The sequence below is a fragment of the Weizmannia sp. FSL W8-1119 genome, assembly GCF_038008605.1.
GTDB lineage: Bacteria > Bacillota > Bacilli > Bacillales > Bacillaceae_C > Weizmannia > Weizmannia coagulans.
The window spans coordinates 631,238-861,923 of the sequence record NZ_JBBOZL010000001.1 but is presented as its reverse complement, the minus strand read 5'-3'; the positions used below and the strand labels follow the sequence as shown (position 1 = coordinate 861,923).

The 230,686-nt window shown below is 46.5% G+C and carries 198 protein-coding genes, 3 tRNA genes, 5 pseudogenes and 2 riboswitches (1 of these 208 only partly in view); of the genes and pseudogenes, 51 read left to right on the top strand and 155 right to left on the bottom strand.

Translation table 11 applies throughout. The features are described from left to right. From addB to NSQ19_RS03970, 3 genes are all read right to left on the bottom strand, one after another. Positions 1-2,504, bottom strand: partial view of a helicase-exonuclease AddAB subunit AddB gene (addB, locus tag NSQ19_RS03980; protein ID WP_340702431.1) — the 5' portion only. It extends 1,000 nt beyond the left edge of the window; only the first 2,504 of its 3,504 coding nucleotides appear in the window; the start codon lies at positions 2,502-2,504; its stop codon lies beyond the left edge, outside the window. Positions 2,505-2,852: 348 nt separating this feature from the next. Continuing rightward, positions 2,853-3,644: a TIGR00266 family protein gene (locus NSQ19_RS03975; protein ID WP_061566543.1), complete on the bottom strand. Its 792-nt coding sequence runs from the start codon at positions 3,642-3,644 to the stop codon at positions 2,853-2,855. 127 nt (positions 3,645-3,771) lie between these two features. After that, positions 3,772-4,299 carry a competence protein ComK gene (locus NSQ19_RS03970; RefSeq protein WP_019721794.1) on the bottom strand — a complete coding sequence of 176 codons (528 nt, stop codon included), beginning with the start codon at positions 4,297-4,299 and terminating at the stop codon, positions 3,772-3,774. 190 nt (positions 4,300-4,489) lie between these two features. Here NSQ19_RS03970 and NSQ19_RS03965 point away from each other — a divergent pair, with 190 nt between their 5' ends. After that, positions 4,490-4,723, top strand: coding sequence for an IDEAL domain-containing protein (locus tag NSQ19_RS03965; protein WP_013858750.1), 234 nt, complete (start codon positions 4,490-4,492; stop codon positions 4,721-4,723). A gap of 128 nt (positions 4,724-4,851) precedes the next feature. Here NSQ19_RS03965 and NSQ19_RS03960 read toward each other — a convergent pair whose 3' ends face one another. The 5 genes from NSQ19_RS03960 to NSQ19_RS03940 form a co-directional block, all read right to left on the bottom strand. Then, positions 4,852-6,099: a M48 family metallopeptidase gene (locus NSQ19_RS03960; RefSeq protein WP_340702430.1), complete on the bottom strand. Its 1,248-nt coding sequence runs from the start codon at positions 6,097-6,099 to the stop codon at positions 4,852-4,854. An 81-nt stretch (positions 6,100-6,180) separates the two neighbouring features. Next, a complete protein-coding gene (locus NSQ19_RS03955) occupies positions 6,181-6,483 on the bottom strand; it encodes an AzlD domain-containing protein (protein ID WP_014095768.1) in 303 nt (100 codons plus the stop codon). Continuing rightward, positions 6,480-7,208, bottom strand: a complete 729-nt coding sequence (locus NSQ19_RS03950) for an AzlC family ABC transporter permease (protein WP_445798031.1) — start codon at positions 7,206-7,208, stop codon at positions 6,480-6,482. The genes NSQ19_RS03955 and NSQ19_RS03950 overlap by 4 nt, the downstream gene beginning before the upstream one ends. 380 nt (positions 7,209-7,588) lie before the next feature. Next, positions 7,589-9,136 carry a fatty acid--CoA ligase family protein gene (locus NSQ19_RS03945; protein WP_340702429.1) on the bottom strand — a complete coding sequence of 516 codons (1,548 nt, stop codon included), beginning with the start codon at positions 9,134-9,136 and terminating at the stop codon, positions 7,589-7,591. Between the two features lie 122 nt (positions 9,137-9,258). Next, complete coding sequence (locus NSQ19_RS03940) at positions 9,259-10,245, bottom strand: lipoate--protein ligase (protein WP_340702428.1); 987 nt, start codon at positions 10,243-10,245, stop codon at positions 9,259-9,261. Between the two features lie 193 nt (positions 10,246-10,438). Between NSQ19_RS03940 and yhfH the strand changes: the two genes are divergently transcribed. Next, positions 10,439-10,576: a protein YhfH gene (yhfH, locus tag NSQ19_RS03935; RefSeq protein ID WP_014095772.1), complete on the top strand. Its 138-nt coding sequence runs from the start codon at positions 10,439-10,441 to the stop codon at positions 10,574-10,576. Here the strand turns inward: yhfH and NSQ19_RS03930 are convergent. Continuing rightward, positions 10,528-11,019, bottom strand: coding sequence for a FixH family protein (locus NSQ19_RS03930; protein WP_340702427.1), 492 nt, complete (start codon positions 11,017-11,019; stop codon positions 10,528-10,530). The genes yhfH and NSQ19_RS03930 overlap by 49 nt on opposite strands. Positions 11,020-11,119: 100 nt before the next feature. Here NSQ19_RS03930 and NSQ19_RS03925 point away from each other — a divergent pair, with 100 nt between their 5' ends. Further along, positions 11,120-11,683, top strand: a complete 564-nt coding sequence (locus tag NSQ19_RS03925) for an SCO family protein (RefSeq protein ID WP_340702426.1) — start codon at positions 11,120-11,122, stop codon at positions 11,681-11,683. A gap of 33 nt (positions 11,684-11,716) precedes the next feature. On the opposite strand, the pseudogene NSQ19_RS03920 reads toward NSQ19_RS03925, so the two are convergent. Next, positions 11,717-12,084: pseudogene (locus NSQ19_RS03920) on the bottom strand (aldehyde dehydrogenase family protein); the annotation flags it as partial. Positions 12,085-12,381: 297 nt separating this feature from the next. Between NSQ19_RS03920 and NSQ19_RS03915 the strand changes: the two are divergent. After that, on the top strand, positions 12,382-13,350 hold the full coding sequence (locus NSQ19_RS03915; RefSeq protein ID WP_118498067.1) for a DMT family transporter: 969 nt from the start codon (positions 12,382-12,384) through the stop codon (positions 13,348-13,350). A 51-nt stretch (positions 13,351-13,401) separates the two neighbouring features. Here the strand turns inward: NSQ19_RS03915 and NSQ19_RS03910 are convergent, their stop codons facing one another. From NSQ19_RS03910 to hemE, 6 genes are all read right to left on the bottom strand, one after another. Beyond that, positions 13,402-13,809: an MFS transporter gene (locus tag NSQ19_RS03910; RefSeq protein WP_259299098.1), complete on the bottom strand. Its 408-nt coding sequence runs from the start codon at positions 13,807-13,809 to the stop codon at positions 13,402-13,404. Positions 13,810-13,926: 117 nt separating this feature from the next. Further along, positions 13,927-16,638 (bottom strand): YhgE/Pip domain-containing protein, encoded by a 2,712-nt coding sequence (locus NSQ19_RS03905; RefSeq protein ID WP_340702425.1) that lies wholly within the window; start codon positions 16,636-16,638, stop codon positions 13,927-13,929. Positions 16,639-16,667: 29 nt separating this feature from the next. Continuing rightward, positions 16,668-17,240: a TetR/AcrR family transcriptional regulator gene (locus NSQ19_RS03900; protein ID WP_118498070.1), complete on the bottom strand. Its 573-nt coding sequence runs from the start codon at positions 17,238-17,240 to the stop codon at positions 16,668-16,670. A 336-nt stretch (positions 17,241-17,576) separates the two neighbouring features. Continuing rightward, positions 17,577-19,007: a protoporphyrinogen oxidase gene (hemY, locus tag NSQ19_RS03895; protein WP_340702424.1), complete on the bottom strand. Its 1,431-nt coding sequence runs from the start codon at positions 19,005-19,007 to the stop codon at positions 17,577-17,579. 68 nt (positions 19,008-19,075) lie between these two features. After that, complete coding sequence (gene hemH / locus NSQ19_RS03890; RefSeq protein WP_061086509.1) at positions 19,076-20,026, bottom strand: ferrochelatase; 951 nt, start codon at positions 20,024-20,026, stop codon at positions 19,076-19,078. Then, a complete protein-coding gene (gene hemE, locus NSQ19_RS03885; RefSeq protein ID WP_340702423.1) occupies positions 20,026-21,081 on the bottom strand; it encodes a uroporphyrinogen decarboxylase in 1,056 nt (351 codons plus the stop codon). Before hemE ends, hemH begins: the two co-directional genes overlap by 1 nt. 406 nt (positions 21,082-21,487) lie before the next feature. On the opposite strand from hemE, the gene NSQ19_RS03880 reads away from it, so the two are divergent. From NSQ19_RS03880 to NSQ19_RS03870, 3 genes are all read left to right on the top strand, one after another. After that, positions 21,488-22,000, top strand: coding sequence for an antibiotic biosynthesis monooxygenase family protein (locus NSQ19_RS03880; protein WP_340702422.1), 513 nt, complete (start codon positions 21,488-21,490; stop codon positions 21,998-22,000). Positions 22,001-22,415: 415 nt separating this feature from the next. After that, positions 22,416-23,810, top strand: coding sequence for a hypothetical protein (locus tag NSQ19_RS03875; RefSeq protein ID WP_265115534.1), 1,395 nt, complete (start codon positions 22,416-22,418; stop codon positions 23,808-23,810). A 245-nt stretch (positions 23,811-24,055) separates the two neighbouring features. After that, entirely contained in the window at positions 24,056-25,237 is a 1,182-nt protein-coding gene (locus NSQ19_RS03870; RefSeq protein WP_285957901.1) for a M20 family metallopeptidase, read from the top strand. Positions 25,238-25,581: 344 nt separating this feature from the next. Here NSQ19_RS03870 and NSQ19_RS03865 read toward each other — a convergent pair whose 3' ends face one another. Beyond that, the gene (locus NSQ19_RS03865; RefSeq protein ID WP_328191847.1) at positions 25,582-26,796 is read right to left on the bottom strand and encodes an ABC transporter permease; all 1,215 of its coding nucleotides are present in this window, start codon (positions 26,794-26,796) and stop codon (positions 25,582-25,584) included. Next, positions 26,783-27,529, bottom strand: a complete 747-nt coding sequence (locus NSQ19_RS03860; RefSeq protein WP_340702421.1) for an ABC transporter ATP-binding protein — start codon at positions 27,527-27,529, stop codon at positions 26,783-26,785. Before NSQ19_RS03860 ends, NSQ19_RS03865 begins: the two co-directional genes overlap by 14 nt. A 489-nt stretch (positions 27,530-28,018) precedes the next feature. Here NSQ19_RS03860 and NSQ19_RS03855 point away from each other — a divergent pair, with 489 nt between their 5' ends. Both NSQ19_RS03855 and NSQ19_RS03850 read left to right on the top strand, forming a co-directional pair. Then, entirely contained in the window at positions 28,019-28,432 is a 414-nt protein-coding gene (locus NSQ19_RS03855; protein ID WP_013858727.1) for an HIT family protein, read from the top strand. Positions 28,433-28,665: 233 nt separating this feature from the next. Next, positions 28,666-29,190 carry a tryptophan transporter gene (locus tag NSQ19_RS03850; protein WP_340702420.1) on the top strand — a complete coding sequence of 175 codons (525 nt, stop codon included), beginning with the start codon at positions 28,666-28,668 and terminating at the stop codon, positions 29,188-29,190. A gap of 43 nt (positions 29,191-29,233) precedes the next feature. Here the strand turns inward: NSQ19_RS03850 and NSQ19_RS03845 are convergent, their stop codons facing one another. Continuing rightward, positions 29,234-29,422: a hypothetical protein gene (locus NSQ19_RS03845; protein ID WP_013858725.1), complete on the bottom strand. Its 189-nt coding sequence runs from the start codon at positions 29,420-29,422 to the stop codon at positions 29,234-29,236. Between the two features lie 261 nt (positions 29,423-29,683). Between NSQ19_RS03845 and NSQ19_RS03840 the strand changes: the two genes are divergently transcribed. Together NSQ19_RS03840 and NSQ19_RS03835 are read left to right on the top strand one after the other, a co-directional pair. Then, positions 29,684-30,046: a YtxH domain-containing protein gene (locus tag NSQ19_RS03840; RefSeq protein WP_017552759.1), complete on the top strand. Its 363-nt coding sequence runs from the start codon at positions 29,684-29,686 to the stop codon at positions 30,044-30,046. Positions 30,047-30,190: 144 nt separating this feature from the next. Then, positions 30,191-30,757, top strand: a complete 567-nt coding sequence (locus tag NSQ19_RS03835; RefSeq protein ID WP_195850380.1) for an HTH-type transcriptional regulator Hpr — start codon at positions 30,191-30,193, stop codon at positions 30,755-30,757. 14 nt (positions 30,758-30,771) lie between these two features. Here NSQ19_RS03835 and NSQ19_RS03830 read toward each other — a convergent pair whose 3' ends face one another. Together NSQ19_RS03830 and NSQ19_RS03825 are read right to left on the bottom strand one after the other, a co-directional pair. Continuing rightward, a complete protein-coding gene (locus NSQ19_RS03830) occupies positions 30,772-31,101 on the bottom strand; it encodes a YhaI family protein (protein WP_013858722.1) in 330 nt (109 codons plus the stop codon). Positions 31,102-31,633: 532 nt separating this feature from the next. Continuing rightward, positions 31,634-31,726, bottom strand: a complete 93-nt coding sequence (locus NSQ19_RS03825; protein WP_017550228.1) for a YjcZ family sporulation protein — start codon at positions 31,724-31,726, stop codon at positions 31,634-31,636. Positions 31,727-32,025: 299 nt separating this feature from the next. On the opposite strand from NSQ19_RS03825, the gene NSQ19_RS03820 reads away from it, so the two are divergent. Further along, positions 32,026-32,898 carry a peptidylprolyl isomerase gene (locus NSQ19_RS03820; protein ID WP_340702419.1) on the top strand — a complete coding sequence of 291 codons (873 nt, stop codon included), beginning with the start codon at positions 32,026-32,028 and terminating at the stop codon, positions 32,896-32,898. A 49-nt stretch (positions 32,899-32,947) separates the two neighbouring features. Here the strand turns inward: NSQ19_RS03820 and NSQ19_RS03815 are convergent, their stop codons facing one another. From NSQ19_RS03815 to NSQ19_RS03790, 6 genes are all read right to left on the bottom strand, one after another. Then, complete coding sequence (locus NSQ19_RS03815) at positions 32,948-33,142, bottom strand: sporulation YhaL family protein (protein ID WP_013858718.1); 195 nt, start codon at positions 33,140-33,142, stop codon at positions 32,948-32,950. A gap of 136 nt (positions 33,143-33,278) precedes the next feature. Then, entirely contained in the window at positions 33,279-34,223 is a 945-nt protein-coding gene (yhaM, locus tag NSQ19_RS03810) for a 3'-5' exoribonuclease YhaM (protein ID WP_019721761.1), read from the bottom strand. A gap of 144 nt (positions 34,224-34,367) precedes the next feature. Then, a complete protein-coding gene (locus tag NSQ19_RS03805) occupies positions 34,368-37,355 on the bottom strand; it encodes an AAA family ATPase (protein WP_340702418.1) in 2,988 nt (995 codons plus the stop codon). Further along, positions 37,352-38,623, bottom strand: coding sequence for a metallophosphoesterase family protein (locus NSQ19_RS03800; protein WP_340703167.1), 1,272 nt, complete (start codon positions 38,621-38,623; stop codon positions 37,352-37,354). Before NSQ19_RS03800 ends, NSQ19_RS03805 begins: the two co-directional genes overlap by 4 nt. Before the next feature lie 122 nt (positions 38,624-38,745). Further along, a complete protein-coding gene (locus NSQ19_RS03795; protein WP_195850384.1) occupies positions 38,746-39,600 on the bottom strand; it encodes a TIGR03943 family putative permease subunit in 855 nt (284 codons plus the stop codon). 12 nt (positions 39,601-39,612) lie between these two features. After that, positions 39,613-40,506 (bottom strand): permease, encoded by an 894-nt coding sequence (locus NSQ19_RS03790; protein ID WP_445798448.1) that lies wholly within the window; start codon positions 40,504-40,506, stop codon positions 39,613-39,615. Between the two features lie 231 nt (positions 40,507-40,737). Between NSQ19_RS03790 and NSQ19_RS03785 the strand changes: the two genes are divergently transcribed. Then, positions 40,738-41,505, top strand: coding sequence for a TerC family protein (locus NSQ19_RS03785; RefSeq protein WP_340702416.1), 768 nt, complete (start codon positions 40,738-40,740; stop codon positions 41,503-41,505). 62 nt (positions 41,506-41,567) lie between these two features. Here the strand turns inward: NSQ19_RS03785 and NSQ19_RS03780 are convergent, their stop codons facing one another. From NSQ19_RS03780 to NSQ19_RS03760, 5 genes are all read right to left on the bottom strand, one after another. Beyond that, on the bottom strand, positions 41,568-41,753 hold the full coding sequence (locus NSQ19_RS03780; protein ID WP_013858711.1) for a YhzD family protein: 186 nt from the start codon (positions 41,751-41,753) through the stop codon (positions 41,568-41,570). A gap of 4 nt (positions 41,754-41,757) precedes the next feature. Next, entirely contained in the window at positions 41,758-42,540 is a 783-nt protein-coding gene (locus NSQ19_RS03775; RefSeq protein ID WP_029141753.1) for an enoyl-CoA hydratase, read from the bottom strand. Between the two features lie 140 nt (positions 42,541-42,680). Then, positions 42,681-43,547 (bottom strand): Cof-type HAD-IIB family hydrolase, encoded by an 867-nt coding sequence (locus tag NSQ19_RS03770; RefSeq protein WP_340702415.1) that lies wholly within the window; start codon positions 43,545-43,547, stop codon positions 42,681-42,683. A 117-nt stretch (positions 43,548-43,664) separates the two neighbouring features. Continuing rightward, positions 43,665-44,012, bottom strand: a complete 348-nt coding sequence (locus NSQ19_RS03765; protein ID WP_340702414.1) for a YlbF family regulator — start codon at positions 44,010-44,012, stop codon at positions 43,665-43,667. Between the two features lie 191 nt (positions 44,013-44,203). Then, positions 44,204-45,337 (bottom strand): DUF445 domain-containing protein, encoded by a 1,134-nt coding sequence (locus NSQ19_RS03760; RefSeq protein WP_340702413.1) that lies wholly within the window; start codon positions 45,335-45,337, stop codon positions 44,204-44,206. 283 nt (positions 45,338-45,620) lie between these two features. On the opposite strand from NSQ19_RS03760, the gene NSQ19_RS03755 reads away from it, so the two are divergent. The 8 genes from NSQ19_RS03755 (at position 45,621) to NSQ19_RS03720 (ending at position 53,939) form a co-directional block, all read left to right on the top strand. Continuing rightward, positions 45,621-46,181 (top strand): hypothetical protein, encoded by a 561-nt coding sequence (locus tag NSQ19_RS03755; protein WP_340702412.1) that lies wholly within the window; start codon positions 45,621-45,623, stop codon positions 46,179-46,181. Continuing rightward, entirely contained in the window at positions 46,138-46,962 is an 825-nt protein-coding gene (locus tag NSQ19_RS03750) for a YheC/YheD family protein (protein WP_340702411.1), read from the top strand. The genes NSQ19_RS03755 and NSQ19_RS03750 overlap by 44 nt, the downstream gene beginning before the upstream one ends. After that, entirely contained in the window at positions 46,952-48,043 is a 1,092-nt protein-coding gene (locus tag NSQ19_RS03745) for a YheC/YheD family endospore coat-associated protein (protein WP_195850391.1), read from the top strand. Before NSQ19_RS03750 ends, NSQ19_RS03745 begins: the two co-directional genes overlap by 11 nt. 417 nt (positions 48,044-48,460) lie before the next feature. Further along, positions 48,461-49,822, top strand: coding sequence for a YheC/YheD family endospore coat-associated protein (locus tag NSQ19_RS03740; protein ID WP_340702410.1), 1,362 nt, complete (start codon positions 48,461-48,463; stop codon positions 49,820-49,822). Next, entirely contained in the window at positions 49,819-51,000 is a 1,182-nt protein-coding gene (locus NSQ19_RS03735; protein ID WP_207368283.1) for a YheC/YheD family endospore coat-associated protein, read from the top strand. The genes NSQ19_RS03740 and NSQ19_RS03735 overlap by 4 nt, the downstream gene beginning before the upstream one ends. Before the next feature lie 65 nt (positions 51,001-51,065). Beyond that, positions 51,066-51,965 (top strand): PucR family transcriptional regulator, encoded by a 900-nt coding sequence (locus tag NSQ19_RS03730; protein WP_340702409.1) that lies wholly within the window; start codon positions 51,066-51,068, stop codon positions 51,963-51,965. Positions 51,966-52,289: 324 nt separating this feature from the next. Beyond that, complete coding sequence (locus tag NSQ19_RS03725; protein WP_017552777.1) at positions 52,290-53,384, top strand: ABC transporter ATP-binding protein; 1,095 nt, start codon at positions 52,290-52,292, stop codon at positions 53,382-53,384. Between the two features lie 348 nt (positions 53,385-53,732). Continuing rightward, positions 53,733-53,939 carry an alpha/beta-type small acid-soluble spore protein gene (locus tag NSQ19_RS03720; RefSeq protein WP_013858699.1) on the top strand — a complete coding sequence of 69 codons (207 nt, stop codon included), beginning with the start codon at positions 53,733-53,735 and terminating at the stop codon, positions 53,937-53,939. Between the two features lie 54 nt (positions 53,940-53,993). On the opposite strand, the gene fumC is transcribed toward NSQ19_RS03720, so the two are convergent. The 5 genes from fumC to NSQ19_RS03695 all read right to left on the bottom strand — a co-directional run bounded on the left by fumC (position 53,994) and on the right by NSQ19_RS03695 (position 57,698). Then, complete coding sequence (gene fumC / locus NSQ19_RS03715) at positions 53,994-55,382, bottom strand: class II fumarate hydratase (protein ID WP_013858698.1); 1,389 nt, start codon at positions 55,380-55,382, stop codon at positions 53,994-53,996. Between the two features lie 489 nt (positions 55,383-55,871). Further along, positions 55,872-56,120 carry a hypothetical protein gene (locus NSQ19_RS03710; RefSeq protein ID WP_013858697.1) on the bottom strand — a complete coding sequence of 83 codons (249 nt, stop codon included), beginning with the start codon at positions 56,118-56,120 and terminating at the stop codon, positions 55,872-55,874. Beyond that, complete coding sequence (locus NSQ19_RS03705; protein ID WP_013858696.1) at positions 56,117-56,386, bottom strand: hypothetical protein; 270 nt, start codon at positions 56,384-56,386, stop codon at positions 56,117-56,119. The genes NSQ19_RS03710 and NSQ19_RS03705 overlap by 4 nt, the downstream gene beginning before the upstream one ends. Before the next feature lies 1 nt (position 56,387). Then, complete coding sequence (locus NSQ19_RS03700) at positions 56,388-57,341, bottom strand: transposase (RefSeq protein WP_340702408.1); 954 nt, start codon at positions 57,339-57,341, stop codon at positions 56,388-56,390. 285 nt (positions 57,342-57,626) lie between these two features. Next, positions 57,627-57,698 (bottom strand) — tRNA-Arg (locus tag NSQ19_RS03695). A gap of 240 nt (positions 57,699-57,938) precedes the next feature. Between NSQ19_RS03695 and clpP the strand changes: the two genes are divergently transcribed. Beyond that, entirely contained in the window at positions 57,939-58,529 is a 591-nt protein-coding gene (clpP, locus tag NSQ19_RS03690; protein ID WP_013858693.1) for an ATP-dependent Clp endopeptidase proteolytic subunit ClpP, read from the top strand. 81 nt (positions 58,530-58,610) lie between these two features. Here clpP and NSQ19_RS03685 read toward each other — a convergent pair whose 3' ends face one another. The 14 genes from NSQ19_RS03685 to NSQ19_RS03620 all read right to left on the bottom strand — a co-directional run bounded on the left by NSQ19_RS03685 (position 58,611) and on the right by NSQ19_RS03620 (position 72,724). Beyond that, positions 58,611-58,880 carry an HPr family phosphocarrier protein gene (locus NSQ19_RS03685; protein WP_014095819.1) on the bottom strand — a complete coding sequence of 90 codons (270 nt, stop codon included), beginning with the start codon at positions 58,878-58,880 and terminating at the stop codon, positions 58,611-58,613. Positions 58,881-58,990: 110 nt separating this feature from the next. After that, positions 58,991-59,944, bottom strand: coding sequence for a DNA-binding protein WhiA (gene whiA / locus NSQ19_RS03680; RefSeq protein ID WP_013858691.1), 954 nt, complete (start codon positions 59,942-59,944; stop codon positions 58,991-58,993). 80 nt (positions 59,945-60,024) lie between these two features. Further along, positions 60,025-61,005 carry a gluconeogenesis factor YvcK family protein gene (locus tag NSQ19_RS03675; protein ID WP_019721739.1) on the bottom strand — a complete coding sequence of 327 codons (981 nt, stop codon included), beginning with the start codon at positions 61,003-61,005 and terminating at the stop codon, positions 60,025-60,027. Further along, positions 61,002-61,892, bottom strand: coding sequence for an RNase adapter RapZ (rapZ, locus tag NSQ19_RS03670; protein ID WP_019721738.1), 891 nt, complete (start codon positions 61,890-61,892; stop codon positions 61,002-61,004). Before rapZ ends, NSQ19_RS03675 begins: the two co-directional genes overlap by 4 nt. 36 nt (positions 61,893-61,928) lie before the next feature. Continuing rightward, positions 61,929-62,387, bottom strand: coding sequence for an NUDIX hydrolase (locus tag NSQ19_RS03665; RefSeq protein WP_013858688.1), 459 nt, complete (start codon positions 62,385-62,387; stop codon positions 61,929-61,931). A 442-nt stretch (positions 62,388-62,829) separates the two neighbouring features. Continuing rightward, positions 62,830-64,245 (bottom strand): ISLre2 family transposase, encoded by a 1,416-nt coding sequence (locus NSQ19_RS03660; protein ID WP_340702407.1) that lies wholly within the window; start codon positions 64,243-64,245, stop codon positions 62,830-62,832. Positions 64,246-64,854: 609 nt separating this feature from the next. Beyond that, positions 64,855-65,802: a thioredoxin-disulfide reductase gene (trxB, locus tag NSQ19_RS03655; RefSeq protein ID WP_013858686.1), complete on the bottom strand. Its 948-nt coding sequence runs from the start codon at positions 65,800-65,802 to the stop codon at positions 64,855-64,857. 174 nt (positions 65,803-65,976) lie between these two features. Beyond that, a complete protein-coding gene (locus NSQ19_RS03650; RefSeq protein ID WP_340702406.1) occupies positions 65,977-67,488 on the bottom strand; it encodes a tetratricopeptide repeat protein in 1,512 nt (503 codons plus the stop codon). Between the two features lie 99 nt (positions 67,489-67,587). After that, the gene (locus NSQ19_RS03645; protein WP_013858684.1) at positions 67,588-68,103 is read right to left on the bottom strand and encodes an acyltransferase; all 516 of its coding nucleotides are present in this window, start codon (positions 68,101-68,103) and stop codon (positions 67,588-67,590) included. Next, positions 68,100-68,753, bottom strand: a complete 654-nt coding sequence (gene ppaX / locus NSQ19_RS03640; protein ID WP_019721736.1) for a pyrophosphatase PpaX — start codon at positions 68,751-68,753, stop codon at positions 68,100-68,102. Before ppaX ends, NSQ19_RS03645 begins: the two co-directional genes overlap by 4 nt. A gap of 100 nt (positions 68,754-68,853) precedes the next feature. Continuing rightward, entirely contained in the window at positions 68,854-69,669 is an 816-nt protein-coding gene (gene lgt / locus NSQ19_RS03635; RefSeq protein ID WP_013858682.1) for a prolipoprotein diacylglyceryl transferase, read from the bottom strand. A gap of 63 nt (positions 69,670-69,732) precedes the next feature. After that, entirely contained in the window at positions 69,733-70,686 is a 954-nt protein-coding gene (hprK, locus tag NSQ19_RS03630) for an HPr(Ser) kinase/phosphatase (protein ID WP_340702405.1), read from the bottom strand. A gap of 423 nt (positions 70,687-71,109) precedes the next feature. After that, entirely contained in the window at positions 71,110-71,454 is a 345-nt protein-coding gene (locus NSQ19_RS03625; protein ID WP_340702404.1) for a phage holin family protein, read from the bottom strand. A gap of 124 nt (positions 71,455-71,578) precedes the next feature. Next, the gene (locus NSQ19_RS03620) at positions 71,579-72,724 is read right to left on the bottom strand and encodes a DUF4097 family beta strand repeat-containing protein (RefSeq protein WP_340702403.1); all 1,146 of its coding nucleotides are present in this window, start codon (positions 72,722-72,724) and stop codon (positions 71,579-71,581) included. Positions 72,725-73,049: 325 nt separating this feature from the next. Here NSQ19_RS03620 and NSQ19_RS03615 point away from each other — a divergent pair, with 325 nt between their 5' ends. Then, positions 73,050-74,237: a CDP-glycerol glycerophosphotransferase family protein gene (locus tag NSQ19_RS03615; RefSeq protein WP_445798030.1), complete on the top strand. Its 1,188-nt coding sequence runs from the start codon at positions 73,050-73,052 to the stop codon at positions 74,235-74,237. After that, a complete protein-coding gene (locus tag NSQ19_RS03610; protein ID WP_013858677.1) occupies positions 74,234-75,040 on the top strand; it encodes an ABC transporter permease in 807 nt (268 codons plus the stop codon). The genes NSQ19_RS03615 and NSQ19_RS03610 overlap by 4 nt, the downstream gene beginning before the upstream one ends. 111 nt (positions 75,041-75,151) lie before the next feature. Here the strand turns inward: NSQ19_RS03610 and NSQ19_RS03605 are convergent, their stop codons facing one another. The 20 genes from NSQ19_RS03605 to NSQ19_RS03510 form a co-directional block, all read right to left on the bottom strand. After that, the gene (locus tag NSQ19_RS03605; RefSeq protein ID WP_340702402.1) at positions 75,152-78,748 is read right to left on the bottom strand and encodes a CDP-glycerol glycerophosphotransferase family protein; all 3,597 of its coding nucleotides are present in this window, start codon (positions 78,746-78,748) and stop codon (positions 75,152-75,154) included. Between the two features lie 210 nt (positions 78,749-78,958). Then, the gene (locus NSQ19_RS03600) at positions 78,959-82,432 is read right to left on the bottom strand and encodes a bifunctional glycosyltransferase/CDP-glycerol:glycerophosphate glycerophosphotransferase (RefSeq protein WP_340702401.1); all 3,474 of its coding nucleotides are present in this window, start codon (positions 82,430-82,432) and stop codon (positions 78,959-78,961) included. Positions 82,433-82,639: 207 nt separating this feature from the next. Then, complete coding sequence (locus tag NSQ19_RS03595; RefSeq protein WP_340702400.1) at positions 82,640-84,193, bottom strand: hypothetical protein; 1,554 nt, start codon at positions 84,191-84,193, stop codon at positions 82,640-82,642. 677 nt (positions 84,194-84,870) lie between these two features. After that, positions 84,871-85,863, bottom strand: a complete 993-nt coding sequence (locus tag NSQ19_RS03590) for a glycosyltransferase family 2 protein (protein WP_061575689.1) — start codon at positions 85,861-85,863, stop codon at positions 84,871-84,873. 262 nt (positions 85,864-86,125) lie between these two features. Next, a complete protein-coding gene (locus NSQ19_RS03585) occupies positions 86,126-87,316 on the bottom strand; it encodes a CDP-glycerol glycerophosphotransferase family protein (RefSeq protein WP_328229197.1) in 1,191 nt (396 codons plus the stop codon). Continuing rightward, positions 87,309-87,707 (bottom strand): glycerol-3-phosphate cytidylyltransferase, encoded by a 399-nt coding sequence (gene tagD / locus NSQ19_RS03580; RefSeq protein WP_013858674.1) that lies wholly within the window; start codon positions 87,705-87,707, stop codon positions 87,309-87,311. Before tagD ends, NSQ19_RS03585 begins: the two co-directional genes overlap by 8 nt. Before the next feature lie 300 nt (positions 87,708-88,007). Beyond that, positions 88,008-90,872, bottom strand: a complete 2,865-nt coding sequence (gene uvrA / locus NSQ19_RS03575) for an excinuclease ABC subunit UvrA (protein WP_133535954.1) — start codon at positions 90,870-90,872, stop codon at positions 88,008-88,010. Further along, positions 90,859-92,859, bottom strand: a complete 2,001-nt coding sequence (gene uvrB, locus NSQ19_RS03570; protein WP_013858672.1) for an excinuclease ABC subunit UvrB — start codon at positions 92,857-92,859, stop codon at positions 90,859-90,861. Before uvrB ends, uvrA begins: the two co-directional genes overlap by 14 nt. A gap of 182 nt (positions 92,860-93,041) precedes the next feature. Beyond that, positions 93,042-93,287, bottom strand: coding sequence for a DUF2164 domain-containing protein (locus tag NSQ19_RS03565; RefSeq protein WP_225620972.1), 246 nt, complete (start codon positions 93,285-93,287; stop codon positions 93,042-93,044). A 14-nt stretch (positions 93,288-93,301) separates the two neighbouring features. Further along, complete coding sequence (locus tag NSQ19_RS03560) at positions 93,302-93,547, bottom strand: CsbA family protein (RefSeq protein WP_014095840.1); 246 nt, start codon at positions 93,545-93,547, stop codon at positions 93,302-93,304. An 86-nt stretch (positions 93,548-93,633) separates the two neighbouring features. Beyond that, a complete protein-coding gene (locus NSQ19_RS03555) occupies positions 93,634-94,278 on the bottom strand; it encodes an HD domain-containing protein (RefSeq protein WP_237349038.1) in 645 nt (214 codons plus the stop codon). A 117-nt stretch (positions 94,279-94,395) separates the two neighbouring features. Beyond that, positions 94,396-94,725, bottom strand: coding sequence for an EamA family transporter (locus NSQ19_RS03550; RefSeq protein WP_118499038.1), 330 nt, complete (start codon positions 94,723-94,725; stop codon positions 94,396-94,398). After that, positions 94,715-95,068, bottom strand: a complete 354-nt coding sequence (locus NSQ19_RS03545) for an EamA family transporter (protein ID WP_133535962.1) — start codon at positions 95,066-95,068, stop codon at positions 94,715-94,717. The genes NSQ19_RS03550 and NSQ19_RS03545 overlap by 11 nt, the downstream gene beginning before the upstream one ends. Next, complete coding sequence (locus NSQ19_RS03540) at positions 95,061-96,875, bottom strand: DUF6020 family protein (RefSeq protein WP_340702399.1); 1,815 nt, start codon at positions 96,873-96,875, stop codon at positions 95,061-95,063. Before NSQ19_RS03540 ends, NSQ19_RS03545 begins: the two co-directional genes overlap by 8 nt. Continuing rightward, complete coding sequence (locus tag NSQ19_RS03535; RefSeq protein ID WP_340702398.1) at positions 96,863-97,810, bottom strand: glycosyltransferase family 2 protein; 948 nt, start codon at positions 97,808-97,810, stop codon at positions 96,863-96,865. The genes NSQ19_RS03540 and NSQ19_RS03535 overlap by 13 nt, the downstream gene beginning before the upstream one ends. 305 nt (positions 97,811-98,115) lie before the next feature. Beyond that, on the bottom strand, positions 98,116-98,901 hold the full coding sequence (pstB, locus tag NSQ19_RS03530) for a phosphate ABC transporter ATP-binding protein PstB (RefSeq protein WP_340702397.1): 786 nt from the start codon (positions 98,899-98,901) through the stop codon (positions 98,116-98,118). A 27-nt stretch (positions 98,902-98,928) separates the two neighbouring features. After that, positions 98,929-99,762 (bottom strand): phosphate ABC transporter ATP-binding protein PstB, encoded by an 834-nt coding sequence (gene pstB, locus NSQ19_RS03525; protein WP_445684485.1) that lies wholly within the window; start codon positions 99,760-99,762, stop codon positions 98,929-98,931. A gap of 281 nt (positions 99,763-100,043) precedes the next feature. Next, positions 100,044-100,928, bottom strand: a complete 885-nt coding sequence (gene pstA, locus NSQ19_RS03520) for a phosphate ABC transporter permease PstA (RefSeq protein WP_340702396.1) — start codon at positions 100,926-100,928, stop codon at positions 100,044-100,046. After that, a complete protein-coding gene (pstC, locus tag NSQ19_RS03515; protein ID WP_237342276.1) occupies positions 100,925-101,779 on the bottom strand; it encodes a phosphate ABC transporter permease subunit PstC in 855 nt (284 codons plus the stop codon). The genes pstA and pstC overlap by 4 nt, the downstream gene beginning before the upstream one ends. A 418-nt stretch (positions 101,780-102,197) precedes the next feature. After that, positions 102,198-103,085, bottom strand: coding sequence for a phosphate ABC transporter substrate-binding protein PstS family protein (locus NSQ19_RS03510; protein ID WP_328013726.1), 888 nt, complete (start codon positions 103,083-103,085; stop codon positions 102,198-102,200). 220 nt (positions 103,086-103,305) lie between these two features. Between NSQ19_RS03510 and hemG the strand changes: the two genes are divergently transcribed. Next, the gene (gene hemG, locus NSQ19_RS03505) at positions 103,306-104,718 is read left to right on the top strand and encodes a protoporphyrinogen oxidase (protein ID WP_340702395.1); all 1,413 of its coding nucleotides are present in this window, start codon (positions 103,306-103,308) and stop codon (positions 104,716-104,718) included. A gap of 625 nt (positions 104,719-105,343) precedes the next feature. On the opposite strand, the gene pnpS is transcribed toward hemG, so the two are convergent. The 3 genes from pnpS to NSQ19_RS03490 form a co-directional block, all read right to left on the bottom strand. Next, on the bottom strand, positions 105,344-107,131 hold the full coding sequence (gene pnpS, locus NSQ19_RS03500) for a two-component system histidine kinase PnpS (RefSeq protein ID WP_328013729.1): 1,788 nt from the start codon (positions 107,129-107,131) through the stop codon (positions 105,344-105,346). A 17-nt stretch (positions 107,132-107,148) separates the two neighbouring features. After that, on the bottom strand, positions 107,149-107,841 hold the full coding sequence (locus NSQ19_RS03495; RefSeq protein WP_019721718.1) for a response regulator transcription factor: 693 nt from the start codon (positions 107,839-107,841) through the stop codon (positions 107,149-107,151). 73 nt (positions 107,842-107,914) lie between these two features. Beyond that, entirely contained in the window at positions 107,915-108,253 is a 339-nt protein-coding gene (locus NSQ19_RS03490) for a DUF5316 domain-containing protein (protein ID WP_328013728.1), read from the bottom strand. A gap of 306 nt (positions 108,254-108,559) precedes the next feature. Between NSQ19_RS03490 and NSQ19_RS03485 the strand changes: the two genes are divergently transcribed. Beyond that, the gene (locus NSQ19_RS03485) at positions 108,560-108,796 is read left to right on the top strand and encodes an indolepyruvate ferredoxin oxidoreductase subunit alpha (RefSeq protein ID WP_026104642.1); all 237 of its coding nucleotides are present in this window, start codon (positions 108,560-108,562) and stop codon (positions 108,794-108,796) included. 56 nt (positions 108,797-108,852) lie between these two features. Here the strand turns inward: NSQ19_RS03485 and NSQ19_RS03480 are convergent, their stop codons facing one another. The 23 genes from NSQ19_RS03480 to flaG all read right to left on the bottom strand — a co-directional run bounded on the left by NSQ19_RS03480 (position 108,853) and on the right by flaG (position 135,943). Beyond that, a complete protein-coding gene (locus NSQ19_RS03480; protein WP_340702394.1) occupies positions 108,853-109,791 on the bottom strand; it encodes a siderophore ABC transporter substrate-binding protein in 939 nt (312 codons plus the stop codon). A 14-nt stretch (positions 109,792-109,805) separates the two neighbouring features. Next, complete coding sequence (locus NSQ19_RS03475; protein ID WP_340702393.1) at positions 109,806-110,564, bottom strand: iron ABC transporter ATP-binding protein; 759 nt, start codon at positions 110,562-110,564, stop codon at positions 109,806-109,808. Next, positions 110,558-111,508, bottom strand: a complete 951-nt coding sequence (locus tag NSQ19_RS03470) for an iron chelate uptake ABC transporter family permease subunit (RefSeq protein ID WP_340702392.1) — start codon at positions 111,506-111,508, stop codon at positions 110,558-110,560. Before NSQ19_RS03470 ends, NSQ19_RS03475 begins: the two co-directional genes overlap by 7 nt. Then, entirely contained in the window at positions 111,501-112,451 is a 951-nt protein-coding gene (locus NSQ19_RS03465; RefSeq protein WP_258921829.1) for an ABC transporter permease, read from the bottom strand. The genes NSQ19_RS03470 and NSQ19_RS03465 overlap by 8 nt, the downstream gene beginning before the upstream one ends. Positions 112,452-112,506: 55 nt before the next feature. Then, a complete protein-coding gene (locus NSQ19_RS03460) occupies positions 112,507-112,704 on the bottom strand; it encodes a hypothetical protein (protein ID WP_340702391.1) in 198 nt (65 codons plus the stop codon). Between the two features lie 7 nt (positions 112,705-112,711). Then, the gene (locus tag NSQ19_RS03455) at positions 112,712-113,908 is read right to left on the bottom strand and encodes a PDZ domain-containing protein (protein WP_445798029.1); all 1,197 of its coding nucleotides are present in this window, start codon (positions 113,906-113,908) and stop codon (positions 112,712-112,714) included. Positions 113,909-114,177: 269 nt separating this feature from the next. Beyond that, a complete protein-coding gene (locus NSQ19_RS03450) occupies positions 114,178-115,614 on the bottom strand; it encodes a S41 family peptidase (RefSeq protein WP_340702389.1) in 1,437 nt (478 codons plus the stop codon). A gap of 451 nt (positions 115,615-116,065) precedes the next feature. Beyond that, positions 116,066-117,049 (bottom strand): homoserine dehydrogenase, encoded by a 984-nt coding sequence (locus NSQ19_RS03445; RefSeq protein ID WP_340702388.1) that lies wholly within the window; start codon positions 117,047-117,049, stop codon positions 116,066-116,068. Positions 117,050-117,310: 261 nt separating this feature from the next. Continuing rightward, positions 117,311-118,609, bottom strand: a complete 1,299-nt coding sequence (locus NSQ19_RS03440; protein WP_340702387.1) for an O-acetylhomoserine aminocarboxypropyltransferase/cysteine synthase family protein — start codon at positions 118,607-118,609, stop codon at positions 117,311-117,313. Between the two features lie 103 nt (positions 118,610-118,712). After that, positions 118,713-118,820, bottom strand: a riboswitch (SAM riboswitch). A gap of 98 nt (positions 118,821-118,918) precedes the next feature. Continuing rightward, entirely contained in the window at positions 118,919-120,364 is a 1,446-nt protein-coding gene (gene cls, locus NSQ19_RS03435; protein WP_340702386.1) for a cardiolipin synthase, read from the bottom strand. Between the two features lie 228 nt (positions 120,365-120,592). After that, positions 120,593-121,936 carry a murein hydrolase activator EnvC family protein gene (locus tag NSQ19_RS03430; protein WP_340702385.1) on the bottom strand — a complete coding sequence of 448 codons (1,344 nt, stop codon included), beginning with the start codon at positions 121,934-121,936 and terminating at the stop codon, positions 120,593-120,595. A gap of 144 nt (positions 121,937-122,080) precedes the next feature. Next, on the bottom strand, positions 122,081-122,965 hold the full coding sequence (gene ftsX / locus NSQ19_RS03425; protein WP_340702384.1) for a permease-like cell division protein FtsX: 885 nt from the start codon (positions 122,963-122,965) through the stop codon (positions 122,081-122,083). Further along, a complete protein-coding gene (gene ftsE / locus NSQ19_RS03420; protein WP_315958119.1) occupies positions 122,955-123,641 on the bottom strand; it encodes a cell division ATP-binding protein FtsE in 687 nt (228 codons plus the stop codon). The genes ftsX and ftsE overlap by 11 nt, the downstream gene beginning before the upstream one ends. Before the next feature lie 436 nt (positions 123,642-124,077). Next, complete coding sequence (gene cccB, locus NSQ19_RS03415; protein ID WP_340702383.1) at positions 124,078-124,437, bottom strand: cytochrome c551; 360 nt, start codon at positions 124,435-124,437, stop codon at positions 124,078-124,080. Between the two features lie 57 nt (positions 124,438-124,494). Then, complete coding sequence (locus NSQ19_RS03410) at positions 124,495-125,358, bottom strand: YitT family protein (protein ID WP_029142509.1); 864 nt, start codon at positions 125,356-125,358, stop codon at positions 124,495-124,497. 139 nt (positions 125,359-125,497) lie between these two features. Further along, positions 125,498-126,599, bottom strand: a protein-coding gene (gene prfB / locus NSQ19_RS03405) for a peptide chain release factor 2 (RefSeq protein ID WP_148256237.1) whose coding sequence is annotated in 2 segments (ribosomal slippage) — positions 125,498-126,526 and positions 126,528-126,599 — 1,101 coding nt in all. Because the reading frame shifts where the segments join, the coding sequence is not laid out codon by codon here. 91 nt (positions 126,600-126,690) lie between these two features. Continuing rightward, positions 126,691-129,207, bottom strand: a complete 2,517-nt coding sequence (gene secA, locus NSQ19_RS03400; protein ID WP_017553902.1) for a preprotein translocase subunit SecA — start codon at positions 129,205-129,207, stop codon at positions 126,691-126,693. Between the two features lie 554 nt (positions 129,208-129,761). Beyond that, positions 129,762-131,372, bottom strand: coding sequence for a gamma-glutamyltransferase family protein (locus NSQ19_RS03395; protein WP_340703165.1), 1,611 nt, complete (start codon positions 131,370-131,372; stop codon positions 129,762-129,764). 481 nt (positions 131,373-131,853) lie between these two features. Further along, the gene (hpf, locus tag NSQ19_RS03390; RefSeq protein WP_013858626.1) at positions 131,854-132,414 is read right to left on the bottom strand and encodes a ribosome hibernation-promoting factor, HPF/YfiA family; all 561 of its coding nucleotides are present in this window, start codon (positions 132,412-132,414) and stop codon (positions 131,854-131,856) included. Between the two features lie 258 nt (positions 132,415-132,672). Beyond that, positions 132,673-133,020 (bottom strand): flagellar protein FliT, encoded by a 348-nt coding sequence (locus tag NSQ19_RS03385; protein ID WP_013858625.1) that lies wholly within the window; start codon positions 133,018-133,020, stop codon positions 132,673-132,675. Continuing rightward, positions 133,017-133,421 (bottom strand): flagellar export chaperone FliS, encoded by a 405-nt coding sequence (gene fliS / locus NSQ19_RS03380; protein WP_340702382.1) that lies wholly within the window; start codon positions 133,419-133,421, stop codon positions 133,017-133,019. The genes NSQ19_RS03385 and fliS overlap by 4 nt, the downstream gene beginning before the upstream one ends. Before the next feature lie 14 nt (positions 133,422-133,435). Next, entirely contained in the window at positions 133,436-135,562 is a 2,127-nt protein-coding gene (gene fliD / locus NSQ19_RS03375) for a flagellar filament capping protein FliD (RefSeq protein ID WP_340702381.1), read from the bottom strand. A 12-nt stretch (positions 135,563-135,574) separates the two neighbouring features. Next, positions 135,575-135,943, bottom strand: a complete 369-nt coding sequence (gene flaG, locus NSQ19_RS03370; protein WP_017551657.1) for a flagellar protein FlaG — start codon at positions 135,941-135,943, stop codon at positions 135,575-135,577. A 300-nt stretch (positions 135,944-136,243) separates the two neighbouring features. On the opposite strand from flaG, the gene NSQ19_RS03365 reads away from it, so the two are divergent. Then, positions 136,244-136,513: a hypothetical protein gene (locus tag NSQ19_RS03365; RefSeq protein ID WP_340702380.1), complete on the top strand. Its 270-nt coding sequence runs from the start codon at positions 136,244-136,246 to the stop codon at positions 136,511-136,513. Positions 136,514-136,723: 210 nt separating this feature from the next. Here NSQ19_RS03365 and NSQ19_RS03360 read toward each other — a convergent pair whose 3' ends face one another. From NSQ19_RS03360 to NSQ19_RS03345, 4 genes are all read right to left on the bottom strand, one after another. Continuing rightward, positions 136,724-137,305: a DNA-3-methyladenine glycosylase gene (locus NSQ19_RS03360; RefSeq protein ID WP_029713921.1), complete on the bottom strand. Its 582-nt coding sequence runs from the start codon at positions 137,303-137,305 to the stop codon at positions 136,724-136,726. 645 nt (positions 137,306-137,950) lie between these two features. Next, positions 137,951-138,274 (bottom strand): hypothetical protein, encoded by a 324-nt coding sequence (locus NSQ19_RS03355; RefSeq protein WP_235430812.1) that lies wholly within the window; start codon positions 138,272-138,274, stop codon positions 137,951-137,953. A 280-nt stretch (positions 138,275-138,554) separates the two neighbouring features. Beyond that, positions 138,555-140,975: a Lon protease family protein gene (locus NSQ19_RS03350; protein WP_061566313.1), complete on the bottom strand. Its 2,421-nt coding sequence runs from the start codon at positions 140,973-140,975 to the stop codon at positions 138,555-138,557. Between the two features lie 380 nt (positions 140,976-141,355). Further along, positions 141,356-142,768, bottom strand: a complete 1,413-nt coding sequence (locus tag NSQ19_RS03345) for an amino acid permease (RefSeq protein WP_118497993.1) — start codon at positions 142,766-142,768, stop codon at positions 141,356-141,358. A gap of 436 nt (positions 142,769-143,204) precedes the next feature. On the opposite strand from NSQ19_RS03345, the gene NSQ19_RS03340 reads away from it, so the two are divergent. The 4 genes from NSQ19_RS03340 (at position 143,205) to NSQ19_RS03325 (ending at position 146,938) form a co-directional block, all read left to right on the top strand. After that, positions 143,205-144,563 carry an MFS transporter gene (locus NSQ19_RS03340; RefSeq protein WP_118498011.1) on the top strand — a complete coding sequence of 453 codons (1,359 nt, stop codon included), beginning with the start codon at positions 143,205-143,207 and terminating at the stop codon, positions 144,561-144,563. Continuing rightward, a complete protein-coding gene (locus NSQ19_RS03335) occupies positions 144,547-145,323 on the top strand; it encodes a sugar phosphate isomerase/epimerase family protein (protein ID WP_118497992.1) in 777 nt (258 codons plus the stop codon). The genes NSQ19_RS03340 and NSQ19_RS03335 overlap by 17 nt, the downstream gene beginning before the upstream one ends. A gap of 96 nt (positions 145,324-145,419) precedes the next feature. After that, on the top strand, positions 145,420-146,247 hold the full coding sequence (locus tag NSQ19_RS03330; RefSeq protein WP_118497991.1) for an HAD-IIA family hydrolase: 828 nt from the start codon (positions 145,420-145,422) through the stop codon (positions 146,245-146,247). Continuing rightward, positions 146,240-146,938 carry an MgtC/SapB family protein gene (locus tag NSQ19_RS03325; protein WP_118497990.1) on the top strand — a complete coding sequence of 233 codons (699 nt, stop codon included), beginning with the start codon at positions 146,240-146,242 and terminating at the stop codon, positions 146,936-146,938. The genes NSQ19_RS03330 and NSQ19_RS03325 overlap by 8 nt, the downstream gene beginning before the upstream one ends. 41 nt (positions 146,939-146,979) lie before the next feature. Here NSQ19_RS03325 and NSQ19_RS03320 read toward each other — a convergent pair whose 3' ends face one another. From NSQ19_RS03320 to NSQ19_RS03255, 15 genes and pseudogenes are all read right to left on the bottom strand, one after another. Then, entirely contained in the window at positions 146,980-147,543 is a 564-nt protein-coding gene (locus NSQ19_RS03320; protein WP_118497989.1) for a glycerol-3-phosphate responsive antiterminator, read from the bottom strand. A gap of 687 nt (positions 147,544-148,230) precedes the next feature. Beyond that, a pseudogene (locus NSQ19_RS15750) lies at positions 148,231-148,344 on the bottom strand (flagellin); the annotation flags it as partial. A 344-nt stretch (positions 148,345-148,688) separates the two neighbouring features. Beyond that, the gene (locus NSQ19_RS03310) at positions 148,689-149,726 is read right to left on the bottom strand and encodes a flagellin N-terminal helical domain-containing protein (RefSeq protein ID WP_118497988.1); all 1,038 of its coding nucleotides are present in this window, start codon (positions 149,724-149,726) and stop codon (positions 148,689-148,691) included. Between the two features lie 228 nt (positions 149,727-149,954). Next, positions 149,955-150,044, bottom strand: coding sequence for an SEC-C metal-binding domain-containing protein (locus tag NSQ19_RS15745; protein WP_160330826.1), 90 nt, complete (start codon positions 150,042-150,044; stop codon positions 149,955-149,957). Between the two features lie 118 nt (positions 150,045-150,162). Then, the gene (gene csrA / locus NSQ19_RS03305; RefSeq protein WP_013858616.1) at positions 150,163-150,402 is read right to left on the bottom strand and encodes a carbon storage regulator CsrA; all 240 of its coding nucleotides are present in this window, start codon (positions 150,400-150,402) and stop codon (positions 150,163-150,165) included. A gap of 4 nt (positions 150,403-150,406) precedes the next feature. Continuing rightward, positions 150,407-150,856, bottom strand: a complete 450-nt coding sequence (gene fliW, locus NSQ19_RS03300) for a flagellar assembly protein FliW (RefSeq protein ID WP_340702379.1) — start codon at positions 150,854-150,856, stop codon at positions 150,407-150,409. Positions 150,857-151,061: 205 nt separating this feature from the next. After that, positions 151,062-151,955, bottom strand: coding sequence for a flagellar hook-associated protein FlgL (gene flgL, locus NSQ19_RS03295; protein WP_340702378.1), 894 nt, complete (start codon positions 151,953-151,955; stop codon positions 151,062-151,064). A 14-nt stretch (positions 151,956-151,969) separates the two neighbouring features. Beyond that, complete coding sequence (flgK, locus tag NSQ19_RS03290; RefSeq protein ID WP_340702377.1) at positions 151,970-153,586, bottom strand: flagellar hook-associated protein FlgK; 1,617 nt, start codon at positions 153,584-153,586, stop codon at positions 151,970-151,972. A gap of 22 nt (positions 153,587-153,608) precedes the next feature. Then, on the bottom strand, positions 153,609-154,079 hold the full coding sequence (locus NSQ19_RS03285) for a flagellar protein FlgN (RefSeq protein ID WP_340702376.1): 471 nt from the start codon (positions 154,077-154,079) through the stop codon (positions 153,609-153,611). A 12-nt stretch (positions 154,080-154,091) separates the two neighbouring features. Further along, positions 154,092-154,358 (bottom strand): flagellar biosynthesis anti-sigma factor FlgM, encoded by a 267-nt coding sequence (gene flgM / locus NSQ19_RS03280; protein ID WP_013858611.1) that lies wholly within the window; start codon positions 154,356-154,358, stop codon positions 154,092-154,094. A 70-nt stretch (positions 154,359-154,428) separates the two neighbouring features. Further along, a complete protein-coding gene (locus NSQ19_RS03275; RefSeq protein ID WP_061564851.1) occupies positions 154,429-154,824 on the bottom strand; it encodes a TIGR03826 family flagellar region protein in 396 nt (131 codons plus the stop codon). A 66-nt stretch (positions 154,825-154,890) separates the two neighbouring features. Continuing rightward, positions 154,891-155,598, bottom strand: coding sequence for a ComF family protein (locus NSQ19_RS03270; protein ID WP_340702375.1), 708 nt, complete (start codon positions 155,596-155,598; stop codon positions 154,891-154,893). Further along, positions 155,591-156,976 carry a DEAD/DEAH box helicase gene (locus NSQ19_RS03265; protein WP_265115584.1) on the bottom strand — a complete coding sequence of 462 codons (1,386 nt, stop codon included), beginning with the start codon at positions 156,974-156,976 and terminating at the stop codon, positions 155,591-155,593. The genes NSQ19_RS03270 and NSQ19_RS03265 overlap by 8 nt, the downstream gene beginning before the upstream one ends. A gap of 295 nt (positions 156,977-157,271) precedes the next feature. Further along, positions 157,272-158,114 carry a DegV family protein gene (locus tag NSQ19_RS03260; protein WP_013858605.1) on the bottom strand — a complete coding sequence of 281 codons (843 nt, stop codon included), beginning with the start codon at positions 158,112-158,114 and terminating at the stop codon, positions 157,272-157,274. A gap of 56 nt (positions 158,115-158,170) precedes the next feature. Then, on the bottom strand, positions 158,171-158,293 hold the full coding sequence (locus tag NSQ19_RS03255; RefSeq protein WP_340702374.1) for a hypothetical protein: 123 nt from the start codon (positions 158,291-158,293) through the stop codon (positions 158,171-158,173). Between the two features lie 605 nt (positions 158,294-158,898). Between NSQ19_RS03255 and NSQ19_RS03250 the strand changes: the two genes are divergently transcribed. Next, positions 158,899-160,323, top strand: coding sequence for an amino acid permease (locus NSQ19_RS03250; RefSeq protein WP_161655628.1), 1,425 nt, complete (start codon positions 158,899-158,901; stop codon positions 160,321-160,323). A 281-nt stretch (positions 160,324-160,604) separates the two neighbouring features. On the opposite strand, the gene NSQ19_RS03245 is transcribed toward NSQ19_RS03250, so the two are convergent. Both NSQ19_RS03245 and NSQ19_RS03240 read right to left on the bottom strand, forming a co-directional pair. After that, positions 160,605-161,288: a response regulator transcription factor gene (locus NSQ19_RS03245; protein ID WP_340702373.1), complete on the bottom strand. Its 684-nt coding sequence runs from the start codon at positions 161,286-161,288 to the stop codon at positions 160,605-160,607. 2 nt (positions 161,289-161,290) lie between these two features. Further along, positions 161,291-162,454 (bottom strand): sensor histidine kinase, encoded by a 1,164-nt coding sequence (locus tag NSQ19_RS03240; RefSeq protein ID WP_327077345.1) that lies wholly within the window; start codon positions 162,452-162,454, stop codon positions 161,291-161,293. Positions 162,455-162,727: 273 nt separating this feature from the next. On the opposite strand from NSQ19_RS03240, the gene NSQ19_RS03235 reads away from it, so the two are divergent. Then, a complete protein-coding gene (locus NSQ19_RS03235) occupies positions 162,728-163,366 on the top strand; it encodes a YigZ family protein (RefSeq protein WP_013858601.1) in 639 nt (212 codons plus the stop codon). Between the two features lie 311 nt (positions 163,367-163,677). Here NSQ19_RS03235 and NSQ19_RS03230 read toward each other — a convergent pair whose 3' ends face one another. Together NSQ19_RS03230 and NSQ19_RS03225 are read right to left on the bottom strand one after the other, a co-directional pair. Next, complete coding sequence (locus NSQ19_RS03230; RefSeq protein WP_013858600.1) at positions 163,678-164,715, bottom strand: glycosyltransferase family 4 protein; 1,038 nt, start codon at positions 164,713-164,715, stop codon at positions 163,678-163,680. Positions 164,716-165,206: 491 nt separating this feature from the next. Next, positions 165,207-167,213 (bottom strand): penicillin-binding transpeptidase domain-containing protein, encoded by a 2,007-nt coding sequence (locus NSQ19_RS03225; RefSeq protein WP_340702372.1) that lies wholly within the window; start codon positions 167,211-167,213, stop codon positions 165,207-165,209. Positions 167,214-167,330: 117 nt separating this feature from the next. Between NSQ19_RS03225 and NSQ19_RS03220 the strand changes: the two genes are divergently transcribed. Together NSQ19_RS03220 and NSQ19_RS03215 are read left to right on the top strand one after the other, a co-directional pair. After that, complete coding sequence (locus NSQ19_RS03220) at positions 167,331-168,833, top strand: methyl-accepting chemotaxis protein (RefSeq protein WP_328014171.1); 1,503 nt, start codon at positions 167,331-167,333, stop codon at positions 168,831-168,833. A 466-nt stretch (positions 168,834-169,299) separates the two neighbouring features. Further along, positions 169,300-170,553, top strand: coding sequence for a C40 family peptidase (locus NSQ19_RS03215; protein ID WP_340702371.1), 1,254 nt, complete (start codon positions 169,300-169,302; stop codon positions 170,551-170,553). A 97-nt stretch (positions 170,554-170,650) separates the two neighbouring features. Here the strand turns inward: NSQ19_RS03215 and NSQ19_RS03210 are convergent, their stop codons facing one another. The 3 genes from NSQ19_RS03210 to nagA all read right to left on the bottom strand — a co-directional run bounded on the left by NSQ19_RS03210 (position 170,651) and on the right by nagA (position 173,441). Next, positions 170,651-171,361, bottom strand: a complete 711-nt coding sequence (locus NSQ19_RS03210; protein WP_013858594.1) for a GntR family transcriptional regulator — start codon at positions 171,359-171,361, stop codon at positions 170,651-170,653. Continuing rightward, a complete protein-coding gene (gene nagB / locus NSQ19_RS03205) occupies positions 171,354-172,082 on the bottom strand; it encodes a glucosamine-6-phosphate deaminase (protein ID WP_017553752.1) in 729 nt (242 codons plus the stop codon). The genes NSQ19_RS03210 and nagB overlap by 8 nt, the downstream gene beginning before the upstream one ends. A 225-nt stretch (positions 172,083-172,307) precedes the next feature. Then, positions 172,308-173,441 (bottom strand): N-acetylglucosamine-6-phosphate deacetylase, encoded by a 1,134-nt coding sequence (gene nagA / locus NSQ19_RS03200; protein WP_029142736.1) that lies wholly within the window; start codon positions 173,439-173,441, stop codon positions 172,308-172,310. A 201-nt stretch (positions 173,442-173,642) separates the two neighbouring features. Here nagA and NSQ19_RS03195 point away from each other — a divergent pair, with 201 nt between their 5' ends. Continuing rightward, positions 173,643-175,121 carry an MDR family MFS transporter gene (locus tag NSQ19_RS03195; protein WP_340702370.1) on the top strand — a complete coding sequence of 493 codons (1,479 nt, stop codon included), beginning with the start codon at positions 173,643-173,645 and terminating at the stop codon, positions 175,119-175,121. A gap of 97 nt (positions 175,122-175,218) precedes the next feature. Here the strand turns inward: NSQ19_RS03195 and metA are convergent, their stop codons facing one another. The 4 genes from metA to NSQ19_RS03175 form a co-directional block, all read right to left on the bottom strand. Then, positions 175,219-176,124, bottom strand: coding sequence for a homoserine O-acetyltransferase MetA (gene metA / locus NSQ19_RS03190; protein ID WP_019721663.1), 906 nt, complete (start codon positions 176,122-176,124; stop codon positions 175,219-175,221). Between the two features lie 91 nt (positions 176,125-176,215). After that, a complete protein-coding gene (gene manA, locus NSQ19_RS03185; protein ID WP_340702369.1) occupies positions 176,216-177,163 on the bottom strand; it encodes a mannose-6-phosphate isomerase, class I in 948 nt (315 codons plus the stop codon). Positions 177,164-177,260: 97 nt separating this feature from the next. Continuing rightward, positions 177,261-177,656: an SMU1112c/YaeR family gloxylase I-like metalloprotein gene (gene gloA2 / locus NSQ19_RS03180; protein ID WP_013858588.1), complete on the bottom strand. Its 396-nt coding sequence runs from the start codon at positions 177,654-177,656 to the stop codon at positions 177,261-177,263. Further along, positions 177,656-178,516, bottom strand: a complete 861-nt coding sequence (locus NSQ19_RS03175) for a CvfB family protein (protein ID WP_237348994.1) — start codon at positions 178,514-178,516, stop codon at positions 177,656-177,658. The genes gloA2 and NSQ19_RS03175 overlap by 1 nt, the downstream gene beginning before the upstream one ends. Positions 178,517-178,619: 103 nt before the next feature. Here NSQ19_RS03175 and NSQ19_RS03170 point away from each other — a divergent pair, with 103 nt between their 5' ends. Next, positions 178,620-178,808 carry a hypothetical protein gene (locus tag NSQ19_RS03170; RefSeq protein WP_019721660.1) on the top strand — a complete coding sequence of 63 codons (189 nt, stop codon included), beginning with the start codon at positions 178,620-178,622 and terminating at the stop codon, positions 178,806-178,808. Positions 178,809-178,813: 5 nt separating this feature from the next. After that, positions 178,814-178,945, top strand: coding sequence for a DUF6254 family protein (locus tag NSQ19_RS03165; protein WP_014095912.1), 132 nt, complete (start codon positions 178,814-178,816; stop codon positions 178,943-178,945). A 167-nt stretch (positions 178,946-179,112) separates the two neighbouring features. On the opposite strand, the gene NSQ19_RS03160 is transcribed toward NSQ19_RS03165, so the two are convergent. From NSQ19_RS03160 to NSQ19_RS03125, 8 genes and pseudogenes are all read right to left on the bottom strand, one after another. Beyond that, positions 179,113-179,301 carry a cold-shock protein gene (locus NSQ19_RS03160; protein ID WP_014095913.1) on the bottom strand — a complete coding sequence of 63 codons (189 nt, stop codon included), beginning with the start codon at positions 179,299-179,301 and terminating at the stop codon, positions 179,113-179,115. A gap of 569 nt (positions 179,302-179,870) precedes the next feature. Then, entirely contained in the window at positions 179,871-180,857 is a 987-nt protein-coding gene (locus NSQ19_RS03155) for a LacI family DNA-binding transcriptional regulator (protein WP_340702368.1), read from the bottom strand. Positions 180,858-180,876: 19 nt separating this feature from the next. Beyond that, positions 180,877-181,917 (bottom strand): aldose epimerase family protein, encoded by a 1,041-nt coding sequence (locus NSQ19_RS03150; RefSeq protein ID WP_340702367.1) that lies wholly within the window; start codon positions 181,915-181,917, stop codon positions 180,877-180,879. Positions 181,918-182,210: 293 nt separating this feature from the next. Further along, entirely contained in the window at positions 182,211-183,695 is a 1,485-nt protein-coding gene (gene galT, locus NSQ19_RS03145) for a UDP-glucose--hexose-1-phosphate uridylyltransferase (RefSeq protein ID WP_340702366.1), read from the bottom strand. Between the two features lie 5 nt (positions 183,696-183,700). Next, entirely contained in the window at positions 183,701-184,696 is a 996-nt protein-coding gene (gene galE, locus NSQ19_RS03140) for a UDP-glucose 4-epimerase GalE (protein ID WP_340702365.1), read from the bottom strand. Continuing rightward, the gene (locus NSQ19_RS03135) at positions 184,693-185,874 is read right to left on the bottom strand and encodes a galactokinase (RefSeq protein WP_340702364.1); all 1,182 of its coding nucleotides are present in this window, start codon (positions 185,872-185,874) and stop codon (positions 184,693-184,695) included. Before NSQ19_RS03135 ends, galE begins: the two co-directional genes overlap by 4 nt. A gap of 103 nt (positions 185,875-185,977) precedes the next feature. Next, positions 185,978-186,337 (bottom strand): hypothetical protein, encoded by a 360-nt coding sequence (locus NSQ19_RS03130; RefSeq protein ID WP_340702363.1) that lies wholly within the window; start codon positions 186,335-186,337, stop codon positions 185,978-185,980. 238 nt (positions 186,338-186,575) lie between these two features. Then, a pseudogene (locus NSQ19_RS03125) lies at positions 186,576-187,713 on the bottom strand (acyl-CoA dehydrogenase family protein). A gap of 140 nt (positions 187,714-187,853) precedes the next feature. On the opposite strand from NSQ19_RS03125, the gene NSQ19_RS03120 reads away from it, so the two are divergent. Both NSQ19_RS03120 and NSQ19_RS03115 read left to right on the top strand, forming a co-directional pair. Then, positions 187,854-187,926, top strand: a tRNA-Thr gene (locus NSQ19_RS03120). 18 nt (positions 187,927-187,944) lie between these two features. Next, positions 187,945-188,035, top strand: a tRNA-Ser gene (locus tag NSQ19_RS03115). A gap of 49 nt (positions 188,036-188,084) precedes the next feature. On the opposite strand, the gene NSQ19_RS03110 is transcribed toward NSQ19_RS03115, so the two are convergent. Next, positions 188,085-188,870 carry a 5'-nucleotidase, lipoprotein e(P4) family gene (locus NSQ19_RS03110; protein ID WP_340702362.1) on the bottom strand — a complete coding sequence of 262 codons (786 nt, stop codon included), beginning with the start codon at positions 188,868-188,870 and terminating at the stop codon, positions 188,085-188,087. 204 nt (positions 188,871-189,074) lie between these two features. Further along, on the bottom strand, positions 189,075-191,327 hold the full coding sequence (locus NSQ19_RS03105) for an MMPL family transporter (RefSeq protein ID WP_340703164.1): 2,253 nt from the start codon (positions 191,325-191,327) through the stop codon (positions 189,075-189,077). Positions 191,328-191,368: 41 nt separating this feature from the next. Here NSQ19_RS03105 and NSQ19_RS03100 point away from each other — a divergent pair. After that, positions 191,369-192,079: pseudogene (locus NSQ19_RS03100) on the top strand (MFS transporter); the annotation flags it as partial. Positions 192,080-192,129: 50 nt separating this feature from the next. On the opposite strand, the gene gabP reads toward NSQ19_RS03100, so the two are convergent. Continuing rightward, a complete protein-coding gene (gabP, locus tag NSQ19_RS03095) occupies positions 192,130-193,521 on the bottom strand; it encodes a GABA permease (protein ID WP_340702361.1) in 1,392 nt (463 codons plus the stop codon). Positions 193,522-193,565: 44 nt separating this feature from the next. Further along, positions 193,566-194,903, bottom strand: a complete 1,338-nt coding sequence (locus NSQ19_RS03090; protein WP_340702360.1) for an aspartate aminotransferase family protein — start codon at positions 194,901-194,903, stop codon at positions 193,566-193,568. A 758-nt stretch (positions 194,904-195,661) separates the two neighbouring features. Here NSQ19_RS03090 and NSQ19_RS03085 point away from each other — a divergent pair. Then, positions 195,662-196,498, top strand: coding sequence for a hypothetical protein (locus tag NSQ19_RS03085; protein WP_340702359.1), 837 nt, complete (start codon positions 195,662-195,664; stop codon positions 196,496-196,498). Between the two features lie 849 nt (positions 196,499-197,347). Here the strand turns inward: NSQ19_RS03085 and NSQ19_RS03080 are convergent. Next, positions 197,348-197,812, bottom strand: coding sequence for a hypothetical protein (locus NSQ19_RS03080; RefSeq protein WP_026684858.1), 465 nt, complete (start codon positions 197,810-197,812; stop codon positions 197,348-197,350). 600 nt (positions 197,813-198,412) lie between these two features. On the opposite strand from NSQ19_RS03080, the gene NSQ19_RS03075 reads away from it, so the two are divergent. Together NSQ19_RS03075 and allB are read left to right on the top strand one after the other, a co-directional pair. Next, positions 198,413-199,849 (top strand): NCS1 family transporter, encoded by a 1,437-nt coding sequence (locus NSQ19_RS03075; RefSeq protein WP_014095931.1) that lies wholly within the window; start codon positions 198,413-198,415, stop codon positions 199,847-199,849. Then, positions 199,734-201,236 carry an allantoinase AllB gene (gene allB / locus NSQ19_RS03070; RefSeq protein WP_340702358.1) on the top strand — a complete coding sequence of 501 codons (1,503 nt, stop codon included), beginning with the start codon at positions 199,734-199,736 and terminating at the stop codon, positions 201,234-201,236. Before NSQ19_RS03075 ends, allB begins: the two co-directional genes overlap by 116 nt. A 124-nt stretch (positions 201,237-201,360) precedes the next feature. Here allB and thiW read toward each other — a convergent pair whose 3' ends face one another. From thiW to NSQ19_RS03050, 4 genes are all read right to left on the bottom strand, one after another. Then, positions 201,361-201,879, bottom strand: coding sequence for an energy coupling factor transporter S component ThiW (gene thiW, locus NSQ19_RS03065; RefSeq protein WP_340702357.1), 519 nt, complete (start codon positions 201,877-201,879; stop codon positions 201,361-201,363). A gap of 39 nt (positions 201,880-201,918) precedes the next feature. Beyond that, positions 201,919-202,710, bottom strand: coding sequence for a thiaminase II (tenA, locus tag NSQ19_RS03060; RefSeq protein WP_326242078.1), 792 nt, complete (start codon positions 202,708-202,710; stop codon positions 201,919-201,921). Between the two features lie 36 nt (positions 202,711-202,746). Continuing rightward, positions 202,747-202,836: riboswitch (TPP riboswitch) on the bottom strand. 32 nt (positions 202,837-202,868) lie between these two features. Continuing rightward, the gene (locus NSQ19_RS03055; protein ID WP_251459829.1) at positions 202,869-203,060 is read right to left on the bottom strand and encodes a helix-turn-helix domain-containing protein; all 192 of its coding nucleotides are present in this window, start codon (positions 203,058-203,060) and stop codon (positions 202,869-202,871) included. Between the two features lie 92 nt (positions 203,061-203,152). Then, on the bottom strand, positions 203,153-204,046 hold the full coding sequence (locus tag NSQ19_RS03050) for an alpha/beta hydrolase (RefSeq protein WP_326242079.1): 894 nt from the start codon (positions 204,044-204,046) through the stop codon (positions 203,153-203,155). A gap of 1,051 nt (positions 204,047-205,097) precedes the next feature. On the opposite strand from NSQ19_RS03050, the gene NSQ19_RS03045 reads away from it, so the two are divergent. The 4 genes and pseudogenes from NSQ19_RS03045 to NSQ19_RS03030 form a co-directional block, all read left to right on the top strand. Continuing rightward, positions 205,098-205,484, top strand: coding sequence for a hypothetical protein (locus NSQ19_RS03045; protein WP_326242080.1), 387 nt, complete (start codon positions 205,098-205,100; stop codon positions 205,482-205,484). Beyond that, positions 205,481-206,317, top strand: a complete 837-nt coding sequence (locus NSQ19_RS03040; protein WP_340702356.1) for a hypothetical protein — start codon at positions 205,481-205,483, stop codon at positions 206,315-206,317. Before NSQ19_RS03045 ends, NSQ19_RS03040 begins: the two co-directional genes overlap by 4 nt. Continuing rightward, the gene (locus tag NSQ19_RS03035; protein WP_340702355.1) at positions 206,290-206,568 is read left to right on the top strand and encodes a transposase; all 279 of its coding nucleotides are present in this window, start codon (positions 206,290-206,292) and stop codon (positions 206,566-206,568) included. The genes NSQ19_RS03040 and NSQ19_RS03035 overlap by 28 nt, the downstream gene beginning before the upstream one ends. 226 nt (positions 206,569-206,794) lie before the next feature. Beyond that, positions 206,795-207,561 (top strand): annotated as a pseudogene (locus NSQ19_RS03030) (IS1380 family transposase); the annotation flags it as partial. A 352-nt stretch (positions 207,562-207,913) separates the two neighbouring features. Here the strand turns inward: NSQ19_RS03030 and NSQ19_RS03025 are convergent. From NSQ19_RS03025 to NSQ19_RS02980, 10 genes are all read right to left on the bottom strand, one after another. After that, positions 207,914-209,506, bottom strand: a complete 1,593-nt coding sequence (locus NSQ19_RS03025; RefSeq protein WP_326242083.1) for a hypothetical protein — start codon at positions 209,504-209,506, stop codon at positions 207,914-207,916. Positions 209,507-209,761: 255 nt separating this feature from the next. Further along, entirely contained in the window at positions 209,762-211,819 is a 2,058-nt protein-coding gene (gene brxL, locus NSQ19_RS03020; protein ID WP_340702354.1) for a protease Lon-related BREX system protein BrxL, read from the bottom strand. 17 nt (positions 211,820-211,836) lie between these two features. Further along, complete coding sequence (gene pglZ / locus NSQ19_RS03015) at positions 211,837-214,395, bottom strand: BREX-1 system phosphatase PglZ type A (RefSeq protein ID WP_340702353.1); 2,559 nt, start codon at positions 214,393-214,395, stop codon at positions 211,837-211,839. A gap of 71 nt (positions 214,396-214,466) precedes the next feature. Continuing rightward, positions 214,467-217,916 (bottom strand): BREX-1 system adenine-specific DNA-methyltransferase PglX, encoded by a 3,450-nt coding sequence (gene pglX / locus NSQ19_RS03010; protein WP_340702352.1) that lies wholly within the window; start codon positions 217,914-217,916, stop codon positions 214,467-214,469. 14 nt (positions 217,917-217,930) lie between these two features. Further along, complete coding sequence (brxC, locus tag NSQ19_RS03005; RefSeq protein WP_340702351.1) at positions 217,931-221,506, bottom strand: BREX system P-loop protein BrxC; 3,576 nt, start codon at positions 221,504-221,506, stop codon at positions 217,931-217,933. Between the two features lie 22 nt (positions 221,507-221,528). Next, on the bottom strand, positions 221,529-222,095 hold the full coding sequence (locus NSQ19_RS03000; RefSeq protein WP_326242089.1) for a DUF1788 domain-containing protein: 567 nt from the start codon (positions 222,093-222,095) through the stop codon (positions 221,529-221,531). 11 nt (positions 222,096-222,106) lie between these two features. Next, on the bottom strand, positions 222,107-222,703 hold the full coding sequence (locus tag NSQ19_RS02995) for a DUF1819 family protein (RefSeq protein WP_326242090.1): 597 nt from the start codon (positions 222,701-222,703) through the stop codon (positions 222,107-222,109). Between the two features lie 13 nt (positions 222,704-222,716). After that, on the bottom strand, positions 222,717-222,962 hold the full coding sequence (locus NSQ19_RS02990) for a TIGR04540 family protein (RefSeq protein WP_326242091.1): 246 nt from the start codon (positions 222,960-222,962) through the stop codon (positions 222,717-222,719). A 232-nt stretch (positions 222,963-223,194) separates the two neighbouring features. Then, positions 223,195-224,592, bottom strand: a complete 1,398-nt coding sequence (gene rlmD, locus NSQ19_RS02985; RefSeq protein WP_340702350.1) for a 23S rRNA (uracil(1939)-C(5))-methyltransferase RlmD — start codon at positions 224,590-224,592, stop codon at positions 223,195-223,197. 181 nt (positions 224,593-224,773) lie between these two features. Then, entirely contained in the window at positions 224,774-225,100 is a 327-nt protein-coding gene (locus tag NSQ19_RS02980) for an acyl carrier protein (protein ID WP_017553163.1), read from the bottom strand. Between the two features lie 370 nt (positions 225,101-225,470). On the opposite strand from NSQ19_RS02980, the gene NSQ19_RS02975 reads away from it, so the two are divergent. Together NSQ19_RS02975 and NSQ19_RS02970 are read left to right on the top strand one after the other, a co-directional pair. Next, entirely contained in the window at positions 225,471-227,663 is a 2,193-nt protein-coding gene (locus tag NSQ19_RS02975) for an alpha-galactosidase (RefSeq protein WP_340702349.1), read from the top strand. 194 nt (positions 227,664-227,857) lie between these two features. Further along, a complete protein-coding gene (locus tag NSQ19_RS02970) occupies positions 227,858-228,478 on the top strand; it encodes an RraA family protein (protein WP_340702348.1) in 621 nt (206 codons plus the stop codon). 219 nt (positions 228,479-228,697) lie between these two features. On the opposite strand, the gene NSQ19_RS02965 is transcribed toward NSQ19_RS02970, so the two are convergent. Continuing rightward, complete coding sequence (locus NSQ19_RS02965) at positions 228,698-229,876, bottom strand: pyridoxal phosphate-dependent aminotransferase (protein WP_340702347.1); 1,179 nt, start codon at positions 229,874-229,876, stop codon at positions 228,698-228,700. Between the two features lie 149 nt (positions 229,877-230,025). Between NSQ19_RS02965 and NSQ19_RS02960 the strand changes: the two genes are divergently transcribed. Beyond that, positions 230,026-230,664, top strand: a complete 639-nt coding sequence (locus NSQ19_RS02960; protein ID WP_133537620.1) for a YhbD family protein — start codon at positions 230,026-230,028, stop codon at positions 230,662-230,664. The last annotated feature ends 22 nt before the right edge of the window (positions 230,665-230,686 follow it).

The window sequence follows — 230,686 nt, the reverse complement described above, 5'->3', positions numbered from 1 at the left end:
ATCCATTTCAATGCGCCGTGGAAAAGATCCCCGATATTCGGCGCATCAAGGCGGAACACATCCCGTTCCCGCAGCCTCAGCCCGTATGTCGAAAAATGGGAAAACGGGCAGGCGAAAAACTGCTCCATTCTCGATACGCTGGCAAGGATATGGTCGCCGTACAGTTCCCGGCTCGTTTTTTCGGAGAGCTTCCGGGCTTTGTTTTGGTAAAACAAACTGGAAAAAGCATGGGCTGCCCGATTTTTCCATTCCGGGTTCTCCATATAAAAGTTATACGTATCCCACCAGAAGTCGGCCATGGGATACCCTCTTTTTTTCAGCTGCAGCTGCGAAGTGACAAAAGCAATAGCAGCCGCCGGATGGGAAATGTATGCGGCTTGCTGTTTCTCTTCCAGTTCCGCCGGGTCATTTACCCATAATCCGCCGCCGCGGGCCGGGAACATGTCCTCTATCCGGTTGATGAACGGGGACGGCAGCAATGCTTTCCCTTCCTCATCGGCAAGCGGAAAAGAGAGAACCAGTTTTTCAGACGGCGTCGTCAATGCCCGGTAGAAAATAAATTCTTCGTCCAGCAGGCGCCTTTTGCTGCCGGGCATGATTTCAAGCCCTTCCAGCCGCAAATATTCACGCTCTTCATCATTTAAAACGCCATCTTCGGAAATTTTCGCCGGCATGATCCCGTCATTGGCCCCGATAATAAACGCCAGTTTGACATCGGACAGCCGGGACTGTTCCAGATTCGCCACGAGCACCTGGTCCAAAGCCGGTGGAACAATGGAAAATTTTAATGACTCAAGCCCGGTTTCCATAATGGCAGAGAATTTCCCAACATCAGCAGGTCCATCGCCAAGGATTTCAACATACTGGTCCAAAACGCCCATGACTTCATCCCATGCCTGGTCGTGTTCCCTGGCAGCAACAAGATCCCCCGCTTCTTCCTTTTCAAGCCGGAGCGCTTCCAGTTTTTCCGGAATCTCCAATTCTTCGAGATAAAGATACAACGCTTCGCAAAGCGCTTTTCCGGTGCGGGCGCGCTTCAAACGCCGCGACAGGCGCAAAATCGGCGCTGTGACCAGAAGCCTGAGTTCATTCAGTTCCTGTTCGATTTTTCTTTCCTCATCCGTTTGCGGAAGGTTTTCCAGTTCGAGGCCTCGGATCCGCCTATATTCCCATCTTTTTCTGCTCGTCCAGCGTTCTCCCTGGATGCCGTAAGCCAGGCAATAGTTTTCAAGCCGGTCCATTTTTTCACGCAACGTGCGGGCATCTCCAGGCGGAAACAGCAATTCTGTTTTGATGGCACGGAAAACCGGTTCATAACGCCAGTTGCCGCGGATGATTTCCAAAGTCGAACGGATCAGTTCAATGAGCGGATGGTTCAGCATCGGCCGTTTTCTGTCGATAAAATACGGCACATCATAATCGTAAAAAACCGTTTCGATTAAATCCTGATAGGCCTCCCCGTTGCGGACAAGGATGGCAATATCACGGTAACGGCAGCTGCCTTCCATGACGGCTTCACGGATAGAACGGGCAACGCCTTCGATTTCCGCCCGCCGGTTGTTCGCCTGCCAGATCTCGATGCTGCTTTCCCCCGGAAAAGAAGGAAACGGCAGTTCTTCAAACCGGGACTGCAAAAAGCGCAAACTTTCATGCCTGAAACGGGCCGGTTCATACAGCGCCACGTCTTCTTCCGTTTCAATTTGAAAGGCGCGCGCCAGTTCATAGATATGTGCATAGGCTTCTCCCGGCATCCGGAACAAGTATAAATCATCCGGCTGCCTCCCGCGGAAAGCCCGGTCCGTTGTGAGCGCAACCGTAACGCGGCGGCATTTTTTCAAGAGTTCCCCGATCACCAGGTATTCCTGCGGGTTAAAAGTATGGAACCCGTCTATATAAATTTCCGCATCTTGGAGATAGCGCGATTTTTCAATGGCAGAAGCAAGCAGCCTTAAGTAATCTTCTGAATCAATGTATTTGCCTTCCAGCTTTTGCTCATATGCCTGATATACGCGTTCCAAATCGTGCAGCTTGTCGGAAAGCACTCTTCCCCCGTCCGCTTCCCCGATTGAGGCGCGTTTTTCCTGAAGCTGTGCGGGCGAGACGCAAAACCGTTTGAACTCAGTCAGAATGCGTTCGACATTGTCAATAAAGCCCGTCTTATCCGCCGCCCGCGTGAAAACCGACAGTTCTTCTTTTTGGTCTTCCAAAATTTTCCGAATGAGCATATTTAATCCGCTGCTCGATACATGGGTACGGCTGATCCCGCCGACTTCCTGCAATATTTTCCAGGCAAGGCGCGTAAAACTGTACACCTGGGCACGGATCATCCCGCCCAGTTCAGGTTCATGCGCAAGCCGTGTTTCCGATAAAAAAGTCATTTGCTCCGGAACAAGGTAAATGAGCGGTGCCCCGCCCGGATCGCCAAGCAGTTTCTGCCTGATTTCACGTTGGATGAAAGTTGTCTTTCCTGTCCCGGGGCGCCCGGTAATAAATCGAAGGGACAATTGGTTCACTTCCTTTTGATGAGCTCATTGGCCCCCATATCCGGAAAGATGCCGGACAAGGAACATTTGTTCTTTTATTGTAACGGATATTGTGCTATGAATCAAGCATTTTTGCCTAAAAAATATGCTTCCTGTTTTTTTCTGCCGGGGGATGCCCGCTTCCACGTAAAACACTGCCTGTTCCCGCCCCCGGAAAAATCCTTCCTATCCAATCCGGATGCCCTTCCCGTCCGGACGGGGCCGCGAACCGCCATCAGGGCGCGCTCCTGCTTCCAGACGTATAATGCCGAAAAAAAAGCACTGCCTGTTCCGGGAAACGTCCCGCAAAATGCAGTGCTTTTACACCTCTTAATCCCCGTCAAACAAATTAAACAAGCCTTTTGCCATGCTGCCTTCATCTTTCGAACCGCCCGCTGCCGGCATTGCGGCAAATACGCGGCTAGCCAGGCGGCTGAATGGCAGCGACTGCACCCAGACCGACCCCGGCCCGCGCAAAGTGGCAAAGAACAGGCCCTCTCCCCCAAAAAGGGCTGTTTTGATCCCTTTGACAAATTCAATGTCATAATCTACCGTCTTTGACATGGCGACAAGACAGCCTGTATCCACCCTCAATATTTCGCCGGGTGCGAGCTCGCGTTTCTGGATCGTGCCGCCAGCGTGGATAAAGGCAAAGCCGTCTCCCTCAAGCTTCTGCATGATAAACCCTTCCCCGCCGAAAAATCCGGTTCCGAGTTTCCGCTGAAATTCAATGCCGACTGAGACCCCTTTTGCCGCTGCCAAAAATGCATCTTTCTGGCAAATGATTTTCCCGCCCAGTTCGCTTAAATCCATCGGCACAATCTTGCCCGGATACGGCGCTGCAAACGCTGCATGCTTTTTATCACGGGCTTCGTTTGTAAAGGCGGTCATAAACAGGCTCTCACCGGTGATCAGCCGTTTTCCTGCAGAGAACAGTTTTCCCATAATGCCGCCGCCCTGGCCGCCCGAGCCGTCGCCAAAAATCGTTTCCATCCGGATGCCGTCTTCCATCATCATCAAGCTGCCGGCCTCGGCAATGACGGTCTCCTGCGGGTCGAGTTCTACTTCAACAAACTGCATGTCGTCCCCGACCAGTTTAAAATCAATATCGTGGTTGTTCATTTCCCTACCTCCTCAAAATGCACTCCCCCTGTATACGGACTTGCAGTTCGCAATGTTTCATTTTTATTTCCCGTGCAGCGTTCGTTTTATTGGACGAAAAGGCAGGGACCCCCCTTCCCTGCCAGGCTTAAATCCAATACAGCCCGCTGTCTTCCATCGCCCTGTATCCCTGTTGTTTCAAGAATTGCATCCGGGAGCGTCGGATGTTGATTTCATATGCAACCTGCAAAGCAGCCGCTTTATGGTACTGATTGATAAACGATCCATAGCTGATTGGCAACACGAGTGATTGATTGTTTGAAAAAACCACTTCAGTTTTTTTGCCTTCTGGGGTGTGGTCTTTAATATGCCCGGAGATCAGCCAAATACAATCCGGCTGGCTGGGCGATTTTGTTGGAAAAAGTATGGTAGCTGTATGGGGATCGACGAGGATCGGCGGCTTGTGCCGGACATGAATCAGGCTTTTTGTCGCATTTTTTCTTCCTTCGTAATCGCTTCCAAAGTATTTGCAGCTTTTTTTCACGATATTCAGGGGAAGTTCCGGCACAAATCGTTCCCGATCCACTTCCAATATTTTGGTCCCTTTTTCTCCCCCCTCCTGACAAGGAATCAGCGCAATCGTGTTTGGATGAATGTCCAATTGTCCATGTTGCATAATGCATTCCCCCATTTTATTTTTCTCATGATCCACTCTCTATTATAGTACAATCTTCCTACATTTCTAGTACTTTTTTTAAAAATATGCATTTTTTTCTTTGTTAATCGTTTCAGAAAAATTCAATTTTTACATTGCTTTTTATTGAAATGCTCTGTATAATAAAAAAAAGCGAAAAAGGTGATCATACATGGAAAACAAAAAATCTTTCTCTGACGTGCCGAAAGAAAGCCCGAAGTCCCGGATTCAGATGGAGAAATTTGTGGAACACATTTACACGGACATGTTGCTGAATGAGATCCTGCTGAACAAAAAAAGAGAAGAGTTATTAAGAAAAATTGACCATGTACTTGATCTCCGCGATGAGGAGCAGTTCATGCATTTAACGAACGAACTTAAAAAAATCAACCTGCAATTTGGATAAATACAGGCCATGCAAACAGGCCCGGCCCGTTTGCATGGCTTTTCTTTTGCATAAAAATGGCAGGTGCAGGGCGCGGCCAAAAGATTTTTGCCCGGAACAGGCCGCGCCTGCTGCACTTTCAGTATTCCTTATTCTTCCAGCATGCGGATCCGCTCCAGTATTGTCGGATGGTCATAGCGAAATATTTTGACGAGAAGCGGCGGATTGACTTCGCTTAAACCCGCTTTTGTTAAAATTTGGAACGTTTCAATGCCGGACTTTTTATCATGCGTCATCTGTACGGCATAACGGTCCGCCCGCATTTCCTGGTAGCGCGATGCCCAGTTGTCAAGCGGGCTCGACGCAAAGAGCAGAACCGAGGAAATAAGCAGAAATAAAGGCAGCGAGCTGATACTGGAAACCCCGGACATCCACCGCCCGCTTCCTTTCCAACGCCCAACCGCATTCATCCACCTGGCAACCAGCCACAGCCCGATGAGCATCATCAACATATAGCCCGCGATGCCGAAATATATATGTTTTTCCACATAATGCCCCATCTCGTGTGCCATCACGAATAAAATTTCTTTATCATCCATACGGTTGAGGGTCGTGTCCCAGAGCACGATTCTTGAGTTGGAGCCGATGCCGGTGACGTAAGCATTCAGGGCGTTTGTTTTTTCCGACATATTCACTTCGTACACATGGTCAGCGGGAATTTGCGCTTTTTCCGCAAGCGCCAGAATTTTCGCCTCCAGCGCCTTATCTTTTAACGGATAAAAATCGTTATACAGCGGGTCAATCACGACCGGCTGGATAAACATCATAAACACCGTAAAAGGAATGGAAAGCAGCCAGGCCGGGAGCCACCATTTCCGCCGGAATTTTTTCATCAGGGCGTACAATACTGCGACGACAGCAAACATGATGGCAAAATTCACCCAGAAATCGGTCAGTTCATCTTTCATCCATCCTGCAAAATTTTGGGCGGAAATGCCGTACGCTTTTGAAAAACGATGGGACAAATAATCGAACGGAAAGGTAAACAAAAAGGCTGCAAGCGAAAACCAAAAGAAATAAACCGCGGTTTGAATCAGGCGGATATGTGAAACTGCCGCCGCCCATTTTTCAAACATTTTGGAAATACCAAGCACAAGCACCAAAAAATAAAACAACCACTCATATGGCACGGACAGGAAAAAAAGCAGATTCCTGATTTTTGAGTATTCTTCGCTTAGAAACAATTGGCGGCCGCTCATAAAAGTAGCGGGATCTGCGGCTGTCCCTTTATATTGGGCGGGAAGAGCAGCATCGGCGTAATAAAACAAATACCAGTACATCAAAAGGCCGAACAAAACGTATGCCGCAATCGCCCGCAGCGCCCACTTCATCTTCACTCCACATGCACTCCTTCCTTGTCCTCTTCTATATATGTAGCCAAGGAAAAAGGCATTTAGAACAGCCAATACGGCTTTGCCTTAAAACAGAAAAGAATAAAAGCTCAACACCGCAATCGCCCCGAGCACGACAATGATGACATTCGCGCCGATGAACGCGAGGAGGATGGCCGTTCCCGCGCCGATTACCCCGAACAGCGGATCTTTTTGGATCAAAAACACTTTTGGAAAAATCAAGGCGCCTAAAATCGCGTACGGAACATTTTTTAAAATGCCTTCCAAAAAGGGCGGCAGCGTTTTGTTTTGCAAAAGGACGAGCGGCAGCATCCGCGGCAAAAACGTCACGATGCCCATGCCGATAATCACGAGGAGGATGGTGCTCATTTTTCTTTCACCCGCTTTTTCCGTTTGTATGTTTCCGCCATTTCGACCAAAACAGCCGACAACAAAGTGGATACGATGATGGACCAGCCTTCCTCCATGACGCCGTACCCGGTAAAAATGCTGTTGAACACTGCTGAAAGGGCGGCAAGGAAAAGGACTTTCACACTTTTTTTCAAAGACGGGACAAGGAGGCCAATAAACATCGCATATAAGGCAACCGTCATGCTTGCCTGCAAAAATTGCGGCAGGTTGGCTCCGATCATATACCCGATCCCGGAACTCACTACCCAACTGGCATAAGCGATAAAAGTGACGCCAAATCCGTAACCGATCGGTATTTTTCCGTTCCGTGTGGCGAGCACCGAGAAAGTTTCATCCGTAATGCCGAACGCAAACAATCCGCGTTTCCATTTGCTTTGTTCTTCCACTTTTTGGCTCAAAGCGGCAGTCATGAGAAAATGGCGGATGTTGACGACAAAGGTGGTCAGGATAATGACAAACGGGCTTGTGCCGGCAGCAATCAAACTTAAACCCATATACTGGCTGGCGCCGGCATAAACAATCAGGCTCATCAGCACAGTCTCTATCAGCGTCAGGCCGGTTGTTTTAGACAACAGGCCGAATGTGAGGGCAATGGGAAAGTATCCGATCGCAATGCTTGCGCCTGCCTGCAGCCCGGGTTTAAAACTGCCTGTTTTTTCCTCTGCCATGGATGCTGCGTCCAACTTTTATCCCCCCAGCTTTGAAATGATTATCAATATTCTTATATTTTCCTATTATACGCCTTGTCTGTTTTTCTAACAAGATGCCAAAAATCTGGCTTTTCGTTCAGAAGGGCACTGAAAAAGTGTTGTTTATCAAGAAAGATGCAATAAAAAAAACGGCGGGACACGATGAATGGTGGTGTCCCGCCGTTTCTTTCGGGCTTTCGAACGGCTTCCCGCTCCGAGAGCGGATTTTATCTGATTGGCTTTCAAGCGTTCTTTGCCGGTTACTGCCGGTTTTTTAAAGGGTTTTTGCAATCCCTACTTCCATATTGCGATTTTCCCGGGAAGCAAGTGTTAAGCCGCGGTTTTCCAATCACGAGTTTCTGTATCTCCGTTTTTTATGGCCGGGCCGATTGTTTTTGCAGCTGTTCTTTTAAAGACCTGCGCAAAATTTTCCCGGTTGTGTTTTTCGGAAGCTCTTCCAGAAATTCAATTTCTTTCGGGACTTTGTATTTGGCAAGCCGTTCTTTGCAGTAATCGAGCAATGCCTGTTCCGTCAGATTTTTGTTTTTCGATACGACGTATACTTTCACGGCTTCCCCCTGATTTGGGTCAGGGATGCCCACTGCAGCTACCTCCACGACATCCGGATGGTCGTAAAGCACTTCTTCCACTTCGCGCGGATACACATTAAAACCGCCGACAATAACCATATCTTTCTTGCGGTCCACGATATAAAAGTAACCCTCTTCATCCATCTTCGCCATGTCGCCGGTATGCAGCCAGCCGTTCCGGATCGCAGCCGCCGTTTCTTCCGGCATTTTATAGTACCCTTTCATCACGTTCGGACCGCGTACTACGAGTTCGCCGACTTCGCCGACAGGCACCTCATTTCCAAGCTCATCCACGACTTTATTTTCAACATGGACAATATTGGTGCCGATCGATCCCGGTTTGCGCGGGCGGTCAAGCGGATTGAAGCAGGTAACCGGGGAGGCTTCCGACAATCCGTATCCTTCCGAAATGAGCACATTGAATTTTTTTTCAAAGTTTTTCAGAAGCGCAACCGGCATAGAAGCGCCGCCGGATATACACAGCCTGAGCGTGGCGAAGTCTTTCGGATCCCCGCCTTCATATTGGAACAAATAATTGTACATCGTCGGCACGCCGGCAAATATCGTTGCTTTGTACCGGCTTGCCACCCGGAACACTTCTTTCGGGCTGAACTTCGGCAATATGAGCAGCGTTGCCCCGCTGATGAGCGGCGCATTCACGGCAACCGTCAGGCAGAAAACGTGAAACATCGGCAACGCCGTAATGACCCGGTCATCCGCGCTCATTTTCAAATAGGAGCCAATATCGCTCGCATTCGAATATAAATTTTTATGTGTGAGCATCGCCCCCTTCGGCTTTCCGGTCGTTCCGGACGTATACAAAATAACCGCCGTATCCTCTTCAGAAAGCGGCACTTCTTCGACGGACGCCGAACTTTCCGCCAGTATTCGTGAAAACGATTTCAATTTTGGGTGCGTATATTTGCCCGCTTTTGCCGGATCGGTTTCACAAATGATGTAATGCTCCACTTTCGGCAGCCGGGCATCGATCTTATCCACATACGGTGCAAATAAATCAAGCGCCACAACTGCTTTCACATCGCCGTTATCCAATATGTAGCGGATTTCCTCCGGCGTGTAAATCGGGTTGACCGGTATCGTGGTCACGCCGGCCCGCATCGCCCCGTACAAGGCAATTATGAATTGCGGTGAATTGCCAAGCAGAAGGGCCATATGATCCCCTTTTTTGAGCCCGAGTTTTTTCAGCCCGTCCGCAAACTTTGAAACGGCCGTGTCAAGTTCCTTGTACGTAACAGGCTGGTCCATAAAAATATAAGCTGTTTTGTCCGCGTTTGTTTCCGCCATCTTTTTTAAACTGGACGGTAAATTCAATTTCTCCCTCCCCTTTCTGAGTGAACAATCATTCATTCTACCCGTTTATTATATAAAAACAATTAAAATATTTCAATACAAATTCCCGGATTGCCGATTGGAACCCGGGAATTTGTGTGTTCTTAATAGATGAGGCTGATAAAGTCTTCTTTCGTTATGTTGCCAAAATAATGCCGGATATCTGTGCCTTCCAACGCTTTTTCAATGCCGGCGCGCTCATAACGGCAGCCGGCCAGCTTTTCTTCTATATCTTTTACTTCTCCGATGCCGAAAAAATCGCCGTAAATTTTGCAGTTTTCGATGATCCCTTTGTTCACGTCAAGCCGCACATCGACCGTTCCCGCCGGAAAACGCTGGGAATGGCGGAGATTGAATTTTGGCGATTTTCCATAGTTCCATTCCCATGTCTGGTACCGCTCTTTTGAAATTTGGCGGATTTTTTCCCAATCCTTTTCGGTCAGCTTATATTCTGGTATGTCCTTGCCGCCGAAAATGTTTTCCAAAAGCAATTGCCTGAATGCCGGCATGGAGATCGGGCGGTCGAGAAATTCGGAGATGTTGGCGACGCGGCTCCTCACTGACTTGATCCCTTTTGATTCGATTTTTTCTTTTTTGACCTTTAAAGCCTGTGCGACTTTATCAAGTTCTGAATTGAGCATCAGGGTGCCGTGGCTGAACATGCGCCCGTTTGTGGAAAACTGCGCGTTCCCCGAAATTTTCCGGTTGCCGACCTGAATGTCATTGCGCCCGCTCAATTCTGCGTTTACACCGAGTTTGCGCAATGCCTGCACAACCGGGTCGGTAAATTTGCGGAAATTGCTGAAGGACTCGCCGTCATCTTTTGTGATGAAACTGAAATTGATGTTGCCGAGATCATGGTACACCGCGCCGCCGCCGGAAAGCCTGCGGACGACGATGACACCGTTTTTGTCCACGTAATCCGTGTTGATTTCTTCAATCGTGTTTTGGTTGCGTCCGATGATAATCGACGGCTGGTTTATGTAAAAAAGCAAATAAGTTTCATTGATATCAAGATTTTTCAGGGCATATTCTTCGATGGCAAGGTTGATGCGCGGGTCGGTAATGCCCTGGTTATCAATAAACAGCATCATGCCGCCTCCTTTATGCAAAATGTAAAGCAATCCCTTTCATTTTCATTATAGAACAAGGGATGCCCGTGGGCAATCTTTGATCTTTTCTCTATTTTTTTAAAAAATTCACCATTTCGCCATTGACATTCGAAAACTGTTATAATACAATTAAAAATATAATAAACAGTTATATAACAAAGGAGTCGTGAAAATGGTACAAAATATTTTAGACTTTTTCAAAAACCTGCCTGATAAATATTGCACAGAATGCGGCGAAAAAATCGATGAGCAGTCGGAATGCTACGGCAATACATGCCCGAACTGCCTGCACGTGAAAAGCCATGAATAGCAAAAAGGGCAGCGCAAGGCATGAAAAAACGCCTTCACGCTGCCCGTTTTTTTTAAATTTACAGATAAATCGGTTTTAGGCATGACATGCATTTTTCGCGCTGTCACATGCACCTGGACCGTATATGTGCCGGGTTCTTTAATGACCGTTTTTGCGGTATAAATGCCGTGCTGGTCATGCTTCGCTTCCAGCATCGAGCTGTTTTTATCCGAATTTTTCTTCCAGATTTCAAACTTCACTTCGTCTGCATCGTCTACTTTTTCTTTCCCTTGTGTGACCACCGCCTTTAACGGGATGTTTGTGCCGGCGTCAGCCGTTTTGGGAACGATGAGCTGTACTTTTACCAATTTCGCCGGTTTTACAGCCGCCGTCTCCTGTTTTCCGCATCCGGCAAAGAGCGAGGCGGCCATCAGGAACAAGCCCGCCAGGATCCACTTTCTCACCATTTCCACCCTCTTTTTTCTGTTTTGACCGTTTATACTGAAAATACATGTTATAATGATCATACAAAATACCGCTTACATCCGTAAAGGGGGGGCTGATTTGAAGAGAAAGATGGCACTTTTCGTGTTGTTCGCATTTTTGCTTCCAGCGCTTTCCTCCTGTGCGCCAAAGGGGGATCCAGTTGAACACTTTCAATTTACGGATCAGAACGGGAAATTTTTTAGCCTGAGCGATTTAAAGGGGAAAGTGTGGGTGGCCGACTTTATTTTTACGAGCTGTAAAACGGTGTGCCCCCCGATGACGTTGCATATGAGCGAATTGCAGGAGAAAATCAAAAAAGCAGGTTACAAAGATGTGGAGCTTGTATCTTTCAGCATCGACCCCGAAGTGGATACGCCACAAAAGCTGAAACAATTTGCCAACCAATTTAACAGCGATTTTTCCATGTGGCATTTCCTTACCGGCTATTCGCAGAAAAAAATCGAAAAGTTTGCGATGAAAAATTTTAAAAACCCGGTCGCTAAATCGGACGGAAATGACCAGGTTGTGCATGGCACCAGTTTTTATGTCGTCAATAAAAACGGCGAGCTTATAAAAGACTTTGACGGGAGCGCGGACTTTGATGCTGACAAAATCATGAAAGAAATCGAAAGACTGCGATAATCAAAAACGCCGGCTGGTGGCCGGCGCTTTTGATTATTTATACTGTACATATACAACATGCGTTTGCAAGTATTCCTCAAGCCCGTGTTTGCCGTCTGCGCCGCCGACGCCCGATTTTCTCCAGCCGGCGTGGAAGCCCTGGATCGCTTCAAAGCTTTCACGGTTCACATACGTTTCGCCAAATTTCAATTCATTGCTGGCGCGCATCATCGTATCCACATTGGAAGTGAAAATGGCGGAAGTCAGGCCGTATTGGTAGTCTTCGCCAGTTCAATCGCCTCATCAAGCGTTTTAAACGTGGCAATCGGGAGAACCGGCCCGAAAATTTCCTCGTGCATGATTTCCATTGTGTTATCGACATTGACAAGCACGGTCGGCTCATAATAGTAGCCTTTGTCCCTTTCGCCCTGGTTTTGAAGGCTCAAGCCTTAGGCTTTCCCGCTTCTCCGCAAACAAATCCATAAGAAAAACAGCGAAAATCAAAAGAAAAATAAGAAGAGAGGGGAAGGAAACGAATTCTTTAAGCGGCAGCCACCAATTTGTTCTATTGTTCACATAGTTGTCCTTTTCCTTATGAACGGAAGAGCATTATAATAGGAGATGGAATAAAATTGGAATAGGGGAAATTTGCCCTGCTTTTTTTGGTTGATCATCAGATGACCGGATAACCATTTAAACATTTTAATGAGATCGAGGTAATGAACATGAAAAAAGGATTTTTGTATATTGTTTTGTCTGCTGTATTTTTCAGCACGATGGAAATTGCCATAAAAATGGTTGCCGGTACGTTTCATCCGATTCAATTAAACCTGCTTCGCTTTTTTATTGGCGCGGTTATTTTGTCGCCATTGGCGTTTCAGCATATGAAAAAATATCATTTTCACATGACAAAGGACCATTTTTTGTTTTTTGTTGTAACCGGCTTTTTATGTGTTGTGATCAGCATGACATTTTACCAATTGGCCATTGTTTATACGAAAGCTTCCACCGTTGCGATTTTGTTCAGCTGCAACCCGCTGTTTGTTATTCCGCTCGCCCATTTTCTTTTAAAAGAGCGTCTTTCGAAGCGGACGCTGGTTGCATTGGGCATTAGCCTAGCCGGAATTTTGTTTATCGTCAACCCGTTTGAAATCCAAAGCCCTTTCGGCATTATTGTTGCGCTTCTTTCGGCGGTTACGTTTGCGCTTTACAGTGTTGTCGGCAGAAAGGGCAGCCAGCAATTTAAATGCGACGGCGTCATTTTAACCTGCCTGAGCTTTTTTACCGGCAGTATGGAAATCCTTGCGCTTGTATTGCTTTCGAAAATCGGGTTTGTTGCGGGCTGGCTGCGTTCCATTGGCCTCGGCGTATTTGCAAATGTGCCCGTGTTCCGCGGAATTGCATGGCATACGCTGCCAAGCCTGATTTATATCGGCATTTTTGTCACCGGGCTCGGGTTTGCGTTTTACTTCCTTGCCATGGATGTAACGAGCGCCTCAACGGCTTCGATGGTTTTCTTTATTAAGCCGGCGCTGGCACCGGTTTTGGCGCTCATTTTTCTCAGAGAGGAGATTACGCCGGCTGTTGCGGTCGGGATTATCCTGATCGTCGCAGGTTCGCTGATGACGTTGCTGCCGGCTGGAAGCAAACAGCCCGAACTCAGGGTCAGCCGGGCAAAAAACAGATAATCTTTTCATGAAAAAGGCACAAGTGTGATCCGCACTTGTGCCTTTTTTGTTTTACTGGTTCAGCTGTTCCGCCGGGGTTGCCGGTGAAACGGCTGGTTTTTCCCCGCCCCGGACGGTCCCGAACCGTTCTTTTTCAATTTCTTCCAGCGTTTTTCCTTGTGTAGACGGCGCGAGAACGATTCCGATGATACAGTGGATGACAAGGAATACGATCATCACAATTCCCGCTACTTTAAAACTGAGCGTGTCCATAATGGTTGGAAACAGAAAAAACCAGATGGCAATCCCGAACCGGACGAGGAAATAAATGAACCCCTGTGCGCCCGCGCGGTACCGCGTCGGGAACAATTCACTCGCCCACAAGCCGTAAAATGCCTGGGCGCCAAATCCGGCAGCGCTTCCCCAGAGAATGACAAAAGGGAGAACCAATTCATCCCTGTAAAAGTCAAAATAAGCCATGCGGCAAGCCGCTTGAGATGCAAAGACCGGCATGCAGCTCTGTTTACAAATACAGCCATAAAAAAACAGCAGGACCGGCCAAAATGGCTTCGTCCTGCCGCTTTCACAGCAAATCTCTTATGCTTCCATCGGAGAGGCTGCCCCCTCCTTTTCTACCATCTTATGAAGGTGTCTAAATTTCACAACAAAGTAGAGAAGGGAAAGAAAGATAAACGCCGCAAAAAAGACCGAAAGCTTATCGGCATTTTGCCACATGAAACTGAAATCGCCGCTTGAAATCACCGCTTTAAACATTTGCAGCGAATATGTCATCGGCATCAGGTCATGGACAGCCTGAAGCGGCTTTGGAATCAATTCAAGCGGGAAGGTGCCTGCGCTTGTCGTCAGTTGCAAAATCAAAATGATGACCGCAATGTACCTGCCCGGGTTCTCGAATGCCGCACCCAAAAATTGGATGATCGCCATATAAGTCAGGCTCGTCATAATGGTTGCAAAGATAAACAGTGGCACACTTTGCACATGCAATTTCAGCAGATCAAGCAGAATGAAATCTGCCAAAAGCGATTGTAAGATGCCGATCAGTGCCATGACGCCGAATTTTCCAAGAAACCAGGTTACCCCGTTTTTCGGCATGATTGCCGGGGCTTTTACATTGTAGATAACTGTCAGCAATAATCCGCCGACAAAAAGCCCGAGCGATAAGAAATACGGAGCAAGGCCGGTACCATAGTTCGGCACTTTTGTCACAGCATCATGGTTCAGCCGGACCGGGCTGCTCATCATATTATAAGTGGCGTCGGTCGGATTGATGGCCCCGGCCTGGTCAGCCGCTTTGCCAAGTTTATTGCTCAGTTTATCTGCGCCGGCATTTAATTGGCCCGTGCCGGAAACAAGGCTGCCCGCACCGTTGTTCAACTGCTTACTTCCGCTTTGCAACTGGGCTGCGCCATTTAATAATTGGGACGTGCCTTTTACGAGCACGCTTGAGCCATTCGCAAGTGATTGTGTACCATTCGTCAATTCATTTGAACCTTCTGCCAGTTTTCCGGTCCCTTCTGCAAGCGCGCTTGAACCGTTTGCCAGTTGTTTCGTTCCGTTTACGAGCTGGCCTGAACCGCCGGAAAGCTGCCCGAGCCCGGATGCAACCGCCGTTGCCCCGGATTCGAGGCTGTTTGCGCCGGATGCAGCTTGTTGCAGTTTTTCATTAAAAATGGTTGCGTTTTTGACGAATGCATTTTGGCCGCTTGCAAGTTGCTGTGCGCCGTCATTCAAACGATTGGCGCCTTTGGCGAGTTCGCCAATACCGGTTTGCAATTGTTGCTGCCCGCTGCTTACCTCTGTAAGCCCTTTGTTCAGATCAGAAAAGTACGGAGCAATCGCCTGTTGAATTTGGCTTTGCAAATCGGGTTGCGTAGATGCAGACCCGCTGGTTAACGAGGCCAAAAGCTGCTTTTTGACCTGCTCTCGGAATGCTTTCTGGAATGTTTGTTTCTTTTCAGGTGTATAATTACTTAAGATTTGGTTGGAAACCGTCTGATACGTTTCATCTGGCAGCTCTGGCAGCTCTTTTTTTAAATAGATGAGCAGGTGTTCTGCCTGGTCCTTTTGCTGGTCAAACATGCTACCGCTCATCTTATCGATTTTCTCATCGATTTGCGGCTGAAGGATGGTAAGCCTGGTCTCCATGTTTTTCTTCATGTTTTTCTCCATCTGGCTTGTAATGCCCGCTGCAAGCTCTTCAGGCAACTTTTGTTGCAGCTCTTTCACGCCGTATTGCACTTCGGCGGTGCCGCTCGTTAACGCCGGAAGCTGGCTGTTTACCCTATTTAAGCCATTACTTAATTTGGCGCTCCCGTCTGCCACCTTGCCGGCTCCCGTTTGAAGCTGTTTCGACGCATCAAGCAACTGGCCGCTTGCCGAGGCAAGCTGGTTCATACCCGAGGCCAGCGTTTTTGAACCATTTGCTACCTTATCCGCACCCGATTTTGCCTCCGACAGCCCGTTTGAAAAAGTAACCGAGCTTGCCGCCAATTGGGCCAAATGGTTTTTCAAGGCAACGGCGCCGCTGTCAACCTGGGCGATCCCTTCGCCGAGCGTGCGTGAACCGTTATACAGTTTCAAAGCGCCCTTGTTTAAATCAACCGCCCCGTTATGGACCCGGCCGATGCCGTCATTCAGGGCGGTAGCGCCGGTCAACAAATTTTCCGTTCCTTTTCTTAAGACAACAGCGCCGTCTTTTAGTTTGCCGCTTCCTTTGGCAAGGCTTTTTGCCCCGTTTCCGGCAGACCGGTAGCCGTTTGCCATCTCTTTCACTTTGCCGAATACTTCTTCCGCATACGTTTTTGTCACCTGTTCCGCAACGCTCGATTTTATTTTTGTCATTGCAGATTCTTCAATTTTGGAAGAAATATAGTTCATTGCCTGGTTTTGAATATAGTTCAGCTGCAATTTTTGTGGGTTTTTATCCAGTAAAGTGGTTGCGTTTTTAGAGAAATCTTCAGGGATCTCTATAATCATATAATATTGGTTATCTTTCAGTTTTTTCTCCGCCGTTTGCTGATCGACAAAGTGAAAATTAAAGGTGTCCTTTTCTTTTAAATTTTTGACGAGCTTATCCCCGAGGGCGAGATGTTCCCCCTCCATTTGTGCCCCTTTGTCTTTATTTACAACGGCAACCGGCAATTTTTCGATATGCCCGTACGGATCCCAAAGAGACCAGATAAACATGCCGGCATATAAAATTGGCACAAGAATAATGGCTGCCGTTTCAATCAGCTTTTTCGGCGAACGTAAAATACTCCGTATTTCCGCGAACCATAAATTGTCCATCTAAAATACCTCCTTTTCCAGCCGAAAAATCAGTTCTGCAGCCCTTTTAACAAATACAGTTCAAACGCCTCCGCAATTTCTTCCTTCGACAGAGAATCATGGTGTTTTTCCCAGTCAAAAATAATGGCGACATACAGTTTAAACATGATAAAAGCGGTCAACTCCGGATTGCACGGTTTGATTTTCCCCGCCTGTATCGCCCGTTCCAGCATTCCTTTCAGGTAGTCAATGATCTTCTCTTCAATTTTCTCGACCATGTCATTGACGGCCGGCGTTCCCATTTCTTTCTGCTCTTCGAATAATTTAAGCGTCAGCTGATGGGTTTTGCGGAATTCAAGAATGCTGAACAGGGCGGAATGCAGATTGGCATAAAAAGAAGCTTCCGGATCCATTGACGCTTCCGCCACCTGCTCCATTTCATCAATCAGGCGGGCAATGATTTCATGGAATAATTCTTCTTTATTGCGAAAAAAATTGTAAATGGTCCCCTTTCCGACGTTGCCCATTTTGGCGATCAAATCCATTGTTGTCGCTTTATAACCATACTGGGCAAAAGATTTTGTAGCAGCGTTTAATATTTGCAGCCTGCGGTCCGTTTCCAAGCTTTCCACCTCCCGTTAGAACGAGTGACTGATTTGGTTTTTTGGTCATTTTCGTACAAAAAGTAATATACCACGTTTCCTCCTGAACATCAAGTATTTGTTATCCGGGAACCATGATGCTTCCGGCCAAGTCTCTGCAGTGCTTTTCATTGGCGCATTTTTCATTCGTTTCTTCAAGTAAAAGCATTCCTTCGTTGGGAATGATCTCCCGCCGCTGCGCCATACTTGCATGGCAACGCGCCGGAAAAGATTTTACACATCCCTCATTCCCGTTTCCGTGACAATAAAAACGGCAGGTGCCAGCCGAATGCACCATGCCGCTTTCTTCATCACCTATTAAAATTCAGCCCGAAGCCGGAAGTACCGGAGCATCTCGCCAACCGCCGCCCTTCCCTGGGAGATGCAGTCCGGCACGCCGACCCCGTTAAACGAGCTGCCGGCAAAAGAAATGCCCGGCAATTCGTTTTTGGCTGCCGCTAAAATTTTCCCGATTCTTGCTTTATGGCCCACCGTATATTGCGGCATCGCATATTTCCAGCGGGAAACAACAGTAAACTCCGGTTCTGCTGTTATTTCCATGATTTTATTTAAATCTTCCAGCACGATTTTCTGAATCCTGTCATCCGCGAGATCGACGACTGCGGATTCCGCTGACCGGCCGATATAGCAGCGGAGCAACGCCTTTCCTTCCGGTGCTGTATGCGGCCATTTTTTATGCGTCCAGGTGCAGGCGGTAATTGTATAATCACTGTTTCTCGTCACCACAAAGCCTGTCCCGTCAATGTCTTTTTTCACCGCGCTCTCCGGAAACGCCATCGAGACTGTTGCAACAGATGTGGATGGCACCTTTTCAAGCGGCGCAAAAAAAGCATACTTTGAAAAAATATGGGGGAGCGAAAAATGAGGAAGGGCCGAGATAATATAATCCGCTGTGATGCGGGTTCCATTTGTCAGTGTGATCCTGTAATCCCCACCGCCCGTACTCATTTCAACCGTATCCACTGTCACGCCCTTCATGACCGCCTCAGCGCCGATTTTTTCCTCAAGTGCTTCAACGAGCGTTTCGAGGCCGTTTTGAAAGGTTAAAAAAGCACCCTTATTCCGGGTTGGCCTGGAGTCTTGCGCAAATTCCGCCGCTACTTTTTTCATGCCGAGGATCAGGCTTCGGTGTTTTTGGACAGCCTCGAAAAATTGAGGCTGCGTTGCCAGCACGCTCAGCTCGTCTACATCTCCGGCATACACCCCGAACAATAATGGTTCGACAAGGTTTTCCAGCACTTCTTCACCGAGCCGGTAGCGGACAAAATCCCCGACTGACCGGTCTTCGCCGGTATTTTTCCGGGGCAGGATCAAATCGCAGAGCGCCCGGATTTTGCCGGTAACAGAAAACAAAGGGGAAGCAAAAAAAGGCGCCAATCTTGTCGGAATGCCCATCACAGAACCTCTTGGCACCGGATAGAGCTGTTGGTTTAATAAAATATAAGATTTGCCTGTCGCATTGGATACGAGGGAAGGCGACAGCCCGAGATCTTCTGCCAGATGCAAAGCGCTTTGCTTTCTTGCCAGAAAAGAATCCGGCCCGCGTTCAATGACAAATCCGTCCCGCCTGACCGTCTGGATTTTTCCGCCAAGCCGGCGCCCTTTTTCCAACAATATCACATCAAACGGCAGCTGTTGGTCCTCAACAAGGCGCCGCAAATAATAAGCAGCTGTCAAGCCGGTGATTCCGCCGCCAAGCACAGCTACTTTTTTTATGTTTCCGGCCATGGTCAGCACCTTCTTTGGCAATAATGTCATGTTTTATGGAAATCCGTTAAAAAATCTCAGGCGGCTGCCTATTCTTGCGGCAGCAACCCTGATTTTGTTTTTTTCAAAACAGCCTCAGCCAGCGAATCAATAAAAGCCGGGTTGTCATTCGGCATTTCCGGGCGGTAATACGATGCGCCAACTGAATCGCAAACTGCCTTGCACTCATAATCGTTATCATATAAAACTTCCAGATGTTCCGCAACGAACCCGACCGGCGCATAAATGAAGGCTTTATAATGATGTTTTTCATACAGCGTTCTTGTAAGGTCTTGCACATCGGGGCCGAGCCACGGATCCGGCGTATTGCCTGCGCTTTGCCAGCCGACTGCATACGTCTGCACGCCCGCTGCCTCCGCAATCAGATCAGCGGTTTCCCGGATTTGTTCCGGATACGGATCGCCGTACTGCAGAATTTTTTCCGGAAGGCTGTGGGCGGATACAATCAAGCAGGAAGACGTGCGTTCTTCTTCACTCATTGTAGCATACGTTTTCTTCAATTGATGTGCCCAAAAATCGACAAATTTCGGTTCATCATACCAGCTTTCGACCGATTGGATGGCGGGTCCGCCCAGTTTTGCCGCTGCTTCTTTCGCCCTTTCGTTGTATGATTTCACGCTAAAAGCCGAGTAATGTGGCGCAAGCACGATCGATACCGCTTCTTCAATGCCGTCATCATGCATTTGTTTGACGGCATCTTCAATAAAAGGTTCAATATGTTTTAAGCCAATATAAGCTTTAAATTCCGCTCCGTCCGTCCGTTCATTCAGCCTCGCTTCAAGCGCATATGCCTGGTTTTCTGTTATTTTGGCGAGCGGGGACAGACCTCCGATTGCTTTATACCGGCGCTTCAAATCTTCCAGCATCTCATCCTGGGGCCTTCTCCCGTGCCGGATATGGGTATAGTAACGCTCAATATCTTCTTCTTTATACGGCGTGCCGTACGCCATCACGAGCAGTCCGATTTTTTTCTTTTCCATTATGCTCCCTCCTGTTGTTTTCTTTCGCTGTATTCATGAATAAACGTTGTCAGCCTTTTTAATGTTTCCGGACGGACATCAGGGGTGACACCATGCCCGAGGTTAAAGATGTAACCCGGCTGCGCCATGCCTTCGTCCAGTATGGCGGCCGCCTTTTCTTGAATAACTTCCCACGGGGCCAAGAGCACGGCGGGGTCAAGATTCCCCTGGATTGCTTTTGTCACGCCGAGCGCGCGCGCTTTTTGGATCGACAGCCGCCAGTCGAGGCCAACCACATCAATTGGCAGGCTGTTCCATTCCAACGCCAGATGCCCGGCCCCGACACCGAACAGGATGAACGGGGTATTTTCTGTTCGCAATGCGGTAAATATCCGTTCCATCACAGGTTTCATATAATTGCGGTAATCCGCTGCATTTAAAGCGCCCGCCCATGAATCAAATATTTGGATGGCGCTCGCACCGGCTTTGATTTGCGCTTTTACATACACAATGATCATATCAGCCAGTTTTTCCATCAGCGCAAACCACGCTTTTGGTTCCGTATACATAAACGCTTTTGTTTTTCGATAATCTTTTGAAGGCCCGCCTTCAATCATATAACTGGCCAAGGTAAAAGGCGCGCCGGAAAATCCGATCAACGGAACCGCCAACTGTTCCTCCGTCAACAGCCGGATCGTCTCCAGTACATAGGGAACATCTTCTTCCGGATGCAACTCCCCCAATTTTTCCACATCTTTTAACGAAGAAACCGGGTTATGTATGACAGGGCCTGCTCCTTTGAGGATTTCAACTTCCACACCGAGGGCGGGGAGCGGTGTCATGATATCTTTATAAAGAATGGCGGCATCCACATCATAATGCTCTACCGGCAGCCTTGTCACATATGCGCAAAGTTCCGGCTGATGCGTGATGTCGAACAGAGAATACTTTTCTTTCAGTTTACGGTACTCGGGCTGGGATCTGCCGGCCTGCCGCATATACCAGACGGGGACGCGGCCTGCCTGTTCTCCCCTTGCCGCTTTTAAAAGGGAATCGTTTAAGATCTTTTTCTTCAAATGTTATCCTCCTCACGCCACACAGTCACCATTTATTTTATAATAATTCTTTTCAAATAAAAACTATTTTATCCTGAGAGGGCAATATCTTTTTTACTATAATCGTTTCAAAAAGCATTGTGCAGCCAGCTCTTCCAACTGTCACAAATTTGCCGTATTTTGCTTTTCCTTATGGTTGTACGCGAATACAGGCTATGTCCGATTTTTGCCCGGTTTTTTCATTATTATTCCATTTTGTGCCGCTTCCTTCCCCCATCGCCTCTCCGGCACAGACAGAAAAGATGAAAAGGCGTGAGCCGCTTCCTATTTCTATTCGCTTTCGGCCGCCGTCTTTATTTTGCAAAACTTTACAAATTGAACAGCGGAAAGATATAGGTTAAACTGGAAGCAGAGAGGGGTGATCAAAATGAATGTCTACGTCACAACGGGTACTTATGCTTTTCTCTTAAAAATAAAGGAAAAGTATCCCGATGAAAAGATGGTGCTGTTGCAAAACCCGGAACATGCGCTGTTGTTGCACGAAACGGAGGGGAAAACCGTTTTTGCCTCGCCACGCCGTTATCAGCTGGCTGCCTCCAGCGGAAATTTGGAAGACGGCATATTCTTCATTTTTACCCATCTTCCGATTCCGGATGAAGGAAAACCGGTTTACGAATTCCACTTCAAAAAAAACACCCCGACCATAGAAAGCAAGCCCGGCTTTGCAGCATACCGGCTCCTCCGCCCGGTAAAAGGGGATACGTATATCGCCATTACCGGCTGGAAAGACGAAGAGAGTTTCGAAAAGTGGAAGCGTTCCATTGATTATTTGCTCGTCCACAGCCTGGATCTAACAGAAATTGGCGCAAACAAGAGCACGTATGACGCCCCTGCTTTTACAAAAGAATATGTCATCCCGCAAGATGAAGAGGAAGGATAAACAGATCCCGGCCGCCTGCTCAGGCAGCCGGGATCTGTTGCTGTAACCGCCCGTTAAGCAGGCTGCCGGCCGGCCCCTCGATATACACGGACCATTTCAGGAACCGGAAGAATGGGCGATTGGAAAAATTCCAGAGCGGGAAAGTGGGAGTGCCAATCGGGAAAAAAATTTAGTCCGCAGCCTGTCTTTCCGCGCCCGGCCTGCAAATCAGCCGCGAAAAAGGCAGGCCAGTACAGAGATTCAAAAACTAGGTACACTGATTTGCAAAGGTTCCGGAACAGGATAGGCAGGTAAAACCGTGCCTGCACGCCCCGCAGATGGCCTGCGGCATGATCCGGAGGGTGGCAGGCATTATCGTGACAGTCACCCATTTCTTGCCCCCGCCATATGCTGCATCAAGAAGGGGGCAATGAAAATGGGCATTGATTTGACTGCCATTCACTTTGTATATTTGATGTTTATTCTTTTCATTATCCTGATGATGGTCCTGAAAAAGGATACGTCCCTTGTATGTATTGCCGGTATTTTCATCATTGCATGGATTGCAACCGGATCGTTCACTGCGTCTGTCAGCGGTATTTTTACGAGTTTTGTATTTGCGATCAAAGAATTGCTGCCCATCATTCTTGTCATTTCCATTATCGTCTCGATGAGCAGGAGCATGCTTGATACCGGAATCAATGATGTGATGGTGGCCCCGTTCGCAAAACTGATAAAAGGGCCGAATCTTGCTTTTTGGATCATCGGCTTTTTAATGCTGTTTATCTCGACTTTCTTTTGGCCATCCCCTGCTGTCGCGCTGATGGGGGCTGTGCTTTTGCCGGTTGCGATCCGGGTCGGGCTGCCGGCGATCGGCGTGGCTGTTGCCATGAACTTGTTCGGGCACGGGATCGCCCTCTCCGGCGACTATGTCATCCAAGGGGCGCCGAAACTGACGGCTGACGGCGCCGGCATTCCTGTATCGTCCGTCATAGAAGCAAGCGTCCCACTCGTCATTGTGATGGGCGTGGTGACGACCGTTACCGCTTTTTTGCTGCTTAAACGCGATATGAAAAAAGGCTTGCTTGCTGCCGGAGAGAAACCGGCCGGGAGCACTGCACCGCCTGATGCAAAAGTCCCCGGGCTCAAGCCGGTATACAAAAAACTTTTTGCTTTTTTTATTCCTGTGTTTTTCATCCTTGACATCGTTGCCATGGTTCTTTTTCATTTGCAGGGGGATGCGGCAACCGCACTCGTTGGCGGCACCTCGATCATGATCTTGCTTCTCATTACAATGGCCGGTTCCCGTAAAAGCGGATTTGAAAAAGTGACAAAATATTTGATAGACGGCCTGCAGTTCGGTTTCCAGGTGTTCGGCCCCGTCATTCCGATTGCCGCATTTTTCTATCTTGGCGGCGATGGTTTCCATACGATGATCGGCGCCGATCTGCCGGGCGCTTCACAGGGGATTGTAAATGATCTCGGCAGCGCCCTGGCATCGGTTATGCCGGTTTCAAAAGAAATCGGCGCACTGACAACAGCCGGAGTCGGCGTCATTACCGGCCTTGACGGTTCGGGATTTTCCGGCATTTCGCTCGCCGGCTCAATTGCAGCGCTGTTTGCCCATGCAATCGGTTCGGAAGCCGCCACCCTGACCGCGCTTGGGCAAATTGCCGCAATTTTTGTCGGCGGGGGAACGATCATTCCGTGGGCATTAATTCCAGCTGCTGCCATTTGCAATGTCGACCCGTTTGAACTGGCAAGGCGCAATTTAATCCCTGTCATCACCGGCCTCATTGTGACAACAATTGTCGCGATGTTTCTAATCTGACCGCAGAGCAGGCTGGAAACGGGGCGGCTGAAGCTATGGTCTCTCCATTCGCGCAGGCCAACAGCGGCCCGTTTAGACACGGTGCTGTAAATGGATGGAGTAAGGCGCCCGCCCATTCACATATGCCAACAGCGGCAGCCTGCATCCGCAGGTGCCGCTTCCTTTTAGCTGTTACCGCGATAAAGCAGCAGACTTTTTCACAATTATGGTATAATAGTAAAAATAACAGGTTGGGGGAATCGCAGATGACAGTGTTGGAAAAATTACATAAAAAACTGGACGGTTTTTACCCGGAAATGGTGGAGACAAGAAGATATCTCCATATGCACCCGGAACTGTCCTTTAAAGAAGTGGAAACAGCCCGCTATATTTCTGATTTTTACAAAAGCCTCGGCATCCGGCCGCGCGAACATGTCGGCGGAAACGGTGTCGTCGCCCGTATAAAAGGCGCAAAGCCGGGAAAAACGATCGCGCTCCGGGCCGATTTTGACGCGCTGCCGATTCAGGAAGAAAATGATGTGCCCTATCAATCACAGGTGCCGGGTGTGATGCACGCATGCGGACACGACGGGCATACGGCGGCACTGCTGATGCTCGCCAAAGCCATACATGAAGTGAAAAGCGAATTGGAAGGCGAGTATGTTTTCATCCATCAACATGCCGAAGAATACGCGCCGGGCGGGGCAAAAGCCATGATCGAAGACGGCTGTCTCGAAGGCGTGGACGCCATTTTCGGCACGCATTTATGGGCAACGGTCCCGGTTGGCCACATCCAGTACCGGAAAGGGCCGTTCATGGCGGCTGCCGACCGGTTTGAAGTGACGATCCAGGGCCATGGCGGGCATGGCGCCCAGCCCCATCTTTCGAAAGATGCAGTCGTGGCCGGGGCGCAACTTGTCACGAATCTCCAGCAAGTCATCAGCCGCCGGATTAATCCGATCCGGTCCGCGGTTTTAACGGTCGGGTCCTTTTCTTCCGGCGATGCTTTCAATATCATTGCCGATACGGCGAAAATCACGGGCACGGTCCGGACATTTGACGAAGATGTGCGGGACAGGGTGGAAAAAGAAATCGAAAGGATCATCCAAGGCACATGCCTGGCCGCGGACTGCACATATGATTATGACTATTTCCGCGGATATCCGCCGGTTGTGAACCATGAGGCTGAAACAGCATTTTTGGCGGACTGCGCAAAAGAAATCGAAGGCGTCACCCAAGTGGAAGAAGTCGACCCGTCGATGATCGGGGAAGATTTTGCCTATTACTTACAGCATGTAAAAGGCGCCTTTTTCTTTACAGGGGCGGACCCGGAAAAAGCCGACCCGGCCTATCCGCATCACCATCCGCGCTTTGACATTCATGAAAAAGCGATGCTCATTGCCGCCAAAACTTTGGGCGCAGCAGCCATCCGGTACCAGAACGCCTGAAAAAGCGCTCAAGCATCAGCGTTGCCAGCCCGGTTTTTTTCCTGGCAAGCCGGGCGTTTTGAAAAACCGCTGCAGGCGTAGGGTCCGTTTTTTCGGCAAAAACTTGCAATTGCTAATGCAAAGGGCGGCTTTTTGGCCGGTGGCTGAAACGCCATAGACGGGCGCATTGCTAAAAACGGCACTGGACGGATTGGGCATGAAAAAACGGCACAGGCTCTCCGGCTTGTGCCGTTTTTCATGTTTACGGGCAGGTTGCCACCTGCTTTAACCGAACCCGCCGCTTGCATGAGGAGCCTGTGCCGTTTTTTTAAGTTGACGGACAGGGCATGCACTCCGGCCCGGCGTTACTGGCGACGGATTTTTCCGGGAACATACCAGGCGACAAGCAGCCAGGAAAATACGGCTCCTGCCGCAAGAACGAAAAGGCCGTTCATCCACAAGCCGTTCAATGCGGCTGCCGCTGCAAAAATGGCCGTCTGCACATACAGGCAGACTGCAAGCAGCCGGATAAAAGATGTTTCTTTTAACTTGCGGGGCACCGGATAGAGACGCAGCCAGATTTTTAAATCGTGGGATCCGATCATCGGAATCATTTGGAAAGCTGTCAAATAAATAAACACGACGGCTAGAACGAGCGCGAGCACCCGTTCATGGCTGAAAAACAACAGCACGGCCCCGATTGCGGTCAGCCGCACAAAAAGCCCGAAATACTGGCTTGTCCTGAGGAACGTGCGGGCAAATAAATATTGATAAGTATGTTCCTGGCCGTATCGGATGCCGGCGAGGAGCGGATCGAGCCATTTGCGCCGTTTGACCTGCCCTTTGAGTTCCGGCACGTCGGCAAACAGATTTGCAAACCGGTAAAAGCCCATCAGCCGCCTTTGCTCGCGTTCAATGAGCGCATCCCATCTGAGTGTCCGTTTTTGGGCGAGCCGGTAAAAATACAGAAACAAGCCGAGCATAACGGCAGCCAGAATGCCCACAAGAAAGAGGCTTGCCTCATTGACAACGAGAAACACAAACGCGGCGCTTAATGCAAACCGGATGATCCAGTCGAAAACAGGGGCATACGGTTCCGGCAGTTTATACACATTCCAGCTCAAAAGCAGGTTCCACATTTTTAACGCGAGAAGCAGGACCAGCAGGCCAAAAAAACGGCCGAATCCGTGCCCCGTAACAGCCGCATACATCGGCATCAAAGCGGCAAGCACAAACAAAAGCAGATAAGCTTGAATACTGAAAGAAAACAGGATCGCTTTTTTAAAAAACGGGCGCATCCGCATTTCCATCGGGATAAGGAATACCCGGTCTGCTTCTTTTAACAGCGTGTACACCGGGCTCGCCGCCAGAAACAGCCCGAGCAAAAGGCCCATTACAAGGGCAACGGGAAAATCCGGACTGAGATGCTTCACCCAGCGGCTATAGTAAAAAGCGGCGGCACCCAGCCCGAAAATCAGCACAAACAGCAAATGGTCATTAAAAATATACCGGGTATAGCGCCTTAAGTTTTTTAAATAGGAAGCAAACCTTTCTTTCCAAAGAAGGTCAATTTCGTTCATCGTCATCTTCCTTTGTCAATTGGATATATAAATCATCCAATGTTGCGCCGGGCATCGAAAATTGCTGCTGAAGCTCTTCCAATGTTCCTTTCGCGCGGATCCGCCCGTTATGCAAAATGATAAATCCGTCGCAATACCGTTCTGCCGTTGCAAGAATATGGGTGGACATCAGGATTCCCGCCCCCTTTTTTTTCATCGTGCCCATCAAATCCAGCAGTGACTGGATGCCGAGCGGGTCGAGGCCGAGAAAAGGCTCGTCAATAATGTACAGGCTCGGCTCGACTAAAAAGGCGCACATAATCATCACCTTTTGCTTCATGCCTTTTGAAAAATTGGCCGGAAACCAGCCAAGCTTTTTATGCAGGCGGAATTCCTTTAATAAAGGTGCGGCTCTGTCCGCATAGGTTTTTTCATCGATGCCGTATGCCATTGCCGCCAGTTTCAAATGTTCTTCCAGCGTCAGTTCCTCATATAAAATCGGGGTTTCCGGTATGTACGAAAACTGCTTCCGATAAGCGTCCGGATCCGCGTTTAAGTTTTTGCCGTTGATCGTGATCCGCCCTTTTTTCGGCTCCATTAACCCGATAATATGCCGGATGGTCGTACTTTTTCCGGCGCCGTTTAAGCCGATCAGCCCGACCAGCTGCCCCGCTTCTACCGTAAATGAAACATCTTGAATCACAGGTTTTTTCGTATATCCGCCTGTTAAGGACGCCACTTCCAATAATGTCATCTAAAGAACCCCTTTGTGTCAAAAGTTCTGATCTGTACCGTTATTGTACCATGAAAGCGTTCATGACTGAATGCCAACTGCGCGCCTGAAAAATTTTTGCGGTACGCATGTATAAATTCCAGCCATTTGCCCATCCTATACTTGCAGGGGAAACATGCAATCGGGGTGGTTGTCAAAGACCAGTAACGATGCTTTACATTAGCCATAACCGACTTCCAGGCACCTTTTACAATGAGGTGCTGGCGGTGAATCTGTTTAAAGGCGATGCACTTTAAACGTTACCCAATAAGGGGATGATCGCGTTGGAAAAAGTTAAGGAAGCCCATTATCAACCATATCATTCGTAAATGAAGTGTTGATCAAAGGCGCTTTTGGCTAGTTGAAAAACCCTGCAGAACGGGGCGGAAACGCAGGTTTCCGCCCCGTTTCCTTTTCTTTCGCCTTTTCATCCGTTATAATGAAATCAAAAAAATGGAAAGGTTGATCAAAATGTGTATTTTTTGCAAGATTATAAACGGTGAAATCCCGAGTGCAAAAGTGTACGAAAACGAGCATGTATACGCTTTTCTTGACATCAGCCAGGTGACAAAGGGCCATACCCTGATTGTCCCGAAAATACATAAAGAGAATGTCTACGAACTGACGCCGGAGATTGCCCGCAATTTCTTTGAATCCGTCCCGGTCGTAGCCAATGCTTTGAAAGCGGCATTCCAGCCGGAAGGGCTCAACGTGCTGAACAATAATGGCGAGATTGCCGGCCAGTCTGTATTCCATTATCATATGCACCTGATCCCGCGATATGGAAAAGGAGACGGCTTCGGGGCAGTCTGGAAAACACATGAAAAAGATTACAGCCAGGAGGACCTCCGGCAAATCGCCGCGGAGATTTCCCAAAATATATAAGCCGCACCGGGCAGCACCGGTGAAAAAGCCCATTTTTGCGTCTTTGCAGCCGGTTTCGCGCTTATTTTATTCAGCGGCCATTTGGGCTGCTGTTTTTTTGTTGCGCCCAATTTGTTCAAAACATGCGCCACTTTTTCCGTCTGCATGCTATAATAAGGTTAATCTTTCGCCGCCGGCCATGAGGGTACGGCGGGAAAGCACCAGATGAGATGAGAACAGGAGAGTGGAGACAGATGAAGACAAAATCCCTTGTCAGCTTGGCGTTGCTCGTTGGGATCGGCACGGTATTACACACAGTGATTCCGGGCTTTGTGTTCGGGATGAAACCGGATATGATGCTTACCATGATGTTTATCGGCATTATTTTGTTCAGGGAGAAAAAATACGTACTGTTGCTTGGTGTGCTGACCGGCATCATTTCCGGCCTGACCACCAGCTTCCCGGGCGGTTTTTTCCCGAACATCATCGATAAGTGCATCACTTCTTTTGCTTTTTACGGTTTGCTTCTCGCGTCCGGAAAACTGGCAAAAAAGCTGCCGACACTTATTGTATTCACGGCCGTCGGCACACTGATTTCGGGCATCATTTTCTTAGGATCCGCATTTTTCATTGCCGGGTTGCCGGGGCCTTTTGCCATTTTGTTTGGCACCGTTGTTTTGCCGGCAACCGCGCTCAATGCAGTTGCGATATTTATTCTTTTTCCGATCGTCTCAACCGTTGCAAAGCGCACAAATGCCGCCCACAGCATGCAAGCGTGAAAATGGCCGCCGGGTTTCCGGCGGTTTTTTTCGCTTGCGCAGCTTAAAATAAGTGAAACAGAGCGGCAAGAAGCAGGAAAACCATTCCGGCCGTTCCGAAAAATGCGATCCTTTTTCTGATGATTTTCCGCGGCGGATAAATTCTTCTTTTCTGGTACAGCAGCATGTGCCGGACCATCGCGGCAAACAGGACAACGCCGGCCATTAAAAAGCAGAAAGCAACACGCCCCAACGAACTCCCCCTCTTTTCTGCCTGGACTATTACATCATATGCCCTGATGCGGATTAACATGTACCAGACAGGGGTAAAGAACAAGCAGAAGGCACGCGCAAAGTCCGCTCTTTTGTCCTTCATACCGCCTATGAAGGACCGTTCGCGTCCAGGCTTGGAATATTGCTTTGGGCAAGGGCGGCAAAGAAGAAAGAGAACTTTGCAAAAGGCTGGGAAATTCTATATCATGAGGATAAAAGACCATTGCAGGAGGTGCTTTCCATGAACAAGTCCAGTTTATTTTACGGATTACTGGTTGGGGCAACAGCAGGCGCTGTTTCCGTCCTTTTCACCACACCCGCTTCCGGAAAAAGAATACGGGAAGCCATCAAAAATAACTCCGGTGATTTCATTGAATCAGCCAAAAGAATCGCCGAAAATGTGAAAGACTTAAAAGAATCCGTCGAATCGTTTTCAACGGAAGGCAAAAAAGTTGCCACGAACGTAATGGAGGAAATCAAACATTGTATCGAAGAATGGCAAAAAAGCATTGAGCCAAACAAAGAAGCCCTGCAAAATGAAATCAAGGACATCCGGAAAACGATTGAAAACATGGAACAACAAATGGAGAAAAAATCTTCCTGAATTTTCGCTGCCCGGAAAGCGGTTGCCGCTTTCCGGGTTTTTTCTTTGCTGTTCATTTCAAAAAAATTTTGTATATTGTTTTTTATTACTTTTTATTTTACTGGCATAATGATAATATATAGGGTAAGGGGTGATGGGAAAAATATGACGGAACAAATGTTGACGAACAATGAGTATCTTCTATTTTGCAAAAGGGTCACGCAATTGTCGAAAGCGCTCTGGAAAACGATTGAAAAAGACTGGCAGCAATGGATTAAGCCTTTTGATCTGAACATCAATGAACATCATATTTTATGGATAGCCTATCATTTAAAGGGCGCATCGATTTCGGACGTGGCAAAATTCGGGGTGATGCACGTATCAACAGCCTTTAATTTTTCGAAAAAGCTTGAGGAGCGCGGCTTGCTCGAATTCTCAAAAAAGGAAAACGACAAGCGGAACACGTATATTCAATTAACCCATAAAGGAAGAGAGATTTTTTTGAAATCGCTGGAAGCGTTTAACCCGAAAAAAAGCTCTGTCATACAGGGCACAATGCCGCTATACGATCTTTACGGCAAATTTCCGGATATGATGGAACTGGCTGCGATCGTACGCCAAATTTACGGCCAGGATTTTATGGACATTGTGGAAAATTCCATTTTCAACGGGGAGCTGGATGACGCCATTGAAACGGAACTGTTGGAAAAACCTTCGCTGAACCGCTTTTGACCCGTTTCGGACAGCTACAAATTCCGTTTCAATGCCTTCATTAATTCAGGATACAGCCCCTGCTGCAAACAGGCGGCAATCACTTCCGCCGGCTGCAGTTTTTCATGCAGGGAATCCTTAAACTTTTGAAAAAGCGGATAAAAAAATACAAATTTGTCCGCCTTCTGTTCTTTCAACTCATCGCTCAAACGATCGCACAACGCATAAAATTGTTCAATGTCCTGTTTTGAAAGCTGTTTTTCCATAATCAGCCTGAAAAAAGGATATTGGCCGGTCCCGATCATTTTTAAAAGCAATGTTTGATAAAATTCCAGTCTTTCCAGCTTTTGTTCAATCGATTCCATTCAGTTCCCTCGTTTATATGTTTTTATGGTTCAGCTAAGAACAGCGCGGCCCCGGCTATAGACAGGGCCTGTTTTCCGGCAAGGCCCATTGTCCGGCCGGCCTTTAAAAACTTCCCCGCGGCATCCGCCACGAGCGGTACAAGGCAGTGCCTGTTAAAAATGAATAGTCGTTCATCCACCTTGCATGGAAAAGATCAGCGTGCATCACACATTTGCCATCCGAAAGACAGGCGGAACGTTACGAATCCAGGGTTCAAAACCGGAGCGCTCCGCCTTTATTTTACTGCAAATTTTCGGGAGGGGGCCCGGCCGGCATGTATGTGCTTGTTTTTTTTTACAGGTTACGCTTTCTTTATATTATACTTTATCAACGTATTGACAAGCCATCTATGTACAAAAAAAGAAATACTGGAAGAAGCCCGGATTTTTTTGGACAATCAACATCCTCATGACCATTTTACTGTTTTCCTCCTACCTTGGCATTCCATAACAGCGCACAACAAGAAAGGCCGGCTGCTGCCGGCCCCAAATTTTACCAAGCCCAGGATGCACCAATAATGATCAATAAAATGAACAACACAACCAGTAAGGCAAAGCCGCCTCCGTAAGCTGCTCCTCCGCTCATTCCATCCACCTCCTCTTGTTTCATACGTATATTATTCATCCGCCCCTGTATTGGTTAAGGCTTCCGTCTATTTGCCGGCCTAAATTTCACAAATCCGCAATGGAACTCCACATCATATCCTATGCTGCAAACATCCATCCTGCCCTCTGCAAACGCCTGCCCCATATGAAAAGAAGATTGGCATGGTGTGAAAATTCCATAAGAAACCTGGCAATCCCTTTCTTTTCTCTTTCAATTTATGTTATAGTAGTGGTTGTAAATCTCTCTTGCACAACTAAATGAATAGGAGTTGTTTTTGAATGAAGAAATGGGTACTATCCCTTGTTTTGGCAGGCAGCGTGTTCGGACTTGCAGCATGCGGCAACAGCGGCAACAGCGCCGTCGTTACGACGAAAGCCGGAAATGTTACCAAAGACGAATTATATAATGCAATGAAGGATAAATATGGTTCAACTGTGCTTCAGCAGCTTACCATTGAAAAAGTCCTGTCCAAAAAATACACTGTCAAAAAGAGCGAAGTTGACAAACAAGTAAACAATGCAAAAAAACAATTGGGCAGCTCATTTGATACAGCGCTGCAGCAATACGGTTATGCAAACGAAAAAGATTTCCGCAACAGCGTGAAAGTCAGCCTGCTTGAACAAAAAGCTGCAGAGGCGACAATCCATCCAACGGAAAAACAATTAAAAAATTATTATAACAATGATATAAAACCGGAAATTAGAGCGCGCCATATTCTTGTTTCCAGCAAGTCGAAAGCAGAAGATATCAAGAAACAACTGGATAAAGGCGCCGATTTTGCGACATTGGCCAAAAAGAATTCAACCGACACCGCAACAGCTTCTAAAGGCGGAGATCTCGGCTGGTTCGGTGCAGGCGAAATGGACAACGATTTTGAAAATGCTGCATATAAGCTGAAAGTCAATGAAATCAGCGGCCCTGTTAAGACTTCTTACGGCTACCATATTATTCAACTGACCGGTGAAAAAAAGAAAAAACCGTACAGCGAAATGAAAAAAGACGTCGTCAAACAATATAAAGCATCGAAAGTAACAACGGAAACAATCCAGTCCGCTTTGAAGAAAGAATTAAAAGCGGCTGACGTGAAAGTAAAAGATGAAGATTTGAAAACGACTTTTGACTCCCTGCTCGGGACTTCATCAAGCAAATAATGCTGCACAAAAAACCGCCCATCCGATTATGGGCGGTTTTTTGTGGCCGTTATGCTTCATGGGCTTTTTCAGCTTCACCGCTGCGCAGTTCTTTTTCTTTATGCATCCTTTCAATAAAGACTTCCCCTTCTTTTTCAATCCATTCCTGTTCCTGTTCGTGTTCTTCCCTGGCTGTTTTCACCGCCATAAACGCACATATGACGATGCCCGCCACAACAAAATAAATCCAGATCGGGAAATCCATGTTTTTCCCTCCTCTTCGGTTTGTCCCTGCTATATTGTATGGCGCAATCCATTAAAAAATGCCTTTCATTTTGAAAGGCATTTTAAAAGTTTTTCACCGGACGGGCGCTTTCCAAACGTTTGTATTTCTATGAATCTCACTGATGAAACGCCGGTTTATAAAAAGAGCGGTTATCAAGCGCATAAATCCGGTCCGAGAATTCGCCCGGTTTGACATTGCGGAGCGCACGGTCAAGCATATTCATTTTCGCATCAATATTATCAATATAGTGGAGAATTTCCGCCTCTTTAATCATCGGGGGCTTGGCGCTTCCCCATTCCGCTTTCCCGTGGTGGGAGATCACCATATGTTCCAGCACCATCACTTCTTCTCCGTGGATTCCGAGTTCCTCCGCTGCCTTTGCAATTTCGCTGACCATAATCGAGATATGGCCGAGCAAATTCCCTTCAGTCGTATAAGTTGTTGAGACCGGGCCGGACAGTTCCTGCACCTTTCCCAAGTCATGCAAAATGACACCGGCATACAACAAATCCCGGTCGAGTGACGGATAGAGGCCCGCGATTGCCTTGGCAAGGTCGAGCATGGAGACAACATGGTACGCCAGCCCCGATACGAATTCGTGGTGGTTTTTCGTTGCAGCCGGATAGACAAGGAACCGCTTCTGGTATTTTTTCAGCAGATGCCGGGTCAGCCTTTGGATATTTGGGTTTTTCATATCAAAAATGTACTGGGTGATTTTCCCTATCATTTCTTCCTGCGATACCGGGGCCGTTTCGATAAAATCGGCAATCCGGACGCCGTCCCCCGGTTGTGCCGGATGGATTTGGCGGATCTTCAGCTGCAGCCGCCCGCGGTAATTTAAAATGTCCCCGGTTACTTTTACAATCGTCTCCGGTTTGTATGTTTGTTCGTCCTGCTCGGTCGCATCCCAGAGCTTCGCTTCGATATCCCCGGTCCGGTCCTGCAAAATCAGTGTTAAAAAAGGTTTGCCGTTGCTCGCGATCCCCTTTGTTGCGTGTTTGATGAGCAGAAACGCGTCAAACTGCTCGCCCACCTCATAGTAGAGTAGCCCTTTTGCCATACATGAATCCTCCGATCTAACCCCTGATTATTTGTCTTAAAGTATACCATAATCCGGCCGCAATCCGCTTTTTATCTCAACCGGCTTTGCTTGTGTGTTTCCCTGCCGTGTTGAAATACAGGCATTCGGACCCGCCCCTCTTTTTTACGGCTGAATGCGGCTGATGTTTCCGGATCCCGCCATCCCTTGATCGTGTACAGCCCCCAAGGTTTTCACCCCATGGCCTTTAAAAAACCGGAGCATCGGCTGCTGGCATGTAAAAAGCAGCACCTGCCTCGATTCGCTCACCTGGTCCAGCAGCCTGGCCATTTTCTCTGTCCGGTAAATATCAAAATTAACAAAGCCGTCATCAATGACAACCGGGGACGGAAATTCCCCGCCGAGCGCCTCCGCAAGGGAAAAACGTAAAGCAATATACAGCTGTTCCGCCGTTGCCTGGCTCAGCTCATTTGCGGCAAACAGCACATCATCACGCCGTTTAACATAAAAACGGCTATCCTCCCCGCCCATATGGAGGGAGACATACGATCCGTTTGTTAAACATTGCAAATACGCTTCGGCTTTGTGCAGGACTTGCGGAAAGCGGGTTTCCCGGAGCCGCTTCATCATGCCGGAAAGCAAACGTTTTGCCGTGGCATACCGCGCCCATTCAAAAGCTTCTTCCCGGAATTCCGAAAGCGCGCTGTAATATTCATGCAGTTTTTCGGTAAACGTTCCGCCTTTTTCCAACCTGTCCAGTTCAAACCGGATTTCCGTCGCTTCTTTTCTCATGCTGCGGAGCGCGTTTGCCTTTTCCACGATTTTTTCTTCCAGCTTTTGCTTTTCCTGTTCCAACATAGAAACATCTTTTACCGTTTCGAGCCGTTCCAGGTCTTCCCGGCTGATTCGTAAATCCATGATTTCCAGCTGTCCGGACAATTTTTCGTATTGCTGAAAAAGGCTGCCGGCTTTCCGGAAATCTTCCTCATTCACGGCACCGGCAAGGGCAAAAAGCTTTTTGATCTCATTATCTGTTGCTTCCGCTTCCGATTCAAGCAGCTGCACTTGTTCTTCCAGCTCGGCACATTTCTTTTCCCATTCCTGCCGGCGGATTTTTCTTTCCTGTTGTTCCGCACAGGCTTGCTGCAGCAACAAGATGCCTTCCTGGCGCAAAGGCCAGTTGACATGGAGCCGGGACCACAGTTTTTCCATCCTTTCTTCAAATGCCGAACGGGAATCGGCAAGCTGCGCCAGTTTCTTTTCGATACGCGTCCGCTCGCGCATTTTCCCGCTTAATTCCGTCAAAAGTTGGAATGCATCGGGCAGCTGTCTGGGCCGGAAGCCGTCACCCAATTGCAAAGTTTGCCTGAAACGGCTGATTTCTGCCAGCAGCTGTCTTTCTTCCGCTTCCAGGCGCTGTTTCCGGTTTTGCATTTGCCGGCCGTTCTGTTCGCCTTCCTCAAGTTTCAAAATGAGCTGTTTCCAGTTTTCGCGCAGCTGTTTCTGCCGTTCATATTCATGCCAGTCCGTGTCCCCCTCTTTCCAATTCCGCAGTTCTTTTTCCTTTTCCCCCAGTTCCTGTTCGAGCGCGCGGATTTCTTGTTCCAACGGGTTCCGGTTTCCCTTGAAAGCATGGTAGCCTGACACGATTGCGCCGAGCACAAAAACGCCCAAAAACAAGTATTGCCCTGTGAGAAAACTCCACACGCCGGCCATCAGAAACAATAATGCAAGGCCGAAAAACAGGAAAGGGGGCTTCCGGGCCTCATCCGCCATTTTTTTCAGGCGGGAAAGCTGCTGTTTCCCGCGCCTGATATCGGCTTCAAGCAATGATTTTTTTTCCTTTTCCTGCCGCTTTGCCGATAAATCGCGAAAAGCCTCTTCGGATATGAGCTCTTTTTCCAAAAGTGCGCATTCCTGCTCAACAGCGTTCATCCGGGCCCGCAAGTCCTCAAGCTGTGCCTGTAAAGCATCGCTGCGGGTACGGTGGCGGTCATACGCCCTTACGAGGGTGCTGAGCCTTTCTTTTGCCGCAATGCTTAAGTCAAGCTGTGGTACTTTTTCAACTTGCGATGCCGTAAGATGCAGCATTCCCGCTAATTCGGAGATTTGGCTGTCCAGGATTTCGCATTCAGATTGGAGGCGCTCCGTTTCCGCCTGCCACCCGCGGTATTGCGGCCAGTCATCAAGCAGCTTTTTGATCTCCCCTTCATGCCTGACAAAAAGCGGGTCCGGCTGCTCTCCTTCCATTTTTTCCACCAGCACCTGTTTCTGTTTTTTAACGGCTGACAGGCGCCCGGAAGAAGCGCGCCATTCCGACATCAGCCCGTCGAGGCGCCGGATTCCGTCAGCGGGGAAACGGACGGGGCCGATTTCCGCAAGCTGCAGTTTGACATGCTTTCTTTCCGCATAGAGCGGCCAAAGACTTGTGAGGTGTTCATACTGCTGAACCGTTCCCCTTAAGGCTTCCAGCTCCGCTTCCGCTTCTGCCTGTGCTGCTTCAAGCGCTGCCAGCCGGGCTTTCCATTCGCCGTAACGGCCGTTTTCCGCTTTCAGGCGATTCAGTTCTTTTTCCATAGCCTGAAGTTTCCGGAGTTGCACGTTCAATACCGGTTTCCGCCCGTTCGGTTTAAAACGCGCTTCCATTTCCTTTTCGAGTTCCCGTTCCGCCGAAAGCAGCGCATCCGTCCCGATCGTCCCTGCGGCAAATAAATAGCGGCTGATATCATCGCCTGTTAATTTGCGGATTTCCTGGAGGCTTTGCAGATTAAAAGAATAAATGGACTGGAACATCTGCCGGTTCAGCCCGTTTAAAACATGTGCAAGCGCCTCTTCGCCACCTGTTCTGCCATTTGCAAAAGTGACGGACACTTCTCCGGCTGTCCTTCCTTTTATCCGTTCCACCGTTATGTTTCCGTCTTTTTCTGTTTCCAGGACGAGCCGCCCGCCGTACACCGCTGAAAATTTCGGCTCATAGCGCTGCCCGTTTTGCTGCCTTGAAGGAAACCCGAATAAAACGGCTTCGATAAAAGCCATGAAGGTTGATTTGCCGGCTTCGTTTTCCCCGTAAATGACCTGCAGATCTGAAAGGTTTTCCATATGAAAATCAACTAGCCGGCCAAAACCGTATATATGGACCTCCCGTATTTTCATCGTTTCCCCCTGCCTTTCAACTTCTCAAAAACAGCCGCTTCCGCTTCCAACAGAAGCCTCTGCTTTTCGTCTCCGTCCAAGTCCAGGTAGCGGCCCGCATACATGTGGCTGTACAGCGGGGAGACCGCTTCATCTATGGAAGTTTCTTCCAATTGCGCCAGCGTCTTCTTCATTTCCTGCAAAATAAAACCGTCATCCCGTTCGGATAAGAGGGCATTTTCAGGCAGTGTGATGCGGTGTACCCAGACAAAGTTGCGGTCTGCTTCTTCGCCTTCCTGCAGTACTTCCATCAGCTCGCCGTTTTTCACTTTTCCAAGCGCTTCATCATCCAGCAAATCCGGATCTTTTATCTCCAATTGCAAAAATACGCCCTGCGCCTCTTTTCTTTCTTCTTCAAGGGCATGGCGGCAAGCTGTGTAAAGGCTATTAAAATCATTAGCGCTTTTTGCGGAAACGGCGCGCCTTTCCCATAAAATATCCGCCGTCTCATGGAACGCGGCATGCGCGCCAAGCGGATCCATTTCGGCAACCATACAGCCTTTCGGGCCCGTTTCTTTCCGGTTTCTCCCCTGGATATTCCCGGGATAAATGATATAGGGATCCGTATGTAAAATCTGCTGTTTGTGGATATGGCCGAGCGCCCAGTAATCCATCCCCTTTTCCAGCAAATCCCGCAAGGCAAAAGGAGCATAAGGCTGGTGCATTTTCGTCCCGCCTTCAAGATAACCGTGCAGCATGCCAATATGGAAATCGGCCTCCCCCGTTTTCCTGTATTCATCCGTTTTATTCTCCAGCACGTGCCGCTTCGGGTAGCTGAACCCGTACATATGGACTTTTGACCCGTTTTTAGCTGTAAAGGATTTGGTTTCGACACGCTCGGAAAATATCCGGACATTTCCAGGCATGTCCAGTTTTGTCCATGACCCGCTTAAATGGTCGTGATTGCCGTGCAGCACAAATACGGCAATGCCGGCCTCTTTAAGCCGCTCAAACTGCTTCTTCAGCCTCACCTGAGCTTTCAGGCTGCGGTCTTCCCCGTCGTATAAATCCCCGCATATCAGCAGGAAATCCGCTTCTTTTTCAATTGTAAGGTTACAAACATTTTCAAATGCCCGGAAAGTGCTCTCCTTTACCCGTTCAAACAGCGCCGGCGGAAGCTTGCGTAGCCCCGCAAACGGGCTGTCAAGGTGCAGGTCGGCCGCATGGACAAAGCGAATCCTTTTCAACGCCATCACTCTTTCGCGAAAAAATAAACGGCAGTTTGCTATTTTATTGTGAAATCCAAACTGTTCGTAATAAAACACATTTCACAGAATATATGTTCTATCTCCATTATAAAAGGTTTGGCACGTTCAGGCAACAAAAAAATGGCTGAACATGCCAAACCCGTTTAATTGTATTGCCGGTAGACGTACGGATCTTTCGGCTCGCTGCTTTTATGGTAACTTGTTACTTTTAAATACGGGATATTCTCTTTAAACGGCGTATAGTACGTCATATCCAGTTTCCCTTCAACCTCAATCCATGTATTTTCTTTCACGTTTGCCATATTGCCCGGAAAATCAACGAGCATCCCGTATACGCCGGCATCGGCAATACAGTGGATAATGCCAAACCGGAGCACAAACAGCTGATTCGCTTTAATATCATCCGTCCGGTAGACAAACCCTTTTATCGTCACCTTTTTGCCGATAAAATCCCCCGGATAATTGTAAATCGTTTCAAGCCCGTGGAAGTAATGGTCATCATCGAGGACGATGCTTTGCAATTTGCTGTACTTTTTTAAATCCGAATTTTCCATTTCTGTATACTGGTCCTTATCATAGTAAAGGCTGGAATTCGGCCGCAAAATCTGGTGATTGGCATACTGGTCCTTATCATTGTCAATCATCGAAAAGTGGAAGCCTTTTGCTTTGACAACGGTGGAATTCAAGGTGGCCACCGGAAGAAAAATGCCCGTTACAATCGGGATTAAAATCATGCCGTACGTAAACACTTTTTTGTACCATGTATTTTCATCCGTTTCATGGGAATGGCCGTGGTGGGCGCCGTGATGATGGTCATGCGCCCCGTTTCCCGCCCTGACCCATTTCACGAGCTGGTATAAACATAAAAAGCCCATTGCAAAAATCATGGAAAACGACAAATACGCATACTTCATATTGATATATTTGCTAATATCCCCTGTCGCGTGCAGCTTCATAAAAAAATACGCGAAGCCGAACAATACGATAAATCGCAACATTTTAAACACCTTCTATATTAAGAATGCACCCGTGAACACAAAAACGATAATCAGCCCGATCATCGAAAAGACAAACTTTCTTTTAAATGAATGCATCATCATGAGCAGATTTTTAATATCCACCATGGCGCCAAATACTAAAAATGCAAGAATGGCCGGCGTCCCGAACATCCCGTTGAAAGACGAGGCAATGAAGGCATCCGCCTCGGAACAGATCGACATGATAAAAGCGAGCAGCATCATAATCAGAATCGCCGCCATTTTTGTCTGTCCGAGCGACAGCAGCGTACTCGTCCGGAAGAAGGTCTGCATGGCGGCAGAAATCAGGCCGCCAAACACGAGAAACTTCCCAACGGAAAAAAACTCATCAATCGCATGGTCGATCGTTCCGGTGATTTTTTGCAGAAAACTCGGTGCATGCTGTACTTCGCGGCCATGCCCGTGGTGGTGCAATTTGGCCTCCACAAATTCGCGAAGCTGGTTTTCGGAAAAAAAATAAGAAATCGCAATCGCGGTTAAAACAGCAGTAAAAATCGCCAGCCCGCAACGAAGCAGTGCCATTTTCCAGGAATCGCCAAACGCGACAAACGTAGAAAAAATGACAACCGGGTTAATAATCGGCCCCGTCAGCATAAACGCGATGGCAGCAGAAAGCGGGACATTTTTCCGGACAAGCCTTTCCGTAATCGGGACAATGCCGCATTCGCAGGCCGGAAAAAGCGCGCCCATCCCGGTGCCGAATGCAATGGATAAAAAGCGGTTTTTCGGCATCACTTTTGCAATCATTTCCTCAGTGACAAACATCTGGATCACCGCTGAAATGAATACACCCAGCACAATAAAAGGCAACGCCTCGATGATAATGCTGATAAAAATGGTATTCATTTGCAATAAGGACTGGACCATAACGGCATATCGTCTCCTTTTTTCTATCACACTCACAAAAAAACTCTCCCAACTAGGATACTATAAGTCTTCTTTGGCGTAAATGAAGAAAACCGGGAAATGGCGGGCAAGCAGGAAAACCATGTGAAAAAATGATTTCCAATTTGATGAAACCCATGCGATTCTATTACTTTTTGGGCCGGACTGTGTTATGATAGTGTCAAATGAACTAGTATTAAGAACGTGAAGGGAATGAAGCAATTGCCGGTATCTATATTTGACTTTGGGTTGGTTGTTTCTGCCGGGGCTTTTGTTGCGCTGCTTAAGATCATTATGATCGATATCATTTTATCGGGCGACAATGCGGTTGTGATCGCCATGGCGACCCGGAAACTGCAACGCGAACAGCAAAACAAAGCGATTTTCTGGGGGACAGCCGGTGCGGTGATTTTAAGAATTCTGCTGGCAATGGCGATCGTTGCTTTGCTGAAAATTCCTTATGTAAATGTCATTGGCGGGCTTTTGCTTCTTTGGATCGCATATAAAGTGCTCGGCGGCGGAGATGAAAATGTCCAAGTCAGAGCAAAAAATGGGCTGCTCGTTTCGATCGGCACGATTATCATGGCTGATGCAATTATGAGCCTCGACAATGTGGTGGCGCTGGCCGGTGCTTCAAACGGGCATATCGGCATGATTGCCCTCGGCGTTGCCATCAGTATTCCGGTTATGATATTCGGTTCAAAGATGATTGTAAAAGCGATGAACCGTTACAGCTGGATGGCCTATGCCGGGTCGGGCATCCTCGCCTGGACAGCGGCGGAAATGCTCTTTAAAGATGAGCAAATCCTGAAATGGCTGGATATATCACACGGGCCGTTAACGTATACGATCGGCGGCTTTCTTACGGTTTTGGTTTTGTTTCTTGGCTGGCTTTCGAACCGGCTGGCGGCGGCAAAGCAGGTTAAGCAAGTAAAACAGGATATAAAACAGGATGTTAAGCAGCATGTCCATATCCATTAATGGCGCAGAACTTACGCCGTTCCCCATTAAAAGAACCCGGGCTGGATTGGCCCGGGTTCTTTTTACCGGTGGAACAAAATCAGTTTTCCTTCAGGGGATACGCAACGGTGCGTTTTCTCATGGACGCCTTTTTCTTTTAAAAGCGCCTCCCCTTTTTTCTTCGCTTCCGTGTCATCCTGTGCTTCAAAACCTTCATCGAGAATCTTTTCCCCTGTCGGTTCAAAGGCAGTCAGTTTATAGTCGCGCATGCTTTCACTCCCCCTTGAATTGCGGCGCCCTCTTCTCTACAAAAGCGCGGATGCCTTCCTTGTGGTCTTTCGTCTGGCGCATTTTCCACTGCGCATGTTTTTCCAGTTCCAATGATTTATTGAAGTCCGGGCGGTTCAGTTCCGTATAGATTTTTTTCGTTTTGATCATCGCGAGGACCGGCTTTTTCTGCCATTCTGTAATTTTTTGGTCAACGGCAAGCGCAAGATCGGGTACCGCTTCATCGATAATGCCCGTTTCGGCTGCCTCTTCAGCAGACATGACTTTTCCTTCCCAAATCACCTTTTTCGCCTTTTCCTGGCCGATCCGGCGCTGCAGCAAATAGTGGCCGCCGCCGTCCGGCACAAGGCCGATCCCGATAAAGTTCATCGCGATTTTGCTGTCCAAATCGCTGATAATGGTATCACAGGCAAGGGCAAGGCTTAAGCCCAATCCTGCAGCAGCGCCATTAATCGCCGCAATGGTGAGTTTGGGCATACCCACAAGAATGGAAACGGCTTCATTTATTTGGTCCATAAAAGAGATGAACCCTTTTTCTTCCTCCATCGCAAGCATGGCTTTGATGTCCCCGCCTGCGGAGAATGCTTTGCCGTTTCCGGATAATACGAGAATGTGAATGTCATCCTTCATCGCAATCGCTTTCAACGAGTCCGCCAGTTCCTTAATCATCTCCAGGTTCAGCGCATTCATTGCGTCCGGGCGGTTGAAATACAAATAGGCTGCCCCGTCTTTTTCCTCCACCTGGATTGTTTCATACGTAGAAATCACCGAAATCCCTCTCCCTTTGTTTTATTCTTCCTATTACTAGGATAGCGAAATATTCGGCAATTTCCAATACAAAATGGCGTCTTTTTAAAAAATTCATCAAAAAAAGAGGCTGCCGCCTAAGCAAACAGCCCCTTCCATCCTTATTTCAGCAGTTTCATTTTTTTCAAAAAGTCAATCGGCTGCTGTTTCCGGAAATGCTCTTTTACCATATAAGACACTCCGTTTTCATTGTTAGAACGGGTCACCCAGTCGGACGCGTTTTTGACAGCGGGATGCGCATCCCCCATCGCAACGCCGAGCCCTGCCCACTCGACAAGCGGGAGATCATCGAGGCCCGAACCGATGACGACCACTTCCTCACGGCGGATGTTCATCCGGTCGCATACATATAAAAGCCCGCGAAGCTTGGAAATGCCAGCCGGCACAATATCCAGCCTCCCGTTCCCGCACACAATGCAATCCACTTCATGGAACATATTGGCAATTGCTTTTTTGGCAGCCTGAATGTCCTCTCCGTCGGAAAAGATCACTTCGATTTTGGGCGGGGAAAGCGGCGTTTGTTCCAGTTTTGCCGATAAATCGTCCACATATTGTTCTGCATAAGAAAACGGATTGGACGTTTGATAAATGACTTTTCCCATCAGCTTATTCGGATGCTTCACCCTGTTTGACAATGTAAACCGCTCGGAAACAAGGCGGATTTGGGCGTGGAACCCTTCCAAAAACCGCACAAGGTCACGGGTGGCCTCTTCGCTGATCCTTCTGACAAAAATCGGTTTATCCAGTTCACTGGCAATATAAGCGCCCTGGTGCGTGATTAAGGAAGAATGCAGCTTCAGCCATTTGGCAATCCGGTGGGCCGAAGCAAAATTTTTTGAGGTAATGAGCGTCACCGCAATGCCTTTTGCACCTGCATACTCAATCGCTTCTTTCGTTGTTTTGCCGAGCCGGCCGTTATCCTGCAGCAATGTTCCCTCAATATTTAACGCCAGCATTTTATAGATCATGGATGTTCCCCCTCTTCATGATGCTCCCGGCTGCCGGGCTGATTTTTCACACAGCCTGCTTTCTTTTACAGATGTATGAGAAAAAAGGGGGAAATAGAACTTTCCGGCTGCATTCTTCTACTTTCCGGCGTATAAATCTTCGACAGGCTTCATCAGCAGCTGATTGATTTCGCTGAGCATATCGCTTAGCCGCTGTTCAGCGCCGATCAACTGCATAATGGCGGGATTTGCCTGGACCGCTTGCATGGCAGCCTGCGCCTGCTTTTCATCTTCTTCTGTAACCGGAAGCCCCTGCATTTGTTTATCTTGCAAATTGAGTTGAAGCTGCCTGAAACGGTCAAACAATGCTCTCGCCTGGCCGTTAGACCGGACATTTTCGTACGCCTGCTTCAACGCAGCAAATTCATGGCTTTCCCGGATTCCTTTTTCAAGCATGCGCGCGTATTCATTTAAATGGGATGGCATGTAAATCCTCCTTATGTTTTATTCATCACGGATGGTTTCCCGGCCTTGCTTTCGTTACACAAGGAGCAGCCGGGCCGCCTGAAGCCAGTCGCAGAAATGCAGGGATGCATGGGTTTCCTGTTTTCTCTTTCCTGCACGAGCAGCAGGACCAGGCCGGCGTTATTCCAACAATGCGCCAAAGCTTGCTTCCTCTATACAAGCAGCACGATCACCCCCTGAACGATCCCAATCAGGCCGCCCAGTAACGCGCCAAGATACGTAATCATTGAAAATTCGCGGGCGGTAATGCCGAGAATCAGCCCTTCCAGGCGCTCAATCGGAAAAGATTCCACTTCCTGGCGCACAAGATCCGCCATCTGCAGCTTCCGGATGATCAAAGGCACGTTTTTGCTGATGAAGTGCAGCGCTTTTTCCGCCAATACAGGGATCCATTCTTCTTCAATTTTATTCCGGTACCGGGCAACAAATGCCTGGACAGGTGTGTCTAAAAAACGTTCGACAGGGAGGAGAGACAATACATTTTTCTCCAGCCATCCGCTAATTTCTTCATCCGGTAGATCCGGAAAAAGTTCCCCTGCCTGTTTTGCTTTCAGGCCGTTCCATTCCCTTTCCAGCATTTCCGACATTGTTGCTTTCATTCCGGGTTCCTGAAGTGCCCGGGTGATCTCAGGCTGGATTTTATCGGCAATCGAAGTGTTTCCGATAAAACGTTTCACCATCGCGCCGATCATGCCGCGGTCATCAAGAAAATGGCTGATCATCCCTTCAATCTTCGTGCGGCCTGCAGGGCTTGAAATGTATTCGCTCATCCTTGCAATGATCAAATCCGCCAAAACAGGGATTTTTTCTTCAGCTTTTTTGATTACGGCTTCCGGCAGCAGTGCTTCAAGCGTTTTCGGTGCAATATGTTGTTTTGCCTCCCCGTAACGGGTGCGGATGAATTCTTTGATCCCGTTTTGAACACGCTCCGCCGACAAATCCACTTTAAAAAACCCAGCAATTTGCGGGGTCGTCCAGCTCATCTCCAGCCATTTCAAAAAAGTATCCGCCATCCATCGGGCCGTCTCTTTCCGGAACCCGGGCGACAGCAGCTTTTTTTCGATGCTTTCCGGGGTGACCAGATGGCGCACCACCATTTCGCCAAGCTGCTTCGCAATCTCTTCGCGCCTTTTCGGAATCAATCCGGGCGTGAACGGAAGCCGCCAATTTTTAATATAGATCGCCTTGTACGGCCGAAACAGCATTTTAATGGCCAGATAATTTGTGAATCCGCCGATCACTGCCCCCACGGCAGTCATAAACAAAATTTCCAAAAATGCATGCATACACAATCATCCCTCATTGTTTTCGTTGTGAAATTTTTCCCAAAGAAGCACGGGAAGTTTCCAGCCCGCTATGCGGACACAACGGTCGATTTTGGTTCTATGCTGCGGAAAACCGCAAACTTAATGAAAAAATACCCTTTTTTGCGGCCGGGTATTTCTGAAATCAGCTATTTTTTTTGAACCGATTTTCTGTACTAATCATAAGATATCAGCAAAAGCCCAATAAAGTCAAAAATTAGCCGTGTTCGTGCCCGTGTTTTCAGGAGGAAGGGAGGGGAACGGATTGGCATCAACCATTGCATTCCGGCATGACGATGAAACGAAAGGCGCGGCGGCGGTAATTCCACGGGCGCTCCTTTCCTTTTTGCGCATTTCAAACGGCGGGCTCACCATCCGGTTCGGCGGAAAAACAGCCACAGCAAAAGTGGAAACCGATGCATCCGGCAAAACGGTAATGATGCTCTCTGCGGATGGTTACAAACACCTGAAGCTCCCTGTCCCGCCCGCCCGGTTGAAAGCCTTCTGCCGGCAGGGGGTGCTTGAACTTGGCCCGGTGATCGCCGTCCTGACAGAACTTACTGGAAGTGCCCCTTCTGAAAACATCCGGCCATTTTGCGAAGAACTGCACCACCTGATCGAAAAAGAAGGCGGCTGCCTTTTTGTGGAAGGCTTGGATTCCCGCGCCGGCACCGGCTGCACGTTTTCCGCCAATGGCTGGAAGACGGGGGAAGTGCCGGAACCGGACATTGTCTATAACCGCATTCATTCCAGGCTGGCTGAAAAAAAGCCGCCAGTTTGGAATGAAAACAGCAGCGTACAAAGAAAAGGGAACCGGTTTTTTTAATGCCAAGTATTTAACAAAAATGGAAGTTTACGAATGTCTTTATGCAAACCGATTTTTGCGGCCGTATTTACCGGAAACTTGCCGGTACGGTCCGGCGTGCCTAGCGGAAAAACTTGGGGCATTCAATATCCTGTATGCAAAGCCCGAAAACGGAAGCCAGGGGCGCGGCATCATCCGGATTGAAAAAAAGGAAAGCCGGTTCCTCCTTGGCCATACGCACCAGGAAAACCGTTTGCCGGAAGTTGCAGAAAATGTGGAAGACACCGTTCAAAAAATGGAACAACTCACCGGGACCCTTCCGTATATCCTTCAACAAGGCATTCCATTGCTTTCGGCAGATGGAAGGCAAACCGATTTCCGGTTCCTTGTCTGGAGAACCGGCGCAAAAAACGATTGGCAGATCGCGTCATCCCTCGCAAGAACAGCGGCAGACAATGCGATTGTGTCAAACCTCTCACAAGGAGGGCTTCCGACAAAACCGGCGCCGCTTATCTTCCATCATTTTGGAAAGGAAAAAGGCCGGCTCGTGCTGGAACTCATGCATGAGCTGGCGGAAGCCGCCGCCATCACGCTCTGTTCCGCCGGAAACGGGCACTTTGCGGAATTCGGGATCGATATAGGGGTGGATTGGGATGGAAAACCGTGGGTAATTGAAGCAAACGTAAAGCCGTCTAAGGCCGCGTTTGGCGTATCCCGCGGCGGCATCCGCCCATCCGTAAAAGCACTATACCGTTACGGTTTATTTCTATGGACTGAAAGGGGAATGGAACATGCCGGCTAAATTAGGCATTCTTACGCTGGATCCTGCTTCCCGGCAGGATTATTTTGACCAAATGGCACATGAATCAAAACAATATGGGACCGATCTTTATTCATTCTCCCCCCTTGATTTACTGCCCGGCACGCAGAAAGCAAAGGGACTTCATTTTGACACTACAAGCGGCATATGGAAAGAAGAAGTTTTCCAGATTCCGGAATTCCTTTATGACCGCTGCTTTTACGGCGAAGACCAGCCATCAAAAGATGCCAAAAAAATCGTCGCATGGCTGAAAGAACGGAAAGACCTTACCTTTCTCGGATACGGGCTGCCGAATAAAACCACGCTTTACGACCGTCTGAAGGAAATTCCGGAAATCTCCCCGTATTTGCCGGAGACAGTAAGGGCGGACAGTACGGAAACGGTTTTGCGGGAACTGAACAAATATCTTTCCATTATTTTAAAACCGGCAAACGGTGCGCATGGATATGCGGTGTATTCCCTCGAAAAGAAAACGGGCGGGCTGCTTGTAAGAACGACGAAAAACGGCAGTCTTATATCGCAGAACTTCGGCCGTTTGGATAAATTTCAAGCGTGGCTCAATACACTGCTCGGAAAGCATGATTTTCTCATTCAGGCAAGGATTGACAATATGGACCGGAAAAACCGGCCTTTTGATCTGCGCATCTTTTTGCAAAAAGACAGCCGCGGCGAGTGGCAGGAAGTGACGCGGGGCATCCGTACCGGCATGGAAAACGGCATTTTAACCAATTTGAGCGCGGGGGCAAGCCTCTCAACATACGGAAACTGGCAACGCGAAACGCCGCATTTTAATCATGTCTATATCAGCCAGGAAATCTCTGACATCATCAGCATCTTGCCGGCTGTTTTGGAAGAAACTTTTCAACCGCTATTTGAGTTGGGAATCGATCTGCTTATTGCGGGGGACCAATCCATCTGGATACTCGACATCAATTCAAAACCGGGCAGAAAAATGGTCAGCCTTCTCCATCCGGAAAAAGCCGGGCAAATGGCTGAAGCCCCGCTTGCCTACTGCCGGTATTTACAGGAAATCGGAAACCGCGTGCAGGCCGGAAATGTGTAAAATGAAAGAAATGGGACTGCTCTTTAGCGGCTATGTGAAGGAACAGCGCGTTTTCGACAGCCTTTTCGCATAAAACGCGCCTGTGTTTAAGGAACAGCACCGTTTTCGACGGCTCTCCTTCACACAGAGTGCCCATAAGAAACCGGGCAATTTTGGCCACATAGAACGTGCCTGCGTCAAGAAACCGGGCGCTTTCAACGGCATACCTTCGCATAGAGCGCGCCTATGTGAAGAAGCAGCGCATTTTTCGACAGCCTTTTCGCATAGAACGCGCCTGAATTTTTGCCACATTGCTTTTGAAACAGAAGGGAACCCGAGAAAAAGAGCCGCGATAGTAGCCGGAAAAATTTGGTTGGTTCATTTCATCCGCTGCCGGTTTAACAAAAGGTCATCTAAATGAAACGAGGTGCTTTACAAATGACCAGAAAATATAAAATTGAGTTTTTTGATGCCTCCGACCCGATCCTGTACACGCCGCAAAGCCTTCCGGTACTTGAAAACACCGGCAAAGTGGCATTCGGCTCTAAAATCGCTGCCGCAAAAATCGAACCGCATCCAAATGGCCGCAATGTTTTTTCCGTCTCAAGCGCGCTTGCCGGTGAACTGAGAATGCCCGCCTTTTTAACGGTTCTTCACTGTTTCCAAAACAGCGATATCCTGATGCTCGGCCCGCTTGTCGGCATTTTTACGGCCGGCTTCACCCCCTTTGAAAACCGCCCGGCCGGCGCAAGGTCGGCGTGGTTTGCAAAACTTCTTTCCGCCCAGTCTGCTGCCTGCGTGGTGCCGTTTTTATTCGGCGAACAGCATATCGATTGGGAACAGGGTGTGATCACCGGCTACTTTTACGGGAAAGCGGGCTGGGAAAAGCAGAAAGTCCCGTTTCCCAATGCCATTTACGACCGGCTCCCGAACCGGAAAAGTGAAAAACTTGTAAATGCGCAGAAAATCAAAGAAAAATTGGAAAAAGAATATTTTATTCCGTGGTACAATCCCGGCTTTTTCAACAAACTGGAAATTCACGAGCGGCTGTTTCAAGATCCGGAAGCGCGCCCCTATTTGCCGGAAACGAACCCGCTCACCTCTTTTCATCAAATTGAACGGATGCTGTCTGATTACGGGATGGTCTACATCAAACCGGTGAACGGCAGCCTTGGCCTTGGCGTCCATCAAATCCATTACCACCATGCTTCCGGCGCGTATTATTGCAGGTACCGGGACACCGGCAACCGATTGTTAAAATTCAGCAGCCTTGAAAACTTGATCAACCATGTTTTTTCTAAAAAGCAATGGAACCGGCTGCTCGTCCAGCAGGGCATTTTTCTCGTAACAGACGGAGGGCGGCCGGTTGATTTCCGGGTCCATACCAATAAAGACGAGGGCGGAAACTGGGTCGTTACAGCAATCGCGGCAAAAGTGGCCGGCCCGGGCAGCCCGACAACGCATGTGAGAAGCGGCGGGTTAATTAAAACACTTCCCGAACTTACGGAAAACCCCGAGCAACAGGAGATGTACCGGCATGCGCTGGAAACAGCCGCCCTCAAACTTTCCCGCGCCATCGATGAACATGTCGAAGGAGTGATTGGGGAAATCGGGTTTGACCTCGGCATCGGCACGGACGGGAAAGTATGGCTGTTTGAAGCCAATTCGAAGCCCGGGCGCTCCATTTTCAACAATCCGTTCATGAAAGCGTGCGATTTATTGACGCGCAAACTGAGCTTATCGTTTGCCGTTTATTTGACGGAACGGCAAGTGCAGTCACCAGGGGAAATGTTCCCATGACCGCCATCTGGTTTGACCGCAAGGAAAAAATATTTAAGCGTACTGCCCCGTCCCCGCTTTTTTGGGGAAAAGAAGCGGAACTGCTTCCTTTCTCCGCGAAACCCGGAGAGGAAACGCCTTATCGCCTGATGTTAAAAGGGGCATCAGCCGGCCCCCTGATCGGGATACTCATCAGTAAATCAAAGAAAGCCATCAGCGGAGACCGTGATTTTTTTATCGCCATCCAACAAACATTACAGGAAAAACAGGGCGGCCTGTCTTTTTTATTCAGCCTTGCCGATATTTCAGCGCATATTACCGGCGTGTTTTGGGATGTAAAACAAGAAAAATGGCACAGGGCAATGTTTCCGTTTCCAGACGTGGTTTATAACCGGATCCGGAAGCGAAAGGAAGAATTGGAGGAAGATTTCCGTCGCTTTACCAGGCTTCTCCGGCAAAAAAGGATCCCTTTTTTCAACCCGCATTTTTTAAATAAATATGAGGTGTACGAAAAATTGAAGCAGGATCCGGCGATTGCCGGTTTTCTTCCGGAAACGGCGCTTATTTCCGATAAAAGCAGCTTTCACGCCTTTTTACTGAAACACAAGGATGTCTATATCAAACCCGCCGCCCGTTCGCAAGGATACGGCATCCGCCGCATTGTGCAGGGGCCCTGTGAAGCATGGACATTTTACACGCCCCAATCCGCCCACTTGCCCGCCAGCTTTTCGGATGTGTGGGAGGAGATTGGCCCCTTTGCAGAAAAAGAAACGTACATTGTCCAGGAAACCGTGCCAACTGCATTGCTTGACGGCCGGAAATATGACTACCGTGTCCACGCCCATTACAACGGAACAGGTTACCGGATAACCGGCATCGGCGTGCGGGTTGCCCGCCCCGGCGGAATGACGACCCATACGGCAAAAGGCGGGGAAACGCTGGTACTATCTTCCAATGAAAAAATGGAGATTAAAAAAAAGATTGCGCCGGTCATTTCAGCATGCGGCAATGCTTTAGCGGAATCGTACGGCTTTTTCGGGGAATTTACCGCTGACATCGCGCCCGGCAATGAAGGCGGCTTTTATTTGTTTGAACTGAATGCAAAGCCAATGTCCTTTGATGAACCTGAAATTGAAGCAGCAAAAACCCGGAAACTTGCCGATTTGTTTTATGCCATTACCGGCTTTTTGGAAAAATGATTCCCTCTCTTTAAAAAATTTGAGTAAAATAGATTATATCCAATGAAAAACCGGGGGATCCAAACATGCTCGACAGATTAAAAACAAGGTATCCAAATGCCTGCATTGCAGATGAACCGATTGCGGCGAAACCTTTGTTATGGTTTTGGATGGAAGAAGAAAAACAGTATTTCGGGATTGATCCGGGCGAATTGACGCCGGAAGAAACGATGCTGTTGAAAACATTATTCCCCAAATTCCGGGAAAATGCTCCAGGCACGGCGAGCGAAGCATCCAAATGGTATGACTACCTGTTTTTGCCGGATGCCGAGGCCCCTGCCCGTGGCGGCGTATACCGCGTTACACAGTTTGCGCTGGCAAAAGAAGGGCCGGATGTATCCGGCGTTCAGGAAGCCATCAAAAACATGTTTGTGCATGATGTCTTGGTGATAATGACCAATCAGCTTGAAGGCATGGTGATTGAAGAAAAAAGCGGAACAGCAGCGGCCGAAGACGATCTAGAGGCATCCATCCGTGCGTTTGAAGGGGATTTCTATACCCCTGTTTTGCTGTATTTAGGCGAATTTAAGGAAGTGGCGGCATTAAAGCGCAGCTTCCAATTCGAACGCCGGCTTTTCGAATTTGCCAAAAGCCGCCGGAAAACGTCCGCTTTGTTCACGGCTCATGCTCTGCTCCCTCTTTATTTGCTGTCCCATTTGCCTGAAGGGGAAAAGGGCCTGCTCTTCCAATCACTGCGCAGGCTGTTTGAAGAAGACCGGGAAATGGGACAAACGATCAAACGGTATCTTGAAAATTTTACGAATGCCAGCCTGACGGCAAAACAATTGTTCATCCACCGCAATTCCTTGCAGTACCGGATTGAAAAATTTGAAGAAAAAACGGGCTTGGATTTAAAACATTTTACAGATGCCATCTTTGCGTATTTCGCCTGTCTCGAAACCTTTGACGGCAACTCCCGCCGATAAGCCGCGCGTTATTTGCCTTGAAAAGGAAACAAGCCCGTTTTACTCAAAATGGCACCAGTTGGCTAACCGGTTGTATCAAGAGCGGCATACCGGCATCGTATCCCATGTTGCAATGAATGCCGCGCAACCGGAAGATTGGAAAACGAGCCGCTTTCAAATTTCCAAGGATCCCGGCCCCCGGATTTTACTGCGCCAATCTGCCGGGAAAACGGGATGGGCAGGGTGCCGAAAATCGCCCTGCATTTTTTGTGCATCCTGCCGTTCCCTTTATGAAAGGGTTTTCCTTATAATAAAGACAACTTATGACAGGGGAGGGTTTTTACGATGACAGAACTGGCGCTTGAGCATATTTATAAGATTTACGACAATAATGTAACCGCTGTATCCGATTTTAATCTACATATTAATGACAAGGAATTCATTGTATTTGTCGGTCCTTCCGGCTGCGGGAAATCGACGACGCTCAGGATGATTGCCGGGCTTGAAGAAATTTCAAAAGGCGATTTATACATGGACGGCAAACGGGTGAACGATGTAGCGCCGAAAGACCGTGATATCGCGATGGTATTCCAGAACTATGCGCTTTATCCGCATATGACGGTATACGACAATATGGCATTCGGGCTGAAACTCCGCAAAGTGCCGAAAGCGGAAATTGACAAGCGGGTACAGGAAGCCGCAAAAATCCTTGGCCTTGAAGAATATTTAAAACGGAAACCGAAAGCTTTATCAGGCGGGCAAAGGCAACGGGTTGCCCTCGGCCGCGCGATTGTAAGGGATGCAAAAGTGTTCCTCATGGACGAACCTTTATCCAATCTGGACGCGAAATTGCGGGTGCAAATGCGGACCGAAATTGCCCGGCTTCACCAGCGGCTGCAAACGACGACCATTTATGTGACACATGACCAGACGGAAGCGATGACGATGGCTTCAAGGATTGTCGTCATGAAAGATGGTGTCATCCAGCAAGTCGGAACGCCGCGCGAAGTATACGACTTACCTGCCAACCTGTTCGTCGCCGGTTTTATCGGCTCGCCAGCGATGAACTTCTTCCGCGGTAAACTGGACAACGGCAAATTTCACTTAAACGAATCGGTCCAGCTTGATGTGCCGGAAGGGAAAATGAAACATTTGAAAAGCCATATCGGCAAAGATGTCATTCTTGGTGTCCGCCCGGAAGACATCCACGATGAACCTGTTTTCATTGAAACAATGCCGGGCTCGACCATCAAAGCCACGATTGATGTTTCCGAACTTCATGGCGCTGAAACGATGCTCTATTCCAGAATCAACGGGCAGGAGTTTATCTCCCGCATCGATTCCAGAACAGTTGTCAAACCGGGTGACGAAATCACGCTCGGGCTTGATATGAATAAAGCCCATTTCTTTGATGCCGAAACAGAGTTAAGGATTGGGTGAACCAGAAAGCCTGCCACTGAAAAAGTGATTTTTTATATCCGTATATCCAACATATAAAATGCAAAAAGACGTTGAAACACAAGCAGCATGAGTGTCTCAACGTCTTTTCTATTTTTGCGGTGCTTTTTCAGTGCCTCGCTGTTATATCCGGCTTTTTGATTTTCTCCGCAATCGCCGCCAATAGTTACCAGCCGGGGACCAGTATAATTAAAGTTTTTCCCTCCATAATACGTAGTACATCGATCAAATTCCACTGGGTTCAACCAAGCAGGTGGCGGGGAATTCCCCGCTTGCTGGTGCAATTCCAGCCGGCCCAACCAAAAAACTTACAACGAGGAGATGACACAGATGGCAAACAACAACAGTTCAAACCAATTGTTAGTTTCCGGTGCTGAACAGGCTCTTGACCAAATGAAATACGAAATCGCACAAGAATTCGGCGTAAACCTCGGCGCAGATACGACATCCCGCGCGAACGGATCTGTCGGGGGAGAAATTACAAAACGCCTTGTGCAAATGGCTGAACAACAACTTGGCGGTACTTTCCATTCGTAATATAACAAACCAATAAGATGGCTAAAAAAAGGGGGGCAACCGCCTCCCTTTTTATCAGTGATTTAAATTGACCATTTTTTCCGGTACGATCCACTTATCATATTGTTCTTCGGTTACATAACCTGTTTTAATGGCAGCTTCTTTTAGCGTTGTCCCTTCTTTGAAAGCCAGTTTCGCGATCTGGGCTGCTTTTTCATAACCGATATGCGGATTCAAGGCCGTCACCAGCATGAGGGAACGATTGACATTTTCCCGGATCGTTTCCACATTTGGTTCAATGCCGCGCACGCATCTTTCATCAAATGACTTCATCGCATCGCCGAGCAAATGGACGGACTGCAGGAAGTTATATATAATTACCGGTTTAAATACATTTAATTCAAAGTTGCCTTGGCTTGCGGCAAATCCGATTGCGGCATCATTCCCGAATACCTGGACCGCTACCATCGTTAAAGCTTCGCACTGGGTCGGATTGACTTTGCCAGGCATAATCGAGCTGCCCGGTTCATTGGCCGGAATCGAAATCTCACCGATGCCGCTTCTCGGCCCGCTCGCAAGCCATCTGACATCATTGGCTATTTTCATTAAATCTGCAGCAAGCCCTTTTAATGCCCCATGGACATGAACGATTTCGTCATGGCTTGTGAGCGCATGGAATTTGTTATCAGAAGAAACAAACGGGTAGCCGGTTTGTTTTTCCAGTTCTTCCGCAACTTTACCGCCGAAAGTCGGGTCCGCATTAATGCCGGTGCCGACAGCCGTGCCGCCGATCGCCAGGTTCAAAATATGTTTTGCGCTTTCTTTGATCATGCGTTCGCTTTTTTCCAGCATGGCACGCCAGCCGCTGATTTCCTGGCCGAGTGTGAGCGGCGTTGCATCCTGCAAATGCGTGCGCCCGATTTTGATGATTTTCATGTATGCTTTTTCTTTTTCAAGCAGCGTTTCTTTCAGCTGTTCCAGCGGCGGCAGCAGCCTTGTCTGCAGTTCATGGTAGGCGGCAATATGCATCGCAGTCGGGAACGTATCGTTCGAGCTTTGCGACATATTCACATCATCGTTCGGATGGACGTGTTCTGCACTGTTTTGGGCGGAAAGGATTTCGTTTGCCCTTCTTGCCACCACTTCATTCACATTCATATTTGACTGGGTGCCGCTGCCTGTTTGCCAGACAACAAGCGGAAAATGCCCGTCAAATTTCCCGTCCAGCACTTCTTCACAAGCCTGGACAATAGCCTTCATTTTGGCATCCGATAATTTGCCGAGGCGGTTGTTGCTGACGGCAGCCGCTTTTTTCAAATGGGCAAAAGCGCGGATCACTTCCATCGGCATTTTTTCCCCGCCGATCGGGAAGTTTTCCTTGCTGCGCTGCGTTTGTGCCCCCCAATATTTGTCCCGCGGCACTTTCATTTCTCCGAGTGTGTCTTTTTCAATCCGGTACTCCACTTTCTTCCCCTCCTGTATGTGCTTACATTTGGCTTTTGCAAAACGGCGGCAAGCCTAAAAAACTTGCCGATATGTAGCTGCAAGTTTATTTTACTATAAATTCCCGCAAAGCAACACCTCAACGCTCGCGAGTCGCTGTTCAATTCCTTTTTGAGAACATATTTTCAGAAATCTTGCACCAAAAAAGCGGCATATCCGTTCACGAGCCGGCCAATGCCGTACATTTACCGTTTGCCGGTGTCACAGTCCTGAAAAAATGCCTGCCACTCTCCGGATTTGCCGGATTGTAACAGACATCATTCCCCGCTAACGACCGCTTGAACGGCACCCCTGCTGACTTAGGCCGGCCGTTTTTTCAATGCATTGCGGGTTGCTACCGCCCTGAGAGCCTGTTCGCAATGGTGTGCACTTATTTTATTTCATATATTCGCGGATCAAAATAAGAATTCGACAGCTTCAATACTAGTTCTGTTTCGTCATAACCCGTATTCAAGGCTTTTCCCTCTCTATCTGCCTTTTGATTTTCATGATCTCGTCTTCACTCAAGCCGAATGCTTGGGCAATGACTTTTACATCCACTTGATTTTTTAACAAGTTGATAATAAATCTTCTTAACCTTTGCTCACCTTCTTCTCTTTCTTCTTTTCTTCCTTCCTCTTTCCCCTTTTTATACCCGCGGTCAAAGTAAGAATTTGGCAGCTTTAATACTTGCTCCGTCTCGTCATAACTCGGGTTCAAGGCTTTTCCCCTTCTATCTGCCCTTTGATCTTCATGATCTCGTCTTCACTCAAGCCGGATGCTTGGGCGATGACCTTCACATCCACTTGATTTTTTAGCAAGTTAGCAATAAATCTTCTTAACTTATCTTCCCCTTCTTCTCTTTCTTCTTTTCTTCCCTTCTCTACTCCTATTTCAATTCCCTTCTTATACCCGCGATCAAAATAGGAATTCGGCAAGTCCAGGACAACTTCTTTTCCATCCACACCGGGAAATCTGACTTCCATCTTATGAATGCTCCAGTTGCTGTTTTATTTTTTCCACTTCCGTCTGGCTCAGACCGGTTTTTTCTACAATTAATTGAAGCTCCATACCCGCCAGCAACATTTTGATGGCAATTGGAATCGTTTGCAGCAATTTTTTTCTTTCTTCTTCTCTTCCCTTCTCTACTCCTATTTCAATTCCTTCTTCTCTGCCTTCCTCTTTCCCCCTCTTAAACCCGCGGTCAAAGTAAGAATTTGGCAGCTTTAATACTTGCTCTGCTTCATCCGGATCCAGCATCTTAATGTTTTCCATCACTTCCGCCTCCTCTTTTTCGTTCAGTTTTAAATAAAAATCAAAGAAACCATATAACAGCCTCATTTTTGCAAGGTCGAGTTCCATGCGTGCCAGCATCCGCAGAAACTCCAGTTTGACCTGCACCCGTTCTTTTTCTGTATACCCCATTTTGCTTAATAATGCCGCGGCAACAGGGTTGTTGCTCCGGATATAATTTCTCCAATTTTGTTTCATCAGATGAATGGATAAATAGTGAAAACGAAGAATTTCAATGTTGTGGAACGCAAAGGTGTATGTATCAGGGGTTTCTGTTTTCTCCTCATAACTGAAAACGGCAATCGGCAATACCGGTTTCTGGTGCCGGAGACTGATCATCATATAATAACGAAACATGCGTTCAGGAAAGGGTTTCTCGTAATACGACTGCGGCTCTACATGGATGAGAATCACGGTGTCTTTCCCTTTTACCTTCGTTTCGGCAAGGATATCAACCCGTTTTTGTTCACCGCCCGGAAAGTCCGTAAACTGTTCCTGCGACAAAAACCTCACCCGGCGGTAGTCGAGATCCGCTGACACATCCGGGAAAAACGCCTCCATAAACTCCTGAAAAAAGTTTTGGATCAGCTCCTTAAACAAACGATCATGTACATTGTAACCGGGTTTCTTTTCCATTACCAGTTCCAATGGCAACACCCCTTTTCTTATTTTTCAGTTTTATTATAAAGGACAAACGTTCGTTTTTCAAGTTCCATGATTTATACAGAAACTGTTCAAAACCTGAATATATGGCACTATGAACGAAATGTCGCAGGTGGCGCAATGAATGAGATTTGTAGTGCAAAATCGGTGAAAAATTCAATCGATTGTTGCATTATTTTTTCACATTCAGAGAAAAAGAAAAACGACTGCAAATGCAGTCGTATCAAGGGTTTTAAAAAATTTTAAGCTAATTGTTCAGTTTTTAGAAAACGCCCTCGGCAGGAATCGAACCCACATTTTGAGAACCGGAATCTCACGTGCTATCCTTTGCACCACGAGGGCAATAAGTGATTCAACAATAATAGATTATAAAGGACAATGAACAAAAAAGCAAGCCCCTTTTTGGTTTTATTTTATCGGAATTTGGTTATGATGGGTATTGTAGTTCAGGTGAAGGCAATTCTTTTGACCTTCATTGACCAATATTGTATGATCAGTACATAAGGATGGAGAATAATTCCTTTAACATCCATGATATAGCATATGATGGACCATCCGAAGAGAAGAAGGAGGATACTCAATATGAATTTAATTCCCACAGTAATTGAACAAACAAACCGCGGGGAACGCGCATACGACATTTATTCCCGCCTGTTAAAAGACCGGATTATTATGCTTGGCAGCGCGATTGACGACAATGTTTCCAACTCGATTGTTTCCCAGCTTTTGTTCCTGGAAGCGGAAAACCCTGAAAAAGATATTTATCTTTATATTAACAGTCCTGGCGGGAGTGTCACTGCGGGCCTTGCCATTTATGACACCATGCAGATCATCAAACCGGACGTGCAAACGATTTGCGTCGGGATGGCTGCATCAATGGGCTCCGTGCTGTTGACCGCCGGCACGAAAGGGAAACGTTATGCCCTGCCGAACAGCGAAGTGATGATTCACCAACCATTAGGCGGCGCCCAAGGCCAGGCAACAGAAATTGAAATCGCGGCAAAACATATTTTGTACACGCGCGCGAAATTAAACAAAATTTTGTCCGACCATACCGGCCAGCCGATTGAAGTGATCGAAAGGGATACAGACCGCGATAACTTCATGAGCGCGGAAAAAGCAAAAGAATATGGTTTGATTGACCATATTATGACAAAAAAAGAATTGAAATAAGATTGAACAAGGCCGTCCGCAAACGGGCGGCCTTGTGCTGTGTTTGAAAAACCCGCAGGCTGACGTCCGCATGCGCTTACATCAGGACGGAAGTTTTTCTTTCCCTTCAATATAGTTTGCCAAGTGTTCAAAAGCTTCTTCTTCATCGCTCCCGTCCACGCTCAGCGTAACAGTTTCCCCGTGGCCCGCAGCAAGGGTCATCAGCCCCATAATGCTTTTTGCATTTACCTTTCTTCCTTCTTTTTCAAGAAAAATTTCCGATGAAAAGCGGGTGGCTTCCTGGACAAATTGGGCTGCAGGGCGCGCCTGCAAACCGGATTTTAATTTCACTTCCAATTGTTTTTCGATCACGATAACCCTCTCCTTTCAAGTAGCAGGACAGGGGCGCCTTCTGCCAATACGCTCCCCGTCTTTATACTTTTTAAACCTATCCATCTTACATGATTAATTTTTGGCACCCATTATGAATTTTTATTGGCAGGCCCGTTTGCCCGCAGTTTTTCGGCAATTTCATCGATTTTGCGGAGCCGGTGATTGATGCCGGATTTGCTGATATGCCCGCCGGACACCATTTCGCCGAGTTCCTTCAACGTCACATCCTGATGGTTCACGCGCAATACTGCAATCTCGCGCAATTTCTCCGGCAGTGCGTCAAGGCCGACCGTTTCTTCAATATAGCGGATATTTTCCACTTGGCGGAGGGCCGCCCCGATCGTTTTATTCAAATTGGCCGTTTCGCAATTGACGAGCCGGTTGACGGAATTGCGCATATCCCGGACAATCCGGACATCTTCAAACCGGAGCAGGGCATGATGGGCGCCGATAATATTGAGAAATTCCGTAATCTTTTCCGCTTCTTTTAAATACGTAATATATCCTTTTTTTCTTTCAAGCGTTTTGCTGTTTAAATGAAACCCGTTCATCAGGCGGCATAGTGCATCGTTGTGCTCTTTGTATTGGGAGGAAATTTCCAAATGATAAGAGGAAGTTTCCGGATTGTTAACGGATCCGCCCGCCAGAAAAGCCCCGCGCAAATAGGAGCGTTTGCAGCACTTCTTCTTCAGCAGTTCCGGGGAAATGTTCCGGGTAAAGGTAAAATGTTCACCGAGAATATGCAAATCTTCCAATATTTCTTTTGCCCGGGCCTTCAGCCTGACAATGTAGACATTGTTTTTTTTCAGGCGCATTTTTTTCCTGACTAATAATTCCACCGGGACATCATATAATCTTTTTACAAGGACGTAAATCCGCCGGGCAATGGCGGCATTTTCCGTCTGCACATTGACAACCAGCACCTTGTTGGAAAAAGATAAAGATCCGTTCATCCGGATCAGTGCAGATAATTCGGATCTCACGCAGCAATCTTTTACTGCTAAATTGGTCAGCTCTTTTTTGATCTCTGATGCAAATGACATCCTCCAGGCCCCTCCCTTGGCAAAATTTAGAGCTATGCGAAAAAATGCACACGAAAAGGGGATGTTCCGCCTTTATCCTTTCACCGGGCACTGGAGCGTGAAAGCCATTGCTGCTTTTTCAAAATATCATAAAGGATTTCGGCAACTTTTTCCGTATCGTGGCGGATGACCCCGCCTTTATACGTTAAAATATTTCCCGAAACCACCTCCAGGCCGAGCCCCATTAAACGCTTCACGTCGTATACAACAGGCTGTGCCAGCTCCTCGCGGTACCGGCTCATAACCGGTTCCGGCACATCTTCATCATTGACGAGGATCGTATCAATGCAGGCACTGCCCATATGGTTGAAAATCGCCTGCACGTGATCCGCGGCAGTATAATGATTCGTCTCGCCCGCCTGTGTCATCAAATTGCATACATACACTTTTTTCGCATGTGCCTGGCATACCGCTTCTCCAAGACCCGGCACCATTAAATTCGGCAAAATGCTTGTATAAAGGCTGCCCGGACCGATCACGATCAGGTCAGCTTCCTGAATGGCCGTTAATGTTTCCGGAAGCGGCTGAATGACTTCAGGCGTCAAAAACACCCTTTTGATTTTTTTGCCGGACTTCGGAATTTTGGATTCCCCGGCAATGATCGATCCGTCTTCCATTTCCGCGTGCAGCACGACACTTTGGTTGGCGGACGGTAAAACCTGCCCCCGGACATTCAGGACTTTGCTCAGTTCCTTTACGGCGTGTACAAAATCTCCAGTTATCGAAGTGAGCGCCGCAATGATCAGATTGCCAAGCGAATGCCCGGAAAGTTCATCGCCGGTTTCAAAACGGTGCTGGAACATTTTTTCAAGCAGCGGCTCCACATCGGATAGAGCTGCGAGCACATTGCGGATGTCCCCCGGGGAAGGCATATCCATTTCATGACGGATTCTTCCGGAACTCCCGCCGTCATCTGCAACAGTTACAATGGCACTGATCTCAACCGGGTATTTTTTCAGCCCCCGCAAAAGCACCGGGAGCCCTGTCCCGCCTCCGATCAGCACAATTTTCGGATGCCTCATGGCTTACGCTCCTCCTTTCTTTTGATATCACGGTGGGAAATCGTTGTATGATAGTCTTTTTCAAAAAAATGGCCGATATACTCGGCAAGCGCGACAGAACGGTGCTGGCCGCCCGTGCACCCGATGCCGATCACCAGCTGGCTTTTTCCTTCCCGTTTGTAATGTGGGAGCATAAAAGCAAGCAAATCGGTCAGCTTTTCAAGAAATTTTTGCGTTTCATTCCATTTTAAAACGTAAGTGTATACCTCTTCGTCCAGTCCGGTTTTCTGGCGCATATGTTCAATGTAGAACGGATTCGGCAAAAACCGGACATCAAAAACAAGGTCGCAGTCAATCGGAATGCCGTTTTTAAAGCCGAACGACAGGACATTGACCGTGAAAACCGACTGCTTATTCGCCGAAAACTCCAACACGATTTTTTCGCGGAGTTCGCGCGGTTTTAAATTGGATGTGTTGAGAATAAGCTGCGCGCGCCCTTTCAGCTCCTCGAGGATTTTTCTTTCCTGCTGTATCCCTTCGAGCGGCGTCCCATCCGGCGAAAGCGGGTGGGACCGGCGCGTTTCTTTATACCTGCGCACGAGCACAGAATCATCCGCATCCAAAAATAAAATGGTGGGCGTAACCCACGAAGACTTGTCAAGTTCATCCAGTGCCCGGAACAAGTCATCAAAGAATTCACGGCCGCGCAAATCCATTACAAGCGCGACTTTATTCATTTTATTACTGGCATCTTTCATCAGTTCCAGAAATTTTGGCAAAAGCGTCGGCGGCAAATTATCGACACAGAAAAACCCGAGATCCTCCAGGCTTTGGATCGCAACCGTTTTTCCGGCCCCGCTCATGCCGGTAATGATGACAAACTGCATTTGATTTCCTTCTAAACCCATTCTTTTTCCCCCTGACGGAAAATTTAGCATGGCGTTTCAGCTTGGATCGAGCCTGTATGAAAGCAATTCAAAGTCGGGCGTGTACGTAAACTGGCCGTAGATGATGCCGCTTCCGTGGACCATATATTCCAAAATATGGGTATCTCCCGCCGCCATCGGCAAGTTTTTAATTTCATCAATAGCATGCCACTGCAAAATTCCTTCAGCAGATTGCTCGAAGTTTTTGCCGTCGCCGTCTGTTGCGACAAACGTAAACATCATCCATTCAGACACGGGTTTATCCCTGTCTTTGATGACAATCGTGAAAACGCCTTTTAAATCAGGGTGTTTTAAATAAATGCCAGTTTCTTCTCGGTATTCGCGAATCACGGCTTCACGGACCGATTCTCCCTGTTCCATTTTCCCGCCAGGTGCAACCCACCAGTTGCGCCGCGGCTTTTGCAGCAATAAAACCTGTCCGTCCTTGATGAATACACAATTTGTTATTCTTTGCAAAGGAGTCACCTCATATCTGAACCGGAATGATGCGGACAAATCCGCATCTATTCAACCGATGGATAAACCTTTCCCGTGCGTAAAAACCATGTACTTTTTTATTATACTATTAATGAAATGGTTGAACAATGAATGCACCCGCCCGGTATGTGTCAAGTTTTTCTCGACAAGGTTTAAATATCGGGTATTCCAAGACACTCTTTTTGTACACTTTCGGCTACCGTGCTTTACTTGCTCGGTGTAATTTTCGGAAAAGATGTAATATTTCCGTATAAAGATGGATAACGGGGATGTTGAGGCGCGCGAAATTCACTCGCTTTCCGCGGGCGGCCGGCGAGCCTCCTCGCTCGTACCTCGCTGCGGGGTCTCTCCTGGCTCGCTTTTCCCGCAGGAGTCTCGTAAATTTCGCGCGCCTCAACGATCAGTCCCCACTGAGCCAAGCTTAAAACGAAAGCTCTAATATTTTGCTTAAATGTCCCATTGCCGATGAACGGCTTGAATGCAGGGCAACTGATCCGTGCTTTACGCCCACTGACGGGCGTACAGGCTGCTTGAATAGTTGAGACATCCTGATGGATTGTTGCAAGCTCCGTTGCTTTCTCGCGCTTCTTGAACGGTGTTTCAGATAGGTTTCCTGCAATGTCCCGTTAAGCATGCCCTGTTTCACCTTTACCATGGCTTCGGCGCCAGCTTTACTCCAATGCATCCCCCTTTTCTTCATTCTGAATGAGATATGCCTTTGATTTGATTCCATTGCCCCCAGGCCTCTCGCACCTTCCGGTACGTTCTCTACCTTGTCCCTCCAGTCAAAAATGCGGTCCCAGTTTTTTAGGATGTACGAACGAAACTCCTTGACTTTCTTAAGGCTCTTTTCATCCGTCAATGTGCTTTCATGCGTATCCAAATATAACGTGAATTGGTCCAGGTCATGCGTTCTAATCGCTTTTCTAATTTGCTCTTTGATCTCGCTCTTTCCGCCCCCGAATGTCCTTACGATGGCTTGTGCAACGTGGTAGGTATCCAGCTGGTTGAGCACCGGAAATTCCGACTGTGAGAAAGCTGTTTGAAACCTTTCAGCTGTGTATCCCGCACCTCCATCACTATTTGTAATGACACGAGCTTTTTCTAGGGAATAGGTGTTGGCTGCTACAGCTTGGACTTCATCCCAAAATGTCTGGATGGATTTCGTCGTCATGATAACAACGGGATGGTGTAGAGAGACTCTTTTGCCATTGGTTTCCCATCCTTCATAGAGAATGGCGTGGTGGACTTCCAAACCCTGTTTCTTTTCTAGTCCCCGGACGAATATACCATCAGCTTCGGAAAACAGGTAATCTACCTTCTTTCCCTCAGGTAGTGAATCAGCTATTTCTAGCTCTTCTACAAGTGCCTTGTCGGCTTCAGCTTGCGTTTTCCCTACGTGTTTCACCATGTTCCCTACAGTTGTGTGACTAAGGCTCACTGCTGTCCATTCTTTTAAAATATCAGCTACCTCCCGATAGGTGTTCTCACTTGCCAACTCTGCCACCTTTAACTCCACTAACGGGCTGTATCGTTGGTATGGTAAAAGCCCTAACCATTCATCCAGAGGATAATGTGAATTCCCTTTCTGGTCATGCATTAGTGAACGTTTAAAGGTCACATTTCCAAATAAAAACTGAATGCTTCTGTTATCACTCCGGCAGTACTCCCAGCCATCCTCCAGCTTTTTTTGCTTAATTGTTTTATCTAACGTCTCAAATATTTCCCCAACCCATTGCGTAAAGGCATTCTGGATCAGAATTTTAACTTGTTCTTCAAATTCAATAAGACTTTTTGTATCCTTTAATAATCTAGCAATTATTGATATAATATCCATAGGAAGACCTCTTTCTAAATGTATTCGCCCACAAGCGTACATTTAAATGATAGAGCGTCTTCCCATTTTTTTCCACTCATCTGCCCTTCGAGTAAAATTTTACACATACACCCGCCCGTATGTGTCAAGTTTTCCCCAATCGTGAAAATCACGCGGGTGAAAGGCCGTGGCTCCCGAACTTTGTTTTGTCTTTCACCGGGCAAATGAAGGACAAATAGCCGGCAGCCACGCTTTGTTCTGTCTTTCATTATGCTGATGAAGGACAAATGGGCGCACGCCACCCCTTTAATTGTCTTTCATCTCCCGTATCAAAGAACCAGCGCATTATCAATCGGAAAAAGCAACGCAATATCCTGCACCGGCTGCAAGTTTTGCACAAAAAAAAGAGCACAGGGTTTTCCTGTGCCTGGGAGATAGGGTCTTTGAACCGCTTATAGCCGGAGCCATAAGTGTTCTTGGTTCAAACATATAAAAAAGGGGGTCAATTTATATTTATATCATACCGCAAGTTTATTTCATACGGGTTACAAACACGTTAAAACCACTTGACGTTTCAAACTTCCCTGTTTCGACAAAATGCCGGGGGATGCACGCCTTTTTATCCCGCACTCAACCGGCTTTCATAGCTTCTTTCAATTCTTCCACATAATGCTGAGCGTTTTGTGCGGCAATGCTGCCGTCTCCTGTTGCCGTGACAATTTGGCGGAGCGTTTTTTCGCGGACATCACCGGCTGCAAAAATACCCGGAATTTTTGTTTCCATTTCCTCATTCGTCACAATATAACCGGCTTCATTGGTAATGCCCAGGTTTTCAAAAGGCTTGGTCAAAGGCACCATGCCAATATAAATGAAAACGCCGTCCGTTTTAAATGGTTTTTCCGATCCGTCCACAGTCGAAACGAGCGTGACAGAGCCGACTTTTCCGTTTTCTTCGTGGATTTCTTTCACCGTATGATTCCAGATAAAGTCAATTTTTTCATTTTTAAAAGCCCGGTCCTGCAGGATTTTTTGCGCCCGCAGCTGATCACGCCGGTGTACAATTGTCACTTTATTGGCAAAGCGCGTCAGGTAATTTCCTTCTTCGACAGCCGAGTCGCCGCCGCCAACCACAACGAGGTCTTTTCCTTTGAAGAAAGCGCCGTCGCACACCGCACAATAAGAAACGCCGCGGCCGCCCAGTTCGTTTTCGCCTTTAACACCGAGTTTCTTATATTGGGCGCCCGTTGCGATAATCACAGCAAGCGCTTTGTATGCTTTTGTGCCCGCTTTGACAATTTTATAATCCCCGTCTGTGTCAATGCCTTTAATATCGCCGTATGCATATTCGGCACCAAACTTTTTGGCATGTTCAAACATTTTATTTGACAGCTCCGGGCCGAGAATCGATTCATAACCCGGATAATTTTCCACTTCTTCCGTGTTGACCATCTGGCCGCCCGGAACGCCGCGCTCGATCATCAAGGTTTTCAAGTTTGACCGCGATGCGTAAACGGCAGCTGTCATCCCGGCAGGCCCCGCCCCGATAATAATCACATCATAAATTTGTTCTTCACTCATCGTTTGTACCACTCCTTATTGAAGGGCCGCGGCCGGGAAGCCGCAGGCCGCCTGGTTCCACAAAGATGCAATTCCATACGAGTTTTTCGAAAAAACCCCACTTTCTTTTATGCAGTGGGGTTTTCTTTCATTCTCTATAGTAAAGGAATATTGGTTTATCGTCCATTCTTGTGCTTAAAGGAGCGATTTGATCCGGTTTGCGTATTTCCTTAACGTGGAGACGGAAATCCGGTACTCCTTTGCAATCGCCTGCTGGGACACTTTGTCGCCTTTTTGGCGGTGCCACAAGTAATCGAAAGCGGCGGCAAATCCGGCCTCATTTTGAAACCGTTCCCCGCGTTTCAGGCCGGTTAAAAAGATCGAAAACCAGGCGAGCATTAAGTTGGTGTAGCCCGGAAACATCGGCCCGTAATGGCTGTGGAGAATACATGCAATATTGTGGCCGCGCACAAACACCTCATCCGGGTCAAACGGCTCGCGAATATCCGATTCCAGCACATGGGCGAGGTAAATTTTTTCGGCAAGCGTAAAATCATCAAGCGGCTTAAAATCCGGATGCGAGACAATATCCGAACGGTTGCTGGACAACCCGATCATGAAAATCCCGAAAAACCGCTCGGGCAACTCCGCACTGTTCAGCCTGTCCAAAACAAATTGGACATTTTTCTCGTTCATTTTCTTTTCCATTTCCCGGTTCCATGGTTCGCAGCCTTTTTTCTCCGGATTCAGTTCCACGAGCTGTTCCCAGGCGGCTTCTGCTGCCTGTTGCCGGCCCGTATGGTAAGCCGCCTGCGAAAGCCAGTAGTAAAACGAAGCATCCCCGTCAAATCCAGCTTTTCTCAACCGGTTCAGCCAAAGGTACGCCTCTTCATAGCGTCCGACAATCGCAAATGTGGCGCCAAGTTTATATTGATGGTCCAGTAACACTGGCCGGACTTTTTCAAGGCCGCGTACAATCTGTTCCAGCTTTTCGTCATCGTGTTTATGGTAGTAAAAGACCGCTAAATTGCAAAGCGCATGAAGATTGCCGGGGTTCTTTTCGAGCAAATCCATCAGCACCGCAACCGCTTTTTCCGTCTGGCCAAGGTAAAAATACGCAAGTGCCATGTTGTTGTAGGCAGACCAAAAATCAGGATATTTCTTGATCAATTTGTTCAGCTCCGAAAGCGCCATTTCGAAATGCCCCGCTTCGAGATACTGCCTGGCTTCCTCCTGCCTTGCCATGAGTTCGTCCTGTTCATACGAAAAAGAACCCGTTTCATCCTCTTTTTCGGCGTTCAGTATATAAATGAGTTCTTCCGCTTCCTCCCTGTACTCGCCAAACGGGTCCAGTTCAAGATATTTCCGTGCATTGTATAAAGCTTCATCAAAAAGCCCGAGGTCCGCATAATTATTGGCAATAAAATAATGGCATTCGACCATGCCGGGATCAAGTTTTGCCAGGATATGGCGAAAAATGTCAATTGCCTTTCGATATTCTTCGCAATAGGTATAAATGATCGCAAGCTGGCAGGCGATGACCGGATCGTACGGGTCAAGCTGGGCAGCGCGCTGCATATATTTCAATGCTTTTTTGATATCCCGGCGGTCATAAGCCTGGACACCTTTATTAAAATAGTATTCTCCCGTCGGTATAAAAGGCAGCACATTGCCATGCTCCTGCCTTAATTTGGAATCTTTGCTCATGTTGTTCCCTCACAAACAAGTAACATTCATTATTTCTTGTAGTATAACATACAATCGGGAAGCCTTTAACCTTTTGGGATGAAGTAATTCTTCCCTTTTTTACAGTTTTGTTTGTTCCGGGCCGTTCTTTTCGCTGCTTTTATGCCTGATTTGAAGCGGGTTCCCGCAGGCAAAGGAACCGGACGGCACATCTTTATGGACGACAGAACCGGCGGCCACCACCGCCCCGTCTCCGATCGTTACGCCGGGAAGGATGGTCGTGTTCGCGCCAATCATCACATCATCGCCAATTACCACTTCACCAATCCGGTATTCATCAATCAAATATTCATGCGCGAGAATGGTCGTATGATAGCCGATCACGCAGTTTTTGCCGACTGTGATCATCTCCGGGAACAGAATATCGACAAGCGCTTTGTAGGCAAAAGCCGTCTTGTCCCCGACTTCCATGTGCAAAAAGGTGCGGTACATTTGATTTTTGAGGCGCAAAAACGGAAGAAAACGCGCGATTTCAATGACAAGCACATTTTTAAAAACTTTCCAGAACGAAACGGTTTTATAAATTTGCCAAAGGGCATTCGATCCTTTAACCGGATACCGCTTTGTATTTCTCATTTTACATGGACCCCGACAATTTCAGCAAGATCCGGCATCGTTTCGAGCATAAAATCCGGGTTGTATTGCTCAAGAAAAGCGCGCCCTTTTGCCGACCATGCGACACCGGCCGACAAGGTGCCGGCATTTTTCCCCGCTTCGATATCATGGTAATTATCTCCGATCATGATCGCTTCTTCCGGCTTCGAACCGAGAAGGCGGAGCGCTTTTTGGACAGGCTCCGGATCCGGTTTGGCCTTTTTGACATCATCAAGCGCCACCACCACGTCAAAAAACGGTTCCAATTTTGCAAGTTTCAGCCCTTTCATGATGGTGCCCTTCATTTTTGTTGAAACAATCCCGAGTTTAAAGCGGTGTTCCTTAAGCATTTTAATCGTGTCATATACGCCCGGAAATTCCTTGACAAGCGCATCATGCTGCTGAATATTATACGCCCGGTATTTGGCAGTCATTTCCTCCGCCCGTTCCGGATCGATCGACGCAAACGTGTCGATTAAAGGCGGGCCGTTAAAAATGAGCACGTCCCCGCGGCTATAACGGCCCGGATAGTACGCATTGAGCGTATATAAAAAGGATTGGATAATCAATTCGTTTGTGTCAATTAAAGTACCGTCAAAGTCAAACAGCAATGTCGTAATCCGGTTTTTCAATCTGCTTCCCTCTTTCTTTTCAAGGCTCATAAAACGTTTGGCTGTCAAGCCCGTTTTTCTGCCAGCAACGGGCTGAACTATCCGGAAAAATCAATCCTCTTCACTGCTCGTCATATCGTTTGGCCGATAAGCCTGTTTTTCTGCGGTAAAACCAGAGAATGAGCGCGCAAACAATCAGTATGAAAGATACAACCTGCGCCATGCGGATATGCGCGGTCAACATCAGGCTGTCCGTCCGCAAGCCTTCGATAAAGAACCGGCCGATCGAGTACCAGATAAGATAGGTCAGGAAAATCTCGCCCCTGTGCATCGCCGCCCGCCTTCTCAACAAAAGCAAAAAAACGAAACCTGCAAGATCCCAAAGTGATTCGTATAAAAATGTTGGCTGGTAATAAGTGCCGTTTATGTACATTTGATTGATGATCCAGTCCGGGAGATGCAAGTTTTCGAGAAAAGCCCTGGACACAGCCCGGCCGTGCGCCTCCTGATTCATAAAATTGCCCCAGCGCCCGATCGCCTGCCCTAAAATCAGGCTTGGCGCAACGATATCTGCAATTTTCCAGAAAGAAACACCCTTTGCACGTGTAAAAAGAATCGCGGTGGCGACCGCCCCGATCAGCGCGCCGTGAATGGCAATGCCGCCATTCCAGATTTTAATGATTTCACTTGTATGTTGTGCATAATATTTCCATTCAAACAGGACATAGTAAATACGGGCGCAAATAATTGAAACCGGAATCGCCCATATGCATAAATCGGCAATGATATTTTGGTCAACCGAAAGCCGGTCAGCTTCCCGCATCGCGAGGGCAAGGCCCAAAAGAATGCCGCAGCCGATAATGATTCCGTACCAGTGCACACTAAACCCGCCTAAATGAAATGCAATCGGATCGAGCGGGGTTATATTCGAATCCATTTTCCACAACCACTCCTTTTTTTCCGCGCCGTAAAGGCCAGCCTAAAATACAGCCGGCCATTTTTACGGTTCGTTCTTTTCTTCTTCTGTTCCCTGTTCGTGTTCTTCAATGACGTTTGCGAGCTTGGCCGTGAATTGCCGCGCCGCATTGACGCCCATATTTTTCAGGCGGTAATTCATCGCCGCCACTTCGATGATGATGGCGAGGTTCCGCCCCGGCCGTACCGGTACCGTCATCTTTGTAATTTCGGTATCAAGGATTTTGACTTTTTCCTCATCCAACCCGAGCCGGTCATATTGCTTATGCTCGTCCCATAACTCAAGATTGGCGATCATGGTAATTTTTTTATGGCTGCGGACCGCGCCAGCGCCAAACAACGTCATGACATTGATAATGCCAAGGCCGCGGATTTCAAGCAAGTGCTCGATCAATTCCGGCGCATGCCCGATCAGAGACCCTTCTTCTTCCTGGACAATCTCCACGCAGTCATCCGCGACAAGGCGGTGCCCCCTTTTGACAAGTTCAAGCGCTGTTTCGCTTTTGCCGACACCGCTTTTGCCGGTAATCAGAACGCCGACCCCGTACACATCCACAAGCACACCGTGGATGGCTGTTGCCGGGGCGAGCTTAAATTCCAAATAATTGGTTAAGCGGCTTGAAAACCGGGTTGTTTTCATCGGCGTCCGCATCACAGGGACCGATTTTTCTTCGGAAGCTTCTATTAATTCACCCGGCACTTCCAAATTACGTGATATCACGATGCCCGGTGTAATATCGCTGCATAAGTTGTCCATCCTGCTTTTCCGTTCTTCCGGCGAGAGCCTGTTGCTGAATGTGATTTCCGTCATCCCGAGCAGCTGGATCCGGTCGGCCGGGTAATAATCGAAAAATCCCGTCATCTCGAGCCCCGGCCGTGAAATATCGCTTGTGGTAATCGGGCGGTGGATGCCCTCTTCCCCACTGATCAATTCCAGATTAAAATGTTCAATAATATCTGCTACGCGCACCTTTGCCACTGTAATTCCTCCTGTTAAGTCCGGATGAAAACCACCAGAACGGCTTGTTGATGATTCAAAGGCTTCTTATTATTTTATCATTTCCCAAAGGGCCCGTTCCACCCTTTTCAACCAAAAATCATCCCATGCCGTATAAACTGCGTTAAAGCGGTTCAGGGCCTGCATGGCAAATTAGAGCGGATGCTGCTTTTCTCCTCTTCCAAAAGGGCGGACGCTATAAATGAACGAAAAATCGCCACCCTGTTGTAAAAAGATGGATGCTTCATGCTTAAGTCCTTTGAAATAAATGCCGGGCGGTGCGTTTTCATTGTAAAAATAGTTTGGCTGCTTGAAAATGATTTAGCCTATCGGGCCATGGCATGAAAAAACGGCGGGTATTCGCCGCCGTTTTTTCAAAGCTCCGGTGTCGGGCCGCCGCGTATCTTATTTTCGGAATACGGTTTTCTGTAAAATCAAGTTTACGACCGCCATGATGACCGCTACGATAAAAGCCATGCCGAAGCTGTCAATTTCAAAACTTGCGCCCATCAGTTCATCCGTCAGCACAAGCGTAATCGCGTTGATGACGAGCAAAAAGATGCCCAAGGTCAGAATCGTGATCGGCAATGTAAGCAAAATCAGGATTGGCCGTACCAGAATATTTAAAATGGACAAGACGAGACTTGACATGACGGCAGCCCCGATATTTTCGACATAAAAGCCATGAAAATAGCCGGAAAGGGCAATAAATAATACAGCATTGATCAAGACTCCAAGTAACCAGCGCATGATCATCAAACCTTTTCTGTGTGGTTCTTTTTACAGTATATAACGACACAGCTGCTGATGCCAGCAGCACAGCAGGCACGCATCTTTTTTTCGCGAAATTTCTGCTCCCCCGGCAAAAATGCGATTATGCTTCCGGGCTTTCTTCTTTCTCCGCCTTTTGTTCGTTAATCGTGATGGACCCCGTTTTCGCGTCGGCAAAAATATATAATGCGGGCTCGGTGGTCCCTTTTCTGCTAAATCTGGCCACTTTCTGAATCATTTCTTTTCGTTCTTCATATTTTTCCATGCCTTGAAGGTCAATCGCAAAGTTGCCGAAGTTGGTTTTTCCTTCCCCGTGTACGGAGATGTTTTCCGGGATGGTCATTTCAATGTTTCCGGAGACGGTCTTGCTATGCAATGAATCGGCGCCCGGAGCCGTTTTTACCGTAATATTGCCGTTAAAGGCTTCAAAGTCTGACCGCCTGCAAGCACCGTTCCACCGGATATCCCCGTTCATCGTCTGTGCTTCAACCTGCCCGATTGTATTTCCGTCAAAATCAATGGTGCCGTTTCCCGTTTCGACTTCCGCCGTTTCCAAATCGGCATGTTCCACCAGTACTTTTCCGTGGAGTGTTTTCACTTTTAACTGGTCTGCCTGAATGTCCTTCACCTGGACGTTTCCATTGAAAGTGCTCAACGTGATTTTCCGGTAGCGGGACGCCGGGACGTAAACGGATGTATCCACTTTCATCCATTTGGATTGCGTAGAAAACACAAGCCTGCCGCCCTCCACCGAAAACGTGCTATTGTTCAGCAGAAAACTGCGGGCATCTTCCCTGTCATTGGTGCGGTACACTTTTGCCTGGCATTCTATCCGCACATCTTCCTGATCCCATTGTTTAAACGTTAAATACCCGTTTGCGATATCCAATTCAATCATATCGGTTTCCGGCAGGCTTTGCTGGAAGACATGGGAGACTTCGGCAGACTGGCCCAGCTGAAGATCAAAGTCCTTTATTTTTTTCAGCGCGCCACCGACAAGATCAAACAGCTTTTCTTTCGTTTCATTAAAATTCCGGTCTGTATCGCGGAACTTTTTCTGCCCCGTATCGCTGCCAGCCTCTCCGTTGCCGCCGTTTGCAGCCTGTTCCCCGTTTTCTGCCGGATCCTCTTTCAGCGCCATTTGTCCCGCCTCTTCCCGGTCCAAAGCCTCCAACAGCGTCAGCGCCTCATCCGTCGACAATTTCCCATCCTTCACCATATCCAAAATCCGTTTTCGTTTGTTTTCCATGGGAGCCTCCTTTTTCGGATTACAATCTCTATATGAATACGGCTTGAAGAAGTAAAAGTTTCAAGAGTAACCATAGAAATTTACTTTGTTTAACATTCATATTATAGTCATACTTGATAAATCAATTGCAGTCTTTAATTTCCAATAACAATAGTACCTTGATTTAATTTTCAATAATGAAAAAAACAACATAAACAGTCTAAAACAAAGGTTTGAATTCTGTCCTATTTAGACATATAATGAGGAAGTGTCGGGATAAATGTTGAATGCCCGTATGAGACGTGTATTGTGTTCAATTGGCCGTGTTTTTGTGAGGAGTTTACGTATGAAAAAGACTTTGAAAAACATCGCACAGCAAATTTACTTTCTGGCCATGCTGGTGATCGGGAAATTGCCCGCCAAAAAGAACGTGATTATGTTTGAGAGCTTTCAGGGCAAGCAGTACAGCGATAATCCACGGGCGATATATGAATATATCAAAGCGCATTACCCGGGCTATACTTGTTACTGGAGCGCACACAAAAACTTCTTACATAACTTTCAAAATAAAGACGTCCGCTATATTAAAAGGCTGTCTCCTTACTGGGTATATATGATGGCTAGGGCCCGTTACTGGGTGACCAACAGCCGGATGCCTTTATGGATTCCGAAGCCGAAACATACCGTTTATCTTCAAACATGGCACGGGACGCCTTTGAAAAAACTTGCAAATGATATGGAAGAAGTGCATATTCCGGGAACTACGGCTGAACAGTATAAAAAAGATTTTTTGAAAGAGGCGGGGAAGTGGGATTTCTTAATTTCGCCCAATGCCTATTCAACAGCCATTTTCCGGAGCGCTTTTCAATTCCGCCAGGCGATACTTGAAACCGGATATCCGCGCAATGATATTTTAGCCGTTCAAAACAGCCGTGCATCTATTGGGGCATTAAAAAGCAAACTGGGGCTTCCGATTGATAAGAAAGTGATTCTTTATGCCCCTACCTGGCGGGATAACCAAATTCATGAAACCGGGAAATATCGGTTTGAATTGAAACTTGATTTAAATCAGTTACAGCATCATCTAAGCCATGATTATATCTTAATTTTACGGATGCATTATTTGGTTGCGGAACAATTGGATTTAGCACCTTATCAGGGTTTTGCTTATGATTTTTCCAATTATGAAGATATCGCGCAACTTTATTTAATTTCTGATATGCTGATCACGGATTATTCATCCGTATTTTTTGATTATGCCATTTTAAAACGGCCGATGCTTTTCTTCGTATACGATATTGAAGAGTACCGGGATCATTTGCGCGGTTTTTATTTTGATTTTGAAAAAGAGGCACCGGGCCCGCTCGTTACAACGACCGCACAGGTGATTGATGAAGTGAAGAAAATGGATGCCGCGGGATATAAACTGCCGGATTCATTTGATGCTTTTTATCAGAAATTCTGTTATTTAGAATGCGGAGAATCAGCACGGCGCGTTGTTGAAAGGGTATTTGCAGAAAGGAAAGAGTTATGAAATCTGCCATTACTGTCTTAAAAGAGCAAATCAACAGTTTTTATTTAATTATCCGCCTTTCTTTATATGAGGTAAGGAGTGAAAACAGGAATAATTATTTGGGCATCCTTTGGGAAGTCATAAACCCGATGATCCAGCTTGCGATTTACTGGTTTGTTTTCGGTTTTGGTTTAAGAGGCGGGCATCCGCGGCCGGGTTATATTCCATGGCTGTTTGCAGGGTCGTCTATTTGGTTTTTCATCAGCCCGGCTGTTTTGCAAGGATCCCGTTCCATTTACTCCCGGATCCGGATGGTTGCAAAAATGAATTTTCCATTAAGCGCCATTCCGAGTTATGTCATTATGTCAAAATTTTATCAGCACTTGCTGTTACTTGCGATTGTGATCATTATCCTTCAATTTCAAGGTTATCCGGTTTCCGTCTATTACCTTGAACTGCCATATTATTTGGTTTGCACGTTTGTATTTACATTTTCTTTATCTTTGATTACATCTACGCTGGCAACAATTGTACGGGACGTGCAAAACATTGTACAGGCGATTATGCGGATGATGATTTATATTTTGCCTGTTCTTTGGGACCCATCCGCAAGATTGCATGGCCCGATTGAATTGATTTTAAAGTTAAACCCGTACTACTACATTGTCGAAGGGTACCGCTCTGCATTGCTCGGAAATATGGGATGGTATCTAGTTGAGCATTTGCATTACACGATTTATTTCTGGGCTGTTACCTTCCTCGTCTTTATGATTGGCGCGGCTCTGCATATCAAATTTAGAAACAGTTTTGTCGACTTCTTATAAGGGTTTTCCCGAAAAATGGCCATTTCCGGTTGACTGCGAAATGGCCCGGATGGCGCGGAACAGACATAAAAAAACCGCACTCCCTGTTGTCAGGGAGTGCGGTTTTTTATCTTATTCATGCAAACATCTGTAGAATGTTTCCATGGCGGCTTTGTTATACGCCTGATAATGAAATTTTTCAAATTCCGGATGCTGGCGGGTGATCATGGCTTCCAACCCTGATTTTAACCCGTTAATGCTGTCTTCCACAAGCAGCCCGTATTTGCCGTCTTCAAGAACAGTACGATTTGCGACAATATCTGTTGCCACGATTTTCATGCCGAGCGTTAGCGCTTCAAGCAGCACCATCGGCTGGCCCTCATAATGTGATGACAGGACAAAGCAATCGCATTTTTTCATAAAAGGAAAAGGATTATCAAGCTGGCCCATTAGGAAAACAGAATCGCTTACGCCAAGTTCCAGAATCAGCGCCTGCAACTCGGTTTCTAAAGGCCCCTGCCCGAGAATATAGAGTTTGCTTTTCGGATAGTTTTTATGAAAATCGGCAAACGCTGAAATTAAATTGGCCTGCGCTTTTTCCGGAGAAAGCCTGCCCATGTTGACAAAATTGTAATGGCTGCTGTCCGGTTCCGGGATATACTGGCCATTTACTTCGTATCCGTAAGCATGCTCTACAAAGACGTTCCGCATGTTGATCCAGCCAATTTCAGGCCCGTCCGCTTGCAGAATGCGGCCATAAGTCCCGGACGGGGTGGTCACTTCCCTGTCTATTGTAAAGGTTGCATCTCCCTGCAGCATATTGGGAAGACCTTTCTTTTCTGCACCTTCCATCCCATATGGTTTGGACCAGATCACCGCATTTTTCTCATCCGGCAATACCCTGGCGATTTTTAAAACTTCAATGTCAGAGACGACAGTTGAGCGTTTCAACGGGCTTAATGCGCTTGTATGAATCCAGCCGATTTTATTGTTTTTTAAATAAATGAGCGCGTAAACGCCCTGTTTTGTTTTTGCCAATTTCTTTACAGTGACAATCGCATCTTTATAGTTTGAAACTTCTTCTATCATCCTGGCCTTATAATTCGGATACGGCTTGTCCCATATCGGTTCATTCGCTGAAACGGCCACTTTATAATATTTAGGCTTGCGGAGGTCAATTAGCCTGCGTGTCCGGCCGTCAAGATGGTTTAAAAATTCTCTTTTACTGTAATTTAACGTTTGAATCAGCTTTCGTAAAACAAATATCTTGAGCTTGCTGAAAATTCCCGTATTCGATTCAATCGTACAGCTGCTGTAAAATCCAAGTGCTCTTTTGTCAATCCAGCCAATGGCTTCTTTCTTTACAGAGAACCGGTAATAAGTTGAATGCTGTGTTTGTACTGCCTGATCAACAGCTACAATACAGTTTTTAAAGTCGGAACTCAACGAGATCTTTCTTGTTCCAGGCAGATTAAAAGGTTTGCTCCATATAGCATTTCCTCTTGTTTTAACAATCTTTGCCAGCTTATCTACCTTTTCCGATGTGACAACACTATCCGGAAGAAGGGCCACTGCTTTTTCATGAATCCAGCCAATTTCTTTGCCTTCGTAATGGAAGCGGTAATATAATGCGTGTTTTACTGTTGATTTGGCTGTAATCAAAACCTCGGCATCCGCCATATCATTGGACAAAGATACTTGTGTTGCGCCTTCAATGGAAGGGAGCACCCGCCAAACCGGATAATCATTTACATTGCTGAGGAGCGCCCGTGCCATAAACTTGGTAATTTTAGGCTCATCCGATTTTTCTTCTTCTGCATAAAGAATTCTGTCCGGATTAATGGAATTCAGGACGTAATCAAATTGATCATCATTTGCATACCGGCTTAAATTTTTCCGGTTGACTTCCATTGTTCCTTTGGAGACGCTGACCAGCTTATCAAATCTGTAGTACAGCGTGAACAAGCCTCTCAGGTTGATTCTGTGCGGGTGTTTCCCGTTGATTTCACGTTCACTATCTGAAAGCAGGTCGTTATGCATAAAGCAAATTTTTCTTTTCGCATCCGCAACGACCAGATACTTTGCCCAATAATAACTGTATCCACTGAAATCGATAATATAATCAAAATGGCTGTTGCCAAACAATCTCGTATGTTCCCTGATATAAGCACGCTCCGGAAAAATCTTTTTTCCGAGATTCCCACGTACGCCCCGGTTATATGTATATCTATCACGGTATACTTCGAATATACGGTAAAGCGGTACGCCCGGTTTAAAGATCATGCGTACATTTTGATTGATTTTGTAAATATTGTTCAGAACTTCTTTTGATTTTGGCTCACCGGTAAAACAGCTGACATCGTATTTTTCAAAATCAATATTGTTCATTAAGTTTAGGAAGGAGGTAGTAATCCCGTTATTCCGCATGCCCCCCGGATAAATCAGTATCCGTTCCTTTTTAACCGGCACTGCATTGACAATATGAAGAGGCAAAGGAGCTTGGTCGAAAATATACTGTACAATCCTTTCCGTCACTTTTCCGTCTTCATGGTTGGTAAAACGGCTCCTGAGGTTTTGGTAATTTGAAGCATATTTTTGGGATACCGTTTCGATGTTTTGAATGGCCTCAATCAATTGCTCGACGCTAAACAAGAGCGGGCCGGGCAAATCTTCATTTTTGAGATATTGTCCTCTTTCCTCGCTGTATACATCATAATCCCATGTATAAAATAATATGGGTTTTCCTGTGATCAGGTAATCGAAAAAGATACTTGAGTAATCCGTGATTAAAAGATCTGTTGCAGCAAGCAGTTCATTCGTGTCCATATAGTCAGGAACAAGCCGGCTTTGCAATTCAGGATATTTGGCTGCCTGCGTATACAAAAACGGATGGACTTTTACGAAAACGTTGTATTCATTTCCTGCCTCTTTTTCGACTCTGTCCATGTCAGAGATGATTTGCATCACATCGTTATTGGCCTTTGAAACACTTTTTCCTTTCCACGTCGGCGCGTAAAGGAGGTTCTTTTTATTGAAATCAACGGTTAATCCGGCGTCTTTTAACGCATTTTTTATGGTATCCGGATTTGTATGGAAGGTTAAATCAATTCTCGGGTACCCTTCTTCGATAATTTTTCCGTCATACAGCCCTTCAAGCTTATAACTGTCCAGATACATTTTGGTCGTATGTTCATTCGGGCTCAACAAATAGTCGGCACTCAGGAAATTTCTTAGCACGTTTTGCGACTGGGCCGGATTGCCCGGAATGTCAAAGCCCATGCTTTTCAATGGCGTGCCGTGCCACGTATTGATATAAACCTGACCTTTTTTCGGAGCGTAAAAAGATTGGAATGTTGAATTATTAATTAAATACGCACATGAGGCCAATTCCTTTAAATATTCCCTGGAATTACGCTGCACAAATTTAACGTTTGGATATTTTTTGTATTTGTCTATAACCGGCTGGAGCGATTGAAAATCCTGGATTGACCAAATATGGTTGTAATGTTGATAAGCGGGATTGTCAACCATATATTTAAAAATCGCATAAGGGCTGTCTGTCATACTTTTTCCGTCGCGGCTTTCGTAAAGAATGGTGTTTGGTTTTATCTGCAACCGGTCATAAAATTTTGCATATTGATTGGCACGCCGGTGGTTATCTTTAATGAGATATCGTATGATTGGCCCTGCTATAAACCTTAATCCTCGTTTTAAATCGTTTTTGTTCAACTGACGATGTCTCCCTTCAAAGAGATCTTCTACTGCAAATAGAACAAAGCTCCCCTTAAAATTTTATACCATATACATATTTATTTCCAAACGTACGTGAAAATTAATGGGGATTCATCAAAAAAGTATCCATTAAATCCTTTTCAAATAAAAATTTATACAGAAAAATAGCCCGGATTAAGATATCATTACCCGGGCATTTAACATGATTTATGATTTAAACATTACATTAAATATTTGCTCGCTTGCGTTTCCTTTATCGTACTGATTAAACATTTTTCTAAATGTATCAAGTTTTTCCCCGTATTTCGATCGGAATTCCTTCAAATTTAGAATTTCATCAATTAATTCATCATTTGTTAAACATACGGGTCCAGGCGCCTTTTCAATTAAGTCGAAATACATACCTCTCAGGTTGTCTCGATACATCTCCAGGTCATATGTGAAAAAGATCATTGGCCGGTCTAAAATCGCATAATCAAACATAACAGAAGAATAATCTGTAATTAACACATCGGATATTAAATACAGATCGCGTATATCATTATAACTAGACAGATCGTACAAGAAACCCTTAACTTCTTCCTCGTCAGGTAAATTTACTGCGTTTGCCACATAATGATGGAATTTTACCAGAAGAATGTATTCTTTGCTCAGTTGTTCTTTAAGCCGCAAAATATCCAATTCCAATTTAAATTTATTTCGAACCCTCCAGGTTGGTGCATAGAAGATGACTTTTTTGTCTGAAGGTATCCCAAGCGTGCTTTTTATCTCATTAATTCTTTCCGGCGTATTCTCATTAAACAGCTTATCATTTCTCGGATATCCGGAATTTAACACTTTGGCACGGTGTGCAAAGGCTTTTTCAGCGATATTGGCTACATAGTCACTTGGAACACATAAATAATCCCATCTCCTGTTTTTCTCTAAAAATTTTTCCATGTTCTTCCCAGGTTTTATTTCTCCTGGTGCATCGAGACCCAAAGTTTTTAATGGCGTTCCATGCATAGTCTGCAATTCTACTGCACCTTTTCGTTTTTGGTAAAAATCAGGAAAGTTAACATTGTTTACAAAATACTTGGCCCTTGCCATGTAATAGAAATATTTTAAAGAATGCATTCGGACCTTTTTCCCTTTTCCTTCTATATGCGTCAGAGGATTTTTTAGACTCCATACGGTCTCAAATTCCGGATAATGTTTGTCGATATATTCATATAATGCTCTTGGATTACATTCGTAATTTTTACCCCAATAACTTTCAAATATAATGGTTTTCTTTTTCAAAGGCAAGAGTCTTGCGAGCGGATAAAATATAGTCCGAAGTGCTTCTCTACGAAGCGCTCCCTTATCAAACCAACTCCATGTCGGTTTAATACTCAAACTTAGCGTACTATCCGTATTAAACTGATAAACCTTACGATCAATTGTTGCGGATTCAGTTTTTTTAACATTATCTGTGTAAATGACGAATTGCTCGGGCAGTGGCTTATCCTGAACGATTTTCAAATCAAACTTATCATGAATAAAAGTTTTTTCATTAAAGTCTTTTAACAGGTCAATATCAACTTGTAGTGAAGGAGTGTTCTCTTCATTTTGGCTCCATCTGGCAATGAAATTATGGCGTTCACTGTTATCTTTGGATGCAAACTGGATTTTAATGTCACTTACGGGTTCCTTCCAATGGATAGGTGGGGCAATGGATAATGAGACGTGACCTTCCGATAGCGTGATTTCCTGTAAATGTCCCCCATATTCCCGCGCTGAAAGGGTAAAGGAGCCGTCATGATTTGCGTGTGTTTTTAACTCTGCAAATCCAAGGTCCATTGGTTCAAATACGTTTTCTTTCATTATTAATAATGGCCGCTCCGAATCTCCGGTTAAAATGAGCGCCTTCCACTTATGGCCATAATTTTCTTCAGCTTGTAATGCTTCCACAGGAATACTGCATGTGAATTTACCTTGCTCAAAATAAACCGGATAATTTTGCCTTTCTCCAGTCCGCATGTTTCTTAGTATAAGCTCGTCTGGTTTCACTCCATCAGCCATACAAGTTAAATGAATGAGCCGATTATCTACTCTAACGTCTGTCACCTGGTATTCTATTTTTTCCTTGTGGATAATAAAATCCCAAGCCCCATTATAATGGGCGTACATCATTGTGGTTTCATTATTTGTATACCTTGGTCTTGGGTTTTTACCCTTTGCTGGCGAACCAACCCGGAATTCTCTTCTAATACCGCCAGCAGTTAAAATCGTTTGCACATAATATTGGCCTTCGGGCAGATCATTAAAAGGCGCTACATTAAAATTGATAGATAATTCAAACCCAGACCAGTCATAGTTAAACACTCTTTTTAGAGGACGAAATTTTTGATTGGCAGGAACACCGAATTTATAGGTACTGTTAGGGCGTTTAAAAATTTTTGTGTCCTGAATAGGTAAACGATCATCCGTTTCCTCATTGCATAAAAAGAATTCCATTGTAACATCTTTTTTGCGCGGGATATCCATTTTTTCGATAAAACAGTACCCTTTAATTTTTAATGTCATTTCTTCCCATTGTGCCTTGACCGTTCTTCGTTTCACTTTAAGATTATCATCAATTAACAAATAAGACTCAGGAACTAAATCTTTGTAAGGATAGTTTATATAATAGTGCCCGTTCTTTTTTATTAATTTACATTTTTTTAATTCACCATTTTGCTGAAGTTTTAGTAAATCTAAAAGTTTGTGGACATCCTTCTGTTTCACAAAATAATATTTCATCCGGTCTACAGGCCATAATTTGCTTATACTGATTTCATGCACAGTCTCCAAATAGCGTGAGACTTCATCTATATATTTTGAGATAAATGTGTCGTCAGCCTCAGTCAGTTTATTTAAATAAACTTTCAAATCAATGTTTAGGATTTTAAAGTCCTTTTCTTCTTTCAGTTCTCCTTCTATATGGTTTTCTTCAAAAAATTGGTTGAGCATCTCCACTGCCTTGAATCGGTCAATTAAATTGTTTATATCCGTCCTGCTCTGTGTAATAGACTGATCTCCCAGATCCCTTGATCTCCAGTAGTAAATAATATCATCCAAAACATCAACAGAATTCGCTAAATAGTGAGCGGGGAACGTAACGGGAATATCTTCATAAAGCATTCCCTCTGGAAATTTAAAATTATTGTTCATCCAAAATGATCTTCGGTATAATTTGTTCCAAGCTGTTGTATCATATATCAGTTCGTGATCCCTGGTAATATGAGCTTTTAACTTTGTTTTAAAGAAAACCTTCTGGTGCAGTGAGGAAGCATATCGTTTTTGGGAATTAAATCGCATTACATTTCCTATGGCCATGTCAGAACCCGTCTGTTTAACGGTTTTGTACATTTTTTCATAGGCTTCTTTGTCCACTACATCATCTGAATCAACAAAAGCAATATATTCCCCTCGCGAATGCTCAACTCCATAATTGCGTGCTTGTCCTAAACCGCCGTTGGGTTTATCGTACGCAAAAAAATTATTATATTGTTCAGCATAGCGGTGCATAATTTTTCCACTGTTATCTGTCGAACCATCATTCACCATGATGACTTCAATGTCCGTAAAAGTTTGTTGAACGAGGGAGTCTAAACATTCTTCCAGATATTGCTGTACATTGTAAATTGGAACTATTACACTGATTTTTGGCGCATCCATAGAATAAAAAACCTCTTTCTGTATTGTATCTTTCCGAATGAGGGATATATTATATTCTTTTAAGATAAATAAAATTTTCACAAAAGATCGGATCGGATGAAATGCACAATCCATCCGTAATTATAATCGAAATGCCATCCACTCTGCAACAACGTTATTTTTCCAGCCGGGCACCCCGTTTTACAACCATTCGTTCAAAAAAGGGGATTATTTGCTTTTTTGTTTATAAAGCAGATAATCATATGGTTTGCCCTCTACAATTTGGAATTGCTTTTTGATCAATCTGTAGTTTTGCTCCAAATATGGAACATGGAGGGGCCTTAAATTCAAACGCGATTTCCTTATGACCACAAACTTCACCTTTTTTTCCATAATATAACGATTTTGTGCTTGCATGTTTTCCGGATAAATTTTCGGGTCTATATTCTGCTTTTCAAAATATTTCACATTGGGAACTATGTTTGCTGCCAAGTAAAAGCCGCCGTCCAAAGCCCCATAATTAAGCAGGGTTGGATTAGGCGTTTGATTGATCACTTTCGCAAAGGTCTGCTGGGCCGGCGGGAAACGAACAAAGAACTTGGATTCTTTAATATTTGAATTATATCCAAAACACAGGACCAGAGACAAAAAAGCAGTCGCAAATACTACATCCCAATTGACATGATTCAAAATATCAAAATCTGACTTTTCATAGGCGGATTGTAAATAATAACCGATTGATATCAGCCCAAACATGATTACCGGAACGATGATTAAATAATAATAAGGATAGCTCCTTCCGCCAATATACACCCCTAAAATAAGAAATGAAATCATGCTTGTCAGCAAATATTTTTGCATTTTGTTAACAAAAAATTTGCGGGTAAACAAAAAGTCAATAATTCCAATCATCATAATAAGTTTCATTTCCCAATTTCGGTTAAAAAACTCCCCAAATAATACTGCACAGTTAATTAACTTTCCAATAAAAGACAATTGAGACGAATACATAAAAAGGTTGAATTTTAAATAAACATTGATTAAATCTGAGATTGCGTGATGTAACCCAAAATAGCAAAGCCACGGGACACAAGATAGGAATAGCCCTGTGATTGTGAATAATACAGCCCGTACTTCATCCTTCCATTTCTTTTGCACGGTAAAAATAATGAACAAAGCAAAATAAAAGCCAATCCAGGCTCCTAACAAGGTAAACTTTATCCAAAAAACACACCCTGCCATGAAACCGTTGATTAAATAAACCAACCATGAAAACGTAAAATCCGATTCTTTTTTCAAATGATTTAGCACAAGATAGAAAAAGATAATTAAAAATGGGGTTGCAAACTCTTCTGCGCTATCCCCAAAACGAAAAGAGTTAGAGTTGAGGAAAAAAATCGGAAAAATTACTGCAACCAGCATAGATGGAAGCCGTTTTAAATATAGATTTGAAATTTTTTGGATAAATATCAAATTGATAAACATTGCGGCGCTTTCCAAACAATATACACCTAAAAAAGTTTTGGGTGAAATGGTGTAAGCTATAGCATGCAGAGCGTATAATAAAGGGCCTTTTTGTTCAAAAAGATCACGATACGGCACCAGCCCGTTTGCCATCCCTTTCCCGACCGTAAAAAATGCGTTGGCATCTACCCATTCATTGATCGCAAAAAGAGGGGAAGACTCAGTAAAAAACAACATAAGCACAAAAGCATATAAAAATAAAAAAACTGCTATATAAAGTGAGAATTTTTCTCTTTTAAACGCAATCTCCCTTTTCATAAAGTACGAGCCCCTTCATGCAACATGGTAATTATTTTTTTATAAACATGCACTTACGAGTAACAAATGTAAGTTCCCTTTTCAAGGGGGAAATAAAGGCATCAGTCTGTTGACCCGGCACGATTATAACATCCCGAATGATGCACCTTGATAGATTCCTATTCCTATACCGCCCAGAAAGCTTTCAAACATAATCTGTTTTTTTGGCAGCAATTTCTTGATTACCAGCATAACCAAAAAGCAAACAAACAGCGCTACGTATTTCAAAGTCTCTATCATGCATAAAATTTCCACAGAAACATGGCTAATTAGGGCTTGCTGAACGAATCCGATTATGGCTTGTATCTGATTTGTCAGCAAGCTCTACCTCAATATCATAGGAGAATGCATCTGCGAAAATGCTTTATTCTGTCCTCTCTGTATGTTGAATCAGCTTTAGAGTGCAAAGTTTTTCCTGCATTTTTTATAAAACCCTTGCATTTAAAGTTCGGCCAAAGCTGTCAGTATCCTTACCAAGTCTAGGACTTTTGCTTATTCAGCAAGCCCTAATTAAGCGCTGTATTTTTAGCATGGACGCCATCATATATTTTTAAATCATTCATTAGAAATCCATACCGCAACGAACGCGGCACCAGCGGAGGAATAAAAATGGACAAGCGCAAATTAAAAAAATAAATTCAATGATGGACCGGATATGAAGTTCCTACTTGCCTTTCTTTATACGTATTTTTTTCAATCGTATATCTTGGACGTCTTTTTGTTTCCTTGAATATTTTCCCAATATATTCCCCAATAATCCCGATCGCAAGCAGTTGGACACCTCCAACAAGCCAGACAGATAGCATAAGAGAAGTCCATCCGCTAATGGTATAAGAAAAAATCTTTGCGCATAATGTATAAATTGCAATCACTATCCCAACAAATACAAGAACAAACCCGAGAAACGTGACAAAACGCACAGGTGCGATACTGAAGGATGTAATCCCGTCAAATGCGAATGCCAGCATCTTTTTTAATGGATATTTTGACTCTCCTGCAAATCTTTCTTTACGATCATAGTAAACCTTTGCCGACTTAAACCCTAAAAGTGGTATGATACCTCTGATAAAAATATTCTCTTCCTGATACTTAACAAACTCATCCAAAGCTCTCTTGCTCAGAAGCCTGTAATCTGCATGGTTCGGAACCAGGTTTACGCCTAATTTCCCCATCAACTTGTAATAAAAAAGGGCTGTATTTCTTTTGAAAAAAGTGTCGGTGTCCCTTTTATCCCTTACTCCATATACAATTTCATAGCCTTCATTAAACTTGTCTATAAACATTTCGATAGCATCCACATCATCCTGCAAATCCGCATCGATGGAAATGACACAATCCGAAAAATCTCTCGCTGTCTCTAATCCTGCTATTAAGGCTCCCTGGTGGCCGAAATTTCGGCTTAACTTTAACCCTTGTACGTAAGAATTTATATCCGTCAATTTTTCAATAATCTCCCAAGTGCTATCCTTGCTTCCATCATCAACATAAAAAATCATACTTTTACTGCTTATTTTGTTTTTTACAACTAATTTATCCAATACTCTTGTTAATTCTTGTGTTGTTTTCTCAAGTACAAGCTCTTCGTTATAACAAGGAACCACAATTGTTAGCATCGGCAAATTATTACTCATACTTTACACTCCTATTAGTGAAGACAAAATTTCCAACTATATAATATGAAAGATACATTGCCTCTCTGTTGCCTATTGAGAAAAATAGTAAACATGCAAAAGCCATATTAAAAATATCAAAGATACTTTTATCTGGAAATTCCTGCCCTCTACGTAAAAAAATATAAACTCAGCCACATCCCGGCCTGAATTCCAGTTTAAACAGATATCCCAAACAGGTGAGCTCCGGCCATATTCGCCCGCTTCTCATACTCCCGCAAACTCACCCATACATTCTTCCCTTTTTTTCGTCCTGTTCACGCAAATACTGTACCAGATCGCGGCTGGAGTGGCCGGCAGAGTATGTATTCCAGGTTCTTGAGAATGCTTCTATACTTCCCGTATCAAAAGAACCAGTTTTAATCAAATCAATAATTTCTGCCGTCGTACAGGCAATCGGCCCGGGGACAAGCCGGTCATACGGTTCCCACAACCCCCGTGTAGCCTGATAGCTTTCCAGATCATACGGATAAAAGATCATCGGGCGGCCTAACAGGGAAAACTCAAAAGGGACAGAAGAATAATCCGTGATCAAATAATCTGTAACCAGCAATAATTCGTTGATGTTCATATCATGGGGGCAGTCCACCACAAAATCAGGATACTGCAGCAGCCCTGCCCCTTTGTTTACAGCCGGATGAAATTTCACCGCAAAAATATACTCATCCTTCAGTTCATCATAAAGCCGGCCCCAATCAAGCGGCACTTCAAACTGGTCCGGATGCGGGTCCCTGAAAGTCGGGGCATACAAGATCACTTTTTTCTTTTGAAAGGCAGGATACTGTTTGTACAGCTTCTTCTTTATGTCCCGGATCCTGTTTTGGTCAAAAAAAAGATCGGTCCGTGGTATGCCTGTGCAAAGAAAATTTTCAGGAGGAAGCCCGAAAGCCCTCATAAAAATATGCTTCATTTTTTCAGACCCCACCACTACCCGGTCAAAATGGGCATACACTTTTTTAAACCGCTTCAATGCACGCTTGCCCCTCGTGCGGATCGTTTTGTCTTCAAGGCCGAATGTTTTAACGGCCCCTGCTGCATGCCAGAGCTGGATGCATTCCACCCCTTTTTTAAACCGGGCGGCAGCCAGGAAACCATAATAGTTATCAACAATCACAAATTTCGATGTCGCAATGTTGTATAGGCTGCGGATAAAATGCTGCAAATTTTTCATTTCAAACAGAAATACCTTCTCTTGCCGGACGGTTTCCGCAACACGGCGATAGCAGGAAGAAGTACAAACGAACACTGTCTGAAAAGAAACGGGATGCTTTTTCAATTCCTCATACACATATAAACTGTTCTGCTCAAATGAGACGACAAATGTGATTTTCCTTTTTAAAGGAAAAATTTTACATAGTGTAAAAAGTACGCGAAAAAGCAGTAAGTATAAGGAAATGAACAGTTCCCTAACCATTTTTCACAGAAAAGAGGTCCTTCTTAATTTTTGACGTAGAGATGCCGACCGTCCGCGGCAGGTAAACCACTTCGCAATAATCCTTCAGGAAATCAAATTTGCCCTTCCAGTCATCGCCCATGACGAAAACATCGACATTGTATTTTTTGATATCGTCTATTTTTTGTTCCCAAGAATGTTCCGGAATGACCTGGTCAACGTAACGGATCGCTTCCAGAATTAATTTCCGGTTTTCATAGCTGTGGTACGATTTTTTATTTTTGATTTCGTTAAATTCATCCGATGAAAGGCCGACGATTAAATAGTCGCCTAATGCTCTTGCGCGTTTCAGTAAATTGATATGCCCCCAATGGAGAAGGTCAAATGTTCCGTATGTGATTACTTTTTTCATACAGTTCTCTCCCTGCTAAATGTAATAGGCAACATTCCTGCACAATGCGACACTTTTCATTATTTTTCCCTAATCTTTACTCATTATATGTCTATTTCAAGCAGAATTCAAATACTTCTTCAAGAAGCGGGCGCCGGGTTTTCCCCTATGTACAAGTGGCCCTCCCTCAAGCGGGGAGGAACGCCAACAGTTAGCACGCCGGTTTTCCGTTTAATAGAAAAAATTGCCAAAAGACTCCGTACAGCCCGCATTCTGTTATTCACCCGGCGGGGCAGGAGGCGAAAAAACGGTAAACATGCCTCAGCGCGCCAGTTTTTCTACTTCTTTTTCCATTCTTTCCCGGTCGCGTTCCAACACCGGCTTCAAATATTTTCCGGTGTAGGAGGTTGGATGTTCCGCGACTTTTTCCGGCGTGCCGGTGGCAACAACAGTTCCTCCGCCGTCCCCGCCTTCCGGGCCGAGGTCAATGATATAGTCGGCGGTTTTGATGACATCGAGGTTATGCTCGATCACAAGCACCGTATCGCCGTTTTCCACCAGCCGCTGCAACACATCGAGAAGTTTGGCAATATCATGGACGTGAAGGCCGGTTGTCGGTTCATCCAAAATATAGAAAGATCGCCCGGTCGAACGCCGGTGCAGTTCGGATGCGAGTTTCACGCGCTGCGCTTCGCCGCCAGACAGAGTTGTAGCCGGCTGCCCGAGCTTGACGTAACCAAGGCCGACATCCGCAATGGTCTGCAGTTTCCGCCTGATTTTCGGAATGTTTTCGAAAAAGGAGATCGCATCTTCCACCGTCATATCGAGTACATCAGCAATATTTTTGCCTTTGTATTGGACTTCGAGCGTTTCGCGGTTGTACCGTTTGCCGTGGCACACTTCACACGGTACGTACACATCCGGCAAAAAGTGCATTTCAATTTTGATAATCCCGTCGCCGTGGCAGGCTTCACACCGGCCACCCTTAACGTTAAAGCTGAACCGCCCCTTTTTATAGCCGCGGATTTTTGCTTCGTTCGTGGAAGCAAACACGTCGCGGATATCATCGAACACGCCGGTATAGGTCGCCGGGTTGGACCGCGGCGTCCTGCCGATCGGGGACTGGTCGATGTCAATGACTTTGTCGAGATGTTCAATACCCTTGATTTCTTTGTAAGCGCCCGGTTTTGCTTTTGCACGCTGCAATTTTTGGGCAAGCGCCTTATGCAAAATTTCATTGACAAGCGTGCTCTTTCCGGAGCCGGAGACGCCGGTTACGGCAATAAACAGGCCGAGCGGGAATTTTACATTGATGTTTTTTAAATTATTTTCTTTCGCGCCCCTGATTTCAACAAAACGGCCGTCCCCTTTCCGCCGTTCAGGCGGGAGCGGGATAAATTTCTTTCCGGATAAATACTGGCCGGTGAGTGAATCCGGATTTTTCATCACCTCGCGCGGCGTGCCGGCAGCAACAACCTTTCCGCCATGGACGCCTGCTCCCGGGCCGATGTCAATCAAGTAGTCTGCGGCAAGCATGGTATCTTCGTCGTGTTCGACCACGATGAGCGTGTTGCCGATATCGGCCATTTGCCTGAGCGTTGCAATCAGACGGTCATTGTCGCGCTGATGGAGGCCGATCGACGGTTCATCAAGAATGTATAAAACGCCTGTAAGCCTCGATCCGATCTGCGTCGCAAGCCGGATGCGCTGGGCTTCGCCGCCGGAGAGCGTGCCGGCAGAACGGCTCAGCGTCAAATAATCGAGGCCGACATTGACGAGGAAACCGAGCCGGGATTCGATTTCGCGCAGGATCAGCCGGGCGATCGCCTGCTCTTTTTCCGTCAATTCGAGATGGGCAAAAAAGGAGCGGGCTTCCGCAATCGAGTAATCCGTCACTTCACTGATATGTTTCCCGCCCACTTTCACAGCAAGGCTTTCCGGTTTCAGGCGGTAGCCTTTGCATTTCGGGCATGGCTGCTGGGCCATATATCTTTCCATCTGCTCGCGCGTAAAGTCGGAACTGGTTTCGCGGTAACGGCGTTCAATATTGTTCAGTACGCCTTCGAATTGGATCATATTGTCACGCACCTGGCCGAAATCATTTTCATAATGGAAATAAATCCGTTCGTTGCCGGATCCGTATAAAATAATCTCCATCTGATGCTTCGGCAAATCTTTGACAGGCGTGTCCATGTCAATGCCAAAATGCGCGCACACCGCTTTTAAGAGCTGCGGATAATATTGTGAGCTGATCGGTTCCCACGGAGCGATCGCGCCTTCATTGAGCGTAAGCGAGGCGTCCGGAATGACAAGGCTTGGATCCACTTCAAGCTTTGCACCTAGCCCGTCACATTCCGGGCAGGCGCCGAACGGGCTGTTGAACGAAAACATGCGCGGTTCCAGTTTATCGATGGAAAAGCCGCAGATCGGGCAAGCAAGATGCTCGCTGAACAGCAGTTCCTCTTCCCCGATCACATCAATTACCACGCGCCCGTCCGCCAATTTCAGCGCGGTTTCAAGCGAATCAGCCAGGCGGGGCTCAATTCCGTCTTTTATGACAATGCGGTCAACAACGATATCAATGGAATGTTTTTTGTTTTTGTCCAGCTCAATTTCTTCGCCGAGGTCGAGCATTTCCCCGTCAATGCGGACGCGGACGAAACCCTGTTTCTTAATATCATCCAGCAGTTTTACATGCCGGCCTTTTTTCCCCGATACCACCGGGGCAAGCACCTGGAGCCGTGTCCGTTCTGGGTATGCCATGATCCGGTCCACCATTTGTTCGACCGTCTGCGATGCAATTTCAATGCCGTGGTTCGGGCAGATCGGGTGGCCGATGCGGGCATACAGAAGCCGCAAATAATCATAAATTTCCGTCACCGTCCCGACGGTGGAACGCGGATTGCGGCTCGTTGTCTTCTGGTCGATGGAGATTGCCGGGGAAAGGCCTTCAATCGCATCCACATCCGGCTTGTCCATCTGCCCTAAAAATTGCCGAGCATAAGCGGACAGCGATTCAACATAGCGCCGCTGCCCTTCCGCATAAATCGTATCGAATGCGAGCGAAGATTTCCCGGACCCGGACAAACCCGTCAGCACAACAAGCTGGTCCCGCGGCAAGGTTACATCAATATTTTTTAAGTTATGGACGCGGGCCCCTTTTACTTCAATTTTATCTAATACCATTGTGGTCGTCACCTGCTTTCAGTTCTAAAAGGGCATCACGGTACCGGGCGGCCTGCTCGAAGTCAAGCGCTTTTGCCGCTTCTTTCATCTTTTCTTCCAGTTCTGCAATCATCCGTATGCGCTCTTCTTTTGTCAGCGGCTTTTTCGTTTCTTCCGCTTCATACGGCGCTGCATCTTCCGCCGCATAGGTCGCGTGGATCGTATCGCGGATATCTTTCTGGATCGTTTTCGGCGTGATGCCATGTTTTTTGTTATAGGCTTCCTGGACGGCACGGCGCCGTTTCGTTTCGCTGATCGCTTTTTCCATCGAATCCGTGATTCTGTCGGCGTACATGATCACTTTGCCGTTTGCATTCCGAGCGGCGCGGCCGATCGTCTGGATCAGCGAGCGTTCGGAACGCAGGAAGCCTTCCTTATCGGCATCGAGAATGGCAACAAGCGACACTTCCGGGATGTCCAGCCCTTCCCGGAGCAGGTTGATGCCGACGATACAATCATATTTGCCGAGACGGAGGTCGCGGATAATTTCAATCCGTTCAAGCGTTTTTACTTCAGAGTGGAGATACTGGACTTTAATGCCCACTTCTTTCAAGTAGTCCGTCAAATCTTCCGCCATTTTTTTCGTCAGTGTCGTGACAAGCACGCGCTCATTTTTCTCAATTCTGTCCTGGATTTCCCCGAGCAGGTCGTCGATTTGCCCTTCGATCGGCCGCACCTCAATTTCCGGATCCAAAAGGCCTGTCGGGCGGATAATTTGTTCCACCATTTTCGGCGTATGCTCGAGTTCATACGGCCCCGGCGTAGCGGATACGCAAATCATTTGCGAAATATGTTTTTCAAATTCCTCAAACCGGAGCGGCCGGTTGTCAAGCGCGGACGGCAGCCGGAACCCGTGGTCGACGAGCACCTGCTTGCGCGCCTGGTCCCCATTAAACATTCCCCTGATTTGCGGGAGCGTAACATGGGATTCGTCAATGACGAGCAGAAAATCTTTCGGGAAATAGTCCAGAAGCGTATACGGCGTCGAACCGGGCGGGCGCAGCGCCAAATGGCGGGAATAGTTTTCAATCCCGGAACAAAAGCCCATTTCCCGCATCATTTCCAGATCATAGCGCGTCCGCTGTTCGAGCCGTTGCGCTTCGAGCAGTTTGCCGTTATCGCGGAGCTCTTTCAGCCGTTCTTCGAGTTCCGCTTCAATATTCCGGATCGCAATCTGCAGTTTCTCATTGCGCGTAACGAAGTGGGAAGCCGGGAAAATCGCGACATGGTCGCGGTCACCGATAATCTCGCCGGTCAGTGCGTCGACTTCGCGGATCCGGTCAATTTCGTCACCGAAAAACTCGACACGAATGCAGTGTTCATCGCGCGAAGCCGGGAAAATTTCGACGACATCGCCGCGCACACGGAACGTCCCGCGTTGGAAGTCAATATCATTGCGGGCATACTGGATATCGACAAGCCGCCGCAACAACTGGTTCCGCTCGATTTCCATCCCGGTCCGGAGCGAGACGACAAGCTCGCGGTATTCTTCCGGCGAACCTAAGCCGTAAATGCAGGAGACGCTCGCAATAATAATGACATCATTGCGCTCAAACAGGGCAGACGTTGCCGAGTGCCGCAGTTTGTCAATTTCATCGTTAATGCTTGCATCTTTTTCAATATACGTATCGGTTTGCGGCACGTACGCTTCCGGCTGGTAATAATCGTAATAACTGACGAAATACTCTACTGCATTGTTCGGGAAAAATTCCTTAAACTCGCTGTACAATTGCCCTGCCAGCGTTTTGTTGTGGGCAATGACAAGCGTCGGCTTATTCACTTCTTTAATCACATTCGAAACCGTAAACGTTTTTCCCGTTCCGGTTGCCCCGAGCAATGTCTGAATCTTTTTGCCTGCACGGATGCCGTCCACAAGCTGGCGGATCGCTTCCGGCTGGTCCCCCTCCGGCTTGTATTTCGAAACAAGTTCAAAAGCATGCTGTTCCATCCATGAGCCTCCTTAAACCGGCATCATCTATTTCAACCTTAAAAGGCCGTTCTTCGTCTTTCAGTCTTTTTATTTTAACATAAATCCTGCCCCGTCTCCAACAAAAAGCGAACAAGTTTTCTATCTTTCCATAAGAAAGAACGGTAAGGATTTTCCCTACCGCTTTCAGGAACGGATGGCCGTTATTTCACCGGGATTTCCAGGGCGTACCATTCTTCTTCAAGACGTGCATTTTGCCCTTCCCATATTTTCTTCGCATCCTCAATTCCCTTATTATAGTAGTGTGCCGCAAGCTTTTCCTGAAAAAAGTCAAAATACGCCTGTGCGGCAATCACGCCGATTTCTTCACCTGTCTGTTCCCAGACAAATTGCTGTATTTCCCGCAGAACCCGCTGCTTTTCCGCAGGGTCCATTTTGAATCCGGTCATGGGCGCCTCCGCCTTCATTTTTTCATTCCTTTTTTCATCTTTGCCTTCCGTATCATTGTATTAGCAAAATAAAACCCGATTGTCAATGAAGCTGCATCCACGATATATACCGGCCACGTGCGCGTATAGCCTTTATAAACGGAAGCGACAATGAGCGCAACCGTCAGTATCAGCCCAATCACTTGGTTAAACGTAACCCGCGAAAAAAAGATGACGAGAAAGCATGGAAAAACAGCGGCTACCACCAATTGAACGATCATCCTCACCCCACTCCAAGCCCTTACTTCTGCTATCCCTATTTTTTAACATTCCACCCGAAAATACAAGAAAAATCATTGAAAATGAATTATCTTTTGAATTCATTTTCAATGATTTCATCTGTAATGCCGCGCAACTGGCTCCGTTCGATAAATCGTTCTGCGAGCAGATCAGGCAAAATGGACGTTAAAAAGTATTGGACAGATGCAAGCCCCGAAAACCGCAAAATGGTCCGCAGCGATTCCTCGTAAATTTCCAGAAACAGCGGCTCCGGATTGCCTTTTTGGATTTCCCCGAAAGATTCATACAAAAGATCGACTTTGTCGGAAACGGATAATATTTTTCCTTCCAGCGTATCGTCCTTGCCTTCTTTGAACAAATCAAAATAAATTTCCCGGTATTCTTCCGGAAATACGCCGTTGATAAAGTTTTTCGTCATTTCTTCCTCGACCTGTTTGAACAACTTATGCAGCTCTTTTGAAGAATATTTGACCGGCGTTTTGATGTCGCCTGTAAACAGTTCCGGATAATCATGATTCAGCGCCTTTTGGTAGAGCGCGCGCCAGTCCACTTTATTGCCGGCTTTCTCTTCCACATGGCCGAAAAACTGGGCGATTTTTGCCACTTTAAAAGAATGGGCTGCCACCGAGTGTTCTTGGAATTTAAACTTGCCCGGGCAGCGGTAAATTTTTTCCAGGTCAGACAAACTTTTAAAATATTGATGAACCCCCATCCTACTTCCCTCCTTGCTGTCCGATTTTCTTTTCTCTATAGGATCGGGACTGGTTCTTTGATATTTCCACTATTCTAGAAAAAAATAAACCCAGCGTCAAGCAACTGGATTTAAAATCTACATGGTAAGGAAAAATGCCCCTATAATGACGAGCAGAATCCCGAACCATTTTCTCCTGTTCATTTTTTCCGACAAAAAAAGGGAAGAGAGGATCAAGGTCCAAATATATGTAATCGAGGTTAAAGGATACACAATCGTATACGGCATCATCTTCAGCAACTGAATATTCAGCAATGCTCCTAATACATAGAAAACACCGCCAATACCTAGATTCACAATGAAAAATCCGCTCAGCTTCAATCCTCTGGAAGTGCATTTTTTGAAAAAGAAGCCCCCCAATGACCCTAACAGCGTCATGCATAGAAGAAGTACAAGTTTAATCAGCATCCCCGCCCCCTATCAGCGTTGCCCCTGCAAAAATGATGCAAGTGCCGATGATTTTGAAAGGCGTCATATGTTCTCCCAAAAAAATGCTCCCCAGGAAAAGGGAAAAAATATACCCCATACTTAAAAGCGGGTGAAGGACAGAAAGATCCCCGAAACGAAACGCAACTATCATCAGCAATGCGCCGCAAAAATAGAGAAAGAAGCCGGTCACAAAGTATGCATCCAAAAAATGCCCGGACATTTTCCACAGCATCTGTCCGACAGAGGTGGAAAATGCCGCAAGCACAATCAGCAAAATGCCCGTTTTATTTTTACGGATCGATTGAAAAATAGAATTACCCATGGCTATCACGCTTTCTGCTTGTTAATGTGGCAAGGAAGAAAAACGGCACCGCCAGCAAAAAGTTCGGAAAAAAGTAGCGGATGTCCTGGGCCGGAATCGCCGCGAACATGGAACCGAGATTTAAAAACATCGGAACCGCCGCGATTACAAGCCGCCAGTTTCCTTTTAAAATGGTGGTAAACAAAAACAAAAGGATGAGATACAAATAGAACGCAGGCATCAAAAGCACACGGAGAATCCCATGCGAAAACCGCTGGTTGATTTGCGTAATCCACGACGAAAGCGTCTTATTCGCCAGATCCGATCCATAATCTTTATAGTAAAACCATTTATAATGGACATGATATTTTTGCACATTCTTTTGTGTCATAAAATAAACGGGACGGTACTTCTCAAAATCCTTGTTCCGGAAAATCGGGCGGCGCAAATCTTCGTCGGGAATATACAGTTTCCATGAAAGCTTTTCCTGATCGTAAAAAGCTTCCAAAGCAAGCTTAGGATTTTGCCGGCATAGCGCGAACCACGTACTGAAAAAGGCTTTTTTATGGGATTTAATATACGCACGGTCAAAGTGCGGCCTAAACTTTATCATATCAACATCTGTCGGATGATAGTATTTTTTCCAGTCCGGAATTGGCATCACCTGGTTGATCACGGCTCTTTGCGCAGGCGTTATATGCCCGTTTTCCTTCAAAATCCTTCCAATCTGCTGGTAAGGAATGGAGTAAGATTCCGTTTCATCAGCCGGAAACACTTTATAATGCTTGTAAACCGGGCCTGTCACAACCAGAAACGTGATGACCGCAAGCGCGAAAACGCCATACATATACAAATACCGTTTTCGCAGGGAAAAAAGAAAAATGACAATCGTTGCAAGCAGCACCGGCCAGCCGTTATGCCGGTAAAAAATGACACCGCAAACGGAAAAGTACAGAAACAGCAAATGGGGGAACGACCGCAGCCATTTGCCGTTCGAATCAATGATCTGGATCAGCATGACCGTAAACGCCAGCAGAAAGTAACTGAACAACGTATCTTTCCAAATCACGACAGAATAAAGCGGGATAAGCGGCAAAAAGCAGAAAAACGCATATCCCAGCCATAAAACCGGCTTTTTGACCCTTAATTTTTCAAATGCATAAAAGACATATCCGGTAATCAGCGCTGCCAGAACGAACTGGAAAATCACATAAGAGGCAGGCGTATCCCATATTTGGGCCGCCAGCTTGATCATCCATGTCATCACAACAGGGTGCCAGTCATTGTAAAAAGTGGAGTGCGCCTGCTGCCACTGATTGACAGAATCAGCCATTAAAATGCCCGGATAAAAAGCCCAGAAGTACAGAAGGGAAATCAATAAAGGCAGGATTGAAAAATAAAGAATATGCCTCCTGGGAACATCCCCTTCTGCCCGGCTCTCTGTTAAAGCATACAGTATTTTGATCGCCAGCAGCATGGCAAACAGTAAAAACAAAACAGTTGCAAGATAAATAAGGCAGTTTATCAAAAAGGGCTGGTGCGCCAGATGCTGCTGCGGCCCTTTTAAGGCAAATGTGACAATGACCGAGAGTACAAGAGAAAAAAGAAAAGAAGCCCATTTCAAAGGGCGCTTCATCCAGCCAATATTCCAAAAAATGGCACCGTATGCCAGAAAGCTACCGGCCAGCGCGAAAAAAACCGGATACCAGCCGGGCACGCTTTTAAAGGAATAAGAAAAAAGCAGAAAACCGAGCCCTGCTAGGATGCCAATCACGAAACTAAGTACCGCATGCATGGTCTTTTGATGTCCAAACATTACCTGCTCCATTCCTTTTCTCTTTTTAATTCTTCGTAAACGGTGTGAAGCTCCATTTCATATTGCTTACGGGAGTGGCTGACAACCGTATCCAGAATGAGCGCACTGGCAAAAGAAAGCATGGCCATCAGGACAAGGCCGACTGCCAGTATCGCTGACGGTACTTTTGTAATGTAATGGGTGTGAAAAAATTCCACAATAACCGGCACGCCCACTACGAGCCCGAGAATAAGCAAAATGACTGCCCAAAACGAAAAAAACAACATCGGTTTGTAATCTTTAAAAAGCGTAAAAATCGTTTTGATGACCTTCACGCCGTCAGAAAAAGTGTTGAGTTTTGACTCGCTCCCTTCCGGACGGTCGCGGTAATCAATGGGAATTTCTTTGATTTTAAATCCCTTATCGAGCGAATGGATGCTCATCTCTGTTTCAATTTCAAAACCTTTGCTTACCACAGGAAAAGAACGTACAAATAAGCGGTTAAATGCACGGTATCCCGTCATAATATCTTGGATATTGCTTTTGTAAAGTTTGTTGATTAAGTTTCTTACCAAATTGTTTCCCAGGTTATGAAAAGCTCGTTTATTTTCTTTTTCGTAAGTGCCGTTTGACAGCCTGTCCCCAATGGTCATATCGGCTTCGCCTGTTTTTAAAGGCTCTAACAATTGATGTACAAATTCAGCAGGATACGTATCATCCCCGTCTACCATTACATAATAATCTGCATCAATTTCAAAGAACATGGCTCTTACGACATTGCCTTTTCCCTGGCGCGGTTCTTTTTTTACAATGGCCCCGTTTTCCCGGGCAATTTCATATGTACGATCCGTTGAATTATTATCATAAACATATATGTCCGCATCAGGCAATTCTCTCTTAAAGTCCCGGATCACCTTTGCAATCGTCAGTTCTTCGTTATAACAAGGAACCAAGACGGCTGTTTTCATTGCTGCTCCTCCAAATCATTACTGATTTTATCATTCGCCATACAGTACTGAACTATTATAGCACGAAGAGAAATTGTAGTGAAAGAGTGTTTCAGGATTTTCCCGGATTTCCCGAGACATTTTTTCCCACTTTGCTGCCATGGTTCCTCCGCTCATCGGGCACGCGAAAAGAACACGTTTCATTAACGTGCTTTTTTGCGCATTTCAGGATCAAGAAAACAGAAATGCCCGCAGCACGGCTGCCCTCTCAGCTGAACTTGAATGAGAAATGTGGCTTTCCTTCACCTTTTAAGCGGCGGAAAGGATTAGCCGAACCGCCCTGAAATATAGTCTTCTGTCTGCTTCGATGCCGGATTCGTAAACATTTTGGTTGTTTCAGCGAATTCCACCACCCTGCCATTCAAAAAGAAAGCGGTATGTCCGGACACGCGCATCGCCTGCTGCATATTATGGGTGACGATGATGATGGTGTATTGCGCTTTCAACTTGAGGATCAATTCCTCAATTTTGGCTGCCGATACCGGATCAAGCGCCGATGCCGGTTCGTCCATTAAAATAATGCCCGGTTCAACAGCAAGCACCCTTGCGAGCACAAGCCTTTGCTGCTGCCCGCCGGAAAGCCCCGCGGCAGACGTATGAAGGCGGTCTTTCACCTCATCCCACAGCGCAGCCTGAATCAAACATTTTTCTACGATTTCATCAAGCACATGCCGGTTTTTAATGCCGTGGATGCGCGGTCCGTACGCGACATTATCGTAAATGGACATTGGAAACGGATTCGGGCGTTGGAAGACCATGCCGGCATTTTTTCTTAATTGGACAACATCCGTTTTCGGCGCATAAATATTTTCGCCTCCAATCGTAATATGGCCTTCCATTCGGAAACCGGGGATGTTGTCATTCATCCGGTTCAACGTGCGCAAAAACGTGGATTTTCCGCATCCAGACGGGCCGATCAGTGCTGTCACATGCTTTTCCGGAAATGCCAGATTAATATCATAAAGGGCCTGGAAGTTTTTATAAAACACATTTACATGCTCGGCACGGATAGCCGTTTGGTTGTCTGCCCGTTTTTCCAATACTGTTGCCATTTTGCATATCTCCTTTCCCACCAAGATTTAGCCAAAAAAGCCGGATAAGTAATCCCTTGTTTGTTGGTTTTCCGGTTTGGTAAACATTTTCGCCGTGTCCCCCGCTTCGATCAGCGCGCCCATGAAAAAGAAGGCGGTCTTGTCAGAAATGCGGGCGGCCTGCTGCAAATTGTGCGTGACAATGGCAACGGTATAATCTTTTTTCAGTTCGAGTATCAGTTCCTCAATTTTACCGGTTGAGACCGGATCGAGCGCCGATGCTGGTTCATCAAGAAGCAGGACATCCGGGTTCATGGCGAGCGCCCTTGCGATACAGAGCCGCTGCTGTTGGCCGCCTGACAGGGCAAGCGCGGACGTATGCAGGCGATCCTTCACTTCATCCCATAATGCAGCTTTTTTTAAGCTTTCTTCGACAATTTCTTCCAGCCATGCTTTTTTCTTCACGCCATGGTGCTTCGGGCCAAACGCGACATTTTCAAAAACCGATTTTGCGAACGGATTCGGGCGCTGGAACACCATGCCGATATGCTTTCGGATTTCAAAAACATCCGCGCACGAAAGGGTGATGTCGGCTCCTTTATAAAAAATCCCGCCGGACATCCTGCAGCCCGCAATTTCATCATTCATGCGGTTCAAGCTCCGCAAAAAGGTCGATTTTCCGCATCCGGACGGGCCGATTAATGCCGTCACCTGATGTTCGGGAAACGCGAGGCTAACATTTTGGATCGCCGCTTTTTCCCCGTAAAAAACACTTAAATTTTTTGTTTCGATGATAATGTGCTGTGCTTCCGGCATCTGCCCGGGAATTTCAACCGCGGGTAGCACCATTTTTTCATTCCGTACCAGCATCGATACTGCCATGGGGCATTCCTCCTTTTATTGTGAAATCAGTAAGGGTCCGTTTTTTTCTTGTTAAAGTGAAGCGCGCGCAAGAACGGGCTTGATACAAACGCCTGCCCTGTTTCCGGGCACCCTTATTTACCCGGTTGTGATCATTCCCGCTGAAAATAAAGTATAAAAAAGCTAGATATGGTGCCAAATAGACGCGGATCCCGTGCACCCTCATTCATCCGGTTGTGAAGCTGTTGCAAATGCACCGATTTAAAGCAGACATGGCGCGTTTCCAGATGGATACGGCGCCTTCATTGCGAAGTCATCCGGTTATGGAGCCATTTGCCGACAAACCTTGCTGAAAAATTAAAGATGAGCACAAACAGGATCAGCACTGCGGACGCGCCGCTTGATACGGACGCGGCATCCGGCATGAGGCCTTCCCCGTTGATTTTCCAAATGTGCACGGCCAATGTTTCAGCCGGGCGGAGCGGGTTCAGCGGAGAGTTCATGCTGAACGGGTTCCAGTTTGAAAAATCAAGATTTGGCGAGCTCATGCCTGCTGTATAAATAAGGGCTGCCGCTTCGCCGAAAACGCGCCCGGAGGCCAAAATAATCCCGGTGATGATCCCCGGCAACGCAGCCGGAAGCAGCACCGATTGAATCGTTTCCCATCTTGACACTCCAAGTGCAAGGCCTGCTTCCCTTTGCGCCGGCGAAATGGCACGAAGCGAATCTTCCACGACCCGGACCAGCAGCGGCAAATTGAAAAGCGCCAATGCAAACGCGCCGGACAAAATCGAAAATCCCCAGCCCATCGACAGGACAAAGAATAGAAAACCAAACAGCCCGACCACAATAGACGGCAGCGAAGACAACACTTCAATCGCCGTCCGGAGCAAATCCGTCAGCCGGTTTTTCCGTGCATATTCTGCCATATAAATGCCTGCGCCAAGTGCGATTGGCATGCTGATCGCCATTGTCAGCACGAGTAAATAAAAGGAATTGAACAACTGCGGCCCGATTCCCCCGCCTTCTTTAAATGTTTGGGGAGGGGATGAAATGAATGACCAACTGATATGCGGCAGCCCTTTTACAAGAATGTATCCGACGAGCCCCGCAAGAATGGCGACGATAAACACGGCAATGAAGTATAGAACGGATGTTGCGATACGGTCTGCTATTTTTGCTTTCATGCTGCTTCCCTCCTGCGGCCGATAAAACGGACGATGATGATGAAAACGAGCGACATGAGGAGCAAAACGAGCGCCAGCGTCCAGAGCGCGTTATTTTCCACGCTTCCCATCACGGTATTGCCCATGCCCATCGTTAAAATGCTTGTTAAAGTGGATGCCGGCTCGAGCAATGAACGGGGCATCACCGTTGCGTTGCCAATTACCATCTGCACCGCGAGCGCTTCACCGAATGCCCGGGCCATCCCGAAAATAACAGCCGTTAACAGGCCCGGCCGCGCCGTCCGCAGCACTACTTTGTAAGTCGTTTGCCAGCGCGTCGCCCCAAGCGCAAGCGAGGCTTCCCGGAGCGAATCGGGTACAGCGCGGATGGCATCCACCGACAAACTCATCACAGTCGGCAAAATCATGACCGCAAGCACAATGGTTCCTGCCGCAATGCCAAAGCCGCTTCCTGATACATGTTCACGAAGAAACGGGACGACGACGCTTAATCCAATAAATCCATAAACAACCGACGGAATGCCGACAAGCAATTCAATGACCGGCTGCAACATTTTTTGCCCCCGTTTAGCGGAAATTTCTGTCATAAATACAGCTCCGCCGATTGCAAGCGGCGCACAAATGATAGCGGCAAGAAATGTTACGGCAAAGGAACCGGTTATCATCGGCAAAGCGCCCGCAACTGGGGTCCCGGCAGCATCCTTTTTGCCCGGGTTCCAGTCTTTTCCTGTGAAAAATTCAATGACACTGGCGTGATGTTCAAAGAAAAGGGCAAGCCCTTTTGATGCGACAAAAATAAAAATCGATGCGGCAACAACCGCCATCAAAGCAATGCAAATCAGCGTCATCATTTTCCCGCGCCGTTCTATTTTGATTTTCGAACGCGGTTTTGCTTGATTTTTGACAACCTGTTCTGTCCATTTGAGTGCATTTTCACTCACGTTGTTCTATCCCCTTCCGGTTAGGTTTCTAAAAACGGGCAAGATTGCCGCTTTAGTTTCCGGATAAAATTTCTGCTCTGCAGGCCTTTCCGGGTGCAGTTTTCAAAAGCAGGCAAGACCGGCAACGTTGATTTTCGAACGCATTTCTGCTTTGCGGGCGGCCTGCGCTGCCTGCTCGACTGCTTGTTCGTTCACGTTGTTTTATTCTTTACGGTTGCAATTTTCAAAACAGGCAAGATTTCGGCAACTTTGGAAATCGTATCGTCCAGGCGATCATTCTGCTGCTTGCGCAGTTCGCAGCCCCGCAAAGTTTTAAGTGCGTGCCGCTTTATTTTGTTGTCACGTTTCCGCCGGCATCCCGTTCAACTTGCATTTCAGAAATAGGCATATACCCGAGTTTTGGAACGAGGTTTTTTTGTACTTCATCAGAAAGCATGTAATCAATAAATTTTTTCGTTAAGCCCGTTGCCTTTCCTTTTGTATACATATGTTCGTAAGCCCAGATTTTCCATTTATTTGTTTTGACATTCTCTTCCGCCGGTTCAACACCGTCCACTTTTAAAGCTTTGACTTTATTGTTTATATAAGAGAATGCGAGATAGCTGATAGCCCCTGGTGTTTCGTTGACAATTTTTTGCACGGTACCCGAAGAGTCCTGTTCCTGCGCTTTCACTGCAGTAGCGCCGTCTAAAGCCTGTTTTTCAAAGACGGCCCGTGTGCCGGATCCTTCTGCACGGTTAATCACAACGATTTTCAGGTCTTTTCCGCCGACTTCTTTCCAGTTTTTAATTTTGCCGGTGAAGATGCCGATCAGCTGCTGTTTTGTCAGGTTATCAACGCCGATGTCCTGATTTGCAACCGGCGCAAACCCGACAACGGCAACTTTATGGTCTGTAATCTTGCTTGCATCAATGCCGTCTTTTTCCTCGGCAAAAACGTCAGAATTCCCGATTTGGACAGCGCCTTCCGCAACTTTGCTCAATCCGGTTCCGCTGCCGCCGCCCTGTACGTTAATGGTTGCGCCCGGATGATCATTCATATATTGTGCCGCGGCTTCCTGCACGAGCGGCTGGAGCGCGGTGGAACCGACTGCCGTAATGCTTTCCTGTTTTGTGCCGTTGCCGGATGTTGCCGTCCCTTTTGCATTCCCGCACCCGGCAGCAATCACCGCGAAAATCGTTAATAAGCCAAATAGCGCTGCAAACTTTTTCTTCATTTTTTTGCCCCCTGTTTTTTATTGGTTTGCTCCTTGCTCCTTTAAAGATAATCGTGCGGTATTAAGCAGATATGAATGGAATGTTAAGAGTTTGTAAAGATGATAGAACCAGGTGTAAGATTTTAAAGAGTGATTGTCACATTTTAGGCAAAAACATTAAAAATAGAAGAAACCGGTTTGTTTATAATAGAGGTAACAGAGACTGAACGGAGGTATAAAATTGAAATCGGTCGTGATTATTGGCGGGGGCATTACGGGTCTTACCACATTGTACGAGCTTCATAAACAGATCCAGAAAACAGGTGCACAGGCAACCTTAGCCCTTGTGGAAGAAAATCCGGAAGCCGGCGGAAAGCTCTGTACCGTCCGGAAAGAGGGCTTTATTATGGAAACGGGGGCGGATTCAATCGTTGCCCGCAAAAAAGGGGTAGCCAGCTTTTTGAAAGAACTCGGGCTTGAAAACCGGATCCGCCACAATGCTACCGGCATCTCGTATCTTTACCGGGAAGACGGGTTAAAACCGATTCCGGCAGAGGCAGTGTTTGGCATTCCGGCAAGTTTGGATGCGCTTTTTGGCAGCGAACTTGTTTCAACAAAAGGGAAGCTGGCAGCGCTGAAAGATTTGTTTACGAAAAACCATTCTTTTACAAAAGACAGTTCGGTCGGGGAATTTTTGGAGGCTTTTTTCGGCAAAGAACTGGTGAAAAAACAAATTGCGCCGGTGCTGTCCGGCGTTTACTCCGGCAATTTGTATGAACTGACATTGGCAACAACGATGCCGTTTCTTGTCGATTATAAAAACCAGTATGGCAGCATCATGAAAGGTTTGTCCGAACATAAGCAAACTTTCTTGTCTCCTGAGAAGAAAAAATTTGTATCGTTTAAAAACGGTTTGGCCGAACTGGCTGGCCGGCTCGAGGAAAAGGCAGCGGGCGCTGACATCATAAAAGGGGTAAAAGCAGATGTGCTTGAACGGCACGAAAAAGGCTATACTGTTGTATTGTCGGACGGGCGCAGGCTTGAAGCAGATGTGGTGGTGCTTGCCGTACCGCATGCTGCAGCGAAGAAACTGCTTGCGGACCCTGCGTTGGATGAGGAATGGGGGCAATTTAAGGCCGCTTCGGTGATCACCGTTTATCTTGGTTTTGACGTGCCGGATGCAGTCTTGCCGAAAGACGGGACGGGCTTTATTGTTTCCGGCGGAAGCGGGCTCGCTTGCAATGCCTGCACATGGACAAGCCGGAAATGGCCGCACACGTCGAAAAACGGGCGCCTGCTGTTGCGCTTGTTTTATAAAGACGCGGATGCCGCACTGTTTAACCGGCTGAATGCTATGGATCAGGAGGGGCTGATTGAAACGGCGCTTAAAGATGTCCGGCAGGCGCTCGGGATCAGTGCACAGCCGGTGGCAGCGGAAGTGACAAAATGGCTGGGCAAGATGCCGAAGTACGATTTGCACCACCGTCAGAGGGTAGAAGCGCTAACCAAAAAGCTATCAGCAAGCGACCCGGACGTGGTGCTCGCCGGTTGCTCTTACTACGGCGTCGGCATCGCCGATTGCATCGTGAATGGAAAAGAAACGGCGGGAAAGGTAATGGAAAAACTAAGGGAGCAGGGCAGTTTAAATGTGTAAATCATGTATTGCCGAATGGACAAAATTTGCAGTTCGCCCCCTTTTGTCCTTCATTCCGCTTATGAAGGACATTTCGGCTCGCAGTTCGCCTCCTTTTGTCTTTCATCCCGCTTATGAAGGACATTTCTGACTGCAGTTCGCCTCCTTTTGTCTTTCATCCCGGTTATGAAGGACATTTCAACCTGCAGTTCGCCCCTTTTTGTCCTTCATCCCGGTTATGAAGGACATTTCAACCTGCAGTTCGCCCCCTTTTGTCCTTCATTCCGCTTATGAAGGACATTTCTGACTGCAGTTCGCCTCCTTTTGTCTTTCATCCCGGTTATGAAGGACATTTCGGCCTGCGGTTCCCCCCTTTTTGTCCTTCATCCCGGTTATGAAGGACATTTCAACCTGCAGTTCGCCTCCTTTTGTCTTTCATCCCGCTTATGAAGGACATTTCTGACTGCAGTTCGCCTCCTTTTGTCTTTCATCCCGCTTATGAAGGACATTTCGGCCTGCGGTTCGCCTCCTTTTGTCTTTCATCCCGCTTATGAAGGACATTTCGGACCGCAGCTCTTGCTTTTTTGTCTTTCATCCCGCTTATGAACACCTCCCATATCCGCAAAAAGCAACAGGCCGGGCGCTTTTAAACAGCGTCCGGCCTGGTTTGCGTCCGTGGCAGGGTGACTATAAAGGTGCTGCCTTTTCCTTCCTCGCTTTCCACTCGGATCTTGCCATGGTACGATTCAACAAGATGCTTAACGATTGCAAGGCCGAGCCCGGTGCCGCCGGACTGCCTTGACCGGGCTTTATCGACCCGGTAAAACCGTTCAAAGATGCGCGGCAAATCCTTTTCAGAAATGCCAATGCCTGTATCGCTTACGATCAAGTCCAGTTCATTTTCCCTTTCGATCAGGCTGATTTCAATCCTGCCTTTATCCGGCGTATAGGCAATCGCGTTCGTTACCAAATTCAACAGGATTTGGCGGAGACGGTCTTTGTCTGCTTCCATCATGACATGCTGCTTTTGTGGCAGGACAAGTTCCAGCTGTTTCTTTTCTATTCTCTTCCGCATCGTTTGGGCGGTCTCTGTAATCACATCGACCACATTGAGCTGTTCCATTTTCAACGGAATGCGGTGCTGCTCGATCCTGGACAAATCGAGAATGTCGGAAATGAGCCGGTGCAGCCGGTCGGACTCGTCATAAATGATCTTTAAAAATTCCCTGAGTGTCGCTTCATCATACATGGCACCGTCTAGTAACGTTTCCGCAAACCCTTTGACAGAGGTGACGGGCGTTTTCAATTCATGGGAGACATTTGCAACAAATTCGCTGCGGATTTGCTCAAGCCGCCTCGTTTCTGTTACATCATGCAGGACCGCGACAACGCCGCGCAGCTCTCCGCTCTCCCCGACATACGGCGCAATATGGGCATCGAGAATGCGCTCTTTCGGGTAATAAAGATGGACCTCGTCCCGAAACCGTTCACCCGTTTTTAATGAACGGTCGATCAGCTGGCTGAGCCCGAAACTTTTTCCCGCTTCAATATGGCGCTTTCCAATCAATTCGCCGGACGACAAACCCGTCATTTCCTCCATTGCCCGGTTCACAAGCATGATCCGCCCCGATGTCTGAATAAGCATAACCCCGCTGTCCATATTTTCCAATACGGCGGTCAGCTGCTGCTCGTTTTCATCAATCTCGTCCATTTGCTGCTTTAAGTTATGGGCAAGATTATTAATGGCTTTTGCCAGCTGCTGCAATTCCCCGCTTGCATTTACATGGACGCGGCTGTCATAATCTTTTTCAATAAGGCGGTTGCTGACCTCAATGCTTGCTTCAATCGGGCGCGTGAATTTCCGCGCCAGCACATAGCTGATCCAGCCGGAAATGAGGAAGGCCACTGCCATCGCAAGCCCGAGGCTAAACCACAGTCCTTTAAGCACGGCATCAATCCGGTCAAGCGCAATCGAGGTCCGGATCACTGCGGTGACTTTCCCGTTTTCTTTTACCGGGTTTGCGACATACATCATATTGTACCCGAGCGTATGGCTTGAGCGGATGGACTCGCCGCTTGCTTTATGCTGCGTTATCACCTGCCTGAATTCCGGCCGGTTTGCGTGATTTTCCATTTTTGCCGGATCATCGTCCGAATCTGCGAGCACTTTCCCGTTTGTATCGATTATGGTAATACGCGGTTCGTGGTTGGAATAATAATGTCGAACTTTTTTTTGCAGTATATCCGGCTTGCCTTTTAACGTTTGCGGGCGGATCGTTTTCATCAGCAGATCTGCATCCTGGGAAAGCTGCGTGCGCGCCATGTCCATATATGTATGTTGAATCATATCGGCAACGAAAAAGCCGATGGCCAGCAATACGGCAGCCAAAATCGATAAAAATGCAATAAAAATGCGGATCCATAATTTATTCATCGCAAAGCCCTTTCCCGCTACATCACTTCCATTTTATAGCCAAAACCCCTGACTGTTTTAATATATTGCGGCTGTTTCGTATCTTCTTCCATTTTTTCGCGGAGGTGGCTGATGTGCACGTCGACGATTCTTGTATCGCCCGCAAAATCGAAATTCCAAACGGCAGCCAGCAGCTGGTCGCGGCTTAGCACTTTCCCGGCGTGATTTGCCAAATACAATAGCAGTTCAAATTCTTTCGGGGTCAGCTCCAGTTTTTTCTCTTTAAAATAGGCTTCGAATTGTTCCGGTAAAATGCGCAGATCGCCCACTTTAATCGCATCAGCGGTTTCTTCTTCTGTTTTTGTTTCTGCCCGCCGCAGGATCGCTTTCACGCGGGCCACCACTTCCCGCGGGCTGAACGGTTTTGTAATATAGTCGTCTGCCCCGAGTTCAAGGCCGAGAATTTTATCCAGTTCATCGCTTTTGGCTGTCAGCATTAAAATGGGCGTATTGATTTTCCCAAGCCGCAGCTGCTTGCAAACGTCCATGCCGTCCATGCCCGGAAGCATCAGATCGAGAATAATGACATCAAGTTTTTCTCTCCTCGCTGTATCATATCCCTCGTTTCCGTCACTGGCAGTCAGCACTTCAAAACCGGCTTGCTCGAGATTGAATTTTAAAAGGGTCACAATGGATGGTTCATCATCCACAACCAAAATTTTTTTAGCCATCTGTTATAGCCCCGCTCCCCGACTTGTTTTTCTTCATTGTATCGTGCCTGCTTTTCCATTGTAAAGCCGGATTTCAAGCATTCCGCGCGCGACCGGAAAATATGTAAATGTTAAGCGTACATTTGGATGAGAAATACTGCCAGAACGGCAATAAGATTCGGCAATCCGAACAGGAAAAAAGCATCGTCAGGCTGAATCTTGATTGGTGATGTTCTTTTGTTTCAGAAAAATAGTTAGCCCGTGTCTCCATGCCGCCCACAAACGCCCCCATCGTGATGCCGGAGAAAACAATCCCAATTGCTGCCGCTATCCCGCAGATCCAATAGGTTTTTGAAAAATCCTTGGTAAACAGCCCTGCAATGATGCCAGCCGCAGCAATGATCATTCCGGTTATAACAGCATATGCCTTCAATTTTTGCCCCCTCCTTTTCTTTATTGTTATATTCAGCTTTCATCGTAAAATATCCTGCTTTTAAGACCCCTCTTGTTGCGCTTTTTTCCGCAATATGCCGGTATGCAGAGACTTTTGATTGAAAGATTCGTACCATTTTGTTATATTAAAAATGATCGTTAAAGGATAAAGCATGGGACGCCCGGCTTCGAATATTGCGTATTATCACCCTGCCAGCCCGGGGATGTCCGGCTGGCAAAATGGATGGATATAAACGCAACGCTAGACGGATAATGATTAACATATAGGAAAAAGGTGATCTGGAAAATGGCATTTGTAATTACCCAACCGTGCATCGGCGAAAAAGCGGCCGAATGCGTGGATGTATGCCCCGTGGATTGTATTGCCGAGGGGGAAGACCAGTACTTTATCGACCCGGATATTTGCATCGATTGCGGCGCTTGCCAGGCAGTTTGTCCGGTAGAAGCCATCTATCATGAAGAAGAACTGGAAGAAGAGGATATGGCCTTCCTGGAAAAAGCCCGCAAATTTTATTCAGAGTAAAAATAACCCCCGCACCATATGCGGGGGTTATTTTTAAAACCGGGCGTTGGCACGGCTTAATCAATCGCGTTCTGAACTTCCTTCACCATTTCGGATACGGAGACGAGCCCGCCGCCGGAAAGGTACCAGTAACCCGGGTCAAGATAAACGATATGTTTGTTCTTGTAAGCATTCGTTTTCTTGACAAGGTCGTTTTCGATGACGCTCTTTGCGTTTCCGCCCTGCCCAATGGCTGCATCGCGGTCAATGACAAACAAATAGTCGGGATTGGTTTTCATGATATATTCAAATGACACATTCTGCCCGTGAATGGATGCTTTAATGTTTTTGTCCGCAGCCGGTACACCAAATACGTCGTGGATGAGGCCAAACCGTGAACCCGGTCCGAACGCGCTCACTTTTCCGCCGGTCGTCAGGACAATCAACGCTTTGCCGTTCACTTTTTCCGCTTTTGCATGCAGGCTGTTGATCGAATCGTCAATATCGGCCAATTGCTTTTTCACGGCATTTTCTTTATTGAAAATTTTGCCGAGCGTTTTCATATTCTGTTTAAAGGAATCCATATACTTCGTTGTATCCAGCCCCATATAAACGGTCGGGGCAATTTTCTTAAATTCCTTGTAGTTGTCCCGCTGCCTGCCGGAAATGATGATCAGGTCCGGATGGATTTCACTGATCTTGTCAAAATCCGGTTCCATGAGGCCGCCGACATTTTCATACTTGCTGCTTTTGTATTTTTTCAAATATGGCGGAAGATTGTCCTGCGGTACACCCGTCACTTTAATGCCCAACTTATCCATTGAATCCAGCACGCCGTAGTCAAACACGACGACTTTCTTCGGATTTTCCGGAACTTTTGTGGTTCCGAGTTCATGCTTTACCGTTATTTTCTTTGTTGAGGCATTGCTGCCCCCGGCACTCTCTTTTGTCCCGCACCCGGCAGCAAATACCGCTAACAGCAAAACCATCATGACAGCCAAATAGCTCTTTCTCATCGCGAATCCCCTTTTCATCCGTAATATAAGCAAAATTTATTTTGGCAGTAATCCTGAATTTGGATATTCATATCGTAAATTTCCTTTAAAACAGACGGGCGAATGATGTCATCCGTTTTTCCCTGTTTCACGATTTTCCCGTCTTTCATCGCCACAATGTAATCCGAATAAAACGATGCAAAATTAATGTCGTGAATGACAATTAAAACGGTTTTCCCAAGCTCATCGGCAAGCTTGCGCAACACTTTCATAATCTGGACCGAATGTTTCATATCGAGATTATTTAATGGTTCATCAAGCAAAATATACTCGGTGTTCTGGGCCAGCACCATCGCGATGTAAGCGCGCTGCCGCTGCCCGCCGCTCAGTTCATCCAAGTACCGGTTCTCGTATTCTTCCAATTCCATATAACAAATCGCTTTATCAATTATTTTTTGGTCTGCATCCGTGAGCCGCCCCTCTGAATGCGGGAAACGCCCGAATGCGACAAGTTCCCTTACTGTCAGCCGGATGTTCATATGGTTGGACTGCTTCAGGATGGATATTTTTTTCGCCAGCTTTTTGCTGTTTGTATGGCTGACGGCCTCCCCGTCTATGTACACATCCCCTTCATCCGAAAATTCAAGCCGGCTGATGATCGAAAGCAGGGTGCTTTTTCCGGCACCATTCGGCCCGATAAAAGAAGTGATTTTTCCCTTTGGAATGTTAACAGACACATGGTCAATGACCTTCTTGCTCCCGTAGCTTTTTAAGACATTCATCACATTTACCATGCGCGACTCTCCTGTAAAAGTAAGTAAATAAAATAGATGCCCCCGGCAAAATTGATGATGACGCTGAGCGGAACAGAGAACTGGAAGACTCTTTCCACAAGCAGCTGCCCTCCTGCGAGGAAGACAACGCTGATCAGCATCGCACCCGGTATAAGAATGATATGCCGGTATGTATCAAAAAATTGATAAGCGACGTTGACAACGAGCAGGCCAAGGAATGTGATCGGCCCGACCAGCGCCGTCGAGACGGAGACAAGGACGACGACAATCAAAAGCAGATGCCGCACTACCCGGTTATAATCGACACCAAGGTTGACCGCCTGATCCCGCCCGAGCAGCATTACATCCATAAACTTGGCAAAACGCAAATAATACAACCCGCACAATACAACAAGCACAAAAGAAACCCACAGCAAATGGACATTCACATTGTTGAAGCTGGCAAACATTTTATCCTGCAGCACCTGAAACTCATTCGGATCAATCAGCATTTGCATAAAAGAGGTGAAACTGCCGAACAAAGTGCCAAAAATCATCCCGATCAAAAGCAGAAAATAAATATTTTGCCTGCCCCTGCGAAGAATCAAATGGAACAAAATGGCGGAAAACAGCACCATCGCCACGAGGGAAACCACAAAATTGACATGGCTCTGCATTATCGTTAGCGTTTTGGCCCCCATGGCGAAAACGACCGCCGTCTGGATCATGAGATAAAGGGAATCCAGCCCGAGCACGTTCGGCGTTAAAATGCGGTTGTTCGTAATCGTCTGAAAAATAAGGCTCGAAAAGGCAATCGCACAGCCAGTCAGGATGATGGCGGAAATTTTCCGGATTCTTGACGGGATAATATAGTTGAAATCCCAGTAAGATCCGATGCAAATATATGCTGCAATGAGGCCTGATGCGATTACGGCAAGCATAAGCAGTTTGGAACGGCTATGCATAAGCGTGCCTCCTCAGCAGCAAATATACAAAAATGCCGCTCCCGATGATGCCGGCTGTTAAACTGATCGGCACTTCATACGGATAAATGACAATGCGCCCCAAAATATCGCAAAACAGCAGGAACACTGCCCCAAGCAGTGCCGTAACCGTAATGCTTTTTTTCATATGGTCGCCACGGTAAATGGACACAATGTTTGGAATAATTAAGCCCAGAAACGGGATAGTGCCGACTGTCAGTACCGTTGCCGAAGTAATCAGCGCGACAAGGACAAGGCCGAGGTTGACCACCTGCTTGTAATTCAGGCCAAGATTTTTGGCAAAATCTTCCCCCATGCCGGCGACCGTAAACCGGTTGGCAAACACATACGCGACCAAAACGGCCGGAACTGCTAAATAAAGCATCTCGTACTTCCCTTTCAGCACGCCTGAAAAATCGCCTTGCAGCCATGAAGAAAGGCTCTGGACTAAGTCGTATTTATACGCAAAAAAAGTCGATACAGAACTTACGATATTGCCAAACATCAGCCCGACAAGCGGGATGAAAATTGTATCGTTCCATTTAATCCGGCCCAGTATTTTCATGAACAGCAAGGTGCCGGCCAGGGCAAAGCAAAAGGCAACCGCAATTTTGATCAGCGGGCTTGCCGCAGAAAACAGGATGATCGCAACCAAAATGCCGAGCCGGGCACAGTCCATCGTGCCGGCTGTCGTCGGGGAGACAAATTTATTTCTCGTCAGCTGCTGCATCACAAGGCCGCAGATGCTCATGCCCACGCCCGCAATGATGATGCTGATCAGGCGCGGCAGGCGGCTTGCCAGCAAAATTTCTGTCTGCTCCCTGCTTAAATGGAGCATATCCGCCGGCCTGATATTTTCCGCGCCGATAAAAATCGAAATGATGGACAGCACGGCAAGCAGGGGCACTAAATATCTTTTTTTCATCGCATTCGGACTCCCCCCGTTTCTTTTGTGAGCTCGTTGTAATTGATTTTCATTATCAATGATAATTATATTGATAGTGAGAATCATTGTCAATTATATTTCCAATATTTTTATTGTGCTTTCCGTCGTATCCGGAATGGTTGGCATCATAGCCATTGAAAATGCACCCGGCCTCTTGAAAAAGTTTCTGTACGCCATTTTTTTCATAAAAAAAACGGCGGAACCTCCTTTTGGAAGTTTCCACCGCTTTCATTTTCCTCTCATCCCACCTGGTTCGGTTCCCCGTTGAGGTTGTTTTCTACGGTCAGGATGCCGAGTTCATGATGTTCGCCTTCATAAAGCGCGCCCTGGGCAAAGCGCATTTCCCCGTTTGTACCCATGACTTCCAGTTTGCAATAAGCCGGGCTTTTTTGCAGGGCACGGTAAAATTCATCCATATTGCGAACGGGCTCCCCGTTGCATTTGGAAATCACTTCACCGATGGAAAGCCCCATTTTTTCCGCTTTTGATCCCGGTATGATCCCTAAAATGATCATGCCGTTGTTCTGCTGTGTAAAATAATACGGCGCGTTGTTTTCACGCACCCGGTGGCGAAAGGAGATCCATGCTCTCGCTACAATGGCAAAAACGGCTGCTGCTGCAGAAAAATAGGGAAGCCAGAACCCTGCTGCTCCGATTGCGGCCGTCATGATCCCGGCACAAATCACGCCGGTTCCGATCCGTTTCAATGCAGATTGCGGCAAACTGCTTTGGATCTGGTGCTGGAACCCGATTAAAAACGGCACAAGCACAAGCGAAAACGTGTGCCCGCCCCAGTCAACGACAGGCCACCACGAAACGGAGGCCGAAAGCGGGCCTGAAGGCAGAAAACAAACGACCGGCACAAGCCAGAGCTTTTTTGCGGTAAATGCGCCGACATTCAAACCGCGCCGGCTTTTCCGCAGTTTCGGGGAAACATGCTTCGTGCCGTTTGTCCTCAGCAGCACGCCCTCCGCCAACAGAAGAAGGCCTGCCAACACGGAAAGCCCTGCAACCATCGCATCGGTTGTGCCGCCCATCCAATCCGGCAGCTGAACCGGCAGCCATGTGAAAGCAAAAAACAGGAGCACCGGGATGCCTATGGTAAATGCCGGTGAAAGAAGCCGGAACTGCCCCGTAAGCGAAAATACAATCGTCACAGCCGCCACCACAGCAAGAACGGGCCATGACACTTTAAACCCGCCCGCAACCGTGGCGGCGGAAAGGATCAGCCCGCATATCAGCCCGGCAGGAAATAAAGACCGCAGTTCAAGCGATCTTTTATAAACCCTGATATGAAAATCGTTTCTTTCCCGCTTGACTCTTGCCGCGCCTGAAACGAGCGCGAGCAACAGCGCATAATAGAATACCGGATGGAGAAAAAATCTTCCAATGCCCTTCAACACTTCAGTGATCCAAATCTGTTCCAACCGAAACACCATCCCCTGCACGTACCATACTTGTAGTATTATTTTAGCAGATTTTGGCGAAAAACTCTCCGAAATTCCGGGTTTTTTTCCAGGCTCACAGATTTTCTGTCCAAACCGGCATCACCGCTTATGCAACTGCTCCGGGAATATCCTCATGCCGGCACCGCGCCATGCAAAAAGCTGAAGCAACCCAGAAATTGGCAAAGACATGAGGAGCGAGAGCAGGAAGAAGCAAATTTGCTGAATGTTGGCTTGCAGCCCGGCCCGCTGAAGCGGCGTTATTTGCTGACAACCTTTAACGCCACTTGCAGCTGCAAATCATTTTTTTCCGCGCGCGCCATTTTGTACAGCGATTTTTCCAATTCGTCGGCCGTTTTTTGATTGATGCTGCCGGTTGCCGGAAGGCCTTTATCAAACTGGAACGCCTTAACGGCATTTTCCGTCTGGATATCGAAATAACCGTCTTCCCTGCCCGGCGAAAAGCCAAGGCTCTTTAGCATTTGCTGGGCGGTTTTGATTTGGGCGTTGTTCATATCCTTTTTCAACATGCGGCTGATTTGCAAAGCCTGGGCATCGAAATAATCCGGCTGTTTCACTTCAATCGTCGGGGCAATGCCTTTATGATGGATCCAATGGCCGTCGGGCGTAAGCCATTTAAACATGGTCAGTTTGATGATGCTCTCATCTTCCATCGGCACCGCTTCCTGCACCGTCCCTTTGCCAAATGTCCTGGCGCCGATTAATGGATAATTTTCCGTTTCATGAAGCGCTGCCGCCATAATTTCAGAGGCGCTCGCGCTGCCTTTATCGACGAGGACCGCAACCGGATAATCCTTTTTTTTCTTCAGTTTGGACACATACTGGACACGGTGCCCGCTCCGTTCCTCAATTTGCAAATACGGCTTGTTCCTTGTGACAAACTGCTTGAGAATCGCTTCAACACTGGAAAGAAGGCCGCCCGGATTTCCCCGTACATCAATGACAAGCCCTTCCATGCCGCGGTTTTCAAGTTTTTCGAGCTGCTGCGCAAAATCTGTTGCCGTATCTGTTGAAAACTGGGTAATGCCGATATAACCGATTTTTTTCCCGTTTGCCTTTTTCATTTTCGAGTAGACCGTGTCAAGCGGAATTTCATCACGTTTGACCGTCACTGTCATCTGTTTGCCGGAACCGGCCCTTGAAATGCCCAGCTTCACATTGGAGCCTTTTTTTCCTCTGATTCGTGTTGTCACTTCATATAAGTCCATGCCTGCCGTACTTTTTCCGTTGATTGTTGTAATTACGTCTTCCGGGCGCAGTCCCGCTTTTTCGGCCGGGGAGTTTCTATAAGGAGAAACAATCAGTATTTTTCCGTTTTTTTTGGTGATTTCAGCGCCGATGCCTTGAAAAGAGGAATCCAGCGTGTCGTTGAATTGCGCAGCTGTCTCTTTGTCCATATAGACGGAATACGGATCGTCCAATGTACTGACCATGCCTTTGATTGCACCTTCCACGAGTGTTTTTTCGTCAACTTTCCGGACATAGGAACTTTTAATTAATTGGTATGCCTGGGCAATTTTTGCGAGATCCGGCATATTGCTTGTCCCGCCGGTTGTTTCCTGGCGGGCGGGGGCTGCCTTGTCCTTTTGTAAAAACCATTGGCCCGCCGTATAGCCGCCGCCTGCACCGGCAAGCAGCGATCCCGAAATCGCAAGCGCCAGCCATTTTCGTTTCATGGTGATGCCCTCCTTGTACAAGAAGCGCCGCCAAAAAGCGGGGCTCTTCCTCTCGATAATTCAATATATGTACAAGCCGGGGGGCATATGCCGGGCAGCGGAAAAAGCCGGTGAAAGTCCCGCAGAAGGTGCAAAACAGGCTGCCGTGAAGCGAAAAAATGGGTGTTGCAAACGGGCTCCGGTTTCTTTAGGGGATACGACATCCGGCCATGGCCATGCTGTTCACGAAACGGCACGAACGGCGGATGAGGCCATAAACAATTAGATTCAAAACGGGGTAAACCGTCACTTTCTCGCCAATTGGATTCAAAACAGGTAAAAAAAAGAAGCCTCTCCCGCCAAGCCGAGCAAGCGAAAACGGAAGAAGCCGAAAAGAGGTTGAGGGGTTCTCCCCTCGCTGAAATGCTATCTTAGAATCACAAAGGAACTTAAATCCGCCCGGATAACCGGTTCACGAAACGGCATCCAATTGCGGAACAGGCCGGTAACCTGCTGCAAAGTCTTCAATCATGGCGCTGGCTGTCGGAAATTTTCCGGCACCTGGGCCGGTAAGGGTAATTTTTCCAACCAGGCTGCCGTAAATGGTGACGGCGTTGTTGACGCCTTCCACCGCATAAAGGGCATGTTCGGAAGGAATAAGGACAGGCTTAACGGATGCTTTCAGCGTGCCGCCGTCACGGTATATGTCCGCAATATGCTTATAACGGAACCCCTTCCGATCCGCTTTTTCAATATCCGCAAGCGAGAGCCCGCCTATACCTTCAACTTCTACTTTCTCCCAGTCCGGCTGGGTTCCGAATACGAGCCGGCTTAAGATCATCAGCTTGCAAAAAGCGTCCTGCCCTTCCACATCATTGCCCGGGTCAGCTTCTGCATAGCCGTGCTGCCTGGCGATTTCCAACGCTTCTTCAAACGGAAGATGTTTTTCGCGCATTTCCGATAAAATAAAATTGGATGTGCCGTTTAAAATCGCCTGCACACGCTGGATGTCATTGACCTGAAGCTGCTGGGAAATCGTCCGAATCACAGGGATGCCGCCTGCGGTTGTCGCTTCATAACCGACAAACACGCCTTTTTCTTTCGCTTTTTCAAGCAGCACATTCCCATATCTTGCAAACATGACTTTATTGGCAGTAATGACGTGGCAGCCTTTTTCAATTGCTTGTAAACAGTAAGAAAAGCCTGGTTCTTCCCCGACAATCGCTTCAAACACGACTTCAAGGCCGGGAATGGCAAGAATTTCCCGGAAGTCCGTCGTGACGAGCACAGAACTGTCAATGTTCCGCTTTTTACGGGGGTTTTTGATCAGAACCGCTGCAATCTCTACCTCGGCATGCAGCTTTTCTTTCAGCTGCTCCCGGTGGGTCCGGACGGCTTCATACACGCCCTGGCCGACCGTCCCGAAGCCGAGCAGCGCTGCTTTAATCACCCTCATTTATCCAAAAACCTCCCTGCAATATAGCGCTATTCGCCTCTGAAGCGTTTTGTTCATTTAAAACATCAAGCGGCCCGGCGGTCTCCGGTGCAGCCGGCACCCATAAGCTCCCGATCCGGAACAGGTGTGCAGGCCGTCCGTGCCGACAAAATTGTATAGTGGGATCAGCCCGGAACGGATCCCGTGCAAGTTTTCTGGATCGCCTGTTGGCATTCCGCCGTGGCGGCCTTCGCACGAACCTGCCTGGCCCGTTACCTGCTTTTACCGGGCTGTAACAGCCGTCGCTTTTGTAATGGCTTGATCGAGGTCGGCTGTCAAATCTTCGACGGCTTCAAGCCCGACAGACAGGCGGATCAAATCACCCGTGACCCCTGACTTTTCCAGTTCTTCATCGCTCAGCTGCGAATGCGTGGTCGTTGCCGGGTGGATGATCAGCGATTTCGCATCGCCGACATTCGCTACATGCGACCACAGCTTGATATTGTCGATCACGCGCCTTCCTGTTTCCCGGCCGCCTTTCACACCGAAGTTAACAATGGAGCCGTAGCCGCCGTTCAAATATTTTTGCGCCAGCTCATGGGACGGATGGTCTTCAAGTCCCGGATAATTGACCCATGCAACATCCGGATGGCTTTTCAGAAATTCCGCGACTTTCAACGCATTTTCGTTATGCCTTTCCACGCGCAGATGCAGCGTTTCAAGCCCTTGCAGGAATAAAAAGGCGTTGTCCGGGCTTAAAGCCGGCCCGAAGTCGCGCAAAAGCTGAACGCGAAGTTTTGTGGCGAACGCAGCCTGTGCCGTGTCGACGCCGTAGCGCAAGCCGTGGTAGCTCGGATCCGGTTCGCTGAAGTCCGGAAATTTCTCTGTGTTCCAGTCAAAATGCCCGCCGTCAACGGCAACACCGCCGATCGCCGTTCCGTGCCCGCCGATCCATTTTGTCGCCGAATGGACAACCACGTCCGCTCCCCATTTGATCGGATTCGAGCCATACGGAGAAGCAAACGTGTTGTCGACAATCAAAGGAATGCCGTTTTCATGGGCAACTTCCGCCACTTTTTCCACGTCGAGCACCTGCAGGCTTGGGTTGCCGATAATTTCCGCATACAATGCTTTCGTTTTCGGGGTGATCGCCTGGCGGAACGCTTCAGGGTCAGACCCGTCCACAAACTTGACGTTAATGCCGTATTTCGGCAATGTCACGGCAAACAAATTATATGTGCCGCCGTAAAGATTGCTGGCGGATACGATGTCGTCGCCCGCACGCACAATATTCAAAATGGAGAAGGCAATGGCCGCCGCGCCGGATGATAAACCGACAGCCGCCGTTCCGCCTTCCAGTGCGGCAACGCGTTTTTCAAACACATCCACAGTCGGATTGCCAAGGCGGGAATAAATGAAACCTTCTTTTGATAAATTGAAGACGCCCTCTGCATGTTCTGTATCCGGAAAAACGTAAGAAGTCGTCCGGTATACCGGCACGGCGCGCGAGCCTGTCGCCGGGTCCGGTTCCTGGCCCCCGTGCAGCAATAAAGTTTCCGGTTGTAATGATGATTGTGTCATTTTTAAATCCTCCTGGTTTTTTAAAATTTTCCTGCGAAAGATGGAAGAGGAAATGAAAAACCCTCTTCGTAAGGGAAGAGGGTTACAATGTATGTAAGTTCCTCCCTTATCTTTCAGACGCATGTCTGTAGGAATTAGCACCTTTTCAGGCAAATGCCTGAAGGTTGCCGGGCTTCGCAGGGCCTAGTCCCTCCGCCGCTCTAGATAAGAGTTTCTTTTCATAATTCAATTTTGAATGACTTATTGTTTAAGATTATAGAAGACCAATGGCAAACCGTCAACCTTTTTTTGAAAAATTTTCTTTTTCTTCTACAAAATTGGCGACAACAGCCGGGAAATGGACTCTTTAAACCGTACATAAAGCGGCCGGTTCTGGTAAACATGGAGCGTTAATTCGGTTGATTTGGCCATGTCGTCCCGGAAAATGCCGGCAAGTGTGCCGGAAAGCTCGCGGTCGTACAGCACGGCGTTCACTTCAAAATTGAGGCGGAAACTGCGCACATCAATATTGGCCGTGCCGACGGAAGCAATTTTCCCGTCTACGACAATCATTTTCGCGTGGATGAACCCATTTTGATAAATGTACACTTTGACGCCCGTTTTTAACAGCTGGCCGATGTTGGAAAGCGTCGCCCAGTAGACAAACATATGGTCCGGTTTATTTGGAATCATAATCCGGACATCCACTCCGGATAAAGCGGCAAGCGTCAGCGCGTTCAGGAGGCTGTCATCCGGAATGAAATACGGTGTTTGCAAATAAATATATTTTTTGGCGGAATTAATCATCTTAATGTAGCTGTTTTTAATCTGCTCCCATTCGGAATCGGGGCCGCTTGAGACAATCTGGATATCGGTTTCCCCCTGCGGCGGGATGACCGGGAAATAACGTTCTTCATTTTTCACATCATGCGGCGATGCCTGATTCCAGTCTAAAATAAAGCGGGTCTGCATGGCATAAACAGCGCTCCCGGAAATCCGTAAATGCGTGTCCCGCCAATAACCAAATTTTTTATTCAGGCCAAGATACTCATCGCCGACGTTAAAACCGCCGATATAACCGACCCGTCCGTCGATAATCGCCAATTTCCGATGGTTTCTGAAGTTGACGCGCAAATTAATGAGCGGGATACGGGCTGGAAAAAAGGACGCCACTTCCCCTCCGGCTTCAATCAGCGGCCGGAAAAATTTGCGGCGGAACAGCATCCGCGATCCCATATCATCATAAAGCAGCCGCACCTTTACGCCTTCTCTTGCTTTTTGGGACAGCAGTTCAATCAATTCATGGCCGAGACGGTCATTCCGGAAAATATAATATACAAGATGAATACTGTCTTTTGCATTCCGGATGTCTTCAAATAAAGCCTGGAATTTTTTTCTGCCGTCTGTGAAAATATCGACGTGATTGTCCTGGGAAAGGATCGACCCGTCATTCATCAGCAGCATATAAACGAGATCCTTATACTGGGCTGTCCGCTCATCATGAAACGGAAACCGGTTTTCGCGCAGCAGTTCAATCTGCTGCTGGGAAATTTCCTTAATGCCGATCTTCTCCTGTACCTTCCAGTCAAAAATTTTCCGGCGGCTTAAATTTTGCCCGAATATCAAATACAGGATAAAGCCGGCAATCGGCAGGAATAGCAGCACCAAAAGCCAGGCCCAGGTTGCGCCGACATCCCGCCGTTCTAGGAAAATAATGGTTCCTGCCAGAATAAAATTCAAAAGAAACAAGATAACCAGTAGTACCGTTACAATCATTGCGTTCTCCTTTTCGTACACCCTTTGTTCCTGTTGTAGGTTTGTTCCCGGCCGGTATCCGGGAACACGGTGAAGTGTTTTGAAATTGATATAGGATATGTTTGCGCAGCAAAAATAACAATTGTATCATACCATAATATTTGCGTCTTACCTATCATACAGCACTTTCCCTGCCATTGCATGCAAAAAGAACCGCACCAATAGATACGGTTCTTTTTCACGCCTTTATTAAAAGTTAACGTAGTTTCTCGGGTTTTGGGCACCGGCATGTGGCGGCGGTGTCCAGCGTCCGTTATAAATTTCAAAGTGAAGATGGGGCCCTGTTGATTCCCCGGTATTTCCCATTGCGCCGATCTGCTGCCCTTTGCTGACGTGCTGCCCGGTGCTGACGCTGTACGAGCTCAAGTGGGCATAAACGGTCGTGTACAACTTCCCGTTAATATAGTGGGTGATCATGACGCAATTTCCGTATGAAGAAGAGCGGTACGCCCTGAACACGACACCGTCGGCTGCAGCGACAACCGGTGTCCCGATGCTGTTGGCAATGTCAACGCCCGGATGGAACCCGCCGGAGCGCTCGCCGAATCCGGATGAAATATATCCGGATGCCGGACGTGTAAAGGCCCCGGAAGAGACTTCCGGAAGCGGCCCGCCGGAATGGCTCCCAGAACTTGGGCTGGCCGATGATGCAGCGCTGGTTGTTCCTGCTTTCGAACCTGTTGATCCTGCATTCGTATTCGTTTGAGCCTTTGCTGCTGCATCTGCTTTTGCCGCCACCTCTTTTCTTGCTTCAGCCTGCTTTTTCGCAAACGCAATCGCTTTTTCAATGGAAGCTTTCTGGTCAGCCAGGATGCTCTTTTGTTCACTCAGCGACATTTTCTCTTCTTTGAGGCTATCTTTTTGTTTGTCCAGCTGTTTGATTAACGCCGATTTCTCGCTCTCATCCTGTTTCAGACTGTCTTTTAATGATTGTAAATCAGACAGCATCGATTCCAAATCGGACAGTTTCTTCTCTACTGATGCCTGTTTGTCTTTTAAATCCTGTTCATCTTTTTTCTGTTCTTCCAAAATTTGCCGGTCTGCTTCAACCAATGTCTTCATTGCCGAAAAGCGGTCAATAAAATCACCGACGCTTTTCGCTTCCAAAAAAACATCCAAATAATTAACCGAACCGCCGCCGTTTTTCTGCATTGCGCGGGCGCGGTCTTCTAAAATGGCGTTTCGGTCTTCAATCCGCTTTTTGATTTCGGCGATATTTTTCTTCAGATCAGCAATTTGGCTTTTCGTTGTGCTGATATTCTGTTCCTGCTCGCTGATTTTTTTGTTCGCCGATTGAATTTTAGACTCAATCGCCTCAAGCTGGCTGCCGAGAGAAGCCTGCTTTTCTTGAATGTTGGAAATCTGGTTGTCTTTTTTGTCCATTTCGGATTGGACATTGGAAAGTTTACTCTCAATCTCGCTTTTTTTCTGCTGCAAATCTCCTGCCGCACTCGCATTGGACTGGTAGCCGAACAGGCCGCCCAAGCTGAGCGTGCATACAACGGCAGCAGGCAGAACGGAACGCTTCTTCATCTTTTTCCCCCTCAGAGCAATATGGTTTTGTTTTATGTATCCGGGGACGCAACGCCCCGTTTTTCCTATGTTTTAAAACGAACGGAAAAGGGTATAGCATAAAAATCAGGCGGACGCGACCGGAATACACCCCTGCCGTTCCCGTTACACTTTCAAATAACGGCGGATCGACATCGAACTGCCCCAGATTCCGATGCAGACGCCAAGCACGAGCAGCAGGCCGTCTATGCCGTAAATGAACGGACTGATATCAAGCATATGGATAATATTGTTTTGAAGCTTCGGCTCCACGATTTTGTAAACGGAGTAATAGCCGAAGGAAATCAGCACAATCGGCAGAATGGACCCCAGGATCCCGATCCAGAGCCCTTCGAGAAGAAAAGGCCAGCGGATAAACCAGTTTGTCGCCCCTACCAGTTTCATAATCTCGATTTCTTTTCTTCTGGCAAAAATCGTAATTTTAATCGTATTCGAGATAAGGAACATCGCCGTAAGGAGCAGGGCAATGATTAACACAACCCCGACATTGCGGCAGATACTTAAAACATGGAACAGCTTTTCCACTTTTCCTTTACCGTAAATGACGGATTCAACATGGTCCATTTTTTGAATTTGCGCTGCAACTTTCGGCGTGTCTGTCGGCTGCTTTGTTTTGACAATAAATACATCATACAATGGGTTGTCCTGCTGGAACAGTTTAAAATCATCACCCATTCTTTTAATCAATTCTTTTAATTCCTGTTGTTTAGAAGAAAACTTGACAGAATTGACGGCATCCAGGCTCTCAATCTCGCTTTTCAATTTTTCCCTGTCGGCAGCCTTTGCCGCTAAATCGATATGGACGCGAATTTCCACGTCGTTTTCAATATCGGAAGCAAATTTATTCATGTTCAGGATGATGACAAAAAATACGCCGACCAGAAGCAGGGTAATCGTTACGGCACTTGCCGATGCAAACATCATCCAGCCATTCCGGCCAAGGCTTTTAAAACTTTCCCGGAAGTGGCGTTTAAGCGTATTAATCTTCATAACCGTAACCTCCCAGCTGCTCATCGCGTACCACTTTCCCGCCTTCAATAGCGATGACGCGGTGCTTGTTTGTGTTTACAATATCACGGTTATGGGTAGCCATGACAACCGTTGTCCCGGTTACGTTGATGTCTTCGAGGATTTTCATAATGTCCCATGAAGTTTCCGGATCGAGGTTTCCAGTCGGCTCGTCCGCAATGACCACTTTCGGCATGTTGACGATGGAACGGGCGATGGAAACCCGCTGCTGTTCACCGCCGGACAACTCAGAAGGCAGCATTCTTGCTTTATTTTTCAACCCGACCTGGTCGAGTACTTCCATAACGCGGCTCCGGATATAGGAAGGTTCCTGCTCGATCACTTCGAGGGCAAACGCGATATTTTCATATACAGTCAATGTCGGCAGCAACTTAAAATCCTGGAATACGACACCGATCTGCCGCCGGAAATAAGGAATCCGTTTGTCCCGGAGCTTTGAAAGATTGACGCCGTTCACGATGACATCCCCTGATGTCGGCTTTTCTTCGCGGTAAATCAGTTTGACGAGCGTGGATTTGCCTGCGCCGCTCGGGCCAACGATATAAACAAATTCGCCCTGGTTGATTTTTATATTTAACCCGCTCACGGCCATGACGCCGTTCGGGTACTTTTTATAGACGTCCTTTAATTCTATCATTTCCTCACCTGGCTTTTTCAATGTAGCGTGCCGAAATGAAAAATGTGTCAACGGCACCGGCAAAAAACGCCAATTTTTGCAATACCCATACACCCGTCCCAGTAAAAGATCCGCACGGGATGATTTGCTGTAAGAAAAGGCTGCGTAAAAGCCTTTCTGCATAAAATTTGACTTTTTTCTCTTTTCAACGCGCGAGAATCCGCATAATTGCTCGAAATTCGCACATTAACCATTATAGCATCCCTTGCCTTGAGCGACATTACAGTTTTGTTTCAAATTTCCTAATAAGCAAATTTTATTTTTTCATTTTTTTCAAAAAGATTGCGTTACGCTCGCTTCTTATCTCTTACTGGACCGGCATTTTTTCAGATGTTACAGAGCAGACCGTTTCTAAGACCCGCATTAAAAAAACGGGCCGGAAACCGGCCCGTTTTTGTCATTTTTTCTTGGAGAGCCATTTGGCGACTTTTTGGGCATCGTCTCCCTTTAAAAGCCCTTTCGGCATATCTCCTTTTCCGTTTTCAATGACATTTAAAATCTGTTTTTCGCTGAGCTTAGAACCGATATGCTGCAAATTCGGTCCGACGTTCCCCTGCAATTGGTCGCCATGGCAGGCAGAACATTTTTGGTCTGCCAGTTTTTCGGCATCGCCGCCACTTGCCGTGTTTTTCCCGCCGCCAGATGATGGAGACCCGTTCCCGCAGGCAGCAAACCCGGCTGCAAGCAGAACCGCCGCCAAAGCTGCGCACCATTTTTTCACACGAAGCCCTCCCTCCTGTGCACATTCTTCTTCCATTATACCGGATGGCCGCCCGGGCTTGGCAAGAAATACGAAAAACGCGTAAACGCGCGGCTACGGCATGTTAAAACCTTCGCCCAGCACTTCGGCGGCATCCATCACAACAACAAATGCCTTCCCGTCAATGGTTTTGACAAGGTTTCTCAACTTAATAAATTCAGACTGGTCGACGACACACATCAGAATCGGTTTTTCCTGGTCGGTAAATCCGCCATATGCAGGGAGCCTTGTAACCCCGCGGTCGATCTGGAACAAAATCTCTTTCCGGATATCCTCGTATTTGTCGGAAATAATGAGCACATTTTTTGAACGGTTCAGGCCGACCTGGACGAGGTCAATGGTCTTGCTTGTGACAAACAGCCCAATGATTGCATACAAACCCTTTTCAATATCGAAAACAGCAGCTGCTGACAGGACAACTAGCCCGTCAATCGCAAGCACACATTTTCCGAGTGAGATGCCGGTAAATTTATGGATAATTTGCGCGGCCAGATCGGTTCCGCCGGTTGAAGCCCTGCCGAGAAACACAATCCCGAGCCCCGCCCCGACGCCGATCCCGCCAAACAGTGCGGCCAGCAGTGCATCATGCGTCCACGGCTGCCAATTTTCCGTCAAAAAAACAACAAACGGCAAAAACACGGTGCCAACAAGTGTTTTGACACCAAATTGGTAACCTAAAAAAATAAGGCCGGCAAGAAACAGCGGAATGTTAAGCCCCCATTGCACATAGGCCGGCTTCCATCCGAACAGCCCGTGAAAAATCGTGCTGATCCCGCTGACGCCGCCGGACGCAATATTATTCGGAAGCAGGAAAACATTAAATGTAATCGCGACAATTGCCGACCCGGCAAGTATGTATCCATATTCCATCATCATCGTCCGGTATTTGTTCGCCGGTTTTCTCCTTTTCTTTGCCATGTCCATCCCCCTTTTCATAAAAAAACGGATGCCACACACCAATATACAGGACCGCTTGTTTCGCACCCCTCATATATTTTCCGGCATTGTGGCATCCGGGCCTGTCATGCGTTCAATTTTCAGGAAAACTTTTTTCTTATTACGAAATATGTGAGCGCAGGTAAGCATCAATGAACGGATCAATTTCGCCGTCCATCACCGCCTGGACATTCCCTGTTTCAACATTTGTCCGGTGATCTTTTACCATGGAATATGGATGGAAAACATAAGAACGGATCTGGCTGCCCCACCCGATCTCTTTCTGTTCGCCGCGGATTTCCGCCAATTGTTTCTCTTTCTCTTCTACTTCTTTTTGGTACAATTTCGCTTTCAGCATTTTCATGGCTTGTTCGCGGTTCTGAATTTGCGAACGTTCCGATTGGCAGGAGACGACAATTCCGGTCGGAATATGGGTAATCCGGACAGCCGAAGACGTTTTGTTAATGTGCTGGCCGCCTGCCCCGCTTGCCCGGTATGTGTCGACACGCAAATCTTCCGGCCGGACTTCCACTTCAATGTTGTCGTCTATTTCCGGCATCACTTCGCACGAGACGAACGAAGTGTGGCGGCGGCCGGCTGCATCAAACGGCGAAATCCGGACAAGACGGTGAATGCCTTTTTCCGCTTTAAGATAACCGTACGCGTTATGCCCTTTGAAAAGGAGGGTGACGCTTTTCACACCGGCTTCGTCGCCCGGGAGGTAATCGAGGGTTTCGACTTTAAAGCCTTTTTTCTCGCCCCAGCGTGTATACATTCTGAGCAGCATGGAACACCAATCCTGGGATTCCGTACCACCCGCGCCGGGATGCAGTTCCAAGATCGCATTGTTCGCATCATACGGCCCGTTTAAAAGCAGCTGCAGCTCGTATTCATTTAATTTTTCCGTAAACCCTTCAAGCTCAGCTTCAAGCTCTTCTTTCAGTTCCTGGTCATTTTCTTCTTTGGCCAGTTCGTACGTGACTTCGAGATCCTCCTGTTGCGACTCGAGTTCACGGTAGCCGTTTACCATTTCTTTTAAAGCATTGGATTCATTAATAATTTTCTGCGCTTCCTGCTGGTCGTCCCAAAAGTTAGGCTCCAGCATTCTTTCTTCCAATTCGGCAATGCGCGTCTCTTTTTCTTCTAATTCAAAGAGACCCCCTGAAACCCGCTAATTTCTTAGCTGTATTTTCCAATTCTGCTCTGATTTCCGATAATTCCATTCCATTCACCTCATTAAATTTTTCTGCTGTTTTCCGCAAAAAAGAAGGGCGGCGTTTTGCCCCTTCTTTTTTTGCGTATGCCTGCCTGATTTTAAGCCTCAAGCCGGCCGTGGCAGTTTTTATACTTTTTGCCGCTGCCGCACGGGCAAGGGTCATTCCGGCCGATGCGCACTTTTTTGCGGACCGGTTTTTTCTTCACAGCGGTTTCTTCCCCGCCCGGCACGACAGCCTGGCCTTTTGCCACTTCCTGCCGCTCCAGGTTGGTTTGGATTTCTGCTTTCATAATATATTTTGCCGTATCTTCCTCGATGGATGCAACCATATTTTCAAACATGGCAAAGCCTTCCGACTGGTATTCGCGCAGCGGGTCGATCTGGCCATACGCGCGCAAGTGGATCCCTTCACGGAGATGGTCCATCGCATCAATATGGTCGATCCATTTTGAGTCAACGGAGCGCAGCAAAATGACTTTTTCAAATTCGCGCATCTGTTCCGGCCCGAATGCTTCTTCTTTTTCATCATAGCGCATCTTCACTTTTGCCATGATAAGGTCAACCATTTCGTCCGGTTCTTTTCCAAGCAAATCTTCCCGTGTGATGTCGCCTTCACGCAGCAGATTGGTCAGGACATAATCGACAATGCCCTGCAAGTTCCATTCTTCCTCATCTTCATGGAGCGGCGCATTGGCGTTTACAACGCGTTCTACGACCGAACGGATCATTTTTTCAACGATTTCACGCAAATTATCCGCCGTCAGCACTTCATCGCGCTGCTTATAAATGATCTCGCGCTGCTGCCGGAGAACATCATCATATTGGAGCAGTTGTTTCCGGGCGTCGAAGTTATTGCCTTCCACCCGTTTTTGTGCGGATTCAACGGCGCGCGACACCATTTTGCTCTGGATCGGCTGCGTATCATCCATACCGAGCCGTTCCATCATGCTCTTCATATTATCCGATCCGAAGCGGCGCATCAGTTCATCTTCCATTGACAGATAAAACTGTGTTACCCCGGGATCTCCCTGGCGTCCGGAACGCCCGCGCAACTGGTTGTCGATCCGCCTTGATTCATGGCGTTCGGTTCCGATGACGGCAAGGCCGCCCAGTTCCACGACACCTTCGCCAAGCTTGATATCGGTACCGCGCCCGGCCATATTTGTCGCAATCGTAACCGCGCCTTTTTGCCCCGCCTGTTTGATGATTTCCGCTTCACGCGCATGGTTTTTCGCGTTCAACACGTTATGCGGGACGCCTCTCTTTTTCAACATTTGGGAAATCAATTCAGACGTTTCGATCGCAACCGTCCCGACAAGCACCGGCTGGCCGAGGTCGTGGCGCTGCTTAATATCCTCGACAACAGCCCTGAACTTGCCTTCCATCGTTTTGTAAATCAAATCCGGCCGGTCGTCGCGGATGATCGGGCGGTTTGTCGGGATCACGACAACACGCATGTTATAAATGTTGCGGAACTCTTCTTCTTCCGTTTTCGCCGTACCGGTCATCCCGGCTAGCTTCGCATACATCCGGAAATAGTTCTGGAACGTGATCGTGGCCATCGTCATGCTTTCGTTCTGGATCTCCACGCCCTCTTTTGCTTCAATCGCCTGGTGCAGCCCTTCACTGAACCGGCGGCCTTTCATCAGGCGGCCGGTGAACTGGTCGACGATGATGATTTCCCCGTCCTGTACGACATAGTCGACATCCCGGTGCATCGCAACATTGGCTTTCAGTGCCTGGTTAATATGGTGGTTGATCGTCACATTGCGGAGATCATACAGGTTGTCGATGTGAAAATATTTTTCAGCTTTCGTGATGCCTTCTTCCGTCAGCAGCACACTCTTCGTTTTCACATCATAAGTGTAATCTTTTTCTTTTTCCAATGTACGCACAAATGCGTTCGCTTGTGTATACAGTGCTGTCGATTTTTCAGCTTGTCCGGAAATTATAAGCGGCGTCCGCGCTTCATCGATTAAAATCGAGTCGACTTCATCAATGACCGCAAAATAAAGCGGCCGCTGCACTTTTTGTTCATGGTAAAGCACCATATTGTCGCGCAAATAATCGAAGCCGAATTCATTGTTCGTCCCGTATGTGATATCTGCTGCATATGCGGCCTGTTTTTCTTCGTTCGACATATTGGTTAAATTCAGGCCGACAGTAAGCCCGAGAAATTTATACAGCTCGCCCATTTCCTCGGCATCCCGCTTCGCCAGGTATTCGTTCACCGTGACGACATGGACGCCTTTCCCGGACAGGGCGTTCAAATAAACCGGCATCGTGGCGGTCAGCGTTTTCCCTTCACCGGTTTTCATTTCGGCAATATTTCCTTCATGGAGCGTAATACCGCCCATCAGCTGGACATGATAAGGATAAAGCCCGAGCACACGTCTGGCGCCTTCCCGGACAACCGCAAAAGCTTCCACAAGCAGGTCATCAAGGCTCTCGCCGTTTTGGTAACGCTGCTTAAACTCTTCCGTTTTGTCGCGCAGCTGCTCATCCGACAGCCTTTCCATATCCGACGCCAATTCTTCAATCTGGTTTGCGATCTTCTCAAGATGTTTCAGTTCACGTTTGTTGGCATCAAAAACTTTGTCCAAAAAAGCCACCATTCAAAACGCTCCTTTATTTCAGTATCAAAACAGGACTGTTTCGGCCCTATCATTGTAATTGCCATGACTTTTAAATTTTAATTATAGCACAGTTTCTTTTCTGCGTCACTTTTTCCGCCGGGTTTTCCCGGCCATGTTAAACCAGGGTTTCCATGCTTTTTGGGGAAAATTCCGATGATACAGCCCAGGATTTGCCGGGTGCGTGTATTTTGTTTCCTGAAATATACCTTATTGTATTGTAACACTGAAACGGAGCGCATACAACAAAAGAACCCGGAGACAGGCTGCCGGTGCTTAAGGCTAAAAATCCCATAAAAAATAAACAAAATATTGCCGCTCTGTTGCCTGCTGCAAAAAGCCATCGCCATGCAAATGGACGCCCGGGGCTGATGCACAACTTCAGGTATATCGTCTATATCGTCATTTAAAATCCATGCCGGGCAACCGGTTTTTAACCTCCAGGGAGATTCCGACTTTCCCGGTTCGGCATGCCCGGGCCGCTGTCTGAAAAAAATGAAGAGGCCTGAGCACCCATTTGGAATTGGAAAAGCGTTTTACCAGGCCGCCACCATGCCGTCCGCACGCGATTCCGTGCCGCCCATCAGTACGCCCGTGTCCAGGTTGCGCCAGATGATCTGGCCGCGGCCGAAACCGCCAGTATCCGCAGCCACTTGGACATCGTGCCCTTTTCGGATCAGCCCTTGCACAAGGTGATTCGGAAAATGGGGTTCTACCAGCACTTTTTTCCCCTCCGTCCATTGCCATCTCGGGGCATCGAGCGCCTGCTGCGGATGAAGATGAAAATCAATCGTGTTCATGATCACTTGGAAGTGGCCCTGCGGTTGCATATAGCCGCCCATCACCCCAAACGGCCCGACCGCTTCCCCGTCTTTTGTTAAAAAGCCGGGAATAATCGTATGATACGTCTTTTTGCCGGGTTTCAATGCATTCACATGCGTTTCATCCAAAGAAAAATCATGCCCCCGGTTTTGCAAAGCAATTCCTGTGCCCGGAACGACAATGCCGGAGCCGAATCCCATATAATTGCTTTGGATATAAGAAACCATATTCCCTTCCCCGTCCGCTGCCGCCAAATAGACAGTGCCGCTCTTTGGCAGTTCATACGGTTCAGGATCCAGCGCCAGATCCCCGATCAGCCTGCGCCGGTTTGCAGCATAGCCTTCCGAAAGCAAGTGTGCAATGTCCGCCTTCATTTCACCGGCATCTGTAATGAACACTTTGCCGTCTGTAAAAGCGAGTTTCATTGCTTCAATTTGTTTATGATAGGTATCCACGCAGTCTTTTTCACGAAATTCAAATCCTTGCGCAATATTGAGCGCCATCAACGCAACAAGCCCCTGCCCGTTCGGCGGCATTTCCCACACCTCATAGCCCCGGTAGCTGGCGGAAATCGGCTCCACCCATTCGGGATGATAAGCCTCCAAATCTTCCCTGCTTAAAAAGCCGCCCCATTTCCGGATACAGGCACTGATTTTTTCTGCAAGCGGCCCCCTGTAAAAACTTTCTGCTTTCGTTTCCGCAATTTCCTTTAATGCCGCGGCATGCCCGGGCGATTTCCACACTTCCCCGATTGCCGGCGCCCTGCCGTCCGGCGCAAACGTGTCAAACCATGGCCGGAACATTTCTTCTTTAAAAATCGTTTGAAACTGGCGGAATGCCCTTTCCCAGTATTTTCCCAAAACCGGCGAAAGCGGGTACCCCTCTTCCGCATACCGGATTGCCGGTTGCACAACGTCTGCCAGCGGGAGCCGCCCGAATTTTTCCGATAGCGCCGCCCATGCTGCCGGCGCGCCCGGCACCGTAATCGGGACCACCCCATAAGCCGGCATTTTTTCATACCCTTGTTTTTTCACGGCCTCAATGGAAATCGACTGCGGTGCGGGCCCGCTTGCATTTAAACCGTGCAGTTTCCCGCCCGCCCAAACAATGGCGAATGCATCTGAACCGATGCCGTTCGAGGCCGGCTCCACGACCGTTAAGGCGGCGGCTGCGGCAATAGCGGCATCAATCGCATTGCCGCCTTTTTGTAAAACTTCAAGGCCGGCCTGGGCAGCTAGCGGCTGTGAAGTGGCAACCATTCCTTTTTTGGCAAAAACGGTATTTCTGGTGGATACATAAGGATGATACAAGTAATCCAGGTCCATCATCTTTCCCCCTCGTATAGAAATGTCTGTCCCTGCACTGGCCTTTCCTGCAAGCGGATGCCTTGCCGGCTGCCCGCCTCCCGGTTTCCAGTCCGCCATCCGGGCTTTTCTCGCTTCCTGCTTGCCTTTTTTCTTCTCTATCCTAAACATAGGCACCGGCTCATTTTCACCTTTCTGCCGGGGCCGCGTCCACTGCAGCATGGCGGCTCATTAGACAAAAGAGCCATGTCTGCCAAGGGTTTTGTCCCGATAGAAGCTCCAATTGACAAAACCACCGGCGAAGCAGGGCGAATTGTCTAATTAGGTCTTCTATCCTGAACATAGGCACCGGCTCGTTTTCACCTTTCTGCCGGAGCCGCGTTCCTTGCCGGCTCGCGTTGTGTGCTAAAAAACCGCCCCCGGCCCGCTTTGCTTTCACCGGATAGGCCCATGCTGCAAAAGCACCCGCGGATTCACCGCGGGTGCTTGCTTCGCCATTCCCTTATTTTGTTTCAATCAGCCCGTATTTGCCGTCTTTGCGGCGGTATACGATGTTCGTATGATTTGTTTCCGCATCGGTGTAAATGAAGAAGTTGTGGCCCAGAAGGTTCATTTGCAGCACTGCTTCTTCACTGTCCATCGGTTTTAAGTTAAAATGTTTGGTCCGCACAATTTGCAGTTCTGAGTCTTCTTCTTTCCTGGCTTGTTTTTCTTTCAGTACGGCGTCCGGAGTGAACAGTTCCCTCGTGCTTCCTTTTTCACGCAGTTTCCGGTTTACTTTTGTTTTATGTTTGCGGATTTGCCGCTCCAATTTGTCAGCAATCAGGTCAATTGCCGCGTACATATCCTCATTGGTTTCTTCCGCGCGCAATACGAGCTGCGGCATTGGAATTGTAATTTCCACTTTGGAAGTTTTATCCGGATTGACTTTAAGTTTTACATTGACGGAAGTGTCTGGCGTTTCTACGAAATACCGATCCAACTTGTTCACTTTTTTCTCAACATAATCCCGAATCGCCGGAGTTACCTCAATGTTTTCGCCACGAATGTTGTAGTTCATCATGTGGACCCCTCCTCATCAACTGGCAGCCCCTTGCATACCGCGGTATGCTCGTACTTTCACTTTGCACGGTAAAAGCGCTGCCTTCTCTAATAATCTTACACTTATATATTTACACATTTCCTGTCTAAATTCCTTCTTTTTTGGCGAATTTTTCTTAGAAATATTTGTCATCCCCCTGTTGCCGCTGTAAAAAGCAGCCATCATGCCGGTTTACACGGCCTTTCCCGAAAAAAAGAAGTTCTGCATCGATCAGAACTTCTATCTTTTCCGGTCATAAAACCTTCCATCATTTAACTGCAGGGACTGGTACGGATTTATATACTGCTTCATGGACGTTTTCTTTTTCGCAGCTTGCTGAATATCGTTCCGGATGCCGGACAGCGTTTTCTGCATCAGGGGCTTCAATTGTTTGTCGAGATCCATGATTTTTCTTCCAAGCCATTGCGCTTCAGCGGAAAAAGGCGGTTTCATGGCAGCAAGCAGCGCCCCGCGCCGGTCGAGGAGCCGGTGGACGTTTTGGATCAAGGTTTCCCTCGGCTGTTCTTTATGAAATTCCGAAAGTAGCGCTTCCGTCAGCTCCAGGCAGGCGGCAAGATCGCCCGTCATACTTTGCCGCCCTGCCCGTATGTTTGCCGGCGGTTCACCTGGATGACCTGCTTCCAGGTGTCACGGAAACCCGCCACCAATTCTTCTGCTGTATCCAGTTTTGACACGTCATTTTTCACATTGGCCTGGATCAGTTCGCGCAGGATAAAATCGTAAAGGGAAAGCATCTTTTCTGCATCTTCAAATTTGCCTGTATCCAGCGTCATCATCAATTCGCGGATGATGTTTTGCGCTTTTTGGATATTTTGATTTTTTTCTTCAAAATTTTTGTTTTCAATGGCTTTTTTTGCCAAATGGATAAATTTCAGGCAGCCATTGTACAGCATCAATGTCAGCTCGCCCGGCGATGCGGTTGCAATCGAGTTGTTCTGGTACGCCTGGTATGGATTACGTGTTGCCATTTGCGGCCCCTCCTTTAACTATTGCTGAAAAAGCTGGATAGATAAGTATATTGGCTGTTGTATTTTTGGATTGCTTGCTCCATCGCTGTAAACTGCGCATAATAACGGTCTTCAAGCTTGCCCAGTTTGTCGTTCATGTCACGGATTTTATCCGTCAAATCGTTGATGTTTTTCCCGATCGTAAACTGGGTGTTCACATAAGTGGATTTCCCGGCTTTGTCAACGATCGTGTTATAAGTATTATTGACGCTGTCGTACAGCCTTTGGACAATGCCTTTTTCCGATGTTGTGCTGCCGGTCGCGCGAAACAGCAGTTCAACCGAATCCGGATCGTTTTGGATCGCGGCCTTCAGCTTGTCTTCATTAATTTCTAGCTTGCCGCCTTTAAGCCAGTCGGAAGTCGTTGTGATGCCGATGCTTGATAGCTGGTTGTATTCGGATGAAATATTGGCGTTATTTACTTTTGAATAAATCAATGACCGCATGTTCGACAAGGAACTTTTCAGCGTCATATCATTCCTTAAAAGGCCGCTTCTCGCTTTTTTATCCCATTGGTCCTGCTGCGTGTCCGTCAATTCCTTGCGCTGGTCGTCCGTAAGCGGCGCATAATCCGGGTAGCGGTCTTCATTCAGCTTCGACTGCACGGCATCAATCAGGCTGTTATACTGGTCCACAAAATCTTTGATGTTTTTGAAAATGGTGTCCGTATCGTTAGAGACCGTAACCGTGACGGGTGTATCAAATTTGCTTTTAAGGGTGTACGTTACGCCGTTGATGGCGAACGTGTTGGACGTACGTTCTGTTTCCAGGCCGTTCATCGTAAATTTTGCATTCTCACCGCCGGATTCTTTGCTGCCATTAAACTGCAATGTTTGATTTAAAAAATCATTGCCAGACCCGCCGATGATGATTTCATCACCTTTATTGTTTTTTTGGTTTTTGTTGAAGTCTCCGGTCATTTTTCTCGTGAGCGAAACCCTGTCTGCATTTTCGTCATAGTACATGGAAACCCCAAGTGTCGAATGGTTGTTTACATCTGCCATGACAGTATTTAAAGAATCCGTGCCATCAATATAAAAAGTCGCTTTATTTATACTTCCGTCTTCATTATAACTTCCGAGCGACATGGTGGCATATTTTGATGAATAAGTGACGGAAACTGTGTTGCTTTCTCCGCTTAATACAGATGAATCCGTAAACGTGATCAGTCCGGTTGAAGCATCCAGCGTACCGATCGGACTGCTTTTTCCTGTATCGGATTCTGCGTACAGTTTGTCGTTTTCGAGCACATAGTTTGTATTGTTGATTTTTAAGCTGAACGCCTGATCTCCGCCCGCATCCGTTGCGATCAAGCCATGCCCCAGCTGCATCGTTGCCGTACCCTGGGCCAATGTTTTTGTTTCTGTCACCGCCCCCGCGACATACTCCACATTGATGCTGGATCCCGAAGATACCGCACTGTCAAATGTCAACACGCCGCTTTCCGCGTTATAAACGGCATAATTGCCTTTTTCATTGTCAGGAATATTGCTTTTATCATTTACAACCTGATAGGTTTTGCCATTGACTTTTACATTCATAGCATAATAGGTAATACCGTCCGTCGTTGTTGAAACAGGAGGATTGGACAGTTTGACCGATGCCGTCGCATCCCCGTCTCCTGAAAAAGACTGGGAGACCACGACCCCGTTGTTCCAAGTAATGCCGTTTAAAAAGTTCCCGGTCTGGCTGTAAAGGCTTGCGTCCGCTTTGATTTTGGCACCGGATTTGGAAATCGTTGTTGCCGTTTCAGATCCTGATCCGCTGATTTTTGTCGCAGCCGTTGCCAGTTGCGTAACGCTTTGGATGGTTGCTGATCCGAGTGCAGCATTATTTGCCGCAGTGGCCGTCACATTATTTTCGTTTGACGAGGTTGTCGTACGCACCCTGTACTTGGTTGTCAATTTCATGTTGGACAGCGTGGAGCGGAAGTCAAAATATTTTTGGTTCAGCGTCCGGTAGTCTTCTTCCTGCCACTCCAAAATTTGCTTTTGCTGCTGCAGTTTGACCAAAGGCTGTTTTGCCGCGGTCATCATTTTTTCGACAATGGAATCGATGTCCATGCCGCTCGCAAGCCCTGTGATTCTTTGTATGGATGTCATTCAATTCCCTCCTTATACCTTTTCATCGGCCAGAATCCCGACATGGTGCAGCATATCGGCATACGTATCCAAAATCCTTTTCGGCGGAATTTCTTTAATCACCTGGTCCGTCTTGTCGTCGACAATCGTAACATAATATTCTTTCAGCTGGTCATGAAATTGAAATTTTAAATGGGTGGATGATCCGGACAAGAAATGGTTCAGCTGGTCCACCGCTTTTTTCACTTTTTCTTTCGTTTCTTCATTGGCGGGAAGGCTTTGTTCCCTGTTTTCTTTTGTCACAATTGGCCTGGCCTGATCCGCCTCGGTTGCCTTTTGTGCCTGCGGTGTGCTGTTTGCAAGAGGCGGATGCGCAGCCTGCCACTGCGTCGCTCCAATCATAGCAAGTATCTCCTTATGTTCCGACGTTCCCGCCATGCCTTGTTTCATGGCGGAACAAAACCGCTTTTTTGTCTACTATTTGTATCGGATGTTTCCAGCCGTTTTTAACATCCGCCGCTTTAAAATTTCACTTTGGCGAATGCCTTACCTGAAGCCGGAAGGGTTTTTTCAGAGGTGTCCATGCCGGAACGGGTGAAGCAGCGCAAATTTTTGGGATAAAAGGCAAATACCCATACAGGCACCGGGTTTTTCACATATGCTTTATCGTACAAAAAATAATGGGGTTGAGGAGGAAAAACTTTGAATACAGGTTATCAAGAAGTTCCTTATTATGAAACATTGAACCATGAAGATGTAAGATTGCGGCCATGGGGATTTGGAGGCTTCGGATTCCGGCCATGGGGTTTTAGGCCATGGGGCTTCAGGCCGTGGGGATTCAGGCCATGGGGATTCGGTTTTGGCCCGTTCCTCGGAGGGTTTGCAGGCGGCCTGGCAACATCGGCATTGCTCGCACCTGCGCTTTACGGCGGCTACGGCTTCCCGTACGGCGGCTACGGCTATTTCTGGTAGTCCGACGCAAGAAGCCGGCCTTTAAGCCGATTTCAACTTTGCGCCGGCCTCCCGTTTAAGAAATAGAGTAGCGGATCATTTGCTGGTTTTAATAAGCGATGGTCGTTGGACACAAGGCGTAAAGAATCCGTTTTCATATAATCGCCCGGCACCGGCTACATGCCGGTGTTTTTTCTCTTCGGCACTTTCTTCACGCACCGCCTTTGCCGTTTACGCCCGCCTCGATACATAACGGTTTTCTTTTATCCAGAACCGGTACGGGTAATGTTTGGCTTCACCGGTGTTATCGATTCCGATGCGCGGGCCGGTTTCGATTTGTTCCGGTTCGTATCCTTCCGCAATAAAGAGCGGGCGTTCGTAAAATACGCGCCCGTAGTCTTCCATTGTAATGCCTAATGCTTTTGTTAACTTCCCGGGACCGTTTGTGAGTTGCTTTGCTTCCTTGACTTTCCGGCGGGCAAACATCAGCTCCGTTCCAATAAAAGGTTCCACGGCACGGATCAGGATGGCTTCCGGTGTGCCTTCCCGGCCGCTGACGACATTCACGAGGCAGTGGGTGTGCATTTGGTATGTATACACGTGGCCCGGGCCATAGTACATGATTTCCGTTCTTTTCGTCCGCCGGTTTCCATAACTGTGCGCGGCCCTGTCCCATGCACCCATGTATGCTTCCGTTTCGGCAATAAAACCGGCCGCCGTTCCTTCTTCCGTCTCTTTGACGAGCAGGCAACCGAGAAGGGCACGCGCCAGCTCCAGCGTATCTTTTTTAAAAAAAGCCGCCGGCAAAGGCATAAGCGGGGCTTTTCTCACATGAATGCCTCCTTTCTATATGGGGCGCTACTTTCCGTACATTAATGATACCCGGCAAAGGGCACTTTAACTCCTTTCTCCATATCATACGGTATACGGCCAAAAGCATCTTTCCGTGCAGTAAAGGACCTCTCATACGCTTAAACATGCGGCAGCGGTTTCGCCAAGCACAAACGAAAACCGGAGTGAACTCTCTTCCCATGCAATGAACGATTGATATCCCGAACGCTTCGAAAACCCCTTCTTCCCATCCATGCAAAAACAGCTTTCCATCCGGCAGTGGTTCCTTCGTATTTTTAAACATGCCTTGCACGATAACGGTTACGCGCAATACGAACGGAAACCGGAATGAAGGATATCCCTATCCCGCACTTTTTTAAAAAACCCCCACCACCGATAACGGCTACGCTGCTGCGATTGCGGAATCCGGAACCAGACGCATCTTTCCATCCAGCAATGGTTCCTTCGTTTTAAAACCTATACACCTTTCCCTTACGATAAACCGGAATGGAAAAATGTTTTCCATTCAAAGCTTTCTTTGCACATTCAAGAATGGAGCTTCCCTTTCGCGATAACGGTTACGTTACAGCAGTTACCGGAGCCGGGGAAAAGGCAGCCATCTCCAGTTTAGTTATAACGATTGATATCCCTTTTTCCGCTTTGTTCCAGGCGCACGACTAATGCTGTCAAAATGTATTTCACATAAGCCAGCACGCTCGAACGGCGCTCGCAGATGATGTTAAGCTGGTGGATAAAATCGAGTATACTTTCCCTGCTCATATTGCGGACAAGCAAATCGATTGCCTGCTCGATTGTCAATTCCCGGTGCCTGTCTTTGCTTGTCTGCACTTCAATTGATTCAAACGAATGCATGAAAGAGTGGAGAATTCCTCTGATCTGATTCTCACTCAACGGAATTTTTTTAAAATCCTCACTTGATGTTTTGCTCAATTTCAAACTCAAATCCTTTCTACACGACGATGCAGATGCCGGGCTGCACGCTCTGTATCTTTTTTGCATTGCCACAGCAGCGCCCCCTTCCCCCTTTATGCAATACGGATTTGAAACGATGAAAAACGGGATGATGAAAATTTTTCACATTTGCCTGTTTTATTATTATAACCGCAAAAGAAGGAACCATTATAGAGCGTAAAACGGAAATGATTCTTTCAGACTAGTTCTTGCCAAAAAATTATAATAAAGGCGGGCTCTCTTTGCCCGCCAGATTACATTATTGTTTCGTTTCTTTTACAGATTCATACATTTTTTGAAAACGGGCTTCCACTTTTGCAAAAATGGTGCCGTCCGGGAAGTGGCCGCCGGAAGTGCGTTCTGCTCCCGCGTTTTCGCCGGTTAAAATTTCAATCCCTTCCGAAATATGGCGGACGGCCCATATGTGGAATTGGCCGGCTTTCACGGCATCCACGACTTCATCATGCAGCATCAAATTGCAAACATTTTGCTGCGGAATAATGACGCCCTGGCGCCCTGTCAGCCCGCGGTCTTTGCAGATGGCGAAGAAGCCTTCTATTTTTTCATTTACACCGCCGATCGGCTGGATCTCGCCCCACTGGTTCACTGAACCGGTAACGGCAATCCCCTGTTTGATCGGCACGCCGGCAAGCGATGAAAGAAGCACATACAATTCGGTACTGGAGGCGCTGTCACCGTCAATAAGCGAATAGGTCTGTTCAAACGTGATGCTCGCCGAAAGCGGGATCGGCTTGTTTTTGGCAAACATGCCGGATAAAAACCCGGTTAAAATGAGCAGCCCTTTATTATGAATCTGCCCGCTTAAAGAGGTTTCCCGTTCAATGTTCATAATGCCGCTTTTTCCGACAAACGTTTGCGCCGTGATTTTTGTCGGAATGCCAAATGTTGCATCCCTTGTCCCCATCACAGCCAGGCCGTTAATTTGGCCTACCCGTTCGCCGTCCGTATCCACCATAATCGTCCCGTTATGGATCATTTCGCGGTATTGTTCGGAAATATGGTTCGTCCGGTTTGCCTGCTCTTCCAGCGCTTTGCGGATATGATGGCTGTCTACGCAGGCGCTTCCTTCTTTTTTCGCCCAGTAACCTGATTCGACGAGAATTTTTGTCAGGTCCTGGAAGCGCGCTGTCAGTTTCTCCTGTTCCCCGGCAAGGCGCGCACTGTGGTCAATGACTTTCGCAACGGCGCGCCGGTGGAACGGGAGAAGGTTTTTCCGATCTGCATAATTTTTGATAAAATAAGCCATTTTCCTGCGGTTTTCCGCATCCCGCTTCATCACCGTGTCAAACTCGACTTTCACTTTAAACAGCTTATGGAAATCTTCATCCACGCTTGATAACAAATCGTATAAATAGTAAGACCCGATAATGATCACTTTGATATTGAGCGGGACAGGCTCAGGCTTAAGGCCGCTCGTCGGGAAAGCGCCTCTTTCAGCAAACGGGTCTTCAATCTGGATTTTCCCCGTTTGCAACGCGCGTTTCAAAAGGGTCCATGCATACGGCTGCGACAGCAGTTCGGCAGCCTGCAAAATTAAATAGCCCCCGTTCGCCATATGGATTGCGCCCGGTTTAACGAGCGTGAAATTGGTCGTCCAGCTGCCGAACGCGCCGCGGTACTCGATTTTCCCGAATAAGTTTTGGTATGTCGGGTTCGTTTCATAGATGACAGGCGCGCCCTGGCCGTTTTTATGGCTGACAAGGAGATTGACGGCATAGCGCTGGAGCTGCTGCTCTTTGCTGCCGGTCAGCGCCTGGACGACGGCGTTTCCTTCTTCCTGGTCGGTTAAAAACAGCGAAAAATGCTCGACAACATCATGGTTGTATTCTTCGAGATAGCGGAGGACTTTTGGAAAATCGCGGTAAGCTTCTTTTAGCGGCTGGAACAGGCCTTCAATGGTAAAAGCAGCTGTCTCTTTATGAAAACGGTCGAGATTTTTCCGGAGCTGTTCTTCAATTTTCCGGATCTGGTACACCGTTTCATTGATTTTTTCCTCAAGCTGTTTTTCCCGTTCTTTCAATTTTTCTTTGTTGGCATCGGAAAGCCGCTCGTATTCTTCTTTTTCCATCGGCCGGCCGAAAAAAAGCGGAATGGTTTGAATGCCGGCCGGGGTCCGCTCCAATTTAAAATTCAGCCCGGACGCGAACATTTCCGTTTCTCTCCAAAGTGCCTCGACCTGGTTTTGCGACGCGTCAATGATATTCCGCTTCTTCTTTTCCGTTTCTTCATTTGAAAAAGTGGCGCGGAGTTCCCGTTCAATATCAATCAAAAGGGTTTCCATCTTGCGCTGAAAACGGAGGCCGCTTCCAGCCGGCAAATTGATGACAAGCGGCCGGTCCGGATTTTCAAAATTGTTGACATAGCACCAGTCATCCGGCACCGGCCGTCCGGATGCGAGCTTTTCGACACTATGTTGCGTATACGTCATTCTGCCCGTCCCGGACGGTCCGACGACGAATAAATTGTAACCGGACTGCTCGACAGACAAACCGAAATCCATCGCCTGTTCCGCCCGCTGTTGCCCGATCATTTCATTCGGCAGCGTTTCTAAATCATCTGTCGTTTCAAACGGAAACTCGTCCGGGTTGCATTCCGAACGTAATGATGAGACAGGTACACGGTGTACGGATAAAACCGTTTCGTATTCTTCCCGATTCATTGCAATCCCTCCCAATATGGGCAATGCCCTCCCCGTAAGATTTCGACATTTTTGTCGGAATTCCTGCAAAATGGCGGCATGTCAAAAAGTGAACATTTTTAAAACGGACTCTGTTGTGATCATTTTTCGCCGGCATTTCACCAGGTGACAGGAAAAGTCTGGTTTTTCCTAAAGCAGGAACATCCTGAAAACGAATTTTTTGGCATCCAGTGGCAGCATATTCAGAGCAAAAACGATTGCAGAGGGAAAACGCGCAAACATTGCGAAGAACCCGAGCATTTCGCGGGAAGAAAAACGCAGAGCAGCCGCAATCTTCCAGGACCAAATATCGAAACACGAAAAACTGCTCCGGTTCGATCCGGAGCAGCCCACTTCAGAGCTTAGTAATCTTTCACAGGCGATTCCCTGAGCGGCGTGTTCTTCGCGCGCACTTTCGGGGCGACTGCGATTTGGTAGTATACAAGCAGAAAGACGAGCCAGAGAACACCGGCGAAAACGGAAATGCGGGTTAACGGTGAAATGGCAATCGCGATAAAAGCTAAAAGAAGCATGACCAGCCCGGCAATCGGCAAAACCGGCCAGAACGGCATTTTGTAATGAAAACTTGCACCTTTGTCTTTGGATGCGGCCCGGTTCACAAGCTCCAGCACGAGGATCAGTGCCCAGATAAAAATAGCCGAAAAGGCGGAAGCACTCGTAATCCAAACATAGACAGTATCCGGCGCAAGATACGTGATGACGGTTCCAACCGACATGGCCACAGCAGTTGCAAACACGCCGGCGTACGGAATTCGCTGTTTGTTGAGTTTGTTGAGGGAACGCGGGAGCAATCCTTCATTCGCCATACTGTAAAGCTGCCGGCTGCCACCGTAAACGCCGGTATTGCACGATGAGAGCCCGGAGAAAATAATGATCAGGTTCATCAGCGTTGCCGCAACCGGAATGCCAACTTGCGAGAAAAGAAGAACATACGGGCTACCGTCATGCCCGGCCAGTTGCGTCCACGGATACGCGCACAGCATGATCAAAATGGATCCGATATAGAAAAAGGAAATCCGGTATGTAACACTTCTGAATGCTTTCGGCATCGACTGGCGCGGGTTGTCTGATTCGCCTGCTTCCACGGCGAGCGTTTCAATGCCGGCGTATCCCTGAATCACAATCGCAACCGCCTGGAAAACGCCGAACCACCCGGCCGGGAAAAACCCGCCGTGCGCCCAAAGGTTCGAAAAGCCAACGATTTTTCCACCATTAAATAAACCGGTAAAAATCATCAGCGCGCCGAAAACCATAAAGGCGAGAATCGCAATGACTTTTAAAATCGCAAACACAAACTCAATCTCGCCAAAAATTTTTACAGCCAGTAAATTAGAAACTGTGAATAAAATGAGTGCCAAAAATCCTGGAATCCAGGCCGGAAAATGCGGAAACCAGAACTGGACCAGCTTTCCGATCGCGGCAAGCTCCGACATCACAGTCGCCACCCATAAAAACCACCACATGCCGCCTGAAACAAAGCCCATCCGCTCGCCGAACAAATCATGCGCATACTTGCTGAATGATCCGGCCACCGGTTTTTCAACCGTCATTTCCCCGAGCGCCCGCATGACAATGGCGACAACCAGGCCGGCCGCAATATACGCCGCCAAAACGCCCGGTCCCGCCATTTTCACTGCCTGCGAAGCGCCGTAAAACAGACCGACGCCGATGACGCCCCCTAATGCCAAAAACTGAATATGCCGGTTTTTCAGCGACCGGCTTAAATGATTGCCCTGTTTTCTGTCATTCTCCATCCTTCCAACTCCATTCGCTTTTTTTGTCTGCATACCCTTTGCCCAACCGTTTAAACAAAACCGGCGGATGTTTCAGCTTCCGATCCTCGGGGTATACTAACGACAAAAAGGAAGTGAAACCATGTCCGATAAACAGTTGAAGAACGAAGAAGAAAATGAAAAGAAGAAAACGAAGAAGCTGGCTGACAAAACACTGACGGATGGGACAATGGACAGGAAGGAAGAGAAGGAGGAGTAAAATCTGAACTGATAAAAAATTTTGTTTTTTGTATTGACAGCCTAGCCTAAATCTTGTATAAATAATTTAACAACAAAAAACGTATAATCTCTATGGCTGGAGACGATGAGAAGCCATAGCCAAAAACATGACAAATGTTTTTTTGGCTATGGCTTTTATTTTTCGGCAGGATTATACGGAAAAGAAAGGGAGAGAAAAATGAGTTTTGAGCATTTAGACTCGCCACAGTTAAAGCGCTTCCAAAGGAAAGTCACACTTTTGTCTGCCGGCGGTACTTTTTTGGATGGCTTTGATTTAACGGTAATTGCTGTTGCCATGCCGCTGATCCTTGATCACTGGGAATTCGGGCCGGGCATGCAGGGACTGATTACTTCCTCAGCTGTCATTGGCTCTTTTATCGGAGCAATCTGGCTGGGAAATTTAACAGATAAGTATGGACGGAAAGCCATGTACGTGGTTGATTTGTTGGCATTTGTCGTTTTTGCGACACTTACGGCGTTTGCCCAGGCACCTTGGCAACTGGCCCTCTTCAGATTTTTACTTGGTATAGGGATCGGGGCAGACTATCCGATTTCCGCTACGCTTGTATCCGAATTCAGTGCGACGCAAAGCCGGGGAAGGCACAGTACATCACTCGGCGCCATGTGGTTTGTCGGAGCGGTTGTTGCCTATCTGGTTGGCATACTGCTTGTCCCGCTCGGCGAAAATGCGTGGCGTTACATGTTACTTACTGGCGCCATTTTTGCTCTCATTGTCTTCTTTTTTCGTGTAACGCTTCCGGAATCACCACGATGGCTTACTGCAAGGGGGCGTGAAAAAGAAGCAGAAGAAATTATGCTGAAAATTACCGGACAGAAAGTCAAAATTCAGCCAAATATGAAGCCAAAACAAAAGATTAGCAGCCTTTTCACGAAAGGACTTTTCCGTCGCACTTTCTTTGTTTGCGGATTCTGGTTTTGCTATGCCGTTGCCTATTACGGAATTTCCATGTATACACCGACCATTCTAAAACCATTTACTCACGGATCGCAAATGATGGTATATATTGGTTCCGGAACGGTTAGTTTGTTGGGCTTAATCGGAGCAATTATCGGGATGAATTTGGTTGAAAGAATTGGCAGAAGGCCGTTGATCATTACTTCTTTTACCGGCTTATCCATTGCATTAATCATTTTAGCACTGAACCCTTCTCCGACAATGGCTTTTCTTGTCATCTTATTCAGTTTTGCCGTACTATTTGCCAACATGGGTGGCGGCATTCTTAATTTTGTATATCCAACTGAGTTATTTCCAACCGGCATTCGTGCAAGCGCTTCCGGATTGGCAACTGCCGTCAGCCGGATTGGTTCAATCATGGGCATTTTAGTATTCCCAAACCTTGTTGTGGCATGGGGTAACAGCAAAGCCCTCTGGTTTTTTGCCGCCGCCGGATTGCTGGGACTTCTTATCTCGGCTATTTTAGCACCGGAAACAAAAGGGAAAAACCTTGAACTTATTAATCAGGAATTTGATGAAAAAAATGCTGAAGCAGGAGGTAAAAATGGAAACTTGGCTTAGTATATGGTCAATCGGGCAGGAGAGCACGCTGGATGATTTTAAAATACTTCAAAAGGCCGGCTTTGACGGCGTTGAAATTTGGGCAGAGCATTTACGGGCAAAAGAAACCTTTGAATATGCCCGGCAAACCGGCTTAAGAACGAGCATTCATCTTCCATTCCATGATTTGAACATTGCCACGCCGGACACGATTATCTATGAAAGGGCTTTTCATGTATTAAATGAATGGATGGATATTTTAGCGGGATACGGAGGCAGCCATGCCGTTTTGCACGGTGGCTATGCCTGGTCCTCTGAAGAACGTGATGAAACGCTGTGTCGTGTTCAAAGCCGGCTCATGAAATTAAATGAAGCGGCACAAAAGCGGGGGATCGTGTTGTTGCTTGAAAATCTAATCCCTGACCGGTTAAATTACTGCCACCATGTTGCTTCTAGCTTAGAAGAGTGGACCGGCCTGCTTCAAGCCTGTAATTTGAAGGCATGCCTGGATACGGGACACCTGGCGATCATGGGAAATGAACTGGAAGAGACTGTAAAACAGCTTGGTGAATTGTTGGGAGAGATACATGTATCAGAAAATGACGGAAAAGCGGATTTGCATTTGCTGCCGGGGGAAGGGAACCATTATACAGAAAAACTGATTGATATTTTGACAAAGTATCAGTTTACAGGGCCGGTTGTATTCGAAATTAATCCTTATCAATATACTCTAAAAAACATAGTAGATAATATGGCAAAGTTTAGAGAAAAGCAAAAATAACACGGACAGAGACTTTAGAGACCCCCAGCTGGTAGTAAACCTTCTTCAAGGTTTATTAAACTGGGGGGGTTTTTCTTTTATTGGGAGGGAAAGCAATTGAAAAAGGGATTTATTTTTGATTTGGACGGAACCATTTATCTCGACAACCAATTAATAAAAGGAAGTGCAGAAACGATAGACTACTTGCGGAATCGGGGACATCATGTTGTTTTTTTCACCAATAAATCCATTGCCACTAGAACTGATTACGTAAAAAAATTGAACCAGCTGGGGATCCGTACCTCACTTGAAGACATTATCAATTCAAACTATGTAACTGCAAGATTTTTAAAGCAAAAAATGAATCCATCAGAGCTTGCCTATGTGATCGGAGAAAAAGCTTTGTATAATGAATTAGAAAAAGAAGGAATTTTAATTACAGAAGATGCTAATCTCGCAAACTATATTGTGCTGGGGTGGGATCGCCAGTTTACTTATGAAAAACTGAAGCAGGCATACATGGCATGGCGAAACAATCATGCTTTGATCATTGCCACCAATCCTGACCGTACTTGCCCTACTGCAGAGGGACCGGTTCCAGATTGTGGTGCATTAATTGGAGCATTTGAAGGCGTGACTGGCATAAAGGTTGACCATATTATGGGAAAACCCTCGAGGTTTGCTGCAGATCTTATTGTCAACCATATATTAAAGCTGAAGCCGGAACAATGCTATATTGTCGGTGACCGCCTCGAAACTGACATTCATATGGGAAATGTGTATGGCTTACATACCATTTTGGTTTTAACAGGGATCAGCACGCAACAAACGATCAAAACAACAGGGATACAACCGGAGTACATTCTTGAAAGTGTAAAAGAAATTATGCAAATGTCCGAGATTATGGACTGTAAAGCAGAAAGACGAGGTGCTTTGCATGATTGATTTTTTTCAGTTTGACAGCGAAATGCTCCTAAAACTCGTCATGTCTTCCATACTTGGATTGGCAATCGGGCTTGAACGGGAAATAAAAAGAAAACCACTCGGATTAAAAACAAGTCTTGTGATTTCAATTGTCAGCTGTTTATTGACAATTGTTTCCATCCAGTCTGCTTATTCGTTTCCACAATCCGATTTTGTCCGTATTCAAATGGATCCTTTAAGGCTCGCTGCCCAGATTGTTTCCGGAATCGGATTTCTTGGGGCGGGCGTAATATTACGGAAAGAAGATGATACCATTTCCGGTTTAACAACGGCTGCCATGGTTTGGGGGGCAGCCGGTATTGGAATTGCCACCGGTTCAGGCTTTTATATGGAAGCAATTGCAGGGGTCGTACTGCTCATCATTAGCGTGGAGATCATTCCGGGATTGATGAAAAAAATTGGTTTTGAAAAGTTGTACGCAAAAGAGATTTCTCTCAATCTTATCTTACAGGACAGCCGTGATATCCAAAAAGTCATTCGCTCCTTAGAAAAACAAGATATGAAAATCATCCAAACCCATATTAAAGATCTGGAACATGCAGCATACCAGCTTGAATTGAAAATAAAAGTCAGAGAAAAAACAAGCATTGCTTATATTTATAGTGAAATCATTCAAATGAATGAAATCAAGCGTTCGGAAATCAGCGGATAAAAAAAGAAACGGCACAAAAGGCCGTTTCTTTTTTTATCAAATTAAATATCAAAATTCCAAAGTGAAGAATCCCCTGTTGAAATCGCCAGTGCGCCTGCCTCTAATCCTTGCAAAATATCCTCTTTTGATTCAATTAAACCACCGGCAATAATCGGAAATTTTACCTTTCTTGTCAGCTGGTCGATAATGTTTGGCATCAGACCGGGAAGCACTTCAATGGCATCAGGACTACAGGTTTTACTCGTGTCAATTCCCTTCTGGACAGCGGATTTATCAATGAGAAAGATGCGCTGAATGGTCATCAATTTTTCATCTTTTGCATATTTAATTAAAGAATGTTTGGTGGTGATAATTCCGGTTGGCTTCCATTTTTGAGCGATAAATTTGACAGCACTCCTTGCATTGGACAACCCTTCAATAAAGTCCATATGTATAAAAATATGCTTTCCGGCCTTTCTTAACTGTTCAAGATACTCTGATGTATTCAGCAAATCCCCTGTTAAGAGAAATACAATATTAGCCCGGCTCAAAGCTGCTTTTTCAATATCCTCTTCTTTTTTCACTGAAGCAATAACCTGCGATTGAACAAGATCAACAATATTCAAAATAATTACCCCCTTTTTGTAATCATGCTACATCTACTTATTCTTTTAACCTTGCTGGAATTCCTTCATAAAAAACTCTCCTTCAGCCGTCAATAGAAAGTGGATTGGCAAGTACTTCTTGCCCCGTTGTGTTCAATGGTTTAAAATTTGGCGGATTCCCATTCGTTATTTCAGCAAATGGCAAAGCGTCTTTTTCACGTGGCCATAAAAAGAGGAAAGCATGTTCGACCCAATCCTTTCTTCTCATTTCTATTTTTTCTTCCGGCCTTTGTCATAGGTGATCACCATTTCGGATTTTTTTTCTTCTATTCTTTCTTGCCTCTCCCTCTTTCCCACTCTCTGATTGCGTTAAGTACTCCCTGCCCGTTCATCGCCCATTCTCCAGTTCCTGCAAAATGTCCGTGCCAATCGTCTTTTTCCGGTAATCTGCAGCAGAAAGCATCATCAGCCACGGATAGGCTGATAGGCTGCCGGCGGTATCGCTTTTATCCTTCGTCTATATTGTTCCCACGTTGACCTGAACTTTGTCCAAATCAAATGTATGGAATTCCAAATGCGGGCTCCAAGTGAATGTCCAGTTTCTTCATTCTAACATCGGAATCTGCTCCGCCGGTCAAAAGTGCCGGAAATGGAATATCAAATATAAAAAGGAGGCCCTGGAAAAGGCCTCCTTGGCTAAACCTAAAATTAACGCAACAATTGCAATACTTGCTGTGGCTGCTGGTTGGCTTGAGCCAGCATCGCTTGTGCTGCTTGGGCAAGGATCGATTGCTTCGTTTGTTCAGACATTTCTTTCGCCATCGTGCGAACATTTGCTTTCACAAATGACAAGACTATATCTTCATCCTTCAGCTTTCTGAAGGAGCCGGGCACTTCGGTTGCACCATGTTGAACATGCATTGTGCCACCTACGGATTTCATCGCCATGGCATTTGCTTTAGGCGGTCTATCCTAGTCGTTGGACCTTCTCCACTTTTTCAAGACAGGAGCTCGGCTGCTGATTGCCCAATCTTTTCTTTTTTCAAGCCCTCACGCCTGCCGTTTCCAGCTTCGTTGTGGCAAGAAAAGCTCTCAGGGTTTTCCAGCAATTCACCCGGTGATAATCTCTAACCGTTACCAGTTAGGACGACTGTGCTTGTCACTGCTTACGCAGCTAAAGCATAATCAACGTCACGAATACGTGATTCAGCAGAAGTCAAGTTTTCTGAAGACGTGCTTAGGTTGTTGATTGTATGTTCTAAGCGATTTTGTACTGAACCTAGATTTGCCCTTTCAGTAGAAACTTTCTTAATTGCTCCATCTAATGCTTGAATAGAAGTCTGAGCTTTATCCTTTGTAAGGATATCATTAGAGTTAATTCCAAGTGCGGTTGCATCCATATTATTGATAGATAGATCTATTGTTTGATCTTTATTAGCTCCAATTTGGAACTTTGCAGCTGCAACTGAAATAGTAATAGTATTAGCTGCAGCATCAGCGGCTCCAAAGCTAGAAGCTGACAATGAACTGTTTGCTGTAAAGGAGAAACCTAATTTATCAAAATTAATTGTACTAGAGTTTGTTCCTGTTGGAATAGCAACATTGTCTAATACTTGAGTAGTAGAATTGCCATTCGCATCAGTAAATACAGCAGTTAATTTCACACCAGAGCTTGTACCTTCGGCGGAAGTTAATACAATACTACCCACACTTGATCCACCTACATTATAATCAGTAACCCCTTTCCCGGCTACAATATTTGCTCCCGCTGAGGAAGTTGCACCAAAGCCGCCTTTTAATAAAGTTTTTGTGTTAAATTCTGTTTGATCCGCAATTCTTGTTACTTCTTGTTTAAGCTGTTGGAATTCTTTATCTAAGGCGCTTCTGTCATCATCTGTATTTGTTTCATTAGCAGATTGAACAGATAATTCACGCATACGCTGAAGAATATCATGTGTTTCGTTTAAAGCACCTTCTGCGGTTTGAACTAAAGAAATACCATCTTGTGCATTATTTGTTGCTTGATTTAAACCACGGATTTGTGAACGCATTTTTTCAGAAATTGCTAGACCTGCTGCATCATCAGCAGCACTGTTGATACGAAGCCCTGAAGACAGTTTTTGCATGGCTTTTGATTGCGCGTTGGTTGCAGCATTTAAGTGGTTCAACGTGTTCAACGCTGCAAGGTTGTGGTTGATAATCATCTATGTTTCCTCCTTGAATGTTGTGCACCCACATCCTTGTGGGCGGAATTTTTTAACGGGGTTCGAGGTCGGCCGCCCTGTTCCCCCGCTCACTCTTTATATCGGATGGGGAAACATTTGATTTAATAGTTTTAAAGAAATTTTTTCGTGCGGATTGGTTTTTGAGGGACTGGGAAGTGCGGATACTGTTGTCTTGGGGAGGATTTCCCGTTGTGTGCAGTAACAGGTTCAAAAATATACTGGGGCCTGTTGCTGCCTGCCCTGCCGCCCGCAGCATTTCTTATATTTTTCCCCGCTTCCGCACGAGCATGCCTGCACTAAAATTTGCCCACCCGTTTTTCAAGCCCGATTCCCTCCAAAAAAGCCCGGCACCGTATTGAAAATCAAAAAAGTACCGCTAACCAATGTGTCCCCGGACTTTTTTTAACTGCCCATATCACGCGCCCCCGCTGCCTTTCTTGGATTGGGCAAGCAGATGGAGCAGGCCTTCGATATTTTTTGCGGCGTTCGCGTTTTCTTCCTGTATGTCCAAGTACACTTCTTTCCGGTGAATTTCAACATGTTTCGGGGCGTTGATGCCGATTTTGACCTGGTCGCCGTGGATCGCGGCGATGGTGATTTCAATGTCATCGCCGATTTGGATCGACTCGCCTTTTTTCCGCGATAAAATCAGCATCTTCTCACCCCTTTTCCTTGCCCGGCCCGTCCGCAAAGAGCGGATGCCTTGTGTGGTAATGCCGGTCGTTTAAAATCAGTTGTTTCCCCTTATGGTTCTTTTCGTTCATAATAAGCGGCGCCTGCAAATTGGCTGTTGTTTCCGAAAACGGATCACGGACCGTCAAAATGGCATAAACCCGCACATCTTCCTCTTTTTCAATCGACAGCTGTTCAAGCGTGGCATCGTCAATGTTAAATGCATAATCCCGGAAAAACAAAAACGGGCTTGTGACGACAAAAGCGACATAGGGGGACGCCGTTGACTGGAGGACCATATAAATACCGTCGTCCAAAAGCGGCAGCAACACAAAGGATTTCTCATCCGGAAATCCCGGAATCCCGCCTTCAAAAAGCCATATATCTGCATCCTCTATTTCCACTTCGCCGTGGTATTTTGTTTGAAGCTTCATCATGTTTAGCGAGGGGTCCCCGGCTTTTGCTGCCGGGGAAAACCGCCTTCTCTCCTTTCGATGGTCATATTGTTTTGCGCTTTCTAAAAATCTTGCAGCGCCAGCATTTTCCTGCTCCTAACCGGCGTTCCGGTCCTGCCCCGCCCGGTTTAAAAACATTCAGATAAAAAAACGGCACCACCTGGCAAAGCAGGGTGGTGTCCCCGTATTATTTCAAAAAGTCGAGCAATGTCGGCTGGATCACTTGTGCGCCGACTTTTAACGCAGCAATATAAGCACCGGATGCAACGGAAAAGTCCGTGTACGCCTTGTCGATATCCACATCTTCGTTGCCGGCCATGATCTTCGTTGCCGTTATTTCCTGCTGGGTGACGCGGTCTTTCATCAAATCAAGGCGGTTGCTCCGCGCCCCGGCCTGCGACAGTTCGCTCAGCACGTTGTCAATATGGCCGTCAATTTTGTCCAAATAGCTGCCAAAGCCGCTTGCCGATGTACCGGATTTTAAATCGCTGATTAAATGGTTCAAGTCTTTAAATAGATCATCGGAAAAAGCATTCGCTCCGTTCGCATTGACTTGCAGATAAATGCCTTTTGACAGTTCAATTTTTACCGGATTGGTGTGAATGCCGAGGCTGGTTGAGCCGTCAAACGTGCTGATATCGCCACTGATCGGTTTCTCCGTCGTACTTGTGCCGTTAAAAATATATTTGTCCTTGACTTTCGTGTTGGCAATATTGACAAGCTGGTCGCGGAGCTGTTCCACTTCATCGGCGATCGACTGCCGGTCAGTCGGAGTCTGCGTGTCCGTTGCCCCTTCCACTGTCAGTTCCCGGACCCGCTGCAGCACCTGGTTGGCTTCATCAAGGGCGTCATTTGTCGATTCAATCCAGATGCTGGCTTCCGCGAAGTTGTCTTCGTATTGTTTCACCTGGGCGACGGTTCTCCGGTAGGAAATGCCTTTCATCGCGGACAGCGGATCATCCGAGAGTTTGTTGATCTTTTTGCCGGAAGAAAGCTGTTCCTGGTATTTCGCGAGTTTACTGTAGCTTGTGTTTAAATTGTTCAAAAAATTATTAGCGAGCATCGACTGGGTTACACGCATCGTTTTTCACCTGCCTATCTGCCTACAACGCCCATGCCGTTGATGATTTTATCGAGCATTTCGTCTGTCATGGTGATCATCTTTGCTGCAGCATTATAGGCTTGTTGGTATTTGATCATATTGGTTAATTCCTCATCAACCGATACCGAGCTGACGGACTTCCGGTTCATATCCACCGAATCCAAAAGGGAAGCGGTATTTGTCTGCATATTGCCTGCCTGTTCGGCATCAACCCCGAGCTTTCCAATGAGGCCTTCGTAATTGCTGGTGATGGTGCCGGATGCAAGCGGCAGACCGAGTGCCGCAATGTTAAGCCTGCCACTGATCCCTTCAAGCTGCACGGATTGGCTGCTTAAATCAAAGGTAACCACATTTGCAAGATTAATGGCATTCAGCCCGTCGCCGGAATCGCCATTTGAAGAGGCGGCGATTTTGTCGTATGTAAGGCTGCTGTTGACGGCAATTTGACCCGCGGCCCCTTTGTAGTCCGTTAAGGTACCGAACGTAAAAAAGGCAGTCCCGGCATTCCCTTTAAGGTCTGTCCCTTTTTCGTGGACAGCATTTAATACGTTTCCGAATGTGTAGGCGAGTTTGTCCAGGCTGTCGAGCAAACTCGGATAAGCCCCTGCTTCCACTGTGCCGTTTGCGCCGGCATACTGATAACCGTAGCTGTCAATCAGTCCCAACAGTTTGCCTTGCGGGAACGTGACCTTGCCGGTTGTATCCGCGACAGCAAAATTTTTCCCGCCGATTGTGATGCCGGTCATTTCCCCGTTTGCCGGTGGGCCGTCGAGGATACCGTCGCCGTTGCTGTCGGTGCCCCCTTGTACTTCAACTGCATTGTAATTTGAACCTTGGACAAGGTATACGCTTGTGCCATCCGCAGCGGTCATTTTAATGTTGTAAATGCCGTCCGCATTTGCTTTTGCATTTCCACCGCTTTTTTGGACTTCGACGGTTACGTTCAAATAATTGGACAACTTATCAACAAGGCTGTCCCGCTTGTCATACAAGTCGTTTGGCAAATAACCGTTCGGCTCCAGGACAGCGATCTGTTGGTTTAAGTCGCTGATCTGTTTTAAAGTGGAATTGATATCGTTGACCGATACGCTGATTTCGCTGCCAACATCCGTTTTGTACTGGGAAAGCGTGCTGTTTAAATAGTGGAACGTATCCGTCAGCGTCTGCCCGCGTTCCAAAACAACCGATCGGGCAGATACGTCTTCCGGGTTCGTGCTTAAGTCCTGCAGGGATTCCCAAAATGCTTCCATTGTGTTGGCCAAACTGCTGTCCGTACTGGTTTCGTCCATGACGGCTTCCATTTTGCTTAATGCATCTGATTTGGCGGACCAGTAACCGGCTGCACTGTTGTTTTCCCGGTATTGGACATCGAGATACTTGTCGCGGATCCGCTGCACTTCGCCCGCTTCCACCCCTGTCCCGAGCTGTCCGGCGATGGCCGGGCGGTTCATCGAAGCAGCGGGGTACGGGTCTGTCGCCTGCAAGTTTACCCGCTGCCTTGTGTAGCCGTCGGTATTGGCATTAGCCACGTTCTGCCCGACGGTGTACAGGGCATTCTGTTGGGCCGTTAAAGCCCGCTTTGCTGTTTCTAATCCAAAGAAAGTGGACACCTTGCTCCTCCTCCGTATTGTTTCAGGCCCTTGAGTCAAACCGTGGCATGGCGGACGTCGCTTTTTGCCCGGACGGCGGCCCGTATGTGGCGGGTTCATTTTTCGGATAAATCAGATCCAGCATGAATTGGGTAAATTGAAGGGATTGATAAAGGAGCATCTGGTTCAGCTCATTTTGCTCTTTCAGCTTCCTTGTGATGCCAATCAGGCTTCCCCTCAACGTTTCCAGCCGGGTCCGTGCTTCCCCGGTTGCCGCCGCGATGCAGTCCGACAGTGTCCCGTTGCCGCCGGTAAGCGCCTTTGCCAGCGTTTCCCGTTCCTGTTCAAGTGCGCCGATTGCACGGATATGGGCCTGTTCATCCCGGACGATCTTTTGCAGTTGCCCGATATCCTGCTTTTTCACCGCTTCGGTTTTTTCGGCGGCAAGGGCGAACAGGCTTTCATGGAGCTTCTGCAATTTTTCAAGGCATAGGATCAATTTTTCCGCAGACATTTACGCCACTCCTTACTTGCCTGTAAAATATTTCAATATCCCTTCAGCGGTTTTTTCCGCATCCGGCTGATAGGTTCCGTGCTGTACCTGTTGTTTTAAAGCCTCAATTTTCCGGCTCCGTTCCTGCTCAAGCCGGGACGTTTTTTGCAGCTGTTTGGCTTCTGAAGAAATTTCCACTTTATCCGTTTTCCGGGTGCTAGAGGCGGTTTGCCGCACATCCCGCTTTGTCTGCTGCTGATACGGATTGATCCCTGAAGTATTGACCGGATTGATTTTCATTCAGCTCACCCCTTTTTCAAACGGACTCCGTTCCATTATGTTTATTATATCGGATAAAGCTGCGCAATGTTTACTTGATGTGATAAGTCTTTTTTCTTATTTCTTTCTGCCATTTCTTTTCTTTTTCAAAACGTTCGAGATCTTTTGCAATCGTTTTTGCACATTCTTCGCATAGCTTTCCGGACTGGATCAATTTGCCGCAACGGTCGCAAGGATATGCCAGATTTGGAAAATGCGCAATCAAAAGCCGGCCGTTCCGCACCCATTTGAAAACCAGCTTTTCCGGAACATGGTTTTTTTCAACGATTGTCTCGATCGTTGCCGCACGGTTTTCGCGTTTCCGCAAGAATTGAAAAACCCGTTCAAATGCGGCCTCTTCCTCGCGATAGCAGTCTTCGCACACATCGCGGACGGGATTTTTAACATATAATTTTCCGCAATTCGGGCAGTTTGCCAACTCCGCCATTCGGCCCGCCTCCTTTTTCCGGCACATTGTCTTCTATCTTTTATATCGGCAGAAATCCCGTTGAGTTTAACTTCTTGCCGCGGTTAACGATACAATTTTCCGGGCGCCCGCTTCACGCAACACTTTTGCTGCATGGCGGACGGTCGAACCCGTCGTATAAATATCATCCACCAGCAAAACGGAACGGCCTTCGATTGAAATGTCTTTTTCCATATAAAAAGTTTGGGCCTGATGGATGCGGCCAGCCCGTGTTTTTTTCGATTGTTTTTCAGCATGGACGCGGTGAAGAATGTTTGCCGTTTCGAACCCGGCGGCACGGGCGAGCGCCTCCGCCTGGTTAAAAAGCCGCTCGGAAAGGCGCTCCGGGCTGAGTGGGACTGGTACGATGCAGTCAAATGTGCGGGACTTAAGCACCTCTTTGATGCCGTCCGCAAAAATGGCGGCGAGCGCATAATCTCCGCGAAATTTGAAACGGGTAAAAATATCTTTGCAAAAATCGTTGTACGTATAAAGCGAAATGTTTTCATCCAGCACGCCCGCCCATTCTGGGTCTTGTTCCCATCTGGCGCAGTCAAGGCACAGATCCCCCTCCCGATAAGAAGCATCCAGCCTGGCAAGGGGCCGGGAACATTTCGGGCAGACGGGCGGTGCAATTTTTTCAAGCTGCGCGCGGCAGTCTTCGCAAAGAAGCGGCCCGGGCTGCGGAAAAATCAGATTGTGCCAGGACAGTTTACGGGTAAGCGGCTGGTGGCAGAACAGGCAATATTCATGCATCGAGCAACCCCCGCTTTCCCGCTTCTTCATTCATGGAGAGAATATGGCGCTGTGCTTTCACCATCGCATTTGATTTTCCATAATGGAAGAACGTAACATCCCCATTTGGGAAATCGGCGCTTCTCCCAGCCCGGCCCGCGATCTGGACGAGGGCGGCTTCCGTAAAAATGGCATCTTCCGCCCCGACGACACAGACATCAATGTCCGGGAACGTGACGCCGCGTTCAAGAATGGTCGTCGTCAGCAAAAGCGGCGTTTCGCGGGCGCGCATCTTTTCCACTTTTTCTTTCCGTTCCGGGTCTTCTGCGTGCACCGATTCAATCGACGGATGCAGTTGTTTAAAAACCGGTTCTGCTTTTTTCATGAGGCGGATGTTCGGGAGAAAAAGAAGCGCCTGTTTTCCGGTTTCAAGTCTCTTTTTTACCCATGCTTCAACTGGAACCGGGAGCTGTCCTTTTTCAAACTTTCTCCGCCAGTTGCCTGCCCATTTGAATATAGGAACGGGGAGGGGCTTGCGGTGGTAACGGGCCGGGATCGTGACAAACGGGCGCTTGCCTGCCTTGCATTCAAGCTGCCATGTTTCACCCGGCGTTGCGGTAAGATAAATGCGGGCGCACCTATCTTTTGCCGCTTTTTGGACGGCGCGCTGCAGCGTTTCATCGAAAGTATACGGAAAAGCGTCCACCTCATCCACAATTACGGCATCGAAAGCAGATGCGAAGCGGTACAGCTGGTGGGTAGTGGAGATCACGAGCTGCGCCCATTTATGGCGGTCAGGGCTGCCGCCGTAGAGCGCGGCAATCGGAATATCCGGGAAAACGCGGCGGAAGCGGGGGGCAAGTTCAAGGACGACATCTGTCCTTGGTGTCGCGATGCAGACGCGTTCGCCGTTTGCAAGCGCCGCTTCAATCCCGTTAAAAAGGACCTCTGTTTTACCTGCTCCGCAAACCGCCCAAACCAAGAGCTCATTTTTTTGGAGAATGGCTATTTTGACCGCTTCGGATGCGGCCTGCTGCCCTTCAGAGAGGGTCCCTTCCCAATGGAGCGGGTGCCGAGGCGGGTGGAATGCGGGCGCAGGGCCTGCCCATGTGAAAAGCGGCTTGCATGCGGTAACCCGCCCCATCATCAGGCAGTTCCGGCAATAGATGCTCGTTTTCCCGCAGTGGGCGCAAGGGAATTCGGCAAAAAGATGCGGCGCGCGGTTGCCGCAGCGCAAGCAGACACAGTGCGGGAATTCGCCCTGAATCGCCGGCTCAGCGCGGATCCAGCCTTGTTTTAAGTGCTGTTCGACTAGTTCCGGCGAAAAAGGGATTTCCGGTTCGAGCAGGATCCTCCCTGCGAGGTGGTGTTGAAGCTGTTCGGAGAAAACAGAAGGCAAAGTGATCACTCCTTTGTCAATTGCGGGGGAGTTGGGCAAATGGGGCGGCCCGGTTCCAAACGGATTCGGGAAAAAGCCTGTACGGATGCATGGATTACAACTGCTTATTCAATCGCGGATTGGCCGGCGGGGTTAAGGGCTTGTCCCGGGGAGGATACGCTTAATCGCTAAAATCCTCAAAAGGTATTGGCTGCCCGGCAGGTTTCAAGGCTTGTCCCCGGGCCTGTTATGCCAGGTTTATCCCGGACGATCCCATCTTGCCGGGCTGTTCCAGCGATTTGGAACAGCCTGGCTCTTATTTCAGCATCCAGGCAACGCCGATCGCGCCTTCGCCAAGGTGGGTGGCGATGACCGGGCCGAAGTAGCTGACCGAAAAATCGACGTTTGGAAACCGTTTTTCCAGTTCATCTTTGATTTCAAGCGCCTGTTCTTCCCGGTTAGCATGGATAATGGAGCATTTCAGCGGCAAGCCTTTGGCGGCATCCTCGCCGAGCAGGTCAAAAATCCGGTTGAGCGCTTTTTTCTGGGTGCGGATTTTTTCAAACGGGACAATTTCATCGTCGACAAAAGTTAAAAGCGGCTTGATTTTTAACAGGCTGCCAATAACGGCCTGCGATCCGGACAGCCTTCCGCCGCGCTGAAGGTGGGTGAGATCATCGACCATGAAGTAGGCTTTCGTGGATGCTTTTAATTCATCGAGGCGGGCGAGGATGTCTTCCGGTTCTTTTCCGGCAAGCGCCATTTTCGCCGCATCAATCGCGTAAAATCCCTGTGCCATGCAGCTCCATCCGGAATTGTAAGGGTAAACTTTGATCCCTTCCACCATCCCGGAAGCGGCCACGGCACCCTGGTATGTCCCGCTGATTTTTTTGGACAAGTGGATGCTGATTGCGGCATCGTAGTCTTTTTTAAGCTGTTCAAACAGTTCGACAAACTGGCCGATTGACGGCTGCGAGGATGTCGGGAGCTCGTCCGCCATGCGCATTTTTTCAAAAAACGCCTCTGCTGTAATGTCAATTTCTTCGCGGTATTCTTCCTTCCCGAAAATCACATTCAATGGAATCATGTAAATCGAGTATTTTTCGCGTACTTCTTTTGGAATATAAGCGGTACTGTCGGTCACAATAGCCGTCCTCATTTTTCCATCTCCCTTCCGCTTTACTATTTTTATTTTATAGAATCAGGAACCGTTTGTCAGCCGTCTTCTTTCTGCCATTGTGTAAAAACTTTTTGCATCAGAATTTTAACCTGTTCTTCAAATTCAATAAGACTCTTTGTATCCTTTAATAATCCAGCAATTATTGATATAATATCCATGGGAAGACCTCTCTCTAGATGTTTATTTCATGGTGTACATTTAGATGATAGAGTGTCTTCCTATTTTTTCCACTCATCTGCCCCTGCGAGTAAAATTTTACACATACCTTTCTGCGCAATATGGAAATCTGTTTTGTGGCTGGCGCTTTTTCTAAATTTTCCTTTCAGTTTTTCTGCAAGTGCGCAACATGTTTTTCATTCATGCCGGAGATTCTCTTCACTGCAAAAATATTTTCCCTTACAAAATGACGAAAATTATACAAAATTGTAAATAATACCATGCCTGGAAGCCAAAAAAGGAAGAATTCGTATGGTCCAGCATGCAATCATTCACTTGATGGCGCTTTCTTTTATGGAAAAATGAATTTTTTCTATAAAATGTTCGTGTTTTCACCTTTCTCAAAACTTAATTTTCTGTTTTATCTGTCCTTTACAAATCATGTCATATTTTGTAGAATGTCTAAGGTAACTCAAATGGTGCATGCAACTCAGAGATAAAAAGATGTAACAATCAGATTTAAAATATTTGAAAATTCTCCGTTGGCAAAATTATTGGATCACATCTTCATCACTGGGTTGGCTGCAAATAGAAGGAGATTTTCGAGATGGAATTATTCAGGAAAAAATCAATGGATTACATGCTTAAGCAGGCCCGCGGAAAAAAGAGCCTGCAAAAAGCCCTTGGCCCCTTTGATTTGACCATGCTTGGCGTAGGGGCAGTCATCGGAACAGGCATTTTTGTTTTAACCGGTGTCGTTGCTGCGCAGGCGGCAGGCCCGGCTATTATTCTGTCCTTTATTTTTTCAGGGATTGCCTGTGCGTTAACAGCTTTATGTTACGCTGAATTCGCCTCTATGATCCCTGCTTCGGGAAGTGCATACACTTACAGTTATGCAACGTTTGGCGAGTTGTTTGCCTGGGTGCTTGGATGGGACTTAATTCTGGAATACGGCCTGGCCTGTTCAGTTGTAGCGAGCGGCTGGTCCGCCTATTTCCAGGATCTGGTGCGCGGATTCGGCATCCATTTGCCACAGGCTTTAAGCGGCGCCTATAATCCGGCCAAGGGTTCGTATATCGACCTGATGGCTGTTGTGGTCGTTTTCTTCCTGTCTGCTGTGTTGTTGACCGGCGTGAAGGAATCGAGCAAAATCAATAATGTCATGGTCTGCATCAAAATCGGCGTCATTTTATTGTTCCTCGCCGTCGGGATTTTTTATGTCAAACCGGAGAACTGGACGCCTTTCATGCCTTATGGCTTTAGCGGCATCATTAAAGGGGCGGCAACCGCATTCCTCGCTTACATCGGATTTGATGCCGTTTCATCTGCGGCAGAAGAGGTTCGCAACCCGCAACGGGATATGCCGATCGGGATTATTTCTTCCCTAGCGATTTGCATTGTCCTTTATGTCGCTGTATCCGCAGTGCTGACCGGGATGATTCCGTATGCCAAGCTGAATGTCGGCGATCCGGTTGCGTTTGCGCTCCGTGTTGTCCACCAAAATTGGGTGGCAGGCTTTGTTTCACTCGGTGCGATTCTTGGCATTACAACCGTTCTCTTTGTCATGATGTACGGGCAGACGCGCCTGTTCTTTGCGATCAGCCGCGACGGCCTGCTTCCAAAATCGATCTCGAAACTGACGGAAAAAACAAAAACGCCGACAAGAAGCATCATTTTGACATGGCTGATGGCAACGGTTTTCTCAGCCGTTGTTCCGCTGAACCAGCTTGCAGAATTGACCAATATCGGCACTTTGTTTGCTTTTATTGTTGTCTCGATCAGCGTTATTGTGCTCAGAAAAACACGGCCGGACATCCCGCGCAGTTTTAAAACCCCGTTCGTCCCGGTTATTCCGGTACTGGCAGTGGCCGCCTGCGGTTATTTAATGGTCCACCTGTCGAAAGTGACCTGGATTGGCTTTCTCATATGGTTCATCATCGGGCTTGCCATTTATTTCGGATACGGGTACCGGCACAGTGAACTCGGGCATTGGAAAGATGGCAGAACGCCAGCTGACCCAGTTAAAAATTAAAGCAGGAAAAACGCAGAAAGCAACACCTGTATAAAATGCCGGGCGGGGCAGCGGAAAAGCAAAAATAGCATTTGCATTATGCCGCCATTTTTCTTCAAAGAGGGCAAAAAGCGTACGGACGAACGCTTTTTGCCCTTTTACAATGAAACACCGGAAAATGAAGGTGGCATACAGGTGTATAGTTAAAAAAAGGATCTCCGGCGCGCGGACGCGAACCGGAGATCCTTTTTGTGCGCCATTCAAGGTCTTGGCATACATAAGTGTACGGCCAAGGCCTTGTTTTAGCGGACTTCAACCCACCCGTTTTTAATGGCGGTTACCACCGCCTGGGTAGGGTCTTTTACTTTTAATTTTTGCAAAATATTGCTTACATGGTTTTTCACTGTTTTTTCACTTATGTATAAAGCATCTCCAATCGCCCGGTTGCTTTTTCCGTCCGCGAGCAGCTGCAGCACCTCGCACTCGCGCGGCGTGAGCAAATGCAGCGGCGGGACAACTGCCGGCGGCTGCTGGTAGGCGCCACCCGGTGTATAGCGGTTCGACAATTTGCGGAACTCTTCCACGAGATTATGGGTAATTTTCGGATGCAGATAACTGCCGCCTTCAGCAACCACCTTCACGGCTTCAATCAGCGCATCGGAATCCATTTCTTTTAGCAAATAACCGGTTGCGCCCGATTTTAATGCGTGAGTGACATACGATTCATCATCGTGAATGGAAAGAATAATAATTTTTGTTTCCGGGTAGGCCTCGATCAGCTTTCTTGTTGCCTCTACCCCGTTTTGGTGCGGCATATTGATATCCATCAGGACAACATCCGGATGGTATTTTTCAATAATGCCGAGCGCCTCCTCGCCGTCTTCCCCCTCGGCTACCACTTCAAATGTTTTTTCAAATTCCAAAATTCGCTTGACGCCCTCCCGGAACAACTGGTGGTCGTCAATAATCGCAATTTTTACCGTCATGGTCACCTTTTCTCCTTTTCCAAGTCTAATTGCATCGGGATTTGGATAATCACCAATGTTCCCGCTCCTCTTTTTGAATGGATGGAAATTTCACCATTTAAAAGGCTGACTCGTTCCCTCATGCCGACAATGCCAAAAGCCCCTTCGCGAATGCTGCGGACATCAAAACCGGTGCCGTTGTCTTTGACTGTCGCGATAAAACTGTTTTTCCTCAGCTCCGACTTCACCTGGATTTCTGTTGCCTTCGCATGCTTTAACGCATTTTGGACAGATTCCTGGATGAGGCGGAAAAGCGCGATTTCATAATTGGTCGGAAGCCTTCGTTCTTCCCCGAGATGCCTGTATGTAATAACCGGGCTCCCTTTATAGTTTTCAATCGTAGACAAATATTTTTTTAGCGTCGGAATCAGCCCGAGATCGTCTAATGCCATCGGCCGCAAATCGTAAATAATGCGCCGCACTTCTTTCAATGAATCGCGCACCAGTTCTTTTAACGTGCGCATTTCAGCAATGGCTTCCTCCATGCCATTTTCATGATAAATTTTTTCCACCAGGTCGGAACGGAGCAGCATATTGGCCAGCATTTGTGCGGGACCGTCGTGAATCTCCCGGGAAATACGTTTCCGCTCTTCCTCCTGCGCTTCAATGACACGCAAACCGAATTCCTGTTTATGCTTTGCATCTTCAATCGCCTCACTGATATTTTGCAAGTCGCTTGTTAAATAATTTAACACGACCGTTGTTTGCGAGACGAGATGATTGGCCCGATCAATCGTATCCTTTAATGAATACAGCCTGCGTTCCAGTTCATTTCTTCTTTCACGCAGCTGAAGTTCGCGCTGCCGGTTTATGGACAGCTGGATTTGGATCGTATGTGCCTTCTCATAAGCTTCGCGCACCTGCTTTTCGGAAAAGTCCCGGAAATGCTGGCTTACTTCCGCCAGGCGCCGCCTTGCAAATTTGGACTTCGTTTCCAGCTCGTCTGTCTGCTCAATGACTTTAGCCACTGTTGCTTTGACTTCCTCAAGCTCATTGATGAGCGCATCGTAATCCTGGCGGCATCTTTCTCCGATTTCAAAAATTTCGTGTTTGCTTTCTTCAACTGTTGCAACCATTTTCTCTAGGATCGCATCCAATGCTTTGGAGTCGAATGTTTTAAAAGTCATCTTACTTCCCCCAAAAGGTATAAATAAAGGCTTATCCGAAAGCAGGGCAAGCCACAGCACACACGCGGCTAATGTTATTTTAGCGCGAAAACCGCCGGTAAACGATCAGAAAATAAAGTATAACCGTATATCAGGACTATTTTCCCAGGTACTTTCGTAGGAAAACACGACCCGATATACGGCAGTTCCAACATATTCTTATATACTGAAATTATATCATACAAAAGCATGTTATAATGAGAGAAAAACAGGTTTTGCTAAAGGAAGGTTGCAATGTTAAAAGAATATTATACAGTCAAAGGCGAGGCTGTGCATGAAATAGATATCCAGAAATCACGGTTTATCGCCCATGTGAAGCGGGCGGAATCGGAAGAGGAGGCGCTCAGTTTTATCGCTTCTGTGAAAAAGAAGCACCGGGACGCTAATCACAACTGTTCCGCTTATATGATCGGTGAGCAGAATCTCATTCAGAAAGCATCGGATGACGGCGAACCGGCCGGCACAGCGGGCGTTCCGATGCTAGAAGTGCTGAAAAAGAAGGATTTGAAGGATACGGCAGTCGTGGTGACGCGCTATTTCGGCGGGATTAAACTCGGAGCCGGCGGGTTGATCCGTGCGTACAGCAAAGCAGCTTCAGAAGGCATCAACGCATGCGGCATCGTCAAAAGGACGCTTACCGCCACTTTCCATGTCAAACTGGATTATACGTGGCTCGGAAAAGTCGAGAATGCGCTGCACCATTCCCCTTATGAAATAAAAGAAATCCGGTACCTCGGGCAGGTGGAGCTGGATATTTATGTAAAAGAAGGGGAACAGCATGCTTTTGAAACGTGGATTTCAGATTTAACGAACGGGCAGGCGGATGTGGCCGAGGGAGAAAAACTTTATTTGGAAACGGATGTTGCCCGGTAAAGAGAAACGCACAAATTGGAAAAAGCAGAAGCGGAAAGCCCGTCATCCGGCTTTCTGCTTTTTTATACCGCAAACGGCTGAACAAGCGCTGAGCCGGACACAACCGGCCGTGGCGGGAGATACTGAAATCTCAGCCAGATTGACGTAAAATTTGGGACTTGCAAAACAGGTTTTCAGCCGGCCGGAACGGCATCATCGTTACAATGACCAGGGGCTGCCAAAACCGCAAACCCGAAACTGCCAGTTGCGGTTGTGTGCAGGTACCGCCCCGGATTATTTATTGCGGGAACGGCCCCGGTGGATCCGGACGGCTATGACCGGTTTTTTATAAAATTTAACAGCGGCTTATAATCTTTTCCGACCAGGCCGATGCTTTCAACGAAAATTTCAATTGTAATCAGGATCACACCGATAAAAATGAGCGAGCCCCAAAGCGTCGCCATCGAGAAGATAAAGGCGGCGAGGCTGAACATGGCAGCAATCGCATAAATAATCAGCACGACTTGGCGGTGTGAAAAGCCGAGGCGCAGCAGGCAATGGTGCAAATGCGACTTATCCGGGGCCGATAAAGGCTGCTTATGGACAAGCCGGCGGATAATCGCAAAGAAGGTATCCGAAATCGGCACACCGAGAATAAGCGCCGGAATAATCAAGGAAATAAAGGTTACATTTTTAAAGCCGAGCAATGACAGCACGGAAATCATGTAGCCGAGAAAAAGCGCGCCGGTATCGCCCATAAAAATCTTTGCCGGATAAAAATTATAAAATAAGAACGCAATCGTACTGGCCATCAAAATCAGGCCGAGCACCGTCACATAGGCGTCCCCCATAATGATCGCCATGCCGGAAATCGTCAGCAGTGCAATCGAGGAAACCCCCGCAGCCAGCCCATCCAATCCGTCAATTAAGTTGATGGCATTCGTGACGCCGACAATCCACAAAATCGTCAGCGGGATGCTGAAAATCCCAAATTCCAGCTGTCCGCCGAAAGGAAGATTGATGAATTCGACATGAATGCCGCTTAAAACGACAACCAGTGCGGCTGCCAGCTGGCCCATGAGTTTGACGCGCGGCGACAGCTCTCTTATATCATCAATGATGCCCGTTAAAACAATAATCAAGCTGCCGAGCAAAATAGGCAGCGAATGCGGGTTGTCCGGCTGAAGCAACAGCACGCCGGCGATAAAACTGATATAAATGGCGAGGCCGCCTAAACGGGGCATGACTTTCATATGGACTTTCCGCTGGTTCGGCTTGTCAACTGCCCCGATCCGGATCGCCAGTTTTTTGATCAGCGGCGTCAGGAGTATTGTGAGCATAAAGCATATAAACAAGGTCAGGAATATCAATGTGCTGCCTCCTTTGGTTGATCATAACCAATAAGGATTGAAGTGGTCGTGAACGCGCCACCGATGCCTGAGCATGATAACCGTTTCACTTCTTCTCGAAAACATCATACCTTAACTTTCTTAACATAAGCTTAAAAAAATATTTACCCGAAATTCACTGTAATCATTATAATTGTTCTCCGACAATTTATCCACTATCATTTGAGCGAATCTACTATTTTTCATGCTTTTTTTCGCAGCAGGATCGCCGCCAGCGGTTTTTTGCCGTGCCCAAAAAACTGCAAAAAAGGGCATCCCTGGCCATTTTAGCGTCAGGATGCCCTTGGAACAAGAATCGCGTTGTTTAAGCGAAGCGGACGGCATCTAAAAACAGGCCTTTTTAGCGGCCACACGGGCATCCGTGCCGCTCCCCGGAATACTGCTTTTTGTGCCGGAATTGGGCTTTACCGTTTTCTGCAGGGGGATGGCCGGATGGCCGTTGCAAATTTTACTTATCGAAACAGATTTACGGCTTTATTCACGACAAGCCCGCTGCCGCCGCGGTGTTTAACATCTTCAATCAGCATCGCAACAAGCATATTCGGGTTTTTCTCGTCATATACGACGAAAAAGCCGTTTTCTTTGCCGTTTTGGTCTTTTTGGCTCTTTTTCAGTTCAGCGGTGCCCGTTTTTCCCGCAAGCTGCGCCCCGGAGATATTGGCAGCGTGCGCCGTGCCGGACGGATCCGCAACAACCTGGCGGAGCATGCCGGAAATCTCCCCGCTAGTTTTGCTGCTGGCAGCATGTTTCCAAACTTTTGTTTTTTCACCCGCAAGCAAATTTGGCTTCAGTTCATCGCCGCTATTTAAAAACGGCGTGTAGCTGATGGCGAGATGGAGAATATTCATTTGCATCTGCCCCTGGCCGTAACCTGTGTCCGCAAGCTGGATGTCGCTGCTGAACTTGCCGGTGGACGAAATTTGCGATGCCTTTAACGGATACGCAAACGGAACGTCTTCCCCGAATCCGAAACCCTTCAGGCCCTTTGCAAATTTGTCCGCCCCGATATCAAGCGCGGTTTGGGCGAAAAAGATATTGTCGGATAACACAAGCGCTTTTTCCATGTTTTCCGGGCTGTTATTGGCGTGGACGCGGGTCACTTTATAGCTGCCCCAGCCAGCGCTCTTTTGCCATGAAGTCCCTGTAATCGTTTTTGTTGCCGCGGCTGTTGTAGTCCCGGTATCAAGCGCAATGGCAGCTGTGACCGGCTTGATCGTTGAACCCGGCGCATACGTAAGGGCAAACCGGTTAATGAGCGGCTTACCCGGATCTTTTTCAAGCTTCGTGTAAGTGGAAGAAGACATGCCTGAAATAAAATCATTCGGGTCAAAAGCAGGCGTGCTTACAAGGGCAAGCACGTCGCCCGTTTTCGGCTGGATGGCCGCGGCCGTGCCGGCATCCCCCTTCATTTGATTGTAAATTTTCTTTTGCAATTCGGCATCGATTGTGACTTTGATATTTTCGCCGTTTTTTACTTTTTGTTCAGCAACGGTGTAGGTGCTTCCGTCCTGCTTCTCAATGTAAATCTTTTCACCTGCCCGGCCGCGGAGCTTTTGGTCATACAATTGTTCGAGCCCGCGCTTGCCGATTACACTCTCAGCAGTATAGCCTCTCTTTTCCAGCTTTTTCAGTTCTTCGCCAGTGATGGCACCGATATAGCCGGTTAAATGCGCAGCGGCTTTCCCGTAAGGATAAACGCGGGCATCAACCGTTTGCGAAGAAAAGCCCGGGATGGATGTGACTTTTTTTACGAGATCCTTCTTCTCCATTGGGACTTTTTTTAATGGGACAAACAAATGAGGCTGCACCCAGTCCTCGTCCAGTTTTTGTTTGATTTCATCTGCTGGCATGCCAAGCAGGCCGGCAGCTTTTTGCATATCCGCTTGTTTATCCCCTTTCAATTGTTCCGGAATGACGCCGATTTGGTACACGCTGCCGTTTTGGGCCAATGCTTTTCCGTTCCGGTCCAAAATTTCCCCGCGGACAGCGTTTTGTTCGGACACTTTAATCGTATCCCCTTTGGCCAAATGCGGGAGAATGAGATCCGGCTTCCAATCAACATACCAGTTTTCTTTTTTGTCCCGTTTTTCCTTTACAAGCGCCACTTTATCCTTGTAGGCGACTTTTCCGGCTGAGGTTTGGAACGAAATTTTGACCGGTACGGTAACTTTCTCTTTGTTTTTATAGGCGTCTTTATCCAACGGTTTGTATGAAACATTTAAATCTGAAACATTCAAGTCCCCGTACACTTTTTTGTACCGGTCCGCCACCTCTTTTTTCGCATACGTTTTCTTTGTGGAAGCCGATACATAACTTTGGTACATTTCCGCAAATTTTTCCTGCTCCCACGCTTTTACATAATCTGCAAGGCGTTCATTCGGTGTCGGCGTTTTTTCGCAACCGGCAAGGGCCGCAAAAACCCCCAGCAGCAAAGCAACTACGAATACATATTTCCTCAAAAAATCTCCTCCCTGATACCGGCAAGCTTCCAACTTTTGAGAAAAAAATGGAGAAGTTTACCGGTTTTTGTGTTACATTTGTATTAGATAAGAAGAACTAGATTTGGAGGTAAGAACGTGGACACCATTACACAGTTAAAAGCAGACAACATGCGCAAAAAAAGCCTTCTGATGTTTATTACCTTGCTTGTTGCCCTGCTCGTCATTTTTGCAGCCTATCTGTACAAACAAGAGGCCGGAATGGCTGTCCTGTACGGAGTGGAAATTGTTGTTCTTCTGGCCCTGTATTTTGCACTCGGGCGCGCCATGAAAAAATTCCGCCTGTTTTCTTATGCGAGCGTCATCATTTCTTATTTGTTCAGAATATATGCCATCCTTTTTGTCCAAAACAGCTTCTCCGTAAATATTTTGTTTTTCTTTCTGCTTGCTTATGCGGCATTGCAGTTTGAAAATGTCCTTTTCTTTATCGGAGCCGGCCTTGGCATTGCCGGATTTCTTGCCAGCTACTGGCTGCCGGCCGCCGATGCGGGCCTCATTCACAACCTGGTCCCGACCGCTGTGCTCTGCTATGTTTTAACCGCAATTTTATTATACGCCATGATCTACCTGCATCAAAATTTGATGGATTCTTTTCTTTTATCCATAAAGAAAACGATTCAAACCATGGAAGACCAAGGCGCGGCTTACCGGCAGGAAATGGCAGCAATCATTGACCGCGTTTCCAATGTGAACGACAATATCCAGACCAATTTGCACGCCCAGAACGAAATGAAATCCGCCGTTCATGAAATCTCTAAAGGCAGTGTAACCCAAAGTGAGCAGATTGCGCAAATTGCCGGACACGCCGGGGATACGGTGCAATCGATGGAATTTTTAACACAAATGTCCGGTGAACTGACAAACGAATCACTTGAAGCACAGGAAACGGCAAAAGCCGGGGAAAAGGCGGTGGAAAATTTAACGCTTGAAATCAGTGATGTGGTAGATACGATAATGGAGTTGAACAACACATTTACAGTGTTAACGCAAAAAGTGGAAGAAACGAATACGTTTACCGACAGCATCAAACAAATTACGGAACAGACGAACCTGCTTGCGCTGAATGCTTCGATTGAAGCGGCACGCGCCGGGGAAGCGGGCCGCGGGTTTTCGATTGTTGCCGATGAAATCCGGCGCCTTGCGGAAACGACACACGAGACAACCGAAAAAATTAACCATAATTTGGCTGATTTGAATCAAAGCAACGCGGCGGCACGGGATAAGCTGGAATTAAGCAGCACGCAAATTTTGACGACAGCGGAATCAAGCCAAAATGTAACGACCTATTTCCGTAAACTATTAAAAACTTTAAACGGGCAGGTTGAGAAGTTTAAAGAATTCGATACGTTATCCAAAAAAGTGACCGAAAAGGCGCATGGCGTGGAAGGCGCATCAAGCGAACTCGCGGCCATCATTCAAGAAACCTCTGCCAGCCTGGAAGAAATGTCAGCCACGATTGAAAGCTTAACGAATGACCACCATACGATCGCAGAAACGCTCAACGAAGCGGCTGTCCAGGCGGAGCAGTTCCGGGCAAAAACCGAAAAAATGCAGAAAAAGTTTGCCGATCAAATCATTTAGCAGACGGCCTGCCGTTTTTCCGGACAAGCAGAACATATCCCGGTCCTGGTTTTCCTTTCCGCGCATGCGTGTACGGCCGCTTCCAGGGCAAATTTGTTTGCACCGTTTTCCGGGTTTTACATTTTGCGCATGCGCATACAGCCGCGGGTTTTGCCGGAAAAGGAAAAACGCAAACATTTGCCGGTTTTTCCTTTTCCGGCAAATGCGGAAAACGGCCGCCCGGGTTTTACAGGGGAGCCCCGCGTGAGGGATAGGCATTTTGACCAGCGGCCCCGCTGTTTGGCCAAAATGGTAAATCCATCCACTCCCAGTAGCACCATCTGCTCCATTTCGCTGTTTTGCGCCGCTTTCATTGGAAAAAAGTGCAATCTTTTCCTATAAAATGCCGAAATGGGGTACCATTGTGAAAAAATTTTGATAGAATGATAAATAGAGAGATAAAAATATAAATGGAGGTTACACGAGTGTGAGAAAGAAAACAATCTTTTCTGTTGCCGCTACAACCATTCTGGCCACTTCGTTTACATCGCAGACATTTGCCCAGACATATAAAGTCAAAAAAGGGGATTCCCTCTGGAAAATTGCAAAGAAGTATAATACGTCCGTCGGTGCATTGAAATCAACCAACCATTTGGCATCCGACACGATTTACCCGAACCAGGTGCTAAACGTTTCGGCGTCCCAGGCAAAAGCTTCGGCCCGTTCTGTTTCGGCCCCATCCTCTTCTGCCAAAACGTACACGGTCAAATCGGGGGATACATTAAGCGCGATCGCCTTAAACCACGGCATATCGGTTTCAAACTTAATGAGCTGGAACAAGCTCTCTTCATCGCTGATCCATCCCGGTGACGTATTGGCCGTTTCCAAAGGGGCAGGTTTCGCTTCCCCGTCCAGCAGTCCAAGCAGCAGTCCGCGTCCAGCTGGCAGTTCGAGTTCCACGACTACATACACAGTAAAAAGCGGAGACACATTATCCGGCATCAGCAAACAGTTTGGGACATCCGTCAGCAAGCTCAAATCTTTGAACAATTTGAGTTCCGATTTGATTTTTGCCGGCCAGAAGCTGAAAGTAACCGGCAGCAGCCCGTCCGGTTCTTCCACATCGGGAACGGCAGGTACTGCAAATTCAGGCAGTTCCGGCTCCACGGCTACAGCTACATACACGGTTAAAAGCGGAGACACGTTATCCGGCATCAGCAAACAGTACGGGATCGCCGTCAGCAAGCTCAAATCTTTGAACAATCTGAGCTCCGACTTGATTTATGCCGGCCAGAAGCTGAAAGTAACCGGCAGCCCGTCCGGTTCTTCCACATCGGTCACAGCGGGCGATACCACTTCAGGCAGTAGCCATTCTGTATCGTCTTTAATCCGCATTGCGAACAGCTTAATCGGCACGCCGTATGTGTGGGGCGGCACGAGCCCGTCCGGATTTGACTGCAGCGGCTTTATCTATTATGTATATAAAAAAGCCGGGTACGATATTTCCCGTACGAATGCAGCAGGCCTTTATAACCGTTCTTACTATGTGAGCAGCCCGAAACCGGGAGATCTTGTCTTCTTTGAAGGCACGTACGGAACCAATCCGAGCGCGATCACGCATGTTGGTATCTATCTCGGCGGCGGCCGGTTTATCGCCGCGAATTCCGATGGCGTGTCTGTTTCTTCTGTCAGCTACAATTACTGGAAATCCCATTTTGACAGCTATAAACGTTTGTATTAATTTGCCGTTCTATAAATTGAACTAAAAAACCGCGGAAGATTCCGCGGTTTTTTTGCATCTGTACCGGCTTGCCCCGGCATGACCTGTTTGACCCTTCCTACATATAAAATTTAAAGCGGCTGCCGGCGTATTGCGCTTTGACATATTCAAACGGCGTGCCATCCGAAAGCGAAGTTACGCGTTCAATGGACAGTACCGGCGAACCCGGGGCCACTTTTAACAGTTTTGCCAGCCGTGCGCTCGCCGCAACGGCTTCAATTGTCTGGACCCCTTTTCCGAGCCGCAATCCCTTTTCGCGTTCGAGAAACTGGTAGAAAGAACGGTTTAATTTCTCTTCCGTAAGCCCTGCCGAAATCCTTGCCGGGGTGATGATCGATTCGAATACAATCGGGATCTCATCCCCGTAACGGAGCCGCTCGATATGGAGAACGTGTTCCGGCTCTTCCAGCGCGAGTGCCTCCATTTCCTGCACGGAGGCTTCCCTTTCCAGAAACGCCACGATTTTATTCGAAGCTTTCATCCCGCGCTCTTCCATCAGCCGCGTAAAACTCATCCGCCCTTCCAAAGGCTGCTCTACCTTATGTTCGCTGACAAACGTGCCGCTTCCCCGTTTTCTCATTAAAATGCCTTCATCCACCAAACCTTGTACCGCCTGGCGGACTGTCATTCTGCTCACTTCAAAAAGTTCGCTTAGTACCCGTTCAGACGGAATGGCTTCACCTGTTTTCCATTCCCTCTCCCTAATTTTCTTTCGGATTTCTTCCTGAATTTGAAAGTAAATCGGGATCGGGGAGGTTTTGTCAATCATGGCGCTTTCCAGCATCCTCCAGCAAAGAAGCGGCATCTACATCAGCAACGACAACGACATCCGGATGCATTTGCAGAACGGATGCCGGGCAGGCTTCGTCCACCGGACCTTTGATCATGCTGCGGACTGCTTCAGCTTTGCTTTTGCCGAATGCCAGCAGAACGATTTTTTTCGCGTCCATAATCGAAGCAATCCCCATCGAAAGGGCGCGGTCCGGCACATCTTCTTCTCTTTCGAAAAAGCGCCGGTTTGCTTCCCGCGTCGATTCGGTCAGTTCGACAATATGCGTTCTGGAATGGAAGGAAGTGCCCGGTTCATTAAAGCCGATGTGCCCATTTTTACCGATGCCGAGCACTTGCAGGTCGACCGGATGCAATTTTAAAATTCTTTCATACCGCGCGCATTCTTCTTCGAGGTCTTCTGCCGTTCCATCAGGCAGATACGATTGTTTAAAATTCATATGCGAAAACAGTTCTTTTTCCATGTAATAGTGGTAGCTGTGTTCATCTGTATCTTTGAGGCCCACATATTCATCAAGATTGACGGTGGTGACATTTGAAACGTCCAGTCCGGCATTCCGCATGTACGCATACAGTTTCAGCGGCGTGCCCCCTGTCGCAAGCCCGAGCGTGCGGATTTGCCCTTCCCGGATCCCTTTTTCGATCAGTTCATAGGCGTATTTTGCTGCTTCATCGCTTGTTTTAAAAATTTCCACGTTCATTTTTATCCCCGCTTTCCAAGATCATCGTTTTTTAATCTGTCTTTCCTGGCCATCAGACACATTTCTTACACGCATGGTCCACAGCAGGTTGCGTGTTATCCCGCTTTCCAAAATGATACGTTAGTTTAACGTGCCATGGTGCATCCAGCGGGACAAAATCGGCATCTTTCCAGTTTTAGCCGGGACCGAACCCGCACGCCTGTGGTTGGCAACAGTTTATGCGCGTTATCCCTGCTCTCCAAGATGGTATGTTGTTTTGACTTGCCATTGTTCATCCAGCAGTACGAAATCGGCATCTTTACCAGCTGCCAGGCTTCCTTTTTGCGTGAGGCCGAACTCGCGCGCCTGGTTCACGGAAGTCATCTGTACCGCTTCCGAAATGGAGCAGCCGGTAAATTTCATGATGTTGCGGAACGCATCGTCCATCTTTAAGATGCTGCCGGCAAGCGCACCATTTTCAAGCCGGGCTTCCCCGTTTTTCACCAGCACTTTCTGGCCGCCGAGCTCCGACTCCCCGTCCGGCAATCCTTTCGCCCGCATCGCATCGGTAATGACGGAGATTTTTTCCGGCCCCTTTATTTCATACGTGAACTTCACCATATCCGGGTGCACATGGAGGCCGTCAGCAATCAGTTCCACTTGTACATAAGGTGACAGCAACGCATGCCCTGCAACGCCGGGCTCGCGGTGGTGCAGGCCGCGCATGGCATTATAAAGATGGGTCGCATGGGTTGCCTTGCTTTGTAACAGTTCAGCACGGACGGCATCTGAATGGCCCATGGAAGGCACGATGCCGCGTTCAATCATCACATTTTCAAATTCCCGTGCACCTTCATTTTCTGGGGCGTAGGTGACGAGCTTAATAAGATTCCCGGAAGCTTCAACCCATCTTAAAAACAGTTCCGTATCCGGCGCCTTGATATATTCAAGCGGCTGGGCCCCCGCTCTTTTTTTTGAAACAAACGGCCCTTCGAGATGAATCCCTTCGATCGTTGTGCCCCCTTTTTCTTTTGCCGCTTTCACGGCACGCAAGGCGGCTTCGATTTTTCCGTAATCCTGGGTCATCGTTGTTGCGAAAAAGGAAGTTACACCTTCCTTCCGCAATTTTTGGCTTAATGTAACGAGCGCCTCCGGATCGGCATCCATCGCATCAATGCCATAACCGCCGTGGATATGGACATCAATCATGCCCGGGATGGCTGTCATCCCTTTCCCGTCGATCACTTCTTCTCCTGCTTTCGGCCGGTAATCTGCCATTTTGCCGGTTTCAATGATTTTATCTGTAAACCGGATAAATCCGTCTGCAATATGTTCATTTCCTGTATAAAGATTGCTGTGAATCAGCACTTTTTCCGCCAACGGGAAACACCTCTTTTTTAAAATTTATATAGTTGTCTATACCAATTATCATTTATTGTGTTTCAGTTGTCAATCTTTATTATGGAGAAAGGATTTCTTTTTATACAGGTTCTTTCCTGATTGTCTGTAAATCTATTTTTCCGCGGTAAGTTGAGATATACTAGAAAAAGTGCAGAACGAACAAATCATGGAGGATTTTTTATGAAGCAAACCAATATCAAGGCGGTCACGATTGCTTTGTTTGTGGCCACCTTTTTAACAGCCATTGAGGGAACCATTGTTAGCACCGCGATGCCGCGGATTGTAAGCGATCTGAAAGGGATCGGCGTGATGAACTGGGTATTTGCCATTTACTTGCTCACTTCCGCGGTAACGGTTCCAATTTTTGGGAAGCTTGCGGATTTGTACGGCCGCAAAAAAATTTTTACGGCCGGCACCATTGTTTTCCTTGCCGGTTCGACATTGTGCGGTCTCGCCGGTTCGATGGGGAAACTGATTGTGTTCCGTGCCATTCAGGGAATCGGGGCCGGGGCGATCATGCCGGTTACGAATACCATCGTTGCCGATATTTATCCGCATGAAAAACGGGCGAAAATGCTCGGGTTTATGGGAGCGGCATGGGGCATTGCCGGTGTCATCGGGCCTCTTTTCGGCGGTTTCTTTGTCGACGAGCTCACCTGGCACTGGATCTTTTTCATCAATCTCCCGTTTGGCTCGATTTCCGTTTTGATGGTCATCCTGTTTTTACATGAGCGGGTGGAAAAAACGGAAAATGCGATTGATGTATGGGGGGCTGCCACCTTTTCCGCCGGGATGCTCGCATTGCTTTACGCCCTGCAAAAAGGCGGGGATACAAACGACTGGGGAAACCCGGTGATCTTGGGATTGTTAGCAGGCAGTGTCATTCTCCTTGGTTTATTCATTTTGATTGAGTACCGGCATCCGGATCCATTAATGCCGCTTTCGTTGTTCCACATCCGGGCCATTTCGGTTTCAAATCTGGTTTGTTTTTTGGGCAGTGCCGTTCTGATGGGGATTAACGTTTATATTCCGATGTGGATCCAAGGGCTTGAAGGGCATGGCGCAACGCTATCCGGGCTCATGCTGGCACCGAGCCCCGTCCTGTGGATGCTCGGCTCTTTTGCCGGCGGAAGGCTTCAGCTGAAATACGGGGACCGTTTGGCGTTTTTAACGGGAATGGCCTTCATTTTAGGAAGCACAGTCTGGCTCAGCCTGTTCTCATTGGGAACGCAGGAATGGAGTTTTTACGTTTTCTCCGCCATTTCCGGATTCGGGTTCGGGATTGTCATGACGATCTCGCTCGTTTCGGTGCAGTCGGCGGTGGACTGGTCATTGCGCGGGGCGGCGACAGCATCGAATACATTTTTCCGGAATCTGGGGCAGTCGGCCGGTTCCGCTGTATTCGGTACGTATTTCAATGCAAAGATTGCCGAGGAACTTGCGAAAGGCAATCCGGGCGGGTTTACGACGAATTCGCTGAACAGGCTGATCAATCCGGAAAGCGCGGGCCGATTTTCGGAAGCGGCGCGCGAATGGCTGCGGCATGTGCTTTTTTCAGGCATTCATTCGATTTTCATCCTGCTTGCCGTAATTTCACTTGTTTGTTTTCTTCTCTCTTTCGCGGTTCCGAAAGCGGAAGGGGAAAAGGGGCTGTCCTGATACGCGGGGCTGCCTCTTTTTTGTTTTTCAGATGATTCCGGCAGGGCAGTTGCGGATTTTTAAAAAAGCCGCCCCTGTTTGCGGGACAGCCCTTTGTTTACCATTGATACGGTGTTTCCTGATATACATAATAGTTCAGCCAGTTGGAAAACAGCAAATAGCTGTGCGAGCGCCACGTATGGAGCGGCCTCTCATTGGCATCGTTATTCGGAAAATAATTTTTCGGGAGGGCGGTGCCAAGCCCCTTTTGCTGATCGCGCACATATTCATCAGCGAGGGTTGTTGCATCATATTCCAAATGGCCGGTGATCATAATATTTTTCCCGTTTTCATCCATTACAATGAACGGCGCGCCCTCTTCCGATATGGAAACGAGCTGAAGTTCCGGATGGTTTTCAATGGCTGCGCGCGCAACATCCGTATAACGGGAATGGGGCGCGTTAAAAACCTCATCAAATCCGCGGACCAGCTTAACCATCGGCAAAAACAAGCGGTGTTTGAAAATGCCGAAACACTTTTCCGGCAGTTCGTACTTCTCAATGCCATAATGGTAATACAATGCAGCCTGCGCACCCCAGCAAATATGTAATGTCGACGTGACATTGGTTTTGGTCCAATCCATGATTTTCTTCAGCTCGTCCCAATAATCCACCGCTTCGAAGTCCATTTTTTCAACTGGGGCGCCGGTAATAATCATCCCGTCAAAACGGCGGCCTTTCACTTCGTCAAAAACCGTGTAAAAATGTTCTAAATGGTAGCTGCTGACGTTTTTGGATTGGTAAGTCGACGTCCGGAGAAAAGTGATGTTGACCTGCAACGGCGTATTGCCGAGGAGGCGCAGCAGCTGCAACTCCGTTTTTTCTTTTTCCGGCATTAAATTTAAGATTAATATATTCAGCGGACGGATATCCTGCGTTCTCGCCCTGTCCTCATCCATCACAAAAATTTTCTCTTGTCTCAGCAGCTCTCCGGCAGGTAAATCTTTCGGTATATTGATTGGCATTTTCAACGTCTCCCCCATACTCAGTTGTCATGTATTTTTCATTATATCGGTTTTCTGCCGTTTGCTGCAATATTCTTGATAGACAGACATTTTACGGATGGGATACGATCAGCGTCAGACGGCCTTCCAGTTCAAAATTGCCAAATCCGGACGGAAGCAAAAAATGCATCCCTTTTTCAAGCGGATAAGTTTTTCCGCCGGCTTTCATGGTCCCTTCCCCGTCAAGCACACTGGCCAGTTCGAACGGTTCGTTTTGCGTAAAAAGTGCGGTCCCTTCTACATCCCATTTATATACAGAGAAAAAGGCTTCCTTTGCAAACGTTGTGATGGTAACGCCCGGTTTTTCTTCCGTACGGGGGCGGACTGCGGCATCCCGGTGCGGTATCATCGTAACATCAATCGCTTTTTGCAAATGCAGTTCGCGTTTGTTGCCGGCAGCATCCGTCCGGTCGTAGTCATAAACGCGGTACGTTGTATCACTGCTTTGCTGCGTTTCGAGCACAAGTGTCCCTTCGCAAAGCGCATGAATCGTCCCGCTTGGCACATAGAAAAAGTCCCCCGGGTGAATCGGCACTTTGCGCAGCAGGCTGTCCCATTTTCCTTCTTCAACCAGGCGGACAAATTCTTCTTTCGTTTTGGCATGATGCCCGTAAACGAGTTGTGCGCCTTCTTTGCAATCAATGATGTACCAGCATTCTGTTTTGCCGAGTTCTCCGTTTTCGTGTTCATTGGCGTATGCATCGTCCGGGTGAACCTGGACCGATAAATCTGCATTTGCATCGAGGATTTTTGTCAGGAGCGGGAATCCTTTTCCAGACATTCCGCCGAATACGTCACGCCTTTCTTCCCACAGCTCCATCAGCGTTTTGCCGGCAAATTCGCCGTTTTTTACAGCCGACGGGCCGTTCGGATGGCCGGAAATGGCCCAGCACTCCCCTGTATGGTCAGACGGGATGCGGTAACCGAACCGGTCCCTCAGCGCGGTGCCTCCCCAAATTCTTTCTTTAAAAACCGGTTCAAGAAATAAAGGCTCGGTCATACAAATCTTCCTCCTTGAAAGGCAATCCTTTGCTCAAATATGAACAAAGCATTTTCAGTCCTTTTCATTATAGCATACCGCTCCTGCAGCCGCGCCGTCAGCTTTCATACAATTCGATCGGAAGGCCGTCGGGATCCTGGAAAAAGGTGAATTTTTTCTCTGTAAGCGGGTCAATGCGGATTTCTTCTACTTGAATGCCCATTTCTTCAAGCCGCTTTTTATCCGCTTCTACATCGTCCGTTTCAAATGCAAGATGCCGCAAGCCCGCAGCTTCCGGGAATGTCGGGCGCGCGGGCGGATCCGGAAAGGAAAACAGTTCGATCTGATATACGCTGCCGACCGAAAGATCCAGTTTGTAGGAATCACGTTCTTTCCTGTATACTTCCCGCACCGGCTCCAAACCGAGGCAATCCACATAAAAATGCTTTGATTTTGCATAATCGGAACAAATGATGGCAATATGGTGAATGCGTTTCAACCTTGGAACTGCCATTATTTCCCCTCCTTCCGGTATGTCCAGCCTTCTTGCTGGTAGACGGTGCCGTTTTTCATCAAACGGCCGAGCGCACGTTTAAACGCCGCTTTGCTGATGCCAAACCGCTCCTGAATCTCTTCCGGCATGCTTTTATCCCAATACGGCATTTTTCCGCCGCGCGAATCCATATAGGCAAGGATATTTTCCGCATCTTTATCCAATGCTTCATAAGCGCGCCCTAAAAGCGAGATATTCAGCGTCCCGTCCTCTTTTACATCAATGACGCGGCCTTCCACTTTCTGCCCGAGGCGCGGTTCGTCGTCGCGCTGCGATTCATGGATAAAACCGATATAGCCGTCATCTGTGATGATGGTCGAACCCGCTTTTGCCAGCCGGAACACATGCCCGGTGACATCTTTGTTCCACATTTCCCTGCCGGCTTTTTTCGCTAAATCCCTGACTATGTTTTCCCCGGCTAATTTTGCGAATAATCGCCCATGTTTGTCAAGATCAAGGGTAATGTATAAATGATCACCTTTTTCCGGCCAGAGCGAGCGGATCGGGGGCAGGTCATCAACAGAAAGAAGCATATCTTTGTGAATGCCGATCGAAACGAAAACGCCAAGTTTTTCTTTGGTGCCGGCAACTTCCGCCCAGCCGGATGTCCCCAGCCGGATGTCTGGAATCACGTTTGTCGCGGCCAACCTCCCCTGATGGTCCTGATATAGAAAGACGGTTTGCACCGCTTCTGGATCAAAGGGTTCCGTAATATCCCGGTGATGCAGGAGCACGTCTTCTGTCCCGTTAGATAAAAAATAACCGAACGGCGCTTCCCGCACCACCGTAAGTTCGGCAACGGTTCCTGGTGTTAAATCCATTGCAGCAGTTTCCTCCTCCGTAAATCGTTTGCTTCATAATAGGTAATTATAACATTGATCGGCGGAAAACATGATTTTATTTTGAACAAGGAGTGGAAATACTATGCCTGACAAACGTGAGGTGACGCATCGGGACAATGAGGCGGAAACGGTTGTCAATGATGCGCATGGGAGCAACCAGGTTGGTTTGTTCAGTGAACATAAGCCTTATAAACCGTTTGCCGTGACAGCGCTGGAAACGGATGAGGATATGAAAAGATTCGCGAAATTTACAGATGGCAAACAGGAGTGATCCAGGTGAGTAAATCAAAGCGCGAAGAAGAACGACAGTGGAAAGTCCGGAAAGAATCGCAAAACCCGCACGGCAAAGTGAAATCTCTGGAAGAAATCGCGGATGAGATATTCGCCGAATGGAAAGAGAAAAAGTGAGATAAAGGGGTGCTTTCATGGCACCCCTTTTGTATGCTGGAGACCGTGCCCAATCAGGTTTTCCGAAATGGCTTAACGATTCCATAGCGGGCGCAGACAATAAAAAACCCGTTGAAAACAGAGGTTTCAACAGGCCCGAAAAATGGCAACAAAAAATAACTGTTTTTTTAACTTCCGATAACTGGCAGCACGCGTACTTCTTTTTTCATATCGGAGTGGCAGAGCGGGCAATGCGGCTTTTCTTCAAAAGTAAAGTTTTCACGCATAAAACCGTTGCAATCATCGTTTGTGCAGGCCCATACAGTTGTTTCCACCTCAGGCACCGGCTCCTTCTGGTTATTAAAATATGCCATCATAAAAGACTCCCTTCTTATGTTTAGTATAACACACTTTAACACAAAAAAGGGGACCGGACCTGCTGCGTTAACGTATGCAGGCAAGTGTGTGCAAACCGTCCCGGTGCATTCGTGCATACTTCTATTATATGCATGCTTCCCCGGCTTTATGCGCCCGCTTTGCACCAGGCAAGGGCTGCGGCTTGCAACCGGGCTGGGGCCGGTGCCTGCCCTGCTTCGATGCATTGGCAGCACCCGCTTTACATTCTGATCCACTTTCCGCAAGTTCGCGGCTATTTTTTCGCGCCCCTGCTATTTTTGAAGCCGGTACTTGCACTGCTTCAAGATCTGCCCTAAATGCCTGCCCACTTTTCGAAGGGTTCGGCAATTTTGTTTGCAATCTATGCCATTTTGAAACCGGAACCTGCACTGCTTCGGCGCCTTTGCATGATCTGCCCTAAAATTTGCCCCGTTTTCCGCAAAGTCGCGGCCATTTTCTTTACACGCACATGCTATTCCGAAACCGAGATCCGCACTGCTTTGCAACGCCCGGCCAATCATTTTTCCGGCTTCGCCATTTTGCTGCCCGTTCATCCGCTTTTGCGGCAAACGAGTTTTGTGGCAATAAAAATTTTCTTTGCAACGGTTCTGCCTTCCAAACGTTCCAGCAGCGTATCGACTGCTGTCTCGCCCATCAATTCCGTATACACTTTCACAGTAGAAAGCGGCGGGAAAACATATTTGGACAGCGAGATGTCATTGACGCCGATAAGGCTTACGCGGACGGGCACCGGGATGTTGTTTTCCGCAAGCGCCTTAAGGCAACCGATCGCAATCGCATCATTGGCGGCAAAGAAAGCAGTTGGAAGCGCGTCCCCGTGTTCGCGGACCGCCTCGTTCATCAACCGGTACCCATCTTCAGTCGAAAACGCGCCGATATATACCCATTTTTCATTCCAGCGGCCCGCTGCCTGCATCCAGCGCCTGAACGCCATTTCGCGCGGATCCTCAATCGTGGCGGAGGCATCTTTATAATTTTCCCTGCCGCCGATAAAGCCGATTTGCGTATGGCCTTTTTCCGTAAAATAGGTGAGCACTTTTTCCGTCGCTTTTTCAAAATCGGCCACAACGGCATCAAAACGGTTGTCATCAGGCGAGCAGTCGACAAATACGATATTCGGGGTAACAGAGAGAAGCTTCTCCACTTGCGCAAGGCTGAATTTCCCGACGGCAATGATGCCCTGGATTTGCTCTTTCCCCATCTCTTCCAAATGGGTCAAATCGTATTTCGTCAGCCGGATATTTTTCATGCTGCAGCGTGCTTCAATGCCCATTCTGATTGATAAATAATACAAATCATTCAGTTCTTCTTGTTCCGTATACCAGTACACAAGCGCAATTTTGATTTTTTCCGGTTTCCGGGCTGCCTTTTTCTTGTAAGAAAGTGCTTCTGCTGCTTCAAAGATTCTTTTTTTCGTATCGTCACTAACGGAAAGTGACGGGTCGTTATTCAGCACGCGTGAAACCGTTGAAATGGAAACACCCGCCTTCTCAGCAATATCTTTAATCGTTGCCATTGTTACACCTCAATCTTTTTCAGCCAAAAATCCATTTTGTATGGGCGCGGTATGTTTCACCCGGCTCCAGAATCACAGACGGGTATTCAGGGTGATGGATCGCATCCGGCACACCCTGCGTCTCGAGGCAGACCGCCAAATAATCACAAGGCTTGCGGCCGCGGATTTCATATGTGTCATTTCCCATCGTATTGCAAGTATAAACGATGACGCAAGGCTGGTCGGTTTCCACCGTCAGCATGCGCCCGCTCTCTTCGTCTTTTAAGCGGATCGGTTTTTCCGTTTCTGGCAATAAAAACGCGTGGTCATAGCCGTTTCCGACAAGGACGTTTTGCGGATGATCCGATACCGTGCCGTCTTCGATTTTTCGCCCGTTCCGGAAATCGAATGCGGTACCTCTAACATCAAAAGTTTTCCCTGTCGGCAGCGTTTCCCGGCCAAGTTCCAGCACACGGCCACTCGGGATTTGTAGTTCATGGCCGCGCACATCGCGTTTCATGTCGCCGCTTAAATTGAAGTATGCATGATTGGTCATGTTGACGATCGTTTTTTTATCCGTATGTGCCTGATAAGACAGCTTCAGTTCTTGTTCATTTGTTAAAAGATAGGTCACGGTGGCATCGAGATTTCCGGGATAGCCTTCTTCGCCGTCCGGGCTTGTATACGTAAATTTCACACCAACTGCGCCGTCTTGTTCAATGGGCGTGCTGTCCCAGATGACGGCGTTGAACCCTTTGAAGCCGCCATGGAGATGGTTGCGGTTTTCATTGGCAGAAAGCTTGTATGTTTTGCCGTCCAGTTCAAAAGATGCTCCAGCGATCCTGCCGGCAATACGGCCGATAATAGCGCCGAAATACGGAACACCATGGAGGTAGCCGTCAAGGTTGTCATACCCGAGCACGATGTTTTCCGCTTTGCCGTTTTTGTCCGGCACGATGATCTTATTGATGATGCAGCCGTATTCAAGCACCGTTACAGATATGCCGCGGTCATTTTTCAATTCATAAGCATGGACCGGACGTCCTTCCAATTCCCCAAACAATGCCTTTTTGATTTCCATTTTGATCATCCCTTTTCCGTTAAAGATTGCGGGCCATAAAAAACGGCCCGGTGTACCCGTTCGAGCTAAAAGTTACGGAATGTGATGTATAGCCTTCGGTTGAGCCCGCGTTAAAGTGTTTCCGGCTCCAGTTCCCCGCGACCGCGCCAATCGCTTCCGGAATCCGCGGCCGGCCTGAAAGCCCCGTAAAAACCGGTCTGCTGTTTGGTGTGCGCGGTACATTCCGGAAGGCGTTTAGCAGCCTGCACCCTTTCGTCGTGAACATGCGCAAAAAAGGTTGGAACGGACCGCCGCTACAACTTACGCAAAAAATTCCGGAATGCCTGTTTTCCTCTTTCGTCCCGTTTAAAGACGCCGGCGTGCTGCAAAACTTGCAAGAAGACTTTGCCCACTTCGCTGCGGACGATGCCTTCCACGTTTTCCGCTGCCACCGTGCCTTCGTATTTTTTCTTTAAACCGTTTGCCCAGTCAAGATGGTAGGCGGCAATGGCATTCGGCTGCCCGAGCAAATATTTCTCCACTTCGGCCAGCTCATTTTTCAGCCGTGCTGGCAGAATCGCAAGCCCCATCACTTCAATCAGCCCGATATTTTCTTTTTTAATATGATGGACCTCGGCGTGCGGGTGGAAAATGCCAAGCGGATGGGTTTCGCTTGTCCGGTTGTTGCGGAGTACAAGATCAAGTTCAAACCTGTCCCCGCGTTTTCTTGCGATCGGCGTAATCGTGTTATGCGGCGTCCCGTTTGTTTCCGCGAGGATATCGGCGGAAGGGTCGCTGTACTGTTTCCAGATTTGCAAAATATGATCCGCAGCCTCGGTAAGACGTGCCGCCTCTGTACTCCGCAGCCGGATGACCGACATCGGCCATTTGATAACGGCGGCTTTCACATCCGGAAATGCCTTCATTTCAAAACGCCAGTCGTCAGCCGCTTTTGCCATCGCAAATTCATAACGCCCGCCCTGATAATGGTCGTGCGACAAAATCGAACCGCCGACAATCGGCAGATCGGCATTTGAGCCCAGGAAATAATGCGGGAACCGCCCGACAAATTCAAGCAATCTTTGAAAAGCCGATTTGTCGATTTTCATATCGCGGTGTGTTTCTGACAGCACAATGCAATGTTCGTCGTAATACATATATGGTGAATATTGCAAATACCACGGCTCGCCGCCGAGGGTAAGGCGGATAAGCCGGTGGTTCGACCGTGCCGGGTGCCCCGTTCTGCCGGCATATCCTTCATTTTCCATGCAAAGCAGGCATTTCGGGTAATGGCCTTTTTTGGCGTTTTTTTCCCTGGCAATGGACTTTGGGTCTTTTTCCGGTTTTGAAAGATTGATGGTAATGTCAAGATCGCCGTATTCCGTTGATGTCTTGTATACAATGTTTTTCGCAATCTGCTTCGTTTGGATATAATTGCTGTGTTTGCTTAACGCGTAAAAATAATCGGTCGCTTCAGCCGGGCTTTCCGCATATTTTTCCCGGAAAATACGGTTTACCGTTGATGGGCGCGGTGTAAACACATTCATGACGTGGCTTGCAAAAATGTCTTTCTCATCCAGTACATCCTGAATGATGCCTTTTTCGCACGCGTAACGGACAAGCATGCCGAGGAGATCAGGAATATCCTGATCTGCCCCGCCTGCTTCCGGTTCACGGAATTCATCCAGATGCAAAAGCGACAGCACCTGGTTTCTCGCATACACCCGATCTTCTTCCCCGATTAACCGGGTGCGGACAGCCTTGTTTACAAGCTGCTCGACCGTTTCAAAAATTGCCACTGGTTTCACCTTCTGTCGTCGTAACCGTTTGGATGGCTTTCATGCCAGTTCCATGCATCTTTGATAATCTGGCGGATATCCGTTTTTTGCGGATTCCAGCCGAGCACACGTTTAGCCTTTTCGGATGAAGCGATGAGCGTGCTCGGATCCCCGGCGCGGCGGTCGCCGATTTTGACGTTAAAGCCTTTGCCGGTCACTTCCCGGACGGTATCCACAATTTCTTTGACAGAAAATCCGTTGCTTGATCCGAGGTTGAACACATCGCTTGCGCCGCCGTTCTGTAAATATTGAAGCGCAAGAATATGGGCATCAATCAAATCTTCCACATGGATGTAATCGCGGACGCATGTCCCGTCTTTTGTATCATAGTCTTCGCCGAAAATGGTAATCGCCTCGCGTTTTCCAAGCACCGTTTCCAATACAACCGGGATAAGATGCGTTTCCGGATGGTGGTCTTCGCCGATTTCGCCGGTTGATCTTGCGCCGGCTACGTTAAAATAGCGAAGTGCAACGTATTTAATGCCGTACGCTTTTTCACACCATTTCATCATTTTTTCCATCGCCAGTTTTGTCTCGCCGTAAGTGTTGGTCGGAACGGTCGGCATTGTCTCTGTAATCGGCACGCGTTCCGGTTCCCCGTATGTTGCGGCGGTCGAAGAGAACACAATATGCGGCACATGGAATTCTTTCATCATTTCAAGCACAATTTGCGTGCCGTATACGTTGTTGTCGAAATATTTCAGCGGCTGTTCCATCGATTCGCCGACAAGCGAGTTGGCTGCAAAATGAATGATCGCGTCAATTTTTTCCTTTCCGAACACGTCCCGCATAAAGGCACGGTCGCGAATATCGCCTTCGTAAAATTTTGCCTTTGGATGGATTGCGCTGCGGTGGCCGGTCTGCAGGTTGTCAATCACCACCACGTCATATTTTTGGTCGATCAGTTGATATACGGCATGCGAGCCGATATAACCGGCTCCGCCTAATACTAAAATGCTCATGCAAGTTCCTCCATTGTGATTTCTTTTGCCCCGTCGCCGATGCTTGCGGTGTAGAAGTCCGCCCGGTAGCCGATTTCTTTTTCATAGACGTCCCCGACATTTTTGATAAACGCATCGACTTTGTCATTTTCGACAATTGCAATTGCACATCCGCCGAATCCTGCGCCCGTCATTCTCGCCCCGAGCACGCCCTCCTGCTTCCAGGCAGTTTCGGCCAGCGTATCAAGTTCTTTGCCGGTCACCTCGTAATCATCCCGCAGCGAACGGTGGGAGGCATTGATCAGTTCCCCGAAAGCGGGCAGGTCGCCGCGTTTTAATGCATCAAGCGCTTTAAGCGTGCGCGCATTTTCATAAACGGCATGCTTTGCCCGTTTCCTCACAATCTCATTGTCTATGATTTCCTTGTTTTTTTCAAATGTTTCTTCTGTCAAATCGCCGAGCGTTTCGATATCGAGTCTCTTTTGCAGCTGTTTCAGTGCCGATTCACATTCCGCACGCCGTTCATTATATTTAGAGTCCGCAAGTTCGCGGCGTTTATTCGTGTTCATAATCAAAATTTTATGGTGATCCAGCTTGATCGGGGCATATTCGTATGCAAGCGTGGCACAGTCGAGCAAAATGCCCGCGTCTTTTTTGCCCATCCCGACCGCGAACTGGTCCATGATCCCGCTATTTACGCCGATAAATTGGTTTTCCGTTTTTTGCCCGAGCTTGACAAGATCCAGCCGTTCCACTTTTAGGTTGAACAATTTTTCAAGCATCACGCCGGTCAATAGTTCAATGGAGGCGGAAGAAGACAGGCCGGCCCCATTCGGAATATTGCCGTACACGAGACAGTCGAAACCCCGTTCTATTTCATGCCCGGCTTCCTTCAAATATTTCAGCATGCCTTTCGGGTAATTGGCCCAGTCATGCGCTTTGGTGTACTCAAGGTTGTCGAGCGTAAATTCGATGACGCCCTTTTCTTTAAAATTTAAAGATACAAAGCGGATGTTGCGGTCACCGCGTTTTTTCGCCAAAGCATACGTCCCCATGGTAATCGCGCACGGAAACACATGGCCGCCGTTATAGTCAGTGTGCTCCCCGATCAGATTTATCCGGCCCGGCGCAAAAAACGCGCGCTCCGCCGCCGTCCCGAAATACTCCTTGAAAGCCTGAGGCAAATTTGGGCTGCTCATGTTCGTTCCCCCTAAGTGCAATAGATTGCAAACGGTTTCTTCGTTTTCATCTTACACGAGGAAGTAAAAAAATGCAATGTTTTTTACTAAAATTTTACCTGCATCATTCAACATCTGAATAATAGAGTTTGAATTCGATGTCCTGGTCGTGGTTGCCAAAACCCTTTCCAAAAATGGTCGCGCCACCGACATGTTCCGTATCTTCCAGTACAGCAATCCGGAAAGTGATCAGGCTGTTTCGGAGCGGCAAATCCGAAATTTTGACATCCGACAGGCATTCCCCGTCCATATACGTGCCATACTGGTTGATCCGCAAATGTTTCAAAAGGCCGTACTGGCTGTGGTTGCTCTCCCACCAGCCGGGATTGTATTTGCCGCGGATATCCGAAAAGTTTCCCGGGCACGTCCATGTGCCGAGGTTTTTTGAGTAAGAAACAAACGGCCTGCTGTCATATACCCGCAAGCCGAAAACCGCCCCGGAAAATATCAGGAAAATCCTTGAAAAATGGCAGGATGAAAACGTACGGGCTTATCCGGCAAATCATAGAATGTAAACGAACCATAGAGCGGCAACGGTGCAAATTCAGCACTTGCCGCTTTTTTAGCGGCAGCGGCAAAGCGGGCCAAAAAAAGAGGCGGCGCTTTGCTGCTTTGCGCCCCCCCTTTCTTCCCGGCTATTTAGACCATCGGATCTTTTTGTTTTACACCCGCGCGCCGAGCTGCATGAGGACGGCATCATCCATCGGCGGATTGTGTAATCCCGCACGCACATCCCGGTAATAGCGCTGCAGCGGGGTTTTTTCGGACAGGCTTCTGGCACCTACGATGCGCATCGCTAAATCAACTGCTTCTATCGCATGATTTGTAACCGCCATTTTCGCCGCCCCCAGTTCCGGGCCCATCTCTTTTCTTTGTTCTGCCCCGGCTTCATCCCACATTTTTGCAACCGAATACAGAAAATGCCGCGCCTGCATCAGTTTCAGCTCGATTTCACCGAATTTCTGGCGGATCGCCGGCAGTTCCGCAATCGGATGGTTCAGGCTGTTCGGCGTATACGATTTCGCAAACCGGGCCGCTTCCCGTTTCGCTGCTTCGGCAATGCCTAAATAACAGGCCGGGATATGGAGCAGATAACCGGCCGGCTCTTTCTTTTTCGTCTGGATCTCCGCCAGGTTCGCAAGCGGGACTTTGGCGTTTTCCAGCACAACATCATGGCTGCCGGTTGCCCTTAAAGCAATGCTGTCCCATGTTTCGATGACGGAAAGGCCTGCCGTATCCCGCGGAACGACAAAACTGCCAACCGCTTCTTTTTCCGGAATCGTTGCGGTAATGATAAAAAAGTCGAGCACCGGAGACATGGTGGCAAATGTTTTTCTCCCGTTTAATACCCATTCGCCGTTCTTTTCCGTTGCCGTTATTTTCCGGCATGCCACCGCGCGTCGGGCTGCCCGTTTGCACTTCGGTTGCGCAAGTGTTGATGAGGGCGGCCTCCCCTGCTGCCGCACGGCAAATGCGTTCAAACAATTGCCCGTTCCATGTTCTTGTTTCGGACAAATGCATGAAAATCCCCATATGCCATCCGATGGAAAGGGCAGTCGACCCGTCCGCAACCGCGATGGCCTCTTGCAGGCGGACAAGCTCATACAGCGAAATGCCGCCCCCACCGTAGTTTTGCGGCACAGTCAGCTTTGTATAGCCTGTTTCTTTTAAATCTTGAATATTTTCAAAAGCAAACCGCCCTTTCAAGTCATTGGCAGCCGCCCTTTCGGAAAACGGGCCGGCAAGCGTTTGAATCAGTTCCAGTTTTTCCTCCAGCGTTGAGGTTTGTAAAAAATCCATATCCTTTCCTCCCCGTAAAAACTCTTTCCTTTTATTTTACCGGAAACATGCCGGAAAAACATGACAACACTTTTTTTAAATTTCCTCTTGCAATCCGGATTTTATTATAATATAATTTACATTGTCCTGATTGATTCCATGCTGGTGTAGCACAGTTGGTAGTGCACTTCACTCGTAATGAAGGGGTCGGAGGTTCGAGTCCTCTCACCAGCATCTTTCTTTTTTCCATATGGAGAAGTACCCAAGCGGCTGAAGGGGACGCACTCGAAATGCGTTAGGGCGGGTGACCGTCGCGTGGGTTCAAATCCCACCTTCTCCGCCATACATAATGCATATAAAAATTCCGGAAAAACTCCGGAATTTTTTTGCGTTTATGAACCACATGGCAGTTCATGTTCCCAATCCCCGTAAACCGGATTCGGGAATACGATAAACTTGCGGCCAAATGCATGGCGGAAACGGTCTGCTTCCAGGCTGCGCGCCTTGTTTCCTTTTGCGTCAAATGCCTTAAAAAAGTCCCCCAGATTATCACCGAACAAGGCAATGATGTCGTGGTCCTTTTCAACAGCCTGCCGGCGCGTTTCTTTGCTGCTTGTTCCTTGTTGCAACAGCACATGGGAACGGACGGCCTGCGGGATCCCTTCTTTTTTCAAGTTGCGAAGGGTGGCATCCATATATTTTTCGTCACGGTTTGAAATGTAATAAATATCGATTCCTTTTTTGTCGGCATATTTTAAAAAGGAAAGCGCCCCCGGGAGCGGTTTTGCTTTTGCTTTTTTCACCCATGCTCCCCAGCCGTTACCAAACGAAATGCCCTTTTCTGCCATATAAGATAAGTACGGCCCGTTGTCCAGCACCGTTTCATCGAGATCCAGCACGATGGCCCGCTTCTTTTTTACCTTTGTTTTCAGGCTCTCCTCCATACGCTGTTTTCCGATATTGTATCCTTGATAATAGAGCGCTCTTGCTTCCCCGGATGTCCGATACCAGGCAACCCCCATTTTGGTCTGTTCCGCTTTTTGCTTTGCCGTGCAGCCCGAAACCGGAACCGTCTTCATGACGGCAGCTTCCCGGTTTTGTTTGCCGCCTTCAGCAGAGCATCCTGCATTGCCGAGCACCAGTGCAAAGACCATTAGCAATCCTGCAAAATAGTTCATGCTTGCCCCTTCTTTCTAAAATGCTTTTACGTTTAGTATAGAGGAACCCCGGAAATTGATACATGCTAAAATGGCATCTTTCACGAGGGTGGCCAACGTTCACTTTTTTCCGGATTTTACCCGCACCTTCACTTAAGCCTATGTCTCATCCGTGCCAGCAAAAAGCAGCCCTTTTCCAATTTGGATAAGCGGCTGCTTTTTTCATTATCGCTTGGATGATTCTTTCTCCAGCACCAAGTTTTCTTTCTTTTTGTCCGAAAATATTTTTTCCAAGGCTTCCGGCAAGGCGATCATGCCTGGCAGAAAAAATGGCAATAGGATAAAGCAAAGCACGGCAAGGCCGGTAATGACAGCGATCGCCAATTCAGCCAGCAGGAGCATTCCTGAAGGCATCAGGGTGGCAAAGGTGCCGCCTAAAATAATGACAGCAGAAATGATGACACCGCCTGTATGTCTTGAGGCGAGTATAATCGCTTCCCTCGGGTCAAGCAGCGGATATTCCTTATAGCGCATCATCAGGAAGATGCTGTAATCTACACCAAGCGAGACGATAATAATAAAGGAAAAGAACGGCACAAACGAAGAAATGCCTTCATAGCCCAGCATGCCAAGAAAAATAGAGTTGATGACAAACATGGCTGTATAATAGGCACCGACAAAGGATGCCGTAATGAAAACCGGCGGCCAGAAAGACCGGATAACCAGCATGAGCACAAGCAGCACGCTGATGGTCACGATCACGGTCGATTTAGCAAGGTCCCTTGACAGAATATGGTTCATGTCGTTGGTCGTCGCACTTGTGCCGGCTGTCCCGCTGTCCGCTTTTGAAAGCACCGTTCCTTTCAGCCCGGCGGCAGCCGTATTATTGATCTTATCAATGGTATCCAATGATTGATTTGAATAAGGATCGTTGCTCAACACGACAGTCAGTTTCGTCACTTTTCTGTCATCCGACATATACGTCTCCATTGCTTTTTTAAAATCTTTGTTGGCGAGCGCTTCTTTCGGAATATGGAAGGTTTTTTCCGTTTTCAGCTGTGCCAGATAGTCATTTGTTTTGCCAAGGCCGTCTGAAATTTGCTTTAATCCGCGGTTAACATCCGACAGCTTATCGCCGAACTGTTTAAAACCGCTAAGGCCGGAAGCGAGTTGCTGCTGGCCCAATTTCATTTGGCCCAGCCCCTTTGCCACATCGTTCATATTGGTTATAATTTTGCCGATGCCATCAGACGCCTGGCCAAGCCCGGTTTCGGTCTTCTTGAGCCCGTCTGCCATTTGCGAAAGCCCGCCTGCCATCTTGGACAGATTGGCGTTTGCTGTCTTAAACCCGGCTGTCGTCTTGTCGTAATTGCTGTTCAGCGTGTTGATTCCTTCCGGCGTGATTTGCTTGAGGGACGATGAGAGCCGGTCCGTCATTTGCGAAAGCGCCAAATAGTTCCGGTCGCGCTGCACACTTGGCGTACTTTGCCCGAGCGCCGTCACGAGCGTCTGCATTTGTGCAATCGTACTTTTTACACCAAGGAGTGCTTGTGCAGCCTGCTGATAATTTTTGCCCATTTCAGCATAGCCGGCCTGCATTTTCCCGTAATTTGCAGACAATGCGCTGATCCCGCTGCTCATTTGGGAAAGATTTTTTTCAATGGTAGCGATACCGTTTGCCAGTGTTTCCGGCTGGTCGGACCCATTGCCAATGCCGTTTTGGATTTTTTCAAGTCCGGTCGCGAGAGCGCCCATTCCGTTTTCAAGTTTGGCGGTTCCATCTACCATGTCGTTCACTTTGGAAAAATCGGCGGATCCGAGTTTCTCCCGCGCTGTCTTTAATCCGGCATTGATTTGGTCTACACCGTTCTGCGTTTGCGACAAGCCGTCCGTTACCGTAATCATCTGCTTATCGATGTAAAAATCCTCCATTTTCTTTCCTTCAGGCCGCGTAACCGAAGAAACTTTCTCGACACCGTTTATTTTTTCCAGCCTTTGTGCAATATTGTCAATGACAGCCATGGACGCGTTGTTATCCATTGCTTTTCCGTTTTCAATCACAACCTCCGCAGGCATGGACTGCCCTTTCCCGAAATGTTCAGCAACAAGGTTGATTGCTTTGGAAGAAGGGTATTGATTGCCAAGTTCCCCGACCGTATCAAAATTCAGCTTCTCCTGATGGAAGATCAATGCCGGGGCAATGATCAAAAGAATGAGCGTGACTGTAATAATCGGATGTTTTACGGCGATGAAAGAAGCTTTTCCCCAGTACCGGTTCGGCTTATGCCCGCCTGCATTTTTCGACGGCCAGAAAAGCTTTGTACCAAGGACTTTCATGATGAAAGGGGTTAGGGTTAAAATTTCAAGCAAAAGGATCGTTACCCCGATCACCACAACGACACCTGACCGATATATCGGCGATTCGGAAAATATAAGCGCCAGAAATGCGATAAAAACGGTCACAATACTATAGGCGATCGTTTTTCCCGCCGTCCGGTATGTGCGGACAATTGCTTCATCTGTTTGCCCTTGCCTCTGTCATTGCCATTGTAAATGCGGCAGCCATGTTTTCCGGCATGATTTTAACACCTGCCTATGTGCAAAACGTACGGGGCATCTCTCCGCTTGACTCCGGCTTAATGATGCTGCCGGGCGCCATCGCCATGGGGATTATGTCGCCGATCACCGGAAAGCTGTTTGATCAATTCGGCCCGCGCCTGCTGGCTGTCACGGGGCTTTCCATCACAGCTGTTTCCACCTATATGCTGGCGAATTTGCAAATTGACTCAAGCTACACCTATATTATTCTGGTTTACACACTCCGGATGTTCGGGATGTCGATGGTGATGATGCCGATTATGACGAACGGCTTGAATCAATTGCCTTCCCGGCTGAACCCGCACGGAACGGCGGTTAACAATACAGCACAGCAAGTTTCCGGGTCAATCGGAACAGCCGTTTTTGTCACGATCATGAATGCTGTCACAAAATCGAAAGCGGAAGACCTGATGTCCGGGATCAATCCGCTTCACTTTACAGCAGCTGATAAAGCCGCCTTAGGGCAAAAAGCGTTGCTGGCCGGCATCCAATATTCCTTCTACGTCGCGCTCGCCATTAATATTGTCGTATTGATCATGTCCCTTTTTGTGAAACGGGCAGATACATTTAAACCAGGCGCCAAAAAGGAAAACAGAAAGAAACCCTTGCAAACAAAACCGGCTTCAGATTAACAGCTGATGAGTGGCACCGCCTTAAAAAGAGGCGGTGCTTTTTGCTGTGCTTAAGATTTTACGCTTGAATCTTCACTGTCCAGCGGCAGCGTACTTGTTTTTTTAGGATGCAAAAGGAAATACGAGCCGACAACGAGAGCGGCAATAAGCAAAGTCAGCAGTACTTGCGTGCGCAATGAGTCGATAAAGATCATCGCGACTAAAACTGCAACAATGCCCAAAATGGTTACATAGGTTAAATACGGATACAGCCACATTTTCACCTTCAAGGCATCCGGATTCGTTTTTTCCACCGTCCGGCGCATGCGCAAATGGGAAAAGGCAATGACAAGGTAAACCAATAAAGCAATCCCGCCTGAACTGTTTACTAAAAACAAGAATACTTTATCCGGGGAAATATAATTAAAGACGACCCCGACATAAGCGAAAACCGTGCCGCACAAAACGGCATAAACCGGTACCCCGTTTTTATTTAACTTCAGAAAAATTTTCGGGGCATCGCCCGCTTTTGCCATCCCGTACAGCATCCGCGAATTTGTGTATAAACCGGAATTCAAACAGGAAAGGACGGCGGTCAGCACAATGAAATTCATAATCTGGGCCGCTGCCGGAATGCCGACATGTTCAAGAACGGCGACGAACGGGCTTTTCAACAGATTCGCCGAGTTCCACGGAAGCAAGGTGGCTACAACTGCAATCGAACCGACATAAAAGATCAGAATCCGCCAAATGACACTGTTGGTAGCCGTTCTGACTGCCCTTGCCGGTTCGGAGGATTCCCCAGCTGCAACAGCAACAATTTCGGTTCCCATAAAAGAAAAAATGACAACCGTAATGCCCAATAGGACGCTGCCAAAGCCATTCGGCATAAAGCCGCCATGCCCGGTCAAATTGGAAAGCCCCGGGGACTGGACGCCCGGAACGATGCCGAAAATAACGGAGAGGCCGAGCAGCAGGAATAAAACAATAGTGGCCACTTTAATAATTGAAAACCAGTATTCGAATTCGCCGTACGATTTAACGGAGTATACATTGGTGAGCGTCAATAAAACGGTTAATATTAAGCTTAAAAGCCACGACGGCATTTCCGGGAACCAGTATTGAATATTCGCTGCCCCCGCAGTTGCTTCAATCGCAATGACAATGACCCAAAAGAACCAGTACAGCCAGCCAATCGTGTACCCTGCCCAAGGGCCAATGGCTTCACGCGCATAGGTGGAAAACGAACCGCTTGTCGGGTTCACCGATGCCATTTCCCCCAGCATTCTCATAACAAAAATGACAAGTAAACCTGCCAAAGCATACGAAATGACTGCACCCGGGCCGGCCGAATGGATGACGGCGCCGCTTCCCATGAACAAGCCGGCGCCAATGACTCCTCCGATTGAAATCATCGTAATATGGCGAATTTTCAAGTCCTTCTTCAGTTGCTGATTCTCCAAACCCTCTCTCTCCTTTGAAGCACATTTTCTAACAAGAAACGTTTTTACAATTGGAAGATGCTTTCTTTTAAAACCTGTACGATCGTGTGAAAGTCATCATCGGTTATGCTTAACGGCGGGGAAAGCTGCAAGACATTGTTAAATCCCGCAACAGTATCGCCGTTCTTGCCGATTAACAGGCCTTTTTCTTTGCAGGCGCTTATCACTTTGTTCAGTTTTTCGACTGCAGCCGGTTCCTTTGTTTGTTTATTTTCCACGAGCTCAATGCCAATCAGCAATCCTTTTCCGCGGACATCCCCTACATTTGGATGATCCTTCAGGCTTTTTAGCGCTTCTAGCAGCCGTTCACCCAGTAAGCGGGAACGTTCAAACAACGCCTCATTTTCCATTAATTCTAAATTCTTTAAAGCCAGCGCACAGGCTGCAGGATTTCCTCCGAATGTGTTAACATGCCGGAAACGGTCATAATCTTCACTGCCCGCATATGCCTCGTAAATTTCCCTTTTGACAGCAGTCGCTGATAGCGGGAGATAACCGCTCGTAATCCCTTTTGCCATTGTAATGATGTCCGGCTTCACGCCGTAGTGCATAAAACCAAATGCCTTTCCGGTCCGTCCGAATCCGCAGATGACTTCATCACAAATCAGAAGGGCACCGTGCTTTTCGCAAATCTCTTTCACCTTCGCCATATAACCATCAGGCGGCAGTAAAATCCCTCCGCCAGTAATGATCGGTTCCATAATAACACCGGCAATCGTTTCACTTAGCTCCCACGTCATTACACGGTCGATTTCCTTGGCACTTTCAAGCGTTTCCACGTCATCCGGATGCCGGTACGTGTCAGGAGGTGCAACATGAAGAAATCCCTGTCCAAGCGGTTCATACTTATACTTTCTTTGTGCCTGGCCTGTTGCCGCAAGCGCCCCCATCGTATTGCCGTGATACGCGCGATAACGGGAAATAAACTTGTACCGGTCCAGGTCCCCTCTTTGCCGGTGGTATTGGCGGGCAATTTTAAAAGCCGTCTCATTGGCTTCCGAACCGCTGTTAGAGAAGAAAATGACGTAATCCCCGCCAAGCCATTCGTTTAATTTTTCGGCCAGCTGAATGGCAGGCACGTGGCTTTGGGATAACGGATAGTACGGCATCTCAAGAAGCTGCTTGTATGCCGCTTCCGCCAATTCTTTCCGGCCGTAACCGGTATTCACACACCATAACCCGGCCATCCCGTCCAAATAGCGGTTACCCTCAATGTCCGTTACCCAAGCACCTTCCGCTTTTGTGATAATCAAATTGGGCTGCCCGGGACTTGCGGCTCCCCTCATGGCATGCCATAAATATTTTTCATCTGTTTCCTGTAACGTTTTTGTTTGCAAATGCATTCATCCTCCCATCCCCTTGATTAAGTTACACGCTGTCGTCTTTTTTGCGCGTAAAAACAGTGTGCATCCTTCCCCCCATTTCCCGGCCAAAAGCAGCTCAATGGCAATATTCCGACTGCCTTGCTGCTGGCGGGTATGGGCTTCCGTTCTTTTGACGGTGCCATGTTCGCCCTGGCATGGCATTCATCCTGAAAAATGTGCTAGATGACTTTCATTCTTCTTTGCGGAACGAGCACCTACCCACTGCCACACATATCGATTTTTCGCCATCTGCCCAGCCGTACCCCTGTTTCGAAGCCATTTTTGTAAGCGGATTCAGTGAATGGTTTGACAAATGATTCACCTATTCACATTACATTCCGCCAGAGAACCATCCTCCAACCACCCGAACAGAAGAAACCAGTAGCCAGAATTTTGGATATAAAAGGGGTCCCCATGCCCGGAAAATCACAACGGTTGGCTAAACAACACTATGCGCATATTATAGAATGAATTTTTTCGCTTTTCAATACCTTTTTTCTGACCACAGGCAGAAAAGGTTTTATTGCAGCCGTGTCTGCCATTATCTGAAAAAAGGCATTTGTGATGGAATTTGTAACCTATGAGAAAGAAGATAATACCCCATAAAGAAAAACTAATGAGGAACGTGAAACGGATAGAGATTCAAAAAAAATTGTATTTTTTTAATTTTTTATGGAATCGATTTCAAAATGATGTTATAATAAGTGCGTCACATATCAAAAAGGAGGCTAATAGTTATGAAAGTAAAGTTATTTAGAGTAATTGTCCCTGTTGCTTTGTCAATTTCTTTGGTTTCTTTTCCTTCAGTAAACTTTAGCTCAGTTGTTCATGCTGATGAAAAGCCTACCATCGATTCTGTTCCCGAACTTCAAGCAAAGGTTGTTAGTGAACTAAAAAAAGATAATCCTACCACTGATGATCAAGTTGATTCATCCATCGACAAGGTGTATGAAGAAAATACTGTAAATATTGACACGAAAGAGTTTCAGGACAAAGAAATTTTACCTGATATTGATAAGCCATCGGAAGACTTAGGAACAGGCCAAGAAGTAAATTTAGATGATTATGTAGATGAAAATATTGATAATGGAAACTTTGTCGAAGAAACGATAAACGATAATGTTTCGGTAATATTTACAGATGGTCCCGCCTATTTTGTAAATATTACGGAAGAAACACCAACATTAAGTAATACAAACGTATTATATGCAAGGGCCGCCACCAAAAATACCAAAACTATTACACATACTTACACGGCTAAGGGATATGTGCTAGGGCAAACTTTATTTAAAGTAGGTGTAAAAGGCTATTTCTCTTATAACCATTCAAAAGTTACTCCTCATTTTGTGGATGCGTGGTATAGAAGAGGTAATTTATCAATATGGCAAGTTTCTGGGTGGTCACATGGGACGCTTATAAATAGTGCCAATCATGGAGAAGTCTATGGAAAAGGAAATTTTCATTATGGTTCTGAATATCAAGGGATAAGGCTTACTGTTGAAGATGTTTATGTTAAAGTTTATATAAGAGGAGATAAAAACGGAAAGACTTGGTCCGGGCAAACCATTAAATGAAATGATGAATGGAGGTGTGCGGCTTGAAAAGCTTCTTTTTATCTAAAACGTTTATTATTACTTATTTGATTGTCTTAGTTGCATTTGCATCACAAATAATGTCTCCAGCTATAAATGTTAATTATATTGCCTTGATCTTTGGATCTTTTGTGATCGCTGCAGTAATCACATTTATAATAAAAGCATTCATCAAATTAATAGATGTAATCACGAAAAAAACATCTTAAAAAAGCTCCTATATAAATGAACAAAATATCGCGGCTCCGTTGCCTGCTGAATAAAGTAGGCCTCATGCAAATTGTTGCTCATGCTTGATGAAAAACTTAAGTTTATTTTATATAATAGGGGCTTTTTCTTAACACCGTTGTTTTCATTTTAAACATTCGCATGAGTAGGCACCATCAGCAACTCGGCTTTCTACATTAAAAGAAAGCTCTTTTCGCGGCTACAAGAAGAGCTTTCTTCCATTTTTAAATTTTTCATTTTAAGTGATTTGAAGCGTCCCACAGCATTTTTAGCAGTAAATCCGTTCATACGGATCCATTCATCCGCTTTAGTGTGTTTCCTTTTAAAATGGCAGCCATGGAGGTCCGGACCATTTACACTTATCTCATCTCTAAAATTCCCCAAACCAATTGGTTATTTATTTCCAGCAGGATTTGCATTTTTCTTTTTGAACAATTATAGCGGCTATCCCCCACTAAATCAAAGATCTAGAAAGGGACTGCGCTGCTATTAATTGTTCAATTTTGATTACTTATTCGTAACGAAAAGTAACTAGAGTTTGCCGGACGAATCAGCTTTTGGCCTGTTCTGACTCGTCCAGCAAGCTCGTCCAGATTATTGCTTTTAATACTCGCCTTTTATGACAAAAAATGACCCCCGTATGGTGCCGGCCAGTTTTGACTTTTGTCTGGCAAATTTAAATTTCCCTTCTAATTCCTTTGGTACTTCCATCCCCTCAGAAAGTTTAAAACCAACCGCCCGCTTCTTCGGATCATCTATGGAATACATTACATTGACAACGAGGCCATCCTCGTAAAAGACGTAAGCAAATTGGATATTTTCCACTTGAAAACGCGAAGTTTCCAATGGCTTGGCTGCAAATTCAATGCCGCGTTCTTCTTTCAAAATCCTATTCACATATTCTAGGGTCTCTCCGCTTTCTGCAGCTGGCAAAACAGTAAATACGTGTTTGTATTTATTCATAAAATAGCGCGCCTCATTCGCACGCAAACCGGCTAGCGCCTTCGCAACAGGTGAAGACTCTAGACCAACATCAGACACATTTTTGAAATCAACGATATAGGACATGCGCAACGCTCCTTTTCCTAAATGGATTTGATGTAAACACAACAATATATAAAAACCATTCTATACTTAACCGCTTACAATATTTGTCCTCGCTCACCAGAAATGATCACTGATATTTTTGGGCTCTCACCTAGCATTTCTATTATAACAAAATTGGTAGCACTGAATGGGGAAATTGCTGAGGCGAGTTTTCGGTGCAAAACATCCATACAAATCCGGCCGTGACCATTTTTGCTAAAAAATCCTGGTTGAATCATGTGCAGAATCTGCTGTTTTTACATTTCCTACAGCAGCGATTATTTGGATAAAGGATGTCTCCTCAAACCCAAGCTTTTGTTTTCACCAAGAAAAAATCTTTCAGCTCTCCCTCCTATTCATGTTAAGTTACCTTACATAAAAAACAAGGAAAACACCAACACTGGTTCTACTTTATCTATTTTGAATAATAAATAGATAAAGAATTGTGCAAAATCGCTAATGAAAAATCGTTTATCCTTTGCTATATTAAAAATACAGATGACATTATATGTGATATTAAATGACATCAAAAGAAACATCCCAAATTCACTACCGTAAATTTATTGAAAAGGAGCTGAAGCAATGGCTACTCAATTGGAAAGTGCTTATCCGCAACCGCAGAAGAAGGCGAGTATGGATCCCTCCCTGATCCCGAAAACAGATGCAGACAGAACAGTTGGCCCTTTGAATTATATTTTTATGTGGATTGGGGACGGGGTCAATATTGGAAATATTACGCTTGGTGCAAGTCTGATTGTGGCCGGGATGGCGACATTAAACATTTACCAAACTTTTGCTGCGGCATTGATCGCCATCAGTATTATTTCAACCATCTTTTCATTGAACGACAGATTAGGCTACAAAACAGGCATTCCGTACGTTGTCCAGCTGAGAATGTCCTTCGGCGTAAAGGGTTCGATATTCACATCGCTTTGCCGCGGTATACCTGCCATTGTTTGGTACGGATACCAAAGCTGGATTGGCGGCACGGCTTTAAATGAAATGGCCAAAATTGCAACGGGCGGAGCTTTTGACAATGCGGCTGTTTGCTTTATCGTGCTCCAATTGTTTCAAATTGCGCTCTCCCTCTATGGCTTTCATGCGATTAAGTGGGTGGAGGCCCTGACTTCAGTCGTGATTTTAGCTGCACTTTTCTATGTGTTCAGCATTCTTCTCACATCCCATAGCGCCACGATTGCAAACAAATGGGTGCATGCAAAAGGAACGTGGGGGCTGCCATTCTTTGCTTTTATCATGACGTTTATGGGCAATTATGCCGCCATCTTTTTAAGTGCAGCGGATTATTCAAGAGAATTGAAAGCCGGGATCAGCCATACAAAAAGAAGGTTATTGTATTTTATTCCGATCTTTATCGCATACGGGTTTGCTTTAACGATGGGGGCCATGCTTGCTTCTGCTACCGGTATTACAAATCCTGTAAAGGCCTTTTCGGTGGTGGTCGATAATCCTTATATTACATTTTTCGTGTCTGCGTTTATCGTGATCGGGACCGTTTCGGTGAATATGGTTGCCAATATTATTCCGCCAACTTACGTCATTACATTGCTTACGAAATTAAAGTATAAGTATGCTGTCACCATTACAGGGCTGCTTGCTTTTGCATCTTTTCCATGGGTGCTTGTCCGGGATTCTTCAGCAAAGGGGCTCGACATTTTCATTCTGGCTTACTCGGCGTTTTTAGGTCCGATTGTAGCCATTCTATTGATTGAGTACTACATCTTCCGAAAACAAAAGGTAAATATCGCCGACTTGTACGCGGAAGACGGGCCTTATTCCGGCTATAACCCTGCGGCTGTCATTTCATTAGTAATTGGCGCGGCTGCCGCACTTGCAAAAGTGGAACTGGCATGGATCATCGGCTTTGTTGCGGCTGGTTTAGCCTATGTCATTCTGTCAAAATACGCATTTCCATTTTCAAAATTTAAAAAGGATACAATTTTTCAAAATACAGTCGTTCTCGAACCAAATCACAGGGAGGGGATTCACAACGAAATATGATACGCTCATTAAAAATGGAAAAGTCGTTTTTAGAAACAGCGTTAAAATTGCTGATCTTGCCATCCAAAATGGAAAAATTGCTGTAATTGCGGATAAAATTGAGGAAACGGCAGAACAAGTTTATGACGCTTCAGACCAATATGTGATGCCGGGAATGGTCGATATCCATGTGCATATGTGCGAACCGGGGCGGACGGAATGGGAAGGATTTGAAACCGGAACAAAGGCGCTTGCCGCCGGGGGAACGACAACCTATGTAGATATGCCTTTAAATGCGCTGCCTGCCACGACAACAAAAGATGCTTTAGAAAAAAAGCTTGCCGCTGCCGCCGGCAAAAACTATGTGGACTACGCTTTTTACGGCGGATTAGTCCCAGGTAATCTCGATCAGTTAAAAGAACTTTCCGATTGCGGTGTTGTTGCTTATAAATGTTTTATGGCCAGCTGCGGAACCGATTTGCCGGGAGACTTTAAAAATGTAGATGATTACACGCTTTATGCGGGGATGAAAAAATTAGCCGAGCTGGGACATATTTTATTGATTCATGCAGAGAATGCCGCCATTACCGATGGGTTAGCAGAGGAGATGATCAAACAAGGGAAAACAAGTCCGGCTGATTATGTTGCAACACGGCCGGTATTTACAGAAGTGGATGCCATCAAGCGGGCGCTGTATTTTGCGAAACAAACCGGGTGCAAACTGCACTTTGTCCATGTCAGCAGTGCGGAAGGGGTGGAAGAAATTACGAAAGCGCGGAACGAAGGACAGGATGTCACGCTTGAGTCATGCCCCCATTACTTTACAATCGCAACAGCCCAATTTGCGGAAATCGGCCCGCTTGCAAAATGTTCCCCGCCTTTACGCAGCGAAGCGGAGCAGGAAAAACTTTGGGAAGTATTGAAACAAGGAAAAATCGATATGCTGACATCCGACCATTCCCCTTGCCCGCCTGTAATGAAGGACAGCGAAACCGGAAATATTTTTGAGGTATGGGGCGGCATAACCGGGTGCCAGAATAATGTCGATTTGATGTTCGATGAGGCTGTCAAAAAGCGCAATATTCCCATTACGCAATTTACGCGCATGATTGCAACCAACCCTGCCGAACGTTTTGGCTTAAAATCGAAAGGGGAAATTGCGCTCGCAAAAGATGCGGATCTCCTCTTTCTCGATCCCGACCGGCCATACACGGTAAGTGCGGAAGACCTCTATTACCGCCATAAGCACAGCCCGTATATCGGCAGAAAAATTGATTGCCGGGTTACGAAAACTTTTGTAAGAGGACAGCTCGTATTTGATCTGGATGGCGGTGGTATCAAGGGTGAGCCGGTTGGCAAATGGATCCGGCCAGCGAAGGTTTCAGACTATGCCGGAGTGCCGTCATAATGCCAACAGCATCAGGCTCTGCTTTCAAGAGCCTGATTTTGCTGGCATAAATTTTGGCCGGTTATCAATAGCTGGCATCCTGTATGCGCCGTGGCAATGCCTTCATTCCTCCCCGGTGTTTCGCTCAAAACTTACGGTTGCTTACGGTATGATTGATCATCCTGCCCCATCCTTTATTTTTTTGTAAAACTTTTATCAAAACATAGCCAAAAATGGCCCCTGCAAAAGAACTTAAAAAGAAGGCAGGGATAAATCCGAAAAGCGTTGATGTTTGGCCGAGCAGAAAAACAGCAATGGGATAACATGCCAAGGCACCGAGAATGCCCGTCCCCATGACCTCCCCGACAAAGGCAAAAATGAGCTTATTCGTCTTCGCGTAAAGATAAGCTGCCAAAAACGTGCCGATCATGCTTCCCGGAAAGGCAAAAATACTCCCTGTCCCAAGCAAGTTACGTAAAAGCGAGGATATAAAGGCTTGCGCAACCGCATAACCGGGGCCGAGCAAAACAGCCGAGAGTATATTGGCAAAATGCTGTACCGGAAAAATTTTTGCAAAACCGACCGGGATATAAATCAAGCTGCTGGATGCAGTCGTTACAGCCGCAATAACTGCAGTTGCTGTTATTTTTTGTGTTTTTCTCATTAGAACCAAACTTCCCTCCTTTTTAGTTGCGAATGAAAATCAGACCGGCCAGTCTTGTTTTTTATCGTTCATATCCCAAAATAAGTATTCATACTTTGAGGCCATTTGAAAATGGCGTTCTAAGGCCATCAGTTCCGTTTCTGATTTTCCGCTTGCCAGTTGGTCCATTAAGTCAATTAACCACTGCGTTCCGGAGCCGAACGTTTCTGAAGAATAGGTTTCGATCCATTTCTTGTAAGGATTGGCCTCCAATGTGTCTCGATGATTTACTTTTAGCAGTTTCCCAATTTCCCAATAATCCCAGGCACACGGCAACAAGCAGGCAACAAGTTCAGCCAAGCTTCCATTGGCGGCCACTTGCAGCATATAACTCGTGTAAGCAAGGTTAACCGGCGTTGGTTGGGTTGCTTCTAAATCCGTGCGTGTAATGCCAAACTCGGCAGCGTATTGGCGGTGCAGTTCCATCTCAAAATGCAACGATTCATGGAGCACCGCAGCAAATCTCGTCATCATGCCGAGGTTACCCGCTTTCACAACACCCATGGCAAACAGTTTTGCGTACTCAACTAAATATACGTAATCCTGCTTTAAATAATAGATAAATTTATCTCTTTCTAAAGTTCCGTTCCCCAGTCCCACGACAAAAGGATGGTTATGGTTTTTCTCCCAAATCGGTTGGACATTTTGATATAGCCTTTCTGTAAAAGATCGTTTCAACAATGATTCCTCCTTGTTTACCGGGAAACCGATTGCGGTTTGCAGGCTGGTTTCTCCCTTTGCCCCGAGCGATGGCCAGAGGCGGCTCCTCAAAATAAAAAACCCGCCCTCCATCGGAAAGCGGGTGTATCAATTACAAATCATCAGGTGTAATTTCATCACCTACTTCCCTTCGCTAGTACGAACTAGATCAGGTTCAAAGGGTACTTCTCAGCCAACCCGGCGCCCCTAGTAGACTATTGTGAATATTCATTTTCATTACTCTTACCATATCATAGTCCCGAATTTTGTGCAACAGCAAATTTATTGCCCGTAAAATATGGAAAAAAGCACAGGATGTTACCCCAAATGCTACCCGTACCATGCTTCAGTTCCCGAGATACGGTATTTTTTTTACAGCCAACCACATCAGCGATTACTTGTATGGATTTTCCTTCTGCACGAAGGGTGGAAATCTTCACCATGGATAAACCTCCGTATTGATTGCGTTTTCATCGTAAACGGTTTATCATGCTCTTTTTTTCATTTATTTAGCTTGTTGCATTTGATTATACAACTAGCCTTTTGTAAGTTTATCAAAAAAACCTATATAATCTACTATTGAATTTTCAAAATAATCACCTAAATAAATATCGAAATGTCCACAGTCATACTCTTTTATCGTTGCTTTCTTGGAGCGTTTTGCACACTTTATGGTTGCCCAAGCAGGTGCTAATGTATCTTTCCGACAAACCGCATAAAATATCGGTATTCCTATATTTTTAGTGTATCTACTAGGCGAATATTTAAAGAATTCTAAAACTGTTCTTGCGGGGGCTTTATTCACAAACTTTAAATTTTCAGGCATCAACTTAAAAACCTTTTCGTAGTCAGAAACAGCCATCATCGCTACTTTCCCCGGCGCATCCACCAATTTAATCATGACCGGATGATACCCGATAATAGAAGATAAAACGTCGGCTATGGCAAAGGGGAATATTTTTAGGGCAGATAGCGGTGAGATCGTTTTCATTGTAGCTAAGGTATTTGTATATGGACACTGTGCCACGGTTGCAAGAATATCTATTCGATAAGCTGATAGGGTTATAACGTGTCCCCCACTAAACGAACTTCCAAACAGGAGTATTTTACTATCATCAATCCTATCATTCTTTTTGATGAAATCAATGGCAGAGTTCCAATCTGCAAGTTGTTCTTTTACATTTATCCGTTGTCTTTTATTTCCGTCACTTGCTCCATGGTTACGATAATCAAATAAAAAGCAGGCATACCCGGCAGCAGCAAACCTTTCAGCATATGCGTCCAACCGCATTTCACGCACTCCACCCAAGCCATGAGCCATTACAATTACCGGGCATCTTTTATCTACATTGGGTAGATATAGCCACGCGCTACACCTTGTTCCATTTGAATAAAAGTCAATATCTTCTCGTCGAAATTGATTGTTCATTTTTCTCCCTTCTCCCGCTTCAGGCGAGCACAAACATTGCACGAAATAGAATTGACATATACGTATAAAAATGGCTCCACAGTGAACTACTTCCACTTCGACGGGTCACTCGAAGTAGGGGCTTCTCGACTTATCGTTACTTTTACGAGCTAACGAAAGCTGACCAAGTGAACTCTCTTGTTCCAAGAGTTTATGTTTCATACTAACCCCAATAAGCGTATGCCTTCTTGTTTGATATTGATTACGAATTATCGACACGGTCTGCTCTATAACCACACGAAGAACAACGATAGATAGAGGCGGTTCCTCAAAATAAAAAAACCGCCCTAATCGGAAAGCGGATGTATAAATTACAAATCATCAAGTGTCATTTCATCACCTACTTCCCTTCGCACGTACATACTAGATCAGGTTAGAAAGGTACTTCTCTCAACCAACTCGATGTACCTAACAGATTTTTGTGAATATTCATTTTCATTAACCTTACCCTATCATAGTCCAATATTTTGTGCAAGAAGATTTATTATCCGTCTTTTAAGTTTTTAAATATGGAAACAAAGCTTAAGGAATGTTGACTCGAATGCTGCCCAAGCAGGAAGAATATACTTGCATTTTTCTGTTTCTCAATAACTCTTTTAAATGTTGTGGGGGGGCTTAATGTTGGTTTGGTTATGATCAGACTACAATTTCATCTTTCCCAAAGAGCCTTTGCCAAAATGCTATACCCCCTGAAGCAGTAGGCAGTCAGACAATTAAAGATCGTGGATTTATTCCACTAAAGAAAACGGATATTGGTAAGAAAATTATGACAAATATAAAAAAAGAAATGGCGAGTTTTGATTTCAATGGATAAATTCGCTTATTACCAACATCTAAATTTTTTAATTTCGGTCAGTTTTAGACTAGTTTTAATAGATTAGGCTACTCATTCCCATGGTAAATATTGTAAGACGGAAAAGAATGATTATTTTTGAAAAAAAAGAGCCATGAAAGCCACTCCTTTGGTAAGATAAAGTATGACCCAATATCCTAGTATCCAAGGAGTGATTTCATGACTGTTTCTAGTCTAACACAAACCAGAGATTTATCAATACAAAAAAATTTGATTCCCCACAATTGGCAAGACTATGCTGATATACCCTTTGTCATTCCAGCCGTGTGTTTTCCATGGGAGATTTTTAAACCGGTTGAACGAGATTACTATACCCTTTTATACTTGCACTTAAAAAATGAAAGAGCACATGATCATTCTGATGAAATCCAGCCAGCACTATTTTCAATACCCGAGGAAGAAGATAAGTCTGCGTCTCTATTATTTCATCCCTCTCCCGCAGGGAGAAAACCGCATCCTTTCATGCCCTTTTTTCGTGCTTTTGAACTGGCCCCTTTACAATATATTGAAGTGATGGTTGAGAGTGTCTATTTTATTTACAAGTGAAATCAAACCCGCTATTTGCCGCCATGTGTGGATTTACGGAGAAAATTCCGAGTTACCGTTCCTTTGCTCGCTTTGATCAAATCATGACAACAAATGATCTTTGGGAAAAAGCCCGGCTATTAGTGGTTGAATATAATAAAGGGGAAGGCGTGGTTGAAACGGTTGAGGAAGCAGCCGCCGTGGATACATCACATATAGAGGCAGAAGCAACGTTGAATAAAACAAGAAAGACGTGTTCTTGCGAAGGGGATTGCGATTTCCCTGGAATCCTTACGGATGATAACGCGGGGGTGATGCGTAAAAGTACTGCAGTCTCCTATATCGCGCATAAATTATCAATGGTATGCGGGGTGAAATCCGGCTTGCCTTTGACGCGGGAAGTATTCAAAGGAAATACACCTGATGGGAAAACATTAGAAACGACATTGGAGACGTTTAAGGCGGAGAACCCCGAAATGGTTGAGCAGTTAGACTTTATCTTGGCAGATGGAATCTACCAAACGCCGGAAAATCAAAAAGTGACAAAGGACGTATTACAGGCGAAATTGGTGTCACCCATCAACCCACGGAATCGTAAAGATAAACCAACTGCCGCCCGGGGAATTGAAAAAATCAATCGGTACGGCATCCCCGTCTGTATCAGTGAACATAAAATGGAACTTAGGGGATCTGATCGGGAAAAGGGGCAATATATTTACACTTGTCCTGTATTTCATCCAAATGCCAAGCAAGAAGGACTCACCTGCCCACTGGCGAATTATATGGAATGTTGTAATGGAGCAGCACAAAAGGAAGAGTATTTCGGATGGACTTTGATCAAGCGCCTCAAGTAGACGTCGAGTTACCCCAACATGGGCGGAAATTTAAAGTGTTATATAGTGCCAGAACGATCATCGAACGAATCTTTGGCATTCTAAAAGACGGATATAGTCTCCGTCGTGTTCACAAGCGTGGAAAACAGGCAGTTGAAGCGCATGTAGATCGATGCATGATATCTATGCATATCATGGCAAATATGGCGTACCATCAAACAGGAAAGGCCAATTGTGGATGGACACGCCATCGACTACAAAGAGCAAATTAAGTTATTAACAGGTGGATATGTGAATAAGTCCAATGAAGCGTCTCCTTTCCACAAAGGGCATTGAAAAACCCATTTTGTGAAGGCAGGATACGTATGCCCTTTTTTGGAGAAAAATGCCCATTTTATTTCTGCTGAATTTGAATACCTGGAAGAAAAGAAAAAAACAGGATCATTAATTCTCTAGAGCCTCGTTCAAGGGTAATTTTTTATTTTGGCAGAGGCTCTTAGAGAATTCGATGAGAAAATTGGTTTTTCGAAAACGATCGCTCAATTTCTTCATTTAAAAGACGAAAAACATTACTTCTTCCATTCAAATGAGGATTTACTGCGCCAAAAGATTTATCAAATCATAGCTGGGTATTTCGAAGATGACGCAGCCGATCAATTGACAAATGATCCTGTTTTGACAAAAGTCGTGGGAAAATATGCATTAGCTTCCCAACCTAGTTTATCTCGCTTTTTTTCACGATTTGATGCTGAATCGATCGCTCAATTAAATCAAGCCAATCAGGAACTTTTAGACAAAGTACATCAATTCAGAGAATCAAGGCTCTTATCATAGACTTGGATTAAACACATGCTAACACGTACGGAAAGCAAGAATCTGCAGCTTACAATTCACATTATGGTACCGTCGGTTTCCATCCATTAGTTGCTTTCGACGGTATAACGGGTGATTTCCTAAAAGCCCAACTGAGGCCGGGAAATGTATATACTTCGAATGGGGTTGTGAAATTTGTGAAACATCTTATTGAACATTATAACGAGAAATTTCCTGAAACGCTCCCCTTCTTACGGGGGGATAGTGGTTTTGCTGTCCCAGCTTTGTATGAACTATGTGAAAAGCAGTCGGTCTATTACGTGATTCGTTTGAAGTCAAATGCCAATTTGCAACGTCTCGCCGATGAGCTGCATCCCGCCTCTACACCAACTGATACAACGAAATCAGAATGTTATTACGAGGAAAGCGAGTATCAAGCAAAGTCATGGTCTTCGGGTGCTCGTACACCCTTTCTTCCTGGTGGTTCGTTTCCAAATTGACACACAGCCCGTCGCATTCCACTGGAAAACATTTTTGGTTGATTAAGCGGATACTCACGGCCAAGGATCTGATCGAGCTTTAAAAATATCCAAAATTCATACAGCGTAGCCACGTATTTGATAAACTTTTGATGTATTTTTCCATATAGCATCAGGCCTTTCGCAACGGTAAGAAAAATATGAAACGCATTCCGGTATCCCGGCGCCGTTTGCATCACCAAACTTATCACCGAGCGGTCTAGCTTTCTAATCATTTGTCAAAAAGCATTGCGTAATTTTGACTGCGAGTTGGCGCTGCATGCCATTAATTCTTCCGATCCAATATATTTTTCCTAAATATATTTATATCTAAGATTGCTCTCCTTATGGATCTGTAATCATTTACAGGAACCCCAATAAATTTTACCTCTTCATCGTCCTGCTCTGCTTCAAATAATCCCTGAGGAGCTTTTGAGGTATTGATAAGATCAACATAACATCCATAATCAATTCCATAAACATTAAACCTAACACCCGGTTGATCATGCGACGAAACACTTTGTTTAACAACATGAAGAACCCTTGCATCAAATAAATAATCTATCAACTCATCCTTCACATCATTTCTAAGCAAGAAAGCTCTTGCCCTTCTGTGAGCTATTACTTCATCAATAATCCACCTAAGTAGCTTAAGTGCCTCAGGTTTAGAATTGACAGCTGATTCTTTTGCACGGTTATACCACGTTTTGGCGGCTACCCTAATATGTGATATAGATATTGGATTTTGATCAGCTTTTTGAGCTGCTAATCCTAATATGTTAATAGCATCCCTTGGCACCCCTTCAGCAGATCGAACAAAGTCATCAAATGCATTTTGCTGTGTAAAAGCTTGTTGGATTAAGCTTTCACTATCAGTAATGTAATTTACTGAATCGATATTTTGAATCAATGGTTGTATATGCCTAAAAAGAAGTTCTCTAAAAAACTCCTTTGCCTTCTGAGCATCATTATCAAAAACCATATATTCATCTAGATTTAGACTTGTAGCGGCATCGGCACCAACCTCAATACCGATATAGTTAGCGCCTTCGGTCATAAATCTAAACTTGCATCTTTGTTCAATAGCAGCAATTTTTACGGTGATATTGGATACTGGTAAAACTGTTCTTCTCAAAAGATCAGCTAAAAATGGTTGAATATCCAAAGGGACTTCACTCCATTCATCCAATAGTAGCCATATATGCTTTCCATTTATATTTCTCACTATCTCGGAAAGAATGTGTTGAATTGCTCCAAAATGTACTCTATGTCTCCTTTTTCCAACAGATAAAGTCCTTGTCTGTGTATTATTCTCTATTAAATCATTTGAGCGAAAACTGGAACTCATATTAATACCCTTATGAGATGCATCAAACGAAAACCCCACTGAATCATCAGATTGGTGTCTAAAATTGTTGGTTTTTTCCTGTTCCACAGTACCCTCAACTTCAACATCTGTAATAGCATCTGCAAATCTATCCATTAGGGGACCCAGTTTAGATAGATCATAAATATCAGACTCATCTTCAACAAAGATACCCAACAAGGACTCATGAATTTCTGAAAGAGTATCAATTAATAATCTCGTTGCCCTCTCACCTAGTGGCAAGCTTGAATCTGAATATATTCCTCCAGAGGATCCAACAGTTCTCATATCAATCTGAACTGCAATATCTCCTTGTTGCTCTACAGTTCCTGCTAAGTAATATAATGCATGCGTTTTTCCAGTTCCTCTTCTACCATATAAAATCTGGTCCTCCTTTACTGAAAGCAATGTAAATAATGGGCCAATATCAACAAAAGTTGATACCAGGTGTGATCGATCATAATTTTCTGCTCTACGGACAAGTTGTAGAAATGCTCTATTAATATCTTGCACTCCCTATTCAACTCCTATTAAATTTAATTAATAAATTTTATTTTCGATTGTAAGCCAATCCACGACACCTACACTTATTATTCTTAGAACGCAAATAAGATCCGTCACTTATTAAATTCTTCTAGGTTAATGCTTAATAGAACCATTTTGATACCTAATGTAATCTTTAATAGCTTCAAATTCCTTAGCAATGGTTTCCTGGTATTTTAATGAATCCGGTCTCATATTTTCATCTCCTTATTCAGAGTAATGAAATCAACTCACCCCCAATGCCTTAAACACTGCATCAATCGGATCCGCATAAAACACAGGCTGAACCTTCACCAATAAATCTGGGGGCACCGTTTGCAAGTCCATCACAGACGATGCTGGGATTAGCACTTTCTTTGCCCCGGCATCGACACATACCTGCAGAACATTGGCAAACTCCTCCACTTTAGAAATGGTTCCACCGACTGTCATGTTCCCAATCACAACCATGCTCTCCTGCAATGGTTTATTCAGCGCACTCGAGCAAAGACCAATTAATTCAGCAACCGCAAGTTCACTGGTTAAGCCAATTCCTTGCAAGTCGCTAATATGCATCAAGTAGTCCTTCGTTTTCGTGCTAATCGTGTTACTGATGCTCTTACTGTTAGCGGTGAAATAGCGGAAAGCAGTATCCAGGCTTTCTTTTGCCTCTCTGTGGGAGCTCACGCCGGATTTGTCGAACTTTCCTGTCCCACTTACAACTTGGTTTTCAAGCTTGTAGACGCCAATCATTCCAGAGTTCCCATGACCCACAACATAAACATGGCCAGGTTTCGCCATGCCTTCAGGGATCAGTTTTCCACCGCCTTGTTCCGGGACGGCCACATAGTTCTCTTCCAACGTTTCTTTATCGATATAAGAGAACATGACATCGTAAAATTCCATCCCGCCGATCTTTTTAAGCTGCTCTTTTACACGGCGTCGGCCTTCTAAAGCATAGATGAGAATTTCTTCAATATCCTCTTTTGTAAAAATTCCGTTCGGATAAATCAGTTTCACCAACCCGGAAACAGTTTTCCTTACAGCAACCGTATCCCGCTGGTTCAAATTATTACCAAGCTTAAAATAATGGTCTAATGCATCCGAATACGACCGCTTTCTCATCTCTCTGAAAAACTCGGCCATATAATCCACAATAAAGCCGTATTTATCGGTAAAGAAATCCGGACGCATTTTTGGAATTTCCCAACCTGGCACATAATAATGCATCCGGTCAAAGAACGCACTGTCGTTTGCCATTTCTTCCGGGAAAGGAGCAAATAAATGGGAAGTCTTAATTAAAGAATCCACACTTTGGTTGATATTACCCACGAAGACCATCGATGCACTGGCATTCTTTTCTTCTTTGCCCCGTGCAAAAGATCCAGAAGCCATATAATCTTTCATAATTTGAATGCCGTCTTTATCTTTAAAACGAATCCCGGCCACTTCGTCAAAAGTAACACAATCCCACATTCCGACAAGCCCAATCTTTCTTGTAGACATGTTGTAAAAAAGGTTTGCCACCGTTGTTTGGCCACCGGATACTAAGATTGAGTTCGGTGAAAGTTCTTTATATACATGGGACTTTCCAGTGCCACGGGGGCCGAGTTCACACATATTGTAATTATTTTCAACGAGTGGAACAAGCCTTAAGAGCAAGTGCCATTTTACCCGTTTATCAAGCTGAGTTGGCTCCATTCCGGTTGAACGAATGAGCACATCAATCCATTCATCCTTGGAAAAATGCTTGCGACCTTCAAACACTTCATTGATGTCCATATTCGGAAGTTGAATTGGCTGAAGCGCACTGACGCTAAATGGGTTTGTATTCCTTACTTCTTCATCATAAAAGTAATCCAGCTTGACCATGCACCAAATGCCGCCGACAAGCAGCTTGTCGAATTCTTTTACATACATCGGTGAAACCGGAACCCCCTTTAATCCAAGGTTGGAGAATTCCGCTTCATATGTATCAATTTTTGCATTCAGTGTTACGCTCACTTTATCAATAACAGAGTATTGGCCAAGCTCACGGATCCGAGATTTTACTTTTTCTGCTTCATCCGGGCGTACAAAGTTTTCTGCCAGTATCTTTTTAACTCGGTTGATGCCCTCCTGAATGCTCTCTTCATCATCCGTTGCAGCATACATGCCAAGTAGATATTCCAACACATAAATCGGAACATTGGCGCCTTCTTTAATCAGCTTCGTCAGATCTTTCCGTACGACCCGACCAGCAAAGGAATCATTGAGCTTTTTATCAAGATCAGCAGTCGGCACTTGGTTTACACTTTCCTCCAATTTTCTCCCCTCCCCGCTTAAAAATCAAAATCGCTCACAATGCCTAAGTTTATCGTAAATGGAATTTTTTCCACTGCAATCCCTGTTTCAGTATCTTTAATGATCAAGTAATACGTTTGATTTCGGTCATACGCCATATTTTTTAATACAAACCTTATCTTAAAGGTCCGGTCTGCCGGGTTATCAAATGAACGATCTCCAATAATGGTTTCTTCATTGGATAAAACATTTCCTGCCTCATCTGCCATATAAATCACAACAGTTCGAGGCGTCATTTTGTCCCCAACCTTTTCTGTTTGGAAAAACTCAAGGTTAAAAATACTGTTCGTAATCTTACGAGCCGTGTTTGTCAGTTTGATATCCACTTTCTGAATGGCTTTGGCACCCTTTTGTCCGGAGCGTTTGTTTCTCCACGAAAGAAGAGGCACGACCACTTCCTGCAAACTTGCCCCGCCATGAACAAAATTGATACCGGATCCTTGCATTTTGTAACGCAAATTTGCTTTTGGTATATAGGCAGTAAGTTGCTGTTCGTTTTTAATAATTGAGGACAAATTAACAGCAAGTTGTCCCTGAACATCCCGCTGTTCTTTTGCCAAGATATAACGACGTTTGACTTCAATCGCATCCAGTTTATCCTGCCCAATTTTGTCGCTTTCTTCTAAAGCATCTCTTTGATATAAGAAGCCATGATCAGAAGTAATGTAAACATTCGTCCCGCTTAAATCACCGCGAATGATTTTCACGAGATCGAATAATTGGTTTAAAGCCTTTTCTACAGCATCGAAAGTGTAACGTTCTGTTGCTGCTTTGTCACCCACCGCATCAATATGGTCATGATAAATGTAGATTAGTTTTTTTCCCTTAAATGTTTCTCTCCGTCCCATCTTATTCATGGCCAAGATATCTTGAAAATGAACGGCGATGCTGTCGGATACCTTCGACTCGATTATCTTTTTCCGATTTTCAAAGCCGACTGCATTCATGCCATCTACATACACATTCCCGTTAGTATCGATATCAATTTCCCGATGTGGCAAGAGTGCAGGCATGCCAAGCTTTGTAATAGATGGAAGAACGCTAAGCATTGTTTCCATTTCACAACTACCCATCGTTTCAGCGTTCAAACGTTCAGCCAGTTCCACACCAATTTCGTACCTCATCGCATCCGAAACAAGGATGAAAACCCGCTCGCCATTTCGCAGTTTTGGCGCAATCACGGAGGAATAAAAATGTTGTTGGTTTTTTATGCCTGGCAGTGACCATTCCTGTATCATTTCTGCTTCAGCTGCTTTTGACCAAAGTGTATTGAGTTCCTCCATATACCAATTTGTGTACAAATCTTCTACAAGATCTTTCAGCTTCTTCATCAAATCATGATTATTGCCTTTGTCAAAAGCAACATAAAACTTACGGTAATATGTGTCCATTCGATAATATTCTTTTATGTAGCGCTCGTATAAATCGATTGCATGACCTTGCGGGATCCCTTGCCGATGTTCTTTATAAAACTCCTGCATTTTTACTGTATAATACAGGGCTTCATAGATCGCAGAAAATTTACCATAGTAGTGCTTGGCCCGTCGCAGTTTAATGAGCTTCGTGTATTCCTCGTAATCCTCAAGATGGGTAAAAAGGCCGTTTGCGATATGAATTATAATGGCCTTGTCGATATACGGAAAAATATCTGCCTGTTTAAATGTATCAACCGGTATCGTAATGATAATTTTAGGAAGCTGGATTTCCTGTTCCACCATCTCCGTATATTCATCAAAAACTGCATCATCTGTTTTATGATGCATCCAATGATCGATAAATACAAGAGCGTTTGTTTTGTTATGCTGGGCAATAAAGCCACTTAAATCCGCTAAATTTTCACTTCCGACTGATTGACTGAACGCTGTTACGACCAAATGGATAAATAATGTTTTCAGCGTTTTTTCTTCCCGTTCATAGCCGTATATTTGCTCTACATACCGCCAAAACACATCTACATTAAAGAACTTATCCAACTGCATATAGGATTTATTTTCCTTTTCATCAAGAGAATCCATCAAGACGGATTTTAAGACATCTTCAAAATCAGGCGTTTTGACGTTGCATAAAACACTCATAATCGCCAGCTCAATCATTTCTTCCGTGTAGTTTTCAATTCCAAAGTCCGCAAATTTTTTGAATCGCTCTTTATTGTTGAAAAACTTTTCATATTTCTTAATGGTCGCCCGTAATGATGGATCAATATGTAAATCGCTTAATATCAACGAGATCTTATCAGCGTAAAATGTTTTTGAATACAGTACAGTGTCCGCTAACCAATTTTCTTCCATTGCTAAATCCAGGTTGGTGTAAATGAGGAAAGAAGTGCTCGGTTCCTCTTCTTCCAGTAAATATTTTGTATAAAATTGATTGTGGTCTGTTAGTTGATGTATTTTAACCCCATCAACACTGATTTGGTTAATATCCTCAGCAAATTCATTGTCTTTATCCAGCCAGAAAACAAGCTTTCGTGATTCTCCATTTTTTAAAGGTTCGTGGAAAATATCTGAAAGTGCTATTTCAATTTGATGAATGTCCATTTCGTTCACCTGCCCTACAAATCATTATAAACGAAAGATACACCAGCAACCGCTGATGTATCCAATTTTTCTTAATAAATTTTTGCCAAGAGTCCTTTGAACTTTTCGTAATTCACTTTCACTCCATCATCGAGGTCAATTTCAATCTGCATGTCTGCCATATGGTGTAGCAACTCATCGTATTGCTTAAGCTCAGCAATCTTTTTATCGAGAGATTTAAGTTGCTTCTTGGCGTTGCTGACTTCTTTTGCCGTTGAATCACCATCTATGATATTCAGCAAATCCTGTTTTTCCGCATCAAGGCGAATTTGGTATTCATGTAAGTAGTCAGTACGGATTCGGGATAAAGTCGTTTTATCATAGCGATGCATGTAAATCAGACAGTTAAAAGCTTTTTCTTTGCCAGATGTGAACAGCCAATAAATTGGACGCTTTTTATATGTTTGAACATGGTCCTTATAAAAGTCATTCAAGAAATAACGGCGCAAAGATTCTTTAGCTGTTTCGCCTTTTTTTCGACCAAGAGCATCGGCCATAAAGTCAAGGTTTTCGTTAAGAGTATCTTCACCAAATGTGATTCGCACAAAATCAACGAATCTTGAAACAATGTCATCTTCAAAATAGGCTCCTGGTAAAATTGGAAGAATGTTATCTTTATCCGCATGAAAAATTTGATACCTATTTGTATCAAATTTCCCACCTGCGAAGACAAGTCCTTGAACGTCAATGGAATATCTTCCAAACATGCAGCCAACTGCATAAGATATAAAACTTTTAATATCACGTTCCATATTTGCTTCGCTTAACGTTAAATCTTTTCCTTCTAAATCTGGGATCAACTCATTTTCTAAGCCATATTCACTAATAAAATGAGTATTTATTTCTTCTTCATTTATTTTAAATTTTTTAATTCGATCTTTAGTACATTGGTTCCAACTTTTAAAAGATAATTCTAATTTATTTGTATCAAAATTCAGTAGTGGATGTTTCTTGAACCCTCTGGATAATTCAATGGAATCCCAGTCCTCCTTGGCTATAGAGACATTCGCTAGAACTAAATTATTAATTTTTACTTTTTTCTCCTTAGTAGTAGGTTTATTGGGTAGCGATAAAACATCCCCTACAGTAGTATTCATAGTAGGATTTATTATCCTCAATAGATATTGGGTAACTTTCGAATTTAATAAACCTAAGGTATAATAATCAATTTTAAAATCTTCATTAAAAATCGTTGGTGATCCTGAGCTATATAGCGATTCGTTCTCCTTTATTTTAAATCCTGGATTTGAAGAAGTAATTAGATTCCACGTAATGCCTTCTTTATTCCAAAATTTTTTATTTACTAATCCACCATGTGACGCATAAAACTCTTTTGCTTCCTCTGTCCAATCTACAACAAATATGTCGTTACCAAAGTATTTTTTATATTCTCCGCCATTTTGATAACTGACCCATTTATTACCTATATTTGAAACTTCCCAATGATATCTAATATATTTTTCGTTGTTATGAGTCTTATTTCTTCCTCCAGAGCAATAAGTATCGCTCAATTTTTCATTATCAAAAATATTTATATTTGATAACCAATAAGCAATCGGACTACCAGGGATCTTAGTGAAATTTTCTTGTTTAAACGAATAGCGATAAGAAACTTGCGGGTTTTGAACAGCTTCTAAAGTTTTAATTGGCTGATTTCTTGCGCCTCTGAAATCAGTCAATCTGATATATTCTCCAGATGTTTTACTTGGATAGTTTCTTAGCGTAAACGTGCAAATTGGTACAGTTGCCCCATCAAAGCCTGAGTATTCTAACTGAATTAAACTACTTATTGTTCGATTCTTAATGATGTTTTTACGTAACTTCTCATATGAAGAAATAAACATCCATACAAAAGGAGACATAAATCCCATTTGTCCATTCTTTTTTGTAGAGTGAAAGCTAAATTCAATAAATGCAGAAAATAGGTCGTATTTTACATCTGGATAGTGTTTGGTTAAATAGTTTGCTACTTCAACAGTCAAATACTTTTTAGCAGCGTAAGGCGGATTTGATATGAATACATCATATCGCTGGCTCATTATTGCAGTCTGTTTTACAAGTTTTTTAAAAAGAGGTAAAACTCGTCCCTTTATTTCTTCTTCAAAGATATTACCCTGTTGATGCTCAACAATGTTTATTCTATCCCGAATAAAGTCAACATCATTGAATTCTAATTTGATGAGTGAACCAATTGATTTTGCGTTACAGAATTGATTAACAAATTCCTTGATCTTTTCATATTTCTCTCCAGAAGGTTCTCCTGCTAAGAATTCCACCTCTTGTTCTGTTAGCAAATTTGTTTCTTGAATAGCAGCTAAATTCATTTTCAGCCCATCCCGCTCAATACTTCTCAAGAAACGTTTATTATACTCGAGTGCTTTCATTATAAGAGAAAAACTTGCCAGTTGATACGCCCGATCATCAATGTCCAATCCATACAGATTATTTTCAATAATCAAACGAGGAATTTCACGTTCTATATAACCACATTTATTATAAATCTCGAATAGTACATCAAACATGTAGACAAGAATATGCCCACTTCCCATTGCAGGATCAAAACACTTAATATCTTCAACTTTTAGTTCATTATTGATGTAAGGAGCCAACTTTTCTTCATAATCAGCTTCTGGATTAGGATTTTCAAGATAGAACTCCCAATCATTTATAAGATCCCGATGTTCTGGGTGTGACTCAATCCAATAACGGCCCAATGCATTTTGGACCATATATCGCACAATCCATTCAGGAGTAAACAATTGGGTTGCGAATGGCAATTCTTCAGCTTTGTATCTTTTTTTCGCCTTAATTACACGTTCGTTTTCTTCAGAAATATAGTATTGGTATAACCAACCGATAATTTCAACCTTTTTCCAATTATCTTCTGGTATTTCCTCAGTATTGGCCATCTGCCGAACAAATGAATCAGGAGCAAGCAAACCATCCGGGAAAAGAATCTCCGTATAGTCATTAATTGTTTCAAACATAAACGGCATATAACGATTCAAATCATTGCAATGCTTGATAATCAGATATTTGAACAACTCTTCTGACTGGTTGTTCATTTTTAATTCATAAACATATTCTTTATCGATATCTAAATCAAGTGACAAAGCCTCCTTCATCATATCCGGTTCTGTGCTGTCGGCATATGTGGAGGACAGGACCCTAACCTTTGTCGGAAGATAGTCATTAACTTCCATAAAACGAAGAGCAGTAAAGCGGTTAAACCACGTGTAGGCAACTTCTTCCATTACCCGCTTAAAGCCAATTTCATGAACCCGATCAATTAAACGGTTCCTTTGATTTTTTTCTTCCTTTGAAAGCTGTCTGCCATCAATAAAGATGGCATCCGAGCTTTCAATTTCTGCTTTTTTAATATTGTCTTCGGTAATTCCGATTTTCATGGCCCTTGCTTCGACTTTTTTCAGCAGTTCTCTTCGGGCGTTGGTTGCAAAGGTCTTTAATGCTGATTTATTCATGCTTTTCACCCCAGTTAGTCCACAAATTCTATTTCGCTATTTTCTTTAATGATTTGTTTCAATCGATTAGACAATGCACGAATGTAACGGTCTACATCTTCCTCGGTCTTCAAAGTCTTAATATCAACAAGTTGTGTGACCTTGACCGTTTTCTTTTGCTTTTGAACAGGCGGTGCGGCAGATCCTACCACAACGTCTCCTGGTCGTCTTGCCTCTTCCTTTTTCTTCCTTTGCCATGCCGCCATTTCTCTTTGAATCTCTCTTTCCATTCTTTCTTTAAAGGTTGTACTTTGGGAAATTGTTGCGTCTACCTTAAAAATATCGGAAAAAGATTCTACACTCCCATAAAGGTTATCATAATACTGGTTGACTTTATCTTCTGTAACTTTCGAAACGCCATACTGGGAAGTACGTAATAACAAGTAATCCTGATCCTCTTTCAACTTCGCAATGGCATTTTCTCTCTTCTCTTCCAACACTTTTTTGACTTGCTCATCCATGACATGAATGAGCTCTGGTATGTCCTTTATTTTTTTATATGGAATCGGATCCTCAATAATAGAACGAAGCTGGCTCATCGCTCTTTCAATTTCATCACCATATAAATAAGCTTTATTTTCTTCATATTTCTTCAATGCGGCTAAACCATCTTCGAAAATTTTCCTTTGATCGGTTCCGAAGAAGCTTTTCACGTAGACAATATCTTCTTCCCAATCCAAAAGATCATCTTCCAATTCTTTTAGCTTCATAAAGAACGAAACATTGTCTAAACCATTATGAAATTGCCCAAAGTATTCCAGCCCTTTATTCAACAAACTTAATCCAGGATATTTTTTACCTTCATAATGAATCTTATAATTTTTAATCTCCTGAATCTGCTGCTCAATGAGCATTTTAATTTCTTTTAATAGGCCATCTTCATCATCTGGCAAATCTGTTTTATTAAATAAATCCCTACAGATCCCCTTAGCAATCCGAATAAGCTTTTCATCAACTTTTACCCGTTTGATTACAATAGCCAAATCGGCTTCTGCTGGTTTGGCGAAGATAGTCACCAATGCGTTGACGTTTTCTTCCGGTTCCAAATATTCTGCTTTATATCGAATACGAATCCTTTGTTCTTTCAACAATTGAGCAATTAATCCAGCAATATCCAATTGTTTCCAACCATAAGGCTTATCACTAAAGCGATCATATAAGATCTTTACTCTTACTTGTTTTTTCAGATCATCTTGCAAACTGATAAATTCTGCAATTTCACGTTTGGCCAGCTCATTTGGATCCGGCCCTAATGTATCTGCAAAAGGAAGTTTCTCCTGACCGGCAGCTAAAATGGAAATAAGGCTTCGTTCATTTTCCAAATGTTCTTTTACATAGCCTAGTTTGGTATAGACATTATCCACTAACAATGTAAAGGCAGCATTGATTTTTTCACGAACAGTCGAACCTTTAATATCTACCTTGTCACCGTAAATAAAAAAGGAACCGTCTTTAATTGCCTCTTCTAGCAGTTCACGAACCCTTCTTCTTCTTTCACGGACTTCAGCTTGTTTGTTATTCAAGATGTTTTGAATATTTTCAGGGAGCTGGGTAATATTTGTCTTCTTTCGATATTCTTCAATCCTTAAAGCTTCCCCAATTTCTTCAACATAGGCATCACTTCCGCCAAGCTTGACGATCATTTCGCCAATACCAGACGACATCATCATTAATTCTTGCTCAGACTTGAGATAGTGATCCGAAAGCGGGGAAAGAATGTTGATACCAATATTAGATGTTTGATTCCCATAATTTTTCTCATCCATTTTTTGATTATAGCTGAAAGAGTAATCACTGGAATAACGGAACCGTTTTTCGTCATAAAGGTCCTGGAAAATATAGTTTGCCAGTTCCCTTTTGACGATTTCTTCATCTATATTTAAAGACTTGATTTCCCGGTTGATATCTTGCTCGTCATCAGTAAGGAAAATATAGTTATCGCCATTTTTTTGGATTAATGTTTGTTGAATTAGTTTTCTAAGCGATACTTTTATTTTTTCTTTAAGTTGCAATTTATCTTCATTTATGTTTGTCACCATTAACGTGGCAATATTGTCCAAATTTGCCGGCAGCTCTTTGACATATTTAATCATGAAGAGCACTTTTAACAAATCCATATTAAACTCGTCATCTGCTAAAGCGGGGTTTTCATATGCGCCGTCAATAACCCTTGAAATGGAAGGGTTTAAAAATTCCTTGATTGTGTCATAGAAAGCATAGAACGGAATCAGTGCCCCTTCTTCAGCATCTTTATAACGGAGGCCAGCTTCTTTAAATGCTGATAACATGGAACGTTCCCCTTCTGATAAGTGCTTACCAGAGGAACCATGTTTACGGACTTGTTCAAATACATTTTGCAGCAGCTTAAACTGATAAGGGATGAATGGATAAACATCCGCAAATTCTTGTTCATTGTCAAAACCACGCAGATCTGCCGTGCTGTCCCGGAAGCTGATCAAGTTCTTTAAAATAGCGCTTTTTTCAGGGAAGAGGAGCTTTAATTTGTCATTTACAAAGTCCTTCTTTAAAAGAATTCGTTTTTTTATGACTTCATCAACTGAAATGGACGATAAGGATAAACGAGTATCAAAACGGCCTTGAATCCTGGAAAAGTCGTCACCTTTGACCTGGATGATACTGTCAATGCTTTCTTGGGAAGTGACCATAATCCAGACTTTTCCTTGGCAATACGTTCCCAAATCCTCAGCAATCGTTTGGAGATCCAGCATTAAATTTCCGCTGCGGCCAATGAACTGGCCAATTTCATCCACTAAGAAAACAAGATGGAAGTTGTCGCCTTTTTGATCAATATAATCTTTCACTTCTTGCGCAAACTTATCGATGCTAATTTCATAGTTATTTACGCCATTTTCGAACCAGTTACGCGCAGATTCCTCCGACATGTCTGTTACTTTCGTAAGTGCACCGATCACGTAGTCAGCGTCAAAATAAAAAGTATTCCGCCGATCAACCCATTCTTCCCCACAAAGATTTTTGAACTCTACTTTGAAGGCATTGTAAAGACCCCTTTGATCCAAATATTTTTCCATTTCGGCTACACCAGGAATGTCGCCATAATAGCCACGATGTTCATAGAATACCTTCAGAAAAACACGCAAAATGGCATCATCTTTGGTTTTACTGTCTAGTGAAGCTTTGGAGTCAATATTGAATAAGATAACCTCCGTATCCACATATGCAGTGCGATTCATATTCGCCAAAATTAATGGGTCTTGAATTTTATTTTGGAAAAAATCGACAGCTTTCTTCCCTTGCACTTTTTTGTTTTCGAGTAAATAGGCAAGGATTTTTAAGAAATGCGATTTCCCGCTTCCAAAGAAACCGGAAATCCAAACGCCCATTTTATCTGTATAGCCATCAATTCCTTTTTGGTAGTTCTCATAAAACTTGGACAAGTGCCGATTAATTTCTTTTGTGACCACATATTCGTCAAGTTCTTGATAAATAAACTTTTCATCTGTTTGTGCAACTTTAATGACACCTTTTATGTCTCTTTCAATGTCCTTTTGGAACATGTCCCTGATAATCACTTTTGTATCCCCCTCTTTTTCCCTAATCCACTAAGCGAAACGCCCGATAATAATTGTCATCTTTTAACTTACCGAATAACTGGAGCGACTGTCCATCGTATTTACCTGGAAAAAACATGACAACAGGGATTTTATCAATGACTTCTTGAAGATTATTCAAGATATTATGGGACCGAACAAACGGATAGACCTTACCAACACCTGTAATGAAAACGACATTGTGGTCTCCCAATTGATGCTTCATTTTATCAAGAAAGATACTTGGCTTTGCAAAGTTGGTCATTGCCTTAAACAATGTATCCTTGCCCTGTCGCTTTTCTATATCAAATATTCGATCAAAAATTCGTTTCTCCTTGGCAATTTCAATCATCATTTTATAAAGATCAAACTCGATAATGTTTCGATCTGAACCGTCGTAGCTGAATTCTTTCTTTACATGCTTGATGTAATCCCGAACCGCTAGTTCATCAGCCGGATTATAGTCGAAAATGTAAAAACTGATCTCATTCCCGAGACCCCGGCCCTCAATAAACTTTTTTTCTTTAATTTTTGGAATGATTTTATCTAATCTTGCATTTAAATTTGCCACGCCGTCACCACCTATTCACCCATTGCATGGATATATCGGATGTCGCCAATCCGAGAAATATGCATTTTAACTTTTTCATCTATCAGCAACCGTCTTAGCTCGTGGGAATTTTTATCTTGTAATAATCCAGTTTCAACCAAAATTTTCACGTACACTTGCTTCAATCTTCGAATGGTTGATTCAGACCAATTCGCAATATTTTCGTCTTGCTCAGCCTTTGCCATAAAAAAAGCATTTAAATCCTTTTTCTCAAGTATGTAATTATTGGTTTCAAGCTTATCTTGAACGACTTCATCCATAAATTCAAAGAAGAGCCGATCCGTCTTCATAATGGCATAAAGATTGATGACCTTCCCAACTTCTAATGGTTCTTCAAGAACAAATGTCCTTAACGTGTCATCCAAGACATTCGTCCTTTTTAAAATGGAAGGCAAGCCACGCTTCAAGCTTGAAATTTTATTATGTTGGAAAATGTTTTCCTCTATCACTTTTTTTCTGATATCCTGATCAGATAAGCCACTTTGTTTAAGGGCTACAACTTGCTTAAATTCGTAATACATAAAGGAAGCCCCTGTTAATACGGAAGAATAAGCTAATTCCGCCGACATGCCATCCGACCTTTCATTCCACGTTTGTTAAATCTAAGACTTTACTCACAACAGCCATACGCCTTTTCCCGCACTGCTGCTGAACAATTGTGGTATATGTATGTCCCTTTATAAGTTTCTCTTCGTTGTTTTTATACATACTTTGAATGCCATCGATTAGAAATTCTTCTGTGATTTCTTCATTCCAATATGCATCAACAAGCTGTTTTAGTGCCGTAGCCAGGTCTCGCTGGGTACGGTAAAAGCTTTTTATTTCCATTCAGTTCACCTCAAATAGGTCTTACTTAGATCTTACTTGGTTCTTATTTTACTCTTACTTTTTGTGGCTGACAATACAGATTATGTTCCATGCCAAATTCAACCCGAGATCATCAAAGAAATGAAAACATGGGTAAGTTTTCAGTAAAAAAGTAATCCAGAGTTCGTCCACTTCAGTGAGAGGCACCCTAAAATTGGAAAAGTCAAGTTTTCAATTTTAGGGCGTCATTTTTTTAAGCTTCATTCGTCAAAACCAAATGCGCCACACATTCCACATGCACCGTATGCGGGAACAGGTCCACCGGCTGGACGGCAGTCAGTTTGTAGCCAAACGGTTCGAGCTGCTTGATATCCGTTGCAAATGTGTCCGGGTTGCAGGAGACATAGACAATGCGCGCAGGTTTGGCCCGGCCGATTTTGCGCATCACTTTGCCGCCGGCGCCGGAACGCGGTGGGTCGAGAAGCAACAGTTCCGGGTTGCCGAAGCTTTCCAGCACTTCATCAATCCCTTTGCGTGCGTCTTTGGCAAGGAAATATGTGTTTGAAATGCCATTGTCTTTTGCATTCCGTTTGGCAGATTCAATCGAGGTTTCGACGATTTCAATGCCGGCAAGTTCCCCGACACGGTCCGCAAACGGCAGCGAAAATGTGCCGACGCCGCAGAACAGGTCAATCATTTTTTCTGTTTTCTCCGGCCGGCCCATTTCAAGCGCAAGATCGACGAGTTTCTGTGCCTGTACCGGGTTGGTTTGGAAAAATGTATCGAACCATATCCGGTAACGGTAACCGCCCATTTCATCGTAAATAAAATCACGTCCGGAGAGGACATGTGTTTTTTCCGCCTGTGTCCGGTCTGCCCAATCGGTATTTTCGAGCCAGAGCAGGCTTTTTACTTGCGGGAATTTGCCGGTGATCCGTTCTGCCAAATCGCGGGCCGCTTCAGCCAGCTCCCCGTCCGGCGCTTTTGTTGCAAACAGGGCGAGCATCATTTCCCCTGTTACAAAAGACTGGCGCACCATTAAGTGGCGTAAGAGGCCTTCGTGCGCATCTTTGTCATAGCCTTTTAAGCCATGTCCTTTTACCCATGCGGCCACTTCCATCGCGCCATCCACCATTTCTTTTCCGGCAATCAGGCAGGTTTCAAGCGGAATCACTTTCCGGAAATTCCCTTGCTCATGCAGGCCGAGCGATCCGTCCGGGGCAAATGTAAATTCCATTTTATTGCGGTAGTGCCAGGGATTGTCCATGCCGATCGTATCACGGACAAGCGCCGGGTCAAAGCCTTGTGCGGCAATGGCTTCTTTTACATGGGCAGTTTTTTGCTTTAACTGGCCCTCGTATGCCCAGTGCTGCCAGACACAGCCACCGCACCGGTCAAAGTGCGGGCACATTGGCGCCACCCTTTCCGGATGGGCTTCGAGAATTTCTTCCGGCAGTGCCTTTCTTCTTCTTTTTTCCGGCTGGTCCACGGTGACGCGCACTTTCTCCCCCGGAAGCGTACGCGGAATGGTCAGTTTTAATTTTTTCGCGTTGCCAAGTTCATTTTCACGCCAGACAACCGCCTGCCCGGAACCTTTTGCATCCAGGTCGCGGATTTCCGTTATCAATGATTCCCCTTGCAAAATGGCCAATCCAATCTCTCCTTCCAATGAAAAACGAATATCTCAACACATTTGATGTGTAAAGTTCTTATATTCAAAAAACGGGGCGTTTCACTGCCTTGTAATAGTATAATGGAAAAAAAGCGGTTTGCAAATGTGCATTGCGCACCGGCACCACCCCGTAAGCAAAAACAAGGCCCGTGTTCTCGGCTTATCCACGGGCCTTGTTTTGCTTTCTCATTTCCAGTATTCTCGGCAGTTTGATTGCCAGATGTTCACGGCATTTTCGCTGTTTTTCATATATATAATCTGTTGCTTTTTCAATGGAAACGAGCTTATTGATTTCATCTTCCTCTATATCGAGATCAAATTCATCCGATAACTCCACAGCCAGCTCTGATAGATCAATCCAGTCCGCACCGAGATCATCGACAAAAAGGGTGTCGTCCTTTATTTCCGAAGGGTCATCATCGAAATCGTTCAACACAATGTCGCGCACTCTTTCCCGGATATTTTCTTTTGAAATGGTTTCCCGCATCATCATCAGCTCCATTGTGTAAATGTGAACAAAATATTTCTCAACTACTTTTAATAATAGCCATTTTACAACGCCAGCACAAGAATGCAATATCCCGGCGCTAACTTTTTTATGCCAAATTTTTCCTAGGAAAGGGTGCTGCATTTTTGGGATACGAATGTGCCCGGACAGCTTCTCTACAAATCAAGTGACAAGGCCCGGTGCAAATACTAAAATGATATTAGTGTAAACGGATTCCGGCGGTAAAGCAGATGTGCCATTGCTTTATCCCATATGTATAATATTGAACAAAATCGGGATGCCCCGGCCATTCCAACTTCAGCAGCATAACTGAAAATAGCCTCTGCATTTTATTGAAGGAGGAAGATGGATGATTACATTTGATGAACAAACGAAAACTTTCCATTTGCAAAATGATGAAGTGAGTTACCTCTTACAAGTGGATGCATTCGGCTGCGTTGAACATCTGTATTGGGGAGCGCCGGTCAGGGCCTACCACGGGGGGCGCGCCTATCCCCGCATCGGCCGCAGTTTTTCCCCGAACCCGCCCGGTGCAAAAGACCGCAAATTTTCACTGGATACGGTGCTGCAGGAATTCCCGGGATACGGCAACGGCGATTTCCGTGAGCCGGCGCATGTTATCCGGCATGCGGACGGGTCAACGGTCACGGACTTCCGCTACCGGGCGTATGACATTTTAAAAGGCAAGCCGGCGCTTCCCGGGCTTCCCGCTACTTTTGCCAATCCAAATGAAGCCGAAACATTGAAAATCATGCTGGAAGACAAACTCACAGGCCTTCAATTAACGCTTTTATACACCATCTTTCGCGACTTGCCGGCGATTTCCCGCGCGGCTGTGCTAACAAACGGCGGAAACAAGCCTGTTCGGATTGAACGCTTGATGAGCCTGAATGTCGATTTCCCGGCCGGACGTTTTGAGCTGTTGCATCTCCCCGGCGCCCATAAACGCGAACGGCAAATCAAAAGAGAAACGGTAACGGACGGGATCAGGCGTGTAGACAGCAAACGCGGCGCCAGCAGCCACCAGGAAAATCCTTTTTTGGCGCTTGTACGGCCTGAAACAACGGAATTCCAAGGTGAAGCATATGCGGTGAACCTCGTTTACAGCGGCAATTTTGCCGGAATTGTGCAGCAGGACCAGTTCGGCCAGGTGCGTCTCGGGATCGGGCTGAATGATTTCGGGTTCAGCTGGGCGTTGCAGCCGGGTGACACTTTTTATTCCCCTGAAGCAGTGATGGCATACAGCAGAGACGGGCTGAACGGGATGTCGCAAACGTTTCACACGCTCTACCGCCGCCATCTTTTGCGCGGCAAACATAAAGATGCGGAACGCCCGGTGTTGATCAACAACTGGGAAGCGACCTATTTCCAGTTTCATGATCAAAAATTGCTTGAACTCGCCGACGAGGCGCAAAAACTCGGCATTGAGCTGTTTGTGCTGGATGACGGCTGGTTCGGCCACCGGGACAATGACCGCAGTTCTTTAGGGGACTGGTATGAATACGCCGGAAAAATCCGGATGGGGATCAAAAATCTGGCGGAAGAAATCCATAAACGCGGATTGAAATTCGGGCTCTGGTTTGAACCGGAAATGGTTTCGCGGGACAGTGACCTTTTCCGTGAACATCCGGACTGGGCATTGCAAATTCCGGGCCGCGGGATTTCCGAAGGGCGCTCCCAATATGTGCTCGATTTTAGCCGCAGGGATGTGCGCGAAAACATTTTCCGGCAGATGACAGAAATTCTGGATCATGTCCATGTCGATTACATCAAATGGGATATGAACCGCCATATGACAGAAGTCCATTCCGCCCTGCTGGAGCCGGAAAACCAGGGAGAAACCGCCCACCGCTATATGCTCGGGCTGTATGACTTTTTAGAAAAGTTGACATCGCGTTATCCTGATATTTTGTTTGAAAGCTGTTCCGGCGGTGGCGGGCGTTTTGATCCAGGCATGCTGTATTATATGCCGCAAACGTGGACGAGCGATAATACCGATGCGGCCGACCGGCTGAAAATCCAGTACGGCACAAGCCTCGCCTATCCGCCGGTTACCATGGGCGCGCATGTTTCGGCCGTTCCGAACCACCAAACCGGCCGGGTTACGCCGCTATCGACGCGCGGTGACGTGGCAATGGGCGGCAATTTCGGCTATGAGTTGGATTTGACAAAATGCACGGAAGATGAAAAAGCAGTGATCCGGGAGCAGATTGCATTTTACAAAGCACACCGTCAATTGTTCCAGTTTGGCCAGTTTTACCGCCTGATAAGCCCGTTTGAAGGCAACAGCGCCGCCTGGCAATTTGTCTCGCCGGACCGGAAACATACCATTGCCTATTTTTTCAACGTACTATCTGAAGCAGCCGGCCCGGTGAAAATATTAAAACTGGCAGGCCTTGACCCGGACAAAAACTACCGGCATATTGAAACAGGCAACATTTACGGCGGCGACGAACTGATGAACATCGGGCTGTATTTGCCATTGTTTAACAAACAGGACTTTGCAAGCTACAAAGCAGAGTTTGAGGCGGTGTACGAGTAAAATACTCCCCCTCTTCCTAGGCAGAGGGCACTGAAAAACGGTGAGGCACTGTGAATGGCGGTGTCTTGCCGTTTTCTTTTTCCCCGCCTATTCATTTTTGTTATGAATGGGTATAACAATTTTTTATTTTCATTTTTTTCTCTATTTCAGTATAGTATACATAAAACGAGTCTTAAAGAAAGAGAGGTTCAGCTATGGATGCATTAGTAGAAGCATTCCGTTCCATTCCTGCCACCTGCATATCAGATGCTATGGATGGTTTGAATAACTTGCACCCGCGGATTAAGCCATTGAAATCGTCCTATTTTCTCTGCGGCAAAGCTTTTACTGTTAAAATGCCGGTGGGTGACAATTTAGCCGTCTTAAAAGCCATTAGAAATGCACAACCTGGCGATGTTCTTGTAGTGGACGCAAAAGGAGACGAGTACAGAGCCATTGCCGGCGACTTTGTGGTCGGGATGGCAAAAACTTTGGGCATAAGCGGGATTGTTGTGGACGGCGTTATTCGTGATATAGATGGTGTTATAAAACTGAACTATCCTGTTTTTTGCAGGGGCACAACTGTGTCAGCAAGCGGAAAAAGCGGTGTTGGCGAAATAAACGTCCCCATTTCCTGCGGGGGAGTAGCCGTAAATCCCGGGGACATCATCGTGGGCGATGCGGACGGAGTGGTGGTGGTGCCGGCAGAAAAAGGAGAAAAAATATTGCACAAAGCACACGAAAAATTGAAGAAAGACCAGCTTAGGGAAGAATCCGTCTCCGGAAACAAAGAAGAGATCATCAAGTATTTAGACTCCATGATCTCAAAATCATAACCTGCCTCTCTCTATGCACGCCCGGTTTCCATTTGGGCTGTTGAACCGCATCCTGAAAAAATGCAGCTGCCATGCAAATAGATGCATGGCTTTGAGGTTAGGTCCACTTTATTTTGCGCGAAACATTGTTATTTTATTGCCGGCTGCAATCATCGGCTTGGCTCCAGTTTGAAAACTTTAGTCTGTTTTTACACGAAATACGGCGGACTGGCCAATGCTTCATGGTTGATATTCATTTGCCAGTTTCTTGAACGCTTCAAGCGACCGTTCCACTTTCTCTGTCGGGATGCAGTAGGCAATCCGGAAGTAGCCCGGAACGCCAAACGTGTCAGATGGAACGAGCAGCAAATCATATTCAAGTGCTTTTTTGCAAAATGCCACAGCGTCGTCTTCCAATGCTTTCGGGAACATGTAAAATGTGCCGCCGGGCTTTGTGATGGAAAACCCCATATCGACCAAGGCATCGTACAAAATATTCATGTTGGTTTCATAGACTGAGAGATCCGCCGTGATGTCCAGCACTTCGGCAACAGCGAGCTGGATGATCGACGGCGGGCAGTTATGGCCGATGCCCCGTGAGATCTGGCCGCACATATTGACGATCAGTTCCGCATCCGGGCAGCCCGGGTTCACGGCCACGTATCCGATCCGCTCGCCTGGCAGCGACAGCGACTTGCTGAAAGAGTAGCACGTAATCGTGTATGGATGATATTTTGCAACGTACGGAGCCTCTACATCCTTGAACACAATTTCCCTGTACGGTTCATCTGTGATGATATAAATCTCATGCCCGAATTCCCGCTCTTTTTCCTGCAAAATCTGCGCCAATTCCCGGATCGTGGCTTCTGAATAGACAGCGCCTGAAGGATTGTTCGGCGTGTTGATTAAAACAGCTGCCGTTTTGGGCGAAATCATCCGGCGGAACGCGTCAAAATGAATTTGAAAATTTTCCGTATCAGCGGGAACGACTTTTAACACCGCGCCCGTTTGATTGACGTACGGCACGTATTCAGGAAAATACGGCGCAAACGTGAGCACTTCATCTCCTGGCACGGTTACCGCCCTTAACGCGTGTGCAATGGCGCCGGCTGCCCCTGTAGCCATAAAAATATGTTCTTTCCGGTACGGCAGGCCAAACCGCCGTTTTAAGGAATCCGCAATTTTTTCACGGACCGGATCAATCCCAAGGCTCGGGCTGTAGCCGTGCACCGCCGGGTTTTGCGCAAGTTCCACGAGTTTTTCGGTAAAAGCTTGCGGGACCGGCACGCTCGGATTGCCAAGGCTGTAGTCAAAAACATTTTCAGACCCGATTTCCTTCGCCCGTACTGCCCCGTATTCAGCAATCTCCCGGATGACCGATTTCTGGCCGAGCATCCTTTTGAATTCTTCCGCAATCATGTTTTTCTTCCTTTCTGAACATCCATCCTATGTATAGATATAACTATACCATATTTTGGCCCCGTTAAGATGAAATTTTCTAAATTTGCTTTCTTGTTTACATCGTAACAGTGTTATGTTATATTAAAAGCGGCAAAGGAGTGGCAAAAATGGATGAAGATTTAATCTCCAAAAAAGATCTGCTCGAACAAACCGGCATCTCCTATGGGCAATTATACCGGTGGAAACGGAAAAACCTGATTCCGGAAGACTGGTTTATCCGCAAATCCACGTTTACCGGGCAGGAAACCTTTTTCCCCCGCGAACGCATTTTGGAGCGCATTGAAAAAATCCAGGCGATGAAAGAAAACCTTTCGCTTGATGAGCTTGCCGAAATGTTTGCACCAGGCGGCGGGCAACGGATCAGCAAGGCAGACATGCTAAAACGGGGCATTGTTTCCGATTTTGTACTCCATTTTTACATGGAACAAACGCAGGCGCAAGAACAGGCTTTTCCATTTGAAGAAGTGCTCGCCATTTTTTTATTGGAAAAACTTCTGCACGGTGGGGAGATTTCCCTTGAGGAAGGGAAAATGCTGGTGCGGCTCTTGCAGGATGCGGAAAAATCTTTTGCAACAGAAGGCACAAAGGTATGGCTGATCCGGAAGTTCGGCGTTTCCACCTGCTTTTTGACAAAAAAAGCGGAAGACATTTTATTTGATCGTGAAGCAAAAGTGATTGTCAACCTTGATCTGATGGAGTTATCGGCAGAAGTGAACTACCCTCCACTTATCAACCTTACGGTTTGATTGAAGTGGGGGCTTCTCGACT

What these genes read in the sequence shown, in the direction of transcription:
- NSQ19_RS03975 (WP_061566543.1), bottom strand. Translation starts at nt 3,644, where the DNA reads ATGAACAACCACGATATTGATTTTAAACTGGTCGGGGACGACATGCAG.
- NSQ19_RS03970 (WP_019721794.1), bottom strand. Translation starts at nt 4,299, where the DNA reads ATGCAACATGGACAATTGGACATTCATCCAAACACGATTGCGCTGATT.
- NSQ19_RS03965 (WP_013858750.1), top strand. Translation starts at nt 4,490, where the DNA reads ATGGAAAACAAAAAATCTTTCTCTGACGTGCCGAAAGAAAGCCCGAAG.
- NSQ19_RS03955 (WP_014095768.1), bottom strand. Translation starts at nt 6,483, where the DNA reads ATGAGCACCATCCTCCTCGTGATTATCGGCATGGGCATCGTGACGTTT.
- NSQ19_RS03940 (WP_340702428.1), bottom strand. Translation starts at nt 10,245, where the DNA reads ATGCTGTTTATTGATAACCAGGGCATTACCGACCCGCGCATCAACCTT.
- yhfH (WP_014095772.1), top strand. Translation starts at nt 10,439, where the DNA reads ATGGTACAAAATATTTTAGACTTTTTCAAAAACCTGCCTGATAAATAT.
- NSQ19_RS03915 (WP_118498067.1), top strand. Translation starts at nt 12,382, where the DNA reads ATGAACATGAAAAAAGGATTTTTGTATATTGTTTTGTCTGCTGTATTT.
- NSQ19_RS03910 (WP_259299098.1), bottom strand. Translation starts at nt 13,809, where the DNA reads ATGGCTTATTTTGACTTTTACAGGGATGAATTGGTTCTCCCTTTTGTC.
- NSQ19_RS03905 (WP_340702425.1), bottom strand. Translation starts at nt 16,638, where the DNA reads ATGGACAATTTATGGTTCGCGGAAATACGGAGTATTTTACGTTCGCCG.
- hemY (WP_340702424.1), bottom strand. Translation starts at nt 19,007, where the DNA reads ATGGCCGGAAACATAAAAAAAGTAGCTGTGCTTGGCGGCGGAATCACC.
- hemH (WP_061086509.1), bottom strand. Translation starts at nt 20,026, where the DNA reads ATGGAAAAGAAAAAAATCGGACTGCTCGTGATGGCGTACGGCACGCCG.
- NSQ19_RS03880 (WP_340702422.1), top strand. Translation starts at nt 21,488, where the DNA reads ATGAATGTCTACGTCACAACGGGTACTTATGCTTTTCTCTTAAAAATA.
- NSQ19_RS03875 (WP_265115534.1), top strand. Translation starts at nt 22,416, where the DNA reads ATGGGCATTGATTTGACTGCCATTCACTTTGTATATTTGATGTTTATT.
- NSQ19_RS03870 (WP_285957901.1), top strand. Translation starts at nt 24,056, where the DNA reads ATGACAGTGTTGGAAAAATTACATAAAAAACTGGACGGTTTTTACCCG.
- NSQ19_RS03865 (WP_328191847.1), bottom strand. Translation starts at nt 26,796, where the DNA reads ATGAACGAAATTGACCTTCTTTGGAAAGAAAGGTTTGCTTCCTATTTA.
- NSQ19_RS03860 (WP_340702421.1), bottom strand. Translation starts at nt 27,529, where the DNA reads ATGACATTATTGGAAGTGGCGTCCTTAACAGGCGGATATACGAAAAAA.
- NSQ19_RS03855 (WP_013858727.1), top strand. Translation starts at nt 28,019, where the DNA reads ATGTGTATTTTTTGCAAGATTATAAACGGTGAAATCCCGAGTGCAAAA.
- NSQ19_RS03850 (WP_340702420.1), top strand. Translation starts at nt 28,666, where the DNA reads ATGAAGACAAAATCCCTTGTCAGCTTGGCGTTGCTCGTTGGGATCGGC.
- NSQ19_RS03840 (WP_017552759.1), top strand. Translation starts at nt 29,684, where the DNA reads ATGAACAAGTCCAGTTTATTTTACGGATTACTGGTTGGGGCAACAGCA.
- NSQ19_RS03835 (WP_195850380.1), top strand. Translation starts at nt 30,191, where the DNA reads ATGACGGAACAAATGTTGACGAACAATGAGTATCTTCTATTTTGCAAA.
- NSQ19_RS03830 (WP_013858722.1), bottom strand. Translation starts at nt 31,101, where the DNA reads ATGGAATCGATTGAACAAAAGCTGGAAAGACTGGAATTTTATCAAACA.
- NSQ19_RS03825 (WP_017550228.1), bottom strand. Translation starts at nt 31,726, where the DNA reads ATGAGCGGAGGAGCAGCTTACGGAGGCGGCTTTGCCTTACTGGTTGTG.
- NSQ19_RS03820 (WP_340702419.1), top strand. Translation starts at nt 32,026, where the DNA reads ATGAAGAAATGGGTACTATCCCTTGTTTTGGCAGGCAGCGTGTTCGGA.
- NSQ19_RS03815 (WP_013858718.1), bottom strand. Translation starts at nt 33,142, where the DNA reads ATGGATTTCCCGATCTGGATTTATTTTGTTGTGGCGGGCATCGTCATA.
- yhaM (WP_019721761.1), bottom strand. Translation starts at nt 34,223, where the DNA reads ATGGCAAAAGGGCTACTCTACTATGAGGTGGGCGAGCAGTTTGACGCG.
- NSQ19_RS03805 (WP_340702418.1), bottom strand. Translation starts at nt 37,355, where the DNA reads ATGAAAATACGGGAGGTCCATATATACGGTTTTGGCCGGCTAGTTGAT.
- NSQ19_RS03795 (WP_195850384.1), bottom strand. Translation starts at nt 39,600, where the DNA reads ATGTTGCGATTTATCGTATTGTTCGGCTTCGCGTATTTTTTTATGAAG.
- NSQ19_RS03790 (WP_445798448.1), bottom strand. Translation starts at nt 40,506, where the DNA reads ATGGTCCAGTCCTTATTGCAAATGAATACCATTTTTATCAGCATTATC.
- NSQ19_RS03785 (WP_340702416.1), top strand. Translation starts at nt 40,738, where the DNA reads ATGAAGCAATTGCCGGTATCTATATTTGACTTTGGGTTGGTTGTTTCT.
- NSQ19_RS03780 (WP_013858711.1), bottom strand. Translation starts at nt 41,753, where the DNA reads ATGCGCGACTATAAACTGACTGCCTTTGAACCGACAGGGGAAAAGATT.
- NSQ19_RS03770 (WP_340702415.1), bottom strand. Translation starts at nt 43,547, where the DNA reads ATGATCTATAAAATGCTGGCGTTAAATATTGAGGGAACATTGCTGCAG.
- NSQ19_RS03765 (WP_340702414.1), bottom strand. Translation starts at nt 44,012, where the DNA reads ATGCCATCCCATTTAAATGAATACGCGCGCATGCTTGAAAAAGGAATC.
- NSQ19_RS03760 (WP_340702413.1), bottom strand. Translation starts at nt 45,337, where the DNA reads ATGCATGCATTTTTGGAAATTTTGTTTATGACTGCCGTGGGGGCAGTG.
- NSQ19_RS03750 (WP_340702411.1), top strand. Translation starts at nt 46,138, where the DNA reads ATGAAAACAGCAGCGTACAAAGAAAAGGGAACCGGTTTTTTTAATGCC.
- NSQ19_RS03745 (WP_195850391.1), top strand. Translation starts at nt 46,952, where the DNA reads ATGCCGGCTAAATTAGGCATTCTTACGCTGGATCCTGCTTCCCGGCAG.
- NSQ19_RS03740 (WP_340702410.1), top strand. Translation starts at nt 48,461, where the DNA reads ATGACCAGAAAATATAAAATTGAGTTTTTTGATGCCTCCGACCCGATC.
- NSQ19_RS03735 (WP_207368283.1), top strand. Translation starts at nt 49,819, where the DNA reads ATGACCGCCATCTGGTTTGACCGCAAGGAAAAAATATTTAAGCGTACT.
- NSQ19_RS03730 (WP_340702409.1), top strand. Translation starts at nt 51,066, where the DNA reads ATGCTCGACAGATTAAAAACAAGGTATCCAAATGCCTGCATTGCAGAT.
- NSQ19_RS03725 (WP_017552777.1), top strand. Translation starts at nt 52,290, where the DNA reads ATGACAGAACTGGCGCTTGAGCATATTTATAAGATTTACGACAATAAT.
- NSQ19_RS03720 (WP_013858699.1), top strand. Translation starts at nt 53,733, where the DNA reads ATGGCAAACAACAACAGTTCAAACCAATTGTTAGTTTCCGGTGCTGAA.
- NSQ19_RS03705 (WP_013858696.1), bottom strand. Translation starts at nt 56,386, where the DNA reads ATGGAAGTCAGATTTCCCGGTGTGGATGGAAAAGAAGTTGTCCTGGAC.
- clpP (WP_013858693.1), top strand. Translation starts at nt 57,939, where the DNA reads ATGAATTTAATTCCCACAGTAATTGAACAAACAAACCGCGGGGAACGC.
- whiA (WP_013858691.1), bottom strand. Translation starts at nt 59,944, where the DNA reads ATGTCATTTGCATCAGAGATCAAAAAAGAGCTGACCAATTTAGCAGTA.
- NSQ19_RS03675 (WP_019721739.1), bottom strand. Translation starts at nt 61,005, where the DNA reads ATGAGGCATCCGAAAATTGTGCTGATCGGAGGCGGGACAGGGCTCCCG.
- rapZ (WP_019721738.1), bottom strand. Translation starts at nt 61,892, where the DNA reads ATGGGTTTAGAAGGAAATCAAATGCAGTTTGTCATCATTACCGGCATG.
- NSQ19_RS03660 (WP_340702407.1), bottom strand. Translation starts at nt 64,245, where the DNA reads ATGGATATTATATCAATAATTGCTAGATTATTAAAGGATACAAAAAGT.
- trxB (WP_013858686.1), bottom strand. Translation starts at nt 65,802, where the DNA reads ATGAGTGAAGAACAAATTTATGATGTGATTATTATCGGGGCGGGGCCT.
- NSQ19_RS03650 (WP_340702406.1), bottom strand. Translation starts at nt 67,488, where the DNA reads ATGAGCAAAGATTCCAAATTAAGGCAGGAGCATGGCAATGTGCTGCCT.
- NSQ19_RS03645 (WP_013858684.1), bottom strand. Translation starts at nt 68,103, where the DNA reads ATGAGAAATACAAAGCGGTATCCGGTTAAAGGATCGAATGCCCTTTGG.
- lgt (WP_013858682.1), bottom strand. Translation starts at nt 69,669, where the DNA reads ATGGATTCGAATATAACCCCGCTCGATCCGATTGCATTTCATTTAGGC.
- NSQ19_RS03625 (WP_340702404.1), bottom strand. Translation starts at nt 71,454, where the DNA reads ATGCGCTGGTTACTTGGAGTCTTGATCAATGCTGTATTATTTATTGCC.
- NSQ19_RS03620 (WP_340702403.1), bottom strand. Translation starts at nt 72,724, where the DNA reads ATGGAAAACAAACGAAAACGGATTTTGGATATGGTGAAGGATGGGAAA.
- NSQ19_RS03615 (WP_445798030.1), top strand. Translation starts at nt 73,050, where the DNA reads ATGAAAAAGACTTTGAAAAACATCGCACAGCAAATTTACTTTCTGGCC.
- NSQ19_RS03610 (WP_013858677.1), top strand. Translation starts at nt 74,234, where the DNA reads ATGAAATCTGCCATTACTGTCTTAAAAGAGCAAATCAACAGTTTTTAT.
- NSQ19_RS03600 (WP_340702401.1), bottom strand. Translation starts at nt 82,432, where the DNA reads ATGGATGCGCCAAAAATCAGTGTAATAGTTCCAATTTACAATGTACAG.
- NSQ19_RS03595 (WP_340702400.1), bottom strand. Translation starts at nt 84,193, where the DNA reads ATGAAAAGGGAGATTGCGTTTAAAAGAGAAAAATTCTCACTTTATATA.
- NSQ19_RS03590 (WP_061575689.1), bottom strand. Translation starts at nt 85,863, where the DNA reads ATGAGTAATAATTTGCCGATGCTAACAATTGTGGTTCCTTGTTATAAC.
- NSQ19_RS03585 (WP_328229197.1), bottom strand. Translation starts at nt 87,316, where the DNA reads ATGGTTAGGGAACTGTTCATTTCCTTATACTTACTGCTTTTTCGCGTA.
- tagD (WP_013858674.1), bottom strand. Translation starts at nt 87,707, where the DNA reads ATGAAAAAAGTAATCACATACGGAACATTTGACCTTCTCCATTGGGGG.
- uvrA (WP_133535954.1), bottom strand. Translation starts at nt 90,872, where the DNA reads ATGGTATTAGATAAAATTGAAGTAAAAGGGGCCCGCGTCCATAACTTA.
- uvrB (WP_013858672.1), bottom strand. Translation starts at nt 92,859, where the DNA reads ATGGAACAGCATGCTTTTGAACTTGTTTCGAAATACAAGCCGGAGGGG.
- NSQ19_RS03565 (WP_225620972.1), bottom strand. Translation starts at nt 93,287, where the DNA reads ATGACCGGATTCAAAATGGACCCTGCGGAAAAGCAGCGGGTTCTGCGG.
- NSQ19_RS03560 (WP_014095840.1), bottom strand. Translation starts at nt 93,547, where the DNA reads ATGATCGTTCAATTGGTGGTAGCCGCTGTTTTTCCATGCTTTCTCGTC.
- NSQ19_RS03555 (WP_237349038.1), bottom strand. Translation starts at nt 94,278, where the DNA reads ATGGGGGTTCATCAATATTTTAAAAGTTTGTCTGACCTGGAAAAAATT.
- NSQ19_RS03550 (WP_118499038.1), bottom strand. Translation starts at nt 94,725, where the DNA reads ATGCTGATTAAACTTGTACTTCTTCTATGCATGACGCTGTTAGGGTCA.
- NSQ19_RS03545 (WP_133535962.1), bottom strand. Translation starts at nt 95,068, where the DNA reads ATGGGTAATTCTATTTTTCAATCGATCCGTAAAAATAAAACGGGCATT.
- NSQ19_RS03540 (WP_340702399.1), bottom strand. Translation starts at nt 96,875, where the DNA reads ATGGAGCAGGTAATGTTTGGACATCAAAAGACCATGCATGCGGTACTT.
- NSQ19_RS03535 (WP_340702398.1), bottom strand. Translation starts at nt 97,810, where the DNA reads ATGAAAACAGCCGTCTTGGTTCCTTGTTATAACGAAGAACTGACGATT.
- pstB (WP_340702397.1), bottom strand. Translation starts at nt 98,901, where the DNA reads ATGGCAACAGTATTGGAAAAACGGGCAGACAACCAAACGGCTATCCGT.
- pstB (WP_445684485.1), bottom strand. Translation starts at nt 99,762, where the DNA reads ATGGCAGTATCGATGCTGGTACGGAATGAAAAAATGGTGCTACCCGCG.
- pstA (WP_340702396.1), bottom strand. Translation starts at nt 100,928, where the DNA reads ATGAAAGCAAAAATAGCAGACCGTATCGCAACATCCGTTCTATACTTC.
- pstC (WP_237342276.1), bottom strand. Translation starts at nt 101,779, where the DNA reads ATGATGACGCTGATTTGCATTGCTTTGATGGCGGTTGTTGCCGCATCG.
- NSQ19_RS03510 (WP_328013726.1), bottom strand. Translation starts at nt 103,085, where the DNA reads ATGAAGAAAAAGTTTGCAGCGCTATTTGGCTTATTAACGATTTTCGCG.
- pnpS (WP_328013729.1), bottom strand. Translation starts at nt 107,131, where the DNA reads ATGAATAAATTATGGATCCGCATTTTTATTGCATTTTTATCGATTTTG.
- NSQ19_RS03495 (WP_019721718.1), bottom strand. Translation starts at nt 107,841, where the DNA reads ATGGCTAAAAAAATTTTGGTTGTGGATGATGAACCATCCATTGTGACC.
- NSQ19_RS03485 (WP_026104642.1), top strand. Translation starts at nt 108,560, where the DNA reads ATGGCATTTGTAATTACCCAACCGTGCATCGGCGAAAAAGCGGCCGAA.
- NSQ19_RS03480 (WP_340702394.1), bottom strand. Translation starts at nt 109,791, where the DNA reads ATGAGAAAGAGCTATTTGGCTGTCATGATGGTTTTGCTGTTAGCGGTA.
- NSQ19_RS03475 (WP_340702393.1), bottom strand. Translation starts at nt 110,564, where the DNA reads ATGGTAAATGTGATGAATGTCTTAAAAAGCTACGGGAGCAAGAAGGTC.
- NSQ19_RS03470 (WP_340702392.1), bottom strand. Translation starts at nt 111,508, where the DNA reads ATGCATAGCCGTTCCAAACTGCTTATGCTTGCCGTAATCGCATCAGGC.
- NSQ19_RS03465 (WP_258921829.1), bottom strand. Translation starts at nt 112,451, where the DNA reads ATGAAAAAAAGATATTTAGTGCCCCTGCTTGCCGTGCTGTCCATCATT.
- NSQ19_RS03460 (WP_340702391.1), bottom strand. Translation starts at nt 112,704, where the DNA reads ATGAAAGCGGTGGAAACTTCCAAAAGGAGGTTCCGCCGTTTTTTTTAT.
- NSQ19_RS03450 (WP_340702389.1), bottom strand. Translation starts at nt 115,614, where the DNA reads ATGAAACGAAAATGGCTGGCGCTTGCGATTTCGGGATCGCTGCTTGCC.
- NSQ19_RS03445 (WP_340702388.1), bottom strand. Translation starts at nt 117,049, where the DNA reads ATGAGGGTGATTAAAGCAGCGCTGCTCGGCTTCGGGACGGTCGGCCAG.
- NSQ19_RS03440 (WP_340702387.1), bottom strand. Translation starts at nt 118,609, where the DNA reads ATGACACAATCATCATTACAACCGGAAACTTTATTGCTGCACGGGGGC.
- cls (WP_340702386.1), bottom strand. Translation starts at nt 120,364, where the DNA reads ATGATTGTAACGGTACTACTGGTTATCTTGTTTCTTTTGAATTTTATT.
- NSQ19_RS03430 (WP_340702385.1), bottom strand. Translation starts at nt 121,936, where the DNA reads ATGAAGAAGCGTTCCGTTCTGCCTGCTGCCGTTGTATGCACGCTCAGC.
- ftsX (WP_340702384.1), bottom strand. Translation starts at nt 122,965, where the DNA reads ATGAAGATTAATACGCTTAAACGCCACTTCCGGGAAAGTTTTAAAAGC.
- ftsE (WP_315958119.1), bottom strand. Translation starts at nt 123,641, where the DNA reads ATGATAGAATTAAAGGACGTCTATAAAAAGTACCCGAACGGCGTCATG.
- cccB (WP_340702383.1), bottom strand. Translation starts at nt 124,437, where the DNA reads ATGGAAGAAGAATGTGCACAGGAGGGAGGGCTTCGTGTGAAAAAATGG.
- NSQ19_RS03410 (WP_029142509.1), bottom strand. Translation starts at nt 125,358, where the DNA reads ATGGCAAAGAAAAGGAGAAAACCGGCGAACAAATACCGGACGATGATG.
- secA (WP_017553902.1), bottom strand. Translation starts at nt 129,207, where the DNA reads ATGGTGGCTTTTTTGGACAAAGTTTTTGATGCCAACAAACGTGAACTG.
- NSQ19_RS03395 (WP_340703165.1), bottom strand. Translation starts at nt 131,372, where the DNA reads ATGGACCTGGATTACTTGTATCATCCTTATGTATCCACCAGAAATACC.
- hpf (WP_013858626.1), bottom strand. Translation starts at nt 132,414, where the DNA reads ATGATGAACTACAACATTCGTGGCGAAAACATTGAGGTAACTCCGGCG.
- NSQ19_RS03385 (WP_013858625.1), bottom strand. Translation starts at nt 133,020, where the DNA reads ATGACGGGCGATCTTGCCGCCTGCCTGGAGCTGACGGAAGCGCTACTT.
- fliS (WP_340702382.1), bottom strand. Translation starts at nt 133,421, where the DNA reads ATGGCAACACGTAATCCATACCAGGCGTACCAGAACAACTCGATTGCA.
- fliD (WP_340702381.1), bottom strand. Translation starts at nt 135,562, where the DNA reads ATGACATCCATACAAAGAATCACAGGGCTTGCGAGCGGCATGGACATC.
- flaG (WP_017551657.1), bottom strand. Translation starts at nt 135,943, where the DNA reads ATGATTGGAGCGACGCAGTGGCAGGCTGCGCATCCGCCTCTTGCAAAC.
- NSQ19_RS03360 (WP_029713921.1), bottom strand. Translation starts at nt 137,305, where the DNA reads ATGCCTTTGCCGGCGGCTTTTTTTAAAAAAGATACGCTGGAGCTGGCG.
- NSQ19_RS03350 (WP_061566313.1), bottom strand. Translation starts at nt 140,975, where the DNA reads ATGAATCGGGAAGAATACGAAACGGTTTTATCCGTACACCGTGTACCT.
- NSQ19_RS03345 (WP_118497993.1), bottom strand. Translation starts at nt 142,768, where the DNA reads ATGGAGAATGACAGAAAACAGGGCAATCATTTAAGCCGGTCGCTGAAA.
- NSQ19_RS03340 (WP_118498011.1), top strand. Translation starts at nt 143,205, where the DNA reads ATGAGTTTTGAGCATTTAGACTCGCCACAGTTAAAGCGCTTCCAAAGG.
- NSQ19_RS03335 (WP_118497992.1), top strand. Translation starts at nt 144,547, where the DNA reads ATGGAAACTTGGCTTAGTATATGGTCAATCGGGCAGGAGAGCACGCTG.
- NSQ19_RS03325 (WP_118497990.1), top strand. Translation starts at nt 146,240, where the DNA reads ATGATTGATTTTTTTCAGTTTGACAGCGAAATGCTCCTAAAACTCGTC.
- NSQ19_RS03310 (WP_118497988.1), bottom strand. Translation starts at nt 149,726, where the DNA reads ATGATTATCAACCACAACCTTGCAGCGTTGAACACGTTGAACCACTTA.
- csrA (WP_013858616.1), bottom strand. Translation starts at nt 150,402, where the DNA reads ATGCTGATTTTATCGCGGAAAAAAGGCGAGTCGATCCAAATCGGCGAT.
- fliW (WP_340702379.1), bottom strand. Translation starts at nt 150,856, where the DNA reads ATGATGAAGCTTCAAACAAAATACCACGGCGAAGTGGAAATAGAGGAT.
- flgL (WP_340702378.1), bottom strand. Translation starts at nt 151,955, where the DNA reads ATGCGTGTAACCCAGTCGATGCTCGCTAATAATTTTTTGAACAATTTA.
- NSQ19_RS03285 (WP_340702376.1), bottom strand. Translation starts at nt 154,079, where the DNA reads ATGTCTGCGGAAAAATTGATCCTATGCCTTGAAAAATTGCAGAAGCTC.
- flgM (WP_013858611.1), bottom strand. Translation starts at nt 154,358, where the DNA reads ATGAAAATCAATCCGGTCAATACTTCAGGGATCAATCCGTATCAGCAG.
- NSQ19_RS03275 (WP_061564851.1), bottom strand. Translation starts at nt 154,824, where the DNA reads ATGGCGGAGTTGGCAAACTGCCCGAATTGCGGAAAATTATATGTTAAA.
- NSQ19_RS03270 (WP_340702375.1), bottom strand. Translation starts at nt 155,598, where the DNA reads ATGCATGAATATTGCCTGTTCTGCCACCAGCCGCTTACCCGTAAACTG.
- NSQ19_RS03260 (WP_013858605.1), bottom strand. Translation starts at nt 158,114, where the DNA reads ATGAGGACGGCTATTGTGACCGACAGTACCGCTTATATTCCAAAAGAA.
- NSQ19_RS03255 (WP_340702374.1), bottom strand. Translation starts at nt 158,293, where the DNA reads ATGGATATTATATCAATAATTGCTGGATTATTAAAGGATACAAAGAGT.
- NSQ19_RS03250 (WP_161655628.1), top strand. Translation starts at nt 158,899, where the DNA reads ATGGAATTATTCAGGAAAAAATCAATGGATTACATGCTTAAGCAGGCC.
- NSQ19_RS03245 (WP_340702373.1), bottom strand. Translation starts at nt 161,288, where the DNA reads ATGACGGTAAAAATTGCGATTATTGACGACCACCAGTTGTTCCGGGAG.
- NSQ19_RS03240 (WP_327077345.1), bottom strand. Translation starts at nt 162,454, where the DNA reads ATGACTTTTAAAACATTCGACTCCAAAGCATTGGATGCGATCCTAGAG.
- NSQ19_RS03235 (WP_013858601.1), top strand. Translation starts at nt 162,728, where the DNA reads ATGTTAAAAGAATATTATACAGTCAAAGGCGAGGCTGTGCATGAAATA.
- NSQ19_RS03210 (WP_013858594.1), bottom strand. Translation starts at nt 171,361, where the DNA reads ATGATTGACAAAACCTCCCCGATCCCGATTTACTTTCAAATTCAGGAA.
- nagB (WP_017553752.1), bottom strand. Translation starts at nt 172,082, where the DNA reads ATGAACGTGGAAATTTTTAAAACAAGCGATGAAGCAGCAAAATACGCC.
- NSQ19_RS03195 (WP_340702370.1), top strand. Translation starts at nt 173,643, where the DNA reads ATGAAGCAAACCAATATCAAGGCGGTCACGATTGCTTTGTTTGTGGCC.
- metA (WP_019721663.1), bottom strand. Translation starts at nt 176,124, where the DNA reads ATGCCAATCAATATACCGAAAGATTTACCTGCCGGAGAGCTGCTGAGA.
- manA (WP_340702369.1), bottom strand. Translation starts at nt 177,163, where the DNA reads ATGACCGAGCCTTTATTTCTTGAACCGGTTTTTAAAGAAAGAATTTGG.
- gloA2 (WP_013858588.1), bottom strand. Translation starts at nt 177,656, where the DNA reads ATGGCAGTTCCAAGGTTGAAACGCATTCACCATATTGCCATCATTTGT.
- NSQ19_RS03175 (WP_237348994.1), bottom strand. Translation starts at nt 178,516, where the DNA reads ATGGATTTAACACCAGGAACCGTTGCCGAACTTACGGTGGTGCGGGAA.
- NSQ19_RS03170 (WP_019721660.1), top strand. Translation starts at nt 178,620, where the DNA reads ATGCCTGACAAACGTGAGGTGACGCATCGGGACAATGAGGCGGAAACG.
- NSQ19_RS03160 (WP_014095913.1), bottom strand. Translation starts at nt 179,301, where the DNA reads ATGATGGCATATTTTAATAACCAGAAGGAGCCGGTGCCTGAGGTGGAA.
- NSQ19_RS03155 (WP_340702368.1), bottom strand. Translation starts at nt 180,857, where the DNA reads ATGGCAACGATTAAAGATATTGCTGAGAAGGCGGGTGTTTCCATTTCA.
- NSQ19_RS03150 (WP_340702367.1), bottom strand. Translation starts at nt 181,917, where the DNA reads ATGGAAATCAAAAAGGCATTGTTTGGGGAATTGGAAGGACGTCCGGTC.
- galE (WP_340702365.1), bottom strand. Translation starts at nt 184,696, where the DNA reads ATGAGCATTTTAGTATTAGGCGGAGCCGGTTATATCGGCTCGCATGCC.
- NSQ19_RS03135 (WP_340702364.1), bottom strand. Translation starts at nt 185,874, where the DNA reads ATGAGCAGCCCAAATTTGCCTCAGGCTTTCAAGGAGTATTTCGGGACG.
- NSQ19_RS03110 (WP_340702362.1), bottom strand. Translation starts at nt 188,870, where the DNA reads ATGAACTATTTTGCAGGATTGCTAATGGTCTTTGCACTGGTGCTCGGC.
- NSQ19_RS03090 (WP_340702360.1), bottom strand. Translation starts at nt 194,903, where the DNA reads ATGCATTTGCAAACAAAAACGTTACAGGAAACAGATGAAAAATATTTA.
- NSQ19_RS03085 (WP_340702359.1), top strand. Translation starts at nt 195,662, where the DNA reads ATGAAAGTAAAGTTATTTAGAGTAATTGTCCCTGTTGCTTTGTCAATT.
- NSQ19_RS03080 (WP_026684858.1), bottom strand. Translation starts at nt 197,812, where the DNA reads ATGTCCTATATCGTTGATTTCAAAAATGTGTCTGATGTTGGTCTAGAG.
- NSQ19_RS03075 (WP_014095931.1), top strand. Translation starts at nt 198,413, where the DNA reads ATGGCTACTCAATTGGAAAGTGCTTATCCGCAACCGCAGAAGAAGGCG.
- allB (WP_340702358.1), top strand. Translation starts at nt 199,734, where the DNA reads ATGTCATTCTGTCAAAATACGCATTTCCATTTTCAAAATTTAAAAAGG.
- thiW (WP_340702357.1), bottom strand. Translation starts at nt 201,879, where the DNA reads ATGAGAAAAACACAAAAAATAACAGCAACTGCAGTTATTGCGGCTGTA.
- tenA (WP_326242078.1), bottom strand. Translation starts at nt 202,710, where the DNA reads ATGGAGGGCGGGTTTTTTATTTTGAGGAGCCGCCTCTGGCCATCGCTC.
- NSQ19_RS03055 (WP_251459829.1), bottom strand. Translation starts at nt 203,060, where the DNA reads ATGGTGAAGATTTCCACCCTTCGTGCAGAAGGAAAATCCATACAAGTA.
- NSQ19_RS03050 (WP_326242079.1), bottom strand. Translation starts at nt 204,046, where the DNA reads ATGAACAATCAATTTCGACGAGAAGATATTGACTTTTATTCAAATGGA.
- NSQ19_RS03045 (WP_326242080.1), top strand. Translation starts at nt 205,098, where the DNA reads ATGACTGTTTCTAGTCTAACACAAACCAGAGATTTATCAATACAAAAA.
- NSQ19_RS03035 (WP_340702355.1), top strand. Translation starts at nt 206,290, where the DNA reads ATGGACTTTGATCAAGCGCCTCAAGTAGACGTCGAGTTACCCCAACAT.
- pglZ (WP_340702353.1), bottom strand. Translation starts at nt 214,395, where the DNA reads ATGGACATTCATCAAATTGAAATAGCACTTTCAGATATTTTCCACGAA.
- pglX (WP_340702352.1), bottom strand. Translation starts at nt 217,916, where the DNA reads ATGAATAAATCAGCATTAAAGACCTTTGCAACCAACGCCCGAAGAGAA.
- NSQ19_RS02995 (WP_326242090.1), bottom strand. Translation starts at nt 222,703, where the DNA reads ATGTCGGCGGAATTAGCTTATTCTTCCGTATTAACAGGGGCTTCCTTT.
- NSQ19_RS02990 (WP_326242091.1), bottom strand. Translation starts at nt 222,962, where the DNA reads ATGGAAATAAAAAGCTTTTACCGTACCCAGCGAGACCTGGCTACGGCA.
- NSQ19_RS02980 (WP_017553163.1), bottom strand. Translation starts at nt 225,100, where the DNA reads ATGCGGGAAACCATTTCAAAAGAAAATATCCGGGAAAGAGTGCGCGAC.
- NSQ19_RS02975 (WP_340702349.1), top strand. Translation starts at nt 225,471, where the DNA reads ATGATTACATTTGATGAACAAACGAAAACTTTCCATTTGCAAAATGAT.
- NSQ19_RS02970 (WP_340702348.1), top strand. Translation starts at nt 227,858, where the DNA reads ATGGATGCATTAGTAGAAGCATTCCGTTCCATTCCTGCCACCTGCATA.
- NSQ19_RS02965 (WP_340702347.1), bottom strand. Translation starts at nt 229,876, where the DNA reads ATGATTGCGGAAGAATTCAAAAGGATGCTCGGCCAGAAATCGGTCATC.
- NSQ19_RS02960 (WP_133537620.1), top strand. Translation starts at nt 230,026, where the DNA reads ATGGATGAAGATTTAATCTCCAAAAAAGATCTGCTCGAACAAACCGGC.